Below are 223,246 nucleotides of genomic sequence, written 5' to 3'. Positions count from 1 at the left end.
CGGTGTGGAGGAACGATCACCAGTCGATTAGCTGCGGAAGCGGACTGACTGAGCTGCCGAACGATCCGCCAGCGTTCACCCCGGCCCCTCCGAGCGCCGCCTCGCTGCCCGACGTCGGCGTGCACTGCGAAACGGGCCTCAGGAACCAGCTGTCCAACCGTGTCCAGCCGCGTCCAACATCGCACTCGCCGCCCTCTCCCGATTGCGAGACTTGCCGTCCGTCCGGGCCGTCCGACTCCTGACCCGGCCGACCAGTCCCCTCGTGATGGGAGCGGTGAATGTCAGACCCTGTTGTCAGCCACCCGCGTACGAAAAGACCCAGCCGCAGGTCCCTGCTCGCGATGGCACTCGCCGTCGTGGCATCGGTGGCCTTCGTTCCGACGGCCGCGGCGGCCGGGCCGGTCGACCGACCGGCCCAGCCCGGAGGCGCGGCGGATCGGGCCCGCACCGACGGCCGGGCGGCCCTGGCTTCCCCGGGCAGCGTCGACAGGGACCGGGCGGGCGGGGCAGCGGACATGGCCGAGGCGATCGCCGGACAGCGGGGCATCAGCCGCGAGGCCGCCGAGAAGCTGCTCAGTGCCGAGAACGCCGATGTGCGACTCGCCAACCAGTTGACCACCGAGCTGGGCGCCAGCTCGGGCGGCGCGTACCTGTCCGACGGCAACCTCGTCGTCACTGTCACCGACGCCGCGGCTGCCGCGAAGGTGACCGCCGCCGGCGCGAAGGCGCGCATCGTCGAGCGTGGTGAGCGGCAACTCCAGTCCATCCAGCGGGCGCTGGAGGCCGCGCCGAGTGAACCGAACACCACCTGGGCGGTGGACCCGGCGACCAACCAGGTGGTGGTGAGCCTGCCGGCGTCCGGGGCGAAGAACGCCGGCCAACGCTCGGCGGCGCGCAAGTTCGGCGCGGCGGTGCGGTTCGAGACCAGCGCCGGCCAGATCCAGCCGAACGTCGGGATCTCCAGCGGGGACTCGTTGGGCGGCTGCTCAGCCGGGTTCACCGCCACCGACTACACCTTCAACTACATCATTACTGCCGGCCACTGCACCCAGGGTTACCCGCACTGGACACTGCCCAACGGGCAGGACGTCGGGCCGTCGCTGGAGAGCAACTATCCGGAGGACGACTACGGCCTCATCTGGATGAACGGTCCGTCGGTCTGGGCGACCGGCGTCATCAACCTGTGGAACAACACAAGCCGGAGCATCCACGGCTGGGCGACGGCCGTGAGCGGGATGTCGGTCTGCAACTCGGGCAAGACCACCGGATTCAGGTGCGGCACCGTGCTCAAGACCAACGTGACGGTCAACGGCGCCGGCGGCACCGTACGCCAGATGGTCGAGACCAACATCTGCACCCTCGGCGGTGACAGCGGTGGGCCGCTCTTCGCCAGCAACACCGCGTACGGGCTGAACTCGCACGCCAACCGGGTCGGCAGCCAGTGCAACTCCTCGCCGCGCACCTGGCACCAGCCGGTGGGAGAGGCAATCACCGCGTATCAGGTCGTCATCTACGGCGCGCCGTGACGAGCGTCGACCAACGAAGGAGACAGGGATGAGAACCGCATTCACCAGAGCCGTACGCCTCACCGCTGCGGCCGTCACGGCCACGGCGGTGGCCCTGACAGTGGCCGTCGGCCCCGCTCAGGCGGACCTCTGGCAGCACACCGACGGGTTCGAGGGGAACCCGGCAGCGGTGTGGGAGTTCCACCGCTCCGGAGCTGGGAGCGGAGCCTTCGAGCTGGGTACCGGAACGGCCCGGTCCGGTTCGAACAACGCCATTCTCACCACCTCGACCGGTGGCTGGTCCGGGGTGGGCAAGCTGCTCACGGTGGCGCCGCGTACCGCCGGGCACTCCACCACCTGCGGCGGCGGGTTCTTCGTCCGGGCAGTCAGCGGGCCGGCGGTGCTCAACGTCGAGGTGATCGATCCGGCGAGCTGGACCTACCTCGCGCTGCGCACCGTCCGGATCACCGACACCACGTGGCGACGGCATGACCTGGCCAGCTACGCGAACGGTCCGAACCAGGTGTTCGTACGGGTCTCCCTGCTCGGTGGCAGCGGTGCGGTGCGGGTGGACGACTTCGCCTTCCAGTGCAGCTACTTCCGCGCCTGAGCAGGTAGACCACTGCGGGGCCGGCGCCACGAGCGCCGGCCCCGCAGTCGGTGGCGACCTCGGACGGCTCGGTCCAGCGAGATTAGGAACGATCGTTCTTGACTGATCATTCCTCAATCACTAGTGTTCTGGACATGGGTCGCCCGCGGGGTTTCGACGAACAAGCCGTGACCGCCGCGGCAGCGGAGTTGTTCGCCGGCCGGGCCTACGACGGGGTGTCCGTCGACGATCTCGTCCAACAACTGGGGGTGCACCGCAACAGTCTCTACAAGACCTTCGGCAGCAAGCGGGGTCTCTATCTCGCCGCTCTGCGGTGGCACCTCGAGCACCGGCTGCCGTCGCTGACCGAGCAACTCGCCGCTGGCGCGGCGGTCGCCGACGACCCCGCCCTCGATCTGCTGTTGTTGGCCGCTGTCGAACGCGCCCCCAGTGACGTCGAGGTGGCAGCCCTGGTGGCCAAGGCGTGGCAGACGCTTGACCAGGCCCTGCAGCGAGCACCGGCGACCCCCGCCGACCCCCCTGCCTCGACTGCGCTGAACGCGCTGCTGGGCGAGCGGCTGCGGGCCCGTGCCGCCACGGCGTCGGCCGGCCCTTCGTAACCCCACTCCCGTACCCGACCCACCTCGCCCGGCGACGCTCGCGCCGGTGCCCCACCATGCCCGACGGCCGGTGCCGCCGGGCTGACGAAAGGACGGTTGTCATGGCCACTGTGCGCGTCGACGGCGACGATCTCGTCGTGGAGATCGAAGGTATGGACAGGTTGTGGTCGCTCAAGAGCCGTCTGGTGATCCCGTTGGCCAACGTCCGCGGCGCCACCGCCGACCCGGGTATCGCGGCCGAACCGAAGGGCCTGCGCGCACCAGGGACGAGTGTGCCCGGTGTGATCACGGCCGGCACCTTCCATCAGGACGGTGAGCGCGTCTTCTGGAACATTCGTGACGGTGCCCGCGCCGTCGTCATCGAACTCGCCGACGAGCGCTATGCCCGCCTGGTCGTGGAGGTCGCCGACCCAGCCGCCACTGTCGCCCTGATCGAGCAGGCGGTCCCGCGATGATCTCCTTCGGCCGGATGCCACGAACCGTCCGCCGGATCACTGTCGGCACCGTCATCCTGGGAACCATCGCCGCAGGAACTCTTCCCGCCACCGCCGTGCAGGCCATGCCGACCACGCCTGCCACGGACCGCGAGATCACCTTCACTGTGGACGGGACCACCACATACGGCACCCTGCACATCCCCGCCCACCGCCGGGGGCAGAAGATGCCTGCCGTGTTGTTGCTGCCCGGCAGCGGTCCGACCGACCGCAATGGCGACCAGCCGCCCGCGCTCACCCCACACACCCTCGCCAAACTCGCCGGAGCGCTGGCGCACGACGGAGTCGTCAGCCTGCGCTTCGACAAGTACGGCACTGGCCGGACCGGGCTGGGCGCCTACGCCGGAAGGCCCGAGACGCTCGACCATCCCGCCTTCGTCCGCCAGGCCGCTGCCGCGTACCGGCTGCTCGCCGGCCAACCCGAGGTCAATCGGCGAGCGGTACGCCTGATCGGGCACAGCGAAGGTGCGCTGACGGCACTGCGGGTCGCGGTCGCCGCCGAACCTCGTACGGCCGGAGTCGGGCTGTTGCAACCCCTGGCGAAACGGTTCCTCGACGTGCTCGCGCAGCAGTTGCACGACCAGCTCGCCGCTGCCGTCGCCGCGGGCCAGATGAGCCGGCAGGAGCAACTCACCCTCGGGCGCGCTGTCGACCGGGCCGTTGCCGATTTCCGGGCGCACCGCCCACCCGACACCAGCGCCATGCCGCCCGCGCTCGCCGATCTCTTCCGTGCCCTCGACGGCCCCAGCAGGCGCTACGTGGAGACAATCGACGCCATCGACCCTGTTGCTGTCGCGTACCAGCTACCCCGTCGGACTCCTGTCCTGCTCACCTGCGGAACCATCGACCCACAGGTCCCATGCCACATGACCACGCCGCTGGCAGTAGCGCTGGAACGGGCGCACACCAGGGGGCCTGGCCGAATCGTGCTGTCCGGCGTTGCCCACGATCTGACCGACCCCGCGAATCCGGACGTCCTCGCCCCGGCCACACTCGACGCACTGGGTCGGTTCATGAGGTACGGCGCCAGGTAGACGAGGCCCACGCTCAAGACCCCTTTCCACGTTCCCCCGGTGGGTCCTCTCCGGGACACCGGAAAACGCCCTGACCTCGACGCCCGCAGCCGCGCCCACGCGCGGCTGCGGGCCACTGCCGGAAATCGCAAGGTACGTCTGGATGATGCTCCCTCGTGCGCGGGCCCCATCAGCGGCTGGTCAGTGCACGGACCTCTGCGACCGCTTCGGCAAGGGCTTCCACTCCGTCAGCGATGGAGCGTTCGGTGAGGGTCGCGTAGCCGAAGATCAGCCCGCCGGGTCCGGCGGGGCTCAGTCGGTACCGGGAGACGCCCTGCACTACCAGTCCGCGCCGGGCAGCGGCAGCCACAATCGGGGCCTCGTCGAGGTCGTGCGGGAGCCAGGTGACGACGTGTTGGCCCGCCGCGACACCGACCGGTTCCAACTCGGGCAGCCGTGCGCGCAAGGCGGCCAGGAGTGCGTCGCGGCGACGGCGGTAGACCGGGCGCATGCGCCGTAGGTGCCTGTCGAATTCGCCTCGGGTGAGGAAGTCGGCGAAGGTCAGTTGGTCGATGACGGGCGAGCCGCGGTCGGCTCGTACCTTGGCCGCCGTGATGTCGTCGACCAGGTGGGACGGTGCCAGCAGCCACCCGAGACGCAGCCCTGGTGCCAGGGTCTTGCTCGCGGTTCCGCAGTAGACGACGGAGTCGGGTGCCAGCCCCTGCATGGCGCCGACTGGCGAGCGATCGTAGCGGTACTCCGCGTCGTAGTCGTCCTCGATCACCACGGCGCCGCGGCGCTGCGCCCAGCCGATGACCCGGGCCCGTGCGGTGGCCGACAGGACGCCGCCGGTGGGCCACTGGTGCGAGGGCGTCAGCACGACGGCGTCCGCCTCGGTCCGTTCGAGCTCCTCGACGAGGATGCCGTCCGGCCCGACCGGGACGCCGATCACGTCCACACCGAGGGCGGCCGCCGCGAGGCGGGCGTCGTCGTCAGCGGACGGGTCCTCGACTGCCACCCTGCGCGCGCCGCGCGCCGCGAGCACCTGGAGTATCAGCGCGACGCCTTGGCCGTAGCCACTGCAGATCACGACGTTCTCGGGGCGGGCCGATGTGCCGCGGACGCGGTTGAGATAGTCGATCAGGGCTGCGTGCAGTTCGGGTACACCGCGCCCGTCAAGGTAGGCGAAGCGTTCGTTCGGCGTGGTGGTGAGGACCGTTCGCACCGAGCGCAGCCAGGCTGCCCGGGGGAATGACGACACGTCGGTCCGGCCGTACCCGAAGTCGATCCGGGCCGCTGGCCGATCCCCGCCGCGCCGACCCGCCGAGGGAGGAGCCGGCTCGACGGCGACCTGGGTGTAGCCGCCCGCCCGACTGGTGAGGTAGCCCTCGGCGAGGAGTTGCTGGTAGGCCTCGACCACGACGCCGCGGGAGACTCCCAGATCGGTTGCGACGGTGCGGGTGGGCGGCAGGGACGTCCCGAGACGCAACCGACCGGACCGGATGCTGCCCCGGATCGAGGCGGCGATCTGCCGGTGCAGCGGTTCGGCCGCGGACCGGTCGACATGGACGAGCAGGTCCTCCGCCGTGCTCGAATTGGTTCTGGTTCGGGCCATGGAATCGGACCTTACCGAGTGTACCGATTTCCGTCAGGCTCAGACGTATGCCGACAACGACCAGTCCCCGCTTCGACGGCCGCCTCCTCACCCCCGGCGATCCGGGTTACGACGCGGCCCGCACCGTCTGGAACGCCATGATTGACCGTCGTCCGCGGATGATCGTGCAGGCCGCCAGCGTCGCCGACGTGGTGGCCGCGGTGCGCCTGGCCCGCGAACTCGATCTGGAGATCGGGGTGCGCTGCGGCGGGCACAACGTGGCCGGCCACGCCGTCCCCGCGAACGGCCTGATGATCGACCTGACCCCGTTGAACGCCGTTCGGGTGGACCCGATCCGGCGACGCGCGCGGGTCCAGGGCGGCGCGCTGCTCGGCGTACTCGATCGGGCGTCACAGCCATACGGCCTCGCCACGACCGCCGGTAACGTCTCGCACACCGGAGTCGGCGGCCTGACCCTCGGCGGCGGCATGGGCTGGCTCGCCCGCCAATACGGGTTGGCCTGCGACAACGTCGTCTCCTACACGATGGTCACCGCGGACGGGGAGGTGGTGAGAGCGAGCCGAACCGAGAACCCCGACCTCTACTGGGGCCTACGCGGCGGGGGCGGCAACTTCGGCATCGTCACCGACTTCGAATTTCACCTGCACCACAGCGGAACGCAGACCCTGGTCGTCGAGTTCGACTTCCGCGCCGAGGACGCCGTACCGGTGCTCGAAGGCTGGCGGGACCTCAACACCGTCGCGCCGCGGCAGGCGACCTTCACCGCCGACGTCCAGAGCACGCCCACCGGCCCTATCGCCACCGTCGGCTTCGTGTGGGTCGGCGACCCGGCACACTGTCACCGGCTGCTGCCGGCGATGCGCGCGCTCGGGCACCCGCTCGCCGAGCGGGTCACCACCCCCTCATACCTTCAATTGCAGCAACGCGACGACACCGTCGGTGGCCACGCCTACCGCCGGTACTCCAGTGCGCACTACCTGCGGCAGTTCCCCACCGCCGCGATCGAGGCGTTCCTGCTGCGCGGCGCGTCGGACCTGCACAACGGCACCGACCTGGCCGGCGTCGGCCTGCAGGCGCACGGCGGTGCCATCGCCGACGTCGCGGACGCCGACGCGGCGTTCAGCCACCGCGGCACCATGTTCGAGTTCGGCGCCGGCTCCCGCTGGACCGAACCATCCGAGGACGACATTCGGATGGCAGCGGCTCGCAGTGCCGGAGCGGCGCTCGCCCCGTACGCCGACGGCGTCTACGTCAACTCGCTCGCCGCCGACGAGGGGCAACGTGGGGTACGTCGCGCGTACCCGGCCGCCAAGCTCGCCAGGCTCACCGCACTCAAGACGATCTGGGACCCGCACAACGTGTTCCACCTCAACCACAACATCCGGCCCCACAGCCAGTAGCCCAGCCTGGTTACGGGCTGTTCGCGGCGTAGGAACGCGTCAGACCGTCCCGGCCCCGAGCCTCAGCAATGCGGCTGCGGCAGGGGGTCAGTCGTCGTCGTTCTTCTTCTTGTCGCGGTTCATGGCCAGGTCGAGCGCGAGGACGCTACCGATGATGAGCAGTGGGTCGACGCCGGCAGTGACCTGCACGGCGTAGGTGTCCCGGATGGTCAGCCACCGCTTGGAGACCGAGGCCACCTCGGTGCCGCCGCGTTCGATCACGTACTCGTGGTCGAGCAGGTCACCCTTCATCTCCAGGTCATCAGGCCCCGGCACGTCGATGGTGAACTTGTCGCGGAACGGCGTGAGCAGCTTCTTACGAACCTCTGCGGCCTTCTCGCCGCCGATGCGGATCTCGTACGTGGGCCGCAGTGCCACCAGGTGCCGGTGCAGCGTGGCGACCTCATGGCCGGCGGCGTCCTCGATGACGACCTTGTCGCGGACGCTGAGCACCTTGCCGTCGACGTGGAAGACCTTGGTGCCGTGCTCGTCGAGCACGTCGAAGTCGTCGCCGATCGAGAAGAACCGCTCCTTGATGACAAACATGATTTCGATTCTCCCCCACCGCACACCAAAGTGCCGGCCGAGCACTGCCTGCTCGTCCTCGCTCACCCCGGCCGAAAAGCCACGAGGCATCGCTGCGCGGAACTGACCGGCGAGCAGTGCATGCGCGGCAGCGGGCCCACTGCGGCACCCCTGAGCTGCTGCTTCGTCACGACCCCGGAACGGAAGACGCCGCACATGCGCAAATGATCACGGGACACGGCAGACCGCTTGCCGGCGCGCCGCCATAATGGACGACCGGGGGGTGGCCAGGTGGAATTCCGGGTCCTTGGCGCGGTCGAGGCGTACACCGCCGGCGCGCCCGTCGACCTCGGCTCCCGCCAGCAGCGTCTGGTGCTGGGGCTGCTCCTGCTGGAGCCCGGTCGCGCGCTGGCGGTGGACCGACTTGTCGAGCTCGTCTGGGGGTCCGACCCGCCCGCCTCCGCCCGAAGCACACTTCAGGCGCTCGTCTCCCGACTGCGCGCCTGCCTGCGCCGGGCCGGCAACCCGATGGACGCCGATCCACCCGAGGTCATCGAGATCCTGCACACGGGCGCGGGCTACCTCCTGCGAGTGGATCCGGGCTCGGTCGACGTACATCGCTTCACCGGCCTGGTCGCCCGAGCCCGGCAGGCCGATGACGAACGGGCGGTCAAGCTGTTCGACCTGGCGCTCACGCTCTGGCGCGGCGATCCGCTGGCCGACGTCGCCCCGACTGTTGTACGAGACCGGCTCTGCGTCGGCCTGCGGGAGATGATGTGGACCGCGGTTGAGGACCGCCTGGAGGCACTGGTCCGGTTGGGCCGGTCACGCGACGCGCTGGACGAGCTGAGCAAGCTACTCGCCGAGCATCCCTTCCGGCAGCGGCTGGTCGGTCAGCTCATGCTGGTCCTGCACCGGGCGGGACGCACCGACGAGGCCCTCGCGACCTACCGCGAGCTACGAGCCCGGCTGGTTACCGAATTCGGCCTCGATCCCACGCCGGAACTGCGGCAGATGGAAGCCGCGATCCTGCGGGCCGACGCCACGCTCGACGTCCCACTCGATTCGCCGCCACCCGCGGACCTGGTACGGCGAGGCTCTGGTGATCCACCCGCGCGGCCTGCGGAGCTCCCCCACGCACCCGGTGGTTTCGTCGGCCGGGGGCCGAACTGACAGCGCTCGACGCCCAGCTCGACGCCGTGCGTCGCCGCGGCGGGCCCGGCATCGTCGTCATCGACGGGATGGGCGGGATCGGTAAGACGGCACTCGCCCTGCACTGGGGTCATCTGCACCGCAACGACTTCCCGGACGGTCAGGTCTACCTCGACCTACGGGGGTTCAGCCCGGGCGACACCCCGATGCCGCCAGTGGAGGCGCTGCCCCGACTGCTGCTCTCGCTTGGCGTGCCACCATCGGACATCCCACCCACTGTCGACTCTCAGAGCGGGCGGATGCGCAGCCTGACCGATGGCCGGCGGCTGCTGATCGTGTTGGACAACGCCTACGACGCCGCACAGGTCCGACCGCTGCTGCCGGGGAATCTGGCCGGCCTCGTCGTGGTGACCAGCCGACGCCGCCTTCCAGGGCTCGTCGTCCGCGAGCAGGCGCTGCCGCTGAGTCTCGCTCCGCTGCGCCCGGTCGAGTCGGTGGACCTGGTCGCCGGGTGCCTACGTCGGTCCCGGCCTGACGAGCGCACGGCACTCGCCGAGTATTGCGGCCATGTGCCGCTGGCGATCCGCATCGTCGCCGCCCGCGCGTTGGACCTGCCGGAACGTCCGCTCGGCGACCTGCTCGACGAACTACGCGAGGGAAGCCGGCTTGACGCGTTCGTCGGGCCTGACGGCCCCGACACCAACCTCCGTGCCGTCTTCTCCTGGTCGTACCGTGGCCTGTCACCCCCCGCCGCCGAGCTGTTCTGGCGGATGGCACTGCACCCGGGCGAGAGTGTCGGCGTCCACGCCGCTGCGGCCCTCGCGGGCGTCAGCGTGCCGCGGGCCCGGGAGCTGACCGCCGAGCTGCACCGGGCCAACCTCCTTCAGCTTCCAGCGCCGGACCGCTACCAGTTCCACGACCTGGTGGGCGCCTACGCCAGGGAGTTGGCCGAGGCGCCGGAGAACGCGGCGCAGTCGCGACCGGTGTTCGACAGCCTGCTGAACTGTTACCTGCACACGGTCAGCGCCGCGGGACGGGTGCTGCAACCGCACCGGCCGCACGTCAGCCCAGCCCCGCCAGCCCCGGTCGAGGCAATGCGCGTCGAGACCTACCAGGCCGCTCTGGGCTGGTGCGAAAGCGAACGGACGAACCTGGTTCCGATGGTTCGCGCAGCGGCGTCGCGTGGCGCGCCGGCGTACGCATGGCAGATCGCCCTGGCCGCGTCGGCGTACTGGTACATCACCAAACGCAGGGAAGACTGGCGGATCGCGACCCGCATCGGGGTCGCCGCCACCCGTGCCGTCGGTGACCGGCGGGCTGAGGGTGCCCTGCTGGCCAGCCTCGCGACCGCGCTGTGCGAGAGCCGACGTTATGCCGAGGCCATCGACCTGTACCAGAAGTCGCTGCGATTGCACGAGGCCAGCGGCGACTGGGACTGGCGAGCCACCAGCCTGAACAGCCTCGCCGTCGCGCACGCGGAGGCGGGCCGCCCCGACGAGGCGCTGGCGACGTTCGCCCTCGCCCGCGAGGAACACAGGCTGCGGGGTAACCGACGGGGTGAGGGTGTGGCACTGCAGAACATGGCCCAGTGCCATGTGCTGCTGGGCCAACCCGGCGAGGCGATCGACCGCCACGAGGAGGCACTGACCGCGATGCGTGACGCGGGTGACCGGTACGCGGAGGCCATCTGCATCGCCAATCTCGGCGAGGCGCACGCCGAACTGGGCGATCACGATCGGGCGATCCGACGCTTCCGCGAGGCAGTGCGGCTGCACCTGTCCACCGGCAACGAGCACGGCAGGGCCCGGACACTGCTGGCCCTGGGACGGTCCCTGAGCGAGCGGGGCGACGACGAGGCCCGATCCTGTTGGCGACAGGCGCTCGCCGTCTTCAACGAGCTCGGAGACCCGGAGGCGGACGAAATCCGGGCGCTGCTGGGCGAGCCGGCGACGACCGACGGTTGACCTGATTCCCCCGACACGACCGGTGCCAGCACTGGTGCGCCACCAAACGTGGCCGCTACCAGCTTTCGCGTTGATGTGTCCGCTGCAAGCCTGCTGCAGGCGAGTTGCAAGCCGCCCCGCCGACAATCGGTCAGTCGGTTCCCGCTGGGCGGACGGCCAGCCGTTCTGGCCCAAGACTGTTTACCGGTCTGCCGAAGGTAGATGTGGCCGCCAGGCGGCGCGAAGTGTTCGGCAGACCGCGACCAGTAAACGGAGTTATTCGTGGGTTCACGCATCACGATCACCGCCGGTTCGCTCGCGATCGCGGTGACAATTGCCCTCACTGGGTGCGGCAGCCTCGGCAGATCGCACGACCCCGGAGGTGGCACGAGCGAGTCGAAGGAGACCGTTGGTGTCGCGGCGGGCACCCCCGAGAAACTCGGGGCACCGATCGGAAGCCAGGACATTCAGATCAGCGACAGCGGCAAGCTCTTCCTGGTCAAGGTCGAGCTGTACCCACTCCGTCGCGACAAGGGTTTTGTCACAGTCAACGTCCGTTTGACCCGCACGGATGCCGGCGACAACCCGGACCGTTGGCAGATTGCGAGCGCGTTCGAGGGTGACACGATCGCCCTGGCCTTCTCGGGCGTGACGTTGGTCGACCGGAAGAACCGCAAGCGGCACCTGGTCGCCCGGAGCGGGGACCAGGACGCGAAGCCCGGCCAGGTGAAGTATCTCGCTTCGTCGGGCCTCGCCTCGGTGTTCGTGCAGGCCGGCCAGTCGGTCGAGCTGTACGCCATGTTCGGAGCCCCACCGGATGACGTCACCGCCGTTGATGTCGTCATCCCCCGCGTGCCGGTCTTCGAGAATGTGCCGCTCGGTTAGCCGGCGGACAGCGCTGGCCGCCACGCTGACCATCTGCCTACTGGTCAGCGAACCGGCGATCGCCTGGTCCGCACCGATACCGACCCCAACCCCGCCGTCCGGCACCGTGCCTGGGCCACAGGCCACGTCCGGCGAGCAGGTGAGCGCGCCGATAGTGGACATTCAGGGCCCGGTGCAGGACATTTTCCTGCTCACCGGGGACGCCGACGGCACCAGCCTGCAGGCCGAGTCCAGCAGTCGGATCGAGCTGACACTCGCGGCGGATGTGCTCTTCGCCTTCGGTAAGGCCGATCTGTCGCCGGCTACCCGCGCCCGGCTGAACGAGATAGCCGAACGGCTTCGTACCCAGGCCAAGGGCACGGTTCAGATCGACGGTCACACCGACTCGGTCGGTGACGACGCGCAGAACCTGACGTTGTCCCGCCGACGGGCCCAGGCAGTGCGCGACGCGCTGAGCGCGGCACTCGTCGACGGCGGTGTCACCTACGAGATCAACGGCTTCGGGGAGACCAGGCCCGTCGCGCCGAACACCGTCGACGGCAAGGACAACCCGAAGGGCAGAGCCACCAATCGGCGTGTCGAAATCCGGTTCGACAAATGAGGGCCCCGGAGAGAGTTCACGGTGTCAGAACCTCTCCGGGGATTGCCCGCTGATCGCCCGGCGGCCACGCACCAATTGTTGACGGCATCTGACCAGTGTCGAATTCGGTCGTCATGCCACCGCGCGTCCACTCTGGCAAGCTGTCCCAGTGATGGTCGGTGATCTCTTGGGCGACAGGTATCAGGTCGAGAGCCGTCTCGGCGCTGGGGGCATGTCGGTCGTCTGGCGGGCGTGGGACCGCGTCCTCGAACGTGGGGTGGCAGTCAAGGTCCTGGCCGGCGCGCAGGCCGACGCCCGAGGCGCACGGCAACGCGTCCAGGCAGAGGCCAGGTCCGCAGCGGGCCTCTGGCATCCGCACGTGACGAGTGTGTACGACTATGGCGAGCACACGGATGCCGCCGGCCGCCAGGTGTCGTATGTGGTGATGGAACTGCTGCCCGGCCAGACCCTGTCCCAACGACTTGCCGCCGGTCCGCTGCCGCCGGCCACCGCGATGCGGACGTGCGCGCAGGTCGCCGAGGCGCTCGCCGCCGCGCACGAACGTCAGCTGGTGCACCGCGACATCAAGCCGTCCAACGTGATGCTGACGCCGGCCGGTGTGAAGGTGGTCGATTTCGGTATCGCCACCACTGTCGGTCGGCCGGAGCTGGAGGCGGACGGACAGCTGTTGGGTACCGCGGCCTACCTCGCGCCCGAACGGCTCGCCGGTGGCACCGTCCTGCCTGCCTCCGACGTCTACGCGCTCGGGCTCTTGCTGTACCGAACGCTGACCAATGAGCTGCCTTGGTCGGCGGAGACTCCCACGCAGATGTTGACTGCTCACGTGTACGTCGATCCGGCGCCGCTGCCTGACATCGAGGGAGTGTCGCCGGAGGTTCACCGCCTCCTCGACCGTTGCCTCGCCAGGGATCCCGCTGATCGGCCGGACGCGGCGGAGGTGGCCACGGCCCTGCACGGTCTGACCGAGGACGCCGAGCGGCGGGTGAAAGAGGCGGCCCAGCCGGCATCCGTCTCGCCCGTGTCCGCCCCGACTACCGCCGGTCCCTCTCCCGGTCGGCGTCGCCGCATCCCCAACGCCGTGTTGATCCCCGTTCTCATGGCGACGGCAGGGATCATCTCGCTTCTGCTCCCCCAGTTCGTACCTGCCGATGGCAGATCGGGCGAAGTCGCCACACGTGACGGTGCCACCCCACCCGACGCCGCCTTCGATGTGACTGTCACCGAGGTGCCTGCTCCCCGGCTGACGTCCGCGCAGCCCGCACCGGTCTCACTACCGAGCCGCGCGGTGACCGTTCCGGCTGGGCCGGCTGAAGCGACCGCTCGAGCCGGTTCCTCGGCCGGCCCCGGCCCTACAACGTCACCCAGTGCCGAGAGTCTGACGGGACCGTCCAGTGCCGCGCCGGCGCCGACCTCCCCGAAGCCAGGTACGCCCCTTCGGGCACTCGGTGGTGTGGTGACCGTGCTCTGCACCGGCGATCAGATTCGCGTTCTGGACGTCGCTCCTGCCACCGGCTACCGCCTCAAGGACTACAACTCGGGGCCGGTCAAGGAGATCCAGGTGGTGCTGCTGTCCGCAGGCAACAAGAGTGAGATCAAGGCGCGGTGCGAGGACGGCACGCCATTGCCGAAGATAAGGGAGAGCCGCCAGTGAGTGGATGACGTACGCAGATCGTCATGATCCAAAGTGCGTGCGGCCGGTTTCAGTCGTTGTCGGGTCGGCCCGATCCGGCCCCGACTGTCCGCAGGTGCGCCAGCCCCTGGGCCCAGGACTGGATCAGGGTGGTCTCGTGGTACGCGATGCCATGTTCGGCGCAGAACTGGCGGACCAGTGGCTGGGCGTGGCGCAGGTTCGGCCGGGGCATGCTGGGAAAAAGGTGATGTTCGATCTGGTAGTTGAGCCCACCGAGCAGTGCGTCGAGGAGGCGACCCCCGCGCACATTGCGGGAGGTGAGGACCTGACGGCGTAGGTAGTCGATGTCATCGGTCCCGGTCAGGATCGGCATCCCCTTGTGGTTCGGGGCGAAGGAGCTGCCCAGGTAGAGGCCGAAGAGTGCCTGATTGACCAGGATGAACACGATCGCCTGCGGAACGCTCAGGACCAGGAACACGACAGTGAGGTAGCCGGCGGAGTGCAGGAGGAGCAGTCCGGCCTCCGCTCGTCGGCGTCGGAGACCGCTGCGGAAGACGACCGCCCGGACGCTGGCGGCGTGCAGATGCAGACCCTCCACCATCAGCAGGGGGAAGAACAGCGCCGCTTGATGCCGAACGAACAGCGCGCGCAGGCCGCGCTGCGTCGCGGCCTGCGCGGGGGTGAAGGACAGCGGCGCCACCACGAGGTCGGGGTCGCGGCCCTCGGTGTTGGGATGTGCGTGGTGACGATTGTGCTTGTCGACCCACCAGCCGTAACTGATCCCGTTCACCAGGTTTGCACAGACATAGCCGATCACGTCGTTCGCCCGGCGGGATCGAAGGATCTGCCGATGCCCGGCGTCGTGTCCGAGAAAGGCCAGCTGCCCGAACAGCATTGCGACGCCAGCGGCGGTTGCCGTCTGCCACCAGGACGACCCGAGGCGGACGAACACGACGCCCATCAACGCGAGACCGACAAACACCACTGTCACCCGCGCCGCGTAGCGGCGGGGGTGCCGGTCGAGGAGACCCGCGCCTCGGACCAGCCGGGACAGGTCGGCGTAATCACTGCCCCGGTCACTGCGGGCGCCAAGATCTGTTTCACTCACCGTCGCCACTCCTCGTCAGCCACGCCAATCAGCTCCACTGACCCCGCCGTCAGTCGTGACCGGGGCACGTAGTGCATGCGTGGTCCTGCAGAAATCGATGAACGAACCGCCGCTGGCTTCAGTCTTTCGCAAAGCCGCCTCTCGCACGCCGAAACCAGCCCACCATGCGCCGCACGTGAGTGCGACTCGCTTCATGGATGCCTGACGATCAGTCGCAGCCCGTACGTGACTGCGCACAGCGGGAACACCACGATCCCGACAGGATCAGGCTCAGGGCAGCGCAGTGACGAGTTCTGCTGCCGGAGTGCGGAGTTGAGTGTCCTTGCTGGGCGGTGTGCCGAACATGCGACGGTATTCACGGCTGAACTGGGAGGGGCTGTCGTAGCCGACGCTGAGGCCCACACCGGTGATGTCTGAGGGGTGGCTGGCGAGCAGGAGCCGGGCTTCTTGCAGGCGGATGCGTTTTTGGAACTGGATGGGGCTCATCCCGGTGACTGTCTGGAAGTTGCGGTGGAACGCGGACACGCTCATGCCGGCGATTTCCGCCAGGTCCTCCACCCGGAAGGCGGTGGCGTAGTTCTCCCGGATCTGACGTACGACGCGGTTGATGTGGGCCAGTCCGCTGTCGGCGAGACCGAGCTGGCGGATGGCGGCTCCCTGCTCACCTCGCAGGAGATGCCAGAGGATTTCCCGCTTGACCATGGGAGCGAGGATCTTGCGGTCTGCGGGCTGCTCCAGCAGTCGCAGGAGGCGCACGATGGCGTCCAGCAGTGTGGGCGAGGCCGTGGAGACGGCAATGCCTGGCGATGCCGTGCGTGGGGTGGCCGGCAGGTCTCGGGGGTCGGCTTCCAGGAGGAGTTCAGCAAGCGCTGAGGGAGAGAGAGTCATGCCGAAGCCGAGGGTGGGCTGCCCGGTGTCCAGGACATGGCCGGTGACGGGGAGGTCGGCAGAGGCGATCAGATACTCACCGGGCCCATACTCGTATAGGTGCTCGCCCAGGGCGAGGCGTTTGCCGCCCTGGGCGATGACTGCGAGCACGGTCCCGGACATCCCGGCCGCCGACGCGTTCGGATGGTTGAACTTGCATACCCTGATGCCCTCGATCGACGTACTCATGTCGGGCCGCGCATGCCGGTTGAGAAGCTCACGCATTTCGTCCAGGGCAGACATGAGTCTATTCATGCACAAACCTCCACACCGTGGCGTTGACCTGGCAGGATTGAGCACACAGACGTCCCCACCAGGCAAGGCGGCTCGTGGGCGGCTGTCCTGGCTCGTCGCGCAACGAGCCGTGGGGCGGCGTCGCTCCCACCAGGAGTTGGTTCAGAGGTTCTGGCCTCCGGAAACTTCGATGTCCTGGGCGGTGATCCACCGGCCCTCCTCGGAGACCAACACGGCGATGACCATGCCGATGTCGTCGGGCTCCCCGACGCGGCCGAGAGTGAAGGTCTTCGCCAGTTCCGGGATGATCTCCGGGTTCCTGCTGAACGCGTCGTCAGCGAAGCGGGTGACGGTGGCTCCCGGTGCGACCGAGTTCACGCGGATGCCGCGGGGACCGAACTCCTTGGCCATGTAGCGGGTGATCACCGCCACGGCGCCCTTGAGAGCGGCGTAGACGGAGTATCCCGGCGCGGTCACCTGGGGCAGCGTGGAGTTGCTGGTCAGGTTGACGATGGCGCCGCCGTCGGCGAGGAGCGGCAGCAGGGCCTGGGTGAGGAAGAAGGGCCCCTTGAACAGGCCGTCCGTGAGCCGGTCGAATTCCTCCTCGCGGGTGTCCTCGATCATCGCCATTCCGGCGAATCCGGCGTTGTTGACCAGGTGGTCGAAGGAGTGCCGCTGGAAGGTTTCGCGCAGCACCTCGGCAACGGTCTCCCGGAAGGTGGCGAATCCCGCCGTATCGCCGAGATCCAGGTGCAGCGCCACGGCAGTGCCGCCCTGCTGCTCGATCCGCGCGACGGTGTCCTTGGCGCCTTGTTCGTTGGAGCTGTAGGTCAGGATGACGCCGGTACCACGCCGGGCGATCTGCAGGGCGGCGCTCTGGCCGATGCCGGAGCTGGCACCGGTGACGACGGCTACCTTCATTGTGTGCCTCCTGGGCCTGAGGATTCGTCGGAATCCGTGGGGAATGTGTCCCTTCCAGGAGACCGCTGTGCCGGACCCGCGAAAAGAGCGATCCTCTTCGTCTCTTGCCCAATCCTCTCGGATGGGCCGCGTCAGCCGACCCCGCTCCTGCCCGCCGCGCAAGGAGCGTCGGCCCTTGCCGGACGTGCCCGGCCCGTCGTTGTGCCTACGCGTGAGCAGGATCGTGCAAGGATCCGCCAGGATGCCCCTAGCAGCCCTCCCGGCGTGAGGTTTGACTTGCCCCAAAAGCCATTCCGTCAGGACGAGTGAGGCAGCCGACCATGACCGACACCACGGACAGAAGCTACGACGTGGGCGCGGTCAGGCGCGCTCTGGCCATCGGCCCGGGCTCGCCGCGCGAGGCCCGCACCATCGACATCACGACCCTGGGCCGGCGCACCGGCCGCCCGAGGCGCATCGAGATCTGGTTCCACCACGTCGACGGCCGCTGGTACCTCAGCGGGATGCCGGTGCCCCGAAGCTGGAACGCCAACCTGTCAGCGCACCCGCACTTCACCGTCCACCTCAAGAACGGCGTCCGGGCGGACCTGCCGGCCACCGCAGTGCCGGTCGAGGATCCCACGGTGCGCCATCGCGTACTGTCCGCGGTCGTCGCACTGCAGGACGAGCCCGGTTTGTGCACGCGCGTCACCCAACGCCAGCGCTTGGAGGACTGGCTCGAGCACAGCCCGCTGATAGAGATCGCCTTCGACGACGAACGGCTGCGCCAGCCGCTGAGTTGACCACACCGGACGACATGGAGCGGCAGTCTGCGCGCTACTGCTGGCCGCCGCCACCCTCGCCTGCGCCACGACACCCGAGGGCTCTGGGCCCTGACGGCTGTCCTCAGCCGGGGGATTTCCAGGCAGACGGTCAGGAAGTGCGGAACGACGCCGGCTCGGTCAGGCCGATGTCCTTGCAGTCGCATCGGGTGCCCTGGTCGTGGACCCAGCCTGGTCCGACAAGGCGTGACGAGATGCGGCCAGTGATACGGCAGGTCAGTTCCGTTGGAAGTGATGGACTCGTTCGCGAAGTTGTTGAGCATCGCCAACGAAAACAATGTCTCCTACACAGAGCTCTGCACCTAGGCCAGGGACATGGCCCTCGCTGACGCTGATGACAATCCGGTGCCACCCGTCCCGGTGGACGGATCAGCGGATACCGCTACCACCGACACCTGGGCGACGTCAGATCAGGGTCCTCCGGACGGCGAAGCGGTCAGGTCAGGAGCCCGGAAGTAGCGTGGAGAACGTCGAGGTCTTCGGACGGAAGGTGCAGGAGCCACCATTTTCGAAAGCCTCGACCCTGGTCGACAACCGGACTCGCCCCACCTCCCGCCCCCATTCGCGACGGGCTTGACACCGCAGGGGGCCAGGGGTTGACTTGCGGCTATGGACCCGGCATCAGCTGAAGGCCAGGAATCATATGCCCGGGCGAGTGTGGCTGACCGACAGATTGTCGCTCCACGGTGGTACTACGCGGTAATCGGAGTAATCGCAGGTGCCGCAACCGCGGCAAGCGGTCTTCTGTCGCAACAGATCGCGGGCCTCTTTCTCGTCATCGCGGCCCTATCCGTGGCAGTGACTAGCCGTATCGCGGCGAAAGTCTCGGGAACTCGTCTGCCTATTCCGGCCAGCGCCGCCGGCGTTGGTTATCTGGTCGCCCTCGCGGTCGTGTTGATCGGGTCCCTGATCGTGGTATGGACCGTAGTGCGCCCTGACGGCCCTTCCTGGCTCGCCTGGATGCTTGGCACTCTCGTGTTCGCGGTCGTACTCAGCGGCACGTGGGTGGCGAAGACGGAGCGTGCGGCGCAGCAATCGGCGTAGGCGTCGCTGACTGCCGCCGAGATGACCCGGGCGGGCGGCGCTCCTGCTCGATCACCGCTCGATTGGTATCGCTGCTAGGCGTATCGCCAGCTACGGTGCGGCTCCTTCGAATCCCTACGGCACCTACCGGGCTCCTGATGGGTTGGGCGGGATAGCGGCACCGCTGCTGGCGGCGGTAGCGGTCCCGATGCTCGGCCTGGCGCTGGTCCAGGCGTAGTGGAGACGAAGGTCAACGAGGGGTGATCAGTGGTGCGAAATCGGCGCGAGTGAGGGGCTGGTCGGACAGCGAACCGTCGGCGCGAGGCACTCTGAGAGGTCGGCCATCACGGGAAAACGTGACGGTGGTGACGTCGTCGCGGCTGGTAAGAGTGCAAACGATCTGCCCGAAGGCGAGGACCTCGTCGCTGCGGCCGGCATCGTCGCCGGGTTTGTCGACCACAATGCGGGCCTGGGTGCCGGTCAGTGTGACACCAGCGGCGTTGACCGCTCCCGGCAGCGCGCTGGTCAAGTCGGTGTCGCGTTCGGCCGCGGTGGGTCCGACCAGCAGTTGCCGCAGTTGATCCTCGATCGTTGGCGGTCGGTCGACGCGCCGGACGAAAGAGATGATGCGGTTGTCGCGGACAAAGCAGAGCGTTTCGGCGGCAGGGCCGACTGGTGCGCTGGTGTCGGCGGGCGCGGAGCTCTGGAATGGTCCTTGCGGTGCCCGCACCACCCGGGGGGCATCATCGGTGGGAATGCTGCAGCCGGTCAGCAGCACGGCAAGCGCCAGCACGACGAAATGACGATGGTTCATGGCAGGCTCTCCGGCAGTGTGACACGGAAGCAGGCGCCTCCGCCGGACCGGTCACCGACGGTGACGTGTCCGGCGTGTGCTGCGGCGTGCTGTGCGACCAGCGCGAGTCCGAGCCCTGTGCCGTCGTTTGTGCCGCGGGTGTGAGCTGCTCGTCCCCGGACGAAACGGTCGAAGATCGCCTCGCGGTCCTCGACGGGCACACCGGGTCCGTCGTCCTCGACTTCGATGATGCCGGCGCTACCGTCGCGGCCCAGCCGGACGCCTGCAGGACCGCCTCCGTAGGTCACCGCGTTGTCGAGCAGGTTCGCCAGGACCTGTGCGACACGGCGTCGCTCAACCAGCCACGTCGCCGGCACGTCGGGTGCGAGATGGACGAGCGCCGTGGGCAGGTCGAGGGCGCGGCAGGCATCGCGGGCCAGCGCGACGACGTCCACGGAGGCCCGGTGGGCGGGCTGGTCACTGCGGGCCAGGTCGATCAGGTCGTTGACGAGCCGCTGGAAACGGTCGATCTCGTCGGCGACGAGCCCGGCCGCGATGGCGGTTCGTTCGTCCTGGTGTTCCCGACGACGTGCCAGCACGCTGGCCGCCGCGGCGAGGGTCTGCAGTGGTGAGCGCAGCTCGTGGCTGACGTCGGCGGCGAAGCGCCGGTCCCGCTCGATGCGGTGCGCCAGCCGGTCGACCATCTGGTTGAACGACGAGGACAACCGGGTCAGGTCGGGGTCGGTGGTTTTGTCGAGGCGGGCGGTGAAGTCACCGGCGGCGATCTTTCCGGCCGCGTCGGCGACCGCCGTCAGCGGCCGTAGCCCGTGCCGGGTGGCGTACCAGCCGAGCGCCGCGCCGGAGCCGGCGACCATGATCGCGACGGTGGTCAGCGCGAGCGCCAGAACCTGGAACGTCTGTTCCAGCTCCCGGAGCGAGTTGACCTCGAAGTACGTCGCCGACGCCGACAGGGGCACTCCGACGACCAGGACAGATTGGCCGTCGACACGTACCCGCTGCACTGCGGGCTCACCGGCCCCGACGACCCGACGCAGCTCAACCGGGATGGCAGCGGTGGTGGTGGGGTCGGCGGTACGGGCATACCACTCGCCGTTCAGGTGCAGCACCGGCCGCCGACTCCCGCCCGTGTCCAGCGACCGAAGCACCTCCACCACATCGGGGGTGTCGGTGTCGAGCCCGGCACGAACGACGGTGGCGTCGAAGTAGGCGGCGCGCAGGGCGGTGCGTTCCCGCTCGTCGAGTAGGGACCGGCGGGTCAAGTCGTAGGAGACCAGGGCCATCGACGCTGAGAGCAGGAGCGCGCCGACGGCGAACGCGACAGTGACCCGGGTACGCAGTCCGAGGCGTCTCATCGTTGCAGCTTGTAGCCCAGGCCCCGCAGGGTGACCAGGTGCCGCGGGTTCGCCGGGTCTGACTCGATCTTCTGCCGCAGGCGGCCGACGTGCACATCGACGAGCCGTTCGTCGCCGCTGTCGTACCCCCAGACCCGTTCGAGCAGTTGCTGGCGGGACAGCACCCGGCCGGCGTGCTCGGCCAGCTCGCACAGCAGCCGGAATTCGGTGCGGGTGACCGGTACGGGTTGTCCGGCTCGACGCACCTCTCCCCCGTCCGGGCTGATCTCCAGCTCGCCGACCACGAGCACGGGCACGGGCTCCGGCGACTGCCCCGCGACGCCGGCACGGGCGCGACGGCGCAGGGCGCGCAGCCGCGCGGTCAATTCCTTGATCGCCACCGGTTTGACGACATAGTCGTCGGCGCCGGCTTCAAGAGCGGCGACGATGTCGTGCGTGTCGTCACGGGCGCTGACCACCACGATCGGCACGTCGTCGTCACGGCGCAGCTGCCTGATGCACTCGAAGCCGTCGAGGCCGGGCAGCATCAAGTCGACCAGCACGTAGTCGGCCGGGTCGCGGCGCTGCACGCGCAGGCCCTCCTCGGCCGTGGCCGCGCCGAGAGCGTCGTAGCCCTCGTCCTCGAGCGCGAGCAACAACGCCAGACGGATTCGGTCGTCGTCCTCGATCACCAGCACGGCCGTCATACCGGGAATCATCCCCACACGACCAGCTCGGCGGCCAACCGTGGCGGCCGGTTGGCAGATTTGTCACGGAACTGTCACAGATCCGCGTGGTGACCGCCAAGCCGGCACGGCAGGGTCCTAGACGACCGCGTCCGTGAAGGAGAGGGGTGTGCCCGTGACAGGGCCTCTGGCAACCACGCCGTGCACGCTGCCGCTCGTCGAGGTGTGCATCACCGAGTTCGACCTGGCCTGCCTGCCGGCGACCGGAGCAGTGTTCGACCGCCTGCTGACCCTGCATCCCGCACAGGTCGTGGTCGACCTGTCCGGGTGCCGGCACATCGACGCCGCTGCCATCGGCCTCCTGCTGGATGTGCACCGGCGGCTGGCCCGCGCCGACGGCGTCCTCACCGTCCGCAATCCGAACCCGCGCATCCGACGCATCCTGCACACGGCCCGTCTGGACCAGATTCTGCCGGTCGTCGACACTGCCTCGTCGTCGTCCTGCACGCCCACGACGGGACAGGAACCCACCTCCACCCCACCGGCGTTGGTCGCTCATGGCCGCGCCGCGGTAAGAGCCCCGCACTGACAATCGCCAGTGGTCTCACCTCTCCCACCATCGGGCTCGACCGCCACCCGGCAGGGAAACACCAGATTCGGGAGCCATCTCCGCTTCGGCACTGCACGAATGCCGTGTCACAGCACCGAAAGACACGGCCCCAGGAAGGACCAGCACAATGACAGTTGTCCCAGACGACCACCTGATGACCCTGATCTGCGACACCTGCGGCGACACCGTCAAGGCCACCGCGTGCGTGCTCCCCGACGCGGAGGTCGTCTGGACCCTGGTGTCCGAACAGGGCTGGAGCGGTTCACCGTTCGCCACCGGCCCGCACCGCTGCCCGCACTGCAGCCTCCTGCCGCTCCCTGGTGGCGGCCATGCGTCGTGCGTCGACCACGGTCCTGGTGGCATCCTCGGCATCGACCACCTCGACGACGTGACCGTTGTCGCCGCCGCCGGTGACGTCGATCTCGATACCGGGGACACCCTGCGCACCGCCCTGCGTCACGCAGCCGACATGGGCGGGCACGTGGTGGTTGATCTGAGCCGAGTACACCTCATCGACTCCACCGGCCTCGGTCACCTCGTCCGCGCCCACCGCGAGGCCCGAGACCGTGGGGCCACCCTCTGCCTGGCCGCGCCCTCGCGGTTCATCCGTACCGTCCTGCACACCATGCGCCTGGACGGTGCCTTCCCCATCTTCGACAGCCCCGAAGAAGCCCTCGCCCAACTGTCGAAGGGGTCGGCTGTGGCGCAACCAACCGCAACCGCCGCCAAGGCCACTCGTTCCTGATCGAACTCGGTCCCGAAGCGAGGGCATCTTCGTCGCCCGCAGCGACATCTGACACCCATGGGATCGGATCGTTAGGAGTCAGGGGACGTTCGAACGCGGCCGCTGGTGCCGCGGCGGCTTTCGGGAACCGATCCCCACCTTGTGGTAGCACCCGTACTCGAAGGAGATTCGAGGCAGCCCATGAGTATCGCTGGTCTCGTCATCGCGCTCCTCGTCGGCGTCGCTATCGGCCTGCTCGGCAGGCTCGTCATTCCAGGACGCCAGGAGGCTCCGATCTGGCTGACCGTCTCCGTCGCGGTGGTCGCCGCGCTGGCGGGCAGCATCGTCGCCCGTCTCGCGGGCGTCGATACCAGCACCCTCAACCTCCTGACCCTGGTCATCCAGGTCGGTCTCGCCGGCATTGGCGTCGCGCTCGTCGTGGCCACCGCCAGGCCCGACCCATCCGACTCCCCCTGAACCGGAGACGACGCAGCGCCAGCACCAGAGGTGAACCACAAGCACGGTCAGGCCGGATTCCGCTCAAGGTGGACGAGGAGCAGGAGTGACATTTCTTGAGTCCCACCCGGTCGCGTTCCTGACCGGCGTGAGGCCGCCACCGGCTCGCCGTCCGCCATCTCTCCCGACCTCGTCACAGTCCAAGGAGCTGACCATGCACATGCCATGGCCGTTGCCCGATGAGAACTGGTCCGCCGACACCTCGCACCAGGCCGCACCGGACCACGAGGACCTGAGACTCGAGGCGCTGGTCGCGCAGCGATTGAGCATCGACTGGACCACGCGGCGTCAGCAGATCACCGTCTCCGTGCAGAACCGGGTCGTCATCCTCGCCGGCGTGGTGAGTGACGCGAACGCGCGGCAGGTCGCGGCGGACCTCGCCTACGACGTGCCGGGCGTCTTCGACCTCTGCAACACACTGCGGCTCAGCGGCCCACGGCGTGGTCACCGGTGACCGACGATCACCGGTGACGCTTTCAGGGGCGGTGACAGGCTGATGGTCGTCGCTTGGCTGACGTAGTAGCCGGTGTGCCGGGAAGACTGGTCGGCGACTTCGTCACCGACCCCACGGAGGACCACGGTGAGCCGCCCACCGGCGAACCGCACGCCACTCCTGCTCAGCCGCAGGAGTTGGCCTGAGGTACGCCGGATCGGGGACATTCTCCGGACCGAAACGGTCGGTGGGGTCCTGCTGCTGATCGCCGCCGTGCTCGCCCTCGCCTGGGCGAATTCGCCCTGGTCCGACGCGTACCGGTCGCTCGCGGACGTCACAGTGGGCCCTGCGGCGCTGCATCTGGACCTCTCGTTGGCGCAGTGGGCCGCCGATGGCCTGCTGGCGATCTTCTTCTTCGTCGCCGGGCTGGAGCTCAAGCGCGAGTTCGTCGCCGGTGACCTGCGCGAGCCCCGCCGGGCGATGCTGCCGGTCGCCGCTGCGCTCGGCGGCATGACGCTGCCGGCGCTGATCTACGTGGCGTTCAACCTCGGGGCCGGCGACGGGGCGTTGACCGGGTGGGCGATCCCGACCGCCACGGACATCGCGTTCGCCCTCGCCGTGCTCGGAGTGATCAACACGAGCCTGCCCTCGGCGATGCGCACGTTTCTGCTCACCCTCGCGGTGGTCGACGACCTGCTGGCCATTGTGATCATCGCGGTCTTCTACACCAGTACCCTGCACTTCGGGCTGCTGCTGCTCGCGCTGGCCCCGATGGCGCTGTTCGGTCTGCTGGTGCAGCGCCGGGTGCGGTCCTGGTGGCTGCTGCTGCCGCTGGCCGCCACGGCGTGGGCACTGGTGCACGCTTCCGGGGTGCATGCCACCGTCGCCGGGGTCGCGCTGGCCTTCACCGTGCCGGTGCTACGCCGCAAGCCGGGACCTGGGCCTGGCCTGGCGGAGCACTTCGAACACCGAATCCGACCCCTGTCCGCCGGGGTCGCGGTGCCGGTGTTCGCGTTCTTCGCCGCCGGAGTTTCGGTTGCCGGGGCGGGTGGCCTCGGCGCAACCCTGACCGACTCGGTCGCCCTGGGCGTGATCATGGGATTGGTGGTGGGTAAGGCGGCGGGCGTTCTCGGTGCCACCTGGCTCGTGCAGCGGTTCACCCGGGCCCGGCTCGCGGAAGGGCTGGCCTGGTGGGACATGGTGGGGTTGGCGCTGCTGGCCGGGGTCGGTTTCACCGTGTCGCTACTGATCGGTGAATTGGCGTTCGGCGCCGGCAGCGAACGCGACGACCATTCCAAGATCGGCGTTCTGCTCGGGTCGCTGCTGTCGGCGGTGCTGGCAACCGTCGTTCTCCGCGCTCGTAATCGGCATTACCAGGGGGTCTGCGCGCTGGAGGAGCGTGACAGCGACGCCGATGGGGTGCCCGACGTCTATGAGGAGCAGCCGACCAGGACGACCCCGTCCTGATCTGGCGCTCCTGGGCTACGGCGGCCAGCCGAGCAGTCGAGCGCCGAGTACGGCTGTCTGCAGCGTGAACCGTTGGGTCGGCTCACCGGGGTGGTAGCCGGTCAGGTCCCGGATGCGGTCGAGTCGGTAGGTGATCGCGCGGACGGACAGGTGCATCTGCCGGGCGGTTGCGGTGTGGTTGCCCTGGTTGTCGAAGAGCACGGTCAGGGTCTCCAGGTACGGCTCGGCACCGCCGCGCGCCGTGGTCAGTGGCCCGAGGACCGTGGTGACCAGGTCGGTGATGGCGTCGCGGTCACGCAGCAGCACGGGGAACACCAGCAGGTCGGCGGCATTGAGGACGGGCGTGGTGAAGCCGAGCCTGACGGCGTAGTCGAGTGTGTGGCGGGCCTCGTCGAGGGACGTGGCCAGGCCCTGCACCCCGGCTTGGGTACGGCCGACCGCGATCTGCCAGTTGCCCGCGCCGAGTTCGGTGAGGAGCAGGTGGGCGAGTTCGGCCGCGATGCCGCGTAGACCGCCGGCGCTGATGCAGACCACGTCGCCGTCGCGGAGGGTGGTGAGGGTGTTGCCTTCGCCGAACCTGGAGGCCAGTGCGGCATCGATGCGGTGCGTGATGCCGGGAGTCAGGCCGGCCGCACGGGCGATGAGGACGGTGTGGGTGGCCGACAGGCGGATGCCGTACCGGTGTGCGCGCTCGGCCAGACCTCCTGGGTCGGCGCGGCCGGTGAGCAGGTCGTTGACGAATGTGGCACGTTCGTTGTCGTGGCGATCCAGCTCGGCGCGGTTCTGCCGGGTGTACCCGTCCACGGCATCGGTGAGCAGGACACGGGCGGTGTCCAGCAGTGTCTCGGCGCGGGAATGCACGGCGGCGGCGGTGTCGGTCGACGCGACCGGTGTGGCGTTCCAGTGGGCAGTGGTGGCATCCAGCAGACCGGTAAGAAGATCGGGCAGCGTCAGCCCCTCATCCGCTGCGCGGGCACCCAGGTTGACCGCTGCCTGACGTCGGGCACTGGCCGGGACGTACAGCAGATCCTGGCAGTTGGCCGCCAGCCAATTGTCGTCGCTCATGGGCTGTTCCTTGTCGGCGTGCTGGTGGCCGCCGGTAAGCGGAGGCCCCCAGCCTCAGGTTTACACACCGATGTCGCGACGGTCGAACACGATGACTCCGGCGGTCGTGGTTGCGGCACCGAGGAGCACGAGGGCGAGAAGCTCGACCGGATGCCAGCCGGTGTGCAGCGGATCCGTGCCGATGAAGTAGTGGAACGGTGACAGCCAGCGCACCCAGTGCCACCCGTCGAGCATGCCGCCGATGGCGTTGGCCATGTAGGCGGCCAGGGCAAGGCCACCGGTGATCGCGAGGACGACAGCCCGTTTTCCGGTGGCGGCGCCAACGAGGAAGGCGACGCCAGCGAAGCTCCACACCAGGGCGACCAGGCCGGCGGACGCGGCGGCGACGTTCGCCAGGGGGATGTCCATGCCGATCCAGGGAACAATGATCATCAGCAGGATCCCCGGAATGGCGGCGATCCCGGTGAGCGCGCTGCCGGCGGCGGCCACCCGTTGCCAGGCGAAAGCGGCTCGCGAGACCGGATTGGCCAGCATCAGCTCCATGCCGCCGTCCTCCTCCGGCCGAGCGATCGTGCGGGCAGTCAGCGTGATGGCGCACATCAGGACCAGCAGTGGGCCGACCAGGCTGAAGATGGTCGCCTGCAGATAACCGGCGGGCGACAGCATGTCGGCGATGCCGAGGAAGTCCAGCATGCCCTGGGGCATCGCGTCCTGCTTCAGCTCCGCGGCGCCCTGGAACTGGCTGTAGAACGAGGTGTAGATGGCGGTGAAAGCGGCGACGCCACCGGCCCACCCGATCAATGCCAGCCGGTCGTCACGCCAGGTCTTACGCACCAGCGCGGGAAGCATCGCCGGCTCCTTCCCCGTGGTAGTAGAACGACAGGAACGTCTCTTCCAGGTCAGGCTCGGCCGACAACATGTCGACCACCTGATGACGCGCCGCTGCCTTGATCACCGGATCGATGCGGCCATCGACAGTGCATTTCAGCACCGGGCCGGACACCACCACGTCACTCACGCCGGGCAGGACACTGAACTCTGCCGGGTCCACCGGATCGTCGAAATGAATCTCGACGGCGCGGACCGCCCGCTTCCCCAGTGACTCGACCCGCTCGACCGCGGCCAACTCTCCGTCGCGGACGATGGCGACCCGGTCGGCCGCCTGCTGCACCTCGGCCAGGACATGAGAGGACATGAAGACGGTCTGCCCAGCACCACTGGCGTCGCGGACCATGGCCAGGAACTCCTGCTGCATGAGTGGATCCAGGCCACTGGTCGGCTCATCCAGGACCAGTACCGCCGGCCGGTGCATGAACGCCTGCACCAACCCGACCTTCTGCTTGTTGCCCTTACTCATCGTCCGTACCGAGCGCGAGAGGTCCAGGTCGAGCCGCTCCGCGAGCTCGGTCACCTGCGACCAGGCCACGCCGCCGCGCGCCGCGGCGAAGAAGCGCAGCAGGTCTTCCGCCTTGTCCCGGCCGGGAAACACGAGCTCGCCGGGCAGGTAGCCGATCTGCCGGTGCAGTGCGGTCCTGTCCCTGCGCGGGTCGAGCCCGAGCACAGTCGCGTGTCCACGAGTGGGGCGCAGGAAGTCCAACAGCAGCCGGATCGTGGTGGTCTTCCCGGCTCCGTTCGGTCCCAGGAACCCCACCACCTCCCCGGCGCGAACCTCCAGGTTGAGCCCCTCGATACCGCGACGCTGACCATAGAACTTGGTCAGGTCCTCGGTGAGCAGGGCGATGTCGCTTGTCATGCCCACATCGTCGCCGGCCTTGCTACCTGGCATCCAGGTCAGCATCCGGCCGACATGACACAGAGGCTGTTGCCGAACATCGGAAGCCAGTAGTCCGATCACCAGCCCGGGGGCCTCCGCGCCGCGACCGCCGGGAGTACTCTCACGTCAGGTGCGCCGGGGAGTCTGGTCGGCAGGTCATGTCCTGCTGCGGCTCTGGAGGCTCCGATGGGCGTTTCTGCCCTGCGCACCGAACATCTGTCCAAGCGGTACGGACGGCTGCTCGCCCTCGATGACCTCACCCTCGACGTCGCGGCGGGTGAGGTGTTCGGGTTTCTCGGCCCCAACGGTGCCGGAAAGTCAACGACGATCCGGCTGCTGCTCGGCCTTGCCCGACCCACCTCCGGACGGGCCTGGGTCTTCGACACCGATACCGCCGATGTCGCCGCGGCCCACCGCAGGCTCGCCTACGTGCCGGCGGATGTGGCGCTGTGGCCACGGATGACCGGAGCCGAGGTGCTGGACCTGCTCGCCCGGATCGGCCCCGGCACGGACACCGCCTACCGCGACGAGCTCATTCAACGATTCGCGCTGGACGTGTCCAAACCGGCCGGCACCTACTCGACGGGCAACCGGCAGAAGATCGCCCTGATCGCGGCGTTCGCCACCCGGGCGCCTCTGCTGGTGCTCGACGAGCCGACCAGTGGCTTGGACCCGCTCATGGAACTGCAGTTCCGGCAGGCGGTCGGGGTCGCCCGTGACAACGGGCAGACGGTGTTCCTCAGCTCCCACCAGCTCGCCGAGGTCGAGGCGGTCTGCGACCGCGTCGGTATCCTGCGCGCCGGTGAACTGGTGGAGGTGGCGTCCGTCGCACAGCTACGTCGACTGCACCACACCGAAGTGGCCGCGACATTCACCGGCACGCCACCGAACCTCACCGGCGTCCACGGCGTCCACGGCCTGCACACAGACGGCACCGAAACAGTGCGGTTCACCTTGAACGGCTCCCCCGCCGCGGCGCTGCGCGCCCTGGCCGACGCCGATGTGGCGACGATCGTCGTCCGGGAGCAGAGCCTGGAGGAGATCTTCCTCGCCTACTACGGGCAGAACGCCCGATGATCGCGATCATGGCGGCAGCAGCCCGCCCGGAGCGTGTGCTGAGAGGGCTCGCGGTGTGCCAGGTGCGCCGTGGTGCTCTGGTCGTGACCGCTGTGTGCGCGGGCATGTCCGCCCTGGTGGTTGTCGGCTACCGCAGCGAGGCACTGGATCCGGCGGCGGTGGCGGCGCTGGCCCGCAACACGGCGATCCGCACCCTGTTCGGCGAACCGGTCGCGCTCGACAATGCGGGCGGGTTCACGGTGTGGCGTACAGGCACCGTCCTGGCGGTCCTGCTCGGAGTGTGGGCGATGCTGGCCGCCACCCGGATCACCCGCGGGGAGGAGGACGCCGGCCGGTGGAGTCTGTTGCTGTCCGGCCGCATCACCCTCGCCGAGGCGGTCCGCCAGCACCTCGGTGTGCTGGCCGTCGTTCCGGTCCTCGTTGGAGCGGCGACCGCAGCGGCGATGATCGCTGCGGGCGTGGACGCCGCGGGTTCGTTGTTGCACGGCACCGGCCTCGCCGCCGTCGGGCTCTTCTTCGTCGCCGTCGGGGGCGTCAGCGCGCAGCTGTTCGTCAGCCGTTCGGCGGCCAACGGTGCCGCCGCCGCCGTCCTGGTCGTGGGGCTCCTCACGCGGATGGTCGGCGACGGTGTGCCCGCGCTGGCCTGGCTGCGGTGGCTGTCCCCGTTCGGCCTCTTGGCGTTGACCCGCCCGTTCGACAGCAATCGAGGGTTGCCGGTGTTGGTGCTGGCGTTCGCCGCGGTGCTGCTGCTGGCGTTCGCCGGTCGGCTTGCGGCGCGGCGTGACGTCGGCGCGGCGATTCTTGCGACGCGCGGCAGTCGGCCGGCGCGTACCGCGTTGCTCGGTTCGGTGCCCGCCTTCGCAGTACGGCGCACCATGCGACCGCTGGCCGCATGGTCGGCCGGGACCGGCGCGTACTTGCTGCTCCTGGGCCTGATCGCCCGGTCCATGACCGAATTCCTTACCGGCAACCCCGATTTCGCGGCCATGGCGGCCCAGGCCGGCTTCCCGGCACTCGGCACGGTCGAGGGCTACGCGGCCACCCTGTACACGCTGCTGGCCATCCCGGCCGGGGTGTTCGTCGCCGTGCGGCTCGCCGCCACCGCCGCGGACGAGAACGCCCGGCGTCTCACCCTGCTGCTGGCCGCACCGGTGACCCGGGCACGGCAGTTGGCCGCCGAAGCGGCCGTCGCTGGTTGCGCCGCGCTGGTCCTGATCACTGTGGCGGGCGTCGCCATGTGGGCCGGCACGGCCACTGTCGATGCCGGCCTTGGGGCCGGTGACGCGCTCGTCGGCGCCTGGAACGTCGTGCCGGTCGTGCTGCTCTGTCTGGGAGCTGCCGTCCTGGCGCTCGGATGGACACCGCGCGCTGTCGCGGCGATCGGCGCCCTCCCGGCCGCTGGCGGGTTCCTGTGGCAGGTCCTCGCCGACAGCATCGACGCGCCCTCCTGGATCCGGGCGCTGTCCCCGTTCGCGCACCTGGCCGCGGTCCCGGCCACCGCACCGGCATGGCCGTCAGCGTTGGGGATGGTCGGCATCGCCGCAGCAGGAGTGGTCGCCGGCACGATCGGCTACCGTCGGCGTGACCTCTATGCCTGAGCGGGGTAGCCGTCGCAGCAGCCGCGATCGGCTGCCCGGGAGCCACCGAGCTTGACCAGAATCGCCGTGGTGTCGCGGCGAAGGTGGTGCGGTCTCCGTCAGTGCTCACTGGCGCGGCTATCCTTGATCGAGTACGACCTGTATGCATATGTCCGCTAACTGAGGGGGGACCGTGCCCGATCAGATCGACATCGCCCGCCTGCGGGACGTGCTCGACGGACCGTGGGCCGCAGTCCGCAACGCGCACCGGGAGCACCTCGACGCGCGTTTCCTCCCGGTGTACGGCGAGACCGGTGACCAGGCACGGGAGCGGATCACCCGACTGCTCGGCGAACTCCCCGCCGAACTGGGCATGGCCTCTGCCTTCCCCACCGAGTACGGCGGCAGCTCCGACGTCGGCGGCTCGATCATCGCCAGTGAGATGCTGGCGCAGGTCGACCTGTCGCTGATGGTCAAGGCGGGCGTGCAGTGGGGCCTGTTCGGCGGCGCTGTCCAAGCCCTCGGCACCCAGCGGCACCACGACGCCTATCTGCGGGACATTGTCTCCGGCACTGTCTTCGGCTGCTTCGCGATGACCGAGACCGGGCACGGCTCCGACGTCCAGCAGCTGCGCACCACCTGCACGTACGACCCGCAGACGCAGACCTTCGACCTGCACACCCCGCACGAGGCGGCCCGCAAGGACTACATCGGCAACGCCGCCCGGGACGGGCGGATGGCGGTGGTCTTCGCGCAGCTGATCACTAACGGTCAGCGGCACGGCGTACACGCGTGGTTGGTGCCGATCCGCGACGAGCGGGGCAACCCGCTGCCCGGCGTGAGCATCGGCGACGCCGGGGCCAAGGCCGGCCTGCTCGGCGTGGACAACGGACGGCTCACCTTCGAGCACGTACAGGTGCCGAGGGACATGCTTCTGGACCGCTACGGTCAGGTCGCACAGGACGGGACGTACTCCAGCCCGATCGAGAACGACTCCCGGCGCTTCTTCACCATGCTCGGCACCCTGGTCCGCGGCCGGGTGAGCGTGGGTGGCGCGGCGTCGGCGGCCACGAAGTCGGCGCTGACCATCGCGGTGCGCTACGGCGACATCCGCCGTCAGTTCGGCACCCCCGACGCGCAACGGGAGGTGCTGCTCAACGACTATCTGGCCCACCAACGCAAGCTGCTGCCGGCCCTGGCCACCACGTACGCGCTGCACTTCGCCCAGACCGAGCTGGTCGCCGCGCTCAGCGAGGTGCAGGGCGGCGACGGGCCGGTCGACGAGCATCGGCAACGGGAGCTGGAATCCCGGGCCGCCGGCCTCAAGGCCGCGCAGACCTGGCACGCGACCCGCACCATCCAGATGTGCCGCGAGGCGTGCGGCGGCGCCGGTTACCTTGCCGAGAACCGCCTACCCAGCCTCAAGGCCGATACCGACGTCTTCACCACCTTCGAGGGCGACAACACGGTGCTGCTCCAACTGGTGGCCAAGGGGCTGCTCACCGGCCACCGGGACGCTTTCGGCTCGCTGGACGGCTGGGGCCGGGCCTCCTTCGTCGCCGAGCAGGTCCGCGAGATGGTGCTCGAACGCACCGCCGCGCGGTCGCTCATCGAGCGGCTGATCAGCGCCGTGCCAGGTCGTGACGAGGAGGTCGCGGTCACCGACCGCGGTTGGCAGCTCAAGGTTTTCGAGGACCGCGAGAGGCACCTTCTCGACGGGGCGGTCCGCCGCCTGCGCAACGGCGCGGCCACGAAGAAGGACCGGCCCTTCGACATCTTCAACGACGTCCAGGACCACGTCCTGACCGTCGCCGCCGCGCACATCGACCGGGTCACCCTGGAGGCGTTCGTCGCCGGCATCGAAGACACCCCCGACCCGGCGGTCCGGGCGCTGCTCTCGCGGGTCTGTGACCTGTACGCGCTCAGCGTCATCGAGGCCAACAAGGGATGGTTCCTGGAGCACGGCCGGCTCACACCGGCCCGCGCCAAGGCCATCACGGGCGTGGTCAACGGCCTACTCAAGGAGCTACGCCCGCACCTGCGCACGCTCGTGGACGGTTTCGCCATCCCGGACGCCTGGCTGCACTGCGCCATCCTCAGAGAGGAACCCCAGCGGCAGGAGAGCATGGCCACCCACGACGCCGCCGACGATCCCCAGGTGGTCCCGGCGTAGGAGGAAGAGTCCTGCGGCGCTGACGTCTGGGCGGAAGGCTTCAGAAGCTGGTCTTCTCCAGCTTGGTGATCTTCTTGCCGTTGTCGGACGCGTCGTCCTGTTCGCCGCAGGCGGCGACGCCGAGGGCCAGGGCCGCGGTCACCGTGAGCGCGAGGGCACGCTTCAGTGTCGTGAACGCAGATGCAAGCCGGCAATGACCTCACCTCATGGGGTGACCGCGCCAGAGCTGTCCTCGGCCAGCTCGGCGAACCAACGGCGATCACGGCGGAACACCTCGCGGACCGTGAGCCCGGCGGTAGAGGCCACCCCGGTGACGGCCATGGTGTCGAGTCGGGCCCACCGAAACGGTGGCCCAAGGCGAGAACCACCGCCGGCGGCCTGAAGGGCGAGTTGGGCCTGACCGCGCCACAGTCCTGGGCCTGGTGCTTCGAGTTCGATGAGCACGGTGCCGCCGGGGCGCAGCAGGTCGTGGCACCGGCCGAGGAGGGTGACGGGGTCACCGCCGATGCCGATGTTCCCGTCGATCAGTAGCGCGTGCGCCCAACGCCCTTCTGCGGGCAGTGGGGCGAAGACGTCTCTCTGGAGGGCGATTGCGCCTCGGGCCCGGGTCAACCGAACCGCTTGCGCGGAGATGTCGACTCCGACGGCGGTCAGTCCGGCCCGGGTGAGTGCCAGTGTGAGCCGGCCTGGACCGCAGCCAAGGTCGAGCGTCGGGCCGGTGCATCGGGCGACGAGTGCGGCCACCGCCGGTTCGGCCGGGCCGTGCCACCGGCGTACCGGCAGACGGCTGCGCCAACCGTTGTCGCAGTGCACCAGCCAGTGGTCGTCGGTGCGGCGCCGCAACGCGCTGCCGAATGCCTCGGTCGGTCTGGTCCGGATGCTGCGGCTCACCGTGGGTTCCCGGGCGTCAGGCTGCGCTGAACCGCCGCGACCTGGCGGGCGAAGCGGCTGCCGGTACCGTGCCGCGCCGGGTGGGCCTCCGGGTGGGCCGCTTTCTGGCCCCCGGACCGCCCGGGCAAGACCGTCGCGGCCCGACCAGGACGACCGTCGGCAAGCCCAGGGCGACCGTCGGCAGTCACGTCGGTCGACCATGTCGGCGCATCGCTGGAAGTCGACGCGGCCACCGCCAGTGCGTCGGCCCACTCGTCGACGTCTTGAAGCAGGGGTAAGGGATCTACCCGCAGATCCGCATTGCGTAAGGCCACGATGGTGTGGTGTCCGGTCAGTGCGGTGGACATCGGCACGGCGCGAAGCACGGCGGCGTGCCGAGGGTTGTGCAGGCCCAGGGCCCACCACCCGCCGTCGATGGCAGGGCCGAGTACGGCGTCAGTCAGGGTGAGGCGGTGGACGGCCGCATCGAGCTGCGCCGACGTCAGCTGTGGCGTGTCCATGCCGATCTGGAGCACAGGTCGACCCGGGTAGGCGTCCGCCACGTCGGCGTGGGCGTTGGCGAGACGATCGCCGAGGTCGGTGCCGCGCTGCGGCAGGATCTGCCAGCCGGCAATCGCCGCGGTCAGCTCGGCGGCTTCTTCGGCGTCGGCCAGCCGACCGTGCAGGGCGAGGACGGGTGTGACGCCGGGCGTGGCGCGTACGGTGTCCAGACTGTCCAGCAGTGCCGCGGCGGCGATCCGGGCCGCCTGCAGGTGGCTGGCCGGTGGGCAGAGACGGGTCTTCACCGCCCCGGGCACGGGTGCCTTCGCCATCACCAGCAGAACTGTCACCGCGATCGCTCCACAGTGCGCAGTACCCCGGCGAAGTCCCGGGTCGCGCGGAGCGTGCCGCGTACCGAGCCGGAGACCTTCGACCGGGTGCCGACGGCGCGGTGCGAGTACCGCACGTCGAGTTCCCGGATCCGCCAGCCCGCGGCGGCGGCGCGGATGAGTAGTTCCAACGGGTATCCGAAGGCGCGGTCGGTGACTCCGAGGCCGAGCAGCGCTTCGCGGCGGGCCACCCGAATCGGGCTGAGGTCGCGCAGCGGTATGCCCCGGTGCCGCAGCAGCGCCGCGACCAGCGCGGTGCCGGCCCGGGCATGCCACGGCCAGACACCGGCGGCGACGGGCCGGCGACGACCGACCACCAGATCAGCCGACCCGTTGGCCACCGGCGCGACCAGTGCCGGGAGTTCGGTGGGATCGAAGGAGCCGTCGGCGTCGAGCACACAGACCAGTGCGCCCTGCGCCGCCTCCAGGCCGGTGTGTACGGCCGCGCCGTAGCCCCGACGCGCTTCGTGGACGACCCGGGCGCCGTGCCGGGCCGCGACCTCCGCTGAGCCGTCCCGGGAGCCGTTGTCCACCACGATCGCCCGGTAGCCGGGTGGCAGGGCGGTCAGGACGCCGGGTAGCGCCGCGGCTTCGTCGAGACACGGCAGTACCACGTCGATCGGTGATGGCATACCGGAAACGCTAGGACGCCAAGCCGCCTTGGATGGGCGAAATCAGACCATCAGCGTCCATGCCAGGGTCGCTCCCTCATCGAACGGTGATGTCCGGCCCGTTCCCGCACCACCGGGCCGGTGATGGCCGTACCGTCCGGTCGTCATGAGAGTGCTCGCGCCCCTGCGCCGGGGACCGGACGTGCCCGCCCGGCGTGTCGACGCCGACCTCGTGGTGCTCGGCGTCGAGGTGGCGTTGGTCGCTGCCTCGGTGGCGGTGGGCGCGCTGCTCAACGCGCGCGGTGTCGGTCTGCACGCCGACGCCGCGCCTCTCTACGCCACCTGGCGTCCGCACCTGGGTTGGGGTACCCCGGCCGCGCTGTTGGTCGCCGCCGTGGTGCTCGGCTGGGGCGTCCGGTGGGCCCGGACCGCCGGGTGGGGCCGGCTGCTGGTTGCCGCCTACCTCGCGGCGGTCGCGTGGACGATGTCGTTGGCGCTGGTGGACGGCTGGTCGGCCGGTTTCACCCGCCGACTCACCCCGCAGGCCGAATATTTGCACGAGGTGCCCCGAGTCGCCGACATCACGACCATGCTGGCCGGCTTCAGCGCCCGGATCCTCGATTTTCAGCCGAACGCGTGGTCCACCCACACCGCCGGCCATCCACCGGGTGCGCTGCTGCTCTTCGTCGGGTTGGACCGGATCGGCCTCGGCGGCCCCACCGTCGCCGCCCTGGCATGCGTGCTGGTCGGGACGACGGTGACCGTGTCGGTGCCGGTGACGCTGCGGGCCCTCGGCGCGGAAGAAGCCGCCCGCCAGGTGCTGCCGTTCCTGGTGTTGCTGCCCGGCGCGATCTGGGTGGGAGTCTCGGCCGACGGCATCTTCGCCGGTGTGGTCGCGGCGGGGCTGGCCCTGCTGGTGGTGCGGGGACTGGTCGCCGCCGCGGTCGGGGGCCTGTTGCTCGGCTTCGCCCTCTACCTGTCGTACGGCCTCGTACTCGTGGGCGTCCTCGCCCTGGCGGTGGTGGCACTGCGACCGCGAGACCGGTGGCCGGCGATGCTCGCCGCACTGGCCGGCGCCGGTGCGGTGGTTGCCACCTTCACGTTGGCCGGTTTCTGGTGGCTGGACGGCTACCACCTGGTGGTTGAGCGGTATCACCAGGGCTGGGCGGCGGATCGCCCGTACGGCTACTGGGTGTGGGCGAACATGGCGGCGCTTCTGCTCTGTGCGGGCCCGGCGCTCGGGCCCGCACTGCGCAGGACCGCGCTCGCGTCGGCCGGTCCGGCGCGCAGCGTAGCGATGCGATGGCGTGGGCCGGACCGAGCCGGGATGAGTGCCTGGCTTGACGCCCTGCGGGGAGCCGGGCCGACGGTGCTGCTGCCGCTGGCCGCCGTGCTGGCGGTCGTCGCGGCTGATCTGTCCGGGCTGAGCAAGGCGGAGGTGGAACGGATCTGGTTACCGTTCGTGGTCTGGCTGCTGGTGGCCGCCGCCCACCTGCCGCCGGCCGCCCAACGGTTGTGGCTGGCTGGGCAGGTGGCCACCGCTCTCGCGGTCAGTCACCTGCTGTGGACGGTGTCCTGATCCGCCGGCGGCAGTGCGACGGCCTCAGGCGGTGAGGGCGGCCGGTTCCCGTAGCGGATCGGTGGCGAAGGCGGCCACCCCCTCGGCGAACCCGACCCGGGCGGTGTAGCCGAGCAGCTTCGCCGCCCGCCGGGGATCGGCGACCACGTGTCGGACGTCGGCCGCCCGGCCACCACCGACGATCTGCGGCGCCGGCCCGGCCATCGCCTCAGCGAGGGCAACAGCCAGCTCACCCACCGTGTGCGGCTCGCCCGAGCAGACGTTGACCGGCACGAGGCCCCGCGGTGGCGAGGCGGTCAACGCCAGCAGGTTGGCCCTGGCGACGTCGGTGACGTGGACGAAGTCGCGGCGCTGCCGACCGTCCTCCAACACCCTCGGCGGCAGACCCTCCGCCAGTGCGGACCGAAAGATCGAGGCCACCCCCGCGTACGGGGTGTCCCGGGGCATCCGAGGGCCGTAGACGTTGTGGTAGCGCAGCGCCCAGACGCTCCCGCCGGTCTGCCGCGCCCACGCGGCGGCCAGGTGTTCCTGGGCAAGCTTGGTGGCCGCGTACGTGCTTCGCGGCTCAAGGGGCGCGTCCTCGGGCACCAGAGCTGGCGAGAGGGTGCCCGCGCAGTCCGGGCAGGTTGGCTCGTACCGGCCGGCGGCCAGATCGGCGACACTACGGGAGGCGGGCCGTACGGTGCCGTGCGCCGCGCAGACGTACCGACCCTCGCCGTAGACGACCATCGAGCTGGCCAGCACCAGCCGGGTCACACCGGCCCGGTGCATCGCGGCGAGCAGCACCACGGTGGCGTAGTCGTTGTGGCTGACGTAGTCGGGGGCGTCGGACGGATCCAGCCCGTGTCCCACCATCGCCGCCTGGTGACACACCACGTCCACTCCGGGAAGAAGCCGGTCCAGCAGCGGGGCGTCCCGGACGTCACCGACCACCGGGGCGTGCCGCCGGGACCACTCGGGGATTTCCCGGCCGTGTGCCTGAGGCAGCAACGCGTCGAGCGCCACCAGGTCGTGGCCCGCGGCGACGAGCAGGTCGGCGATCTGCGATCCGATGAAACCGGCCGCGCCGGTGAGCAGTACCCGCATCCCGGTGACCGTAGCCCGCGCCGGGCCCGTGCGCGGCTGCTTCACCTGCCTGCCAGGCGATCGGTATCCCGGTATGCGCCAACTTCGGCGCCCACGGCGTCTAGCGTCGCGGGATATGGGTGTGACGGACCGGCAGACGGGTTTCCCCCAGCGGTGGTGGAGGGCCCTTGAGCGGCACCCCCCACCGATCCCCGGTCTGCGCGGAGACCGCTGGCGCAGCCCGCTGCGGGGTCCATGGCTGACCGCCGTCTACGGCGCCGTGCTCCTCGTCGGGCTGCCGCTGGTGATCATCACCGGGCTGCTCGACTACGCCGCCTACGGCCCCCAGTTCGATCAGGCCCTACCCCGCGAGGTGGGCTGGTTACGGCTGCCGCCGTTCGACTGGCCGACTCGGCCGTCCTGGCTGTTCCGGGTCACCCAGGGGCTGCACGTGACGCTCGGCATCATCCTGATCCCCGTGGTGCTGGCGAAGCTCTGGTCGGTGATCCCGAAGCTCTTCATCTGGCCACCGGCCCGCTCGCTGGCCCAGGTGCTGGAGCGGCTGTCCCTGCTGCTGCTGGTCGGCGGGATCCTCTTCGAGATCGCAACCGGTCTGCTCAACATCCAGTACGCGTACCTGTTCGGCTTCGACTTCTACACCGCGCACTACTTCGGCGCCTGGGTCTTCATCGCAGCGTTCGTGGCACACGTGACGCTGAAGCTGCCCCGGCTGGTCAGCGCACTCCGATCCCGGCCGGCCCTGCGGGACCCCCGCCGACCGGGGCAGCGCGAGCCACGTCGGGCCGAGCTGCGTACCCCGCTGACCGCGACCCGGCCCGAGCCACCCGATCCGGACGACCTGGTGGCCACCACACCCGGCGCACCGACAATGAGCCGACGCGGCGCGATAGCCCTGGTCGGTGGTTTGTCGCTGCTGCTCGGCGCCCTCACGATCGGGCAGAGCCTCGACGGTCGCTGGCGTCGCACCGCACTGCTGCTACCGCGCGGACGTGAGCCCGGCACCGGACCGAACGGCTTTCCGATCAACCGCACCGCCGCCACGGCAGGTATTCGGCCAGACGAGACCGGGCAACGGTGGCGGTTGACGGTGCGGGGCGGCGGCCGTCTCGTCACCCTCGACCGTCCCCGCCTGCTGGCCATGGGCCAGCACACCGCCCGCCTGCCGATCGCCTGCGTGGAGGGGTGGTCGACACGACAAACCTGGTCAGGTGTACGACTGCGCGACCTCGCCGCCCTGGTCGGCGTGGACGATCCGGCGTCGGCGCAGGTGCGGTCGCTGGAGAAGGCCGGGTTGTTCAACCAGGCGATCCTCCAGGCCAACCAGGTGCTCGACGCCGACTCTCTGCTCGCGCTGCGGGTCAACGGCGCCGATCTCTCGGCCGACCACGGCTTTCCCGCCCGGGTGATCGTTCCCGCTCTGCCCGGCGTGCACTGCACGAAATGGGTCGCCGACATCACCTTCCGGACCGGCGCCGATGGCTGAGCCTCTCCCCCGATTCCGGGCGGCCTACGGATCGTCCCCACAGCACCTCGTCGCCATGATCGCCTGCTTCACCCTCACCGGCTGGGTAGCACTGCGAATCGCCGAAGAGGCCACGGCCGGCCGGATGCTGCTCTGGTTCGTCGGCGCGGCCGTCGCCCACGACCTCATCCTCTTTCCGATCTACGCGTCGGCCGACCGGGTGCTGCGCGGTGCGCTCCGGCGCTCCGGCCACGCCGCTACGGACGGTCAGTCGCCCGCCGCACACCACCCGCTGCCTCGCCGAGCCGGGCATACGCCATCCCGACCATCCCCGCTGAACCACATCCGGGTACCGGCACTCGCCACCGGGCTGCTGTTCCTGGTCTACCTTCCCGGCATCCTGCGGCAGGGCCGGGAGACCTATCTCGCGGCCACCGGTCAGGACCAGCATCCGTACCTGGCCCGCTGGCTGGCAATCACCGCCACGCTGTTCCTGGTCAGCGGCGTCTGGTACCTCGTGTGGCGGATCCGCTGGCGACGGGTCGGCGGTTCGGCGCGTTGAACAGGTGACTCCCCGTCGCTGACCCCGAAAGGCACGAGCATGACGAGGTCCGCGGAACTGTCCCAGGCCGAAGTGGGGGTGATCGGTGGCAGTGCCTTGGCGTCGAGGCCGAAGACCGCAGGCAGGCGCACCAAGTCAGTGACCAGGTCCCCACTCCCCCACAGGGATGGACGACGGATCATCTGCTACGGTAACCGGGTTGCAGTTTTGATTTCCGTAGACGTTTTCCAGCGCCTGATGGGTATCCGAAACCCACCCAGGCGCTTTTCGTTTTTCGTGTCGTTTCGACGCGGGTGATCAACGCGGCGGCGTGAGGGTCCGCACAGTGCGGTCTCTAACAGCCTGCGAGGAGCAGACATGACTACAGGTACCGTGAAGTGGTTCAACGCCGACAAGGGCTTCGGCTTCATCAGCCCGGACGACGGCGGCGCCGACGTCTTCGCCCACTTCTCCGCGATCTCGGCGAGCGGCTTCCGCAGCCTTGACGAGAACCAGAAGGTGGAGTTCGACGTCACCCAGGGCCAGAAGGGCCCGCAGGCGGAGAACATCCGCCCGCTCTGATCCACGCTCCGCGAACGGCGGCCCGGCTGATTCAGCCGTGCCGCCGTTCGGCGTTTCATGCGCTCGCCACGGCATCTCAGAATCATCTGATCGGGAGGCGAGTGGGTCGCGCAAACGAGCGCCGCGGCCGCGACGCTGCCGGTGGCCGAAATGGATCGGCTACTCACCCGCCTTTCTTCCCGCCTCTGGTGTCGCGGCGTCGCCTTCTGCTCTTCCGTATTCCTCATCCGCTACCGCTGCCAGTGCTGATGGGCTGGTCACGGCGAGGCCGTCCAACGCGTATCGCCACGGAGAGGAGAGCAGGCATTGCGCGACCAGCCGACGCGCCCACTGTGGAGGCACCGCCTGTGCCAGTGCGGTGAGCACCCGCCCTTGGAGGGCGGGGTCGTCGATCTCGGGTACCAGTTCCTCGGCCTCCCGATACGCACCGGCGGAAACCGAGGCCATTCCGGCCAGGAAGAGTGCCCTACTGCGACTGTGACGGCTTGGTAGGGCACGGCCCGACTCCACAGCCTCGGTGAGGAGGAAGCGCGCCCGAGTGTGGTCCCCGCAGGCCATGAATGCCTCGCCGACCTCAATGAGGCAGTCGACGCGATCCGTCGGGTCGGAGAGCTTTCGGCCTGCGGCTTCGGCCTCGACGAGCAGCAGGGCAGCCCGCTCCGGGTGCCCGCAGGCCGCGAGACCCTCAGCGACGAGCGTCAGTCGCCAGGCGCGGCGACCGATGTCCTTCAGTCCCCGGGCCTCCGTCTCGCACTGGATGAGGATGGACGTTCCACGTGCCTGCTGCCCTTGGACGCCTAGTTCCCTGCCCACCCGGTCGAGCGCTGGATTGCCGTACTCTCCCGGAAACTCAATCGACAGTGCCAGCGACTCGGCCTGCTTCCCCGCGCCAGCGGTTGCCAGCGCGACGGCGATGTCGTTGAGCTCGTATGCGTGGTGGGTGGGGTCGGTGAGCGCGGCGGCTGTCTCCGCCGCCTCCTGCAGGACCGCAAGAGCGCGTGACCGGTCGGTGCCGGTGGCCGCCGATTGCCCTACTGCTGTGAGAATCCGGACGCGCCACAGCGGATCGGTCAGCCCGCGGGCCACGGCCTCGGCTCGGTCCGGCGCCCCTGCGCTGACCAGTGCTCTGCCCAGTCGATGCCCTGCTCGTTCCGCGGCCTGAGGATCATCAATCTGCGCCGCAATGAGGACTTCGGCCTGACCGAGCAACGGAAGGGCTTGGTCCCGCCGTCCAGCCTTGGCCAGGGCGTCTGCCAGGTCGATCAGCTGCCAGGCATCGCGCAGCGGATCGACAGTGTCGTGCGCCAGCGCCTCAATCTCGACGGCCAGGGAGAACGCCTCGGGGTGTCGCCCTTCGACGATCAGCGCCTTCGCCACCGAGCCGAGAGCAGCCACCCGGTGGTAGGCGTCGCCGATGGAACGGGCCAATGCTTCAGCTTGCGATGTCTTGCCGAACCCTGCTAGATCCTTGCTGACAAAGGCCAGTAGCTGGTCCTTCTCTCTGATGTCGCGGGCGATGTCCTCGGCGCGCTCGGTGAAACCGGCGGCAGACAGGACAATCCCTATCCGCAGCAGGGTGGAGTCCGGCCCTCCCTCTTCCTCTGCCGCCGCCGACCGTGCGACGGCTTCGGCTTTGGCCAGCAGGTCGCCGACTCGTCCGCGTTGCTCCGGGCGGTCCCGCAGGACCCAGGCGACGTGGAGAGGGAAGGCTGACTCAGAGAGCAGGTCTCCGTCCCCGATCAGCGTCTGGGTCTGTGGCCACCCCGGATGGGCGTGCTCTGTGTCCTTCAGCGCGTGGAGCACCCGTTCCGCGCGGGCGAGGAGGTCGACGCGTCGCCATTCCTCGGCAAACGACAGCCCGTTGCGGGCCAGCTCGATGACCGTCCAGACCGCCGTCCCCGCTCGGTCGAGGTGGCCGGTCTCCTGCCATCCCTCGGCCACGGTCACCAGCGCCTCCGACTGCTCGGAGGGGACGACCAGGGCGGCCGCCTGGGCCTCCGCCTCCCGCAGTGCGGCTTCCGCTGCCTGGTGTCCGACCGACCACCAGGCCCGTCCCACGTCGACCAGGCCCCGAACGCGATCCTGCGGGTCGCGTTCAGCACGTGCGTTCTCGGCCGCTTCCGCGAGCACCGCCTCGGCATCTTCCTGTGCGCCAGTGCCGGCCAGCGCCTGCGCCGCCGCAATGAGCGCCTCGGCGCGCTGGCGCGGTTGAGACAGGCTCCGGGCCAGTGCCTCGGCCCGCCGAGGCTGCCCCAGCTCAACCCACACCGCCGGCAGACTGGCCGGGACGCATTCGTTGCGCTCGTGCAGCGCATCGCGCCGTACGGCCAATCGGAACAGAGCCGTGAGATCCGGTGTGTTCGCCTCGGACAGGGTGTGTTGGACCGAGCGGATCTCGGTCAGAGCCGCCGAGTCGCCGCCAGTCAGGTCCCGCATCCGATCATGGCGAGCGGAATCGGCGGCAAGGACGGCCATCCGGGACACATCCCCGGTGGAGAGCAACAGCGAGAAGTAGCCACGCAGGAGGTATTCCGGGGTTCCCAGCGGCCATCGCGCGGCAGCACATGCGTCTGCCCAGGCGTGGATCCGATCCCGGTAGGCACTCAGTATCTTCGGCCCGAGCATCCGGACCGCGTGTTCGCGAAGTTCCTCGTGCCCCAGGACGAAGACCACAGGGAGTTCGCCCGGCCGGGAGTGGCTCTCCCGCGGGCGGAAGGTGCGCCCGGCCCTGCTGCGCAGTATCTCCTCCACCTCGTACGGGTTCAGGTCCGTGAGCTCGGCCAACTCCGCGGTGCCGAGGCCGCCGCCCGAGGCGGTGAGCAGACTGAGCAGTTCACGCTCATGCCCCGAACTCGCCAAGAGGTGCTTCAGTTCGCGCTGTGCCTCCGTCCGGATCACCTGCGCGAAGGCAGAGCGGTCCAGGGGGCGAACGATGTCGGGGTCGCGCAGGGGGTGGTGTGCCGGTACGTCCGCCGGTATTGGTGGATGGGGTCTGCCGGCCACTATCACCCGCAGCCCGGCAGGCGGTCGGGCGGGCAGAAGCGCGGCGATACTGTAGGCGTCCGGTCCGGTGGTCACGCCGCGGTCCTCGTCCAGACCGTCGACCAGCAGCACCAGACGCTCGCCCCGCCGCTGACATCGGTGAGCCGCGTCGTTCAGCAGCCGCAGGAGGTGCGTTTCGCGGGTCGAGGCGGTCAGGAACGGGGCCGGACCTTCGCGGAGCAGTTCGCCAAGCTGTTCCAGGACGACGTCGGTGAAGGCGACTCTGTCGTTTTGTGCGGCAAACCGGGCCGTGACGAAGAACGGGACAACCCGCACTCCAGGGGGTGGGTGCAGAGCGAACCAGGACATCAGCGCGGTCTTCCCCGCCCACGCCCCGGCCTGCCACCAGATGTAGGGATCGCCTGCGTCGTCGGTGCAGAACGCGGCCAGTTCCCTGAGTTCCGCCTCGCGGCCGACCAGCACCTCCGGGACGATCCGCCTGATCTGCTCGCCGTACCCGGAACGCGGTACCGGCTGTATACCGACCTGTACGTCGCCGTAGACGATGCCGCTGTTGGCCACCGCCCCGGTCTGCGCCTGCGCCCCGCCGGTGCCGGACACTTTCACGGGCCCCGCCTGGCCTCTTCGTCCACCCGCCGCGGAATGCTCGTCTTGGGGCAGCATGCCTCGCTCCTTGTGATGCGTCACGGCGTTGCTCCATCCGCCGAGCCAGCGCCCAGTACCTTGGTAGCCCGCTAACCTGCGGCGTAGCCGTCGCTCGTCTCCTCCCAGCCGAGAAGTGTGTCGGTGAGAGCCGGGAGCGCCGCAGGGGCGAATTGGAGGAGGCCCTCAAGCAGGTCACTCCAATCGCCCAGGGCGAACGCGCGTGCCATGAGCCGCCGTCCCTGGGCGGGCTCGACGAACTGCGCCAGCTTCGCCAGGGTGTCGGCGCGCCAGGCGGGAAGCGGGATGCGCTCAGCCAGGTCCAGGGCCGCGCCCATCTTCCCCGTCATCGTCGCCGCCTCCGCCAGGTGTTGCAGCCACATGGACCGTTCCCACCGATCGGTTGGCATCGACGTCTCGGCCCGGTGGGTCCAGACCGCCGCCAGTCCCGGCTCACCCGACCTCGCGGCCACCTTCACCCGGGCCCCCATCGCCGCCGCTCGCCAGTACGGAGCGGTGATGCCGCGAGCAAGCTCCTCTGCCGCGTCGAAGCAGCGGCTCCAGGCCAGGGCTTCCACCGCGTAGCACGCCACTGATTGTCGGTACTCGGTGCCCGCGCAGAGGCGGGCGAGGTCCTGCAGAGAGGCGGCGAGTACGGAGGCGCGGTGCCGGGCCCCGCCGACGGCAGCCGACCGGGTGAAAGAGGCCAGCAGCTGGGCCTGATCTCTCGGCGAACCCGGGAACACGTCAAGCAGTCTCGCGGCCCGGTCGAGCGCGCCGTGCCTGATCGCCGCCTGCGTCAGCGCCGCGCTGGCCTCGGACATTTCCTCACGGTCCACGAGGCCGAGGATGAAGGCTTCGGCCCTGTCGAACTCCCTCCGGACGGAAAGCGTCCGTACCAGTCGGGCGCCGACATACTTCCTCATCCACAGCGGGGTGACAGTGCGTGCGAGCGCCTCGGCCCGGTCGGTCTGACCCATCAACGCCAGTACACCCACCTGCTCCACCTGCACCTCTGCTTTCCAGTAAGGCGATGCGGTGGCATCGGCGAGAGCGGCGAGGGCGGCGGCCAGGCGTCCGGTTCTCTCCCCGTGGCCGGCGGCGTCTGTCACTCCGGCGAGTGCGGCCAACGCTCGGGCCCTGGGAACGGGCCGGACGTTGTCGCGGCAGACGCGCTCGGCGTCCGTGACGAGCGCAGTTGCCCGATGATGATCCCCACGGCCAAGCGATACCGTCGCCAGCAGGGCCAACGCCTCGGATTGTTCTTCCGGGTCGGTGATCGCAGCAGCCAGGGCCCCGGCGCGTGCGTCCTGGCCCGCCAACGCCGCCGCCCCCGCCGCCGCCACCAACAGCACGCCCGTTTCCTCAACCATCGGGGCGCGGGCCACGGTCTCCATCGACTGGGACAGCGCTGCCGCGCGTTCCCGGTCAGCGCACGTGGTCAACGCTTCTACCGCCGCCCGGGCCAAGGACCGGCTCGACGCTGAGTCCTGCCAGCATGGATGAGCAGGGACCGCAGCCGCCTCCGCGAGCAGGTCCACCAGCCGTGCGGCGCGCGGCGCGTCGCCCGAGGCGGCCACTGCCTGCGTGAGCGGCTCAATGACCTCCAACAACCACAGGGGAGGTTCGGCCCACCGGCTCAACTCCGCGGCCGCCTCGCGCAGCGCCACGCCGTGTTGGCCGATGCCAGCAGCGGCAGCCACCGCCAGCCTCGCCTCGATTTCGGCCCGCCGCTGGGCGGAACGCACCGTACCGGCGAGGACTCCCAGGTGTCGCAGCGCAATGGTCACACGCTCCGGCTCCTTTGAATCAGCGGCCCACTCGACATCGCTTCGCCACCAGGAATGGGCATTGCGCCGGGCCAACTCTTCGATGGCATCGGCGAGTTCGCCGGCCCGCCTGCGATTTCCGCTCGCGGCGGCCGCCCGTGCACCCGCCGCCAACACATCGGCCTTTTCGCCGTCGGTGGCATCGGCTAGGACGGCATCCATGGCGCGCTCCAGAGCAGCGGCGCGGCCGTGATCGCCAGCGGCACCCGCCGCCTCCGCCACGGCGGCCATTCGGCGCGCCCGCCAGCAGGCCGAGTCGAACCCGTCGAGACCTTCGATGGTGTCAGCCAGTTGGGCCGCTCGCGCCCGGTCGCCCCCGAGACCCACCACCTTGGCGATCTTCGCCAGCGCGGCACCCACCGCGTCGGGGTCGTCCATTCCGCGGGCCAGTGCCTCGGCGCGGTCCGGCTGCCCGGCGGCGGCCCACACAACGGGCAAACTCAATGGATAGGTGTTGCGTTCCAGAAGCCGTCGGCGATGGACGGCGATCAGGGCCGTCGACACCAGGTCAGGCACCTCGCATGCCAGCACCAGGGCTTCCGCGGCGTCGATCTCGTTGAGCGCTGCGGCGTCCCCTCCGGTCAGCTCGCGCATTCGGTCGTGGCGGGCGGAATCGGTGGCGCAGGCGACGGCACGGGGCAGGTCAGCGGTCGCGCGTAGCATCCGGGCATAGCCACGCAGCAGATACTCCGGGGTGGCCGACGGCCAGCTCTGATCGCGGTAGATCTCCGCCCAGGTGTGCAGCCGCTCGCGGTACCTGGACAACCTGTCCGGGCCAATCATCGTGAGTGCCGTCTTCTGGAGTTCCTCGTGGGCCAGGACGTATACCTCGCAGGCGTCCTCTCCGGGCCCGGCCGTTCGCTGCCTACGGGCGGTGCGGGTGGCAAACGTCCGGCCGGTGACCGCTCGCAGGTGCTGGGCAACCTCCCAGGTGTTGATGCTGGTCAGTGCGGCCAGATCAGACCTGCTCAAGCCGCCCCCTGCCGCGGCCACCAGACCCAGCAGGTCCCGTTCCTCCGATGTGCCGCGCAGCAGCCGCACCAATTCCCGTTCCATGTCGGCCCGGACCGCCGCAGCGTGCGGGGATCCGTCCAGGGGGCGAACGATGTCGGGGTCGCGCAGGGGGTGGTGTGCCGGTACGTCCGCAGGTATTGGTGGATGGGGTCTGCCGGCCACTATCACCCGCAGCCCGGCAGGCGGTCGAGCGGGCAGAAGTGCGGCGATACTGTAGGCGTCCGGTCCGGTGGTCACGCCGCGGTCCTCGTCCAGACCGTCGACCAGCAGCACCAGACGCTCACCCCGCCCCTGACATCGGTGAGCCGCGTCCTCCAGCATGGTGAGCAGATGGCCTTCGCGGGTGGCTTCGGTGAGGTGGGCCGGTACCGGCTGCCCCAGCGATGCGGCGAGCTGTTCGGCGACGACCTCCGTGAAGGCCACACGGTCGCTCTGCCCGGCGAAGCGCGCGGTGATGAAGAAGGGCAGGATCTTCGCTGACTGCGGGGGGTTGAGCGCGAACCAGGACATCAGCGCGGTTTTCCCGGCCCAGGCGGGCGCCTGCCACCACACGTAGGGCCCCCGGTCCGGTGCGGTGCAGAACGCCGCCAGCTCGTCCAGTTCGGCCTGGCGACCGACTAGTTCGGGGGGCGCAATCCGCAGAACCTGCTGCCGGTACCCGCTGCGGGTAGCAGGCGCCGCGTGCACTGCCACGTCACCGTGTACGACGCCGCTGACCGCCACCCCACCAGTCGCGGCGTGCGCGTGCCCACTGCTGGTGACGGCGGTCAGCGGTTGTCGCCATCCGCGCGCCGTCACCAGGGCTCCGTTCGTCCCATGTAGGTGCGTCCTTCCTGGCCGGACCATCCCAGCGCTCCGCGCTCAGCCACCATGGGCCGAACACGACGTCTCAGTCGGGCACCGGTCAGGTCAGTCGGATACCGCTGGTGGCATCTCCGCCGTCGGTTGCATCGGCCGGGCCGGTGCGTTCCACCTCGACCGTTCCCCGGTCATCTCCCGTTGCGGCGCCCGGAGCGGTCAGACCGGAAACGGCGGTACCTCCGGCTCCGGCCCGTGCGTCACCGGTATCCGCCACCCGCAGCCCACGTGGACGCTGCCTGGGCAGAGCCGCCCAGACGGCGACGCCGAGCGCCGCCACCGCCACGAGCGCCGACACCACAGTGGCCACCTGACTCGCCTTGTCTCCCCGGAGCAGGAGGAAGGCTGCGCCCAGGCCGGCTACCGCGAAACAGGTCAGCGCCAGCACGATCCGCCGTGTGTTCATCCCTTCATCATCACGGCAGCCCCCGCACATCGGGAGGACTTAACGGTCCGTCCTTCGGCCTGTACCGGCCGCCCTTTCGCACCCACGGCACCCGCCGCTTCACCGCACACGACCACGCCACCAGCCGAGGGCCCACGCCGACCGAGGAAATCAGCCGACCAACTACGCCATCAGGTGTTCTCGCCGGTGCTTCGCCACCGGCAGCAGGCCCGGCCCGTCAGCCCTCTAGGGACGTTCGGCGGGCACCGACGGGCCAGAGGATCGTGGTCGGGACGCCGTGGTGCCGTGCCCAGTCGATGGTCCGGTCCGTCGACGCGGGGTGGCGGCCAGGTTTGCCGTCCCACACCGCCACGAGTCGCTGCACCCGTCGGACCAGCTCCCGGTTGGCAGCCACGTAGGCCGCGGTGTCCGAACGGTCGTAACCGGTGTGGACGACCGCTGCCGCCCGGTCGAGCAGCTCGTCGAAGGCCAGCCGATTCTCCGACCTGATCACCGCGACCCGGTAGTCGCGGGCCGGCAGGATCACCTCGTAGGTGCCACCCAGATCGAGGATCGTGCGCGCGAAGACCTGGTCCGCGCCGGACGCCAGGCAGGTCACGCCGTGCACGGGCCGGTCGCTGATCCGGCCCAACTCGACGCGCAGTGCGTCGGCGACGAGCAGCTCGGTGTCGCGGGTCAGGTTGATGTGCCCGGTCACGCCGACGCGCACCGGGTCGAGGTCAGGCGGCATCCCTCGGGCCTCTCCGCTGCGCGGGCACCGGGGGTGTCAGCCGGATCAGCTCGAACCCGCTGTCGGACAGCACGTCGGGCAGCGCTCGGATCTCCTCGCGATTCTGCTCCTGCACGTCGGACGGCAGCTCGTCCCACGGCCGCAGGGCGGGATGCCGCCGCTGGACGTCATCACGCGGGTCGCCGTACGTCCAGCCGTCCCCGCGCCGTTCCCGGCACCACCGGTCGTGCTCCAGTCGGGCGAGTTCCTCGATCCGGTCGTCGATGGCCTGCCTGGCGGCCGAGGCGTCACCGGTGCCACCGTGCCGGGGCGCCACGACGCAACCGAGATCCAGCAGCTTGGCGGCGATGTCCTGCACGTGGGCCCGGTTGGCCCGCCGCAACGACTCGGGTAGCAGTGACCAGTCCACCATCGCCGGGGCGTCGCCGAGTCGTACCCCGGCGCGCTGCTGGGCCTGGAGGTACCGCTCGTGAATCAGCCGGGCCAGCCGCTCGGTGAGGTCCTCGGCGATCAGCCGGGCATCGCAGGCGTGGGTGAGCACCGGATAGAGGCGGAGCTTGCCGTGCACCTCGTCGAGCAGGTCGTGACGGGAGTCGCCGTGGAAGGCCGCGGCGAGCGCCGCCTGCCGGTAGACCGGCACGAACACGGCACTCTCGGCGCCCTGCCACAGGGCGGGCGTGTCCAGCACGAACTGCAGGCCGCTGATCTCGTCCGGTGCGCAGACGTAGATGCGGTCGTAGCGGTCGCGGCCCAGACCGACGACACCGTCGAGGTCCAGGTCGTACGCGGTCAGCTGGCAGACGCTGGCCAGGAACGGGTAACGCGACGACGCTAGAGCGATCTCGGTGCCGGCATCCGGTGCCACGACGTCCACCCGCAGGGGTGGCACGGCGTGGCCCCCGGGGGTGTCGGCTCGGGATGCGCGCCAGTGCCGGGCGGTCTCCACCAGGAGTGCCCGGCGGAAGGCGCCGCTGCCCGCGATGAGGATCCTGGTCGGTTGGTCTCCCCCGCTGGGCAGCGGGTGGTGCCGGTGCAGGGCGCGTGCGGCGACGTCGTCGACGTGGAAGTAGTCCAGCCGCAGCCGGCTCGACCCGGCGGCACCGAGTCGTCGGGCCTGCAGGGACAGACACATCTCCGAGTCGTGAACCAGGATGTAGACCCGCGGTGGTTGCCGTCGGTCCTGGATGAGCCGGTTGGCGGTGTTGGCGATCGCGTGGTTTCGGTCGTCGTCCTCGCTGCAGGCGTAGATGGTGTGGGCTCGGGACAGGCCGGCGCCGCGCAACACCTCGGGGCTGGTCGGGTCGCCGACCACGCCGAGGTACCGGCGCCACCGGTACTCCAGCGGCCCGAAAGGTTCGGAACGCACCACCACCACACGTTCACCGTCGGCGAAGAGCCGGTCGGCGAGCATGTGGGCGAACTGGGAGTCGCCGCAGACCAGGACGTGACCACGGGCCCGCCGGGCGCGCAGGCGGCGGCTCTCGGCGGCCAGCAGCAGCCGGCTGGCCTCGGCCACGGCGAGGAGCGTGAACAGCGGGGCGGCGAACCGGGCCACCTGCAGTTGCCACGGGTACGGGCCGGCGTTCTGGAAGGGTTCGGCGCCGAAGACGAAGAGTTGCAGGTCGTAGTAGAGCACGTCGTACGGATCGTAGGCGACGTCCGGCCGGGCCTGGAGCAGGCGCTCGAAGCCGACATAGCCGAGGACGAGAGCGGCCAGCCCGATCACTCCGAAGAGGACTCGCAGACTCCAGCCGGCCGGGCGGGGCGAGCCGGCGACCGGATCCGTCATGAGCTCATGGTATTTGACGAGGTCGATCGGATCGTGGCTCGACGCGCACCGACGGCTACGGATCGATCACGGAAAGTCGTCGGGTCGGGTGTCGGGCAGCGTGGCCAGTAGTTGCCCGGCCAGCCGCCGCACCGCGCCGTCATCCTCCTGATGCGCGAGCCGCACGAGCACCTCCCGGGTCCGGGTGTCGGTGTCGTAGTGACTGGTCAACGCGAGCAGCGCGGTCCGGCGGATCTCCCAGTCGTCGTCGTCAGCCAGCCGCAGCAGCAGGTCCCGTACCCCCGTGCGGCCGGCCAGGCTTGCGCCCAGCTGCTCCACGGCCCGGCGGCGAACCTCCAGGGCCGGATCGTCGCGGACCAGCCCGACCAGCAGCACCTGAACCTCCGGGTCGGCGCCGAAGTGCTCGCCGAGCGCGGCGGCGATGCGGGCGCGGATCGCCGGGTCCTGGTCCGACAGGCGGCGCATGAGCCGCAGCGTCACCGCCATGGACGCCGAGCCCTGCTTGGTCAGACAACGCACTGCCGCATCGAACACGGTCGGGTCGGTGTCGGACTCGACGCATTCCAACAGCACGTCGGTCACCAGTTCCGGGCTCCCGTACGCGCAGAGGGTCTGTACGGCGGCCAACCGGATGCCGACGTAGCTGTCTCGGCGTGCCCGCCGGCACAGTGTCTCCATCAGGCCCGGGGCGTCGCCGTGGCGGGCGAGCGCCTGGGCGGCGGCGCACAGCACGTTCGGGTCGGGGTCCCGACTGACCTGCTCGGCAAGGCACTCCCGCACCTCAAGGTCCGGTGGGTCGGCGAGACGGGCCAGGCTACGGGTGACCCGCAGCCGGACGATCGGGTCCCGCTCCTGGGAGGCGCGGCTGATGAGCAGATCGCGGGTCGCGTGGCCGAACAGCGGTCGCCCGGTGAGCAGGTCGACGGCGGCGAGCCGGACGCTCGCTGTCGGATCGCGTCGAGCGCTCTCCAGCAGCAGTTCCCCGGTGCGGTGGTCGGGGTAGGCCTCGGCCAGCGCGCGCACCGCGGCGAGGCGTACCGTCGCGTCCTCGTCGACGTGAGCCGAGCGGGCCACCACTGTCCAGCTGATGTCGTCGGCGCGGTCGCGGTCGATCAGAGCGGTGACCGCGGCGGCTCGCACGGAGGAGTCCTCGTCCTGCTCGATCTGATCGATCAGCCGGGCCCGGCAGCGCCCCTCCGGGTCGGGTACGAGCGCCAACCGCTGCACGGCGACCGCGCGGACCCGCGCGGACGTGTCCGAGCAGGCCAGCTTCAGCAACAGCTCGACGCTTTCCGGGCTGGGTCGCTCGCGCAGCAGCTCGGTCAGAATGCAGCGTCGGACCTCGTCCGGGGAATCGCCGGTGACCCGCCGCAACGCCGTGGTTCGTGCGCTCTCGGCGTACTCCGGCAGGACCAGCAGACCCTTCAACGCGCACTGCACCACACCGGGGTCGGCGTCGGTGGCCAGCAGTCGCTGCATCGTCTCGGGTGCGTCCGGCAGGTCGGCGCAACGCGCGGTGAGCACTCCGGCGGCGGCTCGCCGCACCGCGACGGCGGTGTCCCCGGTGGCCCTGGCCAGCACCTGACGGACGTCGTCGGAGAGTTCGGACCGGGTGCCGAGGGACTGCACGGCCAACGCCCGCACCGCGAGGTCGGGGGAGCTGGCGAGGTCGCGCAGCACGTCCACGAGGTCGAGGTCGGTGCCGAAGTGGGCGACCAGTGCGCGTACGGCGGCCTGCCGCACCGCTGTGGAGACCTCGGCGTGCGCCTGGGCGAGCAGGATGTCCCGGCATTGGCGACTGCTGCAGCCGGTGGCCTCCAGCCGACCGGCGGCTTCGGCCAGCCCGGCGACCAGGGTGAGGTGGGCCTGCCGCTCACGGCCCTGCCCCAGCTCCCGGACGAGCAGGTCCTCCATCTGCTCCTCGGCGGTGGACAGCACCGCTGCGATCCGGGTGGCGAAGGCAGAGCCGGATCGCCAACTGGTCCGGACCCCACGGCGGCGGTACCAGTGCAGGAAGATCTCCCGGCCGGGCCAACTCGGGCCGAGTGCCCGGATAGAGGACAGCAGCTCCTGCTCGGTGAGATCCACCAGGTTCGGGTCGTCGGCGGAGATGCCATGCTCGATGAGACGCACGACCTGGCGCAGCACGGCGTCGCCCGCGCCGGCCAGTTCGGCGGGCTGCGGCGCCTCGGCCACGCACTGCGCCGCCAGCACCAGGTTCCACGGCGGCCCGGTCAGGTTCAGCGGCGGCCACTGTTGGGTGGCCTCGGTGGCGAGCAGGGTGACCAGCTCGTTGGCGGTCTGGGCGGGCAGGGCGCTGGCGACCAGTCGGAGCACCTCCCGCCACGACGGATCGGCCCAGTGATCGCGAAACAGCGAACGCAGACGATCGATGCCCCAGGTCGGGTCGTGCTCGCATCTGTCCACGATCTCTTCGGCACAGAAGAATTCCAGGAACGCGCGGTGCACAAACCCGAACAGTCGCAGTCCGTAACGTTCCAGGATGAAGCTTCGCTGCCGCAATTTGTCGATCATCGAGTAAGCCATGGCGAGGGCCCGCTCATTCTCGAAACCGTAGAACGCGACGAGGTGGTCCCGGAAGATGCGCGCCAATTCGTCGGATTCAATGTAGTTGCCGGCGGGGCCGGACTCGCGGAACTGCATCCAGTACGCCAGGTGACGCAGCAGCCGGCGCTTCGCCTGCAGGTCCAGCGACGGCACGTCGCCGTGGCTTTCGCGCAGTTGCTTGGTCACATCCCACTCGGAGATCAGTACGTCGGTCACGTGCGCGTAGAGCCGACGGCGGTTGCGGGGCAGCGGGTGACCCCGGCCGACGATCGCCATGAGCATCAGCAGCAGGGGGTTGCCGGCGATCTCGCGCATCGCCCGGGAACTGCCCACCACGTCGAGGATCTGCCGCCGCTGCCGCTCTGCCTCCGCAGCCGGCGTGGGCATCACGTATCGGTACCAGTTGCCGAGAAATCTCGCGATCTGCTCGTCGTCGAGATCCTCCAGTGTGAAGTGGTCGAAGCCTGCGTTGGCAAAGGTGTGCCGCTGGTAGCCGGCCGCCCGCGAGGTGACCACTGTCAACACCCCCGGGTACTCGTTGGCGAACGTGGCGATCTGCGCGGCCACCTCTTCCCGCTGCGCCGGGTCGAACACCTCGTCCAGGCCGTCGAACAGGAACAGCGCCTGGCCGCCCTGGCGCAGGTACGCCTCCAGCACCTCCTGGTCGACACCGGCCAGCCCCTGCTGGTGGCGGTGGCCGACGTAGTCGAGCAGGCCGTCGCACCGGCCGTCCCCGTGATGGGTGGCGTAGGAGCGCAGCTCGATCAGGACGGGCAGGTACCGGTCCAGCGCACTCAGTCGAGGCTCGACGCAGACCTCGGCCAGCGTCAGTGCCAGGTACCGTGCGGCCGCGGACTTGCCCGAGCCGGGGTCGCCGAGCAGCACCATCGTGCGCCGGCCCGGGTCGGACACCACGTCGAACAACGACAGCTCGTCCTTGGCCGCGTACTCCTCCCAGAGCCGCTCCACCTCCTCCGGGTTGACCACCCCGGGCAGCCCGCCGACGTCGTCACCCGGCGTGGACCCGGCCCAACGCCACCAGGCCAGCGGCATCTCCGGTCGCGCGTCCTCGTGGACGCGGGGCTCCACGAACACCTTGGGCAGCCCGACGGTGAGATAGCCGATGGTGGGACGCGGTGAGACCGCGTCCACCGAGACCGCCTGGTATCTCAGCGACAGCTGCTTGTAGTACTGGTTGCGGACGGCCGCCGGCAGGTGGGTGTCCGGGTCGGCGGGCTCGCGGGCCGGGGACCTGCCGCTGCGCACGTCGGCCAGTGCGGCGGTCACCTTGGCGGTGAGGTCGTCCACGCCGGAGAAGAAGGCGCAGAGGTGGCGTTCCTTGAGCTCGCGGCGCAGTGCGACGATCTGCTGCCAGTCGGCATCCCGGTCGATCATGTCGACCGGCCAGGGCGTGTCCTCGGCGAGCAGGAAGACCAGACAGGGCTTTCCCGCCGCGAGCGCCTCCCGGTATTCCAACTCGGTGATGGAGGACTCCTGGCCGGGCGGCCGGAACCCGTACCGCCAGGCGAACAGCCCCACGTAGAGGTCGCACCGGCGCACGTCGGCGAGGCAGCGTTCCAGCGGCGGCCGGATGTCTGCGCCGTACGCCTCCATGGCCACGTCGTCGATCTCCAGGCGGCGAGCCACTGCGTGCACGGCAGCGCGGTATTCCAGCAGGTCCTTTTGTGTGGCCGAAATGTAGACCTTCATGAACGGCAAACTCCAGGGGGTGGCTGGCGACCGCACCATTGAAAATATCAGTCGCTGTCACGTCCGTCCGACCCGCGAACACTCCGAACGCCCGCCGTACATGGGATTCCCGTCCACCCCGGGCCTATGATGGCCATCAACAGATACGCATCCGGGCGGTCGAATCTCGTACTCGTGGAGTTTCGGTTGTCCGACGCGGATGCGTGTCAGTGCCGGTCGCGAGGGGTGTACGTCAATCAGCATGAGCCGCATACCGCGCGACGAGCGCGGTGGTCGGTGGCAGCGTTGCGGAGGAAGCCATGCTCACTGTCGGTGAGGTGCACACCAGCCTTCTGCAGCACCGCACGGCGCTGGCCCAGGAGCAGAGCGCCGAAGTGCTCAGCCTGATCGAGGGCGAGGCCGTGCTGACCTCCCGGCGTCCATCGCTGTACGCGGTGTCACCCGATGTTCGCACCGGTGTCGACTGCTGGCTCCCGAGCGCCAGAAAGCGCCAGTTACGTGGGGTGGGAGCCGTCGTCACCCGGGCCATCATCACCGGCGGCCGGATCGTGCAGGCATCCTCGGTCATCCACGTCGTCGCCGGCGAGCGCCGCCAGCCGTGGTCGCACTATCTGGCCAACCCCGGCGTCCTGGAGACGGTCGGCAAGCTGGACGTCGCCGACCTGAGTGCGGGCTTCCTGCACGGCAACGACGCCGACGTGCTGAACCTGGAGGCGATCACCGGCCGGGTGCTCGACGGTGTGCAGATGTCCGACCTGCTGGACAGACGCCCACCACTGCGCACCGCCCGCACACGGCTGCGCTGGACCGCGCAGACCGACAAGCGCCCGAACCGGGGAGTCTCGGCAGTGGTCACAGTGGACTCGCCCACCCTGCGTACGGTCGAACTCGTGCTCGACCCGCAGGACGTGCCGGCCGCCATGGCCGGGCTCTGCGAAGATCTCGCATTGCACGACTGGCTGCTGACAGTGCTGTCCTCGCTGGTGGAGTCCGCTGTCACCCGATCGGCCTCCGGGCAGGAGCACGTCGAGCGGCTGCGGCCGGTGCTGGAGCACCTGCTGCACCTGTGGCTGCCCGGCGCGCGGGTGCACCCCCGGCTGCGGCCGATCTGGGACCAGTTGGAGCAGGTACCCGGGTTCAGCCGTCAGTGGAACTCGTCGGTCAACTGGATCCGGGATCAGATCAGCGTGAGCAACATGGCCCTGCTGCGCGACCTGGCCGGCCGGGTGACCATCGACGAGCCGTGCGGGCGCTGAGCACGCTCAGTCGCTGATGAACACGTAGCTCAGCCGGTCGACCAGCTCGCTGGGCAGGTGCAGGCCCTCGCCGCCGGCCCGCTTGGCGACCTGCTGCGCGACCGCCGGCGGCACCGCCACCTGGCCGAGAATGGTCCGTACGGCCAGCTCCACCGGCAGGTACTGAGTGCCCATCAGAGTCAGCGTGCGATACGCGCAGAACGGCGCGGCCGCCGGGTTCAGCTGCACGATCGCCGGGAGTTCGTCCCAGTCCGTCGGCAGCTCGCCGGCGAGCCGGCACGGCTGCGTCATCGTCTCACCCCGATGCCGTAGCACGCCGAGTCGGGTCATCTGCCAGACCGAGGCGAGCAGGGCGCAGGCCCATACCCGGGCGTCCGGCTCGTCGGACCACAGCTCGATGTCGACGAAGATGGAGTGCCGGGGATCGCCGGACTGCAACGGCGGAGACCACGGACGTGGCAGGGTCATGGCCGGCGCGTCGACGTGCCCGGGTGACCGCTTACCGTTGGACAGCCAGCCCGACTCGCTCAACGGTGGACGACTCCCGGTGGTGTGCCGAGGGGGTTCCACCACCAGTGTGTCGACCACCAACCGGGCCAGCTCGGCACCGTCGTGCCGGGCGAAGCTGGACTCCCGGGCCACGTAGTCCAAGACCAGGCCGTGCTCCGCCGCGGCGCTCTGCACCTGCGGGATCACCTCGCGGGGGGTGCCGAAGCGGTGGAAGTAGTCGTCCAACATGAAGCAGGTGCTGATCCGCGGCTCCCGGTGTGCAGGCAGCCCTCGTCGGGCCAGAGCCGGGATAGCGGCCGACCAGTCCGCGATCCGCTCGAACTTGCGCCTCAGCTCCTCACACCCGTCGCCGAAGTCCTCCGCGTAGAAGTGCCCCAGCTCCACCGACAGATGCGAGTACGCCACGCTCTCTGTACGACGCACCGCAGCTGCCTCCTGGAACCTGACATCCATGCCGATCACGCGGTGTCCCATGCCGTCTCGTCGAAAAGCTTCTCGGTCAGGTCAACGAAGGCGTCCACCGTCTTGACGTTGGCAATTTTGGATTGCACGTCGTGATCGGAGATCAGCTGCTCCCGCCACTGCAGCAGAGGGTCCAGCGGCACCACGCCGAGCAGCGTCGTCCGCCCGACACCGCGTCGTCGAGCCAGCTCCGACAGCTCCGCGTCGCACTTACGCAGGAAGGCCTGCTGGGCGAGGCCGAGGTGGCCGACCTCCGGGCCACGTGAGTCGATCACCGCCGTACGGATGAAGCGCAGCGACTCCCGTAGCCGGTCCGGCTCGTGGCCGTACTCCTTGCCCATGGCCACGATCCCACCCGCCTCGAAGGCCAGGTCCGCCGCTGCGGTGACGTGCTGGGGAGTCCACCGGTGGAAGACCAGCCAGCGCACGGCGACCTTGCGCAGGGTCGAGGTCGCGGTGGCGGCCAGCGCGATCTGACTGGCGTACGACCGGCCGGCGCTGAGGTCCACAAGGGTCAGGTCGAACTCCTCCTCCAGCCTGAGGAAGAGTTCGGCGCAGCGCTTGGCGATGTCGTTTGTGAAACCGAACTCGCTGCCGTTGCGTTGCCCCGGCAGGAGCACCAGCGGACCGGACCCGATGGGCCTCTGCCGCAGGCTGGCACGTTCGGAGGTGCCCCACACGTCCAACTGCTCCGGGGACGGGATTTCCCCGCGCAAATATCGGTGCAGGCCACCACCGTTGGGCCCGGCGCCCTCCACGCCATTGACGGCCTGCGGAATCTGGAACGTGATGCCGGCGGTCGGCGAGCCGAAGTCGTAATCCAGGTAGCAGGTGGGGCGACCGGACAACGCGCTGCGGTAGGCGATGTTCGCCGCGGTCACCGACCGCCCGGTGCCGCCCTTGTGTGACGTGACGAAGACCAGCATTCAGATCCCCTCGCTGGCCTTCTGCTGCCCGGTGGCGACGTCGTTGAGCAGCAACAGGAGAGTGTTCACCAGAGCGGCCGCCGTGCCGGGACGCTCGTCGACCAGCAGCTGCGCCCGGCCCAGGCTGGCTCTGATGCTGCGCATGCTGCGCTGCATCGCCTCACCGTCGAAGGTGCCGCGCATCAACTCCCGGTCGAACAGGTATTCGGCCTCGTCGATGAGATCCTGCGCGTAGTCGGCCAGCCGGCCGGCTCGTGGGAACGGCCGCTCCCACAGCAGTTGACCGGAGGTGACCAGGGCCTGCACCACCCGCTCGGTCAGATACCAGGAGGGTGCGTCAGGCTTCGGCGCCAGGCCGGGAAAGGCACCACCGGCGTGGTCCCACAGCCCTTGGTGCCGGCCGTCCGGGATGCGCCGCAGCAGCAGGTGGTCCCACACCTCGTCGGCCAGTTCGAGCAGTTCACTGCGCCGTCGGGCGTTGCTCAGCAGACCGGCGACGGTGGTCGCCCGCTGTAACAGCACCGTGGAGAACTCGTTGACGTTCCACGTCATGATCGGCTTTGACGTGTCGTCGTTCAGTGTCACCCGCTTGCCTGGCGCGTGCACGAACAGCGCCGGCTCGCCGGGCGACGCCCGCCGGGTGATCCGCGCCCGCTGCGCCAGCTCCACCAGCACCGAGGCGATCCGCCCGAGCTCCTCGTCACCGCCGCGCCCGACGGCGATCAGGCCCTTCACCGCCAGCGACGTGGCCTGGAGGGTGTAGTAGTCGGTCCGGTCACCGTCGGTCGTCCGCCAGGGGATGTCCTCGATGGGCCACCGCCGTCGGTTGCCGAAGGTCGCCACCGTCGCCCAGTAAGTCCGGGTGAGCTCCCAGCGCAGTTGCAGCGCCCGGGACAGCCGCTGCTGCTCCTCGTTGAGCAACCCGAGCAGCCGGGTGCGCTCGGAGTTCAGGTCCTCGATGGCGTCCATCGCGATAACCGTGAAGTACAGGTAGGGGGCGTTCTCCGCCGAGCCCTCACGCTGCAGGCCGATCGGCTCGGTGGTCGGGACCTCCTCGGCACCGGAGATGACCCCCCACGACCAGCCGCACTCGAACAGCATCTCGCTGTTGTCCAGGTCCTCGGTCACCCGACCCGACCCGATGATCACGCTACGCAGGCTCGCCATCGTGTCCCGCAACTGCTCGCGCAGCGCCGCCACCAACTCACGGCGCGGCATCTCGTCCTGGTTGACCATGTCGCACAGACGAATGCCGTACTCGTCGGTGGAGGTGAAGACGAAGGTGCTGAAGCTGCGGAGCAGGCCGACCATCGCCGCCGTGAGGCGTGCTCCCGCCATCGCGTCCAGTTCGTCCAGTTGCGCCAGCAGGTCGCGCCGCTGGGTGGAGCCTCTGTAGACCTTGACGAAACCGATCGTCGCCAGCGTGAGTGTGACCGACACCGCGAACGAGTCGACGATGTCCAGGGAACGCTGCTCGTCGGTGAGCTCCGGACCGCCCTCCAGCGGGGTGAGGTAACTGCCCCCGCCGAAGATCGGCGCGCCGGCGTCGTCCGTGTACCGCCGGAAATAGTCGATCATCACGCTGACCAGGCGGCGGGGAATCTCGATCGCGCCGCCGATCGGGCTGAGCGCCTCGATCACCTCTTCGTCGGCGCGGTCCGGGTCGTCCAGTGACAACACGGGGACCTTGGCCGCGGGGAGCAACAGGGTCAGCAGTTGCTCGGCGTCGCTGATCGAGTTGCTACCACTTCGGCTACCCCAGTGCCATTCACCGTTCGCCCAGCAACTGCGAACCGTAGCCCGCCAGATGTCGAGGATCTCCTGGCGCGGCTGCATCCGCATGACCCACCGCCGTCTGTTGTAGTCGTCGACTCGAACCCTCTGGTATTGCCGTGCCCACGATGGTCCACTATGCCGTTCAGCATCATGGTAGCGGGCCAGTCGAGTGCCACCTGAAAGGCTTCGATGGCCGCGTGTCGGCACTCCGGCCAATCGGGCGCGCTATGCAATGCCACGCCCCCACGCTGCGTCGACAGGCATGGCGTCGACGCATCCCGCAGGCACGCATCGGCGCTATCCGCGGGTACGGCCGGTGGCCAGCAGCATGCTCAAATACCCGTCGCGCAGCGGCGGCTTGGGCCGCACCTCGTGGACGTCCAGGTCGTACGCGCCCGCCGCGATAGTGGCCACCACGTCGGCGCGCTGCAGTGCCACAGCCGGGAACATCCGCCGACCGACGCTGTAGCCGAGGGACCCGAGCATGACCGTCACGGCGAAGGGCGACCCGGGCCGCAGCGCATCCAGAAACCGACCGATCGCGTGCTCGGCCTCGGCCCGGTCGGCCGAGATGGAACAGGCCACGAAGAACATCGTGCCGGCGCTCCAGGTGTGCCTCGGCAGGGTGAAGACGCTGGCGCGCACCACCCGGCCCACCTGCGCCAGGCGCCGGCGCGGGTCCGCCAGCGCGGCGTACGCCGGGTGCTCCACGCACACCTGCCAGTACGGATCCCAGAGCTCGTCGTAGCTGTCGACCTGCGTGCGCAGCCAGTTCACGTTCGCCGTCGACCATTCACACAGGTCGACGGCCTTTGCGAACGGCAGTAGCGACAGCGCCGGATACAGGTTCGCTCCCGACCCCACGTCGACGCACCGCGCGTCGGAGAGCTTCGCCTCGGCGAAGAAGTCTCGGATGCGGCAGAGGATCTCCCGATCGTCGGACCGCAGATCCGCATAGTTGTGCCGGACATATGCCTGCGGGTCGAAGCTGTCCCACTCGACGTCGGAATTGACGGGCCTCGGCGACTGAATCGGCGAGCGTGGCGTCGACTCGCCGCAACCGCCCCCAGTCGCCGGGGTCAACGCCATGGACGGGCCTCCATCGGGTCGGCGGATCACATTGGTCGCTGAAGCGGCGCTCAGTGCACTGCCCATTATGTATCGACGGTGGTGTTCGCTCACAAGTGCAGGAACTTCATCACGCGCCGGGAATGACGACGACAGGACGCCGGCCGGATGCCGACAACCCGACCAGTTCGCATCCGGTGACCGGCCCAGTCCACGCTCACCCCGGTCCTGGCCGCGCCGGGCCCCTCGGACGGTGGGTTCTCCGTCATGAGCATCGCCCCGATCATTCCGCTCACCCTGACCAGGGCGGAGGCCACTTCCACCTTGAGCACCACGTCCATTCGGTCGATCTCACACCAGGCGCCGACGCAGCACGGGGTTGAGACTTCGCTGCTGCTGTTACCCCACCGATGGGATTCGCTGTCGCGGGTGGTCAATGGTATGAATGCAGCGTGTCGTCGTCGCAGAACCCAGACCTGATGGGCACCGTCCGAGCCCTGGTCGAAGACGCGTTGCCGGCCTCCCTGCCGGGCGCACGCGTCGCGGCGGAAAGCGATGAGGTCATCATCGCCATGCCGGGTGGTCGGGCTCGGGTGTCCCTGGGTCCGTTGCTCCGTCTCTGCCTGGATCAGCCCTACCAGGCGTGGCCCGAGCTGGTGGCCGACTGGGTCGCAGCGATACGCCGGGAGATGCCGGACCAGGTCTCCGCCGACCTTGGGCCGAGCGACCTCGAGCAACTGCGGCTGCGGCTCATCCCGGCGGCCGAGACCCCCGAGTCGGACAACTATCTGGCCATGCCGTTCGGTGAGCATTTCACTGCGGTGGTGGTGGTGAACCGGCCTGGCCGTCTGGACCTGCTGACCCTCGCTCAGGCGGCGCGACTGGGCCCCGATCCCGAAGGGCTGGTTCGCACTGCCGTGCGGCAGACCGTGGAGCGTGAACTGGTCTCTCTCGACGTGCGGGATCATGAGCTGCCCACCGGTGGTTCGGTTCGTCTGCTCGCCTCGGACGGCAACCCGTTCGTCACGACCGCCCTCATGTCCGTCAAGCGGTTCCTGCCCGAAGGCGCTGACAACGGCGCGCTGGTCGCGGCGCCGCAGTACAGCGCGGTGATGCTGCATAGCGTGTCGGGCCGCCTGCACGACGCCGCGGTGGCGCTGCACCGCTTGGCCAACTCGATGTTCGTGGCGGCCACTGATCCCTGCACCGACCAGATCTTCTGGTGGCACGGCGGGGAATTCCACCCGGTGCGTATCGTGGTGGAGCAGTCCACCGGGACCGTGCAGGTTCGGTTGCCCGAGGTGTTGGCCCCGGTGGTGGAGAGGCTGGACCGCGGTCACTGAGGGAGCCCGGTCCGACCGGAGCGCACTCGTGCCTCTGGGCGAACCGGGTACGGCGACCTACGGGGTGAGTATCTTGTCGAGCTTCCGGGCGGCCAGCGCCTGATCCCGGTGCGAGGTCAGGAACCGGAGAGCCGACTCGCGTTCTCCGTCATGCCATGCCTGGGTGAGTCGTTCGTAGAACGCGGCCTTCTCGGCCAGTTGCCGGGCGCCCTTGCCGGAGATCCCGGCGGCCCGCTCGCGGCACAGCTGGGCGAGTTGTGTCGCGGGCTCGACTGGCGAAGCGGTGCCGTTGACCACCCGCCAACCCGGTAGCTGGTGCCAGTGTGTGCGGCGCTGGCGCGGGTCTCGGGCGAAGTCCCGTTCGGCCACGTCGGCGAGGCGCTCGGGAGGCCAGTCGTCGATTTCTTTCAGGCCGGCATCAAGCACGAACTGCCGGGTCTGGCCGGCTGCCGCATCGGACATCAGGTCCACCGTCGGCGGCGCTGATTGCACCTCGTCCATCCGCACGCCATAGGTCATAATCCAGCTCGTGAAAGGCGTTACGAGTGGCTGCACGCCGGCGGTGAGCCAGCCCACGGGCCGGGTGGGCGAACCGGAGTATCCGATCCAGGCCAGGGACCAGTCCAGCGGCTCGCGTGCCAGCACACTACCGACGCCGACGCCGCGCAGGCGCCATTCTCCCGGCAGTGCGGGGCGCAGCTCGGACAGGATCTGCCGCCACCGCCGTGCCTTGTCAGCAGAGGACATCCGCACCTTCCGCAGATCGATGCACAGGGCTCGGTCAGTCTACGCTCAGCGGTCGCTGCGTCGGCCGAAGCTCCTCGGGTTTGGCGTGCAGATCGAGCACTTGTTTCACCGTGTCGGCCCAGCCTGGCGCGATGCCGGTCTTCAGGCCGGTCTTGAGGTCGTAGGCGTGCACGGCTTCCCAGTCGAGCTTGCCGGTGTCGGAGTCCCTGTGCTGCCGCTCCAGGATGACATCCGGACGGAATGCCTGGTCCGCTATCTTCGTCGTCTCGACGCCATCCGAGTCGTAGCCGACCTCGGGGCGTAGCCGGAAGCCCGTCGCAGGGTCGATGATGTCTTTCCCCGCGGCGTTGATCGCGTCGGCGAGGTGGCGGTGGGATTCAATGCCCAGCGCCGTGCGTTCCACGATCAGGTCCGCTACGTCCTCGTGCTTGCCGCTCTCCACGAGCTTCTCTCGCTGCCGCTGGTATCCCTCCCGCTGAAGAATCTCGTCCCGGTTCTGGTCGACGTGGTCCCACGCGTCGTCGGCCATTTTCTGGAGTTTGTCGGCGACCGCATCACGTGCCTTGGCGATTTCCTTTAGGGTCCCCGGGTCGTGCTTGTCCAGCTCCGGGTTGTTCTTCGGGTCCTCGCTCTTCGATCCGGCGGGCTTGCCGTTCTCGGAGGCCGGTCCGCCCGGGCGGCCACGGTCGATTGCTGCGGCGACGGCCTGGTGGGTCTCGGCGACGGTGGTGGGTCTGCCATGTGGGGCGTCGCCGCGCTGCCGCGGCACACCGTTGTCGCCGCCGTCCTCCCCGCCTTCGCTGCCATCACCGGGACGGCCGTGCGGCCCTTTGGGTTTCGCCACGATCCCCCCGTCAGCCGTTGATGAGCTTTGACAGGTTGGTAAGGCTGCTGACGAGCGCGGTGGTGTAGCCCACGATCCGCCCCGCCCACTTGAGCACCGCGGCGGTGATCTGCACGGCGATCACTGGGATGGTGACCACGAAGATCGCCTCGACTGCCCACACGATCACGCGCGCGACCAGGTCCGTGATGAGGTCGCGGACGATGTCTCGGGTCATGGAGACCAGGTCTCCCGCAGCCTGGGTGGCGGCCGCCATCGCCGCGGCAGCACCGCCCAGACCCGCGACAGCGTCGAGGTTGTTCTTCATCAGCGACTGGTACGCGTCGGCGGCGTGGCCCTGCCAGTCCGGCAGGTCTCCGGACAGGTGCGCCTGTAGATCGACTGCCATCTGCTGCAGATGGCCAGCCATGTTGTCCCAGGTCGCCGCGTGCGACGCGACCACGTCGGGCATGCCGGTCAACCAGTCGAGCACCTCGCGCAACGGTTCGAAGTACTCCATTGCCCAACCGAGGCCGTTGGCCAGCAACGCGCTGAACGGGTCCAGCACCGTCGCGGCCACGTCCAGCCCGAGGGACACCCCGGCGAGCAGGTCATCCACCCAGCCCTCACTGCGGATCGCGTCCACCAGGCCTTCGACCCCGTCGGCCAGCGACGAGCCGGTCCACACCTCACGGGTCGACTGGACGCCCGCAACCAGCGACACGTCGGTCATGCGCTCAGCCGTCTGCTGATCGCGCTCATCGAGGCCGCCCCGTCGCTGTCTACACCGTCGTAGCTGCCGGCGGTGCGACGCAGGCCGTCCGCGACCAACCGTAGGTTCTCGTCGAGGGACGCGACCAGCTCGTCCTGGCGGGTGTGCCGGCCCTCCAGGACGGCCGAGATCCAGCCGCAGAGCAGCCCGTACGCCTGGTCGTTCTGCGCGATGTGGGCGCTCGCGCCGCGGACTGCCTCCAACCGGGAGCGCAACGCCTCGATCGACGCGCTGTGCGCGCGGATCTGCGCGGTGTCGGCCGTCCACCCTGCCGCGCTGTTCATCGTCGCCAGCCCTGGCCGTCGTGGGCACCCGGCTCGCCCCACCCGGGTTCCGGATCGGGTCGCAGTTGCCTGCCCACCCGATCGGCGATCGCCCGCGCGGCAGTCGACTCGGTACCGACGGTCTCCGCGATGATCTGCTGCGACCGCTCGGCCAGCTGCTCCTTCGCCCGCCGGAGCGCGTTCATGACCGCCTGGGCCACCACCTCGGGCGAGACCCGCTGAGTCTGCCGACCCAGGCGCAAGCCCAACAGGGCTCCCGTGGAGTCCACAGTGACCTCAGCCAGACCGTTGTCGTCCGCGACCGTGACCTGCAGCTCACGCAGCCGATCACTCATCACCTTCGTGTCGGTGGCGAGCTTGTCGATGCGGCCATGCCAGGCCCGTAGCTGATCCATCGCGCCATCCGGGTCAAGGACACCGCCCCCGCCCACAGCCCCGATTTCCATGCGCCTCCCCGAATAGCCCGGGATCCGGCGGGATATTGCCGAACGTCCCACGCCCTTAAGGCCAGGGTCGATTGTAGAGCATTTTCACGATCTGACTGACCCGCCGTCCCGGCCGTGACTGGCGTGACGGTGTCAATGGATTCGCTGACTTACGTCGATATTGACCGGTGCGTCGCCGAGGAGACCGCACGCGGCGATGGGTCTGTTCGCGGCAGCGTCGCCCAGGCACGGCATCCGCGGGCTCGACTATGCCGCGTTGCGTCCTGGGTCATCAGCCGATCGGATGATCAAAGGCGATGATCGGCTATTTCCATGTGCGATGGACACCGTGCGCCGCTTAGGAAGGAGGCATGACCAACGAGGTGACCGTTCCACTGCTGCCGTGCGCATCCATCGACGACATCGAAACCTTCTACGGAGTTCTCGGTTTCCGCACCACGTACAAGCAACGCAAGCCCAACGCGTGTGTAGGGGTGCAGCGTGAAGACCTGCAGCTGCAGTTCTTCGAGATCCCCGGATTCGACCCGGAACAGTCCTACGGCTCCTGCCTCGTACTCACCCCGGACATCGAGGGACTGCATCGGGCATTCGCCGCCGGCATGCGCGCCGCGTACGGCAAGGTACTGGTGTCCGGAACGCCGCGCATGACCCGGCCCAGGGCGCGGAAGAACGCCGACGGCTTGGGTGGATTCAGCGTCATCGACCCGGGCGGCAACTGGATCCGCGTCTTCCGGCACGCCGCCACCGCGCCCACGCCGGCTGTCACACCTGCCGGGCGGCTGGCCAAGGCCCTGGCGAATGCCGTCGTGCAGGCCGATTCCAGGGGAAACGTCGAACAGGCCGTTCGGATCCTCGACAGCGCGCTGGCCCGCCCGCAAGCCGACGACGACCCGGTCGAGCAGGTGGAGGTCGTGGTCTACCGCGCCGAACTCGCGATGGTGCTGCACGACCCAAAGACCGCAGCCGAGATGCTGGCCCGCGCCCAGACCGTCACGCTCACGGAAGACGAATCCGAAAGGGCGGCAACCGCGTTCGACAACGCCGCCGAACTCGCAGCAGCACTACGGTGAATCACCGTACCAACGCCTGACTGGCAACCGGGCGATAGCCGCGCCGTTCAGCGGCAGACCCGGATGTCGGCGGTGGCAGGTGGCGACGACACTGACCAGTTGGTTCGGCACCTGTCCGGCTGGGATGATCGTGGCCATGCGGTTGGAGTGGCGGTGACGGACACGTCGGATCGTGGAGTGCTGCCGGCACACGGTTCGCTGGCGGTCTATCCGGGCACGTTCGATCCGTTCACCCTCGGGCACCGCGACCTGGTGTCCCGTGCTCGGGTGATGTTCGACCGGGTCATCGTGTTGCTGGCGGTGAGCGCCGACAAGCAACCAACAGCCGAGGCCACAGCCAGGGCGGACTTTCGCTACGAGTACCAACTGGCTGCGATGAACGAGCAACTCGGTATGCAGACCGTCTGGTTGCCGCCCCGTCCGCACCTGGCGGCCACCTCGTCCACTGCCATACGCGCATACCGCATGGCGAAGTCCGCCCCGCCGCTCCCGGGGGGCCGAGAGTGACGCGCGGGGCAACCGAAACGGTGGCAACACGACGATGTGGCACGGCCAGGTGGGCGGCCTCGGCCAGCGCCAGGACGGCGTGCGGGTGGCCGGGTGCCCAACAGCGCCGCAGGAAGCCGGAGCGTGGGCCCGATTGGCCGCGAAGGCCGGCACATGATGGGCGTTCCATCGGAAGCGGATGTTGATGACGCGACCAACACTGTTCCTGACGGTCGGCCTCCCGTGCACCGGGAAGACCACTGCTGCTCGGCGTATCGAAATCGAGTGGAGAGCGCTTCGTCTGACGAAGGACGAATGGGTGAAGGCCCTCTACGGGCACGAGAATCCGCCATCGGCTCAGGACGTCATCGAAGGGCGGCTCATCGAGATCGGGCTGCGCGCCCTGGAACTCGGCAACAATGTTGTGATCGACTACGGCCTCTGGAGTCGAGACGAGCGCTCCGCTCTGCGACAGGCAGCGGCAGACCTCGGCGCGCTGGTGGAGATGCGCTACTTCGAGCTCACCCCGGCCGAACAGCGCCGGCGACTCGATCGGCGCCAAGCCGAAGCGCCGCACACGACGTGGCCGATGTCCGACGAGGAACTCGCCGACTGGGCTGCCACCATCAGCGTCCCGACCCCAGGCGAACTCGACGGCACCGAACCCATCGATGATCCACCGGCTGGTTTCGCGACCTGGAACGAGTGGCGCACACACCGCTGGCCACCGTCGGTCTCCTGACGCCGCTCCCCGTGTCGGAGGTCGACGAGGTCGTGTTGTCGTTGTCGCCCGGCAGGTCCCGTAGACATCGACCGACGGATCAGCGGGGTCAGCTTCGGCGTAGTTCGATCCGGTACCAGGCTCCCGCGTCTGTGGGGGTCTCGATCAGGGTGTCGGTGGTGCAGTTGTATCGGTCGGGAGTCCAGGAGACGCTGCCGAGCCTCGCCCGCACTTTGCCGTCGATGAGCACGGCGGCCGACGACTCCTGGGAACGTTCGGCGTCGTAGCGGATCACGCCGTCTTGCACCTGGTAGCGGGCGTCGGCTTGTCCGGACCAGATGATGTCGATGCGCTGGCGCTCGATTGTGGTCGTGAAGCGGGTTTCGTTGCCGTAGTCCAGGACGACGACGCCGTCGGGCCGGAAGGTCTGGGTGGTGCCGGTGGTGATGATCCGGTGAGTCCGGCCGGCCAGTTCCAGGTCGAACTCCCGTGACACCTCGCGCCAGGTGCCCACGAGGCAGGGATCCCCCACCGATTCGACCCTCTCGGGCGGTGGCACGGGACGTGTGCCGATGGGCACGGGATCCGGTTTCCAGAACGCGTAGTTCCCCGGCACCTCCACCGCCGCACCGGCCAGTACCAACAGCGCCAGTCCGGCGAGCCCGACAGCCAGGACTGCGCGGGCTGATCCCCGCGTGGCGTCCGCTCTGCCGGTAGATACGGGGGTCGGGATGACCCCCGCGTGGGTTCGGGAGATATGGGTGCGGCGGCGCCAGAGTCCTCCGGCCACCGCCGCGAGCAGCGCGACCGGCACCGCAATCAGTGCCCCAGATGCCGCGATCAGCGCCAACTGGAAGGTGATGAAGCTGTCGGGCAGGAAGCTCGGCAGCTCACAGGCGGGTCCCCCTGGACCGGTGAGTCGCAGGCAGTCTGAGATGCCCCGGCTCAGATAGAAGCCGAGCGTGGCCACCGCCACGGTGGTGGACACCGCAAGCGGTACCAGTACCGGTCGCAGCCGCGTCGAGCGGGCCGCGACGACAGCGGCACCCGCCGCCTGCAGCAGGGCAGCGATGGCCACGTAGGTATTGCCGTACACCAGGTGGAAGTAGAGTGGCTCTCCGCCGGTGAGATCCTGCACGTTGAAGTCCGCCGGAAGGTGACGGACGTCGGCGGGCAGCGCCTCGCGGGCTGCGAACGGCAGGGCCAGCCCGACGGCGATCACGCCGAGCCCGGCCACGGCACCGATGCGGAACGCCCGTCGTACCCCGGATGGGCGGTGCCCAGTGCGCCGGAACCAGCCCAACAGCAGCGCCGGCACCGCCCACAGCAGCACGAGCCCGGCGGTGGCGAGCGGAGTGAACTGGACGAGGACTCGCGGATAGTAGCTGTGGACGAGGCTGGTCCAGCCGGCCAGCTGGACGTACCAGCCGATCCCCCACCCCGACTGGGTGGAGTGCCACTGGACGCCCTGCAGGATGCTGCCGCCGAAGGCGGTGGCGTACCAGATCGCGAACAACGGGGCCCCGACCGTGATCGCGGTCGCGGCGCAGAGGCGCCGCCGCCTGTCGGACCGGCCGGTGGACTCGACGAGCACGGTGTCCACGGATCGCACCCATACGGTGAAGAGGAAAAGACCCGCGACGAGGATCGCCGCCGCCACGGGCAACTCGGTCACGCGCAGGAGTCCGGCTCCGCCCAGGTCAAAGTTCTCCGCGTACGTCAGAGACAACGGACCGCTGAGCGCGAATCCCAGCGCCGCGACGACGGGTAGCAGCAACTGCCGGCGTCGTGCCCCGGCTACGTCGGCGGTGCCGGTTCGGAACACCGCGCGGGCGAGCAGGCGGAGCAGGAGCGCTCCGACACCGAGTGACATCAGTGCCAGACCGACGACGAGATACTCCTCCAGCAGGCCGCCCACGGTGAGGCTGACGTTGTAGAGCACCAATCCGAGGACGATGCCGTAGCCGGCGGTCTCGGCGAGACCGGGCTGCAACGTCACGCCTGGATCGGCAACGGCCAGCGCCCGACGTGTCGGCGACGGATGGCTACCGAGCCGGGCCAGAAGCTCCGTCCACCTGCCGCCCAGGCCGATCCGTCGGGTCCGTACGGGCGGCCAGGGCAATGCGTTCACCACCCTGCCGAGTGCGCCGCCCGGCGTGTCCCAGCCAGCGGCGGTGATATCCGCGTGCAGCTCGCGGGCCCGGAGGATCGCGTTGCGGGCGAGATACACCACCGCGGTCAGCACCCCGAGCGCGACAAACGGGAACAGCACGTCGGCTACCGGGTGCGCGGTGTCCGAGGCCTCGCGGGCCCGAAAGAGATCGGGCTTCAGTGATACGGCTATGAACGGGACGACGGCGACGGCGACGAACGCCCACCAGGTCGCGATGCTGAGGTAGGTGCGGTCGACGTCACCGTTGTGCAGATGCGCCAACTCGTGCCGCAGCACGGCACGGAAGCCGGCCCGGTCGAGGTCGTAGCGCACCAGCAGACCGACGTCGAGGCAGATCCGCCGCCTACCCGGCAGCCCGAACGCCTGGCCGCCGTGGGTGGTCGAGTAGGGCGCGACGAGCCACGTCGGTGGCCGGCGCAACCCCGCCTGCTGGGACAGATCCGCGAGTTCATCCAGAAGTTCGACGTCCGCACCGCTTGCTATCGGCCGCATCCGCCGACGCCGGTACAGCCACCACGGATGGAGCAGATACAGCAGTACGGCGACAAGCAGCTCTCCCAGGATTCCCGTCCCGACCCACAGTGCCTGCTCCCGAAGGAACGGACGCATGCAGAGCCGCACCAGGGCGGCCCCGTGGACGGCCGCGTCCTCCGGTGGCGTGTAGGCGATCGTCTCCTGAACGTCGACCAGGCACTGGTCCAGCGCGGTGTTGACCGGCCCGGCCCCGGGCGATGCGATATACACCGAGCCGAACGCGACGACGCTGGATGCCAGGACGGCGGCCACCAGCATCACGAAACGGATATCGGTACTGGCCCGCAGCGCCGCTCTCAACGAGTGCGCCGGGGGTGGCAGAGCATGTTGGTCGGGTACGGGTCGGAACGGCTCGGCCCCCTCGTCCCGCGCCGTCACTGCGGTGGTTCCGTTCGTGGCTGGCTGATCCAGTCGCCCACGATCGCGGCGGCCAGCAGGTCGGCCTCCTGGGTCGGCATCCGGCCGTGCTGGATCAGGGACCGGGCGACGAGTGCCCGTACCTCGGCCCACTGTTGCGAGGTCAGCACCGGCATGCCGACTCCTGGCCCATCCGCCAGCGGCTCGCCGTGATCGGCTGCGTCGGCATCCTGGTGTGTCACCGGTGTCAGGCCCAGCAACCGGCGGACGCTCCTTGTCGACGACACGGCCGCAGTCACCACACCCAGGCTGACGACGTACGACAGCACCTGCGCCGACGCGTCCAGCAGCACCGGGGTGAGGAGGCACTCGACTTCCGGCAGGCCCAACTTGAGTTGCCCGCTGCGCGGGTCACCACCAGCAAGAGCGCGCTTCGGATCAGCGATGTACGCGTCACGCAGCAGGTCGAAGACCCGCCGCTCCGCGGCGACCTGAGCAGGTCGCACCGATGCGGCGCGTTGCAGCATGATCCGAGCCAGCTCGGCCACCATCTGTTCGTCGACGGCTGGGGTGGCCCTCACGCGGCATCACCGGCGATGCCGTCGAATTGGACACCGGCTCCTGTGGTGAACACGTAACGTACTCGGATCGCCGGCCGATCGATCGCCCGCCGGATAACCAGAACCTGCCTGTCCTGCTGCATCACGCCACGATGATGCACGGTGAGACGCGCGATCGTCACTCAAAGTCACTGTCGTCTTATTGACGTGGCTGCACCGCAGCCGGTGATCATTCAGCGATGTCACGGGTCAGGAAGAGCCTGTGGTGAGCCCGAACTCTTCGGCCACGAGGGCAAAGGAGCGAAGGCGGTCCACACTGTCGTAGATCATTGAAGTGAGCATCAGTTCGTCGGCCTGGGTGCGCTGCTGCAGCTCTGTCAGACCTTCGCGCACCGTGTCGGGCGCCCCGTGGATGACGTTGCCCACCCAGCTTTCGACGAGCTCCTTCTCCTCCGGCGTGTAAGGGCGGCTCTCCGCCTCGTCCTGGCTGGGAAGGGCAGCCTGTTTTCCCTGCCGCGCATACAGCATCATCAGCGCACCCGGTCGAGCCAACCGTTCGGCCTCGGGCGCGGTCGGGGCGCAGGTGACGTTCACGGAGACCATCACGTGTGGTGCGGCCAGGGCAGCGGACGGACGGAATGCTCTCCGGTACTCGTCGATGGCCCGCAGGGATTGCACGGGATTGATGTGGAAGGCAGCCGCGAACGGCAGGCCGAGGCGTGCGGCCACCTCTGCGCCGGTGGTCCCCGAGCCAAGTGCCCAGACGGGAAGGTTGGGCGCCGCCGGCACCACGTGCACGTTGTCACGCCGGTAGGGGTGGTTCTCCGGGAAGTCGTTCCGGAGAAAGCCCAGAAGTTCCTCAACGTCATGGCAGAAATCGCTGCCACCCGCGCCCTCGCCGCTGCGACGCAGCGCCTGCATGACCGACGGCAGGCCACCGGGACTTCGGCCGACGCCCAGGTCGATACGGCCGGGGTGGAAGGCGTTCAGGACACCGAACTGCTCGGCCACGATCAGTGGTGCGTGGTTGGTGAGCATGACTCCTCCCGACCCGAGCCGGATGAAGCGGGTCGCGGCACCGAGGTGGGCAAGGAGAACGGCAGGGGCCGGGCTGCTTGAGGCGGGGAAGCTGTGGTGCTCGGCGACCCAGAAGCGTCGGTATCCCCAACGCTCGGCGGCCTGCGCCAGGGTCGTGGTCTGTTGGAGCGCGTCGGCGGGCCTGCTCCCGTCGCCAGTGATGACCAGATCGAGGATCGACAGGGGCGCCGGACTCGTTCCGTGCCGTCCGTCCGGGGCCGCGCCTATCGGCAGATCGGTGCCGCGTCGTTGTTCCATTGCCACTCCCCTAACCGGAAACCGAAGCGAACTGTGGGTCTACTCGTGAACTGGGCCACGGCCTGTCCCGGCCGAAGGCACGGAGAGGCCCCATCGTCAGACCAACGTCTCGCCACCATCGACGGCCAACGTGGTGCCGGTCGTGAAGGTGCTCGTGAGGGCATAAAGGACGGCGCGGACGACGTCGTCCGGGTTGCCCACCCGACCAGCCGGGTTGCGGGCCGCCCGACTCGCGAACAATTCGGCTTTCTGCTGCTCGCCGAGCGCGTCGTACGCGCCGCTGTCGATGGTTCCCGGCGAGACTGAGTTCACGCGCAGCGGCGCGAGTTCCACGGCCAAGGCCCGGGTGACCGCGTCGACGCCGCCGTTGGTGGCCGCGACCGCCAGCATGCCCGGCGCCGGTTTGCGGGCGGTCGCGCCCGAGAAGAAGACGAAGCTGCCGTCCTGCGGCATGCGGGGCGCGAGGTGTTTGGCCAGCAGGATCGGGCCGAGCACCTTGGTCGACAGGGACTGCAGCACGGCGGCTGGCTGCAGGTCGCTCAGACGCCCGCGAGCACGGGCCGACGCCGTCGACACGACGTGGTCGACGCGACCCAACCGTTCAGCGAGCGCCGCGACGCTCGCCTCATCCGTGACGTCAACGGATTCGATGGTCAACTCCTCGCCGTACGCGTCCGCCAGGGCATCGCGGTTGCGGGAGGCGACGACCACGGCGGCGCCGCAGGCGCGTACGGCGGTGACGATTGCGCCGGCAATGCCGCCGCTCCGGCCGATCACCAGTACCGTTCGGTTTTCCAGTTCAGTGTGCACAACTCAATTCCTCACTTTCGCCTCCGCAGGTCCACCGGCCCTTGGGCTCGGCGTGCCGAATCATCGGGCGGAGAGAACTGCTGATCTCAGTGATTCCATCGCGTGGAAGGCTCGCGACTTGGCCGTTCCGATCGGCACGCGAAGGCGGTCGGCGGCATCTCCGGCGCTGCGGCTGTGCAGGTAGATTTCCTCGAACGCTCTGCGGCGCTCGGGGCTCAGCTTGCGGAACGCGTCGAGCATGGACTCCCGGGCCACGACGAAGTCCATCGGGTCGGCCGGCGAGGAATAGTTCTGCAGTTCACGATCGCCCTGGAACTCCTGGGGCCGCCGTACGCGCTTGCGCGCCTCGTCCGCCGACACGTTACGAGCGATCGTGAAGAGCCATGGCTGGAGGTGGTCCTCGTCGACCGGGACGTCGCCGATGTGCCGCCAGACCCTCAACATCGTCTCCTGCAGGAGGTCTTCGACGATCTGCGGCCGGTAGGTGTTGATTCGCTTGAGATACCGGAGCAGGACGCCGGAACGTTCCTCGAAGATCTGCCGCAACTTTTCCACGTCACGCCGCCGGAGAGACTGCCGGTTGTCGTGTCGTAGGAGTTGCCCTGACTCGCCGGTGATGTGCTGGCTTTCGTCGGGGCCGTCGAGGCGCGGAGCAGGAATGGCCATCATTTACTCGGAGCAGCCTTCCCGCTTTCGGGCGTGGCCATGGACAGCCGGCGGCCGAGGAAGTCGCGGATGATCGTGGCGACCGCGTCGCCGGCGCTCTCGAGCAGGAAGTGGCCGCCGTCGAGCAGGTGGATCTCGGCATCGCTGGCGTCGGTGGCGAAGGCTCGCGCCCCGTCCGGTCCGAAGATCTCGTCACCGCGGCCCCACACCGCCAGCACCGGTACGCCGCTGTTGCGCAGGTACTCGTGCAGACGAGGGTAGAGCGGCGGGTTGGTGGCGTAGTCGCGGAACAGGGAAAGCTGGACATCGTCGTTGCCCGGCCGGCTGAGCAGGGCGTAGTCGTGGTGCCAGGTGTCCGGGCTGATCAGGGTCTCGTCGGGCGTGCCGGTGAGGTACTGCCAGCGGGTCACGTCCAGGGTGAGCGCCGCACGGACAGCGGACTCGGTCTCCGGGGTCTGCTCCTTCTGGTAGTTCCATACCGTCTGCCAGAAGCTCTCGACGAAACCCTCCTCGTACCCGTTGCCGTTCTGCGTGATGATCGCCGTGATCGCCTCGGGATCGCGCAGGGCCAGCCGGAATCCGACGGGTGCTCCATAGTCCTGCACGTAGATGGCGTACCGCGTGATGCCGAGCTGCTTCAGCAGGTTGGCGGTGAGGTCGGTCAACGCGTCGAACGTGTAGCCGAACTCGTCGGCCGCGGGAGCGTCCGACAGCCCGAATCCGAGGTGGTCAGGCGCGATGACGTGATAGCGATCGGCCAGCGCCGGGATCAGGTTGCGGAACATGAACGACGACGTCGGGAACCCGTGCAGGAGGACCACTGTCGGCGCATCGGCCGGGCCGGCCTCCCGGTAGAACAGTTGATGCCCTGCCACTGAGGCATACCGGTGGTGAACGTTCGGCACGACTCCCCCTTCTCCGCTGCGGTGGACCGTCAAGACGGTTTTCGACCTGTACGGTTGCGAGCCTGGCTCGGCGAGAAGGGGCTTCGCCTCCGAATCACCACCGGTGAACCCCCGGCCTGGACCCGGGGGTGCCGGGCGGTACGTCAACCAGCGACGAGGATTCGCGTTCCTTTTCAGCAGTCCCGTCCTGTTTACGCGTTCTACCCGGGGAAGGGTTGCCAGGTCCGGGGGTGCAACCGGTGGCGGACCCGGGGCTCGATCCGGCCGGCGACGCGCAGGATTGTCCGATGGACGTTGGCCCAGACACCGCAGGCCTGCCGGCAGCCCTTCGGCTGCGGCTGTACGGTCCTGACGAGGACCGGCTCGAAGAGCTGAAGCGGGGTGCGACCGCCGGTTCCGGCGGTGGGATACGCATCGTCGGCAACAGCGGCATCGGGAGCTCATCGGCCCTGGATCCTGTGATCGGCAAGGCCGGCAACTTCCGGGTGCTTCGGGTACGGGCGGTCGCTGCCGAGCAGGAGATCCCCTTCGCGGCGTTGCATCTGCTCTGTGGTGAGCTGATCGAGGGCGGTGCGTTACTTCCGGCCGCCCACCTCGCGACACTGAGGGCCGCATTCGGTCTGCTCGACGAGCCCAGGCCCTCCGTTGGCGCTGTCGCTCCCGCTGTGCTCGAGTTGCTCAGCGGCATCGCCCAGGTGCAACCCGTCTGCGCCGCCGTCGACGACGCCCAGTGGCTGGACGAGCCAACCGCCGAGGTTCTGGCCTTTGTGGCCGCCCGCGCAACCCAGCGACCCCTGATGATCGTGATCGCCGGCACGCACACGCCGCGGCTTGACCGGTTCGGGCAGGTCCCGGCGATGCGCTCGCAGCCAATCGATCGCGGTCAGCTCAGGGCCGTCTGGCCGGGTCTCGTCGACGACGCCGTGGCCGAACGCATGCTGGCAGAATCCGGCGGAAACCTGTGCATGCTGGTGGAGTCGCTCCGGGGCCACCCGGCGGCGGAGCTGGCCGGTGGATTCGCGATTCCCAGCCCACGTCGCATCCGTTCGTGCTCGCACGAAGGTGACTGTCCGGGCGGTTTCGGTCGCCTCACGGCGGCGTCCCGGCGGCTTCTGCTCGCCGCGGCCGCCGACCCGACCGGTGACGTCCTGCTCTTCGAGCGTATGACGGCCGAGTTGGGCGTCAGCTCGGAAACCCTCATCGCGGCCCATCTGGTCGAGGTTGGCGATCACGTCACCTTCGCCTGCCCCGAGCTGAGATCGGTCAGCTACCACTCGGCCGCGCCGGCCGAACGGCGATTGATCCATCGCAAGCTCGCCGAGAACACGGTCGGCGATCCGACGCGGCGGCTGTGGCATCTCGGCCTGGCGGCCGCCGCCCACGACGACGCTCTCGCTGACGACCTCGAGACCCACGCCGACCTGGCGCAGCTCCGCGGGGGCACTGCGGCCCGCGCCGCATTCCTGGAGAGAGCCGCCCTGCTCACCAGCGACCCGGCCGGACGCGCCGACCGCGCGCTCGGGGCGTCGGCGGCGATGTACGACCACGGCGACCTTGCCGGCGCCCAGCGGCTCCTGGCCATTGTGACGCCGGAGTCGCAGGACGCCGTCCGCGCCGCTCGGCGGAACTGGCACGCGGCCCGGATCCAGTCCGTCGTGCGCTGCGGTGAGGACCCCGCGCGCCAACTGCTGGAGGCCGCCCGGCGACTGTTGCCACTCGACCCGGCCGACGCACGGGAGGCATACCTCGATGCCATCCTCACGGGGATGTTCGCCGCCGGGCCCGCGGATCGCGCGCTGCTGTCCGTCATGGCGACCGAGGCCCGCGCGGCCGTGTGCGAACACCGTCGCCGACCGGCTGATCAGCTTCTGTTCGGGCTGGCCACGCGGGTACTCGACGGCTACGCCCGCTCGGTTGCCCCGCTGCGGGCAGCGATATCGGCATTCCGGGAGCCGTCTCTCGACCCTCGGGTGGCACGGTGGCTCGGCCTCGCGGGTCTGCTGTCCGCGGACGTGTGGGACAGCCAGGCGTGGCGGGACTTGGTTCAGCGTTACGCCGCGACCGGACGGGGCCCACGGCTCGACAACCCGCCCTCGCCGTTTCCCGTGAGGGCTGGCCATCACGACACCGGGATCGCCGAGGTGGTTACGGCCGCAGCGCTGCACAACGCGGCAGGGCAGTACGGCCTGGCCGTCGAGGCTGCGCACACTGCGGTGCGGTCGGAGCATCCCGGCGTCACCGGCGAGGCGCTGATCGAGCTGGTCGAGGCGGCGGTCCGCGCGGGCGACCAGCGTCTGGCCGCAGAGACCGCGGCCCAGCTCGTGCAGCGCACCGCCCCGGCGGGGAGCGACTGGGCGCTGGGCGTCCAGGCAACCGCCGAGGCGCTGCTCGCCAAGGACCGGAACGCGGAGGCGGCATACCGGGAGGCCATCGAGCGGCTCGGCCGTACCGGCCTGCTCGATCGGCTGGCACGGGCCGAGCTGCTCTACGGCGAGTGGTTGCGTCGGCGTAACCGCCGCGTCGAAGCCCGGGCTCAGCTTCACGCCGCGAGCAGGCATTTCGGCGAGGTCGGCGCCGTTGCCTTCACCGAGCGCGCCCGCCGGGAACTGCTCGCGACCGGGGAGGACACGCGTCAGCAGACCGACGGGGGCCGTCGGCAGCTGACCCCGCAGGAGACCCAGGTCGCCTCGCTGGCCCAGGCCGGGTTGAGCAACGCCGAGATCGCCGCACAGTTGGCCATCAGCCCTCGTACCGCCGAATACCACCTGTACAAGGCCTTCGCCAAGCTCGGCGTCAGGTCCCGTGCGAAGCTACAGCGACTTCGGGATCTGTGCGGGCAGGCCGGCACTCCTGCGGGATCGTGATCTGGCGTCAACGAACGGTCAGGTGTCGTTCCCGTCTCGATACGCCTCCAGCAGCCGCAGCCACACCTCACTGACCGTCGGAAATGACGGCACGGCGTGCCACAGCCGGCTGATGGGCACCTGCCCGGCCACGGCGACGGTGGCCGAATGAAGCAACTCGGCGACTCCGAGCCCCACGAAGGTCACGCCGAGAAGGTGCTCGGTTGCGCTGTCGACGACCATGCGGGCACGGCCCTGGTAGTCGTCGGCGAACAGGCGAGCGCCAGCGACGGCTGCCGCCATGTCGACGTCGACGACCCGCACGTCATACCCATCGCGGCGCGCCTGGTCGGCGGCGAGCCCGACCGCCGCAACCTCGGGATCGGTGAAGATGACCTGTGGCAGGGCGTGCACGTCAGCCGTCGCCGCGTGCCGACCCCAGGTCGAGGTGTCCAGGGCCCTGCCTGCGGCAACGGACGCGATGGCGTTGCCGACGATGCGGGCCTGGTACTTACCCTGGTGGGTCAACAGCGCGCGGTGGTTGACGTCACCGATCGCGTACAGCCAGCCGCCTTCGACGCCGTGTACCCGGCAGGTGTCGTCCACGTCGAGCCAGGACCCCGGCCTGAGCCCCACCGTCTCGAGACCGATGTCGCCCGTGAGCGGGACGCGACCGACGGCGACGAGCACCTCGTCGGCTTCCACCTCGGCCCCATCGTCGAGGACAAGCGTCACGGGATCGGTGGGTGACGGCCGGCGCATCGACGTCACTGTCGTCCCATGCCGGACGTCGACGCCCGCCTTCTGCAGAGCCGAGCCGACCATCTCGCCGGCGAAGGATTCGAGCCGTGGTAGGAGACGCGACTCCCGCGCCAACAGCGTCACCGCGGACCCGAGACCCTGCCACGCGGTGGCCATCTCCACACCGACCGCGCCGCCACCGATGATCGCCAAGCGGCCGGGTACGGCCGAGGTGTCGGTGCCGTTCCGGTTCGTCCAGACCCACGCCTCTGCGATACCCGGCATGTCCGGGATCGCCGCGCGGCTGCCGGTGCAGACCACCACCGCGTGTCGGGCCTTCAGACCGACGATCTGGTCTTCCGGGGTTGCGACGGCGACCCGGCGCGGACCGTCGACACGGCCGTGACCACGGAACAGGTCGGCGCCGATGTCCTTGACCCACTGCGCCTGCCCAGAGTCGTCCCAACCAGTGACGAAGAGGTCGCGGCGGCGAAAGACACCGGCAGCTTCGACGGGTCCTGTGACGGCCTGCCGTGCACCGTCAAGCCGGCGGGCCTCGTCCACAGCGATGACCGGGCGAAGCATCGCCTTGCTCGGGATGCACGCCCAGTAGGAACATTCACCGCCGACGAGTTCCTTCTCGACCATCGCCACGGTGAGGCCAGCTGCCGTGGCGCGCGCGGCGACGCTCTGTCCGACGGGACCACCGCCGATGACGATCACATCGTAGGTCCTGTCCGAGGAAGCCTCGAATTCGGAGTTTCCCACTGTTCTCGCCTTTCGGGATCGCACAGTCAGGTCAGCTTCGATCACTGTCGCAGTCAGCCGTGCCGGGCGAGTCCGTATTGACCCCGGACCAGACCCCGGGAATCCCGGCGAGCTACCCGGGGCTGGACGCATCACGACTCGTGGCAGTTCTGGTCGGAGCGGTCGGATGTCAGGCGCGTGGCGGAGGGTTCCCGAATCCGTCCGAGCGCGATGCGCACCGCCTCCTCGTGCAGGACGCGCAGTGACTCGTGCAGCGTGCCGTCGGCGCGGTGCGCCGCCTTCCGGGCGCACTCAAGTGCCTTCAGCCGCAGAAGCATCCGCTGCGTGATCCGGTCGAGTTGTGGACGCACATCGGACTCCAGATTCGGCCGGTACCGTGGCCGTAGTTCCGGATGATCACTCCACAGGGCGTGCAGGCGCCGCTGGAGCACTTTGTTGGCCTCGATCTGGGCCCGGAAGAAGCGACAGCTGAGCGACGGGTCGATTCCGATCTCCCGGGACCGCGCGACGACGTCCGCGAGCAGCCGCTCCTCCCGAGCCTCGTCGTCGATCGGGGTCGTGCTGCCGTACTTGGCGGCGGCGACTTCGTCGCCGAGCGCGAGCCGTTCCGCGGCGAGTGCCCTGAGCAGCGACTCCTGCTCAGCCACGTCATCGGCGGAAGCCTGGCTGTTCAGGTCTGACCATTCCATGACAGCTCTCACGTCGGCCTCGGCGCCCGGTTCCGCCGCCGGCCTGTGCCTACCGCCACGTTGCACGCCGTCTGCCGTCTCAGCGCAGCAGCGGTATGACCTTGGCGAAGGTGCGCATGTCCTGTTCCAGCACGCTGATGTAGGTGACGCCAAACTGCTCGCGATACCGCAGCAGGCGTTCGGCGATGGCGGCCGGCGAACCAACGAGAAAGGCCGGCAGCTTGGCGACCTCGTCGGGCGACCGGCCGGACATGGTGGTGCCCAGCGTCAGATCCACGTCTGAGACCGTCGTCCCCACACCGGCCACGAACAGGTTCAACTCGATGTCCTGGACGCGCTCCCCCGCTGCGCTACGAACCCAGTCGACGCGACCGGTGAACGCATCCTCCGGCGCGCCCGGCCCGATGTTCGCCAGGATGGAGAAACTGATGATGTTCGCCTCGCGGGCTGCCAGTTCGAGCATGCGCCTGCCGCCTCCCGCGATCATGATCGGCGGAACCGGTGAATCGGGTTCCTTCGTCAAGCGTTCGCGGACGTCGGCCAACACCTCGACCAGTCGACCCACCCGGGCAGCGGGCGTACCGAAGGGCTTGCCGACCGCGGCGAACTCCGCCTCGACGTAGCCCGCGCCGATGCCGAACTCGAAACGGCTCCCGGTCAGGCGGTGGACGTCGGCGACGTTCTGGGCCAGATAGGCCGGCTCCGCCACCCCGGCATTGATGACATAGGTTCCGAGACGCAGGCGGCTCACGTCAGCAGCGGCCATCAAGGCGGGGAACGGCGCCACCATACCCAGATGGTCGGGAACCTGGAGGATGTCGTACCCCAGATCCTCGACCTCCCGAACGCGGTCGTGCCACTGGGCGCGCGACCTACTCGGCATCAACAGGTTGACTCCGAAGCGGAACCGGCGATCGCTCATGGTCGTGCCTCTCGTGGATCCTCCGTGCGGATCTGTCACGCTGGCGGCGTCCGCCAGAATCCGCGTCGGTATACACCCGGGGTTCGGCACGGGTCGCCTCCCCCCGGGCGCACCCCGGAGAGCGAGGTCACGAGAACTCCTCCCGGCGTCAGCCGTGATGTCAGGCATGAACACGACAGCGACCGCCGCTGTCAAACTCGTCGGCGAGGCACGCGATCGTCTCGCCCTGACGAACCTCGGTCGCATGGTCGTCCTGCCTCGTCAGGCCCCGCAGGTCTGGTGGAGGGTGCAGTCAGACGTCGACCTCGCGGTTTGCCGCCGCCCCGATCCGGAAAGGATCTTGTCATGACCATTTGGAGCAGGCTCAAGGAGCGACGGGACAGGCAGATCCAGCAGCGGCGCCAGGAGGCGTACCTGCGTGCGACAGCAGGAGGAGCCACGCCGGAAGAGGCCCGCAAGGCTGCGGACCGGGCGGAGAGAAGCGGGACGAACGCCGCCATCATCGGCTCGATCAACAGTTGATGTCGACGAAGATGACGCGCAGGCCCGAACGCGACGGGCTGCGCGTCATCATCCTGTGACCGACCCCGCTGTTCGAGCTGAACCGCGCCACGCGAACCCGCCTCTGTGATCTCTCACACCGGGAGAACTTCACCCGTGGCGGCTCGTATCTCCTGGTTGTGAGTGCTCAAATCCAGGACATCGAGGCCGGGGATCGGCGCGAACCGTCGCGTCGCACCACCGCCCGGACAGTCCTTCTCGTGATGTGGTTCGCCGTCGGCGTGGACGCGATTGCGAACCTGGTTCCCTTGCCGCTGGCGGCCTCGGTGGTGACCGTGGTGAGCCTGCTGATGGAGCTGACGTTCGCCCTGTCGCACGCGGCGGTGGCCTACCGATGGCGGGGGGCTCTGGTCTTTCTCCTGCTGGCGCTAGTGGTCAGCAACGTCATCGAGGACATCGGTGTGCTGACTGGCGTGCCGTTCGGCCACTATCACTACACGGACGAGCTGGGTGCCAAGCTGTTCGAGGTACCCGTGTTGATCGGGCCGGCCTACTTCGCTGTCGGTTACATGGCCTGGGCCATTGCGACAATCCTGTTCCGTCCGGTGCACCGGGGCAGCCCTGTCGTCGCAGTCATCGGCACGCCCCTGGTCGCCTCCTTCGCCATGGTGGCCTGGGATCTGGCCCTGGACCCGTCGTCGTCGACCCTGCGCGGGCGTTGGGAGTGGGAGCACGGCGGTGGCTACTTCGGGGTGCCGCTCACGAACTTCCTCGGCTGGAGCCTGACCGTATACATCTTCTACCAGCTCTTCGCGCTGTACCTGCGTCGCTGGGGGCCCGAGGCCGACAGTCTCGAACGGCGGCGCGGTGGCTACCTGGCGCTACCGATCGTCGCCTACGTCGTGGTGGCCGGGGACTACGTCGTCACCTGGCTGACCGGCGGCCACGCTTCTGTGCCGGCACACGTCCTGGATGCCACCGGACACCTCTGGCGCGCCACCGACGTCTACGAAAGCTCGGCCCTCTCCGCTCTCTACGGGATGGGCTCCCTGGCCCTGCTGGCCGCTCTCCGGCTGGCCGACAAGAACCGTTCCTAGTCAGTCCCGGGTCCAACAAGAGGAGTACCACCTTGTCCAGCTCTTCCGTTCGCCCTTCGTTCCTGCTCGTCCACGGCGGCTATCACACCGCGTCCTCCTGGTCGCCTGTGCGAGACAAGCTCGCCGCCGACGGATGGCACTCCGAGGCGATCAGCATGCCCAGCGCGGGCGAGCAGCCCACCGCGGGCCTGTACGACGATGCCGAGGCGCTGGCCGCGAGGCTGCGGCGGATCCGAGGCCCGGTCGTGGTTGTCGGTCACTCCCACGCTGGCCTGACCATCACGCAACTCGCCGATGAACACCCGAACCTCGTCCGCCTGATCTACGTCGCCGCCTTCATGCCGACCGAAGGCGTCTCCGCCGCGACGGCCTTCGGCATCCCGGTGCCTGATGACCCGAGCGGCCTCGCGCCGCGCGAGGCGTACGGGAATCCGCGGGAGACGTTCTACTCGGACCTCTCGGACGTCGACGCGAAGGCGGCCATCGACCAGCTAGTCGACCAGAGCCTGCTCTCGTGTGTGCAGCCGACGACACGGGCGGCTTGGCGCAAGGTCCCCTCGACCTACGTGATCTGCACAGAGGACAAACAGTTCCCGGTCTCTCTGCAGGAGCAGTACGCGGCGCAGGCGACTGATGTCGTGCGGATCCCGACGGGCCACTCGCCGATGCTGTCGACGCCGGGCCGGGTCGCGGACATCCTGACATCTCGCGCAGGCGAAGCCGTCCGGAGCTAGGAATGTGAACCGACTGACCCGGGCGATGAGACAGCCCCTGTCGGGGATGTCATTGCTGGTCCGGTCGTTCTCTGCCAGGTTGTCAGAGGGTCGAGAGGAACTGGAGAAGCAGCCGGTTCACCTCTTGCGGGCGTTCCTGCTGAATCCAGTGTCCGCAACCCGGAAGGAAGATCGGCTCGGCGAACCGGTCGTGCCGACGGGGAAGGGTCTGCACGTAATCGCGGAGCCCGCGGAACGCCAATACCGGATCCAGATCGCCCGAGATGAACTGCGCGGGCATCGGCAAGCGAACCCCGTCAAAGGCAGCGGTGAGCTCCCAGTTGCGGTCGAGGTTGCGATACCAGTTGAATGCGCCGGTAAAGCCGTCCTCGAACTGGGCGGCATAAATCTCCAAGTCCTGTTCGGTCAGCCATCCCGGCAGCGCCGTGCTGTGCTCCGGGTCGATCGCCTCCAGCAGCCCACCGCCCAGGGGGACCAGCATGTCCCGGGGAACCTGGTTCGCCGGGTTGTCCCCGCTCACGCCGTAGAAGGTGCGACGCAGGCTCGTCATCGGGTCACGGCCGAACTCTTCGTCAGCGACGCCGGGCTCCTCGATGTAGTTCACGTAGAACCGCCCGTGGTGCATCGCACGCATCGTGGCCAGCTGTCCACCCTCTCCCCGTAGATAAGGGGGAACACTCAGCCCCACCACACCCCGGACCAGGTCAGGACGCATGAGGGCGAGATTCCACGCGACAGTGGCACCCCAGTCGTGGCCCACCAGCACGGCGTCAGGGGCCTCCAGCTCTCGCATGAGGCCGGTGATGTCGCCAACCAGATGCATGATGGAATAAGCCTCGACCGCCGTCGGACGCGAGCTGCTGCCATAACCACGTTGGTCGGGAGCGACCACCCGGTAGCCGGCTTCGACCAACGGGCGAATCTGGTGTCGCCATGAGTGAGCCGTCTCCGGAAAACCGTGCAGCAGTAGGACGAGGGGCCCGTCCCCCTCCTCCAATATGCTGATAGTGATTCCGTTGGCCTCGACGAGACGACGCTGTGACATGCAACTCCAGTTGTGCTTCGTGGTCGGCGACCCGAGTCGGCAGACTGTTGCCGAGCGCGACCAGGTGCCCGGGTCTGCCACGCGCCTCGGGAAATGCCGCTGCCGTCCTCGGCTCAGCGACGCAATTGACGCCGCGACGTTATGCCCAGCTTGGCGAAGATCTTACTCAGGTGCCACTCGACGGTTCGTGGACTGATAAACAGGCGGGTTCCGATCTCCGCATTCGAGAGCCCTTCCCGGGCCAGCTTGACGATGTGGGTCTCCTGTGGTGTCAGCGGGCCGCAGTCGTTGCTCGGCCGTTGACGGACGTTCATTCCAAGGCGATGAGCGGCTGAGGCGGCAAACGCCTCCATGCCCATCGCGGTGAACATGTCGTAGGCCGTCCGAAGCTGCTCGCGGCCATCGTCGCGTCGACCCAGCTCCCACAACCACTCGCCGTAGTAGAAGTGGGCGCGTGCCGTCAGCGGTCGAATCTTCGTACGGTTGAGCCGCTCGATCGCCTCGACGTACAGGTCCTCCGCCCCCGCACCGTTGGTCAGGACGGCGCGGCAGCACGCCTCCATACCGAGCGCCCAGTCGGTACCGCACGCCTGCGTCGAGATCGACAGCCGGTCCAACGCGTCGGTCCCGAATTCGGGCTGTCCGCTGCGGGCGGCGGCGATGATCAGCTCGACGAGCGGCGCACCGGTCAAGACCCCGGGTTCCAGGCTCGACTGGATCGTCAGCTGAGCTGCGCCCAGCGCCTCATCGAACCGGCCCACGCCGTTGTAGAGCAGCGCCTGGGCCCATCCGACGATCGCCGGGGCGAGCCCCTCACCGCGGCGGCGGGCGTCGGCGGTGCTGACAGCAGCCAATTCGAGGGTCCGCGTCTCGTCACCGCGCCACGCGGCGAGGAGCAGAGCCATGTAGCTCGGCACTGGAATCCCGGTTCCGTCCGCCACATCGTCGAGTTCCATGATCAGTACGGATGCCTCGGACAGGTCGCCGGCGAAAAGGTGCATGAGGATGCGTGTCGTCAGCGCCAAGGGAAGGTCGGCCAACGCCCCGCTCTCGCGCGCCAGCCGGACGTAGCTGCCAGTGAGCGCGTCTGCCGCCTCGTCCTGGCAGAGGTCCGTAGCGATCGAGCTGGCGAACCACATCCACCGAAGGGCCTCCTCGTTCGCCAGACCCGGGTTCTGGAACGCCTTCAGTGCCTCCTTCATCTTCGGCACCGCAGCCGCGAAGCCCGCGGTGTAGCGCACCGCGAGACCGTCCAGGAGGAGGTCCGACGGTCGCGCTGGCGCTGTGGCAACCGGCGCAGCAGCGGCCGCCCGGGCAACATCTCGCAGGGTGCCGCTGCTTCCGGAGTCTGAGGCGTACCAGGCCGCGCGTAGGGCGTCGAGATAGGTGCTCCGGGCGAGACCGACGTCCAGCGGCTCGAGCCGCGAAGCCGCCCTGAGGAAGAGATCCGCCGTCTCGCGACCTCGGTCGACAGTGAAGGCGATGTCGGCCCGCAGAAGGTCCGCGCGTGCCCGGTCGAGCTCGGACGCATGGTCGGCCTCGGCCAAGGCGAGCAGGCGCTGCGCGACGTCCGGAGCACCGCCCAGATGTCGGGCCTGCGCTGCCGCCAACAGCCGCGAAGCCCGCCGTGGCGGATCCAGGGTCAGTTCCGCGGCTCGTTCCAGGAACACTCCGGCCGCCGCGAACCCGCCACGGGTCTGCGCCCGAGCCGCGGATGCCTGCAACTCGGTCGCTACGTCCTCGTCGGGTCCCGCGGCTGCCTGCGCCCGGTGCCAGGCTCGCCGGTCCGGATCCGTACTGGGCTCCATCGTGTCGGCGAGCGCGGCATGGGCTTGACGCCTCTCCGTTTCGCTGGCGGCTCGGTAGACCGCCGAGCGCAGCAGGGGGTGTCGAAACCGCACCCCGAAGCCGAGATCCACGAAATCCGCAGCGCACCGGGAGGCAGCGAGATGACTCTCCACGGGTACGCCCACACGAGTGAGAGCGCCCCATACCAGCACGGGATCCCCGAGGGGTTCGGCCGCCGCGACCAGGAGCAATGCTCGGGCGTCCGGAGGGAGCGCGGCGATCTGCCGCCGAAAGCTCTCCTCGATGCGGCGAGGCAGAGCACTGTTGCTGAGGATTCCGAAGCCGCCGCTCAACTCGGCAGCGGTGAAGCCACGGGGCAGTTCGGTGAGCGCCAAGGGATTTCCGTGGCATTCGGCGATGATGCGGTCGAGCACCCTCTCGTCGACCCGCCCGAGAGACGTGGAGGCGAGCAACGCCCGCGAATCGTCGTCGGACAGGCCGGTGACGGTCAGGACCGGCAAGCCCTTCAGCTCCGGCATGTCGTCAGTGTCGAGGTCGCCGCGCACCGCGAAGATCATGATCAGCGACTCGGTTCTCAGCCGCCTGGCAACGAAGCCGAGGACCTGGGCCGAAGCCTGGTCCAGCCACTGGGCGTCGTCAACGATGCACACGACCGGCTGTTCGTCGGCGAAGCCGGCAAGAAGGCCCAGTACGCCCAGGCCAACCATGAAAAGGTCCGGTGCCTCGCCAGCGCTCAGACCGAACGCGGTGCTCAGCGCGCGGCCCTGCTGAGCAGGGAGCCGCCCGAGGCGATCCAGGACGGGCGCGCAGATCTGATGCAGGCCGGCAAACGCGAGTTCGCTTTCGGCCTCCACGCCGACGGCCTGGACGACCCGGCAATCCCCGGCCTGGGCCAGGGCGTAATCCAGGAGCGCGGTCTTGCCGATCCCCGCCTCACCCCGAAGGACGAGGGCTCCGCTGACTCCGACACGCCCACCGGCGAGGAGCTGGTCGAGCGCCTCGCGTTCGACGCTCCTGTCCAACAGCACGTTGCGCCGTCTTCGCCTGCTCATGGCCGCATCGTGGCCGTTTTGGGGAAACATCGTCATAAACCCTAGTCGGGGACGTAGCCGCTGAGCAGGCGCGGTGGCCAACCCCACCGACAATCCCCATTTCGATGACCTGGGGGGTCATCTGCCAACAATCCGATCGGCGCCGGAAGTGCAACAGAGCCGTCAGAGGTACCTGTTCGTCCACGTCGACTCTGATTGGTAAGGCAACGGGAACAGGTCAGCGTGGCGGCGAAGGCTGCTCCAGGGGGCGTCCGTGAGCGCGGATCGTGTCCGAGACGGCGACGCCGAGCAGGACGGCGACAGCTGCCAGCGCGACGACGAGGGGCGGCCGGCCGACCATCACCGGTGCCATGGCCACGAGGACGAAGATCCCGATCGGCCGTGGCCGGGACACCCGGGCGAAGGCCACGTACTCGAACAGTGAGCGCCCGGCGAGGAAGAGCGCGGGACCGCCGAGGATGGCCCCGACCCAGGCGGGCTTGGCGTCTCCGGTGGGATCTATGAGGGTGAGTTCGGAGCCGGCTGAGGCAGCGAGGATGCCCGCCACCATGAGCAGGTGGGCGAGCTCGGCCAACCGGCCGACCCGGCCGGGGTCGGCGGATGCCGCGATGGCCTCGCCCAGGATCTGACCGGCTCGGTAGAAGTAGATCCGCCACAGCAACACCGTGATGAGGAACGACACGGTGAGGGCCATTGTCCGTTCGGGCACGATCGGGCCGCGTAGAAGGCTCGATCCGGAGGTCAGGATCGTCTCCCCAAGCGCGACGATGACGAGCTGCCAGTATCGTTCGGCCAGGTGCTCGCCCGCGCCGGACCACGGGGACACCCGTGAGCGACCAAGCCCCGGGACCGGCCAGCCGATTCTGGCCCCGAGGTAGTCGATCGCCAAAGCCAGCGTCCACAGCGAATTGCGCGTCGCCTCCGGCGCGAAAGCTCCGGTGAGCCACGGCACGGCCGACGTGCCGAACCAGACGAGCGCCAGCGTGTTGACGCGGCGAAGGTTGTGACCCCGCACAATGAGCGCGAAGAAGAGAGTGCGGCCCACCTGGATCGCGACGTAGGTGCTCGCGAAGAGCAGGCCGGTATCGGCGAGAGCCCCCGAAATCGCGACCGCCAGGAGCAGGCTCCCGTACATCGTCGCGAGGACGACGAACTGGATTGCCGGCTGGAACGGATCGAATCTGCTCGTCACCCATGCCGTCTGGGTCCAGATCCACCAGACCGCCAGGAACAGCAGCAGCGTCTCGCCGTTCTCCGCGAGGGACGTGGTCAGCCTCTCCGCGACGTGGCCCCTGGTGTAGTCCAGCACCAACTCGTGCACGATCCGGGTGAGGGCGAAGACGAACACGAGGTCGAAGAACAGTTCCAAAAAGGTCGGCCGCTGCGGACTCTCACGTCTGCGCAGCAGACTGGCCACTCTATTCGTCGTCATCCGTCCGCCCGCTTCGTCGGCTTGTTTCTGAAGCAGTCGTACCACGTCACCGCGCCGCTCACGGATGAGATGCCCACTCAACGACCAAGAGGCTCCAACTCGGAAAATCGCTTCATCTATGCGGATAGCGGCGTGGTGGGGGCCGTGCCGGTTCGATTCCCCGGGTCGTCGGGCAGCGGCTGGCCGCCGACCGTATCGACCCGGGGAGTCGTCTCGCCGAGAGATGCTGACTGGTCAGGCGCAGAGAGCCTCATTCAGGAGCGCGTCGACCGCGGCGAAGACGTCGGCGTACTCACCGCGGAAGTTGGGCGTCAGCGCGACGGTCACCTGGTGGCGCCCGTCCTCAGTAGAAAACGACCAGGATTGGTAGGTCAGGGTGCCGCCGTCGTTGCCGTACACCCGGATTCCGCACGTGGTGTCTCGCCACGACAGTCCGAGCCCGTAACTACCGCCCTTGACAGCGGGTGTCTTCATCTCGGCGAGGAGGCGACGCGGCAGAAGACGCCCGCCCAGCAGCGCGGCGAAGAATCGGTTCAGATCAGTGGTTGTGGAGATCATCTCGCCAGCTGCGCCGAACACCGACGGATTCATCCGGGTGTAGTCGAGAAGCTCCATTTCGCCGTCCTGCTGTGTCGGCACGTAGCCGTGTGGATGCGGTCCGCGGATCTGCGGCGACGTCCCTGGCACTGCGGTGTCGCGCAACCGCAACGGCTGGATGATCCGGTGTTCGACCTCATCGCGGTATGGCCGGCCGGTCACCTTCTCGATGATCTGGCCGAGCAGAAGATAGTTGGTGTTCGAGTACGCGTAGGCCGCACCCGGCTGGTCAGACGTCGGCGGGTTGGACACCGCCCGCCCAATGAGTTCGGCCAGGGTCCAGGTCCGCCATCGGTTGCTCAGGAACTCAGGCTCGGGCGGCATCGGCAGTGTCTGGACGTAGTCGAACAACCCGCTGCTGTGGTTGAGCAGATGGCGCACGGTAATGCGGTGACCGTCGGGGACGACTCCGGGCAGCCGCGATTCGACAGTGTCGTCAAGCCGCAGCCGACCCTCACCGACAAGCTGCAGGACGACGGTGCCGATGAACGTCTTCGTGATGCTGCCCACCCGCACTCGACCGTCAACCGGGACCGCCCTCGTGGTACCCAGTTCGGCCACACCGCTGGCGCCCTGCCAGATGCCGTGCTGGTCACGCACCTCCGCCAGCGCGCCCACAGTGCCAGCGGCTACGACGTCGTTCAGCCGACGGTGCAGTTCGACGCGATCCCTCTCCGCTGGCACGGCAGTGGCAGCGGCCGGGACGGCAATCACCGCCAGCACTGTCGTCGCGATCGTCATGGACCGGAGCACACGCTTCATTCGGCCTCCTTGAGCAATTCCGCCCGTCGGTGTTTACCGAAGATCACGCTAGGCAGACGACCGCCCGGGCGGGACCCGGCTGACAGCCGTCTTTTACTGGGGGGTTTCCCCCACTCCGGCCCTCGCGCAGCAGGCCCGGCGTGCTGCGCGCGGTCGTGGTGACCGGGGATGGTCACCGCCTGGTCGGGCTGCTCGGTCTGGGTCTGGGCGCGACCACCCGGGCCTGGCAGGTGGGATTCGTGAGCAGAATGAGGGCCGGGCAGGGTAGGACAATGGCGGCATGGACCCTCCGGTGACGCCACCGACAGCGGACGCATCGTCCGAACGCCAGGGTCGGGGCAGGAGGACGTTGGCGGTGGCCCGCGCGGCGGTCGGAGCGCCGTTCACCCGACGACAGCTTCGCGAGCTGTCATTCTGCCTGGCCGGGCTGCCGTTCACGCTCATCAATCCACTGGTGCTCTTCGTTCTCACCGTGGACATCATCTGGTTCGTGGTCGACGGCGGGCGGGGTAACCCGTCGGCGGGCGAGATGGCCGTCGCCTGTGCCTGCCAGGGACTGCTGCTCATGCTGCTCGTGTCGACAACGGCGGCCCGGAGGCTCGGCTCACTGCAGCGCCTGCTTGCGACCCGGCTGCTCGGGACGCGAGTCGGGGAGCCGCCGCCGGTGCGGCGGCGCCCCGGCGGTCGGGCCTGGTCCGGGCCGGGCCTCGGGGACGTGGCAGGCTGGCGGGTCATGGCCTATCAGCTGGCCAAGCTGCCGGTCGGCCTGGTCGAGCTGTACGCCGTGTTCTTCTGGGTCGGCGGGCTGGTCAACCTGAGTTACCCGCTCTTGTGGGGGGCGTTCCGTAACCATCCGCCGGGAGTCCAGCTGAGTCCGGTGCCGGTGTTCACGCCGTTCGGGTTGTTCGGCGACGGCACGTTCCGCGTCGCGACGTTCCCCGGCACGTTCGCCGCCGCCGCGGCGGGAGCGGCGATGCTGCTGGTCGCCCCGTGGGTTACCAGGGCCGTTACGTCCGTCGACGCCTGGCTGATCCGAGGCTTGCTCGGGCCTGGGCGGCTGGCGCAGCGGGTCCACGACCTGGAGCTGACCCGGGCGCTGGCCGTGGACGACTCCGCCGCGATGCTGCGGCGGCTCGAGCGGGACCTGCACGACGGCGCGCAGATCAGGCTGGCCACCTTGGCCATGAACCTCGGTATGGCCCGGGAGAAGCTCGGCGACGGCGGCGAGGTTCCCGACGCCGCGGCTGCCCGCGAACTGGTCGACGCCGCCATCCGGGGCGCCAAGGACGCGCTCGGCGAGCTGCGCGGCCTGGTCCGCGGGATCCACCCGCCAGTGCTCGACAACGGGCTGGCGGACGCCCTCGCGTCGTTGGCCGCCGACAGCGCGATTCCTGTCGAGCTGCAGGTCGACCTCCCGGTCCGGCCCGCTCCTGCGATCGAGACCATCGCGTATTTCTGCGCTGCCGAACTGCTGGCCAACGCGGCGAAACACAGCCTCGCCAACGCGATCGACGTCCGGGGCGTCGAACATCGGGACGTGCTGCTGCTCAGCGTGACCGACGACGGCACGGGTGGTGTCGAGTCGGGCCGGGGCAGTGGCCTGCGCGGGCTGACGTCTCGGGTCGCCGTGGTGGATGGCCGGCTCACCATCACGAGCCCACCTGGCGGCCCAACGAGGATCACCGTCGAGCTACCGTTCCGCGCATGAATGCGCGGGTCGTCATCGCCGAGGATGCGGCTTTGTTCCGGGCGGGGCTCACTCGGCTGATCGAGGACCGCGGCCACCAGGTGTGCGCTGCCGTGGGCGACGGCGACGCGCTGCTGGCCGCCGTGGCCGAGCATCAGCCCGACGTGGTGGTGGTCGACATCCGGATGCCACCAACGCACACCGACGAGGGAGTTCGCGCCGCGCTCGAGATCCGCCACCAGCATCCCCGCACCGGTGTGCTGATGCTGTCGCAGTACATCGAGACCAAGTACACCTCCCGGCTGTTGGAGGGCAATGCGGCAGGCGCCGGCTACCTGCTGAAGGAACGGGTGGCCGACGTCGCCGAGTTCGCCGACGCGCTGGAGCGGGTCGCCACGGGCGGCACGGCGCTGGACCCTGAGATCGTCGGCCGACTGCTGCGGGCCAGCCGCCGCGCCGACGGCGTAGCGACACTTACCGCACGCGAACGCCGCGTGCTCGCGCTCATGGCGGAGGGGCGGTCGAACGCAGGCATCGCCGGCACGCTCCTGGTGAGCGACGGAACCGTGGAGAAACACGTCACCAGCATCTTTGGCAAGCTGGGCCTCCCCGCCGGCGAGGCCGACAACCGTCGCGTCCTCGCGGTCCTGCGCTACCTGAATTGACCAGGCACTCCGGGGAAATCACCGGCCCGGTACGCGAACGGAGCGCAACAGGGTCGATCTCAGCGCGCACCCTGGGGTGATTGCGGTGTCCGCGAGGCGACGCGACCCGGTGCCTCACGACCGATGAGGCGTGGCGCAACGCTCAGGCTCACGCAGGTCCAGCTGTGCTGTGGACGTGCTAGCCGGCAATGGCCTCGCGCTGGATCTGCTCGAACTGGGCGGCCATCGCGGCGGCCAGGGCCTGCGCGGCGGACAGCGGGCGAATCATGACGGTGAGCTCATCGATCAGGCCGCTCTCGTCCAGGTGAAGGAAGTCGCAACCTTCGACGGCGACATCGCCTATCCGCGCCTCGAATACCAGCGCGTGATCGCGATCGCCGTCACCGCTCAGCTCGCTGACGTACCGGAAGTCCTCGAACACCCGCAGCACGCCGCGCAGGATCGCCGCGGTGATTGCCTTGCCCGGATACGGCTTGAACGCCACCGGGCTGCGGAAGACCACATCGTCGGCCAGGGCCGCCGCCATGGCGTCCGCATCGCGTGCCTCAACCGCCGCGCGAAAGTCGATCATTGTGTCAGCGTACGGGGTTTTCCTGGCCGCCGGTCGATCGGCGCTTGGCCGTCCTGTGGGTCGTTCCGAACGGGATGGGAGGCTGAACGCGTGGCTTCCCGATTGACGTGCACGTGGACAGGTCTCGGCTGCCCGACGGCTTGGTACGCACCGTGGACGCGTCGGTGTATCTGAAGTCCGGCGAGAGCGCCGTGGAGGGTCACGGAACCGAGCTCCCAGTGCGGCAGACCGGCGGCATCCTCGCCCAGGTGGAGATTGTCGCCGGGTTTCGAGACTCGTACGTCACTGGCGCCCGCCAGTCCCTGAGCCGACGCGACGCCCGCCGGTGACGCCCGGATGAGCCTGGTGTCGGCGTTCGTACCGATCTGGTTCCTTACCGCGGTCGGCTACGCGGCCTGTCGTTGGGGCCTGCTGGGCGAGGCGGTGGCGTCGGTGCTCGGCCGGTTCGTCTTCCATCTTGCGATGCCGTCCGCCCTGTTCCTGACGCTGTCCCGAATGCCGCTCTCCGGGTTCGCCGGCCGCTCGCTGCTCGCCTTTGGAGTGAGCACCGCCGCGGTCGTCGGGTTCGGGTGGGTCGCCGCGAGCCGGCTGTTCGGTCGCGGGCCCGGCGAACGGCCGATCTGGGGCATGGCCGCCGGGTACGTGAACTCGGCGAACCTCGGCATCCCGATCGCAACGCAGGTTCTCGGCAACGTGTCGTTCCTGGCGGAGGTGGTGCTGCTGCAGGTGCTGGTGGTGACGCCCGTGATCCTGGTCGCCCTGGACCGGCACAGCGACCCGGCCGGGCGGGTACGGGTCCGCCGTATCGCCTCTCTGCCGGTCCGCAACCCTGTGATCCTGGCGTCGCTGCTCGGTGTCGCGTGCTCGGCTGCCGGCCTGCAGTTGCCGTCGGCGACCGCCGCGTCGCTCACCCTGCTGTCGGGCGCCGCGGTTCCGACCGCCCTGGTCGCGCTCGGCGCGTCGCTGCACCCCACCGCGCCGTCACGGGCAGAGCCGGCAGAGCGGCCCAGGCTGGCCGAGCTGGCCGTGATCAGCGCGCTGAAGCTCGTCGCACAGCCGGTCATCGCGTACGCGGCCGGGATGGCCCTGCACCTGTCCGCGCCGCAGTTGCTCGCCGTGGTGGTGTGCGCGGGCCTGCCGACAGCGCAGAACACGTTCATCTACGGCCAGGAGTACGGCGTCGGCGAGACGGTGGCCAACCGGGCGGTGCTGGTGACCACGACGCTGTCGCTGGCCACAGTGGCCGCGGCGGCGGCGCTGCTCGGGTAGGTCCGTTAGCTGTAACGCACCCCGAGCGACGTCAGTGCGAGCTGGCCGATGTGCGGCTTGAGGTCGGGTACCGCCGGGGTGCCCAGACGACCAGTATTGCTAGGACGTCATACGTGTGATGTGATCCTGGTCCTGAGTTTCGCGTGCGTTTCCACCGCATGACGGTCCAACGCCGCTGCACCCCTGCCCGTCGTCCATCTCGGATGGAAGGAACCACGATGGCTCCAGCTTTCAACCGCATTTCGCGAAGATCTACACCGTCTCCCAAGATTGTGAAGATCGTGACCGGCGTGATTGCGACAACGGTCGCGACTACCGCAGCAGTCGTCGTGGCGCAGCCGGCGTACGCAGCGACAGCTATCTACGCGGCGCCAGCGGGCTCCGGAACGGCCTGCTCGGCGTCGGCACCGTGCAGCATCGGGCAAGCGCAGGCCCAGGTTCGATCGGCGCCGGCCGGCGACGTCACGGTGCAGCTCGCCGCGGGGACGTACCGGATCTCCAGCCCACTCCAGTTCCGCGCAGAGGATGGCGGTCGCGGCGGGACGGTCCTGTGGACCGCAGCCCCCGGCGCCAACCCGCTGATCACCGGCGCGCTCGACGTCTCCGGATGGTCGCTGCATGACGCCGCGTCGAACATCTACGTCGCGAACGTCCCGGTGGGTCTCGAAACGCGGCAGCTGTACGTGAACGGCGTCAACGCATCCCGCGCGGCAATAAAGCTCAACAACTCCGACATCACGCTGACGGCGACCGGAATGAGGGTCAACAACTCAGCCCTGAACTACCTGAGCACCCTGCCTCAGCAGAACCGCATCGAGTTCGAGAGCATCGCCGCATTCACGAATCGCTATGCCCAGGTCGCCAGCATCAGCGGAAACGTGATCACGATGGCCCAGCCGGGATGGAACAACAACACCTGGGGCTACGACACCGTGCAGAGTTCCCTGATCGGAGGGCCAACCTACTTCCTCGGGAATTCTCTGCGCTTCCTGACCACAGTCGGGCAGTGGTACATCGATCCCGCTGCGGGGAGGCTGTACTACAAGCCTGCGCCGGGGGTCCATCCCGACCAGCTTGACATCGAGCTGCCCCGCCTGCAGAGCCTGCTGAGCATCGGCGGCACCTACAGCAACCCGGTCTCGAACCTCGCGTTCCGGGGTATCAAGTTCTCGGGGACGTCCTGGCTGGGGCCCTCCTCAGTAGAAGGTTACGCCAACCAGCAGAACGGCACCTTCCTCAAGGGTACGTACAGCTATCGGCCGAGCGACGCCTTCACCAGCTGCGCACGCGGCTGCACGATGTTCGAGCGGGCAAGGAACACGTGGCTCCAGGAGCCCGCCGCCGTTCAGGTGTCGGCGGCCAACCACATCGCCTTCACCGACAACACCTTCGCCAACCTCGGTCAGTCGGCGCTCGGTATCGGTCAAGACGCGAACGCGATGGTGTCGGGGGTCGGCCTGGGCGCGAGCGACATCGACGTGATCGGTAACAAGTTCACGGAGGTCTCCGGTCACGGAATCGCCGTCGGCGGAATCCAACCCGACGCTCACCACCCCAGCGATCAGCGCATGGTCAACAAGAACGTCCGCATCGAGGACAACACCGTCAATCGGGTGGCCGTCGATTACAAGGACAACTCGGGCATCTTGAGTACCTACGTCACCAACGCGCGCATCGTCCGTAACGAGGTCGCGAACGTTGCCTACGACGCGATCGACACCGGGTATGGGTGGGGCAGCCATGACCCCGGTGGCTCGAACGAGTATGCCAACCGCGGTTACTACAACTACAGCACGCGTTACACGACTCCAACGACGTTGCGCGACAACTACGTAGCGAACAACCTGGTGCACAACACGAAGGCCAGGTTCCACGACGGCGGCTCGGTGTACAACCTGTCCGCCAGTCCCGGCACGGTCCTTGAGGAGAACTACCTGTACAACGTGTCCGGCGTCGGGCTCTACCTCGACGAGGGCACGCGTTACACAAACTATCGGAACAACGTCCTCCAGGGCTCCAGCCCATGGGTGTTCACAAACTCCTACGGGACGGCGCACAACACAAGCGACAACATGATTACCGGTAACTGGTACAACTCCGGTGGTGCCCAGATTCCGGACGCGGCCATGCACAACAATCAGGTCACCGGCAACATTCAGGTCTCCGGCACGGCGTGGCCGACCGGCGCGCAGGCCGTGATCTGTGAGGCGGGCGTCGCGGCGCAGCGGCGAACGGAACTCAACGGGAACCTGTTCGCGCCCAATGGCACCTGCGGTCAGACCGGCTCGCCCGTTGCTGCCCCCTATCTCACTACTGCGACATCCGCGGCCAGTTCGTTCTTCGCCCAGTCAGGTTCGCGTTTCGCCCTCTCTGCCGCCGGCGCTGATGTCTGGAGCGGCGCGGGCGACGAGTTCGGGGCGATCTATCAGGACAACTCCGTCACCTCGGGCACGAGCGTGAGCGCCAAGGTCGACTCGCTGAACGATTCCCATGCCTACGCCAAGACCGGCGTGATGATCCGCAACGACATGACGAGGCCGGGATCCTCCAACGGCTATGCGCTGGTCGCGGTCACGAGGACGAACGGGGTCCTCTTCGAGTGGGATTCCAACGGCGATGGGTACGTCGACAGCGAATCCAAAGCGAGCGTCGACACGTACCGCCCGGTCTGGGTCAAGCTCACCCGAAGTGGGAACCAGGCCACTGCCTACTACTCCTACGACGGTGCCAACTACATCCAGATCGGTTCATCCGTGACGCTGACCGGTGCCAGCGCCACGCAGGACGGCGGCACTTTCACCACGTCGCACGACCGCACGCAGCGGGCCATCAACGTCGTCAGCGACCTGCGCATCTCCGGATCGCAGAATGTGCCGACCGTCCAGATCGTCGGCGGTCCGTCGGGTCGATGTGTCGACGCGCCTGGTACGAGCACGACCAACGGCGGGCAGGTACGACTGTGGGACTGCAACGGGGGCGGCAACCAGCGCTGGACCTACACCTCGGGCAAGCAGTTGATGGTCTACGGCAACAAGTGCCTGGACGCCAGTGGCGGAGGTACCAGCAACGGCGTGAAGGCAATCATCTGGGACTGCAATGGCCAGGCCAACCAGCAGTGGAACCTGAACTCCAACGGCACCATCACCGGGGTGCAGTCGGGGCTGTGCCTGGACGCTAGTGCCTCCGGCACCGTCAACGGCACTCTCATCCACCTGTGGACCTGCCATGGTGGCAGCAACCAGCAGTGGAGTCAGCGGAGCTAGTGCCTCGCGCGGGAAGCTCGCCCACAAAATTGTGCGAGTGACTTGAGGATCTCCTCGGCGGTCCTGGTCCAGATGAACGGTCGTGGGTCGCTGTTCCAGTCAGCGATCCACGACCGGATGTCGGCTGCGAGGGACTGCACGGACTTGTGGGTACCGCGGCGGATCTTCTGGTCGGTGAAGATCCGAACCCGGAGACCCGAGCGGACACCCCGTGCCCGGGTGGGCGGGCCTCCAGATGGGCGGGTTCCTGGCCCTCGGCTGGCCGGGCAAGCCCCGCGCGGCGCACCCCGGAACAACCGGTGGCAATCCCTCCGGACAAGCATCCCGATGCATGGGCGGGCGTCGACGCGGCTACCGCCAGCGCGTCGGCCCACTCATCGATGTCCCGAAGCAGGGGTAGGGATTCGACGCGCAGGCCCCACTGGCGCAGGGCCGTCCCGGTCAGTGCGGTGGACATCGACGCCGCCGTCAGCACGGCGGCGGGGGGCGCTCGTCCGTCGAAGGCCTACGCCGGCTCGCGTACGCCGCCGGCGTTGCCTCCATCGTCCGGCATTGGTTCGGCTGGGGCTTCTGGCAGTTCGTCCGGCGTGTCGGGCAGGAGGATGCTCGCGTCGTCGGGCACCGGTTCACGTGGGTCGATGGGCGGATACTGTTCGGGGTCGAGATCCGGTCCAGTCATCAGGCGAGTATCCGTCGTCTTCGGGTCTGCCGCTCGTCGGGCCCGCGTCACCCGGTCGCTGGCCGGGCGGCGAGCATGACCGACCGCGCGACGTCTGGTGGTCCACACCATCCGACGTTGGTCATCATGGTTGCCCATGTTCGTGGACCAGCGGCAGTTCCCCTTCCTGGCCGACATTCGGGCTCAGTGGGTTGCCATTCGCGACGGCCGGTCTCGTGGTAGCAACCTCGTCGCCTGGCCGCCTCAACGATGTCCGGGTCGCCGGTGTGCGGCGGCGGGAGGGGGCCAGGGTAAGGCTGCGGCGGTGCCGCCACGCAGCACGGCAGGGCGCTCCCTCCCAGCCGGCACACCAGTCAGGACGGTTCATAGGCCAGATTGGGTCGCAGCCATCGTTCGACGTCGGCGACGCTGGTGGCGCGGCGGGCGGCGTAGTCTTCGATCTGGTCCTTGCCGATGCGGCCCACAGTGAAGTATTTCGCCGCCGGGTTGGCGAAGATCAGCCCACTGACGCTGGCTGCCGGCGTCATCGCGAAGGACTCCGTCAGGCTGATGCCGAGCTCGTCGGCCTTCAGCAGGTCGAACAGTTCCCGCTTCTCGCTGTGGTCTGGGCTGGCGGGATAGCCGAGCGCCGGTCGGATGCCCCGGAAGCGTTCGGCGTGCAGGTCGGCGAGGTCCGGCATGGCGTCTGGTTCGAACCAGTCGCGGCGGGCCTTCAGGTGGATGTACTCGGCGAAGGCTTCGGCGAGCCTGTCGGCCAGCGCCTTGACCATGATCGCGCGGTAGTCGTCGTGCTGGGCCTCGTAGTACGCGGCCAGTGAGTCGGCGCCGTGGATGGTCACGGCGAAGCCGCCCAGGTGGTCGCCGTCGGGGGCCACGTAGTCGGCCAGGCAGCGGTTGTCGCGGCCGGCCGGTTTGACCGTCTGCTGGCGTAGCATCGGCAGGCGCACCCCGTTGCCGAGGACGATGTCGTCGCCCTCGGAGCGCGCGGGCCAGAAGCCGTAGACGCCTCGGGCCTGGAAGGAGTCGTCCTTCGTGATCTTGTCCAACAGTGTGTTGGCGTCGTCGTAGAGCTCGCGGGCGACCGGCTGCTCCAGGATCGCCGGGAACTTGCCCTTGAGTTCCCAGGCCAGAAAGAGGAACTGCCAGTCGATCATCTCGCGCAGCTCGGGAAGGGTGGGCTGGACCGTCCGCCGGCCGGTGAAGTCCGGGGTCGGCAAGTCAGTGAAGTCGACCTCCTCGCGGTTGGCGCGAGACTCAGTCAGGGTGAGCATCGGCTGGGAGCGCCGGTTGGCATGCGCCTCGCGCAACTGCTCCTGCTCGACGCGGTTGGCGCGGTCCAGTTCGCGGGCCCGGCCATCGTCGAGCAGGTCGGACACCACGCCGACGACCCGGGACGCGTCGAGCACGTGCACTGTTGTGCCGTCGTACGCGGGGGCGATGCGCACGGCGGTGTGTTGACGCGATGTCGTGGCCCCGCCGATCAGCAGGGGCATCTTGAGGCCGCGACGCTGCATCTCGGCGCCGACTGTGACCATCTCGTCGAGCGATGGCGTGATCAGGCCGGACAGGCCGATGGCGTCAGCTCCCTCGGCGACGGCCGTGTCCAGAATCCGGCCGGCCGGAACCATCACGCCCAGGTCGATGACCTCGTAGCTGTTGCAGCCCAGGACCACGCCGACGATGTTCTTGCCGATGTCGTGCACATCGCCCTTCACGGTCGCCAGCACGACCTTGCCCTGCCCGCGGCCCGGGTCGATCCGGCCCTCGAGGCGGGCCTGCTCCTTCTCGGCTTCCATGAACGGTTCGAGGTAGGCCACTGAGCGCTTCATCACCCGGGCGCTCTTGACGACCTGCGGCAGGAACATCTTGCCGGCGCCGAACAGGTCGCCGACGATCTTCATTCCGTTCATCAGCGGACCCTCGATGACATCGAGGGGTCGGGCGAGGCCCTGTCGAGCCTCCTCCGTGTCCTGTTCGATGAAGTCGACGATGCCGTGGACCAGCGCGTACGACAGCCGCTCGTGCACCGGCGCCTCGCGCCAGGACAGGTCGACCGCACGCTTCGTGCCGGAACCGGTAACGGTCGACGCGAAGGCGACCAGGCGGTCGGTGGCGTCCGGGCGCCGGTCGAAGATCACGTCCTCGACGAGTTCGACGAGGTCGGCGGGGATATCGGCGTACACGGCGAGCTGGCCGGCGTTGACGATGCCCATGTCCAACCCGGCGCGGACAGCGTGCAACAGGAACGCCGAATGCATGGCCTCGCGAACCACGTCGTTGCCGCGGAAGGAGAATGACAGGTTGGAGATGCCTCCGCTGGTGCGGGCACCCGGGCAGCGCGCCTTGATCAGCGGGAGGGCGTCGATGAAGGCCTTCGCGTATCCGTTGTGCTCGGCGATCCCGGTGGCGACCGCGAGGACGTTCGGGTCGAAGATGATGTCCTCCGGCGCGAACCCGACCTGCTCGACGAGCAGATCGTAGGCCCGGCCGCAGATGGACACCTTGCGTTCGGTGGTGTCGGCCTGGCCCTGTTCGTCGAAGGCCATCACCACCACGCCGGCGCCGTAGTCGTGAATCCGGCGGGCCTGAGCCAGGAAGGCCTCAGTGCCCTCCTTGAGGCTGATGGAGTTGACCACGCCCTTGCCCTGCACGCACTTGAGGCCGGCCTCGAGGACAGTCCACTTCGAACTATCGACCATCACTGGGATCCGGGCGACCTCAGGCTCGGTGGCGATGAGGTTGAGGAAGGTCGTCATGGCGCGCTCGCTGTCGAGCAGGTCCGCGTCCATGTTGACGTCGAGCAGGTTGGCGCCGCCGCGGACCTGCTCCAGGGCCACGTCGACCGCGCCCTGATAGTTGTCCGACTCGATGAGCCGGCGGAACTTGGCCGAGCCGGTGACGTTGGTGCGCTCACCGATCATCACGAACCCGGTGTCGGGTCCGATCGCGAACGGCTCCAACCCACTGAACCGGGTGGTCTGCGGCAGGGCGGCGACCGTTCGTGGCGGTGTGCCGGCCACGGCGGCGACGATCCGGGCGATGTGCTCCGGTGAGGTGCCGCAGCAGCCGCCGGCGATGTTGAGCAAACCGGACGCGGCAAATTCGCCGAGCAGGCCGGCGGTCTCCTCCGGCGTCTGGTCGTAGCCGCCGAAAGCGTTCGGCAGACCGGCGTTGGGGTGACACGCCACGTAGGTGCCAGCGATCTTGGAAAGCTCCTCGACGTGCGGGCGCATCTCGGCCGCGCCCAGCGAGCAGTTCACGCCGACGACCAGCGGATCGGCCCGCTCTATCGAGCGCCAGAAAGCCTCCACGGTCTGCCCCGACAGGGTCCGGCCGCTCAGGTCGACGATGGTAACGGAGATCCACAGCGGCAGCTGCGGCGCGACCTCACGGGCTGCGGCGATTGCGGCCTTCGCGTTCAACGTGTCGAAGATCGTCTCGATCAGAAGCAGGTCGACACCACCCTCGGCCAGGGCCGAGATCTGCTCCGCGTACGCCGCGCGCACTGCGTCGAAGTCGACGGCACGATACGCCGGGTCCTCGACCCGCGGCGACAGCGACAGCGTCACGTTCAGCGGCCCGACCGAGCCAGCCACGAACCGGCCACCGAACTCGTCCGCCGCCTGCCGGGCCAGCCGCGCGCCCTGGACGTTCATCTCACGAACCAGTGACTGGAGCCCGTAGTCGGCCTGGCCGATGCTCGTCGCAGTGAACGTATTGGTGGTGGTGATGTCGGCGCCGGCGGCCAGATACTGCCGGTGTACGTCCAGGATGACGTCCGGCCGGGTGAGGTTGAGCAGGTCGGGATCACCGCTGACGTCCTGCGGATGGTCGACAATCAGGTCGCCCCGATAGTCCGCGGCGGTGAGCTGCGCGCCCTGCAACATCGTTCCCCAGGCGCCGTCCAGCACCAGAACACGCTGGGACATCAGCTGCCGCAGCGACGATGCGGTGTCTTTCTGGCTCAATAACGCGCTCAAGCGGTCGCCTCCGAAGCTCGGAGGCGCCCTTGTCGAAGAGATGAGGGCCGAGCGTGGCGGGCTCCGCCCGTCGCAGCGCCTCTCGACCCGACAGGAAGATGCTACCCGACCCGTCCGCCTGGAGGTCCCCGTACGGCGTCGGCGTCTGGCCGCCGCGGTCACGCGGCAAGCCCGATCGTGACGAGCCCGCGCCCATCACTGGCGATGCAGCGCCGGGGCCTCCCATGTTCGTCGGGACCGTTATCGTGTGCGGTGGCACAAACGTTGCGAGGTGCCCTGCGCGAGTGGGGAGAATCGGGAAGCCGGTGTGAGTCCGGCACGGGCCCGCCGCGGTGACCGGGGAGCTGCCACCCACGCGTACCAGACGCAGCCACTGACCCTGCGGGGTTGGGAAGGCGGGTGACCAGCATAGATCCGGGAGTCCGAAGACCGGCCTCGCGTCATCGCCCCCGTCAGGGGCACGAGCGCAGCGGGAGCCTGCCTTGGACACCGGCCTCTACGAGACCATCCACCGCCGCCGGGACGTACGTGCCCAGTTCACCGGGGCGCCGATCCCCGACGAGACGTTGAACCGGGTCCTCACGGCGGCGCACGCCGCGCCGAGCGTCGGCCTCTCCCAGCCCTGGGACTTCATCCTGGTCCGCGATCCCGAGCTGCGGCAGGAGTTCCACCGGCACGTGCAGCGGGAACGGGACACCTTCGCGGCCACTCTCGAGGGTGCTGCGGCGGAACGCTTCAACCGGATCAAGATCGATGGCGTACGGGAGTCGACGATGTCAGTCGTCGTCACGTACGACCCCGAGCGGGGCGGGCCGGCCGTGCTCGGCCGTCACGCGATCGCCGACGCCGGCCTCTACTCGGTCTGTCTGGCGATCCAGAACCTGTGGCTGGCCGCAACCGCCGAGCAACTCGGGGTCGGCTGGGTCTCGTTCTACCGGGAGCCGTTCCTACGCGACCTGCTCGGCATCCCGGCCACCGTCCGCCCGGTGGCATGGCTCTGCCTCGGCCCGGTCACCCATTTGGAGCAGACGCCGGACCTGGAGCGGCACGGCTGGCGCCAGCGAAGCCCGGTGTCATCGGTGATCCACCACGATCGTTGGACGACGGAGTGACCAAGTGGTTGTGGCGGCGCTCCCGCGCCAGGCAACCGGCGTGCATGTTCGAGGCGGACCCCCGCCACCAGTCAACCCGTGAGCCATAACCAGGGGCACGGCACCATCTCGCCACGCGGCACCGGCAGCGGTCGATCGGGGAGCACGCCCCCGATCGCCGCGCCTTGTCAGCGGCGGCAGAAGAGTGCAATTGATCGCGCATATCCGGAAGGTGGTGACATCCGTCGGGGCCCTGGTCGGGCTGTGGCACGGTGGTTTGCTGAGCGACAACAGCGCGCTTCGGACTCCCTCTTCTCCGTTCGCTCGGTTCAGGCATATCGCGGTGCGTCACGTTGGCGCTCATAGTCGGCGACCGTCGGGACGGCGGGCAGGACGAGCAGCAGGACCAGGTACGGCACTGCCAGTAGTCCACCGGTGAGCACGGTCAACAGCAGCACGACGGTTCGTACCCAGTCGACGCGGAACCCGCCGTACGCCGCGATGCCGAGGCAGAGGCGGCCAAACCATTTGCCTTCGTCGATCCGGCACCAGAACCGGCCACGCGACCTCCCCTCGGGTGAAGGCGGCGAGGGGCGTGCGGGGCTCACCGGCCCGAGCTCAGCCAGGATCGCTGCCATCCGGGCACCGGTCACCGGTCACCGGTCACCGGTCACCGGTCACCGGTCACCGGTCACCGAAGCGTCGCCCAAGCCTATGAAAGCGCTCAACCGGTCGCCGATCGCGCACTCGAGATCTCGGACGATCTCGTCAGCGTCCGGGTCGGAGCGCAGCGCGCGCCGCGCATCATCGAGGTACCGCCGCAGGGCTTCGCGTGCTTCGCTGGTGGCCGGGAAGGCCGCGACATGACCGGTGAGGCGAATGGATATCGGCTCAGTCATGGGTCATCGTCCAATCGAGTCAATGACGCGGGTCAGCTCGTTCCAGTACTCGCGGAACGCGGCAAGCTGGCCTCTGCCGGCATCCGTCAAGGAGAAGTACTTCCGGGGCGGTCCTGACGGCGACTCACGCCACTCGTGGTGCACAAGCCCGTCTCGCCGGAGTTTGCTCAGCAGCGGGTACAGCGTGCCTTCCTGCGCGGGGAAGCCTGCCTCCTGCAGCGCGGCGAGGATCTCCGCCGCGTACCGCTGCTGGGACTCGACCGCAGCTAGTACGAGTGGTTCGAGCAGGCCGCGCCGCAAGGCTACGAGCTTTGGATCGGTCTGCATGATGCTACCTTTCCAGAGCAAGGTACCTGTTGCAAGGTGGAGCACCTGCGGGCTCCGGTCCGCGCTGCGCGGGTGAGCCCTGGCCCGGATCGGCAGGGGCTCTTCGGCATGAGGCGACGCCGCCCTACCGCCTCCGCCGGTCGTGGCAGCATGGCTTCGGTGACTGCTGCTATCGACTGGCACGACTGGCACCTGCCCTACGACGACGACACATCGCCGTTGTCGCGCAGGCTTCGGCTCGTTCAGAAGCACATCAGCGACTGGCTTGACCAGCGGCCGGACTCCTCGCTCCGGATCGTCAGCGTGTGCGCGGGACAAGGGCATGACCTCATTGGCGCCCTTGCGTCGCGGTCGGACGCCGACCGGGTTTGCGCAGAGCTGATCGAGTACGACCCTCGCAACGTGGCCGCCGCCCGGATGGGCATCGCCGCCGCTGGTCTCAACGGGATCACCGCCACCCAAGCCGATGCTGGCGACTTCGCCGCGTACCGCAGGGCCGCCCCTGCCGATTTGGTCGTTCTCGCCGGGGTGCTGGGCAATATCAGCGACGGCGACGTGCGAGCAACGATCAACGCCTTGCCGCGGCTGTGCGCAGCCGACGCAACCGTGATCTGGACCAGGACACGCCGCGGTCCCGACCTCACCCCGGCGATACGCGGCTGGTTCGCCGACGCCGGCTTCGCCGAGGAGGCATTCCACGCACCACCTGACGTGCTGTTCTCTGTCGGCGCTCATCGGTTTCACGAACAACCTCAGCAGGCGCCACCCACCGGCAGAATCTTCACCTTCACCGCGTGAGTGGCCGATCGTGATGGCTTCTGTCGCCGCGAGGTGATCACGGTGCCCTGCCCGGCGTGCCCGACCTGTTCCCACGGGCACGGCCTCAGTGTCCGCCCTCACGGACGCCACGCTCATCAGCGGCAGATCCGGACGCGTCGGATCGGTACGGGCCGTGCGGGCCACCGGTAGGTTTGCCCGCATGTCACCGATCCCGACGCCGCTGCTACCCGAAACCCGGCGCGCGCTCGTCCACCGGCTGGCCACTGGTCAGGTAGCGGGTCGGGCGCCTTCGGTCGTCGCTGCCGTGGTGCGTGATGGCCGTCCTGTGTGGGTGGACGGGTGGGGAACTGTGGACGGCAGGGTGCCGGATGGCAACCTCCAATACCGGATCGGCTCGATCACCAAGACGTTCCTGGCGGTGCTGGTGCTGCGCCTGCGCGACGAGGGACGACTCGCGCTCACCGATCCACTGGCCGAGCACCTGCCGGGCACGGCGGCGGGCCAGGCCACGGTCGGTGCGCTGCTGGCGCACACCGCTGGGCTGATCGCTGAGGCGCCCGGCCCGTGGTGGGAGCGAACCCCGGGCACGCTACGGCCCGACTTGGCCGACGTGCTGGGCAGCGATCCGCAGGTGCATCCCGCCGGACAGCGCCACCACTATTCCAACCCCGGCTATGCGCTGCTCGGCGCGCTGGTGCAGCGGGTTCGGGGGCAGGCCTGGGGCGAGGTGCTGCGGCGCGAGGTGCTGGAGCCGCTCGCGATGACCCGCACGACCCTGCTGCCCGTCGCGCCACACGCCACGGGCTGGGCGGTGCACCCCTGGGCCGATGTGCTTCTGGCGGAGCCGGCCGTGGACACCGGTCTGATGGCGCCTGCCGGGCAGCTGTGGTCGACCGCGACGGACCTGGCCAGGTTCTCCGCGTTCCTCATCGACGGCGACGACCGGGTGTTGCATCCGGACACCGTCGCGCAGATGCGCACCCCGGCGAGCCCGCCGGAAGCGACGGACTGGGACAGGAGCTATGGGCTGGGCATGCAGCTGCTGCGCCGCGACGGCCGGCTGTTGGCCGGGCACACCGGCTCGATGCCGGGCTTTGTCGCGACCGTTTGGGTCGACCCCGATGACGCTCTGGGCGCGGTCGTCATGGGTAACGTGACCGCCGGCCTGTCCGCCGGTGCTCTCGCCGCTGATCTGCTGCAGACGGTCGCCGAGCGGGAGCCGCGGATCCCTGCGCCGTGGCGACCGCTGCCCTCAGTTGACCCACAGCTACTGGATCTCGCCGGCCCGTGGTACTGGGGGCCGGCCCCCTATGTGCTGCGCCCGCAGGCTGATGGCTTCGTGGAGTTGGCCCCGCTGTCCGGCGGGCGCGGCACCCGGCTGCGCCCCACCGACGACGGCGACTGGGAGGGGATCAACGGCTACTTCGCCGGCGAGCGGCTGCGGGTGCGACACGACGCGACTGGCGCCGTCAGCCACCTCGATCTTGGCACTTTCATCTTCACCCGGCAGCCCTACGACCCCGCGGCGCCAGTGCCCGGCGGTACCGACCCGGCCGGTTGGCGGACCGGCTGACCTCACGAACGCACGGGACTTCCAGTCGATCCGCCCGCTCGCCGAAAGGGACCACAAGAACATCGTGTCCTGGCACGTGTACGACAAGGGCAGCCACTTCGCCGCGCACGCCCCCGACCCGCTGGTGAGCAGCATCCGTGGCTTCTTGCGCCAACTCCACTGACCCACACCCAGCAGGTACGCCCGCCGCGCATACCCCTGATCTCGACCCTCCGGGAAGGCCACCCGTGCAAACCCTGACCCGCCGCGCCCTCAACCGCGCCACCCTTGAGCGGCAGTTGCTCCTGCGCCGCGCCGACCTCACCCCGCTGCAGGCCATCGAGCACCTCGTCGGCCTGCAGGCCCAGACCCCGCACACCTGGTACGTGGGGCTGTGGACCCGGCTCACCGAGTGCCGACCCGAGGACATCGGGGCGCTACTCACCGAACGACGGGCAGTGCGGATCGCGCTCATGCGCTCGACGATCCATCTCGTCAGCGCGTCCGACGCGCTGGCGCTACGCCCGCTCGTACAGCCGGCGTTGGACCGCGACCTGTTCACCAACCACACACACGGCCGGCCCATGCGCGGCCTGGACACCGCGGAGCTCGTCGCTGCAGGCCGGGAACTCCTCGACGAGCAGCCGCGTACCCCGGGCGAACTGGGCCGCTTGCTGGCCCAGCGGTGGCCAGATCGGAACCCCGCGAGCCTCGCCTACGCGGTTCGCAACCTGCTGCCGGTCGTGCAAACCCCGCCGCGCGGCGTGTGGGGCGCCAGTGGCCAACCCGTCCACGCACCGCTCGAATCGTGGGTCGGCGCGCCGCTACGCACCGACCAGCCGATCGACCAGATGCTCCTGCGATACCTGGCCGCGTTCGGCCCGGCGACAGTACGCGACGCGCAGACCTGGTGCGGTCTCACCCGACTGGCGGAGGTGCTCGACCGGCTCCGGCCCCGCCTGGCCACGTTCCGCGACGAGAACGGCGTCGAACTGTTCGACCTACCCGACGCACCCCGACCCGACCCCCAGGTCAACGCGCCTGCCCGGTATCTGTACGACTTCGACAACCTGCTGCTGTCTCACCACGACCGCTCCAGGGTGGTCACCGACGGCCTCCGCCAGCAGAACTTCGCCCCGCACGGCTCGGTCCCCCGCCTGGTACTCCTCGACGGCTTCACCGCGGCAACCTGGACGTTCGCCACGGCACGAGGCGCGGCGTCCCTGACCGTGCACCCATTCGAGCCACTGTCCGCAGCCGACCGCGAGGCATTGACCACCGAGGGCGGCGAGCTGCTGGACCTACTCGCCCCCAAAGCGTCACACGAAATCCGTTTCGCCACACCGACCTGAGGACCGCACTGCCGACAATGGAGGCCACGCTGCCGCGAATGCGGCAACTCAGGGCGGGCAAAAGCCGTACACGGGTCATGGGTCGTTCCTGAGACCGGGATTCCTTCGGGCGCGGCACCCACCCTGACCTGGGGAAACCTGGATCCGCCTTGCCCACCGCGCAGGATCTGCACACCACCGCGCTGGTGCGTGCGCTCGGCATCTGGCTCGGCCACCCGGCCTGAGCGGCGCATTAACTGTCGTCTCAGATTCGCTCGGTACGAAGTCGGCATCAGATAAGCGATGTGACCCGTATGGAGGAAGCTAGTGATGGCAGTCAAGGCAGCGCCGCCCGGGGAAGCGCCGGCCGGTCGCTTGGCAGGCCGGTGGGTGCCGTGGTTGGTGATCGGGTTGTGGGTGGCGCTGGCGGCGGTCATGGTGCCGCTGAGCGGGAAGTTGAGCTCGGTAACCACCGACAGAGCCGTGGACACGCTGCCGGCCAGCGCCGAGTCCACCAAGGTGGCGGTGCTGGAGGACAGCCTCCCCGGCGGTGAGGACAACACGTTCGTCTTCGTGTACCACCGCGCCGGCGGCATGACCGACGCCGACCGCGCGTCGGTCGAGCGCCACCACGACACCCTTGCCAAGCGGTACCCGCCAAAGGCGACGGCGGCGGGCGGCGAGGACGACGAGGGCCCGGCGACGAGACCCTCCACCGACGGCAAGGCGATGATGTTCACCCTCGACGTGAGCACGACCTACGGCGCACCAGAGAGCCTCGTCGGCCCGTTGCGTGAGGCTGCGAAGGACCGCCCCGCCGGCCTGGAACTCGACGTGACCGGACCCGCCGCGGTCGACGGCGACATGGACGCCGTCTTCGACGGCATCGACCTGCAGGTCTTCCTCACCACCGTCGTCGTCGTCACGCTCCTGCTGTTCCTCACCTACCGCAGCCCGGTGTTGTGGCTCATCCCGCTCATGGCTGTGGGCGCGGCCGCACTGACCGCGATGGCGACCGTCTACCTGCTCGTCAAGGGCTTCGGCATCGTGATCAACGACCAGAACTCGGCGCTGCTGACGATCCTGGTATTCGGCGTCGGCACGGACTACGCGCTGTTGCTCATCGCCCGGTACCGGGAGACACTGCACCACCACGAGAACGTCCGGGTCGCGATGGTCCACGCGCTACGCGGCGCGGCGCCGGCCATCGTCGCGTCCGCGGCCACCGTGATCGCTGGCCTGCTCTGCCTGCTCGTCGCCGACCTGAACAGCACCAGCGGGTTGGGCCCGATCGGCGCGGCCGGCATCCTGTGCGCGCTGGTGGCCATGCTGACGCTGTTCCCGGCGCTGCTCGTGGTGCTCGGCAGGCGGATCTTCTGGCCGGCCATCCCGCGGTTCGACACGGCCGTCCAGGAGAAGCCGGGGCTGTGGGGACGGCTCGGCACCGCCATCAGCCGCCGCCGGTGGGTGGCGACGCTCGGCTCACTCGGAGTCCTCGGCGTGCTCGCCATCGGGCTGGCGGGCAATACCGGCGCCCTGCGGGAGCAGGACCAGTTCCTGTCCGCGCCGGAGTCGGTCACCGGCTTCACCGTCCTCCGCCAACACTTCCCGGAGCTCGGCGGCCAGCCGATGACAATCTTCACGCGGCCGGCGCACCAGGAGCGGGTGCTCGACATCGTCCAGGGCACTAGCGGCGTGGCCCTGGCCGTCCCAGGGCAGACCAGCGGAGGCTGGGCCGACATCTCCGTGTTCCCGGCCGACGCGCCGGACACCGCCGCGGAGTACGACACGATCAAGCGGGTGCGTACCGCCGTGCACGCGGTGAACGGGGCGGAGGCGATCGTCGGCGGGCCGAGCGCGGAGAACCTCGACACCGAGGTCACCACCACCCGCGACGAGAAGCTGGTGATCCCGCTGGTGCTCACCGTCGTCCTGATCATCCTCGGGCTACTGCTGCGCGCGATCGTGGCCCCGCTGGTCCTGATGGCGACCGTGATCGTCTCGTTCGCCGCAGCCTTCGGCGGCAGCGTGTTCGTCTTCGACACGATCCTCGGGTTCGAGGGCGTCGACTATTCGGTGCCGCTGCTGGCGTTCCTGTTCCTGGTGGCGCTCGGCATCGACTACAACATTTTCCTGGCCAGCCGGGCCCGGGAGGAGACTGTGCGCCTCGGCACCAGAGAGGGCATGCTCAAAGCCCTCTCCGCCACCGGTGGCGTCATCACCTCGGCAGGGCTGGTCCTAGCGGCCACGTTCGCGGTTCTCGCCTCACTTCCGCTGGTGATGCTGATCGAGGTCGGGTTCCTGGTCGCCTTCGGCGTGCTGCTCGACGCCTTGCTGGTGCGGTCGGTCCTGGTGCCCGCCCTCACGCTGCTGATCGGCCGGCGGATGTGGTGGCCGAGCCGGTTGTCCCGACCGGTGGAGCTGCCGGACGATCAACGGCCGCTCGTGGAGGGGTCCGCGCCGCAACGGTGAGCGCGGCGGCACAGTCGAGATCCGGGACGGGCTCTTGCCCGTCCCGAATCTTTGTCATGGCCCGCGGCCGTCACCTGTCCGCCGCCCTTGTACTGCGCCGCCCGCTGCGGCGGGTCCTGGCACCGTGCGCCGTGGCGGTCCCGGCGCCGTGCCGCAGCGGGTCAGCGCGCCACCGTGTCCGCCACCGCGGTGAGCTGCGTGATCCGAGCGGGCGGGGCGGCGGCCGGAAGGATGATCCGCAGCAGCGCCCCACCGCGTGCCGACCGGGCGACGGTGACCCGCCCGGCGTGGGCGTCGACGACGCGCTGCACGATCGACAGCCCCAGACCTGATCCCGGCAGCGCCCGGGCGCTGTCGGCACGGTAGAACCGGTCGAACACCCGCGGTACGTCGGCGGCGTCGATGCCCGGCCCGGCGTCGTCGACCTCGAGGACCGCCGACGCGCCCTCGGCACGGAGCCGCACCTGGACCGGCTGGTCAGCGGGGGTCCACTTGCTGGCGTTGTCGATGAGGTTGAGCACCGCCCGCTGGAGCGCAGCGGGACGCCCGCTGACCCACACGGAGGTCACGTCGAGCGTGACCTCGATGTCGGGCACGCGGGAACGCGCCCGGGTCGCGGCGGCCACCACCACGTCGGCGAGATCGAGCAGCTCGGTGCTCTCGTCGCTGACGTCGCCGCGCGCCAGGTCGGTCAGCTCGGCGGCAAGGGTGCTCAACTCGGCCACCTGGGCGCCGAGATCGTTGAGCAGCCGGGTCCGGCTCTCCGCCGGCAGTGCGCTGTCCAGGGTGCCGCGCCGATCGAGCCGGATCAGCAGCTCAACGTTGAGGCGCAGGCTGGTGAGCGGGGTCTTGAGTTCGTGGGCGGCGTCCTCGGCGAGCAGCCGCTGTGCCCGCCGGGAGTCCCGGAGCGCGGCGAGCATGTCGTTGATTGACCGGATCAGCCGCCGGATCTCCCCACCGCCCTCGTCCGGGATGTCGGCGTCGAGGTCCCGCGTCTGCGCGACACGAACCGCGGCGGCAGTGAGCCGGTCGATCGGCGCCAGCCCGGTCCGCGCCACGGTCCGCCCGACAAGGGCACCCCCGACCACACAGAGCAGTCCGATCAGCAACATGCCCAGTCCGAACTGGTTGATCGGGCTGTCGTCACTGTTGCGGGCCACCTGGACCGCGCCGTCGCCCGCCCGCAGCGTGTAGATGAGGTAGCCGTCCTCATCGCTGTCGTTCGACTCCATCAGGTCGGCCGACGCGCCCTGCGCCACCCGCCTGGCGTGCCCGCTGACGGGGGGCAGCGCGGGTTGGCCGGCCGGCGTCCGGGTCGAACCGTCGGGCAGGATGACCCGCACCAGCCGACCGGATCCGGGATACGGCGGTAGCTGGAACTGCGCCAGATTGGTGTGCTCCACTGTCGTCGCCAGGACGCGGGAGTCCGCGCGTAGCTGATCCTCGGCGTTGTCCCGCAGCTCCGAGTCCAGCAGTTCGCTGGCCACCTGGAAGGCCACGAACACGCTGACCGCGATGGCCGTCGCCGCGATCACCGTCAGCCTGGTCCGCAGGGACCGCTGGCGCCACCATCGGCTCAGCCGGCGCGGTACCCGACCGGCGGGCCCGCTCACGGAGGAGTCTCCCGCAGCGTGTACCCCAAGCCGCGCAGCGTGTAAATCAATCGCGGCTCACCCTCGGCCTCCATCTTGCGGCGCAGATAGCTCACGTACACCTGAAGGTTGTTGGCGGTGGTGCTCATGTCGAAGCCCCAGATCGCCTCGAACAGCGCGTCACGGGTCAACACCCGGGTCGCATTGCGCATGAGGACCTGTAGCAGGGAGAACTCGGTCCGGGTCAGATACAGCGGCCGCCCACCCCGCCACGCCTCGAACCTGTCCGGATCGAGCCGAACGTCGGCGAACGACAGTATCTGCGACTCGTCGTCGCCGGGCGCGCGGCGGCGCAGCAGAGCCCGGACCCGGGCCAGCAACTCCTCGGTGGCGAACGGCTTGGGCAGGTAGTCGTCGGCGCCCGCGTCCAGCCCCGCGACCCGGTCGGAGACCTGATCCCGGGCGGTCAGCATCAGTACCGGCAGATCCCGACCCGCCGCCCGCAACCGCCGGCAGGTCTCCAACCCGCCGAGGCGGGGCATCATCACGTCGAGGATCAGCAGATCCGGCGCGGCGCCACCGATCCCGTCGAGCACGGCGAGACCGTTGGAGGCGGTGCTGGTGCCGTAGCCCTCGACCTGAAGCACCCGCTCCAGCGACTCACGGATGGCCGCCTCGTCATCGGCGATCATGATTCGCACGCCGGCCCGCTCCCTCCCGTTGATGCTTTTGGGCTCATCCTCCCCGATCAACCTGAGGGCAGGATTAATGCTGCAACGGCAGTAGCCGAATACGAGGGCTACTGTGGCGCATCGCGCCTCCTGGCAACGTCTGCCACTCAGTTTCTGTCACGGATACCCGGCCGGGCACGCTCATCGGCCATGAGCGGACGTCGGCGAGGCGCGACCGTACCGGTCGCTGCACGTCGGGTTGTCCAGCAACCGCACCGGATGCACGCACCCGGCCGTTCACCTTCGTCGCCGGTATCGGGCCGGCCCTGGTCCTCGTTCGCGCCCGGTCGTGAGCGACCGTGCGCGGACCGCCGCATGATGCAGTCCGGGGCAAGGCCACCTTGCCTGTCGCCCCAGACCAGGCCCACGGCGGGAGGAGTTTCCGGAGTAGCCCTCCAGACGGATCGGATCCAGGTATCGGACCGGGACGCGATCGCGACCCGTGATTCTGCTGGTGGGGTCGCAGGAAACGTAGGTGGCCAGGGGCGGGATGTCGAGGAGTTCGCCGCTGGCATTGCTGCGGGACGTGTCGTCGCCGGTGCTGGCGAGGCCGGATTGGCAGCGGACGCAGCGGAACGCGAGCAGCGGAGAGTACGTGCGCCGAAGGGTCCAGGACGCAACGATATGAGGACGCGTAGACATGATCCCTCTGAAGATCTGACGGAAGGCATGGGAAAGGAGCCGACGGCGACGTCGGCGACCGATGCATGGAAAAGGTGTCAGGTCTAAAGAGCAGGCGGCGTCACGCGGAGTGAAGTCCTCTCGTGAGTGGATCGGAAAAGATAGATCCAATTGCAAGGTAGGGCCGGACGGGCTGGCGAGGCCACCCATTTTTGTCGTGGTACCGCGCAGTGAGGGTTGAGGTCGGCGAACCGGCCATCGACCACGCGTCGTTCGCCCTCGCAGCCTCTCCAGCTCGCGCTGGCCCGCCTCGGCCTGGGCCCCGGCGACGTGATCCACATCGGCAACTCGGCATCGTCCGATGTTGCCGGAGCCGCCGCTCTGGGTATCGACACGGCATTCCTCGACCGTGCTGGAGGCGGCCTGCCGCCGGGGGTCACGGCAACCTACACCGCGGCGACGCTGACGGCGCTGCTGCCCCAGGTGTTGCCGTGTTGAAAATCCTGGTCAGCGGCTGCCTTGGCGGCGCACCGATCCGGTTCAACGAGACTGGCGTGCCGATCGCCTCTTCGATCTGGCAGCGGTGGGTTTCACAAGGGCGCCTCGTGTCGCTGTGTCCAGAACTGGCCGTCGGATTCCCGGTGCCGCGCCCGCCAGCCGAGATCGTCGGCGGCAGCGCGGCCGATGTCCTCGACGGCCGCGCCCAAGTGCACGAAGCCTCGGGCCGTGACGTCACCGAACTGTTCCAGGCGGCGGCGCAGCGGGCGGTCGACAAGGCACTGCAGGTCGGCGTCGGGCTGGCCATCCTGGTCGAGGGCAGCCCTACCTGCGGTAGCACCTACGTACACGACGGAACCTTCACCGGCGTCACCGTCGCTGGGCGTGGCGTGGCGTCGCGGCCGAGGCCTTGCGCCGCCGGGGCATCCCGGTGTTTCCTCACCACGACCTGGACAGGGCAGCGCTGCTCTGGCGGAGCAGGAACGGCAGCGCGGCAACGGCTGACGTCCGCTCGTCGCAGCGTGCGGTATCACCTAACGCACTCACATCGGCACCCTGTATCCGCTTTACTCCCAGGCCGGATGCCCTATGGGAGACCGTACTCAGCGCCACCCTGTTGGGGACCCGTCGGGGCCCGGCTGTCTTCGATCCGTGGCGCATTCGCGGTTTGGAAGAGGGAATCGGCGCGGTGTTTGGCACGTCACGATTCCAGTTGCACCGAGAGATCACAGCATTATCGGGTCCGTCGGAGTTGGCCCGCCCCCTGGCCGATGGCGAGACAAGCCCGGCTGAACTGCCAGCCTGAAACGCGAACGGTGCGCGCTGCAGTGGATCTCAGCGCGCACCGTGCGGTAATGGTTCGTGTCCGAGGGCGACACGACCCGTTGCCCCACCGCCGATAACGCTCAGTGCGATTCTGGAGCTCGCACAAGCCTCGCTGTGGTGGTGACCTCCGAAGAGGTCACCACCAAGGACGCGCTGGCCACGGCGCCTGCGGCGGGATCGCACCAGGTAGTCGGCGACCGGGATTATCGAACGCCGGGCGCCTGACGCCCGTCTACCGAATGCTGGTGGATGGAAGCTCCCGGCCTACAGGTCGGCCTTCGTCACGCGGGAGGATTCGTACGTCGTGGAGGCCTGAGGGAGGCCCGGCACGGTGGAGACGTCCTTGACGAGCATGCCGGTCGTGGCGTCGATGGTCAGCACCTCGCTGCCCTCGCCGCCGAACACCTCGGGGCCGGCGGTGATCGTCAGCGTGGCCTTGCCGTGGGTCGTCGAGTTCTTGACGCTGACCGCGGAGATGGTGGACAGCAGACGCAGCACACCGGCCCGGACCTGCGTGTTGCCGTCGCCAGCGGACAACGCTTGGGTGCTGTACGTCCACAGGGCGTTGTCGAAGTGCCGCTGAACGGCCTGGGGGCTGTACGGCTTCGGCTCGGCGTTACCGCCCTTCTGCTTGATGATCACCTGAACATCCGCCTGCTGCTTGTCCCACACCGCCTTCTGCGCTGCGGGGTCGAGGCCCACCAGCGGATCGTTGGCTGCCTTGAGCATCTGGGCACGGCCGTCGGCCGGGCTGCTGTCCGCCGCGGCGACGGCCGCCTTGAGGAGCGGAGCGTAGCCGCCGTCCGTCATCTGGTCCTGGTGACGGGCGATCGCACGCTTGATGTCCTTCACGCTGTTGCCCGTGTAGATCGCGTGACCATCGGTGTACAGCGTGTAGACGACCTGCATGGTCTTGGTGCCGTGGACCTGCGTCGCCTTCACCAGCCACGCGTCGCCCGTCGACGGGGTGACCGTCTTGATGGACCCGGCCAGGGTCATCAGCGGCGCGCGCTCGGCGGACCCGTCGACGGTGGTCGAGCCCGAGGTGGCGGCTGGCGAATCCTTGCTGGCCTCCACTCCCCCGGTCGCCGGCGAGTTGAGCACCACAGCGACAACTGCCGCCGCGGCGGCAACCCCCACCCCGGCGCCGATGCCCAATCGGCCCGCGACGCTGATCCTGCGGCGGCGCTGAAGCGCCGGGCTGGATTCGTGGTCCCGCGTGGTTGTCGTCGTTTCCATTGTTGAAGTCGCCTCCATAGTCGTGTCCTCCGCTGATTTCGCGCCCAGCAGCCGCACGGTTCCGGGGTCGGCCATAGCCGCCCGCAGCACCGCCCGCGCCCGCTGATACGCCTCCGGGCGTAGTGGTTCTGCGCTGCCCAACGCACCGACCAGATCAAGCTCGTCGGTCATCGGTGTCTCTCCTTCGCGCTGTTGCGGTCCTTCAGAAGCGCGGACACCCCCGGGGCGTCGCGCAACGCCGTCCTGGCCTGGCTCAGCAACCGCCGCGCGGTGCCGGCCGGTATGCCGAGGGCCCGCGCGGCGTCGGCTGCGGTCAGGTCCTCCCAGGCGACGAGCCTCAGGACCTCCCGCTCTTCGGGTTTGAGCCGCGTCAGGGCCGACCGGAGCACCGCCCGGGCGTCCACGCCGAGGTCCACCGCCGACCACGGATCCCATCCAGCAGCCACGTCCGGCACGTCCGCCACCAGGTCCTCGGCCGGTCGGGACCGCCAGTAGCGCCGCAAGCGATTCAATGCCACCCCGTACAGCCACGGCCGTGCATCGTTGTACGACCGGTCGTACGATCGCCGCGACTCGAACGCCGCAACCCAAACCTCGCCCAGGAGGTCCTCAGCCGCATCCCGCCCAGCCCGGCGAACGAGGTACGAACCGACGGCGGCCTCATGACGCTCGACCACCTCTACGAAGGCGTCGACATCGCCATCCAGCGACCGGCCTATCAAATCCGCATCCGAAGCCATGGCCCTCCTCGGCAAAGTCCGTGCTTCACCCTGACATTGCCGATCAGGCGGGAAAGTGTTCAGGCGCCGAGGGCCGACGGCAAGCGGTCGCCCAATAGCGACCTCTCGGCGGCATGAGCGGCTGCGACGCTGTCAGCGTGGGGCCCAAGCGTGGGGCCCAGGCCAGGGGCCGGGAGTCGAAGTTGGAAGGGAGCGGCAGCGTCGCGTCAGCGAGGCTCCCCGCCCACATCGGCAGTCTCCCCGCCGTTTCAGGGCTGGGTCTGGTTCTCGATGGGGCTGCCAGGGGGGGCGCCGAGAAGTGGCGGCTCACCCGATTTAGGCACGGCGACCGGGCCTACCGATCCGAGACCGCCCGACGAGCGGCCCTACCTGCCTGGCTCTACGCTTGCAATCACCGCCGCCATCACGCCGCACTCGGGATACTCGCTGCTGCCGACGCAAGGGCGACTAAGTGTGCGGACACTCACGGTCGGCGGGAGATCGCTACCCTCGTAGTCCATTGAGCGGGGAGGGGCCAGCATGGCGGCGCTGGTCGAGCACACCGAGCTGTACGTCGATGTCGACTATCGACTGTTCGCGATGATCGACGACAGCAACGACCGGCGCAACGTTCCACCCTCACCGCACGAGCTCGATCAATGGGTCAGCTCGGCGCCGGGCTACGTGGTGGTCGAGAACATCGACGACGCCATGGTGCTGGGTAGCGACACCCGGCTGGAGACCTGGGACGGGCCGGCCGACTTCGATCCGGCCGGCTGGGACCGCAGCCACGTGCTCGAGGTGGTCTTCGAGTCGGGCATCCTCGGGTTCTCCAGCGGCACGGCCGGCGGCATCGCCGACGCCTACCGCCTTCCGCCGGGCCGCCGGTGGCGCGTACGGCTGGCCTGGCACACCGAGGCGCCACCCGCTCCGGACGAGCTGCCGACCGCGTCGGTCCTCATCCAGTTCAGCCCCGCCTGAGCGGCCGGGCCGACACTTCGCGGTCGGGCGTGTCTGTCCCCGTGAGTTCGGCTACCCCCACGGGGACGCTGACTCTCGGCGCTACTCAGTGCTGAAAGCGGGCCGGCACCCACCGGCTGCGGGCCCGGGCGACCGTGGTCACGGCGATCCGGCGACGCACGATCAGTGCCGCGACGACACCCCCGGCCAAGGCCAGAATGCTGGCCGTCGGCACGGGGTTTGGCGGGCGGAGCCTCCCGCCTGGCGCACCCGCGGCGGGGTGCCTCCCGTACGCGGGTCCCACGCGTTGTGATCGAGTGGCGCAGGCGGTGCCAGGGTGTCTCGGGCGTACAGGTCGGGTCGTCGATGGAAACGTCCGAACCGTGGAGGTCCGCAGACACGAGTCCGTCCGGCTGCCAGTCTTCTCACTGCTCATGGCATCGCCTGCTGCACGGCGGCGGACGGTGAGCACCGTGGCGCAGCTGGCCGAAGTCTTGGCCGACGCCGCGACCAGTGCGAGGTCACTGTCCCGAACATGTGGGGGTGGCGGACACGGTACGGACCGCGTACCGCTGCCGAGGATCCTCGGAGGAGCGGGCGACCGAGCATCTGATGTGGGCAACATTCGACGCCACAGACCTCACAGGACGGATGCGACCCTTCCACTGAACTCAGCGATGCAGATGGAGCCGGTCACCGCCGTGAACGACACCCCTCCGGAGCGGTTCCCGTACGAATGGCGGGCCGCGACAGCATGCTTCCTCAGGCTGAGCGGCTGGCGTTGCCCTGACCGTCGGTAGCGAGTTGCAGATGCCTCGAAAACCGACGCTGTCCGTGTTCATCACATGACCTGAAGTGATGATGGCCAAAGTTACGCTGCCCTGACGTGCGCGAGCGAGCCGAGCTTTGCCGATTCCGGAGGTGCCACCACGATGGACAGCCGAATAGCACGTCCCGCGACCCTCCTGTTGGCGGCGCTGTGCGCACTGTTGCTGCTCGGCGTCGACGCGGTGCTGGGTACGGTCGCGCCGGTACGGGCCAGTAGCGCCACCGCGACAGTCAGCGGCACTCTGACCGAACGGTCCGGCCGACCGGCTGGCCAGGTCAGGGTCACCCTCGCACCGGACTCCGGCGCCGAGCATCCGACCTACTCGACCACCACGGACCGGGCCGGCCGGTGGCGGGTGTCCGGGGTGTCGGCCGGGCGCTACCGGATCACCAACCAACTGCCCGGCGTGTTCCGGCCGCGCTACTACCCGAGCCGGCTCGGATTCCCCTGGGGAGCTGTCACCGTGCCGACCCGTGGCCGGCTCGTCGTCGACGACGTGCTTCCTCCGGCCGGCCGGATCCGGTTCGTCGCGGCCGACGCGGCCACCGGCGCCGAGGTGCGGAACTTCTGTGTGCAGGACCCGATGGAGCTCGGCCTCATCTGCACCAACCCCGCCGGGACCTTCCCGAACGGGTATGTCGACCTGGAGGTGCCGCCCGGCCACTACCGATTCACCGGTGCCGCGAACGACGGCGTACACGAGGGTGGGATGGTCGAGGCGACCGCGGTCGCCGGGCGGGTGACCCACGCGACGCTGCCGGTCCAGCCGCCCGGTAACGAACTACGCGTGACACTGCGAGACCGGGCGACCGGCGCGCCGGTGCCCAACGCGGGAATCATCGCCATCTCGGTGGACAAGCGGTTCCCCGACATCTATGACGCCAACGAGATCTCCGACGAGAACGGGGTGGTGCGGTTCCGGAGCCTCCACCCGGACCGGTACAACATCTGGGCCGGCGGCTCGGCCGAGGGGCACGGCGCGCAGTGGGTCGGCCCGAGCGGTGGCACCGGCGACCGGACCAAGGCACTGGTGGTCGCGCCAGGGCCCGGGATCACCACGCTGCCCGACATCCTGTTGGACCGGGCTGGGTCGATCACCGGGTCGATCACCGACGCGGTCACCGGCCAGCCGGTGTCGGTGACCGTCGCGCTGACGACCTACGATCCGTTCTGGTACGAGACCACCCGGAAGGTTCCCGGCGACGGCTCGTACACCTTTAGCGGGCTCGGCCCGTACGAGTGGTCACTTGCGTTCATCCCACCGGGCAACGGCGGCGCCAACAGCGTCTACGCCACCCAGTGGTCCGGTGGGGCGCCGAACAGCGTCAAGGCGACCCGGATCAAGGTCGTCGCAGGCGGCATCACCGTGGCGAACGAGCGGATGAGCGCCGGCACCGCCGTATCCGGCCAAGCCAACGGCCTCCCGGTGTACGGCTACAGCTACCCCGTCTACGTCTACAACGCCGACACCGGCGACATCGTCGCGGTCGACGAGAACGTCGAGGACGGCCGGTACGACGCCCGACTCCTGCCCGGCCAGCGGGTCCGGCTCTGCCTGCACCCCGACCGCTGCTACCCGAACTACGTCCGGCAGGTCGACGCGTCCGCCATCCGGGTGGGCACCTCGCCGTTCACCGTCAACTTTCCCGGCCGGCGGGGCTGAGCCGGGACGAGCACCGGCGCCGCCCGCGTACCCCGGTCCGGGCCGGGTCAGCGTTCATTGCCGACTTCCGCCAAGCGAGTGCGCAGGTAGGGGTGGGTGCCCCAGCCTCGCCAGTCGCAGACCTGGTATTCGTCGAGGCCGGCCTCGTTCTTGGCCTGTTGGAGGCGCTCTTCGATTGCCCACCGTGTCCCGGCGACGCGGGCCAGGTCGAGCAGGCGGGCCTTCTTGGCCGAAGCGGACGCCGAGGAGGCGTTGCGGCTGGTCGAACCCCATGTGCGGAACTGCTGGTAGAACCTCTTTCGACGGTGCTGAGCGGGCCACCGCCGGCGCGATCCTTTCCGTCCGGCTCTTCGGGCGCCAGCAGATGCTGTTGTGGACGACTCGCCGCGCAATTGTCCCGATGACAAGGACCGGTACCCCCGGCGCCTATGACCCAGCGCCGGGGAGTGAGGTAGGCATCGGCGTTCCCGACGGGGTGGTGATCCGAGGCGAGGTAGATCTGTGTGATTGGCCCGGCTCATAACGAGCGAGCGGACCGGGCGACGGTGAGGGGCCACGCGTAAATGGGTGGCGAGGCGAACCTGACGACCGCGCGGCACATCGGTCTGTCGATCGAGGCCGGCGGCGCATCGGAGCCTGCTCGCTTTATATTGCTGCTCGGCACCAGCCGTCACGAGTGTGTCCTGGAACCGGACGAGGTGGTCTTCGACGTCGGCGGTCGGCACAGAACCCGCATGTACATGCTGGAGCAGTGGATCGCGCACCTCCACGGGCTACGCACTACCAGGGGCGGCACGGTCATGCTGCCGTACCACTTCGCCGACCAGTGCGGCGCTTGGCTCAGGGTCACCTCACCGGACGGCGTCACCGCAGAGGTTCAGGCGGGGTGGAGCCTGCTCAGCGAGTTCGGCGTCTTCTCCCTGACTACAAACGCACCCTCATCGGCAAAGCCGCGAGCGTTTGCTAGGTCCCGGACGCCATTACGCGGCGAGGATGTAGTAGGGGTGGCGGTCGAGGTTCTTGCGGGCTCGGTCGTAACGCATGGTGGTTCGGGGGTCCGGGTGGCGGGCGGCGATCTGCAGGTCTCGGAGGCTGACGCCCGCGTCGAGCATGGTGGACACGAAGGTGTGGCGCAGAGTTATGCAGCGAGGCCGGACGAACGTGCGGCGGCAGCGCGTACGAACTCGAGGAATAGTCAACGCCTGTGAAGCCGGATCAGTCCTCGCGGGCAATGTCGATGCGCAGGGCGACTGGTAAACCATCGACATCCACGTCCAAATGGACAGGAAAGAAGCCGTCACCGACTGACGTCATCGCCATCAGGATGTCCGCTCCGCCGACCTGGATCACGCCGGCCTCGTGTTCTGAGGCCCTGACCAGACCCATCACCTGCCAGTGATGCGAGTGCGGGCGGAAGTCGAACGCGAATTTCGGTCCGCCGGGTTCGTTTCTCCGCGTCTCGGGTGACACGCAGCGGGCGACCAGCTGGTACCTCGATCGGCAGCACCGGTACGCCCATGACGATAAATCCGGGTTCCCGGGCCGCGACCGCGTGCCGGACGCGTTCCCGGTGCGGGAACTGCTGCCTGAACGCGCGCAGGCTTGCGCCGTGCCCGTGCTCGCGGCAGTGTTCGTCGAACGTGGCGGTGAACTCGGCGACGGCGTGGGCGGGGATGTCGTACAGCCGGGTTCCGGTCTGCCGGTCAAAGGAGTCCGCCGCGGCCTCGGCGTCCGGCCCCACGATCGCGAAGTCGGTTGCCGGGCGCTCCTCGTCGTCCGGCACCCGGTCGCCGGACCACAGTTCGAGGTAACCACCATCCATGATCACCAAATGCCCGGATGGACACGTCACCTCACCGAGCACCACTTCGACCGCCATGATCAGGAGTGCAGGGTCGGCAACGTCGTTCAGGTACGCGAGGCGACAGGCCTCTGCTGCTGAGCGCCATTGCGGTTCTGGACCTGCACAAAACCCGCTGGCCGATCAGCGCGAAGTCCAGCGAAAGTTCGGCACACAATTGCTTGCCGGATTTTGCGGATTTCTGGTACTGCCTCTGGGAGTACGACGCCACTCTCTTCGGCAGATGAGGATGGGTTCGCACGGGCTGCGGTCGTGGCCGGCATGGGCTGGCTGAGCCCGACGTCTACCGGCAACTCGGACTCCGACTCACCTACCAGACCGAAACGCAAACGGTGTGCGCTGCAGTCGATCTCAGCGCACACCGTGAAGCAAATGAATTGTGTCCGAGGGGGACACGACCCGTTGCCCCACGGCCGATGACCATGAGGAAGACATTGGCCCTCACGCAAGGGTAGTCGCACCGGTGACCTCTTCGAATCCGCCGACGAGGTCACCGTGCATTTGGGGAGGATGTCCCCGCGCGAAGTAGGCCGCGGCCCGGCGCGAGATCTCGTTTTCCACCCCTCCAGGCTCCACATATCCTTGCGCAGCGCCGGGAGCTCCTTATACCCGACAGGGTCGAGCTCCGCATCCCCACCGACGACACCAGGGGCCGAGCCCCGCGGCGGCAGGCACCCCCGCCGGGGACGCGCTCCGCATGCTCGCCAGCTGGGCCGCGACCAAGCCGTTCGAGGAGGGTGGCCTTGCCTTCGACATCTCGACCGGCGAGTTCCTGACCGGCAAGCCCACTCAAACCGCCGGCCGGCACACCTTTGAGCAGTACCGGGACCAGATTCTGCGCGGCAGGCGAGGCTTCTGCTCGCGTTTGCGCCGGTCAGGTCCTCATGGTCACAGCGGCGGTAAACGCCTCGTGGCATCCGACTCGCGGCAGATCCGGACGTCCGGACCAGGTGCACCGGTGATCGGACCGTGAGGCCCGCAGTGGGAGGTCGACACGGCCGGGGCACGGTGTCTCCTCGATGAGACACCGCGCTCCGGCCGTTCGGGTCGATGTGGCTCTGCGTTCTCAGAGCCGGGTCATGGTGGAGGCGTAGCCGCCTCCGCCGGGGTAGGTCCATTCGCCGGTGACCGTGGTGTCGTCGGTGCTGAATGCGCCCTCGTAGTAGGCGGGGCTGCCTTTCGCACCGGCCCAGATGGTCAGCTTGTCACCGACGAGTTCGTAGACATAGTCGAAGGTGTTGCCGGCCGTGTCGTAGAACCGCGACACCACGTCCGCGCCGACCGGTTCGCCGAACGGGTGCAGATTGCCGATGACCTCCAGACCGGTGACGGGTTGGCCGAACTGGCTCAGTTCGACGTGCTGGAGCAGAAAGAATCGGCCGGCCATCCACTCGTACCGCACGGTTCCCTCGGCGCCGCCGGTCACCGACCAGGTGCCGACCAGACGGTCCAGAGCGGTCAGTTCGGCGCTCGGCTGGGTGTTCTCGGACATCGTGTCCTCCTCGGTAGGTGTTCGCCGCTACCTCGGAGGCGACGTCCGGGCCTTGACTTCGACGTTGCGTGATCCAGCTCACGCTGTAGAACGTCAAAGTTCGCGGTGCGGCCACGAGGTAGCGGCACGCACCCACCAAGGAGGAAGTCATGGCCACCGTCGCCGCCACCGTTCCCGCTGCCCGCCGCTCGTCCGACCGGTTACTCCTCGCTGGCACCCTTGCCGGGCCGGTCTTCTTCGCCTCGGCCGTGACGCAGATGCTCACGCGGGAGGGCTACGACATTACGCGGCACCCGATCAGCCAGTTGGCCACCGGAAGTCTCGGCTGGATCCAGATCACCACGTTCGTGCTCGCCGGCCTCGGCGGGATCGCCCTCGCCGTCGGCGTCCGACGTACGCTCACCGAGGGCACCGGCCGGCGTGTGCTGCCGATCTTCATCGGGATCTTCGGTGCCGGGCTCGTCGCGGCCGGGGTGTTCACGATGGATCCGGAGTACGGCTTCCCGGTAGGGACCCCTGACGGGCCCGTCGACGAGATGTCCTGGCACAGCATCGCGCACTCGGCGGCGGCGGCCATCGCCTTCACCGCGCTGGCCGTCGCCGCCATCGTGCTGACCATCCGGTACGTCCGCCGTCGGGCCGCCCTGCCGGCGGCGCTGAACGGCCTCGCCGCGCTCATCCTGCTGATGCCGATGTCGCCGGACCACATGAGCATCCAGATCGCCGTGAACGGCCTGGTCGCCTTCACCTGGACGACGGTCGTCGCCCTCTCCCTGCGCCGTGCGAGCTGATCGGCGTAGCGTGACCCGAGCCCCGCGAACACAAGGATAATCATGAAGTATCTGCTGCTCAGCTACACGCCGGCCGCCGCCTGGGACGCCGCGACCGCCGACACCCCGTCTGAGGAGGCGCTGGCCGCGTTCGCCGCGTACCAGCGGTTCGAACAGGAGCTGATCGAGACCGGCGAGTTCGTCAGCAGCGAGGGACTCGGTCACCCGGCGGTCAGCACCACGGTCCGCAAGACCCCGACTGGCGTGGTGGCCACCGACGGCCCATTCGTCGAGCTCAAGGAGGTCCTGGCCAGCTTTGCCGTGATCGACGTGGACAACCAGGAGCGCGCCGTCGAAATCGTCTCGCGGATGGTCGAGGTTCTGGGCGAGCCGATGGAGATCCGGCCCATAATGGGCGCGGACTTCGCGGCATGACCCGCCGCGTCCAGCCTCGCCGGACGGCGGCAGGCCGGGAGGGCACCCGAACGGCAGTACCGGCGTGACGCCGGACGTCGAGCACCTGCTGCGCACCGAGGCGCCGCAGGTTCTCGGCGGGCTGGTGCGGCGCTTCGGTCGCTTCGATATCGCCGAGGACGCGGTACAGGAGGCACTGCTCGTCGCGAGCCGGGTGTGGCCGACGGACGGTGTGCCGGAGAACCCGCGTAGCTGGCTGATCCGGATCGGGTACCGGCGGATGGTGGACCTGCTCCGAACCGACCAGGCCCGACGCCGCCGTGAGCGGCACGCCGGGATGAGTGAGCTGGCGATGCGGGACCCGACCCGCCAGGCGGGCCCTGCGCTGGAGACAGACGACAGTCTCACGCTTCTGCTGCTTTGCTGTCACCCCGCGCTGAGCCCCACCTCCCAGGTGGCGCTCACGCTGCGCGCGGTCGGCGGCCTGACAACGGCGGAGATTGCACACGCGCACGGGACGACCGAGAACACCATTGGCGCCCGGATCAGCCGTGCCAAGCAGCAACTGGCCCGCGCCGGCGCCCGGTTCACCCCGCCGACCGACGCCGACCGCGACAGCCGGATGAACGCTGTCATGCAGGTGCTCTACCTGATCTTCAACGAGGGCTACACCGCCTCCACCGGAAACGCACTCACCCGCGTGGACCTGACCCGCGAGGCGATCCGGCTAACCCGCATGCTCCGCGCCTCCCTGCCGGACGACCCCGAGGTGACCGGGCTGCTCGCCCTGATGCTGCTCACCGAGTCGCGGCGCGCTGCCCGTACCGACGGCGACGAACTGGTGCCGCTGGACGAGCAGGACCGGACACGGTGGGATCCCGAGCTGATCCGCGAGGGCACGGAGCTTATCGACAGCGTCTGGCGGCGGCGCGAGGTCGGCGCGTACCAGCTGCAGGCGGCGATCGCGGCCGTGCATGCTGCGGCTGCGGCGCCGGACCGGACGGACTGGCCCCAGATCGCGGCGCTGTACCTGGGACTGGAACGGCTCAGTCCGACCGCGCCGGTACGGCTGAGCCGGGTGGTCGCAGTCGCGCACGCGTACGGGCCGGCCCGAGGGCTGGCCCTGCTCGACGACCTCAACCGGGGCTACCACCTCGACGAGAAACCGCTGACCCGGCAACGCGAACGCGCGATCCGCGCACACCTGCTTGAGATGACCGGTGACACGGCCGGCGCGGCGGCGTTGTACCGCGAAGCAGCCGCCCTAACCCACAACCAGGTCGAGCAGCGATACCTCCAACGCCGAGCCCACCGGCTCGGCTGACCGATCGTCGGCCGGTGCCCGCACATCGGCACGAGCGGACGTCAGCCGAGCACGACCGGTACCAGTAGTGCTGACGCCTTCGGGTCCGCCGAAGAGGTCTCCAGGCTGAAGGGCCTGGTCACGTCGCTGCCCGATGGCTCAGTGTCCCAACTGACCACGCCAGCTACTGAATCGGTGGCGCCCGAGAGCATTCGTCTCCAGCGGCCTTTCCCAGGTGGTACAGACGAGGGCGCGTGTGCCCTAGGGAGGAGCACCGATGGCGAGTAGGCCCGAGCGGCTGCTGCGCGAAGGAAGGATGCCACTCAGCGCCTCGTTCCTGGAGCTCTTCTTCGACTTGGCGTTCGTGCTTGCCCTCAACCAGTTGGCCCAGCATCTGCTGGAAGACCTCACGCTTGGCGGCGTGCTACGCACCGTGTTGCTGCTGACGGCTGTCTTGTGGATCTGGGTGCCCACCGCCGTGTTGACCGACTGGTTCGACGCGGAGACCCCGACCATCCGAATCGTGTTGATCACCGCCACGCTAGGGAGCGTACTGGCCGGGGCGGCGATCACCCAGGCGCTGGGTGGTTGTGGGCTGCTCTTCGCCGGCGCCTACGTCGCGGTCCACGTCAGGTGGCGTCGGCCGGGACAGACCAGGGGCGCAGGGACCTTCGAAGGTCCCTGCACCCCATCGTGCGCGGTCTACCCAATCAGCTGTAGACCTCGAACTCGAACAGCGAGTAGCCCCAGGCTGTGGCGCGAGTCGTACCGTTGATCCGCACATATCGGCCGGTGGCGGCCAGCGCGGTGTTGTCGTCCACGGCACCGTCGCCACCGGTGATCGTCCGGGCCGTGGTCCAGGTTGTTCCGTTGGCCGACGTCTGGATCTGGTACCCCGAGCCGTACGCCGCCTCCCAGGTCAACTTGACCCGATTGATGGGGTACGACTGACCGAGATCCACCTGGATCCACTGCGGGTCGGCGAAGACACTCGCCCACCTGCTGGTCAGCGAACCATCGACCGCAGCGGAGGCCGGAAAGGCGACCGCCTCGGTGCTCGACGCAGTCACCGGCTTGTTCAACGCCAGGTTGCCCGAGGGCGGCTGTACGACGCCGCCGCCGTAGACCTCGAACTCGAACAGCGAATATCCGTAGGCGGTGGCGCGGGTCGTACCGTTGATCCGCACGTAGCGACCCGTGGCGGCCAGCGCGGTGTTGTCGTCCACCCCACCGTCGCCGCCGGTCACCGTCCGGACCGTGGTCCAGGTGGTCCCGTTAGCCGACGTCTGGATCTGATACCCCGAGCCGTACGCCGCTTCCCAGGTCAGCTTGACCTGGTCGATGGAGGTCGACTGGCCGAGGTCCACCTGGATCCATTGCGGATCGCTGAAGGTGCTCGCCCACCTGGTGGTCAGCGAACCGTCGACCGCGGCCGAGGCCGGGAATGTGCCGGACTCCGTGCTCGACGCCGTCACCGGCTTGTTCAACGCCAGGTTCCCCGACGGCGGTTGGGTGGTGCCGGAGGTGAACGTGAAGTCGTCGATGTCGAACAGCGATCCCGCGCCGCCGGTGAACACCAGGTACAGCTGGTGCGTTCCGGCCGGTGGGCTGATCGTCCCGGTGACGTCGGCCCACGTCTCCCAGCCACCGGTCGGGGCGACCTGCACCGTGCCGGCCACCGGGCCGGTTGGTGAGTCGACCCGGACGGTCAGCGTGCCACCGACGCCGGCCGAGGCGACCCGCGCCTTGATCCCGGTGATGCCGGCCAGGTTGTACGGCGTGAAGGAAATCCAGTCGCCGTTCTCGATGTATCCGATGGCGTTGCCGCCGTGGGCGCTGGGCTTGGCGGCGAGCTGGACGCCGTTCATGGTGCCGAAGTGCTCGGCCTGCCGGGTCCGCGGTTGCAGCACGTGCTGGTCCTGGACCGCGACCCCGTTGACCGGGGTGTACACGGCGGCGAGCACTCCGAAGATGTTCGCGGATGCGTCGTGCTCACCGTCCACCGTGGTCTGGATCGACCCGGTGCAGCCGTTCTTGCTGGTGATCGGGTGACCGTGACTGTCGTGGCCGAGGATGTAGTTGAGCTGGACCCGGTTGCAGTCGATGGTGCCGGCGTTCGGATCGGTGACCCTCACCTCGTAGGGCACCAGGTCGCCGAACTGGAACACCGATCCGTCGGCCGGCGTAATCAATTGGATGGATGGTCGGCCGACCCCGATGACGGTACTGGCCGTCGAGGTTCTGCCGCTGGGGTCCCGTACCGTCAGCGTCGCGGTGTACTCGCCGTTAGCCGGGTAGGTGAATGTCGGGTTGGCCGCCGTGGAGTCGGTGCTGCCGTTGCTGGTGAAGTCCCAGGCGTACGTGATCGGGTCGCCGTCCGGGTCGTTGCTGCCCGCCGAGCTGAACTGCACGGCCAGCGGCGCCGCGCCGGAGGACGGGGTGGCGCTGATCTGCGCGATCGGTGCCCGGTTGCCGCCGGTGTTGTACTCGATCCGGTAGAGGGCCGAGTTGGCGTCGCCGCCGAACCAGGTGGTGCCGTAGTCGAGCACGTACAGGGCGCCGTCAGGCCCGAACTCCATGTCCATGATCGCGGTTCCGGACCACGGGATCGGCTCGATCGCGCCGGCCGTGCCGTTGGCGTTCAGGGTGACCGCCTTGATCCAGCGACTGGTGAACTCGCCGAGGAAGACCTTCCCGTTGTACGACGCCGGGAACTTCACGTCGGAGGCCAGCGCCGGGTTGAAGTTGTAGACCGGACCGCCCATGGGACCGCCGCCACCCAGCTCGGGCCGCCAGGGCCCCTGCCCGCCGTAGGGCAGCCAGGCCGCCTGCGACGGCGGCAGCGTGGTGATGCCGGTGTTGTTCCGGGAGTTGTTCGTCGGCCCACCGGCGCAGTTGTACGGGCCGGACGACGGCCCGCTGGGGAACGTGAACTCCTGGTAGGGGGTGTTGTAGTTGGAGCAGTACGGCCAGCCGTAGAAGCCCGGCTGGGTGATCCGCTCGAACGAGACGGTGCCCGCCGGCCCGCGCTGCGGGTCGGCAGAGCCGGCGTCGGGGCCGTAGTCACCGAGGTAGACGACTCCGGTCGCCTTGTCCACGCTCATCCGGAACGGGTTGCGGAAGCCCATGGCGTACACCTCGGGCCTGGTGTTCGCCGTGCCCGGGGCGAACATGTTGCCGGCCGGGATGGTGTAGCCCCCCGTCGCACCCGGCTTGATCCGCAGCACCTTGCCGCGCAGGTCATTGCTGTTGGCCGAGGTACGCTGCGCGTCGTAGGCGGGGTTGCGGTCGGCCCGCTCGTCGAGCGGCGCGGAACCGGCCGAATCGAACGGGTTGGTGTCGTCACCGGTGGACAGGTACAGGTTGCCGGCGGCGTCGAAGTCGATGTCACCGCCGACGTGGCAGCACAGCCCACGGCTGGTCGGCACGTCGAGGATCGTCACCAGCGAGGCCGGGTCGATCGTGTTGTCGTCTCGCACGGTGAGCCGCGCCAGCTTGTTGGAGCCGTTGAACGGGGCAAACTGCGCCGCTGTGCCGGTGGACGGAGCGTCGCCGCCCGGCGTGCTGAGCGGTGGCGCGTAGTAGACGTACACCCAGCGGTTGCTGGCGAAGTTCGGGTCGGCCTTGATGCTCTGCAGACCCTCCTCGTCGTGGCTGTAGACCGGCAGCGTCAGGGCGACTTTGGTGTTGCCGTTGACGTCGGTGTGCCGGATGACGCCGTTCCGCGAGGTGTGCAGCACACCCCGGTTGGGCAGCACGGTGAGGCCCATCGGTTCACCGGTCTCCGCCACGCCCTTGGCCAGGTTCACCTGGTTGAACGTGCCGACGGGGGCCTGCACGGAGCAGTTGCCGATGTTCTGCGCGGCGTACCTGATGCCGCCGAGCAGGTGGGTGCGGAAGTTGGCCTCGGTGTAGCTCTCCTGGGTATGGCCGAGGCCGGTGTACCAGGAGCGGCCGCCGTCGTAGGGCCGGCACCACGAGATCGGGTGGTCGCCGTTCATGGTGCCGCCGGTGTACGTGGCCTCGTTCAGATTCGCGAGGACGTGCACCTGCGAGCGGGGGTTGGTGCGGTAGTTGTACAACTCGTCGGTGCGGTTCCAGTTCACCGGGATACCCGCGTTCGAAGGGTGGGCGGTGTCCTCGATGCGGACGGTGGCCGGCTGGATCGCGGGGTGGCTGGAGAAGTAGGCGCCGACGAGGTTGCCGTACCAGGGCCAGTCGTATTCGGTGTCGGAGGCGGCGTGCACGCCGACATAACCGCCGCCGGCGCGGATGTACCGCTCGAACGCGGCCTGCTGGGTCGAGTCGAGCACGTCGGCGGTCGTGGACAGCCAGATGACCGCCCTGAACCTGGCCAGGTTCGTGTCGGTGAACTGGGCGGCGTCCTCGGTCGCCTCGACCGTGAAGTTGCCCTGCGTGCCCAGTTGCTGGATCGCCGCGATCCCTGCGGGGATCGCGTCATGCCGGAACCCCGCGGTCTTGCTGAAGACCAGCACCGAGAAGTCGGCCGCGAATGCCGGGGCGACGTTGACGCCCATCCCGGCCAGCACAAGAGCGACGATGAGCAGCATTCTGCGAATCATGATCGGTTGGTTACCTCTCGTGAGGAAGTAGCCGAAACGTGCGCCGATCACGTCTCGAACGTGGCCGCGGTGGGCGGCCCCGCGGGTAGGTCCCGGGACGCGCACAGCGGTGTCGCGCCTGTCCCTGCAGTGGAGGGTCGTCGGCACGTCGCGCCTCGCTGAAGGTCGCGGCGCCGTATTGGGGTCGGGGGTGGGGTCGGGTGGACGTGAGCGGCTGTTGACGGTGGCTGGTCAGGGGTGCAGCGCCGCCAACTTTTCTTAACCGCCATTCTCGGGAGAGCGCTCTCTCATGGAGGTTTGGAAAAGTTAACAGATTCACCATCGTCCAACAATGCTTCCATCGACCGCCGCGAAATCCGACTGCCGAAGTCCGCCCCGGTCGGCGCGCGCGGCGGTGATCGACGGGACGCTCCGACGAGGTCCTGGCCGGAGCGGGCCTGTCGATGCTCCAGCCATCACTAACAACGACCGGCGTGACCAGCGGCGGGACGCCTCGCTCCGCATCGCGTCAGCGTGTGCGCGGGACAAGGGCATGGATGAGCACGACGGCCGATGCCAGGCGCAACGACGTCGACAGCGGGAACAGCTCGTCGTCAAAGGCAAGGAACCGCAGTCCGCAGTCGCCGTAGGATCCGACGAGCCGAGCACGCAGCCGCCGACATCGTCAGAAATTTCAAACAGGCGTGGGAAGCCAAGGACATCAACGCCCTCATCGGCCTCCTCGACCCCAACGCCACGGCGATCGCCGACGGCGGCATTGTCGGCGCCGTGCTCCACCCGATCGAAGGCGCCGAGCAGATCGGCCGCTCCCTGATCCGCACGAATCGGCGAACCCCGACACCTGGACCCTCAGCCCCTGCACCGCCAAGGCCGATCGGCGATTGATCAGGCGGTCGTCGACGCGAAATGCCCCACGGCGGCGACGGCGAGGACGAGGAAGACCGCGGGAAACGAGATGTTGTGGAACACCCGCGCGCGGGCGTGAGCCAGGATCGCGCCGACGAAGAACAGGACGAGGCCAACGGCTGCGGCCAATCCGACGGGATGTACGCCGAGAAAGCCGAGCACCAGACCGACGACGCCGGCCCCCTCGACCACCGCGAGGTAGGGGATCCACCGTGCGGACAGCCCGACCTCGGCACAGTTGCGCATCACGAAGTCCGCCCTGATCACCTTGGCGATCACCTCGATGGCGTTGCCAAGAGCGCAAAGGACGGTCGCGACGACCAGGACGCCCTCCAGTACGGCGATCATGACGCGCGTCGGCGCGATTGAGCAATCGGTAAACTCATAGGTGCCTCCACGTGCGCGGGTTCATCAGGCTGCGGTCTCTCGCCCCTTCTGACGCCCCGCACGGATGAAAGGTGACCAGACGTGGAACTCGTCGAACACTTCGAGGCTTCGAGGGCCCGACTGATGTCGATGGCCTATCGCATCGTCGGCTCGCGCAACGATGCCGAAGACGCGGTGCAGGCCGCCTGGCTGCGCGCGACATCGGCCGACCCGGCGCAACTGGTCAACCCCGAGGGCTGGCTCACCATGGTGACGGCACGCCTGTGCCTCGACCAGCTTCGCGCCCGCCAACGCCGGCGCGAGGTCCCGCTCAAGGCCGACGACATCCCCAGCGAGCAGCTCGCGGCCGACGAGGCGTTCGTCCGGCGTGAGGACGTCTCCCGGGCGCTGCTGGTCGTGCTCGACGAACTGTCTCCCCCACAGCGGGTGGCCTACGTCCTGCATGACCTCTTCGCCGTCCCGTTCAACGAGATCGGGCCCGTGCTCGACACGACGGTGGCCGCGGCGAAGAAGCTCGCGAGTCGAGCACGGATCCGGCTCACGGACGCTCGTGCGGTCGACCTGCCGGCGTCATGCGCTGGAACACCCGCGACAAGTGGGTGGTCTCGAAGGAGATCACCCACCCACCCCTGATCGATGACGAGAGCTTCGAGCAAGCGCAAGCCCTACTCAGCCGTCGCGCGCGGGCCGTCGACCGTCAGGAGCGCCAGCGTCGCGCCCGCAACCCCTACGTGGGGTTATGGCTCGTGTCCGAGGGACAACACGACTAATTGCCCCACCGTCGTTGACGCTCAGCGCAACCCTGAAGCTCGCGCGAGGCTAGCCATCGTAGTGATCTATCGCTCGCCGCGGCGGGCCGAACGGACCGGGGCGATGCGGGGTCGGCCGACGCGAAACACGGCGAGCGGTTGGCCGGCGACCCGGTCGGCGAGCCGACCGGCGGTCGCGGGGCAGTCGATAAGCTGGCTGAGCGGATGGACCGCCAGGTCGTGCCGGGCGAGAGCCAGCCACGTACGCAGCAGACGTCGGCCCGACCTGATCTGGTCGTCGCCGTCGACGGCGAGGAGGACCAGGACGCTGCCGTCGTAGCGCAACAGGCCGCGGCCGCTGGCGGCCAGCAGCGCCGGCAGGCCCAGTCGGCGGGTGACCGGGTACGCGCGCAGCGCGGCGGACAGGACACGCGCCTCGGTCCGGGACAGGCTGAGCGCCCGGTCCGTGAGTCCGTCGAGGTGATATCGCGGATGGCGTGGACTGAGACGCAGCCAGTCCCGCAACTCCACCGCGACGGCAGGTGTGCGGAACATCCACCGGTCGGCGACGGCCAGGTCCGATACGAGATCTCGGGTCGGGACGTGCGCGATACCCGGCTCGAGATCGGCGAGGACGGCGTCGTCGACGTACCCGGGTGCGTATGGGCCACGGGCGACCCGGCGGGCCTCGATGTCGGCGATCGTGAACGGAGTCGCGTACCTCTGTGCCGCGGGGACCAGTCGTGGACCGGGCGCCACGGTGACGGTGAGGCCGAGTTCGGCGGAGACGATGAGGCATGTCTCGACGAACGCGCCGATGCCGAGGGCCAGATCACGCCCGGTCGGGTCGGAGTCGGGCAGGCGGCACGCGGGATCAACATCGATGGCGATCTCGTCGGTGTGGTATTCCGGTCGCCACGGCTGCGTGTTGTGTGCGCTTGGTGCCCGGCGGCAGATCGCCTCGGTAGCCCGCAACTGCTCGACCCAACTCACACCGCTGTTCCTCGCTCGTAGAAGGTGTACCCGTGCAGTGGCCGCCCACCCGCGCGCCTGTACTGAGCGGCCGAAGCGACGTTCGTCCGCTCCACGAAGGTGCTGCGCAGCGTCCGGTAGCCGTTGCGGGCGAGGTTGCGATGCAACTCCCGGGACAGCAGCGTCAGGTACCCGTTGCCCTGCTCATCGGGAACGGTGCCCTTGATGATGAGGACCGCGTCCCGCCGGTACCGGCCGCGGGTGGCGAGAAGCCGGAGCTGATTGAGTACGCCGAGCCGACCGCCAACGCTCATCAGGTAGTCGGAGATGTCCGGCACGGTGACGACGAACGCGACGGGTCGGCCGGCCTTCTCCAGCCAGAGCAGCAGCGCCTCGTCGAGTAGGACCGCCAGGCCGGCGGTCTGCTCCGCCAGTTGCTCGGCGGAGATGTCGGTGTAGTAGCCCAACTGCGCGAAGCTTGCGTTGAGCATCCGGCGCAGGATCGGCAGTTGGCTGCGCAGGTGCCACCGGGAGCCGTGCCGGATGACGAGCCGTTCGGCAGCCATCCGAGCATCGTCAAAGGTGAACCCATGGTCGGTTCCGGCCGGAGCACCGGCAGTGGGCCGAGCAGCCGTGGCCGTACCGTCGAGGTCGACCAGCCAGGTGTCGGCCTCGAAGCGACGGCGGAAGCCGTGCCGCTCGTACATCCTGGGGTAGTAGGGGGGGTTCCACGCCGAGTCCACGAAGCCACGGTCGGCGAAGCCGGAGGTGATCACCCCGCCGGTCTGGTTGGGCAGCAGGGCCACCGGCCCGAACAGGTGTCGACCGTCGGCCTGGGTCGCAACCGCGTCCATGATGGCGGTGAAGACATCGTCGTCGTCGACGAACTCGGTGTGCCCGAACAACTGTCGTGGGCCGATCTTGTCGTCGAGGGGCGCGCTGCGGTGCATGCTGGTGCGTCCCACGACCTCGCCGCGTCGGTCGCGGACCACGAACAGCTCGGCGGCGTCCCGGTGGGCCGCGATGACCGAAGACACCAGGGGTACGTACCGGTCGGTCGGGTGGAGCCGGAGCGGAAAGTCGACGAATGCGCGCAGGTCGGCCCTTGACTGCACGGGGTCCACTCTCATGCGCGGTGCACTGGCGGGCCGGACGTCTCACGCGAGAGCGTCGTGAACGTAGTTATGTGTGCCATGACGTCGGACTCGGCGCGCCAGATGCCGTTGCTGTAGCCCTCGGGCTCGGCGTTGTAAAGGCGGATGTAGCCGCCTGTCGCGTTCTTCGTGCCGTGATCGGTCACCCAACACATGAGGTCCCGGTGATGGCGGCTGCGGGCGAACGTCAGGAGCGCGTCACGGTCGCTGAAGAAGGCGATGGTGCCGAGCGTGAACGGGAACTGGTAGTAGACGGTGTGCCAACGGTATCCGTCCATCCGTCTCATCTGCCGGACCATTCGGATCCAGCTCCGGGTGAGCGTGATGATCGAGCGCGGCCCCCGGTAACGGGTGGCGCCGACGAACATGGCTGTCGCCTGGCCCACGGCGGGCGCGGCGGAGAAGTCGGTGGTCCTCATGCCAGCGCGCCCTTCACCAGGTAGACGTTCTTTAGTCCGGAACCCGCGGCGGCGAACGGGCCGGTGCCGTACTCGTGGACCTCGACCCGCAGGTCCGCCGCGGACGGGTCCTCGGCGAGGGACTCGGCGAAGTCCCGGCTGACCTCGGCGAGGTGGCGCAACACCCCCGCGCGGCAGGTGTCGGTGAGGGTTCGCCGCTGCACCGGGTCGAGCGCCAGGCCCTCGCGGAGTTGCAGGTTGACCACCGGCCGGCTCTCCAGGTCGGCCTGCTCGGTCACCGCCAGGCAGAAGCTCTGCAGCAGGTGCGCCTGGGGATTGCCCGCGTAGAGGCCGTACTCGACGTCCTGCGGGTAGATGTTGGCGCCCATATAGGAGATCGTGCTGTCCTTGCGGCCGTACAGGAACAGCAGTGGTAGACGCATCCGGTCGACCTGCCAGGCACGGTCCGCGGCGGCCCGCGCTGCGGGGTCGGCGATCGCGGCCCGGACATCCGGGTACGAGATCAGCCGGCCCTCGTCGCCGATGTTGTAGCGGACTCGGGGATTGAGCACCGCCGTGGAGTTGATCGTGCAGAGCACCTCGTGGTCCGCTGTGGTCTCCAGGTAGGTCTCCAGCGGGTTGTACTGGAAGACCATCGGCAGCCGGTGCTCGTCGGCGCCGAGCAGCGCGGTCCGCAGCGCGGCGTCGGTACGCAGCTGTCGGCGGACCCAGACGCTGAAGTCGCTCTCCCCGGCCATGCCGATGGTGAGGTCGCTGGCCCCGTAGCCGGAGCGCACCTTGACGAAGCGCTCCTCCAGGTAGTCGCGCAGCGCCTCGGTCATCCCCTCACCACCGACCAGCCCGCTGATGCGGTATTCGGCCCAGGGGAAGTCATCGGCGTCGAGCTTGTCGCGCAGGTGCTTGAGGAACGGTGGGTAGGCGGTGACGATGTAGTCGAAGCCGGGGCCGAAGTACAACAGGGTGTCGACGATCTTCCGCAGGTCGGGTCCCGTGTTCTTGACCATCGCGATCGCCGACATGGCGATGCCGGTGTTGGTCCCCGTGGCCCAGGCGCCCATCGAGTACGCGTTGATGACGAAGCGCCGCTCGGACGGGAACACCATTGTCGCGTAGCCGGCCAGGTTCTTGTGCACCGAGCGCAGCTCGCGGCGGCTGCGGATCCAGTTGAACGGCTGGCCGGACGAGCCCGACGACTCGTCGACCACGCTCCCGGCGATCTCGATCTGCCCGTGCCGACAACGCTGCGCCTCCGGGTACGCCTGCACGTACGACCGCTTGTCGGTGGGCGGGTAGGACGACAGATCGAACCAGCGGAACCGCCAGTGGTGGCGGTGGAGAAAGACGCCGTACGCGGGCACGTCGATCGCGGCGAACTGGCAGGTCATCCAGGCGTGTAGCCGGGCGAAGCGGCCCATGTAGGGACGGTACTGACGCGCCGTGAGCCGCCACACCGCCGGATGGATCCGGTAGAGGGTGTAGAGCCAGGTCAGGGCGAAGCTCGCGGCCCGCAGGGTCCACCGACGCAGGAATGTCACCACGCGGCAACACTAGGGGTCGGTCGAGCCGGCCACCTGATGACGAATACTCAGCCCTCGTGAGTATTCGAACCCCTGCGGGTTGCAACGAGTTCGAGACGAGGCCGGGTCGGCTTGAGGACCCAACAGTGCGCCATTTCCAAGCTCACTGAACTACTCACTGTTCTCGCTGTTGTTGCCCGGACGGCGCGTCAGTGCCGAATCAGGCCGCCGACCGCAACCGGAGAGACGTGACCGGTTGCGGTCGGCGGAAGGGCTCGCGCCAGCGCAAGACCGGCATCGACCAGCGACGACCGGCACAGACCGGCGACATCTGAAATCGATGTCCAGACCGACTCGGCGGTCTCGCCGTTCGCCTCGGGCCGAAGGACACCACCAGTGATCCGGACCTGGTAAAAGATGCCGACGTTCTGATGCTCGATCCCCAGATGCGCCTCAGCGGCAGGAATCACCCGCGAGTCCACGCCCAGCAGGCGTTCGACCACCGAAACGCAGCCCGTCTCCTCGGCGACCTCCCGCACCACAGCATCGAACGGATCCTCGGCCTGCTCAACCTTGCCACCCGGAAGGGTCCAGTGGGTGTCCCCCGTCGGCGAAACATAATGGGCGAGCAGCACACGCCCTCCTCAATGCACACGGCATACGCCGCCAGCCGGAAACTCATCCGTGCACCCCCCAACCGGACCCTACCGAGCCGGCGACGACCCTCGCGTGACCGGCGTTCGGCGACGCCCTTTCATGGTGCGTAGCGATTGGCTCCGACGTGGTGCAGGGCGAGGATGGCAGGCACGATCGTGGTGGATCGGCGTGGGCAGCAGCGCGGCTGGGTAAGGATCTTCCAGTGGCAGGCTGGCCTCACCGACACCTTGGCCCGGATCCACCTGCCTGCCACCGCAGAAGCGGTCAGTCCGACCGAGGGTCGTACTGCGACCACAGGAGGGAAGCGGCGCCGCCAGCGCTGAGGTCTTCCCAGATTGCTTCCCTGTCGAACTCGCCGTCGACGACAAGCCCGGGGCGCAGTGCGTCCGCATAGCTGGCGACAGGATGCGACCCGACGAAGGCACTCGGTTCGCCGACGGCGACGCCGTCCAGCGACCGACGAAAATCCATGACGAAGGCGTCGAGTACCATCGCGATCGGGGTGTGCGTACGACCGTGGACAACGAGCCGCCCGCCGGGGTCGTCGCAGTCGCCGAGTACGCCCTCGTCTGCCACCAGGTTCCCGCTGATGACGAGTTCCGGCCCTGCGGTGACTCCGCCGAGCGTCACCGCCCGGGCCTCCACATTGCCACAGACCAGGAAGAACGAGGAGCGGTCGTCGGTCACCCAGGTCAGCTCGCTGACCTGGGTCAGGTCGCCGTCGATGATGACGTGGTACGGCGGCCGGGTGAAGTCGAACGCCGACATCAGGTCCCCGTCGACCGTCCAATCGCCCTCGAACAGCCGAATCTCCTGCTGGTCGGCAGGGTCGGCGTAGGGATAGCCAACATGTGCAGACAACGAGAACCGCCGCTCGGCCTCACCGGGATCGATCAATCGATACGCCTCGTGGTCCCACTCCATTCGCGGCACCCTAGCCCCGATGATGCGCTCCGGCGTGGCCCGCTCGGTGGTTCCGGCCGAACGTGGGACCGGTGCCGGGTTTGGCGTTGCAGGTTTACGCGTGGCACGACGCTCGGGCGGACCGGCGACGATGTGGTCGCGCGTGTTACGCCGGCGGCAGCTCGATGAGCGGTCCGCCGCCGGCAAGCCCGGCGTCAACGCCTGCCTGCGGGCTCGCCGGAGAGGTCTTCAGCCTTAAGGGCCTGCTCGGGATGTTGCCCACGGCGGCTGGTGCCCGGGTAGACCGGCATGAGTGGTGTCGGTTGGCCATGGGAGACGAGCACCCGGGCCCGGGCCAAGGCAGGCTGAGGGCTAAACGATCATCAACTCGGAGCTTGGGCATCGCCACCAATACTTCTTTTAACTCCCTCGATCTCCGATCTAACTTCCCGCGCGATCGTTGTAGATATCAGCCCGCGAGCAACACCTAGATTGCCTCGGCAGCAATTGATGAATGCAACGTGCGCCTGCTCCAGGCGATCACGGTGTTGTGGCCAGCTTTTACGGTCAACCAAACCAGTCTTGAATTTGTCAGTCGTTTCCCAGAACAATCCATCGATCACCAATGCCGCCTGGACGATGACCGGATCCGCTGCGAGGCTAAGGTTGGCCAGCGCATTGTTCCATCCCGACCATTCGGTTTCGGGCCGCATCCCCGTCCTGGACCACTTGTAGAATTCATTGTAAATGTAGGAGTAGGCGGAAAGCAGCTGGGCGAAGTAGTCAAGCTGCGCCGTGCGAGCCCAATGCCTTCGCTGGATCCGTCCACTCAGAAAAGCGCCCATCGCCACGCTGATCAACGCGGCCAATACCCCGCCGGCCACCGAGAGCACCACCTGCCACAGGTCCACCATGAATAAAGTGTCCGCGACGCCTGCAAATTGATCATGGCAAGCAGCACCGAAATTGTTGACCGAAAAACGCGGAGACCCCGGCCGCCCTCGATGCCGGCGCAGATCCCGCAATCGTCGCCGGATGGATCACCCAACCCCAGACCGAACAGACACGAGCCGAAGCTGATCTTCAAACGGCCCAGCAGACGGAACCATGCCGGATGAGCCGATCCGAGATCGCCGACCTGGTCCAATCGCTCGGCGACATCGCCACCGTGCTCCGCGACGCCGACCCCGACGACAAAGCCGAGGTCTACCGGCAACTCGGACTGCGATTCACCTACCAGACCGAAACGCAAACGGTGCGCGCTGTAGTCGATCTCAGCGGAGGAACCCGGACCCGCGCCGGGCCCTCAGCATGCCGACAAAGCGGCAACAGAAACGCCAACCAACTTCATCGAACACCAGCTATGGATTCCCACTCGAGTGAAAGACCGAGGCTAATCCTCGAAGGAGACCTGCGCGCCGCCGCTGGGCTATCTCCTCCGGGGCCTGGCACTGGCTTTCCTGCCCGACGAAAGTCGCGAGGAGTTGGGGCACCTTGCCTGCGGCCGAGCGGGGGCGCAGGTGGTGAGCGCCACGGATGCGGCCGGCGGGGACCGGGGCGCACCAGCGATTCAAAGCCCGCCGTCGGCTGTCACCGCAGGCGGGTGACCGTCTTGTGCTCGATGTAGCCGGTCAGGCCGACCTGGCCGTACTCGCGACCGAGGCCGCTGGCCTTGTAGCCGCCGAACGGGCCATCGAAGCTAATCGGCGAGCCGTTCAATGTGACAGTGCCGGTGCGCAGTCGGCGGGCCATGTCCAGTGCCCGCTCGGGGCTCGTCGTCCAGATTCCGCCGGAGAGACCGTAGTCGGAGTCGTTGGCGATCCGCACTGCCTCGTCCTCGTCGTCGTAGGCGATCACGGCCAGGACCGGGCCGAAAATCTCCTCCTGCGCGATGCGCATGTTGTTGGTGACATCGGCGAAGACGGTCGGGGTGACGTAGTTGCCCTGCTCCAGGCCCTGGGGCACCTCGGGGCCACCGGTCACCAGGCGGGCGCCTTCCGCGATACCCAGCTTGATGTAGTCGATCACGCGGTGCTGCTGGTCCGGCCGGATCATCGGGCCGACGAAGGTGTCCGGCTCTGACGGATCTCCGACCTTCAGCGACTCCACCATCTCCTTCAGCGCCGCGACGACCTCGTCGTAGCGGCTACGCGGAGCCAGGATCCGGGTCTGCAGGATGCAGGCCTCGCCGTTGTTGCCCAGGGAACCGAAGCGCAGCCCCTGCATCACGGCGGGCAGGTCGGCGTCGGCCAGGATGATGGCGGCGGACTTGCCGCCCAACTCCAGGCCAACCCGCTTGAGGTGCTCCCCGGCGATCGAGGCGATACGACGGCCGGCCCGGGTCGACCCGGTGAACGAGATCTTGTCAACGTCCGGGTGCGAGACGAGGTATTCGCTGGTCTCCCGGTCCGCCGGGAGAATGCTGAGCACGCCATCGGGGAGGCCGGCCTCGTGCCAGAGGTCGGCAAGCAGCATCATGCTCAGCGAGTTCTCCGGGGAGACTTTCAGTACCACGGTGTTGCCGGCCAGCAGCGCGGGGACCAGCTTGGCGGTGGCGGCGGAGAACGGCGAGTTCCACGGGATGACTGCGGCGACCACGCCGATCGCCTCGCGCCGAACGATGGTGTCGAAAGCCACCGTGGGGTCGGAGGGCTCGACGACCTCTTCCCAGCCGAACTCCTCGGCCGCCTTGAGGTAGGCGTTGACCTGCCGGGTCAGGAAAGGCTGGCCGGCCTTCGTGAACCAGCCGGCCGATCCGTTCTCGGCCGAGATCGCTGCCGCAATCTCGTCGGCCCGCGCGGCGCGCAACGCGTCGTAGCGGCGGATGACCTCTTGGCGCTCCTCCGGGATCGTATGCGGCCACGGCCCGTTGTCGAACGCCGTGCGGGCGGCGGCGACAGCCGCGTCCACATCGGCGTTGGCGGCCTGGGCCACCTGGCCGAGCACGGACTGGTCGTGCGGGGAGCGGATCTCCAGCAGCTTCGAACTGCTGGGCGTCATCCAGGTACCGCCGATGTAGAGCTTGTCGCGAACAATCATCGGTCACGTCTTTCTAGTGAGGGGAGGGAAATCGGGCGTCAGGCGCGGTGGGGCGTGCGCCCTAGCTGATTGGGAAAGTTGGGGGGCGGACCATCTTGGCGACCGAGGTCTCGGTGAAGTCGCCGAGACCGTCGAGATCCGTGGATTGGCTCACCTCGCGCCACGCGGCGTCCTCCGTGGCCCGGGCCTCGGCGATCAATGGCGCGAGCCAGGCCGCGTCCGAGCCCAGGAGGAGCCGCGCCGGCGGCTGCGGCTCCTCCGTGATCCGCAGGATCACCCGCGCCATTTTTGCTGGATCGCCGCGTTGCACGTCCGGATTGTCGCGGTACGTCCGTACGAAGGCGCCAACTGTCTCGTCGTACTCGTCCTGCATGGGCGGCACGGACATCGGGGCAGCCGCCCACGGCGTGCGAATGCCGCCCGGCTCGACCAGGGTGGCGTGGATGCCAATCGTCTCCACCTCGCGTGCGAGGATCTCCGTGAAACCGCCCAGCGCCCACTTGGCCGCCTGATATGCCGCCAGGCCGGCCTGGGCGCGTCGGCCGCCAATCGTCGAGACGTTCACGATGCTGCCGGAGCGCTGTGGGCGTAACACCGGCAGGGCGGCCCGCACCATGTTGACCGCACCGAAGAAATTGATCTCGACGGTCCGGCGGAACTCGTCCTCCGGCATGTCTTCAATCGAGCCGACGCTGCGGTATCCGGCGCTGTTCACCAGCACGTCGAGGCGGCCGAACTCGCTGACCGCGTACTGGACCGCCGTCCGTGCGTCAGCGCTGGAGGTCACGTCGACGGCGAGTACGCGCAACCGGTCCTGCTGTTGGTCGGGCACCGGCAGGACGTCGGTGGTCAAATCCGTCGCAAGCACGTTGTGCCCGGCCTGCAGCCCGGCATCGACCAGGTGCCGACCGAGGCCTCCGCCCGCTCCGGTCACCAAGAGTGTCTTTGTCATTGCGCCTCACCCACACTTTCACGGAATTTCGGGGCACGGCTGCGCCCTCCACACCGAGCCGCGACAAGCGGCCTGAGCGCATGCTCGGCCACGAACAGTCCGCAGGTCGCCGGGCTCTGGCGGTCAGGACTTAACCGGGTGGTCCGTGGAACGACTGACCTCGGCCCACGTCCGGGCCTCCGTGTTGCGCTCGTCGCCCGATTTCAACGCGATCTCCAGGGCGTCGCTGCCGAGCAGCAGTCGACGCGGGGGCTCCGGCACGTCGAGGATGTCGACGATCGCCTTTGCCATCCGGGCCGGGTCACCAGGCTCGTTGCCGGCGTAGGTCGCGAACCGTTCCAACCACGCGCCGACGGTCTGCTCGTAGCCCTCGCTGAGCTGGCCGGAGGCGGTCGCGGCCCCGGCGGCCCAACCGGTACGGATGCCGCCCGGCTCGACGATCGTCACCTTGATGCCCAGCGGGGCGACCTCGTTCGCCAGCACCTCGGAGAAGCCCTCGACGCCGAATTTCGCCGTCTGGTAGGCGCTGAGGCCTGGGGTGCCGCCGACCCGCCCGCCGATGGACGAGATCTGCACGATGTGTCCGCCGCGCTGGCGGCGCAGGACGGGCAGCGCCGCCCTGGTCACGTTGACGGTTCCGTACAGGTTTGCGTCGACCTGTGCCCGGAACTCATCCTCCGGGAAGTCCTCCACCGAACTGCTGGCGGCGTAACCGGCATTGTTGATCACCACGTCGAGGGAGCCGAATCGGTCGACGGTCGCCGCGACCGCTTTGCGGCACGCCTCAGGCGAGGTGACGTCCAGCAGCAGGGTCAGGAGTCGCTCCGGGTGCTCCCGAGTCAGGTCCGTCAGCGAATGTGGGTTGCGCGAGGTCACGGCAACTCGATCGCCTGCCCCGAGTGCCGCCAGGGTCAGGGCCTTCCCGAGACCCTGGGAACCGCCGGTGATCAGCCATGTCCGTGCCATGGCACCTCCTTCTGTCTAGAACTGAACCCACTCGGATTCAGCCTGCGTGTGCCGCGAGATATGCGTAGTAGATCTTCACCTAACTACGACTCGACTGTAGCACTAACGCACTCGAACACCTCCTCGGCGAGGATGATCGTGAGGTTATCTACTACCACTGTTACGCTTGGAGCTATCATGAGAGCTGACGCCGCCCGCAACCTCGCTGCCGTCCTGCGCACCGGGGCCCGCCTGCTGGCGGAGGACCCGAGCACCTCGATCTCCGCCATAGCCAGCGCGGCGGGAGTGGACCGCACCACCGTTCACCGCCGCTTCGCCAATCGCGAAGCCCTGCTCAGCGCCGTCTTCCAGGCCAAGCTCGACTCGGCGGAGCGAGTCCTCGACGACTCGCGGCTTACGGAGGCTCCGGTAGCGGTCGCATTGCACCGCTACGTGGAAGGGATCATTCCGGTCAGCCGTGACTGGCCCGTCGACACGCGCCGCATGATGCGCGCGGATCCCGCCGCCGACAGACGACGTCAGCAGCAGAGTCAGCGACTGAACGACTTCCTCAAACGCGCTTCCGATGAGGGCTACCTTCGCCCCGACACCTCCCCGGCCTGGGCGCGGGCGGTCCTCAACCAACTGGTGGAGACCGCCGCCCATCACTTCCCCGAAACGGCTCCCCCACGGGCGGCCGACCTGGTCGTGGAGACCTTCCTCAACGGCCTCGGCCCGTCGTGACAACCGGGAGCCGCCACCGAAGTTCGGCCTCGGTCCGGGATCCCGCTTCTCCGGCACCAGGGTTCGGCGGTGTCACATTGACGGCTGATCTTGGTTGTTTCGGTGGGCCGCTTCCTCAATCGCCAGCGCCGCACCTGCGGCGGCGACACGACCTGGGATCGCGCCCAAGGCGACGGCGCAGCCGCAACTCGATGCCATCACTGTGACCCGCGAGAGCTCCACTGGCCCGGTGCACCGGCTTCGTCGGGAGCGTTTGCGTGTAGTTCGACCCGCGCTTCGAGTCCGACTCGCGATACAAGCGCACAGCGCGATGACGTAGCTCGTCGGGGTACTTCTTCGGTGCTGCCGCAGACGACTTGCTCCCCCACGGCGATCAGAACATGGTCAAGAAGCTCCATGAAAGCGGGGGTGGCTTATGGGTCAGCGGTCATTGCCGGCTCCCGCCAGGTGGGTGTGCAGGTCGGCGAGCAGGCGTACGACTGTGCTGACGGATGCACGACGAGCAGGTCGTGCGCAACGATGGCGGCGAGCAGCACGGGTTGACCGGGATCGATGCGGCACATGTGCCGGGCATTCGCCGGCAAAGATAGGTCCCCTCGGCTCCCCACCTGGTGAAGGCCGTCGCTGGCCGAGCAGATGACGAGCATGCCGTGGCGCGGCTGAACGTCGAGGCGGTGGTGCGGGGGCCACCCCAACGCGCGCAGGAGGTGCTGCGCGCTCACCCGGCCACAGCGTGCCGGGAGAGCCATCCCCAGCACCAGGGCCGCGTCGGTGATCGCCGGTGGGCAGACTCGGGCAGGTAGAGCTGGCACCGGCATCGGGATTTGACCCGGACGCGCGGGCAGGACAGCGGGTACGAGTGGACCGACGAGGTGTTCCTTCGGTCGGATAGGTCGTGTCATGACCGAACAACCTCATCCAGCGATAAGGCGCGACACGTCAGAGGCGGCCTGATGCCCTTCACCGGCGTAACGCTGAAATTAATCTGGGATTCGGCGGAAAGCATTGTATGATTAGCACATGCTGTATCGGACCCCTGCGCTGGCCGATGACGACAAGCGCGTGCTTGGCGAACTGGACACCATGCGGGACAACCTGCGGTATCAGATTGCTGAGCCGCACCGCTGGACAGGGCAACTCCGACGCACTCTGATCGCTCACGCTATCCAGGGCTCGAATTCGATCGAGGGCTACCAGGTGTCCCTGGACGACGCGGCCGCGGCCGTCGCCGGCGACGAACCGGTAGAGACGAACCCGCAAACCTGGGAGGTCATCACCGGCTACCGGGACGCCCTGACCTACGTGCAGCAACTCGCCCGCTCACGCGAGTTCGCCTGGCAGCACATGCTGCTCAACGCGCTGCACTTTATGATGCTCCGCCATGAGCTCGGCAAGTGGCCGGGCCGCTTCCGTCCGGGCGACATCCATATCGACGAGGCACACACCGCCCGACGCGTCTACACCGGGCCTGACGCCGACGATGTTCCGTCTCTGATCTCCGAGCTGATCGACTGGCTGGCCGACGGCGAGCCGGAGACACCGCTGCTCGTACGGGCCTCGATGGCTCACCTGAACCTGGTCAAGATCCATCCTTGGCGGGACGGGAACGGCCGGATGTCGCGCTGTCTACACACCCTCGTGCTCGCCCGGGACGGTGTCCTCGCCCCGGAGTTCTCCTCGATCGAGGAGTGGCTCGGCGTCGGCCGGAACACCTACGCCTACTACGACGCACTCGGTGAGGTCGGTGGCCCAACCTGGCAGCCCGAGAACGACACCAGCAAATGGATCCGGTTCTGCCTGAGCGCCCATCACCAACAGGCCCAACTGGTCCGGCAACGCCTCGATCAGGCCGCGCAGCTCTGGGAACTGCTCGACACCTGGGTCCGACGCGCGGGGCTACCCGAGCGGGTCGTCAGCGCCCTGTACCTCGCCGCCACCGGCGGTCGAGTACGCCGGACCCTCTATCAGCGCGACGAGAACCTCACCGACGACCAAGCAACCCGCGACCTTCGCGCCCTCGTCCGGGCAGGCATGCTCGAACAGCACGGCGAGACCCGAGGCAGGTTCTACCTCACCTCGCCAACACTGCGCGACCTCGCCGCCCCCGCGCTGCGCCCCAAGGAAATCATCGACCCGTACCGACGGTGAGGCGCAGGCCCCGGCACTGCCAATCGCCGACAGTCAGCGCCGCGAACGGACACCATTCCCTATCTACCGAATTGAGCCCATGCAGCAGGTCGTACCAACAGCATTCTAGACTCACAACAGCTGGGGCCTAACTAGGCCAAATAGGACAGTCAGTCTGTCCTGATTATCGTGATTTTCCACGATATTTGGTGTCCGAGGGGGGACTTGAACCCCCACACCCTATACGGGTACTAGCACCTCAAGCTAGCGCGTCTGCCATTCCGCCACCCGGACCTGCACGTTCAGCCTACCTTGCCGACCAGATGATCTTTCCATCCGGTGGTTGGCACTGTGGGCCGCACGGGGAGTTACTGTACACGCCGCTCGTGGATCATGCACATTGCCTTCCGACGCCTCCCCCGGGCCGCTTCCGCCGCTGCGCAAGCCGCCTCAAAGCGGCCACTCCGGCACACCGTCGGAGCGTGTCCGGGTAGCGTCCGGCGGCCCTGTGACGGCAGCATTGCCACGTGTCCCATCCCTCCCCCCTGGCAGCCGCCCAGCACCGAGCCCTCGCCCTGCGCGCCGCGGGCGATCTCAGCGCCGCCCGGCAACTGCTCGCGGAGGCCGTCGAATCCGCTCCCCCGCCGTACGGTGCCGACCATCCCGAGGTGCTGCACACCGCGCATCTGCTGGCGCGGCTGCACCGGGAGGGGGACGATCCGCTCGCCGCCCGCCGGGTGTTGGAGGAGGCGTTCGCGGCGGGCGAGCGGCGCTGGGAGCACTCTGACCCGCTGATGCTCGCGCTCGCCTTCGAGCTCGCAGAGGTGGCGGAGGAACTCGGCAACCGGCACGAGGCCCGCCGCAACTACACCCGCGTCGCCACCGCCGGTCCCGCCGCGCTGGGGGCGAACCACCCTGCGGTACGCGCAGCCCGCGACTACCTCGGCCCACTCCCGTCGACGTCGGGCGAGCAGCACCCCACGCCGACACCCGGTCCGGTCCCGGTGACCGAGCCCGGTGCCCGGTCGGCGCTCTCCGGCCCCACCCTGTCGCTGGCGACCCTCGCCGCGATGCGGCCCTCCGCCGGTGGCCCGCCGCCCGCCGTCTCACCCTGGGCGCCGCAACCGCCGGCCGCACCCCGACAAACCCCTCCAGCGGTACGCGCACCAGCCACACCCACGTCGCCCGGCCACGCCACCCCGGCACCGGTCCCAGCCCCTCGTGCGACGCCCGTTAAGCCGGCAGCTTCCTCAATCGCGCCAGTCTCGATCGCGCCGGTGCAGCCCGGCCCGCCGACGGCCCCACCCAGACCCGCGACTCCGCCCCGCCCACGCGCCGACGCGCCACCGCCGGCGAAAGCGATGCCACCCCGTCAACGTCCCGACGAGCAACCGTCCGGACCGGCCCGGCCAGCGGTGGGTCCGGTACCCCGGCCGAGGGCTGAAGGCCCGCCGACGACGCCGGCCGCGCAGGGGTCACCAGACCGACCGCCGTCCGGGCCGGCCGTGGCACCACGTCAAAGGGTGGGTGACCACGCGACCCCGCCGGTGGCCGAGGTGCCGGCACCTCGCTGGGACAACCCCACGATCCAGGTACGGCAGATCGAGCCACTGCTCGCCGAGGAAGCCGCCCGAGCCGTCGACCGACCAACCGCGCCGAGCGAATCGCACAACGTGTCCGGCGCTGAGGCGTCATCATCGGGCAGGCCCTCTCCTACCGTTGGCCAGCCGGGGCCGGCGTACCCGGTGAGCGGACCACCGACCCAGCCCATCGGCGCCCCGCCGGTGACCCCGCCTCCGATCTCCGCGCCCCCCAGCCAGCCGTATCCGGTCTCGGGACCACCGGCGCAGCCGTACCCGGTCTCCGCACCACCCGGCCCCGCATCGCCCGGCCATGCTCAACCCGTGTCCGGGCCCCCCGGCTACGGCCAGCCGGTGTCCGCACCGCCCGGGCACAGCTACCCCGTATCCGGGCCCCCCGGCTACGGCCAGCCCGTGTCCGCACCGCCTGGGCACACCTACCCCGTGTCCGCGCCCCCCGGCTACGCCCAACCCGTGTCCGGACCACCCGGGCACACCTACCCCGTGTCCGCACCTCCCGGCTACGCCCAACCCGTGTCCGGACCACCCGGGCACACCTACCCGGTGTCCGCGCCGCCGGGTTTCGGGCCGCCCGCCTCGGGGCCGCCGTACGGACCACCAGTCTCCGCGCCTCCGGTGAGCGCGCCACCAGTGCCGCCCTGGGGGTTGACCGCGCCACCCTGGAGCAGCAGCGCCCCATCACAGCCCCTGCCCACTCCAGGCACCGACTCCCCCGCGCAGACCACGACGCCTACGCCGATCACGGCGGCTGCGGAGGCCGGCGCCGCTGGGCAACACACGCCCTCTGGGCAGCACCCGCCCGCTGGGCAGAGCAAGCCCGTCGGGCAACACACGCCCGCCGGGCAACACCCGCCCGTCGGGCAGACCATGATGGACGCGGGCGGCACCGGTGCGGACGGTGACTCCGGGCTGGGCATCCTCGACGCCCCGGTGGTGCCGTCCCAGCGGGCCCCGAGCACGATGTCCGACCAGACCGTGGTGCTGCCGTCAGTTCCGGGGGATGGCAGCACGGCTGCGGTCGAGGCCAGTCTGGGCTGGCGAGCCGCGGCCCAGCCCGCTCCAACGGTCACCCCGGCAGGCACCGTCGTCGCGCAAACGCACCTCACGGCCGCCCAGGCACACCCGAGCATCGCTCAGGCGAGCCCGATGGCCGGGCAGTCGAGCCCCGTCGCGCAGCCGGTCTGGTCACCGGGCGTCGGCGCGGACCCGACGCTGGTGCCGCCGGCCGCACCGCCGCCGGCCCAGCAGTACCACCACCAGCCACCCCCGGCGCCGTACCCGACCCAGGACCAACACCAGGCGCCGTACCCGGCCCACGACCAACACCAGACGCCGTACCCGGGTCAGCAGTACCACCCGGTCCCGGACGCGTACCGGGCGGCGTACACCGATGATGGTGGGTCGACGGGCCGCAACCGGGTGGCGGTGATCGGCGCGGTCGTGGCGGCCGGGGTGGCCGTCGTGGCGGTGGCGGGCCTGGGTGCGGTGATGCTGACCCGCGACGATCCGCCGCCGGCCGGGACCGCGCCGACGGCGGCGGCGCCGACGGCTGCCGGGCTTCCGCCGGGCGACCTGAAGTTGCGCGACGATTCGGCCACGATCACGTTGACCTGGACGGACCCGACCGGTGGCGCGGTGCCGTTCATGGTCGCCGCCGGGCGGGCCGGGCAGGCCCTGGGCGTGATCGCCACGGTGGACCCGGGCCGGACCAGCTACACGGTCAACGGGTTGAACTCCCGAGTGGATCACTGTTTCACCGTGTTGGCGGTCTACTCCACTGACAGCTTTGCGACTTCCGGGCAGGTCTGCACCGCGCGGGAGCGCCAAGCCACACCAAGTGGGGAGCCCTCCGGCCGACCGTCGCCGCGCTGAGCCGAGCCGGAACCGCGCCGAGTCGAGCGGAAACCGGGCTGAGCTGGAGGTCCACAACGCACACTCTCGGTATCCACAGGGGTGACGGTGCGGGTTCCCCCGCCACCACCAGCGCCATATGATGGCACCCGGCTCAGGGCAGGGGTCGCCGGAAGGCGCGCCACCTGCCACGACTCAGGGGAGGCAGCCGGCTGTGGCCAGCATCGACGACGCCGTACCGACCGAGGCCCCCCGCTCCCGGTCACGGCTGCGCGGCGGGCTGGTGACCGTCGGCACGGTGGCCGCGCTGCTGGCCGCCATGGGGTTGACAGTCCTCGGGTTGGGTGCGGCGGACAACGCGGTGGCCAACTACGACGCGAGTTCCTGGCTGTGGAGCGCGGCGCGCAGCGAGCTGGCCCGGGTCAACGGGGTCACCGCCCGGGTGGACACCCGCACCGAGATCCCCGGTGCCCGGCAGCACCCGATGCAGATCACCCAGACCGACCGGCTGCTGATCCTGCGGGACCTTCAAACCGGGCAGATCAGCTCACTGGATCTGGCCACCCTCCAGCTCAGCGCGACCACCCGGACCACCCCTGGCCTGGGCGTCAGTGTGGCCCTGCACGAGGACTCGGCGTTCGTCGTCGACGCCGTGCAGGGCATCGTGCGCCAGCTCGACCCGCGATCGTTGACCCCGGTCGGCGAGCCGGTGCGCTATCCGCCGGGCATCGCCGGCGGCACCTTCGACGGTAAGGGTCGACTCTGGATCGCGGTGCCCAGCCAGGGCACCGTCTCGGCGATCACCGCCGCCAAGCTGCCGTCCGCGCCGGCTTCGGCCGCGCCCGCGGGTGCCGGGCTCAGCCCGCAGCGGGTCGAGTCGTACGACGTTGCCGAAGCGAGCCACGAGCTGGTGGTCTCCACCCTGGACGACGGGGTGGCGGTGCTCGACCGCACGGCCGGGAAGCTGGTGCGGGTGCAGCGCGGTGAGGTGCACCCGACGGCGCTGACGCTGTCCGGCCCGGCGGCGCTGCCCGCGCGCACCAGCGGCCCACGGGTGCCGGTCACGGTGACCGCCGACCGGCGGGTGCTGCTGGTGGGTGACGGTGGGCAGGAGAGCGCGTTCACGGTGCCGGGTGAGGGGGATCGGCTCAGCGCGGCGGTGGCCTGGGCGAACCGCTTCTACTGCGCCGACGAGGCCACCGGCACCATCTACTCCTTCGACGCGGCGGGTCAGCTGGTCGAGACCATCCGCGGGCGGGCCAACGGGCCGCTGGAGCTGGAGGTCCGGGAAAACCACCTGTTCATCAACTCCCCCGACGCGGCGACCGCCCGGGTCGTGGACGACAAGCACCAGGTGCGTGAGGTCAACAAGTACGCCAACGACGTGCTCGGCGGTGACCCGCCGCCGGTTCCCCCGCCGCCGCCTCCGCCGAAGAAGCCGCGGGTGGGCAAGCCGAGCGCGCCGCGCAGCGTCACCGCAGCCGCCGGCAACGCCCAGGCGCGGGTGAGTTGGCGGCCGGCCGCCGCCAACGGCGCCGAGATCATCAAGTACGTGGTGCAGGGCGCCGGGCAGCGACTGGAGGTGGGCGCCAACCAGCGTGCGGTGGAGGTGAAAGGGCTGACCAACGGCGAGACGTACCGCTTCGCGGTGCACGCCGTCAACGCCAAGGGCGACGGCCCGCCGCGCAACAGCAACCCGGTGACGCCGACCGCCGCGGTGCCCGATCCACCGGCGAGCGTCACCGCGCAGGAACGGCCGGACGGCACGGTGCTGGTCAAGTGGCCGGCGGCGAACGGGCAGGGCAACACCATCGCGAGGTACGCGGTGACGGCCAGTTCGGCGGGGACGAACGCACCGGCGGGCGAGTCGACGAAGACGGAACTGGCGGTGCCCGCCGGTGAGTTGGAGTTCGGCACCCAGTACGCGTTCACGGTGGTGGCTGTCAACAGCAAGGGCGCCGGGTCGGCGGCGTCCCCGGTCAGCAACACCGTGGTGCCCTTCGCGGCGCCCGGTCGACCGCTCAACCTGCGCGCCGGCACCGTCGCCAACCAGCCGGGCGCGGTGACGGTGCAGTGGGCGCCGGCCGAGGCCAACGGTCGGCCGGTGACGAAGTACCTGGTGGACGTCGGTGGGCGGGTCAGCGAGGTGACGGACACCCGTACGACCGTCACCGGGCTGGGCAACGGCCAGAACGTCACGGTGAAGGTGAAGGCGGTGAACGAGGCGGGGCCGGGCCCGGAGGCCACCGCCACCGCCCGCACGGTGGCCGAGCCACGCGTCACTGTGACCGGCTCGTCGTCGACGGCGACCGGGGCGACTGTCACGTTCACAGTGGACGCCGGTGGCGGGCAGGCCACCTGCACGCTGACCACGACGGGCGAAGCGGCGAAGGCCGGGGCGTGCTCCAGCATCACGATGACGGGCCTGACGCCGGGCACGAATTACACGTTCACTGTGACAGCGAGCAACGCCGCCGGTAAGGGCACCGCGAAGAAGGCGCAGGCCACCCAGCCGCTGTTCGGGATCGCGACCTGCCGCAACGGAGCGTCCGGGCCCGAGTCGACCTACTGTGACAAGGACGTGAGCGGCCGCAACGGTAATGAGATCTTCTCGGTAGCCCGGCAGGACAACGACAAGCAGGTGGGCTGGGCGAAGCCGGGCCGCCGGTTGCAGGCGTACTGCAAGAAGTCGGGCGAAGAGGTGTACGCCTACATCTACAACAGTGACAAGCGCAGCACCTGGTGGGTGCAGGTGAACTACGAGGGGAAGAACTACATCCCCTGGGCCTGGCTCAACCTGGAGGGCGGCGACAACATCAACGTCCTGCCCACCTGCTGAACCACCAGGCGAGGAGCACCACCGACAGTGAACACCCACGAGCCGCTCACCCAACCGGAGGTGCAGGGTTTCGCCGCCCTGGCCGCCCGGCTGGCCGAGAACGTCAACGCGGTGGTGCTCGGCAAGCCGCAGGTGGTGCGGTTGGCGCTGACCGCGCTCTTCGCCCAGGGTCATGTGCTGCTGGAGGACGTGCCAGGGGTCGGTAAGACGACCCTGGCGCGGGCCATCGCCGCCACCGTGAAGGGCGAGTGGCGGCGCATCCAGTTCACGCCCGACCTGCTCCCCTCGGACGTGTCCGGCGTGACGATCTTCAACCAGGCGACCCGGGACTTCGAGTTCCACCCGGGGCCGGTCTTCGCCAACATCGTCATCGCCGACGAGATCAACCGGGCGTCGCCGAAGACCCAGTCGGCGCTGCTGGAGGTGATGGAGGAACGGACCGTCACAGTGGACGGGGTCCGGCACCCGGTGCCCTCGCCGTTCCTGGTGGTGGCCACGCAGAACCCGGTGGAGATGGACGGCACCTACCGGCTGCCCGAGGCGCAGTTGGACCGGTTCCTGGTGAAGCTCTCCGTCGGGTACCCGGACGAGGCGGTCGAGGTGGAGGTGCTGCGCGGCGCGACGGTGCGCTCCCCCGAGGCGCTCGCCCCGGTCACCGACACCGCCACCGTCGGGGAGATGGTCCGGATGGCCCGCCGGGTGCACATCGCCGAGCCGCTCTACGCGTACGCGGTCCGGTTGGCGGCGGCCACCCGCACCCACCCGCAGGTGCGCGTCGGGGTCAGCCCTCGGGGAGTGATCGCGTTGACCCGGGCGGCGTGCGCGTACGCGCTGATCGACGGGCGGGGCTGGATCATGCCGGAGGATCTGAAGGCGCTCGTCGAGGCGGTGTTCGCGCACCGGTTGCTGCTCACCCCGGACGCCCAGGTGCGCGGGATGACCCCCGCGGAGGTGCTGCGCCAGGCCGTCGCCTCAGTGCCGGTGCCGCTGCCGTCGGGGCAACCCGCTCCGGTGCAGGGCTGACCGGCAGCAGCGCGATGGGGATCACCGCCCGCGGGGTCGGGCTGCTCGTCGCCGCCGTGGCGCTGCTGGGGGTGGGTTTCCGGTTCGCGTACCCCGAGTTGACGCTACTCGGCGCGGCGGCCGGCGCGGCCGTCGGCTACGCGGCGTTGGTCGCGGCCTGGCGGCCCCGGCTGACGGTGACCCGACGCGCGGACCCGGACCGGGTGGCGCGCGGCGAGCCGGCGAGCATGACGTTGACAGTGCGCAACACCGGGCGGCTGCGCTCGGCGAACCTGCTGGCCGAGGACCGGTGCGGTGAGCGGATAGTGCCGGTGCCGGTGCTGCGCCTGCGCCCCGGCCGGGACACCGAGGTCCGCTACGACGTGCCGACCGACCGTCGTGGGGTGGTGCCGGTCGGTCCGCTGCGGGTGACCCGACGCGACCCGCTGGGGTTGGTGGCGTTGGCCCGCCCGTACGGTGCGGCGGTGCCGGTCTGGGTGCACCCCCGGATCCATCCGCTGACGGCGGTGCCCCGAGGCTCGGGGCGCAGCCTCGACGGCCGGGTGGACGGGGTTCCGCACGGGTCGATCACGTTCGACTCGCTGCGGGAGTACGTGGTCGGCGACGAGTTGCGCCGGGTGCACTGGCGCACCAGCGCCAGGGTGGGTGAGCTGATGGTGCGGGAGAACGTGGACACCAGCCTGCCGCGCCTGGTCGTGCTGTTGGACAACCGTGCCGCCGCGCACCCGCAGCGGGTCGGCGGGGTGGCGGAGTCGTTCGAGTCGGCCTGCGAGGCGGCGGCGTCGGTCGTCACCGCCGCGCACCGCGCCGACCTGCCGGTGCTGTTGCTGTTGGCCGCCGCGGAACCGGCGGAGGTGACGACGCTCGACGGTGACGCCGACGGCGCGCTCGGGCCGCTGGACCGGCTCGCCGCCGCCGACCTGTCCGCCGACGGTGACGCGGTGCGGGCGGCCACCACCCGGCTGCGGCAGGACCGGCTCGGCGACACCCTGATCTTCCTGACCGGGCCGGGTGGCCGGGCCGAGCTGGGGCACGTGGGGGCGCTGCGCGGGGCGTACCCGTCGGTGGTGGTCGGGGTGTTCGGCGCGGCGGAGCCGACGCCGCCGGGCACCGCCGGCCTGGTGATCGTCGACGCGGCCGACGGCGCGCAGTTCGCCGCCGAGTGGGACGGGGTACGCCGGTGGTGACGGTCGCCGTGCGGGTGCTGCGGGCGGCGGTTCTGCCGCTGGCGCTGATCGGGCTGACGGCGCTCGCCGGGGTCGTGCTCGGCCGGGTGTACGCCGGTGGCCTGCTGACCTGGCTGGTCGTCGGCGCGGCGGCGGGTTCGGTGCTGGTCAGCGTGGCGGCCCGGCGGCTACCGTCCTGGCTGGTGGCGCCGGTGTCGGTGGCCGCGATGGCCGGCTGGACACTGTGGTCGCTGCGGTTGGCCGCGACCCGCGCGCAGTTGCCGGGCGGCCTGTTGGAGGTCACCGCGGACGCCGCCCGCAACGGCATCCCCCGGCTGCTCACCGCGATGATCCCGGTGGAACCCACCCCGGACACCGTGCTGGTGCCTGTTGTCGCGGCCTGGCTGGCCGGGCTGACCGGCGCGGAGGTGGCGCTGCGCACCGGTCGGGTGCTGCTGGGTTATCTGCCGGCGGCGGGGCTCTACGCCGCCGCCCTCTACGTGGTCGGCCCGAACGCCGAACCGGCGCTGGGGTCGACGGTGGTGTTCGTCGCTGTCGCGGCCCTCGGCCTGGCGACTCCCACCCGGACCGCGCCCGGCGGTGGCGATCCGAGCGCCGAACTGGCTCCCCGGGTACGCGCGGCGGTGCGACTGCGCCTGGCCACCAGCGCGGCGCTCGGGGTGGCGGTGGTGGTCGGGCTGGTGGCGTTGCTCGGCCCGGTCGTCGCGGAGCAGGTCGACGGCCGGCCGGTGGACCCACGCCGGTACGTGGAGCCGCCGCAGGTGCAGACGCTCGACGAGAACCCGTTGATCCGGATCTCCGGCTGGGCGCTGCACCCGGAGCAGAAGCTCCTCGACGTGAGCACGCAACGCCCCGACGCACCGCCCGCCGACGCACCGCCGGAGGCCGACCCGGCGGCGGACACCGCGCGCAGTGTGCGGATCCGGTTGGCGGTGCTCAGCGACTACGACGGGGTGACCTGGCGGGTCGGCGCGACGTACCGCAACGCCGGACGGATCCTGCCGGCCGCGACCGCGGCCCGCGACAGCACTGTGCAGACGGTCCGGCAGCAGATCAGCGTGGCCGAGTTGAGCGGTCGGCTGCTGCCCGCGGTGGCGACGCCCCGGGAGGTCAGTGGGGCGCGGGTGGCGTACGACCCGGCGAGCGGAACGCTGATCCGGCCGGAGGGGCTGACGCCGGGGCTGCGGTACTCGGTGACCTCCGCCGAGGAACGGCCGGACGCGAACCTGTTGGCCAGCGCGAACGTGCCCGCCGGCGACGAGGTGGCCCGGGTGCTGCGGGTCGCCGACGGGGTGCCCGACCCGATGCGCCGGCTGGCCACCCAACTCGCCGAGGAGAACGGCGCGCCGTTCGCGCGGGCGTCGGCGATCGAGCAGTTCCTGGCCGAGCACTACCGGGTGGTGGCGGACGCCCCGAGCGGGCACGCGTACCCGAATCTGGGGTTCTTCCTGTTCGGGCCCCGCAACGGCGGCGGGCAGGAGGGCACCTCGGAGCAGTTCGCGGCGTCCTTCGCGGTCCTCGGTCGGCTCTCCGGGCTGCCCACGCGGGTGGTGGTGGGCTTCCGGACCAGCGGGCAGGGGCCGGTGCTGGCCGGTGACGCGTACGCCTGGCCGGAGGTGCTCTTCGACGGGCTGGGATGGGTGGCGTTCGACCCGCTGCCCCGCCCCGATGACGAGCCGAGACCGGTGGAGGAGGATTTCCGCCCGACGCCGGAGGACCCTCCGCCGTCGGAGGCGCCGGCGCCGACAGCGGAGCCGAGCGCCTCACCGGAGCCGGCGGACGCCGCCGACGCCCCGCCCGGCCCGGACGGGGTCTCCACGCCGGTGCTGGTCGCCGGCGGCAGCGGCGGTCTGCTGCTGGTGGTGGGGGCACTCCTGCTCACCCTGTTGGCGATGCGCCGTTCCCTCACCCGCAGCCGACTCGTGCGGGGCGACCCCGGTCAGCGCATCGCCGGCGCTTGGCGGGAGGTCACCGACGCGCTCCGGCTGGCCGGCAGACCGGTCGGTGACGACCTGGCCGCCACCGAGATCGCCGGGCACGCCCGCCGGACCCTCGCCGACGCCCGGGCGGGCACTACCGGCCACGAACCGACCGGGCGCGACACGACCGCCGACCCGGACGCCGTCGCGCCCACCGGCGGCACAGCGGGGGCAGACGCATCCGGCCCGGTGGTCGACGAGTTGGCGGCCCTGCTCAATCAGGTGGGCTTCGCCCCCGCCGCCGCGACTCCCGACCAGGCGGCTCGCGCCGCCGAGGTGGCCACCGCCTACGTGGCCACCCTGCGCTCGGCCCGCCCCTGGTGGCGGCGTCTGCTCTGGTCGGTGCACCCCACTCCGCTGCGCCGCGCCCGCCGCTCTCCCCGATGAGCAGGCGCACGGCGGTAACACCTGCGGTCGGCTCCTCCCCCGCGCAGGGGAGTGCGGTACCGCCGCTGGGGGATCCCCACGTCGTTCATCCTGTGAGCTACTGGAAGACCACCTGTCGACCACTGTGGAGCGTTGATGAACCCGCACTATGACGGCTTCCTCGCCGACCACTACACCTGGATGTTCGGTGCGCCCTACCCGGCGCTCGTCGCGGAGCAGCTCGATGCGCTGCGCCGAGCCGGCGTCGCGGAGCCGACCGGCACCGGCCTCGCCGTCGACCTCGGCTGCGGCTCGGGTTTCCAGTCGGTCGCGTTGGCCAGGATGGGTTATCGGACCGTCCTGGCGGTCGACAGCAGCGCCAAGCTCCTCGCCGAGTTGGAACTGCACGCCAGTGACCATCCGGCGATCCGCGTCGTCCACGACGACCTGAGCCAGGTCGCGGCGAACCTCCCGGCCGGCACCGCCGAACTGGCGGTGTGCATGGGCGACACGCTCACCCATCTGCCCGACCGCCGGGCCGTCACTGAGCTCTTCGTCGATCTGTCCGCCGCCCTGGCGCCGGGCGGTCGCCTCGTCCTCAGCTTCCGCGACCTCACCACGAGCCTCACCGGGACGAGCCGGTTCATCCCGGTGCACGCCGACGCCGACTCGATCCTGACCTGCTTCCTGGAGTACGAACCCGACGTCGTCACCGTCCACGACCTGCTCCACCAACGGAGCGCTCAGCAGGGCTGGACACTGTCCGCCAGCTCCTACCGCAAGCTACGCATCGCGCCGGAGTGGGTCACCGACCAACTCACCGAAGCCGGCTTCCGCGACGTCGGCCAGGCACCCGCACCCCGGCGGATGACCCTGGTGACCACCACCCGCCAGCGGTAGTGACCGGCCAGCTCGACGGGTGAAATCAGGTGGCTCGCGCGCCGCACACCGTTGACCATCAGAGCGTGGATCAGCATTCGAGCGACATCGTCGACTACTACACGCAGCGCTACCGCGAAGACCAGCGACTCACCGCCCGCCCACAGGGGCGACTGGAGTGGATCCGCACGACGCAGCTCCTGCGGGATCTCCTACCCGGCCCTGGTGCCCGGGTGCTGGACATCGGTGGGGGCACCGGCGAGTACGCACGGGCCCTCGTCTCCGCCGGCTACCAGGTCCGCCTCGTCGATCTGGTGCCCAGCCACGTCGCGCAGGCCCGCGATGGGCACCCTCCGGTCGAGGCACAGGTGGCCGACGCGCGTGCGCTTCCCGACGCCGACGACGGGTACGACGCCGCGCTGCTGCTGGGCCCGCTCTATCACCTGGTACGCCGCGCCGACCGGCTCCAGGCGCTCCGCGAGGCGGTCCGGGTGACCCGCCCCGGCGGTCTCGTCGTGGCCGCCGTCATCTCCCGCTTCGCCGGCCCGTTGGACTTCGCGGCCACCGGACGACTCGACGAACGGCTGCTCGACGAGGCCAGGGCGCTGCTGAGCGACGGTGTCAACGATCCGAGGATCGGGTTCACCCACGCCTACTTCCACCGCGTCGAGGAGATCACCGACGAGTGCGCGGCGGCGGGGCTGACCGATGTCGTCGTACACGGGGTGGAGGGTCCGGCCTGGACGGCGGCGGAGGCGGCGGCGGACGGGCCGGCGCGGGACGCTGTCTTCGCCGCGGCGTTGGACCTGGCCCGGCTCTACAGCAGCGAGCCGGCGCTGATCGGTTCCAGCGCTCATCTCCTGGCCGTGGGGCGCGTTCCGATGCGGTAGCGGGTCAGGCGGTCAGCCGGCGGATGAGTTTGCGCATGCCGGCCTGCCACCCGTCCGGGTCCTCGGCGCGGCGGCGCGCGTAGTCGGCCACCTCGGGGTGCGGCAGGATCAGGAACCTCTCCTCGGCCAGCCCGGCGATGGCCGCGTCGGCGACCTGGTCCGGGGTGAGCACCGCACCGGACGCGGCGACCACCCGGGCGCCGAGGTGACCCTCGGCGAGCCCGTCGGCGAGCATCGGGGTGTCCACCCCCTGCGGGCACAGCGCGCTGACCCGGATACCCCGGTCCCGGTAGGTGATGGCCAGCCACTCCGCGAACCCCACCGAAGCGTGTTTCGTCGTCGTGTAGGCGGCGTCGCCCACCGCTGTCAGCACACCGGCCGCGGAGCAGGTGTGCAGCAGGTGCCCGCCGCCGCGGGCGAGCATTCCGGGCAGCACCGCGCGCGCGGAGTAGACGTGGGCCAGCACGTTGACCCGCCAGGAGCGGTCCCAGCCGGCGTCGTCGACCTCCACGCCCCCGCCGGTGGTCACCCCGGCGTTGGCGCAGAACAGGTCGATCCGGCCGTACCGCTGCTCGGTGTCGGCGACCAGGGCGCGGACCTGCTCCTCGTCGGTGACGTCGAGGGCGCGGGCGTGCGCGACCGGGCCGATGCCCTCGGCCACCGCGCGGGCCGCGTCGGCGTCCAGGTCGGCGACCACCACGGCGGCGGCCCCCTCGGCGGCGAACCGGCGCGACAGCGCCGCGCCGATGCCGCCGGCCCCGCCGGTGACCACCACGATCCGGTCGGTGAGGTTCACGCGGACGCCTCCACGACGTTGGTGCCCAACCGGGCGATGAGGCTGAGCAGCGCTGTCGCGCCGCCGGCGGTGACCTCGGGGGTGGGCAGCAGAGCGACGATCGGCACGTCCACCCCGTTGTCGGCGTAGCGGCGCACCTCGGCGCGGCACCGCTCCGCAGAGCCGTGCAGCACCAACGCGTCGACCACCTCGTCGGGCACCGCCGCGTTGGCGCCACGCCGGTCACCGGCGGCCCACGCCGCCCACATGGGCGCGAGCGCCTCGTCACGGCCGAGCCAGCGGTGGAACTCGGCGTACGCTCCGACGGTGAGGTAGCTGGTGATGAGCCGACGGCCCAGCGCCCGGGCGTACGCGGCGTCCTCGGTGGGGCAGACGAAGATCCGGGCGGCGACCTCGAAGCCGGCCCGGCGCTCGCCCAGCTCGGCGAGGGCCTGCGGCACGTCGTCGGCGCTGAGCCAGTTGAGGATGACCCCGTCGGCTTCCGCACCGGCCAGCCGAAGCATCCCCGGGCGCAGCGCGGCGAGCAGGATCGCCGGCGGCACCGCCGGCGGTCGTTCCAGCGTGAACCGGCGGACGGCGAACGTGTCGTAGACCTCGTCGACCGTCTCGCCGGCCAGCGCGGCGCGCAGGAAACGCAGCACGTCGCGGGTGCGGCGGAACGGCTCGTCGAACGGCACCGCGTTCCAGTCCCGTACCAGCACGGGTGAGGACGCGCCGATGCCGAGCGAGAACCGACCCGGCGCGGCTTCGGCCAGCGCCGCCGCGCTCATCGCCAACAACCCGGGGCCCCGGGTGAAGACCGGTGTGATCGCGGTGCCGAGCCGCAGGCCGGGCTGCCAGGCCGCGGCCAGCGCCAGCGGGGTGAACGCGTCGGTCCCGGCGACCTCGGACGACCAGACGTCGGTGAACCCGGCCCGGTCGAGGGCCGCGTAGGCCGCGTCGTGCTGCGCCAGCGCGATCCCGCCCAGCGGCACCGTCATGCCCCATCGATTCGTCACCGGTCGATCGTGCCCGTTGACGCGGGCCCGAGCAAGATCCCCGGGTTGGGCAGAATCGCCGGTTTCCGCCAGTGCGCCCCAGCACCGAATGCTACGACTTCGTGGTGGACCGGACCGACGGCGCAGGCCGCTGACCATGGGTTCCAGGGCAGCGGGACACCTGGAGCCGGTCCCGGCGGCGGCCGCGCCCGGCCGGGCGACGTTCCTGGAACTCTTCTTCGACCTGGTGTACGTCTTCGCGCTCACCCGGATCTCGGCGCGCGCGTTCGAGGACCTGACCGAGGAGTCGGGCCGGAAGCACATCTGGGAGGCGGTCACCGGCAGCGGCAAGACACTGCTGTTGCTGCTGGCGCTCTGGGCTGTCTGGCAGGGCACCGCGTGGACGACCAGCCGTTACGACCCCTACCGCGTGCCGTTGCAGACCGTGGTGATCACCGCGCTGGTGTGCAGCATGCTGATGGGGGTCGCGATCCCCCGGGCCTTCAGCGAGACCGCGCTGATGTTCGCGGTGCCGTACGTGATCGCCCAGGTGACGCGGCCGGTGATCCTGTCGATCGCGCTGGGCCCGCACCCGTACCGCCGGCTGAAGGTCCGGATGGCGGTGATCTTCGCCGTCAGCGGGGTGCTCTGGATCACCGGCGCGATGCTGAGCACCAACGCGCAGGTGGCGCTCTGGTCGGCGGCGCTGGTGCTCGAGTACCTGGCGGCCCGCTGTGGTTGGCCGGTGCCCGGCCTGGGTCGATCGACGATCTCGAAGTGGGAGATCGCCGGGGAACACCTGGCCGAGCGGTACCAGCAGTTCTTCCTCGTCGCGCTGGGCGAGACGATCCTGGTGGCCGGTTTCGCGTACAGCAAGGGCCCGTACCAGGCGGGGCACGCGTGGGCGTTCGCGCTGGCGCTGGCCACCTCGATCATGCTGTGGCGGATCTACGTGCAGCGCGCCGGGCGGATCCTGGGCGAGGCGGTGATGAAGGCCCGCCACCCCGCCACCATCGGCCGTTCCGCCGCCGACACCCACCTGGTGATGGTGATCGGTCTCGCCTCGACAGCGATCGGATACGAGCTGATCATCGAGAGCCCGCTGGAGCGGATCCCGGGGCCGTGGCTGGTCATGGTGCTCGGCGGTCCGGTCCTGTTCCTGGCCGGGCGGGCCCGCCTGGAGTACGAGGTGTTCGCACGGGTCTCCCCGTCCCGGTGGATCGCCCTCCTGGTGCTGGCGGCGTCAGCCGTGCCGCTGCGACACCTGCCCGGGGTGGCCGCGACAGCGGTCGGAGCGATGGTGCTGGCCGCGGTAGCGGTGGCCGACGCCCGTCGGGCCCAGGGCGCCCCACCGGAGGCCGCCACGCCACCGTTCTGAGCCTCGCTTGGCCGCGTCACGGCGGCGCGGAAGGCTAATCTCGGCCGGTGACCTTTTCCCTCGTCGCCCGCTCCGCTGACGGCCGCCTGCACGGCGTGGCCGTCGCCAGCAAGTTCCTCGCCGCCGGGGCGCTGGTGCCGGCCGCCGCCGCCGAGGTGGGCGCGCTGGCCACCCAGGCGCACGTCAACCTCGCCTACCGCCCGCAGGGCCTCACCCTGTTGCGCACCGGGGTGGCCGCCGCCGACGTGGTGGCCGGGCTGGTCGCCGCCGACCCCGAGCGGGAGCACCGCCAACTCGGCGTCGTGGGGGCAACCGGCGCGGGCGCCAGCTGGACCGGGCCGGCCTGCCACCAGTGGGCCGGCGGGCGGACCGGCGACGGCTGGGCCGCGCAGGGCAACGTGCTCACCGGCCCGGAGGTCGTCGACGCCCTCGGCGAGGCCTGGCTGGCGGGAACGGCGCTGCCCTTCGCCGAGCGGTTGGTCGCCGCGCTGCGGGCCGGCGACGAGGCCGGTGGCGACCGGCGTGGCCGGCAGAGCGCCGGCCTGCTCGTGGTCGAGCGCGGCGGCGGGTACGGCGGGACCAGCGACGTGGTGGTGGACCTGCGCGTGGACGACCACCCGGACCCGGTCGCCGAGCTGGGTCGCCTGCTCACTGTGCACACCATGCTGTTCGGCCGGCCCGACCCGGCCACCCTGCTCGACCTGAGCGGCGCGGTCGCCGCCGAGGTGGCGGCGTTGCTCGGCGCGCTGGGCCATCCGGTGCACGAGGACGGCACCGAAGCGGCATTGATCTCCTGGGCCGGTTTGGAGAACCTGGAGGAGCGGCTGGTGCCGGGGCGGATCGACCCGGTGGTGCTGACACACCTGCGCCGTGTCGCCCCGCACGTCCCCGCACCCCGCGCAGCGAGCTGACCCCGGCCGTTCCCACGCGAGGCGGCTGAGCCGGGCTGGCTCAGCCCTTGACCCGGGGCACCAGCCGGTGCACGACGGTGAGCGCCAACGCCATCACCACCGCCATCGTGCCGGCGATCCCGGCGGCGCTGCCCGCGTACCCGACGAACAGGGGACGGCGGGCCAGCTCCTCCGGCCCGGTGTCGCGCAGGTCGAGTAGCCAGGACAGGGAGATCCCGCAGGCCACCAGGGCGAGCACACCGCCGAGCCCGAGCACCAGCGCCGCGATCCGGTGCGCGTCGCCGGGGGCGATCTCGGCCTGCTCCCGCTGGGTGACCAGCAGCAGCAACCCGGCCAACGCCGCCCACACGCCGACCACGAGGTACGCGGCGACGGCGTCGCTGGGTCGGTGCCAGCCGGCGGAGAGGGTGGCGACCCCGGCGACGGCGGCGTAGGCGGCGCCGATGAAGGCACCGGCGGCCCGCACCTTGCGCGGCAGCACGAGCATCAGGGCGACCGCCACCGAGGCGGCCACCGTGGCGTGCCCGCTCGGAAGGCTGTTGCCGACCGCGGCGCGTTCCGGGTCGACACCGAAGTCGGGCCGGTTCAGCCCGTACTTGAGCAGCTGGGTGGTGACGTTCGCTCCGGCGATCAGCAGGGTCGCGGTGATCGCCAGGGCGATCCGCCCCCGGATCAGCGCGATGAACCCGATCATCGCGGTGGCGGCCAGCAGCGAGACCACCGACATCGCGTTGAGGATCCGGTCGACCGGACCCTCGATGGTGTCCTGCCCGATCCGGTTGCCGGTGAGGGCGACCGTGTCCACCCACTGACCTATCTCGGAGTGCACGGCCACCCGCCACACGGCGAGGAAGGCGGCCGCCTGGACGAGGGCCAGTACGACCAACCAGACCGCGGTCCAACCCCGTGCCGTCGCGCGCATCCGCACACCGTAGCGGCAGGTGTCGGCGCTCCGACCGGTGGCCCGCCGCCAATCGCCGGTTAGGTTGTGCCGGAGGCGAGGAGGCGGTCGTGAGCGGAACACCGGAGCGCGACAGCGGCCCGGCCGAACCCGGCGCGGAGCAGCGTGAAGGCGACAACCCGGGGTCGGGAGGGCCGGTGCGGGCCGGCGTCGGCACCGGTCCGGGTGGGCCGGCGCGGGCCGAGTCGCTGACGGATCTGCTGGGCGGGCGACGCGGCGCCATCGATGCGACAGTGCCGCCGCTGGCGTTCGCGGCGGGCTGGCTGCTGGGTGGCGAGTCGCTGTGGGGCGGGGTCGGTGCGGCGCTGGCCGCGGGCGCGGTGGTGACCGGCGTACGGCTGCGCCGGGGTGACCGGCCGCGCTCGGTGCTGATCGGACTGCTGGCCGTCTGCGTCGCGGCGTTGATCGCGGTACGCACCGGCCGGGCCGAGAACTTCTTCCTGATCCAGGTGCTGTCGAACGCCGCGAGCGCTCTGGCGTGGACGGTCAGCATCGTGGTGCGGTGGCCACTGCTCGGTGTGCTGGTTGGCGCGGTGCTGGGCCAGCGGGCCGGTTGGCGGCGCGACCCGGTGCTGCTGCGTGGCTACGGCCGGGCCAGTTGGGTGTGGACGGCTACCTACCTGCTGCGGCTGGCCGTGTTCGTGCCGCTCTACCTGGGTGGGCAGGTGCTCGCGCTGGTGGTGGCCCGGGTGGCGCTGACCTGGCCGCTGGTCGCCGCGGCGCTTGCGCTGAGCTGGGTGGTGCTGCGGCGCTCGCTGCCGGCCGGGCACCCGGGGTTGCGTCACCCGGTCGCGCCGCCTCGCTGAAACCGGCCCCGCGCGGCCCGACTCGGGGCAGGGCAGCGGCCGGACTCGGGGCAAAAAAGTGGAGAGGCCGCCACGGGGGGAGCGGCCTCTCCGGTGACGTACGTTACTCCGTCACGGACCTCGGTGTGATCCCGCGACGGCCCGAATTTCTGGGCTTTTTCGCGGCTGGCTCCAGTCCGGGCGGTGGGGTGGGCCAACCGATCCGCTGCGTCGGCCAGATGGCCGGCCCACCCCGGCCTGACCGTGGGAGTCAGGCCGTCCCGCCAGCCCGGGTCCGTCGTTCCCCGGACCCGGGCCGGATCCCGGGGTGGGCGGTCCACGCCACCCACCCCGGGTCGTCTCAGCCGTTCGGGAACATGCTGCCGTAGTCGGCGTACGCCATGGCGACGTCAGCCTGCGCCCAGAACCGGTGGTAGTTGAACTCGGGCTCCGCACCACCGTTGAGGTACGCCTGTACCTTGGGCCAGTCCGGGTCGTTCTTGTAGAAGGACCGGATGTCGAGGAAGCTCTTGCCGGCGGCGATGGTGTCACCGTTCGGCATCTTCCCGGTCCAACCCGACGGGACGTAGAGGCCCTGCCCGGTGGACGCGTTGTAGACGTCGTCGAAGCGCCGGTAGTCGCCACGCTTCTCGGTGGTGGAGACACCCTTGGCGTCGCTGGCGGCCGAAAGCGCGTCGAGCAGCCCCTTGGCGGTGTCCTTCGCCGCCACGTTGCCCGACTTGGCCGCGTACGCGATCAGGATCCGGGCGTAGGCGGCGGTGACGCCGACGTCCTGACCCTTGCTGATGACCTCGACGTGCAGGCCGGTGTTGGGCTGCGGGTTGGACGGGTTCCAGGTGGTCGGCTGACCGGTCCACGCCATGTCCGACGGGATCGACCAGTTGGTGCCGAGGGTGGTGTTGGCGATCGCCCAGGGAACCCACTTGTCCAGCAGCGCCTTGGCCTTCGCGTTGCCGGTCTGCTGGTACAGCTCGGCGATGCGCTGCATCGACCAGGCCTGCATGCCGAACCACTGGTTCGACGGCGGGTCGTTGTAGACCGGGTCGACGTCGTAGAACATGCCGTAGAAGGTGCTGGTGCCGGCCGGCGGCTGGGCGTAGCTACCGTCCCAGCTGTTGGTGGCGCCACCGGCGATGCCGCCCTCGGCGGACTGCAACCAGGTGTAGAACTCCAGCTGCCGCTCGAAGCTCTTGGTCCAGTCGGCGACAGCTGTCGACGACTGCGGCTTGAGCTCCGGGGTGTTGGTCAGCGCCCAGGCCGCGAACGGGTTCTGGTAGCCGAAGTGGTTGTGGCTGGAGCCGATCCGCCAGGACCAGTTCTGGCTGGCGTCGTACGCGCCGCCCCAGGCGTAGTACCAGGACAGCAGGTAGTGCGCCGAGTCCTTGCCGCTGCCGGCGGGGCAGGTGCTGGCCCCGACGCAGTTGCCGATCTTCTTGAAGTACTTGTCGAACATCGCGTACCGCAGGTAGTCGCCCATCTTGGCGGCCTTGGTGATGGTGGCGGCGACGTCGGCCTGCTTGTTCTGCGCCTTGGACCAGGTCAGCGCCCAGTACGCGGCCTGCACGGCGCGGGCGTCGGCGTCCGGGGCGTTCGTGTACTTCCACTGCTTGGCGGGGGCGCCGGTGTCCTTGACGAACAGGTCGAGGTAGCCGTACTGACCGCCGTGCTTGAAGGTGTCGCAGGAGGGCTGCGGGACGGTCTCCCACACCGACTCCTGGGTGCCCCGCTGGAAGGTGTTGATGTAGGCCGGCTTGGTGGTGCCGTCACCGCAGCGGCCGAAGCCGTAGGTGTTGTCGACGTCCATCAGCCAGTGCATGCCGTAGATGTCGCCGGTGCCGTAGGTGGACTGCAACTCCGAGCGGAGCGGGTCCTGGCCGACCGAGATGTTCGGGTTCAGCGCCGACGGGTACTGGCTGGGCAGGTTGTACTCCGCGGCGTACTGCGGGGTGCCCGCGGAGCCGGCGGTCGGCTGGTCGGCGTGCGTGGGGATGATGTACTTCTCCATCACCGTCCAGGCGTTGTTGAACGGGGCCCAGTTCTGGGTGACCTTGCCGTAGTAGGCCTCCAGCCAGAGCCAGAAGCTGAACGCCTCCGAGGTGGTCTCGTGGCCGTGGTCGGGCGCCTCGACGATCAGCGTCTCCACCGAGTGGTACGGCACGCCCTCGGGGCTGAAGTAGCCCGAGTTCTTGATCTTGCCGTACTGCTCGAGGAACTTGGCGGTGTAGGCGTTGTCGCCGCCGGGGGTGTCGTTGTCGATCTCGGTGGCGCTGACCGCCAGCGAAGCGAGACCGGTGGCGGAGGCGGTGATGGTGGCGGCGCCGCCGACGGTGTCGGCGTCCTCCGCCGCGGCGACGGTGACGGTGACCCCGGTGTTCCAGTTGCTCGGGGTCAGCGTGGCGGTGGCCGGCGAGACCGTGACGTCGGTGTCACCGCTGCGGGTGAGGGTGACCGGCACGTTGGCCGTCGGGGCGGCGCTGAGCTTCAGGTTGAAGGTGGCGCTGCCACCCTCGGCGACGCTCACAGCGGACGGGGTGGCGACAAGTATCGGACCGTTGGCGGCCCCAACGGTGAAAGCCTTCTCGTCGACCCCGATGCCGTTGGCGTTGTCGTACGCCTTGGCCTGGACGGTGTAGCTGCCGGCCGGCAGGTCCTCCTGGGTGTACGCGTACGGAGCGGAGGTGTCGGTGTTGATCAGCAGGCCGTTGCGGTAGAACTCGACCTTGCTGATCGTCCCGTCCGGGTCGCTGGCGGTGGCCGTCAGCGGCACGTCGGCCGGCGCGGTGAACGGCCCGGTCGGCAGACCGAGGGAGACCGTCGGCGGCTGGTTGGCCGGGGTGCCGTTGCAGGGGGTGCCGTTGAGGGTGAACGAGGTGGGCTTCGGGTTGCTGCCCGAGTGGGCGCCGTTGAAGCCGATGGTGGTGGAGGCCCCGGTGGCAAGGTTGCCGTTGTACGACTCGTTGGTCGCGGTGACCTCGCTGCCGGTCTGGCTGAATCTGGCCGACCAGCCCTGGGTGACCCGCTGACCGCTGGTCGGGAAGGTCCACTTGAGCGTCCAGTTGCTCACCGGGTCACCCAGGTTCTTGATGGTGACGTTCGCGGTGAAGCCGGTGTTCCAGTCGTTGGTCGCGTAGACCACGTCACAGGCGGGGGCGGCCTGTGCGGCGCCGGCAGGCAGGGTCACCCCGCCGATGGCGAGCAGCGCGGCGGCGGCGAGCGCCACGCGCCGGCGTATTGCCAGTTGTCTCATGTGCGCGGTGTCTCCTCGGACCAGGCCGGGATGGTCCCCGGCGAGGCGCCTGCCCGCGAGGGTGGTGGTGGTCCGCGGGGATGTCGAGGCGCCGGGAAGGTGGTCGTGCCCGGGCCCGGCCGGGGTAGGGCGTGCGGCCCGCACGGGAGGGGGTCCCGCCGGCTGCGCTCGGGTGACCGTGACCGGAGCTGGTGCTGCCGGTTGCCCTCGGTGGACCCGCACTCACGCGATCTGGCTCCTGTCGCGTCGAATCGACAGTGTGCCATGGAAGCGCTCCCACAACAAGCGCACGGAGCGCCGGATCAGCTCCTTGTTTCGATCTCGTTTTGGGTCTTTCACAAAGGCGTGACGGGCGTTACAGTCGCAACATCGGTCGATGGGAGCGCTTCCATCGACAAGGTTCCAACAAGAAGATCGCTGGGGTCGTTTCTGACGGGCCCAGGGAACCAGACCGAGGGCCGACGACGGGCCAGCCCGGACGCCGTCGTCAGCCATCGTCCCACCACAGGGAGGGAGGTGGAACCAGAGCCACTCGCGTGGCCCGGCTCCCGCGCGACACGCACGGCAGGACCCAAATCTCGCCCGTGTGTGTGCAGTTACGGTGGGGACGGGGGTTGCCCTCCCCCGTCCCCACACTAAACCCCCGTACACGATAGGAAAAGAGGCCGACGGGACAGGCGCGCCGCGCCGCCCGGACGGCCTCGTTCGCTGCTCGGGGCCAACCACCCGCCTCCCACCCGCCAGCGCCGGCCGTTCTGACGGCCGGCTGACCGGCAGGCAGCGTCTGCCCTATCATGGGAGCGCTCCCGAATCTTTCGGCGGTGGCCCCGTATCCATGAGGAGAATCCATGTCGATACCTACCGGGCCCGCCGGCCCGCTGCGCTTCCCGGACAACTTCGGCTGGGGCGCGGCCACCTCCGCCTACCAGATCGAGGGCGCCGCCAAGGAGGACGGGCGCGGCGAATCGGTCTGGGACACCTTCAGCCGCGTCCCAGGTCGCACCCGCAACGGCGACACCGGAGACGTGGCCATCGACCACTACCACCGCTACGCCGAGGACCTCGACCTCATGCGCGACCTCGGGTTGCGCAGCTACCGCTTCTCCATCTCCTGGCCCCGGATCCAGCCCGACGGCACCGGCACGCCCAACCAACGCGGCCTCGACTTCTACCGCCGCCTCCTCGACGGCCTGCACGAGCGCGGAATCACCCCGATGGCCACCCTGTTCCACTGGGACCTCCCGCAGGCGCTCCAGGACGCCGGTGGCTGGGAGTCACGCGACACCGCCCACCGCTTCGCCGACTACGCCGACGTGGTCTTCCGCGCCCTCGGCGACCGGGTGCCGGTCTGGCTCACCATCAACGAACCCAAGACCGTTGTGCAGAACGGCTACCTCACCGGCCACCACGCCCCCGGGCGGCAGGACCCGGACGCCGCCTACCTGGTCGCCCACCACCTGCAACTCGCCCACGGGTACGCCGTCGCCGCGCTGCGGGCCACCGGCAGCGACAGCCGCATCGGCCCCGCGCTCAACCTGCACCCCTGCTACCCCGCCGACGACTCCCCGCAGGCCGCCGCGGCCGCCCACCTCTACGACGCCTACGAGAACCGGCTCTACCTCGACTCGCTGCTCAAGGGCAGCTACCCGGAAGACCTGCTGGCCGACCTGGGCCCGCAGAGCCGGATGGTCCAGGGCATCCGCGACGGCGACCTGGAGACCATCTCCGCGCCGGTCGACCTGCTGGCCGTGCAGTACTACACCCCGATCTACGTCACCGGCGACGGCGGCACCGCGCACCGCTGGGCGACCTCCGAGGCCGAATGGCAGCAGATCTACCCCGAGGGGATGTACGACCTGCTGACCCGGATCACCCGCGAATACGGGCCGATCCCGCTCACCATCACCGAGAACGGGCTGCCCACACCGGACACCCTGGGCGCGGACGACACCGTCCAGGACACCGGGCGGATCAGGTTCCTGCGCGACCACCTCACCGCGGCGCACCGGGCCATCGCCGACGGAGTGCCGCTGGAGAGCTTCCACGTCTGGTCACTGCTTGACAACTTCGAGTGGGACCAGGGCTACGACCAGCGCTGGGGCCTGGTCTACGTGGACTACGCCACCCAGCGTCGAGTGCTCAAGAACTCCGCCACCTGGTACCGCTCCGTCATCGCCGACGGCGGCTTCTGACCGCGCCGCCACCCGGATGGCCGGGCCCGGACGGCTCGGCTCGGGTGAGCCGTGACCGTCCGGGCCCCGGCCGGCTCACTCAGCGGGGCAGCGCCTGCTGCAACTCCGCCCGCAGGGCCGGGGTGAGCATCTCCCCCGCCTGCTTGGCCAGCCGGGCCATCTCGTAGCCCACCACGCCGATGTCCGCGTCACCGGCGGCCAGCGTGGCCAGAATCGAACCGTCGCGGATCTGCATCACCAGGAAGTAGCCACGGCCCATCTCGACCACCGTCTGCTTGACGACATCGCCGTCGAACATCGAGGCCGCGCCCGCGGTGATGCTCATCAGCCCCGAGGTCACCGCGGCGAGCTTGTCCGCGTTGTCACGCGGCAGGTGATCGGAGATCGCCACCAGCAGCCCGTCAGAGGAGACCACCACCGCGTGCGCCACACCCGGCACCCGCTCCGCGAACGCGCTCACCAGCCAGCTCAGGTCACGCGCCTCCTGGCTCAACGTCGTCACTGTCGTCGTCCCCCTTCGTCGTGCCCCCCGGACGGTGGCACGGGTATCTCGGTGGTGTCCTCAGCCTCGGCGCGCCGTACTCCGCTGTAGAGCCGCGAGAGCATGCCGCCGACCGCCTCCGGGTCCGGGTCGGTGCGGGTCGGTGCCGTCATCGGTTGTGCCGAACGGGTGACAGCGCTCAACTGCGCCATGGGCACCCGCACCGGCAATCCCCGCTCATTGGTGCCGGCGGTCACCGGGATCGTCGGTGGCGCCGCCGCGGCGGGCACCACCGGCGCGGTCGGGCCCTGCCGCGAATACCAGCCCCCGCCGGCACCGCGAGCAGCGGCGGGGGTCAACACGTCCTCGGCGCGTACCGGCACCGGGCGGCCCTGACGCGGCACGCCGACGCCCGGCGGGCGGCCGGCCACCGGCAGGTCCCGCACCGCGCCGTTCAGCATCGGGGCAGGGACCGGCCGGGCTGCCCCGGACTGCGGAACCATCCCTCGCGCCGCGCTCGCCGCCAACATCCGCGCCGGGGGGGGCGCATCCAGCTCCACACTGCCCGGCGGCGCCAGCAACACGGCGGGCAGGGCGAGCCGGGCGACCAGGCCGTCCTCGCCGCCCTCCAGTCGCACCCGGACGCCCAACCGGGCCGCGAGGTGGCTGACCACGAAGAGCCCCATCCGCTCCACCGCCGCGACATCCGCGGCCGGAGGGCTGGCCAGCACCTCGTTCGCCTGCACCAACGCGGTCGGGCTCATACCCAGACCCCGGTCGACGATCTCGATCATCGCGCCCCCCGCCTCGACTCGGGCGGTCACCACCACGACGGTGTCCGGGCGGGAGAAGGCGGTGGCGTTCTCCAGCAGCTCGGCCAGCAGGTGCACCAACTCGCCGACGGCGTGCCCGACCAGGTGCACATCGGCCACCGACTCGATCCGGACCCGCTGGTACTGCTCGATCTCCGCGGCGGCGGCCAGCAGCACCGCACCGAGCCCGACCGGACGGTTCCACCGGCGGGTGGAGTCGGTGCCGGCGAGCACCAGCAGGCTCTCGTCGTTACGACGCATCCGGGCGGCCAGGTGATCGAGCTTGAACAGGTTCTCCAGCTGGTCCGGGTCGCTCTCCTCGCGCTCCAGGTCGTCCAGCAGCTCAAGCTGACGCTCCACCAGCACCTGGCTACGGCGGGCCAGGTTGACGAACATCGCGTTGACGTTGCGCCGCATCAGCGCCTGCTCGACGGCGACGGTGACCGCGCTGCGGTGCACCGCCACGAACGCCTCGGCCAGCTCGCCGATCTCGTCGAGTGAGCGGACCACCGCCGGCGCGACATCGATGCGCGGCACCCCACCGGTGACGGTCTTCAGTCGGTCCAGGGCATCCGGCAACTCGACCTGGGCGATCCGCAGCGCCTGGCTGCGCAGCATCCGCATCGACCGGGCGACCGACCGCCCGATGAGCAACGAGATCAGCAGTGCGGCCAGCAGGACGGTGACCACCCCGCCGACGACCAGCAGGGTCGTCCGCAGCTGATCGGCGCTGGCCTCCTCGGCCTGCCGGACGGCGTCGTCGAGCACACCCGCCTCAAGCTGACGCAGCAGCTCCTGACGCTGCTGGCTGGCCGACCACCACTGCTCCGACGGCAGCACCTGCGGCGACGCGCCGCCGGAGGACAGGCTGCGCTCCTCCAACCCGGTGGCGACCAGGAACATCGGCGACACCGAGGTCTCGTCGTAGCGGCGGATCTGCTCACTGGTCGCGGCCACCCGGAACGCGCCGAGCGCGGTGAGCTGCTGACCGCGCAGGTCGGCGAGGACCACCCGGTCCTCGGTGCCGTACGCACCGGCGCGGCCTGCGGCGTAGAGCTGGGCCCGCACCCGGGAGGAGAGCTCCTTGACCCGGGCCAACTGGACGTAGCGCAGCACCGCGTCGTTCAACGCCGGCTGGTTCTGCCCCGGCGTCGGTTCGGCGAGCAGGTCGAGCAACGCCCCGACGGCCCGATGGTAGTTGCCCAAGATGGTTTCGGTGCTGAGCACCGCCGGCGGGATCGCCGAGCGGATGTCGACCACCTGGTCGTACGCCTCCAGCGCCTCGGAGAAGGCCACCCGCCAGGACGCGTCAGCGTCCGCCAACGGCTCGGCGGCCCGGCTGAGGTCCACGATGGCCTTGTCGGTGGCCGCCTGCAACGGCTTCAGGTCGTTCTCGGCGGCCTGCCGGTCACCACCCTTACGCAGCTCAGCCAGCTCCCCCGCCGAACGGTCACGCTCCTGCTGGAGCTGGTGCACCGCCGCGGTGATCTGCCGGCCGATGCCAACCTGACTGGAGAAGTCGTTCAACGCCGTCGTCCGCCCCACCAGGGTGCTGGTCTGCACCCCGGCGAGCAGAAGGAACGCCATCGACGGCACCAACAGCACTGTGGCGAGCTTCGTGCTCATCCGCCAGTCGCGCAGCCGGAACGGTGACCGCCGTCGATGCGGAACGACTCGGACATCGAAGCGTCGTCGGCGATGGTTCGACACCGCGCCGTTCGCCGGGTCGGGACCTGCCGCCACCCTGCCTCCTCCGTCCTACCGCGTCCACCGCGGTCGGGGGAGCGCAGTCCATCCAACCAGGCTCGGTACCGCTGTCAACGGCCCGGGCGAGGCCAAGGTTCAGGAAGGATACTGCGGGTGGGAACCTCCTGCCGTGGTCGGTAAAACCAGCTCGTCCGTCCGGCCGATGTCGGCGAGCTCGATCGCCTCACCGAAGCGCCCCAGCGCCACCAACGCGGCACCGGTGGCACCGATCTCCGGGTTGCGTTGATGCGACACCGGTCGCGGTGCGAGCGCGGTCGCGAAGGCCTGCCGCCACCACACCGAGGCCGCCACCGCACCGCCACCCAGCACCACGCCGACCGGTTTGTCGATGGTGGACTCCAGCACCCCGAGATCCTCGGCGACCAGCTCACACAACCCCTGCATCAGCCCCGCCAGGATGTCGACCGAGGTGGTGCTGAAGCTCAGACCGCGCAGCTCACCGCTGCCCGCCGGCGCCAGCCCGGGCGCCCGGTCACCACCGAAACGGGGATCCGCCGGCCGACCACCGCCCGGCGGCACCAACGCCAGCGCCGCGTCCAGCTCGGCACCCCGAGGCAACCGCAGCTCCCGGTCCGCCCAGGCGAAGAGATTGCCCCCGTTGGCGTACGCGGCCCCGGTCACCACGTGGTCGTGGTCGACCCGGTACCGCCACAACCGTTCGGGCAGGCGCGGCAACGGCTCGCCGGCCGGGATCCGCTGCATCAGCCGAACGGCCGCGGAGGTGCCCACCGTGACGGCGGCCCGGCTCGGATCGACGCAGCCCGAGCCGACGTTCGACGCCCCACCGTCGCCCACCGGCGGCGACCACCGGGCCTGCGCCAACTGCGGCCACCGACGGGCCAGGTCGGCCCGGAGCCGACCGTGCCAGTCCAGCTCGCCCAGCGGCGGCAGCTCCGCCGGCCGCGCCTCGGCCAGGGTCAGCGCCTCCTCGTCCCAACGCAGGGTGCGCAGGTCCAGCAGACCGGTCCCGGAGGCCTGGGAGATCGACATCGGCGCCGTGTCGAGCAGCTTGCCCAGCACGTACTCCGGCAGACCCACGAACCGGGCGATCGGCGTGCCGGACTGCTCCCGCAACCAGGGCAACCGCATCGACCAGTACGAACGGTGCCACCAGCAGCCGGTGCGCTGGTGGAAGCCGTCCGGGTCGGTCGGTCCGGCGGTGCGCCCGACCGGGGCTGGCCGGGTGTCCAGCCAGGTGACCACCGGGCCCAAGGGGGCGCCGTCGCGGTCCAGCGGGAGCACCGAGTGCCACTGGGCGGAGACCGCCACCAGGCCGACGTCGTGCAGGTGCCCCGAGTCGGCCAGCTCGTCCAGGCACTCGACCAGGCTCGCCAGATAGTCAGGACCGGACAGCGTGCCGGTGCCGTCGTCGCCGATGGCGAGGTCGACCTTGCGGCGGGCCAGTGCGCCGGGCAGCGGCTGGGTGTCCGCGTCCAGCACCAGCCCGCGTACCGAGGAGGTGCCCAGGTCGAGCGCGAGAATGTTCATCGCCGGTCAAGTTACCCCGTGCCAGCCGGCCGACGGGCGCGTAGGGTGGATCACATGCTCGCGCAGTTGACCAGTTGGTGGCCCGCCGACCCGGCGGCCATCTCCCGCGCGTAGCTCCATCCACGCGGCCGCCATCGAGGCGGTCGCCGGATCTCCCGGCCGAGGGGCCGCCCGACGGCGGCACCCAGCCCGACGGAGACTCCGATGACCCACCTGACCGACCTGCTTGCCGCCGTCGCGCGCGGCGTCGACCCCGGCCCCTTCGCGCTGCTGCGCCGCGAGGGCGCTGACGAACTGGACCTGTTCACCGGCCCGGTCGACACAGTCGAAGTGCTCGCCGACCTCCCGCTGCCGGCAGGCCCGCCCGGGGCGCGGACGCTGGCCCTGGTGCCGTACCGGCAGATCACCGAACGCGGCTTCGCCTGCGTCGACGACGCCGCCCCGTTGGAGTTCCTCCAGGTCCGCGAGCACCAACGGATCACGCTGACCGACGCCCTCGCCGCGCTGCCCGACGAACCGGTGCGCACCACCGACGCCGGCTTCGACGTCAGCGACGAGGAGTATGCGCGGACCGTCCAGCGGGTGCTGTCGGAGGAGATCGGCCGCGGTGAGGGCGCTAACTTCGTCATCCACCGCGCCCTGCACGCCACGGTGCAGGGCCCACCGCTGGGGGCCGCGCTGGCTGCACTGCGCCGGCTGCTGATCGCCGAACGGGGCGCGTACTGGACGTTCGTGGTGCACACCGGCACCCGGACGCTGGTCGGCGCCAGCCCGGAGCGGCACGTCAGCGTCGACGACGGACTGGTGATGATGAACCCGATCAGCGGCACCTTCCGCTGTCCCGGTGGCGTCGCGGACCGGGCGGCCCTGCTGCGTTTCCTCGCCGACCCGAAGGAGACCGAGGAGCTGTACATGGTGCTCGACGAGGAGCTGAAGATGATGGCCACCGTCGCCGAGCACGGTGGGCAGGTGATCGGACCGTACCTGAAGGAGATGTCCCACCTCGCGCACACCGAGTACCTGCTCGCCGGGCGGGGCACCCGCGACGTGCGGGAGGTGCTGCGCGAGACGATGTTCGCCCCCACCGTCACCGGCAGCCCGATCGAGAACGCCTGCCGGGTGATCGCCCGGCACGAACGCCGGGGCCGGGGCTACTACGGGGGCGTGCTGGCGCTGCTCGGCCACGACGAGGCCGGCCGGCAGACGCTCGACGCCCCGATCCTGATCCGAACCGCCGAGATCTCCCCCGCCGGCCGACTGCGGGTGCCGGTCGGCGCGACCCTGGTCCGGCACTCGACGGCGGCCGGCGAGGTCGCCGAGACGCACGCCAAAGCCGCCGGGGTGCTGGCCGCGCTCGGCCTCGGGCCGGCGGCGTCCGTCGGCGACCGCGGGCCGGTCGCGCGGCTGGCCGACGACCCGGCGGTACGCGACGCGCTGGCCGCCCGCAACGCACCGCTGGCCCGGTTCTGGCTGGACCAGCGGTCACCGGACGCGCCCGGACTGCCCGGGCTGGTCGGCCGCCGGGTGTTGATCGTGGACGCCGAGGACACCTTCACCGGAATGCTGGCCCACCAACTGAGCGCGTTGGGTCTCGCGGTGACCACCCGCGCCTGGCACGCGAGCGGCCCGGTCGACGACTACGACCTGGTGGTCGCCGGTCCCGGGCCGGGTGACCCGGGCAGCCCGGACGAGCCGAAGATGCTGGCGCTGCGGGAGCTGTTGACCGGGCTGCTGACCACCGGCCGTCCCACCCTCGCCGTCTGCCTCGGCCATCAGGTGCTGGCCGGGCTGCTGGGGCTGACGCTGCACCGCCGGGACGCCCCCTACCAGGGGTTGCAGCGGGAGGTGCCGGTGTTCGGCCGCACCCGCCGGGTCGGGTTCTACTCGACGTTCACCGCCCGCGCCGACGCCGACCGGCTGGCCACCGCGTACGGGCAGGTGGAGCTGGCCCGGGACCCGGGCGACGGCGCCGTGCACGCCCTGCGGGGGCGCGGCTTCGCCGGGGTGCAGTTCCACGCGGAGTCGGTGCTCAGCCCGGACGGTCTCGCCGTGCTCGGCGAGTTGCTGACCGAGTTGCTGCCCGCGTCCCGTCCGGATGAGTTGTCCGCGACGCGCGGAGGCGCATAGTGGCCGCCGCCCGGGGGTAGGGCTGGATGGACCGGTGGCGTGGACGGGCCGAGAGCCCCCGCCCGCGCCACCGGTCGCCCTCGGTTGTCAGTCGGTCAGGCGGCCAGGCCCGCCTTCAGCGCGGCACCCATCTGCACGGCCCGCCGGGCGGTGAGCGCGCAGGCCCCAAGCGCCACGGCGTCCGGGGCGATCTCCCCGTTGTTGCTGGTGTGCGAGGGGCCGTACGGGTTGCCGGCGATGAACTGGCTGGTGTCGGTGTAACCGGGGGTGACCACCACACCGCCCCAGTGGTAGAAAACGTTGAAGAGCGAGGTCAGCGTGGTCTCCTGACCGCCGTGCGACGTCGCCGTCGAGGTGAAGGCGGAGTAGACCTTGTTGGCCAGCGCACCCTGCGCCCAGAGCGGACCCGTGGTGTCGATGAACTGCTTGAGCTGCGCCGCGATCATGCCGTACCGGGTCGGCGCACCGAGTATCACCACGTCGGCCCAGGCCAGGTCGTCGATCATCGCCTCGGGCACGTCCTGAGTTTCCAGGTGGTGCGCCTGCCAGCCGGAGTTGGAGCGGATCGCCTCGTCCGGCGCCAGCTCGCGCACCTTGCGCAGGCGCACGTCGGCACCGGCGTCCCCAGCAGCCTCACACACGGCCTGCGCCATCTGGTACGTGATGCCGGTGGCGCTGTAGTAGATCACCGCTACCTTGGTCTGGGCAGCCATCAGAGTGTCCCCTTCTCGTCTCGGATCAGCTCCCGCGACTACCCGCTGTGGGCGCGCTCTAACGACAGCCCCGGCGCCCCGCCTACCGGTCCGCCGGCTCAAGTTTTCCGCAACTTCCCGGTCGTTCCGGCCCGACGTCACGCGCGGACGACGATCCTGATGCCATCGGTGCCGGCGGGATCGAGCCGCCGCCCCGCACCGGGCACCTGAACGGGGGATCGCGCTCCGCCGGCAACGGCGCTGGCGTAGCGCGATCAGGGGACGATCACCGCTCCCGCGCCTCGGCTCAGCGGACCAGGGTCGCCATCAGCCGGTCCAGCTCGGCCGCCGGGTCGACGGTGAGACCGGTGTGCACCGGCCCCGTCTGGATCATCGTGCTGCGCGGAGCGGCCAGCCAGTGGAACCGCTCACCGAGGCGCATCCGGGTCGCCGGCCCGTCACCGGAGCAGGTCCGGTCCCAGGAGTCGAGCACCGCTGCCACCGCGGGCAGGTCGACGTCGGGCGCCAGCGCCCGAACCCGGTCGGCGTCCAGGTGCGTCCGCGCGGCCAGGAAGTCGCGCTGCTGGCAGTAGAGCAACACCCCGACGTTGATCTGCTCACCGCGCTCGATGCGGGGCACGAGCCGGATCAGCGCGTACTCGAAGGGTTGCCTCATGCCCCGCTCCCCGATGGCAGCCAGTCGGCCGTGCGGGCGACCCGGCGGGTCAGGTGATCCAGGTACGCGCCGCGCGCCGCGTCGGCCGTCTCGAAGTCGGCGGCGGTCAACCACTCCCCCGGCACCAGGGCCAGCACCTCGGTGAGCAGCTCCGGGGTGACCTGGGGGGCCAGCTCGGCGTCGGCCTCGGCCAGCCGCGACGCGAACGGCGCCAGCACGTGATCCTCCGCGCGGTACGTCCGGTGCACAGCTGCCTCGGCGCGCGGCCAGTTGTGGTGGAAGTACAGGGAGGCGCCGTGGTCGATCAGCCACAGCTCCCGGTGCCAGACGAGCAGGTTCGGATTGCGCCAACTCCGGTCGACGTTCTCCACGTACGCGTCGAACCAGAGCACCCGGGAGGCCAGCGCCGGGTCGACGGGGTGCGCCACCGGGTCGAAGCCCAGCGCCCCGGGCAGGAAGTCCATCCCGAGGTTGGCGCCGCCGCTGCTGCGCAGCAGCTCCTGCACCTCCTGGTCGGGCTCGGCCCGCCCGATCACCGGGTCGATGTCGAGAACCACCAGCGGCGGCACCCGCAACCCCAACCGGCGCGCCAGCTCACCGCAGACCACCTCGGCGATCAGCGCCTTGGGCCCCTGCCCGGCACCACGGAACTTCGCCACGTAGGTCCCGAGGTCGGCGGCCTCCACCACGCCCGGCAGCGACCCACCCTCGCGCAGCGGGGTGACGTAACGGATCGCGGTGACCTGGCGGAGCACGCCGCCCACCCTACTGTGGCCGCCCGGGACGGGTGGCGGGCCGGCCCAGACCGGCACGCGCGGCTCAGTCGAGCTTGTCGCGCAGCTTGTCGACCTGGGTCTGCAGGCGGTCCACCGCGTTCTCGTTGTTGACGAACGTGGTGATGCCTGCGGCCAGACCGAGCCCGATCAGCACGGCCAGGATGCTGAGCACGAGGCCGCCGATCGACACGCCACGACCGGTGACCCCGGGTCGGCGCGCCATCTTGAGCCCGACGATGCCGAGGATGATCCCGATGATGCCGAGCACCAACCCCAGCCAGGCGAGGATCGCCGTCAACACGCTGAACAGACCGGCCACTCCGAACACCAGGGCGAAGGTCGCCGCGGCGCTCGTCTTCGCGCGCGCGTCCCCCCGATGGCCGCGGGACCCGGCCGTTACGCCGGCGCCCCGCGCCGGCTCGCTTGCGGCAGTCATGAGATTCCCTTCCGTACGCGCGGCGCGCGCACTTCCGGCGAGCCGCATTCCCCCGACGGCCGCCGTTACGCCTCCCACCAGCAGGAGTGTCGGTGGTCGGCCCTAGGCTGGCCGCCCGGCCAGGAAAAGGAGCGCCCGATGCCTGTCGACCTCAGCGCGGCCGACGCGCTGGCGCTGCGGATGACCAGCCTGCTGCTGCGCCCACACCCGAGCGTCCGGCCCGGCACCGTCGCCGAGGTGGTCGAGTGGTTCGGCGCGATGCAGGCACAGGATCTGGCCAGCGGGCTGTGGTCGCTGGGCGCCCGGCTACCCGGTCGCGGCATGGCCGGCGTGCGGGCCGCGTTGGAGCGGCGTGAGGCGCTGCGCACCTGGCCGATGCGGGGCACCGTGCACCTCGTCCCGTCCGCCGACGCCCGCTGGATGCTGGAGCTGACCGGCGTACGATCCCTGGCCGGCGTGGCGACCCGGCGGGCGCAGCTCGGGCTCACCGAGGCCGACGCGGACCGGGCGGTGGAGGTGCTCGGCGCGGCGCTGGCCGGCGGCGGTCGACTCACCCGCGCGCAGTGCCTGGCCACCCTGCGGGAGGCCGGCCTGGGCACCGACGGGCAACGTGGCTACCACCTGCTGTGGTATGCGAGCGTTCGCGGCGTGACCTGCGTGGCGCCGAATGTCGGCACCGACCAGACCTTCGCCCTGCTCGACGAGTGGGCGCCCACGTCCCACCGGTTGGAGCGGGACGAGGCGCTGGCAGTGCTCGCCCACCGCTACGTCCGCGGGCACGGGCCGGTCACCGACCGGGAGTTCGCCGGGTGGAGCGGCCTCACACTGACCGACGCACGGCGCGGCCTGGTCGCCGCCGGCGACGCGCTGAGCACGGTACGCGTCGACGGCACTCCGATGTACGTCGACGCAAGCCTGGCCGACGTGCCACGCACCACGCCGGACGACGTGCTCGCGCTGCCCGGCTTCGACGAGTATCTGCTCGGTTTCCGGGACCGCACGTTGATGCTCGACCCCGCCCACCAGGCGGCCGTGGTGCCGGGCAACAACGGCATCTTCCAGGCCACGGTGGTCCGCGCCGGTCGTGTGGTGGGCGTGTGGAAGCGCAAGGTCGGCCGCAGCGCGGTCACCGTGACGATCCAGCCGCTCACTGCGCTCGACGTCGCCGCGCGGGCCCGGGTGGAGCAGGCGCTCGGGCGTTACGCCGACTTCCTCGGGCTGCCGGCCCGCTTCGACTGGCTGACCTGACCCGGCGGCGTCACTGCTTCGGCGGTGCCGGGTCGGCCGGTCGTGGGCGGGCGGCGCTGAGCAGGTCGACGATCCGGGCCACCCGGGGGTCCGCGCGGATCTGCGCCACGCTGGCCGGCAGCGGCAGCCGCCAGTTCGGATACTCGTCCACAGTGCCCGGCATGTTGGGTTGGCGCACCTCGCCCAGCACGTCGTAGAGGGAGACGCCGAGCAGCCGGGTCGGGCTGGCCGCCAGCGCGGCGTGCATCGCCACCACCACCTCGCCGTCGTCAGGTGTCGCAGCCGCATCGGACGGCGCCGGATCGGCATCCGTCCTTTGCTCTGCACCCCCGGAGGCGACAGTCACGGTCGGTAGCTGCGGCGTCGGCTCGGGCAGCAGGTTCTCGGCAGCCAACATCGTGAGCAGCCGGTCCCGATCGGCGGCGGCGCGGGCCCGTTCCACAGCCACGTCGGTGCCGAGCAGCTTCAGCTCGTCGCGCACCCGCACGTGCTCACCGGTCAGGAAGCCCGGCGCGGTGGGCAGGTCGTGGGTGGAGATGGTGGCGAGGGCGTTGCGCGGCCACCGGGCCGGTGGGACGAAGTCACCGGCCTCGTCGCGTGCGAACCACAGCACCGTCGAGCCGAGCATGTTGCGCCCCCGCAACCCTCGGGTCACCGCCGGTTGGACAGTGCCGAGATCCTCACCGACCACCACCGCGCCGGCCCGGTGCGCCTCCAACGCGAGGATGCCCAGCATCGCCTCGGCGTCGTAGCGCACGTAGGTGCCCTCGGCAGCGCCGCCGCCCGGCGGCACCCACCACAGTCGCCACAGGCCGGCGACGTGGTCGACCCGCAGGCCACCCGCGTGCCGCAGGACGCGGCGCAGCATGTCCCGGTACGCGGCGTAACCGGTGGCGGCGAGCCGGTCCGGGCGCCACGCGGCGAGCCCCCAGTCCTGGCCGAGCTGGTTGAAGTCGTCCGGTGGCGCGCCGACCCGCACGCCCTGGGCCAGCACGTCGGCGAGCTGCCACCCGTCCGCGCCGCCCGGGTCGATGCCGACAGCCAGGTCGTGCACGACACCGACCGGCATCCCCGCCGAGCGGGCCGCCGCAGTGACGGCGTCGAGCTGCTCGTCGCAGAGGTGTTGCAGCCAGGCGTGGAAGGTGACCCGGTCGGCGAGGCGCCGGCGCTGCTCGGCGACCGCCGGGGCGTCCGGGTGGTGCAGTTCCGCCGGCCAGGCCCGCCAGTCGTTGCCGTGCCGCTCGGCGAGCGCGCACCAGGTGGCGAAGCTGGTCAGCGCCGGGTCCGCGGCAAGGTCCACCGGCTGGGCGTACGTGTGCAGCAACTCCAGGGCGCGCCGCTTGGCGGCCCACACCTCGTCGTAGTCGATCAGAGGCCCCCGGTCCGGACGCAACGCGTCGACCACCGCCCGGGTCGCCGGGTCCGCCGCCCGGTACGCGGCGGTGTCACTGATCCGCAGGTAGAGCGGATTGACGAAGCGTCGACTGGCCGGCGAATACGGCGAGGTGGCCACCGGGTGCGCCGGCCCGACCGCGTGCAGCGGGTTGAGCAGCACCAGCCCCGCGCCGCTGGCACCGGCCCACCCGGTGAAGTCGGCGAGGTCACCGAGGTCACCCATGCCCCAGGAACGCTCCGACGTGAGCGCGTAGAGCTGGAGCATCCACCCCCAGCTCGACGGCGGCACCGGCAGCCGGCGCGGCACCACCACCAGTGTCACCTCCCGGTCGGTGCAGGCCAGCCGGTGCCAACCCAACGGCAGGTCCGCCGGCAGCTCACCGTCGACAGCGCGACGGCCACCGTCCTCCAGGGTCACCACACCCGGGCCGGGCAGCGCACGGCCGCGACCGTGGGTGAGCACCATCGTCGCCGGCAGGGCGCTGCGGTCGACCGCACGGGCGGCGGCGAGCGCGTCGGCGATCGCCGACGGGCTGGTGGCGTCAACGCCGAGCAGCCCCAGCACACCCACCACGGTCTCCGGTGCGACAGCGACGCGGCGGTGCCGCCAATCCTCGTACCAGGTGGAAACACCGTGCGCGTTGGCCAGCGCGGCCAATCGTCGGTTCATCCCGCCCCCCGCTTCACGACGCGACCTGCAACCACCCTGCCACGCCCACCCAAACCCCGCAGAACACGCCACCCCGTGCCCCGCCGTGCCCTCGCCCTGCCCCGCCGATCTTGCACTTACTGTCCCGACACAAGCGGCATTCCACCTGTATCGACAACCGAAAGTGCAAGATCGGCGCGTGCTGGGCGTCAGTCGGCGAGGGCGCCGGCCGCTCGACCCTCGTGCAGGGTCAGGTTGCGGCCGTTGGCCGGGTCGAACAGGTGGATCTTCTCCAGGTTGAACCAGACCCGTCGCGTCTGCCCCTCGGCGACCGGGGACTCGGCGGACAACCGGGTCACCAGATTGCCGCCGGCACCGGCGAAATCGGCGGCGCCCGCGTCGGCGGCCAGCTCCTCCAACTCGGCGGCGCTGGCCTTCTCACCCTCGACGGTGAAGTAGACGTACTTGTCCGAGCCCATCGACTCGACGATGTCCACCGGCGCCTCGAACTCCATGCCCCGCCGACGGGTGTCGTCGTCGACCAGTTCGGCGTCCTCGAAGTGCTCGGGCCGGATGCCGAGGATCAGCTCGCGGGGCGCGTCGGCCGCCTCCAACTCCCGGCGGACCCGGTCACCGATCGGCACCTTGCCCAGGGCGGTGTGCAGCTCGCCGTCCTGCACGGCGGCGTGCAGGAAGTTCATCGACGGTGAGCCGATGAAGCCGGCCACGAAGAGGTTCTTCGGGTGGTCGTACAGCTCCTGCGGCGGCCCAACCTGCTGCACCGCGCCCCCGCGCATGATCACCACGCGGTCGCCGAGGGTCATCGCCTCGGTCTGGTCGTGGGTGACGTAGACGGTGGTGGTGCCGAGCTGCTTCTGCAGGCGGGACACCACTGTGCGCATCTGCACCCGCAGCTTGGCGTCGAGGTTGGACAACGGCTCGTCCATCAGGAACGCCTTCGGCTGGCGGACGATCGCCCGGCCCATCGCCACCCGCTGACGCTGGCCACCGGAGAGGTTGGCCGGCTTGCGGTCCAGCAGCGAGGTCAGCTCCAGCACCTTCGCCGCCTCGTCGACCTTGCGGTCGATGGTCTCCTTGTCGAGCTTCGCCAGCCGCAGCGGGAACGCCATGTTCTCCCGCACTGTCATGTTCGGATACAGCGCGTACGACTGGAACACCATGGCGATGTCCCGGTCCCGGGGGGCCTTGTCGTTGACCCGCTGCCCGGCGATGCGCAGCTCACCGGAACTGATGTCCTCCAGCCCGGCGATCATGTTGAGGGTGGTGGACTTACCGCAGCCCGAGGGCCCGACCAGGATCACGAACTCGCCGTCGGCGATCTCCAGGTCGACGTCCTGCACGGCGACGGTCCCGTCCGGGAAGCTCTTGCTCACCTTGTCGAGCACGATGTCAGCCATGACTACCCACCTATCCCTTGACCGCGCCGGAGGTCAGACCGGACACGATGCGACGCTGGAAGAAGAGAACGAACAGGATGATCGGAACGGTGATCACCACGGCGGCGGCGCAGATCGCCCCGGTGGGATCCTCGAACTGCGACGCGCCGGTGAAGAACGACAACGCGGCCGGCACCGTGCGGGACCGCTCGGTCGAGGTCAGCGAGATCGCGAACAGGAAGTCGTTCCAGCAGAAGATGAAGACCAGGATCGCCGTGGTGAACAGGCCGGGCGCTGCCAGTGGCGCGATCACCCGGCGGAACGCCTGCCCCTGGGTGGCGCCGTCCATCTTCGCGGCCTTCTCCAGATCCCACGGGATCTGCTTGAAGAACGCCGACAACGTGTAGATCGCCAGCGGCAGCGCGAAGGTGATGTACGGCAGGATCAGCCCGAGCCAGGTGTCGAAGATCTTGAGCTGACGTTCGATCTCGAACAGCGGCGACACCAGTGACACCTGCGGGAACATCGCGATCAGCAGGGAGACGCCGACCAGCAGCTTCTTACCGGGGAAGTCCAGCCGGCTGATCGCATACGCGGCCATCGCGCCGAGCACCACAGCGATCAGCGTGGCGATCAGTGCGATGCCGATCGAGTTGACCAGCGCCCGGACGAACTGGTCGGTGTCGAAGATGGTCCGGTAGTTGTCCAGCGTCCACTCTCGGGGGATGAAGTTCCCGTCGGTGAGGGTGGCCGGCGTCTTGAACGACAGCGACGCGATCCACAGCACCGGGACCAGCGCGAAGACGACCACGAGGACGTCGAGCAGACCCCAGCGCAGCTTTGCCCTGGTAGTGGTTTCGACAGCCATGTCAGCGCCTCTCTCCGTCGTCGCTGCCCGGAGCAGCGGTGCCGAACAGCTTCACGAAGACGAAGGCGATGATCGCCACGGTGATGAAGATCAGCACCGACATCGTCGAACCGATGCCGAGGTTGAGGCCCCGGATCAGGTTGTTGTAGGCGAGCATCGACACCGACGACGTCTCGTTGCCTCCGGCGGTCAACACGAAGATGTTGTCGAAGACCCGGAACGCGTCCAGGGTGCGGAACAGCAACGCGACAAGGATCGCCGGCTTCATCACCGGCAGCATCACCTTGGTGAACTTCTGCCAGGCGGTCGCGCCGTCGGTGGAGGCCGCCTTGAGCAGGTCCTCCGGGACCAGCGCCAGGCCGGCCATCAGCAGCAGCGCCATGAACGGGGTGGTCTTCCAGATCTCCGCCAGCATGATGATCGCCAGGGAGCTGGCCCGTTCGGTGAGCGGCGCGCCGTGGCTGAACAGGTCGGCCAGGTAGCCGGTGCCGGGCGTCCAGGCGTACCGCCAGGAGAACGCGGCGACCACTGTGACGATCCCGTACGGGATGAGCGCCGAGGTCCTGACCAGGCCGCGCCCGACCACTGTGCGGTGCATGATGATCGCCAGGCCCATGCCGAGCACCAGCTCGACGGCGACGGTGACCACAGTGATCAGCGTGGTCACCCCGAACGCGGTCCACCAGAACTCGTTGGTGAGCACCGTGACGTAGTTCTCCAGCCCGATGAACTCACGCTGGTCGGGGAAGCGCAGGTCGAAGCGCTGCAACGACAACCAGACCGAGTAGATGATCGGGTACGCGGTCACCGCGATCATGACCAGCGCGGCCGGTGCGCAGAGCAGCAGACCGAGCCGGCGTTCGGCCTTCTTGTTCTCGCTCAATGGTGGCTTGCGACGACCGCCGCGCTGGGTGGGCACGGTGGCGCGCTGGCCGTCGGTCCGTTCCGGCGTTCCGGTGCTGGCGGGCCGGGTCATGGCAGGACCCCCTTGGACTGGAGGGCGTCGGCGATGGCGCCGCGCAGCTCGTCGGCGGTCTGCTGCGGGCGGATCCCGGACGGTGGCGACAGGATCGCCGACATCACTGTGGAGATGCTCTGGTAGGCGGGGGTCAGCGGACGCGTCGCCGGCTCCTTCAGCTCCTCCAGAATGGTGTCCTTCATCGGGTACGCCTCGGTCATCTCCGGGTCGTTGAAGACGGCCTCGATGGTCGGGGGCACACCGTCGTTGATGGCGGAGAACTTCTGGTGCTCGGCGCTGCGGATGCACCGGGCCGCCTCGAAGGACTGCTCCGGGTGCTTGGAGTAGGAGCTGACCGCGAGGTTGACCCCACCGATGGTGACCTTGCTAGGGGTGCTCTCGTCGATGCCCGGAATCCGCGCCCAACCGACCTGCTTGGCCAGCTCCGGGTTCGCCTCCTGGAGTGCCGGGTAGACGAACGGCCAGTTCACCTGGAACGCGCCAGCGCCGGACTGGAACTCCAGCCGGACCGGGTCCTCGGTGGCGTTGCTGAACGACGGCGAGGTAACGCCCGACGTGGCGAACTTCTTCAGCTGCTCCAACGCCCGGACAGTGCCGTCGTCCATCACTGCCTTCTTGCCGTCGTCGCTGAGGATCTTCCCACCGGCGCTCTCGGCCAGAGTGTTGTAGAGGACGACAAGACCCTCGTACTGCGCGCCCATGGTGAGCACCTGGTACGGCTTGCCCTGGTCCTTGAGCTGCTGGGCCGCGCTGATCATCTGGTCCCAGGTGGTCGGCGGCTGCGGCACCAGGTCCTTGCGGTACCAGAGCAACTGGACGTTCGTGTTCTTCGGCGCCGCGTACAACTTGTCCTCGTACCGGGCGGTGTCCAACGGCCCGGCGAGGGTGCCCTGCTCGACCTCGGCCTTGTCCTGGCCGGTCCACTCGCGGATCCAGTCGGCGCTGGCGAACTCCTGGGTCCAGGTGACGTCCAGCCCGAGCAGATCCATCCCGTTGTCCTCGGCGGCCAGCCGGCGCACCATCTGCACCCGCTGGTCGTCGGCCTGCCGGGGCAGCACCCGATAGGCGATCTTGTACCGGCCCTGGGCCTGCGTGTTGCAGTCGTCGACGACCTTCTGCAGGTTCTGCTCGGGCGGGTAGTACAGGTTGATCGTCGGTGGGCCGCCGGCGTCGTCAGCGCCGCACGCGGCCAGCGGCGCGACGAGTGCCAGCGCGGCGGCCGCCGCGCCCAGCCGAACAACCGGCCGGCGTTGGTGTCGAGCCGTTTCGGGGTCCGTCATCGCCCTCCCCCTCTCCTCGGCGAAAGACCGGGGAGGGCATCCGTGCCCCGGCGCACGGCGAGCCGATTCCGAGCCGGCAAGCTGCGGAAACACCGGCCTGGATGCTCTGTAGCGGCTACTCTGCCCCGCCCGTGAAGCCGCGAAACCTGGCTGTCACAGCGGAAGCAACGGTCGGTATATCGTGACGCCGAATAGCAAGGTAGTATGTGTCGCATGGTAGCTGCGGAGAGTCAGTCGATCGATGACAACGACCGGCAGACCCAACTCCTGCGGGGCGCGCTGGACATGTGCCTACTGGCGCTGCTGGCATGCGAGCCTGCGCACGGCTACGAGCTGGTGCGGCGAATGGAGACGGCCGGCTTCGGCGCTATCAGCTACGGCACCATCTATCCCCTGCTGACTCGCATGCGCCGACTTGGCCTTGTCGCTCACGAACAGCAGATCAGCCCGACCGGCCCGCCCCGAAAGGTCTACGCGCTGACCGGGTCCGGTCGGATCCACCTGGATGCCTGGCAGAAACAGTGGAACCGCTTCACCGACACCGTCGACGCCGTTCTCGACCACAGCCCCACGAGGAGTTGACCCATGGACACCATCGACCGCCTCTTGGGCGAAGCCGACCAGGCGTGGCGCGGGTACGGGGTCGGCTCGGCCGATCGGGCGGCACTCGCCGCAGACCTGCGCCTCGACCTGCGTGCCGCGGCTGCCGACGGAGGCGACCCCGCGCAGTTGATCGGCGGCGACGTGGCCGGCTTCGCGCGGCGGCTCGCCGACGAGGCTGACGTCCGACGGGTGCGCGCCGACTACGGCCGCATTCTCGGTGCCGCGCTGCTCGGCGCGCTACTCGGTGCGGTGCTCGGCTACGGCCTCTTGATGGCGGCCTACCCGATATTCGTCAATCTTGTCGACATCCCTTCCTCGATCAAGGTACCGATCCAGCTCGCCTTCGCCGTCTACTACGGCGTACCGGGCGCCGTGGTCACCGCGGGAGCGGTCATCGCGGTGCGGATCCAGCTTCGCGAACTGCCCAGGATCCGGCGGACGGCGCGGATGATGACAGTCCTCGTGCCGGTGGCCGGCATCATCATCACGCCGATCACCGTCGGCTTCGCCTGGTCCACCGGCTACAGCTTGGCACCGCCGGTGGTGGTCGCGGAGATCGCCATGGTCCTGGCCGCGCTCGCGGGCGCCACGGTGCTGGCGCGTCGCTTGTCACTGCGCGAGGGCCCGACCGACTCCGACACCTCGCACCCGGACGCCACCAGAGTCAAACCCGCGTGACGGTACGAGCATCTCGAGCCTGGAGTATGACAGGTGTAAGCTGCGCGTATGACAGAGCCTCAGCGTCGCTTCACGATCTCCGTTCCCCCGGACGTGAGTCAGATCCTGGAGAGCCAGGGCAACCGCATGGCCAGCGCCTACGTCACCGAGTCGGTGCGTCGGCGCAGGCGGGTGGAGCAACACAAGGAGTTGTTGCTCGCCGCCGGCATCCACGTGAGCGAGCAGGGCGTAGCCGAGGCGCGGGCTCGTCGCCTGGGCGTGGAAGCCGAGTGGCCCTCGGAGCGGTTCGAGGCGGAGCGCGCCAAGATCCGTGCCGCGATGGAGGCCGAGATGAACGGCGACGACACCGCGCCGCGCGCCGACGCCGCATGACCTCGGAGGCAACACCACCAGTGCGGCTCATCCTGGACCGGTCAGCCCTGCTGGGATACGCCGTTCTCCGGACCGTGCACGTGGGCGAGCCCGTCCACGAGGTCATTGAGGACGGGGTGCGGTTCGGGGTGCCGGTGGTAGCAGCAGCCGAAGCCCTGAACATGGCGACCGGCAAGGACTTGGCCCTGTTGCACAAGCTGCTGGCCTTGACCTCCTGCGCGCTGCTGCCCGAGCGGGCGGAGGATCTGCCGGAGCTGACCTTCTGGCAGCGCAGGACCCGCCGTTTCGACCTGGCCGCAGCCGCCGTGGCAGGCCTGACCCACGATGCCGCAGTGCTCACCAGCGAGGGACCCGGATACTCCGATGGGATGCCGCTGATCCACTTTCCGGGGTGAACGACGGCGGGCCGGGGGTCAACCCCGGGCCCTGGCCCAGGAGAGGAAGCGCTCGGTCATCCTGGTCGGCGGATGATCCGGGTGCAGTTGGGTGAGCTGGTTCGTCGCCTCGTGCATCAGAGTGCCGAGGTAGATCAGCAGTGCGGTCCGGCTGGTCCGGTACTCCGTCAGCAGGGCGAGCTTGGCTGGTTGGCAGGGCCACTCGCTGCCACAGTTTCGGCACCGCCACAGCGGGCGCATGGCGACGTGCGGAACGGGCGGCCGGACCACCATCACGGCCACCGCACTGCGGGCTGCTGGCTCAACACATCGACCTCCTCGGGGCGGGAAGGGGCCGCTCCCGCAAGGGGGAGACGGGAGCGACCCCGGGGGGCAGAGCCCGCCGCCGCCACTCCGGCCACCAGCGGACCCGCCACTGGTGACAGTCTGGTGATGAGGCGACTACCGTCGATACGTGCTCGCGCCATCTGTGCAGCTCAGCGGTCCAGGTGAGCACCCGTGTGGGACACGCCGAGCCAGACTGAGCGAAGGTTGGGGAATCAATGGGGACAGCCACCGAGTACGTGCTGGAGGAGTTGCGCCTGTTCCGGACGGGGCTCGGGCTCAGTCAGGACGACTTCGGCAGGGGCATCGGCTATTCGGGTTCACATGTCAGCTCGGTGGAGACCGGCGGGCGACCGCCCACGAAGGAGTACATGAGGGCGGTCGACACCCAGCACCGGACCGGCGGACGCTTCCTGCGCATGCTGGACGGGTTGGCCCGGCTCGACGCCGAGCCGGCCTGGCTGCGCGAGTGGATCGAGTTCGAGCGGGAGGCGACCACGCTGCGCTGGTTCGAGTTGGCGTACGTGCCGGGCCTGCTCCAGACCGAGCGGTACGCCCGCGCGACGCTGGCCGGTGGCCGGTTCGACGCCGAGGACGTGGACCGGATCGTCGCCTCCCGGCTGGAGCGGCAGGCGATCCTGCACCGCCCGCGCCCGCCGCAGCTCATCGCCGTGCTCGACGAGGCGGTGCTGCGTCGGCCGGTGCTCGACCAGCCGGGGCTCATGGTCGAGCAGTGCGAGCACCTGGCCCAGTTGGCGACGGCGGAGCATATCCAGGTGCACATCGTCCCGACGGATGCTGGGATGTATCTGGGGCTGGCCGGTCAGTTCATCATCGCCGAGATGCCGGACGGCGAGCGGGTGGCTCACGCCGACAACCAGCTCACCGCGCAGTTCGTCGATGCCTCGGCCGACGTCGCTAAGCTGGCGAAGACATGGGAGATCGTGCGGAACGAGGCGCTCCCCCGCCGGCAGTCAACCGAGCTGATCAAGGAAGTGGCGAAGTCATGGGCATGCTGACCCCACAGTGGCGCAAGTCGACCCGGTCCGGCGGCAACGGCGGATCCTGCGTCGAGGTCGCCGACAACCTGCCGAGCGTGGTGCTGGTGCGCGACACCAAGGACCGCGACGGCGGCACCCTGCACGTCGACCCGACGGCCTGGAAGGCGTTCGTCAAGTACGCCAAGCAGCAATAACCCCGACACCCCGCCCCGCCCCGCCCGGCCGCCCGCGCCGATCTTGCAGTTTCGGTCGCCGAAAAGCGTGGAATGCCCCTGTACGTCGGGACAGTAAGTGCAAGATCGCGGCCAGGTCAGATCGGGCGTCGAGCGGCACTGACTCCGCCACGCGGCGCTTGTTCCACCGGCGCCCCGCCCGGACCAGGCATGCTGGAACCATGATCGCGCGCTTCAAGGACCTCTGCCTGGACGCCAACGACCCGCTCGCGCTCGGCGGCTTCTGGGCCCGGACGCTCGACGCTGACATGGCCGACGCCGGTGACGACGACACCCGGGTCGATCCCCGCTCGGCGCGCTCACCAGCCGAGTCCATCTGGGTGAACAAGGTGCCCGAGCCTCGGGTCGGCAAGACCCGCGTACACCTGGATCTGCGGTTGGCCGACGCGGACCCGGCGGCGCTACTCGCGGACGGCGCCCAACTGGTACGCGACCCAGGCGGTGAGGCGACCTGGTGGGTGTTGAGCGACCCGGAGGGCAACGAGTTCTGCGCGTTCCCGGCTCGCGACGGTGCCCGGCCGGGCCCGTTCGAGTTGGTCGTCGACTCGACCGACCCGGTTGCGCAGGCGACCTGGTGGGCCGGGGTGGTCGGCGGCACCGTCGAGGACGAGGGGACCCACGCGGGTGTGGTTGGCGCGTCCGGGTTCCCCTGGGACTACTGGGTGTTCGCCGCTGTGCCCGAGCCCAAGACGGTCAAGAACCGCCTGCACTGGGACGTCGACCTGGTCGACCCGGAGCCGATGGCGCTGATCGCTGCCGGCGCGACGCTGCTGCGGGAGCCGCTCGACGAGACGCACTGGTGGTGGGTGCTGGCCGACCCGGAGGGCAACGAGTTCTGCGCCTTCGCACCACGCCCCACCGGGTGAACGACCGACTACCGAGCGCGGGCGTCGTCGGCTAGCGTTTTCCTAGCGCCGTAGCCGGCGCGTTCGCCGCCGCCGTCGACACGCCTCCGGCCGACCCATGCCTGCCCGATCGGTTGGTAATCGCGGGAACGTCCCACCGCCGCTCCCCCGGTTCGGCAGGATCGTCCCAACGAGGAGGTGCCGTCGTGCAGGACACCCGCGCTCTCGCCCTGACGTTCGAGGTGAGCGGCCTGCCACCGGTCAAGACCGAAGCGTTGTCCATCTTCGCCGCCGGGCACCGGCAGGCGACGAGGGTCCGCACCCTACTCCAGGCCGCCCTCGCCGCGGCCCAACGCACCGGCTGGACGCCGTTGCCCGGGCCGATCGAGGTGGACCTGGTGTTGCGTTGCCCGCCCGGGCACCGTACGTCCGACGCCAGCACCCTGCTCGGCGGCGTCTGCGCGGTGTTGCAGGACAAGAAGCGGGTGTCGAGCATCGGCCTCGCCCACCTCGGCGTGCTGGTGGACGTCGCCCTCTACGACGACGACCGGCAGATCCGTCGGCTGTCGTACCACGAGGAGCCGGCGGAGGAGTTCTCGTACCAGGTGCGGGTCGCCGCCGCACCGACCGGGGTTTGACCGACGTCCGCGGTGGGGTATCGCGGACGCCGACGAAGGGAGCACCGATGTCGGAGCCACATGTCACGCTCGACCCCCGCGGGCTCGATCCTGTGCAGCAGAAGCTGCGCGGCCCGCTGGAGGAGCAGCTGACCTCGGCGCTTCAGGCGGCCACCGAGCGGGTCCGCTCCGGCTACGCCGGCGAACCGGTCGAGCAGGTCTGCCAGCGGCTGTTGGAGGAGACCCGCTCCGGATTGCATCCCGACATCGCTGCCGGGTTCAACCCGGACATGGACGAGTTCTGCCGGGTGGCGGTGGCGATCGTCCGGCGCGAGGACGGCTGAGCCGCGGCGGCTCTCAGTATCGGCTGAGCTGGGCGTACGGGCTGAGCACGATGCGTGGTGACAGCGCCGGGTCCAGCCAGTTGAGCACGTCGACAAGGTGATCGTGGGCGAGGGAGACACAACCAGCGGTGGCGTTGCCGGCGCTGGTGCTGAACTGGTGCAGGAAGATCCCGCTGCCCGCGTTCGGCACCGGCTTCGGCACGTTCGGCGGCATGTTGAAGGTGATCACCGCGAAGTGCGTGTACGCGGGGACCTCCTTCCACAGTGCCTCGCTGGCCCCGCCCGGGTTTGTCGCACTGTGCTGGAAGGTGTTGTAGAGCGCCGACGACGGGTTCTCGTTCCACCAGTCACCGCTGACCAGCCGGTGGTAGGGGAAGCGCACGCCCGGGTTGGCGTCGATGCCGTACATGGTGGGGCCGATCGAGTAGACGCCGGTCGGCGTGGTCGGCACACCTTCCACGTGGTTGTCGCTGAAGCCCTTCGAGCCGATCCGGGCGGGCAACGACGCCGAGGCCGGCTGCCAGGTGCTCCGCACCCGCACGAACGCCTCCAGCGTGGCGTAGGTGGTGGTGTAGCTGCTGGCGCCGACGATGATCACCTGCTTCGTCTCCGCCGGCAGCGTTGTCAATGCGCTGGCCCGGTTCTGGGGCTGCCACCTCGGCAGGGGTCGCGGCGGTGGGGCCGTGCCGAGGCTCGGCCCCACCGCCGCGAGTGCGGGCGCGGGCGGGGTGAGCACGGCCGGGGCGACAAGGCCCGCCGCCGCGCCGAGTAGGAGAGATCTGCGCTTCATGCCGCCATCCTGACAGTCGAACCGGCGCGCGGTCTGCCCCGCTCGGAGCTGCCGAACGATTCGCGGGCCGGGTCAGGACCGGGTCCGCAACTACCCGGCCCTGACCCTCGGCCGTCCGGCAGGGAAGCGGACAGCTCCGGCACCCCGCCGCGCGGGCGTGGCACGACGCCACGCGCCAGAACGGGGTGAGCCAGCCACTTCGCACTCAGCTCCACGGTGCTCACCCGCCGAACGCCGACGCGCTCCCGACACACCCCGGAGGGCCGTGAGCGCCGAACCAGGTTAGGCGCGCCCCGACCGGCCGGACAAGCCGCGTCGGACGACCGGCGGCAGGACTGATCTCACGATGAAAATCGGGCAGGTTGGCGTAACGCGACCATGATCGCCGACGCTGTTCGGCTTCGGTACGGTCAGAAGTGGCGCAGCAGGTCCCGGAACGCGGCGAGCCGCAGCACCCCGCCGTCGGTCGGGTCCAGCTCGTCATCCTCCAGCACCCAGGTGTTCGCGTTCGGAATGAACACCGCGTTCAACCCGGCGGCCCGCGCCGGCAGGATGTCGGACTTCGGGGAGTTGCCGATCATCCACGCGTCGTCCGGCGCGAAGCCGTGCTCCCGAATGAGCCACCGGTACGTGTCGACGTTCTTCTCGGTGACGATGTGCGCGGCGCCGAAGTGGTGCAGCAGACCGCAGGCGTCCAGCTTGCGCTGCTGCTCCTCCCGATCGCCCTTGGTGAGCAGCAGCAACTCGTGTCGACCGGCCAGCTCGTCGAGCGCGTCGGCCACCCCGGGCATCAGCTCCACCTGGTGCTCGACGAGGGCCACCGCCAGCCGGTCGATCTCCTGACGTTCGGAGTCGGTGGCCGGCCGCTCGCGCAGCCGCTCCAGGCACTCCGCCAGGCTGCGCAGGAAGACCTTGCTGCCGTACCCGTGCGCCACCGCGTTGGCCCGTTCGATGTCGTCGAGGACGGACCGCAACGCGGCCCGGTCCAGGGTCGGGTGGTCCAGCCAGCCCAGGAAGTCGTCGATCACCCGCTCGAAGACGACGTTGTTCTCCCACAACGTGTCGTCCGCATCGAAGATCAGCACCTGCGCCTGTCGTCGCGCCGCCACGCCGACCGTCATGCCATGCCCTCCCCGTGCCACCGCCGCAAAGACCGAGAGACAGGATAGGCGGGAGATCGACGTGAGATCTTCCGGATTTTCGTGAACCGTCCGGCGCCAAGCTGAACACCACGTTCCGGTTCACCGACAAGGGCCCGGCCGACCGCCAGCCCATCAACTGACCAGGATCCGGGGAGTTCGGCGGCGGTCTGGTCAGGGCCACCGCAGCAACCGTTGCGCGATCAACGCCTCGCGGTCCTCCTGCCCCTCGGGTCGCAGCCGGCCACCGCGGGTGAGCATCACCACGCCGTGCAGCAGGCTCCAACCCACCTCGGCGAGGGTGTCCGGGTCCCGCCCCTCGGCCAGCGGGGTCAGGGCCGCCCGCAGCTCGGCGAAGACCGCCCGCGGCGCGGCCGGCACGCCATCCACGCCGAGGGCCAGGTCGGGGGTCAGCGCGAGCATCGCGTCATAGACCTCAGGATTCGTGTACGCGAAGTCGAGGTACGCGGTCGCGACCGCCGGCCAGACCCCCTCCGGGCTCCCGGCGGTCTCCGCGTGCGCCTCGGCGAGGTCGGCGGCCAGATCGGCGAAGGCGCACACCGCGACCGCGGCGATCAGCGCCTCCAGATCGGCGAAGTGCCGATAGATGTCACCCATGTCGATCTCGGTTCGTTCGGCGAGCCGTCGGGTGGTCACACCCGCCCAGCCCTCCGTCTCGGCCAACTCTCGCGCGACAGTGACGATGAGGTCACGCCGGTCCTGTTCAGTGGCCTTCTCGGCAGGTCCGGGCACGTCCACGAGCGTAGAGGCGTACACCTGCCGTGGCGGTCGGGTGACAGATTGGTGACTGTTGTCTGTCGCCGGCCCCTCCGCTCCACGTGCCACAGCCACCCGCTGGCTCGTTAGGCATGGAGATCACCGCGACGGGAGGGCCCGTGATCGTTCGGCGGCAACGGCGCGTGGCGAGCCGATGAGGAACACCCCCGACGGCCTGTTGCGCAGCAAAGCCACCCGCCAGCGGGCCACCTTTCTGGAGCTCTTCCTCGACCTGGTCTTCGTCTTCGCCCTCACCCGAATCTCCGCGCGGCTGATCGTCGACTTCACCGACGGCCAACACGGCGTGTACGCAGGTCTCGGCCAGGCCCTGCTGCTGTTCCTGGCCCTGTGGGCGGTCTGGTCGGTGACGGTCTGGTCGACAAGTTGGCTGGACCCGGACGCCCCGATCGTCCAGACCGTCATCATCATGACGCTGGTCGGTGCCATGACGATGGCCGTCGCCGTGCCGCACGGCTTCGGCGCACGGGCCTCCCTCTTCGCCATCACCCTGGTGACCCTCCAGATCGGCCGAGTGGTGTTCTTCCACGTCGCCGGGCACGGCCGGCCGGACCCCCAACAGTCCATCCGGATCCTGTTCTGGTTCGGCTTGAGCACGCCGCTCTGGGTCGTCGGCGGGCTGGTCAACGACGGCACGGTTCGCGGGGCACTCTGGACCCTCGCCGTGCTGATCGACTACACCGGGTTGTTCCTCGGCTGGCCGACCCCCCGGCTCGGCGCGCAACGACTCGGCGTTCAGATGATCGCCGCCGAGCACCTGGCCGAGCGGTACCAGCAGTTCCTCCTCATCGCTCTCGGCGAGGCGATCTTCGTCATCGGCCTCGCCTTCAGCGGCAGCGAGTTCCACATCGACCAGACGGGTGGGTTCGCCCTGGCGCTGGCGAGCACCGTCCTGCTCTGGCGGATCTACTTCCACGTGGCGGGCGGGATGCTGGGCGCGGCCGTCGACAGTTCCCGTAACCCGGCTCGGCTCGCGACCGACATGGCGTTCGCCCACATGGTCATGATCGCGGGAATCGTGCTCACCGGCGTCGGCTTCGAGTTGTTCATCGCCGAACCGCTCGGGCACCTCCCGGCGACCTGGCTCATGGCCATCTTCGGCGGACCGGTGCTCTTCCTCGCCGGGCGTTCGACCCTCGAATACCAGGTCTTCGGCCGGGTCTCCCGGTCCCGGCTGGCTGGCCTGCTGGCCCTCGGCCTGCTGACCCCGGCAGCCCTGCACCTCCGGCCGCTCACCGCCGGCGCGGTCGCCGCAGTGGTGCTGCTCGGCGTCGCCGCAGCGGACGCCCGACGCTCCCGCCACCGGTCATCGGAGGCGCCCACGCCCCCGTACTAGCCCCCAGTCACCGCCGCAGGGTGGTCTCACGCCGCATGTGCGACAACTTCTCGGGGTTGCGCACAGCGTAGACACCGCTGATGAAACCGTCGTCGATACGCAGCGCGAGGACCGTGTCGACCGCGCCGTCGAGCCGCAGAACCAACGCCGGGTGACCATTGACCTGGGCAGGGTGCAGCGACATGGTGGCGACCCTGGCGTGTGTGCTGCACAGCAGGCGGGCCACCTTGTCGGCCCCGGCGACAGGCCGCAGCACGGCCTGCTTGATCCCGCCGCCGTCGCCGAGGAGCACCACATCCGGCGCGAGGACGTCGAGCAGGCCCTGCACGTCGCCGGTCTCGACCGCCCGCCGGAACGCGTCCAACGCCCGCCGGGTGTCCGCCGAGGAGACCATCCCGCGCGGTCGACGCGCGGCGACATGCGCCCGCGCACGGTGGGCGATCTGACGGACCGCCGCCGAACTCTTGCCGACCGCCTCGGCGATCTCGTCGTATCCAAGGTCGAAGACCTCACGGAGGACGAACACCGCCCGCTCGGTCGGCGCCAGCGTCTCCAGCACCAGCAGCATCGCCATCGAGACACTCTCGGCGAGTTCCACGTCGTCGGCGACGTCCGGTGCGGTCAACAGCGGCTCGGGTAACCAGGAGCCGACGTAGGACTCCCTGCGCCGGCCGACCGCACGCAGCCGGTTGAGCGACAGTCGGGTGGTGATCCGGACCAGGTAGGCGCGCTGGTCCCGCACCGACGGAAGATCCGCGTCCGCCCACCGCAGCCAGGTCTCCTGGAGTACGTCCTCCGCGTCGGCGGCCGAGCCGAGCATCTCGTACGCGACGGTGAAGAGCAGGTTCCGGTGGGTGACGAACGCGTCGACGGCCCGGTCCCCCCGGTTGTCCGCTCCCATGATTCCGCCCCCGGCATCCATGCGTCCTCCAGTCTCGTCGAACTCGACCGCGTCGCCCACCAGACACCGGCCACCCGCCGTCTGTGACGCCGGACGCCCGTGCTCTCCGTCACTCGACGAGCTGTCACAGCGAACCGGCCGGTGGTGTCTCCTGAGCGACCCGATACGGAGGGAAACGCATGAACCTGGCACTGTGGATCGTGGCCGGACTGCTGGCTGCACTCGCCCTGGCCGGCGGCATCACCAAGACATTCGTACCCAAGCAGAAGTTGGCCGCGGCCAACGGCGGCGGGTGGACCGGCGACGCCAGCGTGGGCTTCGTCAAGGCCCTCGGCATCCTTGAGCTCCTGGCCGCGGTTGGCCTGATCCTGCCCGCGGTGTTGGACATCGCACCGGTGCTGGTGACGGTCACCGCCGTCTGCTGGATCCTGCTGATGGTCGGCGCGATGATCACCCACCTGCGTTACGGCGAGGCGAGGTTCATCCTGCTGAATCTGATCTACCTCGCGATGGCCGCGTTCGTGGCCTGGGGCCGCCTCGGACCCGAGCCCTTCACCGGCTGACCTGAGCCCACTCCTGCCCCGGCTGGCCGACGGTGCCCCGCCATACCTCGCGCGGTGACGTCGCGGACCGGACCTCGCCGGTCAGGCCGAGGTAGCCGCTCCGCGAGAAGGGCGAGGGCGACAGAGGTTCCGGAGGGATCACCCTGGCCACGAGGCGACATAGACACGTCGACACTGACTGATACGCTGCCTCGCCTCACCCATCGAGGAGAACAGCCACGTGAAGAAACTGTCGAGCGTCGCGTCCGTACTCGCCCTCGCCGTTGGTATCGCCGTCGCCCCGGCGGCCGCTGCCTCCGCCGCCACCGATCGGAGCGGCGCGGAACGGCTGAACATCCCGAACAGCAGTGCGTGCAAGGACGGCCGCACTGTCATGCAGGGCATGGTGGCGGGGCCGGGTGGCCAGCTCTACATCATCTTCACGAAGGCGGCCGGCGCGGAGCCGGTCCTGTCCCGGTGGCTGCGCGACGGCTCGACCTGGGACGGCGCCAGCTGGGTCTGCGCCGGGGCCCCCACCTCCATACCGACGCTCGGCCACGGCAACGACCTCGCCTACAACGCGAACTATCTGGGCCAGGGCCCGGCACTGATTGCCACCCAGGGAAGCCAGTCCGCGTTTCTCAGCGACAAGGTGACGATCGTGCGCCTGAACGCCGACGGATCTATCGGCACGACCGGGGAGGTGCGGCTGCCGATCGGCAACATCAGCGGCCTCTGCTACAGCGCGACGGCTGCCGGCGGAGCCGGCAAATACGCGGCCCGCCGGTTGGGCAGCCTGTGGACCCATCCCGGCGCTGGCGCCCTGACCAGTGGATGGACGCTGGTCAAGAGCAACCTGACCAGTCACGACAATCGTTCGGACCAGGGCATCGACTGCTCCGAGAACTACATCTGGAACACCAAGTCGATCAACACCTCGACGCCGACCACCGGGTGGAACTGGGTGTACCAGTACAACTGGTCCGGCGGCGACGTGGAGAGCGACATCGGTATTCCGGGGAACAACCTGACCGACGAGATCGAAGATGTCACCCATGTCGGCAGCGAATTCTTCGTGGGCATCAACCGCAACGACGGGCTCGCCGACTCCGTGAAGGTGCTCACCGAATAGTGGCGACCCCTCGACACGTCGTCACGGCATGACCTCGTACTGCCGCACAGACGTCATGTTCTGCAACGCGCGGCAGCCCAAATGCCGGCGACCGTCATGTTGTAGAGAACGCGGGGTTGTCGACCAGGAACGTCAGCGGCGCAGGGTGAGGATGAGGTCAGCGACGAGGGCTGTCCAGCCGGTCTGGTGCCAGGCGCCCAGACCGGCCCCGTTGTCGCCGTGGAAGTACTCGGGGAAGGCGATCAGGTCGCGCCAGTCCGGGTGGGTCTGGAACATCTGAGCGGCACCGTAGATCGGCCGTCGACCCCAGTCGTCCTGGGTGAAGAGCGAGATCAGCCGGGCGGAGAGGTCGTCGGCGATCTCGTCCAGGGTGTGCTTCACCCCGGAGCGGGTCGGGTACTCCACCTGGAGGTCGTCGCCGAAGAACGCCGCGTAATCGCGCAGCGCGCTGATCAGCAGGAAGTTCGTCGGCATCCAGATCGGACCCCGCCAGTTCGAGTTGCCTCCGAACAGTCCGCTCGTCGACTCGGCCGGCTCGTAGCCGACGGAGAACTCCTGCCCGCCGAGGGTGACCGAGAACGGCTTGTCCAGGTGCGCGCGGGACAGCGTACGGAGGCCGAAGTCGGAGAGGAACTCGTCGGGGTCGAGCATCCGGGCGAGCAGGCGGACCACCTGTTCCGGGCCGACCATGGACAGCAGCCGCTGCTGCCGGCCGTCGGGGCCGAGGCGACGGGTGCCGATCACCTGGGCGTACTCCGGGCGGTTGGTGAGGAACCAGCGCAGCCGGGCGCCCAGCTCCGGTAGGTGGTGCAGGGTCCGGGCGGTGAGCCGGGTGGTGGCGGCCAACGGCAGCAGCCCGACGACGGAGCGGACCTTCAGCGGTACCTTCGTGCCGTCGGCGAGGCGCAGCACGTCGTAGAAGAACGCGTCCTCGTCGTCCCACAATCCCTGCTCGTACGCGGCGGCGGCGATGTAGGCGAAGTGCTCGAAGAACTTGGTGGCGGTGTCCACCCAGGTCCGGTCGTGTTCGGCGAGCACTATCGCCATGTCCAGCAGGTTGAGCGCGTACATGCCCATCCAGCCGGTGCCGTCGGACTGCTCCAGCACACCGGCGACCGGCAGCGCCGCCGAACGGTCGAACGGCCCGACGTTGTCCAGCCCGAGGAAGCCGCCCTCGAAGACGTTGTTGCCGCCGGTGTCCTTGCGGTTGACCCACCAGGTGAAGTTGAGCAGCAGCTTGTGCATCACCCGGGCCAGGAACTCGTAGTCCCTACCGCCGTCGATCTCGAACACCTTCAGCGCCGCCCACGCGTGCACCGGCGGGTTCACGTCACCGAACGCCCACTCGTACGCCGGGATCTGGCCGTTGGGGTGCAGGTACCACTCGCGGAGCAGGAGCAGGATCTGCTCCTTGGCGAAGCCCGGGTCGACCCGGGCGATGCTGACGCAGTGGAAGGCCAGGTCCCAGGCCGCGTACCAGGGGTATTCCCACGGGTCAGGCATGGAGATGACGTCGAAGCTGGTCATGTGCCACCAGGCGCTGTTGCGCCCGTGCCGACGCCCGGCCGGCGGCGGTGTGGAGCCCGGGTCGCCTTCGAGCCAGCGTTTGACGTCGAAGTGGTAGAACTGCTTGCCCCACATCAGCCCGGCGATGGCCTGCCGGGCGACCAGCGCCTCGTCGGGTGTGGCGGCCGGCGGGATCACTGCGGCGAAGAACCGGTTCGCCTCGGCCCGCCGCGCCCACACCACCGCCTCGAAGCCGTCGCTGAGGTCGGCCGGGGGCGGCGGCGCGGCGGCCGGCGGCGACGCGGTACGGGTCAGCCGCAGCCGGATCTGGCGCTGCCCGCCGGCCGGCACGTCGAGCACGTAGTGCAGCGCGCCCTTGGTGCCCTCCCGGGCCGGATTGACGGTGGCCGCGCCGTTGACGACGTGGTCGTTGATGCCGTCCTTCGGGTACGGGGAACGGCCGGGCAGGCCCCAGAGCCGCTCGGCGTTCGTGTCGTTGTCGCAGAGCAGCGGCACCGGGCCGCCGTCGCCTTCCAGCAGCAGTTGGCCGAGCACCCGGTGCTCGCCGACGAGCCGGGTGCCCTGGCCGGTCAGCCGGGGGATCCGGTCGCCGCCGGGCAGGCCCCAGGACCAGGTGTTACGGAACCACAGGGTGGGCAGGACGTGCACTGTCGCCGCCTGGTCGCCCCGGTTGGCGACGGTCACCACCATGCAGAGGTCGGTCGGGGACGCCTTGGCGTAGTCGACTGTCACCGCCCAGTACCGGTCGTCGTCGAAGATCCCGGTGTCCACCAGCTCGTACTCGGTGTCGTCGCGGCCGCGCAACGCGTTCACCGCGACGAGTTCGTCGTACGGAAAGGCGGCCTGCGGGTAGTGGTAGCGCCAGCGCATCCACGAGTGGGTGGGTGTGGAGTCCTCGTACCACCAGTACTCCTTGGCGTCCTCGCCGTGGTTCCCGCCGTCGCCGCCGAGGCCGAACATCCGCTCCTTGAGGATCGGGTCCTTGCCGTTCCAGAGGGCCAGGGCGAACGCGAAGGTCTGTCGTTCGTCGCAGACGCCGGCCATCCCGTCTTCATTCCACCGGTAGGCTCTGGACCGCGCGTGGTCGTGCGGGAAGTAGTCCCAGGCCGTACCGTGCTCGCTGTAGTCCTCCCGTACCGTCCCCCACGCCCGTTCGGACAGATAGGGACCCCATGCACGCCAGTCCTGCTCCCCCGCGTCAGCCTGGGCGAGCCGGAGCCGCTCAGCGTCGGGTGGCGAGGCGTCGGAGGACGATCGGTCAGTGATCACGTGCACATCTTTGACGTCGCCGCGGTACTTGACCACAGCGGCCATTCTCGTCGTGGCGTGTTACACCCCGCCGCCGGTGGAGGAAAGTTGATCGACATTCACTTCGGCCCGCAGATCTGCGGCGACCTGACCAGCGCCGCCAGCCGGGAGTGGCTGGTCCCCGACGGCCTCGGCGGCTATGCGATGGGCACCGTCGGCGGGCTACGGACACGTCGCTACCACGGTCTGTTGGTGGTTCCCGGCGAAACGCCGGCCTCCCGCCAGGTGGGACTGGTCAGCCTCGATCCGGCGGTCACAGTGCCGTCCGGCGCGCGGGTGCGCCTCGGCGCGCACGAGTGGGCCTCCGGCGACGTGGACCCGCGCGGCTTCGAGCTGTTGGAGCGCTTCGACCTGGTCGACGGGCTACCCCGGTGGCGGTGGCGGATCGGCGCGGTGGTGATCGAACGGGAGCTGGCCATGCTGCCCGGCCGCTCCTGCGTCGCTGTGGTGCACCGGCTGGTCGCCGGAGGTCCGGTCCGGCTGGAGCTGTCGGCCGCCTGCACCTGGCGGGACGCGCACGGAGAACGGCGGGCCGACGGCCCGATCCCGCAGGTCGAGGCGGTGGCCGACGGCGCGGTGGTCGAGGGCGCGTACCGGCTCGCCGGACCGGGCTGGTCGCCCGAGGGGCAGTGGTGGCTGGGCGTGCACCACCGCGAGGAGGCCAACCGGGGGCTGCACCCGGACGAGGACCTCTGGTACGCGGGCCGCTTCTCCGGTGAGCTGGAACGCCCCGGCGACACCCTGTCGGTGCGGGCCTGGGCCGGTCGGCTCGACGAGGAGCCGCCGCCGGCCACTGAGATAGTGGCGACCGCGAGGCGGCGCAACCGGCGGGTGGTGGCCACGGCGAAGCCAGCCGACGACGTGGACGCCACACTGGCGCTGGCCGCCGACGCGTTCGTGGTGCGCACCGACCAGGCGGCGGTGGACGTGGTGGCCGGCTACCCGTGGTTCGGGGCGTGGTCGCGGGACACGATGATCTCGTATGAGGGGTTGTTCCTCTGCACGGGTCGCGCCGACGAGGGCCGCGAGCTGCTGCGGGCATACGCGGCGACGCTGTCCGAGGGGATGCTCGCCAACACGGCCGACACCGGTCGGGTGGAGTACAACACCGTCGACGGCACGCTCTGGTTCCTGCACGCGGTGAGCCGGCACGTCACAGTCACCGGCGACACCGACCTCGGCGACGAGCTGCTGCCGGCGCTGCGGACGGTGATCGACGCTCACACCGCCGGCACCCGGTACGGGATCCGGGTCGATCCGGCCGACGGGCTGCTCACCCAGGGCGCCGCCGGCACCGCGCTCACCTGGATGGACGCCCGGGTGTACGGGGTGCCGGTCACCCCGCGGACCGGCAAGCCGGTCGAGGTCAACGCGTTGTGGATCAACGGGCTGGCCGGGCTCGCGGAGCTGACCGAGCTGGCCGGGCAGGACGCCGACGAGTTGTGGCGACGCCACCGGCAGGCCGTCGTCTCGTTCCGGGAGCGGTTCCCGGCCCCGACCGGCTGGCTGCACGACGTGCTGGACGCGCCCGCGCCGGCGTACCCGCTGGGTGGCGCGGCCCTGCACGACGACGACGCGTTGCGCCCCAACCAGTTGCTGGCCTGGTCGCTGCCGTACGCGCCGATGGAGCCGGACGAGGCGACGCTGCGGCGGGTCGGGGGCGGGCTGCTCACCCCGCTCGGGCCGCGCAGTCTCGCCCCGGATTCCACGGAGTTCGTGGGCCGGCACCGGGGCGGCCCGGCCGACCGGGACGGGGGTTATCACCAGGGCACTGTCTGGCCGTGGTTGCTCGGCCCGTACGTGGACGCCGCACGCCGGGGGAAGATGTCCGTCGATGACGTATTCGTCGGCATTGAGGCCCATTTGATGGAATATGGGTTAGGCTCGGTGAGCGAGACGGCCGATGGCCTCGCGCCGCACACCGCTACCGGGTGCCCGTTCCAGGCATGGTCGGTGGCCGAGCTGCTGCGGGTGCGGCGAAAGAGCCAGTAGCGCTTTACACGACCGCAACGGTGGTGTCGCCGCTGGTTATCGCGATCCCGGCAGGATTGGCCTCGATCCAGACGCGACGGCGACATCGATTCGGTGTCGGTCGGCGCGCGCCCGGGGACAACTCAAAGGGGGCCGCATGTCACTCGATGCCCACGTGATCGACATCAACCCCGCCCGACGGCTGCGGGTGCTGATGCTCTCCTGGGAGTACCCGCCGGTGCTCGTCGGCGGTCTCGGCCGACACGTGCACGCCCTCTCCGTCGCCCTCGCCGCCGCCGGCCACGAGGTCACAGTCGTCACCCGCCACAGCGACGGCGCGCCCCTGGAGGAGTACGCCGACGACGTACGCATCCTGCGCGCCCTCGAAGACCCCGTCACCTTCCCCCTCGCCACCAGCTCGCTGCTGGCCTGGACCATGGCCTTCAACCACACCCTGACCCGCACCGCCCTGCGCGCCACCCAGGCCGGCTCCTACGACGTCATCCACGCCCACGACTGGCTGGTCGCCCACACGGCCATCACCCTCGCCGAGCACCTGGACCTCCCCCTGGTCACCACCATGCACGCCACCGAGGCCGGCCGGCACCAGGGCTGGCTACCGGAGGAGATGAACCGCACCATCCACGGCGTCGAGCACTGGCTCAGCGGCTCATCCATCCGGGTGATCGCCTGCTCCGGGTACATGCGCGACCAGGTGATCGCACTGTTCGACGTACCGGCCGCCCAGGTCGACGTGGTGCCCAACGGGGTCGACGACAGGGCCTGGCGGGCCCGACCCCGAGCGGTCGCGTCGGCCCGGGCACGCTTCGCCGGAGACGGCCCGCTGGTCGGGTACGCCGGACGGCTGGTCTACGAGAAGGGCGTCCAGCACCTGGTGCACGCCGTACCCCGGCTCCGCGAACGACACCCGGGGCTGCGCGTGGTGATCGCCGGCGACGGCCCGTACCGCACCGAGTTGGAGGCGCAGGCCCGGCGACTGGCGCTCAGCTCGACCGTCCGGTTCACCGGTTTCCTCGACTCCACCCAACTACCGGCGATGCTCGGCGCCACCGACGCGACTGTGGTTCCCAGCCTCTACGAGCCGTTCGGCATGGTGGCGCTGGAGGCGGCGGCCGCCGGAGCGCCCCTCGCCGTGGCCCGTACCGGCGGCCTCGCCGAGATCGTCGAACCCGGGGTGACCGGGGTGACGTTCCCGCACAGCGACCCGGACGCGCTCGCCGGCGCGGTCGGTCAACTGCTCGGCGACGAGGTCTTCGCCAGGCGGCTGGCTCGCCGGGCCCGCACGATGGTCGGCGAGCGGTACGGCTGGGCCACCATCGCGGCCCGCACCGCCGCCAGCTACGCCGCCGCTCGCCGCGAACACGGCCCCGTTCAGGCCCGACGTGCGGCCGCCCGGTTGAGCGGCGGGCGGGCCCGGATCGCCATCCCGGAAGGGAACCTGCTCACCGCCGCCCACCACGCCGCCTGCTGAGCCGAGTCGGACGACCGATAGGTGACTTCCGATCCGCTGGTTAGGGTGTAGCCCGGACAGCGGCTGAGGAGGAGCGTGCACAGGTGCTGATCGCCGGTCGGTACCGGCTGCTCGACCTGGTGGGTCGCGGGGGCATGGGTCGGGTGTGGCGCGCCCGCGACGAGATGCTGCACCGCGAGGTAGCGGTGAAGGAGATCGTTCCACCGAGTTGGTTGGCCGATCCGGAACGGGCCGAGGTGCGCTCACGCACCATGCGGGAGGCACGTGCCGCGGCCCGACTCAACCACCCCGCCGTGGTCCGGCTCTACGACGTCGTCGCGGTCGAGGGCAGCCCATGGATCGTCATGGAGTACGTCCCGTCCCGCACCCTGCAGGATGTCGTGGACGCCGAAGGGCCGCTGGAGCCGTCCCGCGCGGCCCGGATCGGGCTGGCCGTGCTCGACGCGCTGGAGGCCGCCCACACCGCCGGGGTGCTGCACCGCGACATCAAACCGCAGAACGTGCTGGTGGCGCACGACGGGCGGGTGATGCTCACCGACTTCGGGCTGGCCACCTTCGACGGCGGCGACGGCGCGATGACCCGCCCCGGCATGGTCTTCGGCTCCCCGCAGTACGTGGCCCCGGAGCGGGCCGCCGAGGGGGTGTCAACGGTGGCCGCCGATCTGTGGTCGCTCGGGGCGACCCTGCACGCCGCCGTGGAGGGGCAGTCCCCGTACGCGCGCAGCACCGCGATGGCCACCCTGAGCGCGCTGGCCGCCGGTCCGCCGGACCCTGCCCCGCACGCCGGGGCGCTCGCGCCGGTGCTTGACGGGTTGCTGCGCCGCGACCCGCGCGAGCGCCTCGACCACGAGACGGCCCGTCGGCTGCTCAGGACCGCCGCGGCCGGCCGCGCCGACCCGCCGTCGGCGAGCGACAGACCCTCGGCCGACGGGCCGGTGCCACTGCCGGTTGGCCAGCCCGCCACCACTGACGACCCCGACGACCTGGACCCCACGGTTCCGCTTCCCGACCCGGCCGCACCCGGTGACGCCTCCCCCGGGCCGGTCCCGGACCCGGCGGCCGTCGGGCGTACCGCGCGTCGGGTGGCGGTGGTCGCGGTGGCGCTGCTGGTGGCCGTCGTGGCCGGCGTCGCCACGGCGCTGACAGTCGCCGACGACAAGCCCCGCGACACCGGCTGGTCCACCCCGGGGCCGAACCGCCCGCCCAACGGCGGGCCGCCCGGCCCCGGCCCGCCGCCGGACAGGCGGAACGTACCGCCGCCCCCGTTCGCCTGTGTCCGCCCGGACATCATCGGTACGCCGGTGGAGGCCGGCACGCCGAACGCGGGCGACGAACTCCGGCCGCCGCCCGGCTGGGTCTGGTACGCCGACACCGCCGGCTTCCGGGTCTCCGTGCCGGCGACGTGGATGTTCTCCCGCGACGGCACCGTGGCGTGCTTCCAGGACCCGGCGACCGGCCGGGCCTTCAGCGTCGCGGAGGGCGGCGCCGCCGATCCCCTGAAGCGTCTGCGGACCGCCCGCGAGACGGCGGCCGGGGAGGGCGCCCTGCCGGGGTACGACGAGATCCGGCTCGCCACGGGCGACGACGGCGCCGAGTGGGAGCTCCGCTGGCAGACGCCGCACGGCACGTGGCTGCACGCCCGACAACAGGTCCTCGGCGGCGACCGGTGGACGCTGGGTTGGATCACCCGGGACGAGGACTGGGCCGGGGCCGCCGCCGACTGGCAACTGGTGCGAAAGAGTTTCCGACCACCCCGCTGACCTGCACCGTATGGCCATGATCCGGACCACCGTCCGTCGTGGATCGAGGCCGCTCAGTGGATGAGAAAGCCGGCATTGGTGGCTATCGTGGATCCCGGGGTGACCGAGGGGGAGCGACCGTGCATCAGTTGCTGATCGCGGGTCGGTACCGGCTGCTCGACCTGGTCGGCACCGGCGGAATGGGCCGGGTGTGGCTTGCTCGCGACGAGATGTTGCATCGCGACGTGGCGGTGAAGGAGATCGTGCCGCCGTCCTGGCTGGCCGAGACCGAGCGCGAGGAGCTGCGGCTCCGAACCCTGCGTGAGGCACGCGCCGCCGCCCGGCTCAACCATCCCAACGTGGTCCGCCTCTACGACGTGGTCCACGACCGGGAGAGCCCCTGGATCGTGATGGAGTACGTGCCGTCGCGATCGGTGCAGCAGATCATCAGCGCCGAGGGGCCGCTGAGCCCGCGGCGCACCGCCCGGATCGGGCTGGCGGTGCTCGCCGCGTTGCGGGCCGCGCACGCCGCCGGGGTGCTGCACCGCGACGTGAAGCCGCACAACGTGCTGGTGGCCGACGACGGGCGGGTGGTGCTCACCGACTTCGGGCTGGCCACCTTCGACGGCGGCGAGGGTGTGATGACCGGGCCCGGAACGGTGCTCGGCTCACCGCAGTTCGTCGCCCCCGAACGGGCCCGCGACGGGGTGTCCGACGCCCGCACCGACATGTGGTCGCTGGGCGCGACGCTCTACGCGACGGTCGAGGGGAAGTCACCGTACGCGCGGTCGAGCGCGATGGCGACGCTCAGCGCGCTGGCCACCGAACCACCGGATCCGATGCGTCGAGCAGGCCCGTTGCGTCCCGCCCTCACCGGCCTCTTGCAGCGCGACCCCTGGCGGCGGTTGACCGCCGCCGAGGCGGAGCCGCTGTTGCGCAGCGCCGCGGCGAGCGTCGACGAGCCCGCCGGGTCGGTCCGCTCCTCGGCGGTCGCGGCGATCCGCAGCGCCGGGCGGGCCATCACGCCGCACCCTGTCGAACCGGTGGCCCCGTCGGACGAGCCGGCCACGCCGACCCCGACCCCGCGCCCGCGGCGTCCACCTGGCCGGCGACGGCGGCTGCTCGCCCTGGGTGGTGTGGCCACCGCTGTGCTCGTCGCGGGTGGCGTCACGCTGGCGCTGGTCAACCGGCACGATGATCGAACCCCACCGTCCGGCTCGGGTGGTGGCGCGCCAACCTCCCGGCCGGCGGCGTTCGCCTGCACGTCGTCCCCGCCCCCGTCGGCGACCCCGGTGGTGGCGGTGTCACCGCCACCCGACGTGAAGTACGGGCTACGCGAGGGCTGGACCTGGTACGACGACCCGACCGGGTTCCGGATCGCCGCGCCGGTGGGGTGGGAGCGCTGGGCCGAGGGCCCGGTGACCTGCTTCCGGAAATCCGGCGGGTCCCGGGTGCTCAGCGTCGAGGCGGGGCCGGCCCGCCCGGATCCGGTGGCGTACTGGAAGGCCGAGGAGGCCCGGCTGACCGGGAGTGCCGCGCTGCCGGGCTATCGCAAGGTGGACATCTCCGCGATGGACATCTTCGAGGGTGGCGCGGTGTGGGAGTGCGGCTGGCAGAACGCCGTCGGCGTTCCGGTGCACAGCTTGAGGTTGTTGGCCAACACCGCGACCGACCGTTCCTACACCGTCTCGTGGTTGACAGAAGAGTTCGACTGGCAGGTCAACGCGGCATACTTGCCGATGATCCGGCAGAGCTTCACCCCCACCCTGTGACGCGGTCCGATGTGGACCTTCCGGGTGATGCCCCTGCGGCGCCGACGCTGACTACAGTGGCGTAGTTTTGGGCGCTCAAGATCCCTGGGGAGGGTGAGCCGAGATGATGGGACCGCAACACGCGCTGTCCGGCGCGGCGGTGTGGCTGGCTGGCTCCTGGGCGCTGGAGCAGTTCGCCGACTACCACCAGTCGCCGCTCGCGTTGGCGGTGGGCACCGCGGTGTGCGCCGGTGGCGCGCTCTTTCCCGACCTCGACATGTCGGGCAAGGTGACCAAGAACCAGGGTGGGGCCACCGTGGCCCGTACCTTCGGAGTCTTCTCGCTCTTCGCCGCCGAGGTGATGGAGAAGATCTCCCTCGGTGTCTACTACGCCACCAAGCTCAGCAAGGACCCACGCCGCAACAACGGGCACCGGACGCTGACCCACACGCTGCCGTTCACCGTGCTGGTCGGCTGGGGCACCACAGCGCTCTGCGCCGCGTACGGCAAGTGGGCGGTCATCACCATCCTGTTCTTCATGTTCGGCCTGGCGTTGCGTGGGCTGTTCGACGAGTGGGCCGAGCGGGCCGGGTGGGTGATCATCACCCTCGCGTCGGCCGGCGCGGCCTGGTTCACCTTCGCCAACCTGCCGGGCGGACGCGGCTATCCGCTGATCGGCACCGCGCTGGGCGTGGGCTGCTTCGTGCACATCCTCGGCGACATGATCACCAGAGCGGGTGTGCCGATCCTCTGGCCGATCCCGATCAAGCGGCGCATGTGGATGATGATCGGCCTGCCGAACAGCATCGCCCTGCGCGTCGGCAGCAAGGCCGAAGTGGTCGGGATGCGCATCGCACTGACCGTCGTCTCCGCTCTCGCCACCGTCGGCCTGATCGCGCCCTCGGTGCTGAGCCGTTTCGACATCGACATATGACCGATCCGGCGTCGGCGAACCCGCCGGTCGAGGACGAACGCGTACCGGAGTTCTGCCGCGCCCTGGGGTTGCCCGGCCTCGCCGACGTGCACGTGCACTTCCTGCCGCCGCGCCTGCTGCGTCGGGTGTGGGCCTACTTCGACGCCGCCGGGCCGCTGGTCGGCACCGAGTGGCCGATCCGCTACCGGTGGAGCGACGCCGACCGGGTCGCGCACCTGCGCCGGATCGGGGTGCGGGCGTTCAGCGCCCTGGCGTACGCGCACCGACCGGGCATGGCGGCGGAACTCAACCGCTGGACGCTGGACTTCGCCCGCGACACCCCCGGTTGCCTGGCCTCGGCCACGTTCTATCCGGAGCCGGAGGCCCCCGGGTACGTCGAGGCCGCCCTCGCCGAAGGCGCCCGGGTGTTCAAGCTGCATCTACAGGTCGGCGGCTTCGCGCCAACCGATCCGGCGCTGGACCCGGTGTGGGGGATGCTGTCCGACGCGGGTGTGCCGGTGGTGGTGCACGCCGGGCACGCACCGGTGGGGACCTCCCACACCGGGCCGGAACCGTTCGCCGCCCTGCTCGCCCGCCACCCTCGGCTGACCGCCGTGGTGGCACACATGGGCGCCCCGGACTACCTGGCCTTCCTGGACCTCGCCGAGACGTACGAGCGGGTCCGACTGGATACCACAATGGCGTTTACGCCCTTCTTCGACCAGTTCGTCGCCTTCCCCGCCGAGGAGCTGCCCCGGTTGCGCGACCTGGGACTGGCCGGCAAGGTGCTGCTGGGCAGCGACTTTCCGAACATCCCGTACCCGTACGCCGACCAGGTGAGCGGGCTGGCCCGACTGGACCTGGGCGACGACTGGCTACGCGCGGTCTGCTGGAACAGCGCCGCCACCCTCTTCGACCTGCCCTGACCCGCGACCGCCGCGCCCCGCGCACTCACCTCCGCCCCACGCCCCATGCCCCGCGCCCCCATGCCCCGCGCCCCCATGCCCCATCCCCGCGCCCCCGCGCCCCGCGCCCCGCGCCCCGCGCCCCGCGCCCCGCGCCCCGCGCCCCGCGCCCCGCGCCCCGCGCCCAAGATCGTGCTCGATCCTTGATGTAGTGGCTTCTGCGGCGACCCGAGGGGACTACATCCAGGATCGAGCACGATCTTGCTGTCGCCCCCCTCACCGGCGGCCAAGGCGCAGCGCGCGGCGTGGCGCGGGCTGGACGAGGGCCGCGCGCCCCCTGAATTCTTTTCGACATCGGCTATTGACGTCGCCGTAACAGGTGGCCTAGCGTCCTGTCGAACCGCTTCGTCGAAACGCTTCGACGAAGTTCGGGAGCGGTCCCACCCCAGGCCGGAGGAGGTGCGCGGTGGCCACCATGCATGACGTCGCCCGCCTCGCGCAGGTCTCGGTCAGCACCGTCTCGTACGTGCTCACCGGCACCCGCCCGATCTCGCAGGCCACCCGCAACAAGGTGCTCGCCGCGATGGCGCAGCTCGACTACCAACCCAACGCCATGGCCCGTGGGCTGGCCAGTCGCCGTAGCCGGATCCTCGGCCTGCTGATGCCGATGGACGAACGCGGCCTCGGCGCCACCGAGACCGCCTTCGTCACAGGTGCCGCCGCCGCGGCCAGCGTCGCCGGCTACCACCTGGTGCTCTCGCCGGTCGGCGGAGGCGACCTCGACGACCTGCGTCGGCTGGCCAGTCAGCGGATGCTCGACGGGGTCGTGCTGATGGAGGTCCAACTGGCCGACGAGCGGGTCACAGTGCTCCAGGAGGCGGGGGTGCCGCTGGTGCTGATCGGCCGCACCGGCGACACCAGCACGCTCTCCTACGTCGACATCGACTTCGACCAGACCGTCCGGGACGCCGTCGCGCACCTGGTCAGCCTCGGGCATCGGCGCATCGTCTACGTCAACCACTCAGCCGCCACGTTGGCCAGCGGTTACGGGCCCGCGCTGCGTACCCGCGACGCCTTCACCGCGGCGATGACCGGGCACGGCCTGGAGCCGGTGATGATCGCGGCCGAGGACAGCGCCGCCGGCGGGCGGGCCGCCCTGGCCGCCGCGTTCGCGCAGGCCCCGGAACTGACCGCGGTGTTGGCCATGAACGAGACGGCGATCTTCGGCATCCTCGGCGAGCTGACCGGCCGCGGGTTGTCAGTGCCCGACGACGTCTCCGTCGTCTCGATGGTCACCTCACCGCAGGTCGCCGAACTGGCCACCCCGGCGCTGACCGCCATGACGTCACCCGGTTCGGCGCTCGGCCGGATCGCGATCGAGGCGCTGACGCGCCACCTTGATGGCCCCGCTGACCTTCGTCACCAGCAACTGCTGCCGTGCACGTTGGAGATCCGGGGGTCGACCGCCGCGCCCCGACGCCACCAACCGGTAGGGGCCGATCAGTAAATGGCCCGCCGCCGCGCTGCAACGCGACGACGGGCCCCGTGAAGTACCGGCTAGATACTCAACGAGGAGGATGCTAATGCAGCGATTCCGCCGGCTCGTCGCCGCGATCGCCCTGGCAGCGACCGCGACAACCACAGTGGCCGCCTGCGGCGGTGGTGACAACGGGGACAACAGCGACGCCAAGACCCTCAAGCTCTGGCACTACGAGAGCGAGAACAGCGCCATGGGGGTCGGCTGGAACCGGGCGATCGAGATCTTCAAGTCCGAGCACCCGGGCGTCGAGGTGCGCTTCGAGCGCAAGGCGTTCGAGCAGATCCAGCAGAACGCGGGCATGATCATCAACTCGTCCGAGGGCCCGGACATCATGGAGTACAACAAGGGCAACGCGACCGCCGGGCTGCTCTCCTCCCAGGGCCTGCTGGCCGACCTGAGCAGCGAGGCCGACAAGCGCGGCTGGGCCGGCAAGCTCAGCCCCAGCCTGCAGACCACCGCCCGCTACAGCGACAAGGGCGTGATGGGCTCCGGCAAGTGGTTCGGCGTGCCGAACTACGGCGAGTACGTCACCGTCTACTACAACAAGGACCTGTTCCAGAGCAACGGCGTCAAGGTCCCGACCACGATGGCCGAGATGACCGCCGCGATGGACACCTTCGTCGGCAAGGGCATCACCCCGCTGGGCATGGCCGGCGCCGAGTACCCGGCCGGGCAGCTCTTCTACCAGCTCGCCCTCTCCAAGGGCGACAGGCAGTTCGTCGACAACTACCAGCTCTACAAGAACCCTGTCGACTTCAAGGCCGACCCGCTCAAGTACGGCGCGGACACCTTCGCCCAGTGGGTGCAGAAGGGCTACGTCGCGAAGAACTCGGCCAGCCTCAAGGCCGAGGACATGGGCACCGCCTTCATCGGCGGCAAGGTTCCGATGATCGTCTCGGGTAGCTGGTGGTACGGCCGGTTCAAGACCGAGATGAAGGCCAACTGGGACACCTTCCTCTTCCCCGGCAACACCCTGCAGGCCGGCTCGTCCGGCAACCTCTGGGTCGTCCCGGAGAACAGCAAGGCCAAGAGCCTGGCGTACGACTTCATCGACATCACCCTGCGTCCGGAGATCCAGGACCTGATCGGCAACAACGGTGGTGTTCCGGTCGCCGCTGACGCGTCGAAGATCAGCGACCCGAAGGACCGCAAGCTGATCGAGGACTTCAACACGGTCAGCAAGTCCGACGGGCTCGCCTTCTACCCGGACTGGCCGGTCCCCGGCTACTACGACGTGCTGGTCTCCGGCTTCCAGGGTCTGATCAACGGCTCGAAGTCGCCCGACCAGGTTCTCGACACGATCGCCAAGCCGTACGCCGATGGCGTCAAGGAGATCACCGGCAAGTGACACGGCGAGCGGCGGGCGCGACCGGCACGACCGGCGCGCCCGCCCGCCCCGCCGGGAAGGATCTTCCATGGCAGTCTCCGAGACGGTCGCCGCCACACCGCCGGCCGCGACCCCCACCCCGCCCGCGCCCAGCCGCAGACGCCGCGGCCGCAACGCGGCGTACTGGCTCTACCTGCTCCCCGGAGCGGTGCTCTTTCTCCTGGTCATCGGCGCGCCGCTGGTCGGCACCCTCTACCTGTCACTGACCAAGTGGTCCGGCATCGGCGACCCCCGGTGGGTCGGCCTGGACAACTACCAGGCGTTGCTGCAGGACGACGTGTTCTGGGCGTCGTTCCGCAACACCGTCTGGATGCTCGTCGCCATGGTGGTGGTGCCCACAGTGCTCGGGCTGCTGCTCGCCGCGGTGCTCTTCGACGTCATCGGCCGCCGGTTCAAGCCCCGCACCGCCGCCGCGCTGCGGGCCGCGTTCTACCTTCCGCAGGTGCTGCCCGTCGTGGTGGCCGGCATCGTCTGGGGCTGGATCCTGCGCCCCGACGGCGCGTTCAACAGCCTCCTCGACGCTGTCGGTCTCGGTGCGTTACGCCACGACTGGCTCGGCGACCCCGGCACCGCCCTGCCGGCTGTGATGGCCGTGATGATCTGGGTGCAGATCGGCTACCCGGTGGTCGTCTTCATGGCGGCGTTGCAACGGGTCGACCCCGAGCTGTACGAGGCGGCCGAGGTCGACGGCGCGAACTGGCTGCACCGGTTCCGGGCGATCACCCTTCCGCAGATCCGCCCGGAGACCTTCGTGGTGGCCCTGACCTGCACCATCGCCGCGTTGAAGGTGTTCGGGCCGATCTTCGCCCTGACCCGGGGCGGCCCGGACAATGCCACGAACGTGCCGTCGTACTTCGCCTACTACACGTTCTTCAAGAAGCTGCAGGTCGGCTACGGCTCCGCGATCTCCATGGTGCTGACACTGATCATCGTGGTGGTGGCCGGAGTCTTCATCTGGATGCAGGCCCGCAGCGAGCGCCGGGACCGGGGGTTCTGACATGGCCGTCACGCTCACACCGAGCACGGTGCCGGTGACGCCGGCCCGGCCCGTACGCGATCGACACCACCGTGGCGTCAGCCGCTGGGTGGTGCTCGCCCTGGTCACCCTCGGCGCGCTCGTCATGCTGGTGCCGTTCGCGTTCATGCTGCTCAACGCGTTCAAGTCGCCCGGCGACTACTCGTCGGGCGGCCCGCTGAGCTGGCCGACGGAGTTCTACAGCAAGGGTCTGCGCACGTACTGGACCGAGGTGAACTTCCCGCTGAAGTTCTGGAACTCGGCGGTCATCGCCGGCTCGGTGGCTGTGCTCGGCGTCGCCGTGTCGCTGCTCAACGCGTACGCGCTGGGCATCGGCCGGGTCCGGGGCCGGCTGTGGATCGTCGGTCTCTTCCTGCTGGCCAACATGCTTCCGCAGGAGGCGCTGATCTACCCGCTGTACTACGTGGCGAAGCAGGTCGGCCTCTACAACACCCAGCTCTCGGTGATCATCATCTTCACCGTGATCCAGAGCGCGTTCGGCACGTACCTGCTCGCCTCGGTGATGGGCACGTTCCCGCGCTCACTGCTGGAGGCCGCCGCGCTGGACGGCGCCGGCAAGTGGACGGTGCTGTGGCGGGTGGTCTTCCCCAACCTGCGGCCCACCCTCGCGGTGCTGCTCATCTTCTTCTTCATCTGGACGTGGAACGAGTTCCTCATCCCGCTGGTCATGCTGATCGACAACCAGACGCAGACCATTCCGGTCGCGCTCGCGTCGTTGCAGGGCGACCGGCTGATGGACGCTCCGACCACAAACGCCGGCGCGCTGATCAGCCTGGTGCCGGCCATCCTCTTCTTCCTCATCTTCCAGCGCACTCTGGCGCGCGGCATCACGGCAGGAGCCGAGAAGTGAAGTTCACCGACGGGTACTGGCAGCTGCGACCCGGCGTCAGTGTCCTGCGCCCCGGCGTCGTGGAGTCGGTCGAGCCGGACGAACGCGGCTTCACCGTCTTCGCGCCGACCGGTCAGATCACCGGCCGCGGCGACACCCTCAACCGCCCCCTGGTCACCGTCCGGTTCTTCTCCCCCGCCCCCGGCGTCATCGGAGTGACCATCGCCCACCACACCGGAGGGCTGCCCCGCGAGCCGCACTTCGGGCTGAGCACCGACGAGACGCACCCGGTCACCGTCGACGTCACAGGGCTCAGCGCGACGCTGACCACCGGCGAGTTGACCGCGCGGGTCGCGCTCATCGACGGGTGGCGGGTCGACTTCCTGCACGGCGACCGGCTCGTCACCGCGTCCACCGCACGCAGCATCGGCGTCGTCACCGACGCCGAGGGCCGCCGACACGTGCACGAACGGCTCGCCCTCGGTGTCGGCGAGACGGTGTACGGGTTGGGCGAGCGCTTCGGCCCGTTCGTCAAGAACGGGCAGACCGTCGACATCTGGAACGCCGACGGGGGCACCGCCAGCGAGCAGGCGTACAAGAACGTGCCGTTCTACCTGAGCAGCGCCGGCTACGGGGTCTTCGTGGACCACCCGGAGCACGTGTCGTTCGAGGTGGGCTCCGAGGTGGTCACCCAGACCCAGTTCAGCGTCGAGGGTCAGTCGCTCACCTACTACGTCATCGACGGGCCCCACCCGAAGGACGTGCTGCGCCGGTACACCGCCCTCACCGGCCGTCCGGCCCGGATCCCCGCCTGGTCGTACGGCCTCTGGCTGTCCACCTCGTTCACCACCTCGTACGACGAGAAGACGGTGACCGAGTTCGTCGACGGGATGGCCGAGCGCGGGCTGCCGCTGTCGGTGTTCCACTTCGACTGCTTCTGGATGCGTCAGTTCCACTGGGTCGACTTCGTCTGGGACCCGGCGACCTTCCCCGACCCGGAGGGGATGCTGCGCCGGCTGCACGAGCGCGACCTGAAGGTGTGCGTCTGGATCAACCCGTACATCGCGCAGCGCTCGTACCTCTTCGAGGAGGGCCGCGAGGCCGGTTACCTGGTGCGCAACCCGGACGGTTCGGTCTGGCAGTGGGACAAGTGGCAGGCCGGCATGGCGCTTGTCGACTTCACCAACCCGGACGCGGTCCGCTGGTTCACCGGCAAGCTCAAGGCCCTGCTGGACATGGGCGTCGACTGCTTCAAGACCGACTTCGGCGAGCGCATCCCGACCGACGTGGTGTGGCACGACGGCTCGGACCCGCAGCGGATGCACAACTACTACTCGTACCTCTACAACAAGGCGGTCTTCGAGCTGCTGGAGACCGAGCGCGGCGAGGGCGAGGCGGTGCTGTTCGCCCGTTCGGCCACCGTCGGCGGGCAGCAGTTCCCGGTGCACTGGGGCGGCGACTGCGAGTCGACGTTCGTCGCGATGGCCGAGTCGCTGCGCGGCGGGTTGTCCCTGGCGTCGTCCGGCTTCGGCTACTGGAGCCACGACATCGGCGGCTTCGAGGGCACTCCCGACCCGGCGGTGTTCAAGCGGTGGGTCGCCTTCGGGCTGCTCTCCTCGCACTCCCGGCTGCACGGGTCCGGCTCGTACCGGGTGCCGTGGGCGTACGACGAGGAGGCCGTGGACGTGCTGCGGCACTTCACCCACCTCAAGCTCGGCCTGATGCCGTACCTGGCGGCCGCCGCCCAGGAGGCACACCGCGACGGTACGCCGGTGATGCGGCCGATGTTCCTGGAGTTCCCGGACGACCCGGCGACGGCCCACCTGGACCGGCAGTACATGCTCGGCCCGGACGTGCTGGTCGCCCCGGTGCTCAGCGCCGACGGCGACGTCACGTACTACGTACCCGCCGGCACGTGGACGCACCTGGTCACCGGCGCGCAGGTCACCGGTCCGGCGTGGTTGACCGAGAAGCACGGCTTCGACAGCCTGCCGGTGCTGGCCCGACCGGGCGCTGTCATCCCGTTCGGCTCGCGTACCGACCGACCGGACTACGAGTGGGCCGACGATGTGCGGCTGCGGGTGTACGCACCGACCGAGGGGCAGCGGACCCGGGTACGGGTACCGTCACCCGGCAACGGGCCGGGCGCCGAGTTCGACGTGCGCTACGAGGGCGGGACAGCCAGCGCCGAACTGGTCGCCGGTACCTCGACGGGCTACATCTGCGAGATCCAGGGGACGGAACGATGACGCAACACCACTTCCCGGAGAGCTTCGTCTGGGGGTCGGCGACTGCCGCGTACCAGATCGAGGGCGCGGCGACCGAGGACGGGCGCGGACCGTCCATCTGGGACACCTACAGCCACACACCGGGTCGGACCCTCAACGGTGACACCGGCGACGTGGCTGCCGACCACTACCACCGGTGGGCCGACGACCTCGGGCACATCGCCGACCTGGGGCTCGGCGCGTACCGGTTCTCCATCTCCTGGCCCCGGGTGCAGCCGGGCGGCTCGGGCCGGTTCAACCAGGCCGGCATCGACTTCTACTCGCGGCTGGTGGACGGGCTGCTGGAGCGGGGTGTCCGCCCGGTGGCCACCATGTACCACTGGGACCTGCCGCAGGAGTTGGAGGACGCCGGTGGTTGGGCGTCGCGGGAGACCGCGTTGCGCTTCCAGGAGTACGCGGCGGGCATCGTCGGTGCGCTGGGCGACCGGGTGCACACCTGGACGACGCTCAACGAGCCGTGGTGCTCCGCGTACCTGGGCTACGCCTCCGGCGTGCATGCGCCGGGTCGGACCGAGCCGGCGGCGGCGCTGGCCGCGGTGCACCACCTCAACCTCGCGCACGGCCTGGCCGGTCGGGTGGTCCGGGAGCTGGCCCCGTCCGCCGAGCTGTCGGTGACGCTGAACCTGCACGTCGTCCGGGGCGCGTCCGACTCGGCCGCCGACCAGGACGCGGTCCGGCGGATCGACGCGTTGGCGAACCGGGCGTTCCTCGGCCCGATGCTGGACGGCAAGTACCCGGCCGACCTGCTGGCCGACACCGCCTCGGTCACCGACTGGTCGTTCGTCCGCGAGGGTGACGAGAAGCTGATCGCGGTGCCGCTGGACGTGCTCGGGGTCAACTACTACTCCAGCACCCTGGTCCGGGCGTGGGACGGAGTGTCGGCGCGCTCCGACGCCGACGGGCACGGCGCGTCGACCTCGACGCCGTGGGTGGCTGCGGAGAACGTCGACTTCCTGCCGCAGCCCGGCCCGTACACGGCGATGGGTTGGAACATCGACCCGCCGGCGCTGACCGAGCTGCTGCTGCGCCTCCAGCGTGAGTACCCCAGCCAGCCCATGATGATCACCGAGAACGGCGCGGCGTTCGACGATGTGGTGTCGGCCGACGGCCGGATCCACGACGACCGGCGGATCGACTACCTGCGTCGGCACATCGGCGCGATGGCCGACGCCCGCGCGCAGGGCGCTGATGTGCGCGGCTACTTCGTCTGGTCGTTGCTGGACAACTTCGAGTGGGGCTACGGCTACGACCGTCGCTTCGGCATCATCAGGGTCGACTACGACACCCAGGTACGCACCTGGAAGGACAGCGCCCACTGGTATCAGCGCCTCGCCGCCACTGGTGAGCTGGACCAGGCCCAGGAGTAAGACGCACCGCCGGGCAGCCCCGTCACCAGGGCTGTCCGGCGCACTTCCATCCTCCCGCGATCTTGCACTTACGGCCCCGACATTCAGGGCATACCACGCGTATCGGCGACAGAAACCGCAAGATCGCGCGGCCCGCCCCCTAGACCCCGACGCGCTGCGGCGGGACGGTGAGCCCGTACAACTCCATCAGCTCCGGAGTGTCGATCCGGCTGCCGTCGGCCACCGAGTCGCACGCGATGTCGACGATCTGGTCCTTGTGCGCCAACAGGTACGGCCGGGCGCCCACGTCGGCGCTGGCCAGCGTGGCGATGCCGGGCCAGTGCCGGCGGCCGAACAACATCGGGTAGCCGCGCAACCCGTCGTAGGTGGCGCAGACCAGCACGTCCGGGTACGGCAGCGCGGTCACCCGGCTGACCGCCTTGGCGGTCAGGCCCGGCATGTCGACCGGGACCACCACCACCGCCTCGATCCCCTCGTCGTCCATGGCGGCCAGGCCGGCCCGGATCGACGAGCCGACTCCGGTGCCCCACGCCTTGTTGATCACAACGGTCGCCTTGCCCAGGTCGGCGGCTTCCTGGACCTGCTCGGCGGCAGCGCCCAGGACGACCACGATCTGCTCGCAGCCCGCCTCGGTCATCGTGTCGATCATCTGATTCACCAGGGGCTTGTCACCCTGGTGCAGCAGCGCCTCGGGACCACCGATCCGTCGTCCCCCGCCTGCGGCGATGATCATTCCTGCGATCCGGTTCAGCTGCGCCCCCTCCAGCACGGGACGGACCGTTACCGATCGTCCCCTCCTACGGACACTGCAACGAGGACGGCCAGCCGGGGGTGGCGGGGCGAAAAGGAGAAATAGCACAACCGTTACACGACCGGCATCCGTCGACACGGACACTCCGCCGGTCAGGCCGCGTCGGCGTAGCAGTCGACGATGGACAGGTCCAGTGGGAACCGGACCGGCGTCGCACCGAAGAGCAACGCGGAGGCGCGCTCCCCGGACCGGTTGACAGCCTCGGCGACCGCGTCGGCCTGACCGGCCGGCACGTGCACGACCACCTCGTCGTGCTGGAAGAAGACCAGCTCGGCGTCGGTGCCGGACAGCTCCGTCCGCAACGTGGCCAGCAACGTGGAGGCCCACTCCGCCGCCGTGGCCTGGATGACGAAGTTACGGGTGAAGCGCCCCCGGGACCGGGCGGCCCGCGCCCGCGGACTGTGCGGATCACCCGCCCCCTCCGGATCGGCGGGCTCATCGTCGAGATCACCGAACCCGGCCGAACCGGGCGGACACGTCCGCCCCAGCCACGACCGCACCAGCCCACCCGTCTCACCGGTACGCGCCGCCGCCTCGACGTAACCGAACGCCGTCGGGTAGCTGCGCTTCAGCACCGCCAACGCGGGCACCGCGGCCCCGCCGGTCTGCCCGTACATCGCGCCGAGCAGTGCCACCTTGGCCTTGGCCCGGTCACCGCCGAACGAGTCGCGGGCCAGGGCCGCGTAGAGGTCGCCGGCACCGCCCGCCGCCGCCAACCGCGCGTCGCCGGAGACCGCGGCCAGCACCCGTGGCTCCAACTGCCCGGCGTCGGCGACCACCAACCGCCAGCCCGGATCGGCCACCACCGCCCGCCGGATCACCTTGGGGATCTGCAACGCGCCACCACCCCGGGTGGCCCACCGGCCCGAGACGACACCAGCCGGCACGTACTCCGGTTGGAACCGGCCACCCCGCGCCCACTGATCGAGCCAGGACCAGCCGTGCGCCGTCCAGATCCGGTAGAGCTCCTTGTATTCCAGCACCAGCGGCACCGCCGGATGGTCCACCCCGCGCAGCACCCACGCCCGGGTGTTTGGCAGCTCCACCCCGACCCGGGCGAACGCCTTCAGCAGCTCCGTCGGGGAGTCGGTGTGCAGGCCGCGTACGCCGAGCGCGTCGGCGATCCGGGCGGCCAACTCGGCGAGTCGGCGTGGCGGACCACCGACCGGGGACGCCTCGCCGAGCAGCTCGTGCAGGATCTCGTTGTGCACGTCGGCACGCCAGGGCAGCCCGGCGACGCCCATCTCCGCCGCGATCAGCGCGCCGGCCGACTCCGCGGCCACCAGCAACCGGAACCGGCCGGGGTGCTCGGTCGCGGCGACGCGGGTGAGCTGGTCGGCGTACACCTGGGTCAGTGCCTCGATGCCCGGGCCCGGCGGACCGGGCACCGTGTCGAAGAGCGCGCCCTGCCCGTGCCCGGGCGGTGCGGCGGCGCGCGCCGGCGGGTCGGGCGGCACCGCCGCGCCGGTCAGCCGGGCCCAGGCTGCGGCCAGCGAGCGGGGCTCACCCCAGCGGCCCACGTGCCCGAGCAGCAACGCCTCGGTCAACTCCACGTCGTGACACCGATCGACCCGGACGCCGGCGCGCAGCAGCGTCGGGTAGAGCGCCGTGGCGGTCGCCCAGACCCAGCGCGGGTGCTCGGCGGCCTCCCGGGCGGCGACCGCGGCGACCAGATCGGTGACCACCTCGGGCGGGCCGGTCGGCCGGCCGGTGGCGTCCAGCGGGCACAGCACTCCCCCACCCCGCTCGTCGGACACCACCGCCACCAGCACGAACGTGATTCTGCCTCCCCCGTCCGACAGAAACGGAGGCGCACCTCACCAAGATCGGGTCGGTGGGGTGTCACTGCCGGTCGGTAGCGTGATCGGGTGCCTCCCCAGATCCCGCATCCCGATCCTGGCACCCCCGACGCCCGCGGTCCGATGCGCTACCTGTGGTGGCTCGTCCGCCGCCAACCCTGGCGGGTGCTACGCGGCAGCCTGATCGGCACGGCCTGGATGATCGGGCTCTCGGCCCGGCCCTACCTGATCGCCCGCGCCGTCGACGACGGGCTGCGCGAACGCGACACCCGGGCCTTGGCGCTCTGGGTCACGGCGATCGTCGTCGCTGGCGTGGCCCTGTCGTACCTGGGCATCATGCGGCACCGCACGATGACCTTCATCCGGGAGGACGCCAAGGCCCGCTCGGCGGAGGTCCTGCTGCGCCACCTGTCCCGCATCGGCGCGGTGCTGCCCCGCCGCGTCGGGGCGGGCGAGGTGTCCACCATCGGCGGCTCCGACATCGACTGGACGGCGCAGACGCTGACGCTGACCGGACCGGGCGTCGGCGCTGTCGTCGCGTACGGGGTGATCGCCGTGGTGCTCTGGTCGATCTCCCCGATGCTCGCGCTCTGCGTGCTGGTGGGGGTGCCGGTCGTCGGTCTGATCGTGGGGCCGCTGCTGCGCCGCCTGGAGCAGGTCGAGTCGGTCTACCGCCGGCAACAGGGCGCGCTCACCGCCCGATCCGGCGACATCGTGGCCGGGCTGCGGGTGCTCGCCGGGGTGGGCGGCCGGGACCTGTTCGCCCGACGGTACGCGGCCCGGTCCCAGGAGCTACGCGCCGAGGGCTACCGGGTCGGCGCTGTCAACAGCTGGATCGACGCGGCGACGGTCGCCATCCCCGGGTTGTTCCTGGCGGCGGTGGTGTGGCTGACGGCCCGGATGGCGGTGACCGGTGACGTCACGATCGGCGAGTTGGTCGCCGTCTACGGCTACGTGGCGA

Annotated in this window: 186 protein-coding genes, 1 tRNA gene, 3 pseudogenes and 2 riboswitches (1 of these 192 only partly in view); of the genes and pseudogenes, 95 read left to right on the top strand and 95 right to left on the bottom strand. The window is 69.8% G+C overall.

All coding sequences use genetic code 11. The annotated features are described in order from the left end of the window. Positions 1-278 precede the first annotated feature (278 nt). The 5 genes from AB0B98_RS08840 to AB0B98_RS08820 all read left to right on the top strand — a co-directional run bounded on the left by AB0B98_RS08840 (position 279) and on the right by AB0B98_RS08820 (position 4,242). Entirely contained in the window at positions 279-1,526 is a 1,248-nt protein-coding gene (locus tag AB0B98_RS08840) for a S1 family peptidase (RefSeq protein WP_357361616.1), read from the top strand. Between the two features lie 28 nt (positions 1,527-1,554). Beyond that, positions 1,555-2,115 (top strand): hypothetical protein, encoded by a 561-nt coding sequence (locus AB0B98_RS08835; protein ID WP_357285409.1) that lies wholly within the window; start codon positions 1,555-1,557, stop codon positions 2,113-2,115. Positions 2,116-2,249: 134 nt separating this feature from the next. After that, positions 2,250-2,714: a helix-turn-helix domain-containing protein gene (locus tag AB0B98_RS08830; protein ID WP_357361615.1), complete on the top strand. Its 465-nt coding sequence runs from the start codon at positions 2,250-2,252 to the stop codon at positions 2,712-2,714. 101 nt (positions 2,715-2,815) lie between these two features. Further along, positions 2,816-3,169 carry a hypothetical protein gene (locus AB0B98_RS08825; protein WP_238668053.1) on the top strand — a complete coding sequence of 118 codons (354 nt, stop codon included), beginning with the start codon at positions 2,816-2,818 and terminating at the stop codon, positions 3,167-3,169. Between the two features lie 14 nt (positions 3,170-3,183). After that, on the top strand, positions 3,184-4,242 hold the full coding sequence (locus AB0B98_RS08820) for an alpha/beta fold hydrolase (protein WP_357361614.1): 1,059 nt from the start codon (positions 3,184-3,186) through the stop codon (positions 4,240-4,242). Positions 4,243-4,411: 169 nt separating this feature from the next. Here AB0B98_RS08820 and AB0B98_RS08815 read toward each other — a convergent pair whose 3' ends face one another. Then, positions 4,412-5,836, bottom strand: a complete 1,425-nt coding sequence (locus tag AB0B98_RS08815) for a PLP-dependent aminotransferase family protein (RefSeq protein WP_357361613.1) — start codon at positions 5,834-5,836, stop codon at positions 4,412-4,414. 47 nt (positions 5,837-5,883) lie between these two features. Here AB0B98_RS08815 and AB0B98_RS08810 point away from each other — a divergent pair, with 47 nt between their 5' ends. Continuing rightward, the gene (locus tag AB0B98_RS08810; protein WP_357361612.1) at positions 5,884-7,236 is read left to right on the top strand and encodes an FAD-binding protein; all 1,353 of its coding nucleotides are present in this window, start codon (positions 5,884-5,886) and stop codon (positions 7,234-7,236) included. A gap of 87 nt (positions 7,237-7,323) precedes the next feature. Here the strand turns inward: AB0B98_RS08810 and AB0B98_RS08805 are convergent, their stop codons facing one another. Beyond that, the gene (locus AB0B98_RS08805; protein ID WP_357361611.1) at positions 7,324-7,821 is read right to left on the bottom strand and encodes an LURP-one-related family protein; all 498 of its coding nucleotides are present in this window, start codon (positions 7,819-7,821) and stop codon (positions 7,324-7,326) included. A 270-nt stretch (positions 7,822-8,091) separates the two neighbouring features. On the opposite strand from AB0B98_RS08805, the gene AB0B98_RS08800 reads away from it, so the two are divergent. From AB0B98_RS08800 to AB0B98_RS08780, 5 genes are all read left to right on the top strand, one after another. Beyond that, the gene (locus AB0B98_RS08800) at positions 8,092-8,973 is read left to right on the top strand and encodes an AfsR/SARP family transcriptional regulator (RefSeq protein ID WP_357361610.1); all 882 of its coding nucleotides are present in this window, start codon (positions 8,092-8,094) and stop codon (positions 8,971-8,973) included. A gap of 26 nt (positions 8,974-8,999) precedes the next feature. After that, complete coding sequence (locus tag AB0B98_RS08795; RefSeq protein ID WP_357361609.1) at positions 9,000-10,916, top strand: tetratricopeptide repeat protein; 1,917 nt, start codon at positions 9,000-9,002, stop codon at positions 10,914-10,916. 261 nt (positions 10,917-11,177) lie between these two features. Further along, positions 11,178-11,780 (top strand): hypothetical protein, encoded by a 603-nt coding sequence (locus AB0B98_RS08790; protein WP_238668059.1) that lies wholly within the window; start codon positions 11,178-11,180, stop codon positions 11,778-11,780. Continuing rightward, a complete protein-coding gene (locus tag AB0B98_RS08785) occupies positions 11,764-12,381 on the top strand; it encodes an OmpA family protein (protein ID WP_357361608.1) in 618 nt (205 codons plus the stop codon). The genes AB0B98_RS08790 and AB0B98_RS08785 overlap by 17 nt, the downstream gene beginning before the upstream one ends. A gap of 151 nt (positions 12,382-12,532) precedes the next feature. Beyond that, positions 12,533-14,032: a protein kinase gene (locus tag AB0B98_RS08780; protein WP_357361607.1), complete on the top strand. Its 1,500-nt coding sequence runs from the start codon at positions 12,533-12,535 to the stop codon at positions 14,030-14,032. A 49-nt stretch (positions 14,033-14,081) separates the two neighbouring features. On the opposite strand, the gene AB0B98_RS08775 is transcribed toward AB0B98_RS08780, so the two are convergent. The 3 genes from AB0B98_RS08775 to AB0B98_RS08765 form a co-directional block, all read right to left on the bottom strand. Then, complete coding sequence (locus AB0B98_RS08775) at positions 14,082-15,119, bottom strand: acyl-CoA desaturase (RefSeq protein WP_357361606.1); 1,038 nt, start codon at positions 15,117-15,119, stop codon at positions 14,082-14,084. Positions 15,120-15,389: 270 nt separating this feature from the next. Beyond that, on the bottom strand, positions 15,390-16,301 hold the full coding sequence (locus tag AB0B98_RS08770) for an AraC family transcriptional regulator (RefSeq protein WP_357361605.1): 912 nt from the start codon (positions 16,299-16,301) through the stop codon (positions 15,390-15,392). A 141-nt stretch (positions 16,302-16,442) separates the two neighbouring features. Beyond that, a complete protein-coding gene (locus tag AB0B98_RS08765; RefSeq protein WP_357361604.1) occupies positions 16,443-17,201 on the bottom strand; it encodes an SDR family oxidoreductase in 759 nt (252 codons plus the stop codon). Between the two features lie 320 nt (positions 17,202-17,521). Here AB0B98_RS08765 and AB0B98_RS08760 point away from each other — a divergent pair, with 320 nt between their 5' ends. Next, entirely contained in the window at positions 17,522-17,983 is a 462-nt protein-coding gene (locus AB0B98_RS08760) for a nitroreductase/quinone reductase family protein (protein WP_357361603.1), read from the top strand. A 261-nt stretch (positions 17,984-18,244) separates the two neighbouring features. Further along, positions 18,245-18,328: pseudogene (locus AB0B98_RS08755) on the top strand (DUF2610 domain-containing protein); the annotation flags it as partial. A gap of 967 nt (positions 18,329-19,295) precedes the next feature. Here the strand turns inward: AB0B98_RS08755 and AB0B98_RS08750 are convergent. From AB0B98_RS08750 to AB0B98_RS08740, 3 genes are read right to left on the bottom strand one after another with little or no spacing between them, the layout of a single operon-like run. Then, positions 19,296-19,859, bottom strand: a complete 564-nt coding sequence (locus AB0B98_RS08750; RefSeq protein ID WP_357361602.1) for a GerMN domain-containing protein — start codon at positions 19,857-19,859, stop codon at positions 19,296-19,298. Then, the gene (locus AB0B98_RS08745) at positions 19,856-21,211 is read right to left on the bottom strand and encodes a HAMP domain-containing sensor histidine kinase (RefSeq protein WP_357361601.1); all 1,356 of its coding nucleotides are present in this window, start codon (positions 21,209-21,211) and stop codon (positions 19,856-19,858) included. Before AB0B98_RS08745 ends, AB0B98_RS08750 begins: the two co-directional genes overlap by 4 nt. Further along, positions 21,208-21,897: a response regulator transcription factor gene (locus AB0B98_RS08740; protein ID WP_238668067.1), complete on the bottom strand. Its 690-nt coding sequence runs from the start codon at positions 21,895-21,897 to the stop codon at positions 21,208-21,210. The genes AB0B98_RS08745 and AB0B98_RS08740 overlap by 4 nt, the downstream gene beginning before the upstream one ends. Positions 21,898-22,051: 154 nt before the next feature. Here AB0B98_RS08740 and AB0B98_RS08735 point away from each other — a divergent pair, with 154 nt between their 5' ends. From AB0B98_RS08735 to nhaA, 5 genes are all read left to right on the top strand, one after another. Then, on the top strand, positions 22,052-22,465 hold the full coding sequence (locus tag AB0B98_RS08735) for an STAS domain-containing protein (RefSeq protein WP_357361600.1): 414 nt from the start codon (positions 22,052-22,054) through the stop codon (positions 22,463-22,465). Between the two features lie 148 nt (positions 22,466-22,613). After that, positions 22,614-23,231, top strand: a complete 618-nt coding sequence (locus AB0B98_RS08730) for an STAS domain-containing protein (RefSeq protein ID WP_357361599.1) — start codon at positions 22,614-22,616, stop codon at positions 23,229-23,231. A 180-nt stretch (positions 23,232-23,411) separates the two neighbouring features. Then, positions 23,412-23,687 (top strand): GlsB/YeaQ/YmgE family stress response membrane protein, encoded by a 276-nt coding sequence (locus tag AB0B98_RS08725; RefSeq protein WP_357361598.1) that lies wholly within the window; start codon positions 23,412-23,414, stop codon positions 23,685-23,687. A 193-nt stretch (positions 23,688-23,880) separates the two neighbouring features. Then, positions 23,881-24,180: a BON domain-containing protein gene (locus AB0B98_RS08720; protein ID WP_238668071.1), complete on the top strand. Its 300-nt coding sequence runs from the start codon at positions 23,881-23,883 to the stop codon at positions 24,178-24,180. Positions 24,181-24,306: 126 nt separating this feature from the next. Then, positions 24,307-25,626, top strand: a complete 1,320-nt coding sequence (nhaA, locus tag AB0B98_RS08715; protein WP_357361597.1) for a Na+/H+ antiporter NhaA — start codon at positions 24,307-24,309, stop codon at positions 25,624-25,626. 15 nt (positions 25,627-25,641) lie between these two features. Here nhaA and AB0B98_RS08710 read toward each other — a convergent pair whose 3' ends face one another. From AB0B98_RS08710 to AB0B98_RS08700, 3 genes are read right to left on the bottom strand one after another with little or no spacing between them, the layout of a single operon-like run. Then, positions 25,642-26,691, bottom strand: a complete 1,050-nt coding sequence (locus AB0B98_RS08710; protein WP_357361596.1) for a helix-turn-helix domain-containing protein — start codon at positions 26,689-26,691, stop codon at positions 25,642-25,644. A 60-nt stretch (positions 26,692-26,751) separates the two neighbouring features. Beyond that, positions 26,752-27,540 (bottom strand): ABC transporter permease subunit, encoded by a 789-nt coding sequence (locus AB0B98_RS08705; protein WP_357361595.1) that lies wholly within the window; start codon positions 27,538-27,540, stop codon positions 26,752-26,754. After that, the gene (locus AB0B98_RS08700) at positions 27,518-28,444 is read right to left on the bottom strand and encodes an ABC transporter ATP-binding protein (protein ID WP_357361594.1); all 927 of its coding nucleotides are present in this window, start codon (positions 28,442-28,444) and stop codon (positions 27,518-27,520) included. The genes AB0B98_RS08705 and AB0B98_RS08700 overlap by 23 nt, the downstream gene beginning before the upstream one ends. Before the next feature lie 207 nt (positions 28,445-28,651). Between AB0B98_RS08700 and AB0B98_RS08695 the strand changes: the two genes are divergently transcribed. The 3 genes from AB0B98_RS08695 to AB0B98_RS08685 all read left to right on the top strand — a co-directional run bounded on the left by AB0B98_RS08695 (position 28,652) and on the right by AB0B98_RS08685 (position 33,292). After that, positions 28,652-29,542 (top strand): ABC transporter ATP-binding protein, encoded by an 891-nt coding sequence (locus AB0B98_RS08695; protein ID WP_357361593.1) that lies wholly within the window; start codon positions 28,652-28,654, stop codon positions 29,540-29,542. An 8-nt stretch (positions 29,543-29,550) separates the two neighbouring features. Beyond that, positions 29,551-31,140 (top strand): hypothetical protein, encoded by a 1,590-nt coding sequence (locus AB0B98_RS08690; RefSeq protein WP_357361592.1) that lies wholly within the window; start codon positions 29,551-29,553, stop codon positions 31,138-31,140. Between the two features lie 172 nt (positions 31,141-31,312). After that, a complete protein-coding gene (locus AB0B98_RS08685; protein ID WP_357361591.1) occupies positions 31,313-33,292 on the top strand; it encodes an acyl-CoA dehydrogenase in 1,980 nt (659 codons plus the stop codon). A gap of 204 nt (positions 33,293-33,496) precedes the next feature. Here the strand turns inward: AB0B98_RS08685 and AB0B98_RS08680 are convergent, their stop codons facing one another. The 3 genes and pseudogenes from AB0B98_RS08680 to AB0B98_RS08670 form a co-directional block, all read right to left on the bottom strand. Next, a complete protein-coding gene (locus AB0B98_RS08680) occupies positions 33,497-34,135 on the bottom strand; it encodes a class I SAM-dependent methyltransferase (protein ID WP_357361683.1) in 639 nt (212 codons plus the stop codon). Between the two features lie 275 nt (positions 34,136-34,410). Beyond that, positions 34,411-35,013, bottom strand: a pseudogene (locus AB0B98_RS08675) (TIGR04282 family arsenosugar biosynthesis glycosyltransferase); the annotation flags it as partial. Further along, positions 35,010-35,684 (bottom strand): glycosyltransferase family 2 protein, encoded by a 675-nt coding sequence (locus tag AB0B98_RS08670; RefSeq protein ID WP_357361590.1) that lies wholly within the window; start codon positions 35,682-35,684, stop codon positions 35,010-35,012. The pseudogene AB0B98_RS08675 and the gene AB0B98_RS08670, both read right to left, overlap by 4 nt. A 145-nt stretch (positions 35,685-35,829) precedes the next feature. Between AB0B98_RS08670 and AB0B98_RS08665 the strand changes: the two genes are divergently transcribed. Further along, positions 35,830-37,242 carry a hypothetical protein gene (locus AB0B98_RS08665; RefSeq protein WP_357361589.1) on the top strand — a complete coding sequence of 471 codons (1,413 nt, stop codon included), beginning with the start codon at positions 35,830-35,832 and terminating at the stop codon, positions 37,240-37,242. A gap of 24 nt (positions 37,243-37,266) precedes the next feature. On the opposite strand, the gene AB0B98_RS08660 is transcribed toward AB0B98_RS08665, so the two are convergent. After that, on the bottom strand, positions 37,267-38,328 hold the full coding sequence (locus AB0B98_RS08660) for an NAD-dependent epimerase/dehydratase family protein (protein WP_357361588.1): 1,062 nt from the start codon (positions 38,326-38,328) through the stop codon (positions 37,267-37,269). A gap of 115 nt (positions 38,329-38,443) precedes the next feature. On the opposite strand from AB0B98_RS08660, the gene AB0B98_RS08655 reads away from it, so the two are divergent. The 3 genes from AB0B98_RS08655 (at position 38,444) to AB0B98_RS08645 (ending at position 40,913) form a co-directional block, all read left to right on the top strand. Then, entirely contained in the window at positions 38,444-39,811 is a 1,368-nt protein-coding gene (locus tag AB0B98_RS08655) for a molybdopterin-dependent oxidoreductase (protein ID WP_357361587.1), read from the top strand. After that, the gene (locus AB0B98_RS08650; protein ID WP_357361586.1) at positions 39,804-40,352 is read left to right on the top strand and encodes a hypothetical protein; all 549 of its coding nucleotides are present in this window, start codon (positions 39,804-39,806) and stop codon (positions 40,350-40,352) included. The genes AB0B98_RS08655 and AB0B98_RS08650 overlap by 8 nt, the downstream gene beginning before the upstream one ends. Before the next feature lie 357 nt (positions 40,353-40,709). Beyond that, a complete protein-coding gene (locus AB0B98_RS08645) occupies positions 40,710-40,913 on the top strand; it encodes a cold-shock protein (protein ID WP_043326981.1) in 204 nt (67 codons plus the stop codon). Between the two features lie 159 nt (positions 40,914-41,072). Here the strand turns inward: AB0B98_RS08645 and AB0B98_RS08640 are convergent, their stop codons facing one another. The 6 genes from AB0B98_RS08640 to AB0B98_RS08615 all read right to left on the bottom strand — a co-directional run bounded on the left by AB0B98_RS08640 (position 41,073) and on the right by AB0B98_RS08615 (position 55,462). Further along, a complete protein-coding gene (locus AB0B98_RS08640) occupies positions 41,073-44,603 on the bottom strand; it encodes a hypothetical protein (protein WP_357361585.1) in 3,531 nt (1,176 codons plus the stop codon). 47 nt (positions 44,604-44,650) lie between these two features. Next, a complete protein-coding gene (locus tag AB0B98_RS08635) occupies positions 44,651-48,094 on the bottom strand; it encodes a hypothetical protein (RefSeq protein WP_357361584.1) in 3,444 nt (1,147 codons plus the stop codon). A 211-nt stretch (positions 48,095-48,305) separates the two neighbouring features. Beyond that, positions 48,306-48,665 (bottom strand): hypothetical protein, encoded by a 360-nt coding sequence (locus tag AB0B98_RS08630; protein ID WP_238668092.1) that lies wholly within the window; start codon positions 48,663-48,665, stop codon positions 48,306-48,308. Positions 48,666-48,882: 217 nt separating this feature from the next. After that, complete coding sequence (locus AB0B98_RS08625; RefSeq protein WP_357361583.1) at positions 48,883-49,395, bottom strand: hypothetical protein; 513 nt, start codon at positions 49,393-49,395, stop codon at positions 48,883-48,885. Continuing rightward, complete coding sequence (locus AB0B98_RS08620) at positions 49,385-51,184, bottom strand: RyR domain-containing protein (RefSeq protein WP_357361582.1); 1,800 nt, start codon at positions 51,182-51,184, stop codon at positions 49,385-49,387. Before AB0B98_RS08620 ends, AB0B98_RS08625 begins: the two co-directional genes overlap by 11 nt. Before the next feature lie 66 nt (positions 51,185-51,250). Beyond that, positions 51,251-55,462 carry a HEAT repeat domain-containing protein gene (locus tag AB0B98_RS08615; protein ID WP_357361581.1) on the bottom strand — a complete coding sequence of 1,404 codons (4,212 nt, stop codon included), beginning with the start codon at positions 55,460-55,462 and terminating at the stop codon, positions 51,251-51,253. Positions 55,463-55,761: 299 nt separating this feature from the next. Here AB0B98_RS08615 and AB0B98_RS08610 point away from each other — a divergent pair, with 299 nt between their 5' ends. Next, positions 55,762-56,718, top strand: a complete 957-nt coding sequence (locus tag AB0B98_RS08610; RefSeq protein WP_238668096.1) for an SCO2521 family protein — start codon at positions 55,762-55,764, stop codon at positions 56,716-56,718. Positions 56,719-56,724: 6 nt separating this feature from the next. On the opposite strand, the gene AB0B98_RS08605 is transcribed toward AB0B98_RS08610, so the two are convergent. From AB0B98_RS08605 to AB0B98_RS08585, 5 genes are all read right to left on the bottom strand, one after another. Further along, the gene (locus AB0B98_RS08605) at positions 56,725-57,681 is read right to left on the bottom strand and encodes an SCO2522 family protein (protein ID WP_357361682.1); all 957 of its coding nucleotides are present in this window, start codon (positions 57,679-57,681) and stop codon (positions 56,725-56,727) included. 5 nt (positions 57,682-57,686) lie between these two features. After that, positions 57,687-58,616 (bottom strand): SCO2523 family variant P-loop protein, encoded by a 930-nt coding sequence (locus AB0B98_RS08600; RefSeq protein WP_203120842.1) that lies wholly within the window; start codon positions 58,614-58,616, stop codon positions 57,687-57,689. Next, positions 58,617-60,458: an SCO2524 family protein gene (locus AB0B98_RS08595; RefSeq protein ID WP_357361580.1), complete on the bottom strand. Its 1,842-nt coding sequence runs from the start codon at positions 60,456-60,458 to the stop codon at positions 58,617-58,619. It abuts the gene before it with no gap. A gap of 231 nt (positions 60,459-60,689) precedes the next feature. After that, the gene (locus AB0B98_RS08590; RefSeq protein ID WP_238668099.1) at positions 60,690-61,481 is read right to left on the bottom strand and encodes an SCO2525 family SAM-dependent methyltransferase; all 792 of its coding nucleotides are present in this window, start codon (positions 61,479-61,481) and stop codon (positions 60,690-60,692) included. Between the two features lie 89 nt (positions 61,482-61,570). Further along, complete coding sequence (locus AB0B98_RS08585; RefSeq protein WP_357361579.1) at positions 61,571-61,801, bottom strand: hypothetical protein; 231 nt, start codon at positions 61,799-61,801, stop codon at positions 61,571-61,573. A 111-nt stretch (positions 61,802-61,912) separates the two neighbouring features. Here AB0B98_RS08585 and AB0B98_RS08580 point away from each other — a divergent pair, with 111 nt between their 5' ends. Next, positions 61,913-62,803 (top strand): hypothetical protein, encoded by an 891-nt coding sequence (locus AB0B98_RS08580; protein WP_357361578.1) that lies wholly within the window; start codon positions 61,913-61,915, stop codon positions 62,801-62,803. Between the two features lie 57 nt (positions 62,804-62,860). Here the strand turns inward: AB0B98_RS08580 and AB0B98_RS08575 are convergent, their stop codons facing one another. From AB0B98_RS08575 to AB0B98_RS08555, 5 genes are read right to left on the bottom strand one after another with little or no spacing between them, the layout of a single operon-like run. Beyond that, positions 62,861-63,550 (bottom strand): hypothetical protein, encoded by a 690-nt coding sequence (locus AB0B98_RS08575; RefSeq protein ID WP_357361577.1) that lies wholly within the window; start codon positions 63,548-63,550, stop codon positions 62,861-62,863. Positions 63,551-63,584: 34 nt separating this feature from the next. Continuing rightward, a complete protein-coding gene (locus AB0B98_RS08570; RefSeq protein ID WP_357361576.1) occupies positions 63,585-64,394 on the bottom strand; it encodes a hypothetical protein in 810 nt (269 codons plus the stop codon). A 10-nt stretch (positions 64,395-64,404) separates the two neighbouring features. Beyond that, a complete protein-coding gene (locus AB0B98_RS08565; RefSeq protein ID WP_238668103.1) occupies positions 64,405-65,106 on the bottom strand; it encodes a hypothetical protein in 702 nt (233 codons plus the stop codon). Next, positions 65,103-65,429 (bottom strand): hypothetical protein, encoded by a 327-nt coding sequence (locus AB0B98_RS08560; RefSeq protein ID WP_357361575.1) that lies wholly within the window; start codon positions 65,427-65,429, stop codon positions 65,103-65,105. Before AB0B98_RS08560 ends, AB0B98_RS08565 begins: the two co-directional genes overlap by 4 nt. Further along, positions 65,426-65,824, bottom strand: coding sequence for a YbaB/EbfC family nucleoid-associated protein (locus AB0B98_RS08555; protein WP_357361574.1), 399 nt, complete (start codon positions 65,822-65,824; stop codon positions 65,426-65,428). The genes AB0B98_RS08560 and AB0B98_RS08555 overlap by 4 nt, the downstream gene beginning before the upstream one ends. Before the next feature lie 401 nt (positions 65,825-66,225). Between AB0B98_RS08555 and AB0B98_RS08550 the strand changes: the two genes are divergently transcribed. The 3 genes from AB0B98_RS08550 (at position 66,226) to AB0B98_RS08540 (ending at position 68,173) form a co-directional block, all read left to right on the top strand. Further along, a complete protein-coding gene (locus AB0B98_RS08550; protein ID WP_357361573.1) occupies positions 66,226-66,945 on the top strand; it encodes a VOC family protein in 720 nt (239 codons plus the stop codon). 153 nt (positions 66,946-67,098) lie between these two features. After that, positions 67,099-67,452 (top strand): adenylyltransferase/cytidyltransferase family protein, encoded by a 354-nt coding sequence (locus AB0B98_RS08545; protein WP_357361572.1) that lies wholly within the window; start codon positions 67,099-67,101, stop codon positions 67,450-67,452. A 178-nt stretch (positions 67,453-67,630) separates the two neighbouring features. Next, positions 67,631-68,173, top strand: a complete 543-nt coding sequence (locus tag AB0B98_RS08540) for an ATP-binding protein (protein ID WP_357361571.1) — start codon at positions 67,631-67,633, stop codon at positions 68,171-68,173. 88 nt (positions 68,174-68,261) lie between these two features. On the opposite strand, the gene AB0B98_RS08535 is transcribed toward AB0B98_RS08540, so the two are convergent. From AB0B98_RS08535 to AB0B98_RS08505, 7 genes are all read right to left on the bottom strand, one after another. After that, positions 68,262-71,111, bottom strand: coding sequence for a M48 family metalloprotease (locus AB0B98_RS08535; RefSeq protein ID WP_357361570.1), 2,850 nt, complete (start codon positions 71,109-71,111; stop codon positions 68,262-68,264). A 122-nt stretch (positions 71,112-71,233) separates the two neighbouring features. Next, positions 71,234-71,797 (bottom strand): hypothetical protein, encoded by a 564-nt coding sequence (locus AB0B98_RS08530; protein ID WP_357361569.1) that lies wholly within the window; start codon positions 71,795-71,797, stop codon positions 71,234-71,236. Next, positions 71,794-71,958 (bottom strand): hypothetical protein, encoded by a 165-nt coding sequence (locus AB0B98_RS08525; protein WP_357361568.1) that lies wholly within the window; start codon positions 71,956-71,958, stop codon positions 71,794-71,796. The genes AB0B98_RS08530 and AB0B98_RS08525 overlap by 4 nt, the downstream gene beginning before the upstream one ends. 67 nt (positions 71,959-72,025) lie before the next feature. Next, positions 72,026-73,111: an LLM class flavin-dependent oxidoreductase gene (locus tag AB0B98_RS08520; RefSeq protein WP_357361567.1), complete on the bottom strand. Its 1,086-nt coding sequence runs from the start codon at positions 73,109-73,111 to the stop codon at positions 72,026-72,028. A gap of 96 nt (positions 73,112-73,207) precedes the next feature. Then, positions 73,208-73,921, bottom strand: coding sequence for an SDR family oxidoreductase (locus AB0B98_RS08515; RefSeq protein ID WP_357361566.1), 714 nt, complete (start codon positions 73,919-73,921; stop codon positions 73,208-73,210). 60 nt (positions 73,922-73,981) lie between these two features. Next, a complete protein-coding gene (locus tag AB0B98_RS08510; protein WP_357361565.1) occupies positions 73,982-74,590 on the bottom strand; it encodes a sigma-70 family RNA polymerase sigma factor in 609 nt (202 codons plus the stop codon). After that, positions 74,587-75,492, bottom strand: coding sequence for an alpha/beta hydrolase (locus AB0B98_RS08505; protein ID WP_357361564.1), 906 nt, complete (start codon positions 75,490-75,492; stop codon positions 74,587-74,589). Before AB0B98_RS08505 ends, AB0B98_RS08510 begins: the two co-directional genes overlap by 4 nt. 128 nt (positions 75,493-75,620) lie before the next feature. On the opposite strand from AB0B98_RS08505, the gene AB0B98_RS08500 reads away from it, so the two are divergent. Beyond that, positions 75,621-78,356, top strand: coding sequence for a LuxR C-terminal-related transcriptional regulator (locus tag AB0B98_RS08500; protein ID WP_357361563.1), 2,736 nt, complete (start codon positions 75,621-75,623; stop codon positions 78,354-78,356). A gap of 18 nt (positions 78,357-78,374) precedes the next feature. Here the strand turns inward: AB0B98_RS08500 and AB0B98_RS08495 are convergent, their stop codons facing one another. The 3 genes from AB0B98_RS08495 to AB0B98_RS08485 all read right to left on the bottom strand — a co-directional run bounded on the left by AB0B98_RS08495 (position 78,375) and on the right by AB0B98_RS08485 (position 81,455). Further along, on the bottom strand, positions 78,375-79,844 hold the full coding sequence (locus tag AB0B98_RS08495; RefSeq protein ID WP_357361562.1) for an NAD(P)/FAD-dependent oxidoreductase: 1,470 nt from the start codon (positions 79,842-79,844) through the stop codon (positions 78,375-78,377). A 131-nt stretch (positions 79,845-79,975) separates the two neighbouring features. Continuing rightward, positions 79,976-80,533 carry a gamma subclass chorismate mutase AroQ gene (aroQ, locus tag AB0B98_RS08490; protein ID WP_357285560.1) on the bottom strand — a complete coding sequence of 186 codons (558 nt, stop codon included), beginning with the start codon at positions 80,531-80,533 and terminating at the stop codon, positions 79,976-79,978. A 79-nt stretch (positions 80,534-80,612) separates the two neighbouring features. Further along, positions 80,613-81,455 (bottom strand): TIGR03621 family F420-dependent LLM class oxidoreductase, encoded by an 843-nt coding sequence (locus AB0B98_RS08485; protein WP_357361561.1) that lies wholly within the window; start codon positions 81,453-81,455, stop codon positions 80,613-80,615. A gap of 345 nt (positions 81,456-81,800) precedes the next feature. On the opposite strand from AB0B98_RS08485, the gene AB0B98_RS08480 reads away from it, so the two are divergent. The 3 genes from AB0B98_RS08480 to AB0B98_RS08470 all read left to right on the top strand — a co-directional run bounded on the left by AB0B98_RS08480 (position 81,801) and on the right by AB0B98_RS08470 (position 83,787). Further along, positions 81,801-81,977, top strand: coding sequence for a hypothetical protein (locus AB0B98_RS08480; protein ID WP_357285567.1), 177 nt, complete (start codon positions 81,801-81,803; stop codon positions 81,975-81,977). Between the two features lie 158 nt (positions 81,978-82,135). Continuing rightward, the gene (locus AB0B98_RS08475) at positions 82,136-83,053 is read left to right on the top strand and encodes a carotenoid biosynthesis protein (RefSeq protein WP_357361560.1); all 918 of its coding nucleotides are present in this window, start codon (positions 82,136-82,138) and stop codon (positions 83,051-83,053) included. 32 nt (positions 83,054-83,085) lie between these two features. Continuing rightward, entirely contained in the window at positions 83,086-83,787 is a 702-nt protein-coding gene (locus tag AB0B98_RS08470) for an alpha/beta hydrolase (protein WP_357361559.1), read from the top strand. Between the two features lie 82 nt (positions 83,788-83,869). Here the strand turns inward: AB0B98_RS08470 and AB0B98_RS08465 are convergent, their stop codons facing one another. The 4 genes from AB0B98_RS08465 to AB0B98_RS08450 form a co-directional block, all read right to left on the bottom strand. Beyond that, complete coding sequence (locus AB0B98_RS08465) at positions 83,870-84,832, bottom strand: alpha/beta hydrolase (RefSeq protein WP_357361558.1); 963 nt, start codon at positions 84,830-84,832, stop codon at positions 83,870-83,872. A 113-nt stretch (positions 84,833-84,945) separates the two neighbouring features. Beyond that, the gene (locus tag AB0B98_RS08460) at positions 84,946-87,729 is read right to left on the bottom strand and encodes a LuxR C-terminal-related transcriptional regulator (RefSeq protein WP_357361557.1); all 2,784 of its coding nucleotides are present in this window, start codon (positions 87,727-87,729) and stop codon (positions 84,946-84,948) included. 181 nt (positions 87,730-87,910) lie between these two features. Further along, positions 87,911-89,206 carry a low temperature requirement protein A gene (locus AB0B98_RS08455; RefSeq protein ID WP_357361556.1) on the bottom strand — a complete coding sequence of 432 codons (1,296 nt, stop codon included), beginning with the start codon at positions 89,204-89,206 and terminating at the stop codon, positions 87,911-87,913. 153 nt (positions 89,207-89,359) lie between these two features. Next, a complete protein-coding gene (locus tag AB0B98_RS08450) occupies positions 89,360-90,484 on the bottom strand; it encodes a serine hydrolase domain-containing protein (protein WP_357361555.1) in 1,125 nt (374 codons plus the stop codon). 280 nt (positions 90,485-90,764) lie between these two features. On the opposite strand from AB0B98_RS08450, the gene AB0B98_RS08445 reads away from it, so the two are divergent. Then, a complete protein-coding gene (locus tag AB0B98_RS08445) occupies positions 90,765-92,192 on the top strand; it encodes a sensor domain-containing protein (protein WP_357361554.1) in 1,428 nt (475 codons plus the stop codon). Next, a complete protein-coding gene (locus AB0B98_RS08440) occupies positions 92,189-92,836 on the top strand; it encodes a response regulator transcription factor (protein ID WP_357361553.1) in 648 nt (215 codons plus the stop codon). Before AB0B98_RS08445 ends, AB0B98_RS08440 begins: the two co-directional genes overlap by 4 nt. Before the next feature lie 178 nt (positions 92,837-93,014). Here the strand turns inward: AB0B98_RS08440 and AB0B98_RS08435 are convergent, their stop codons facing one another. Beyond that, positions 93,015-93,407 carry a nuclear transport factor 2 family protein gene (locus AB0B98_RS08435; protein ID WP_238668116.1) on the bottom strand — a complete coding sequence of 131 codons (393 nt, stop codon included), beginning with the start codon at positions 93,405-93,407 and terminating at the stop codon, positions 93,015-93,017. A 113-nt stretch (positions 93,408-93,520) separates the two neighbouring features. On the opposite strand from AB0B98_RS08435, the gene AB0B98_RS08430 reads away from it, so the two are divergent. The 3 genes from AB0B98_RS08430 to AB0B98_RS08420 all read left to right on the top strand — a co-directional run bounded on the left by AB0B98_RS08430 (position 93,521) and on the right by AB0B98_RS08420 (position 97,939). Then, positions 93,521-93,736: a hypothetical protein gene (locus AB0B98_RS08430; RefSeq protein ID WP_357361552.1), complete on the top strand. Its 216-nt coding sequence runs from the start codon at positions 93,521-93,523 to the stop codon at positions 93,734-93,736. A gap of 7 nt (positions 93,737-93,743) precedes the next feature. After that, on the top strand, positions 93,744-94,676 hold the full coding sequence (locus tag AB0B98_RS08425) for an AEC family transporter (RefSeq protein WP_357361551.1): 933 nt from the start codon (positions 93,744-93,746) through the stop codon (positions 94,674-94,676). Between the two features lie 218 nt (positions 94,677-94,894). Then, positions 94,895-97,939, top strand: a complete 3,045-nt coding sequence (locus AB0B98_RS08420; protein WP_357361550.1) for a ricin-type beta-trefoil lectin domain protein — start codon at positions 94,895-94,897, stop codon at positions 97,937-97,939. A 505-nt stretch (positions 97,940-98,444) separates the two neighbouring features. On the opposite strand, the gene AB0B98_RS08415 is transcribed toward AB0B98_RS08420, so the two are convergent. Continuing rightward, on the bottom strand, positions 98,445-98,618 hold the full coding sequence (locus tag AB0B98_RS08415; RefSeq protein ID WP_357361549.1) for a hypothetical protein: 174 nt from the start codon (positions 98,616-98,618) through the stop codon (positions 98,445-98,447). Between the two features lie 353 nt (positions 98,619-98,971). Further along, positions 98,972-102,586, bottom strand: a complete 3,615-nt coding sequence (gene metH, locus AB0B98_RS08410) for a methionine synthase (RefSeq protein ID WP_357361681.1) — start codon at positions 102,584-102,586, stop codon at positions 98,972-98,974. 26 nt (positions 102,587-102,612) lie between these two features. Further along, a riboswitch (S-adenosyl-L-homocysteine riboswitch) is annotated at positions 102,613-102,688 on the bottom strand. A 162-nt stretch (positions 102,689-102,850) separates the two neighbouring features. Then, a riboswitch (cobalamin riboswitch) is annotated at positions 102,851-103,051 on the top strand. Between the two features lie 29 nt (positions 103,052-103,080). On the opposite strand from metH, the gene bluB reads away from it, so the two are divergent. Beyond that, positions 103,081-103,710: a 5,6-dimethylbenzimidazole synthase gene (bluB, locus tag AB0B98_RS08405; protein WP_357361548.1), complete on the top strand. Its 630-nt coding sequence runs from the start codon at positions 103,081-103,083 to the stop codon at positions 103,708-103,710. Positions 103,711-104,018: 308 nt separating this feature from the next. Here the strand turns inward: bluB and AB0B98_RS08400 are convergent, their stop codons facing one another. The 3 genes from AB0B98_RS08400 to AB0B98_RS08390 are packed head-to-tail and all read right to left on the bottom strand — an operon-like array spanning position 104,019 to position 104,915. Next, the gene (locus tag AB0B98_RS08400; RefSeq protein ID WP_357361547.1) at positions 104,019-104,327 is read right to left on the bottom strand and encodes a PspC domain-containing protein; all 309 of its coding nucleotides are present in this window, start codon (positions 104,325-104,327) and stop codon (positions 104,019-104,021) included. Between the two features lie 39 nt (positions 104,328-104,366). After that, complete coding sequence (locus AB0B98_RS08395) at positions 104,367-104,588, bottom strand: hypothetical protein (RefSeq protein ID WP_357361546.1); 222 nt, start codon at positions 104,586-104,588, stop codon at positions 104,367-104,369. A gap of 3 nt (positions 104,589-104,591) precedes the next feature. Beyond that, positions 104,592-104,915: a PadR family transcriptional regulator gene (locus AB0B98_RS08390; RefSeq protein WP_238668122.1), complete on the bottom strand. Its 324-nt coding sequence runs from the start codon at positions 104,913-104,915 to the stop codon at positions 104,592-104,594. Positions 104,916-105,074: 159 nt separating this feature from the next. Here AB0B98_RS08390 and AB0B98_RS08385 point away from each other — a divergent pair, with 159 nt between their 5' ends. From AB0B98_RS08385 to AB0B98_RS08370, 4 genes are all read left to right on the top strand, one after another. Further along, positions 105,075-105,713, top strand: coding sequence for a class I SAM-dependent methyltransferase family protein (locus AB0B98_RS08385; protein WP_357361545.1), 639 nt, complete (start codon positions 105,075-105,077; stop codon positions 105,711-105,713). 181 nt (positions 105,714-105,894) lie between these two features. Beyond that, positions 105,895-107,268: a serine hydrolase domain-containing protein gene (locus AB0B98_RS08380; protein WP_357361544.1), complete on the top strand. Its 1,374-nt coding sequence runs from the start codon at positions 105,895-105,897 to the stop codon at positions 107,266-107,268. Between the two features lie 227 nt (positions 107,269-107,495). Next, positions 107,496-108,599 carry a winged helix DNA-binding domain-containing protein gene (locus tag AB0B98_RS08375; protein ID WP_357361543.1) on the top strand — a complete coding sequence of 368 codons (1,104 nt, stop codon included), beginning with the start codon at positions 107,496-107,498 and terminating at the stop codon, positions 108,597-108,599. A gap of 309 nt (positions 108,600-108,908) precedes the next feature. Further along, the gene (locus AB0B98_RS08370) at positions 108,909-111,050 is read left to right on the top strand and encodes an MMPL family transporter (RefSeq protein WP_357361542.1); all 2,142 of its coding nucleotides are present in this window, start codon (positions 108,909-108,911) and stop codon (positions 111,048-111,050) included. Positions 111,051-111,211: 161 nt separating this feature from the next. Here AB0B98_RS08370 and AB0B98_RS08365 read toward each other — a convergent pair whose 3' ends face one another. Together AB0B98_RS08365 and AB0B98_RS08360 are read right to left on the bottom strand one after the other, a co-directional pair. Then, a complete protein-coding gene (locus AB0B98_RS08365; protein ID WP_357361541.1) occupies positions 111,212-112,663 on the bottom strand; it encodes a HAMP domain-containing sensor histidine kinase in 1,452 nt (483 codons plus the stop codon). Beyond that, complete coding sequence (locus AB0B98_RS08360) at positions 112,660-113,343, bottom strand: response regulator transcription factor (RefSeq protein WP_308193568.1); 684 nt, start codon at positions 113,341-113,343, stop codon at positions 112,660-112,662. The genes AB0B98_RS08365 and AB0B98_RS08360 overlap by 4 nt, the downstream gene beginning before the upstream one ends. A gap of 881 nt (positions 113,344-114,224) precedes the next feature. Between AB0B98_RS08360 and AB0B98_RS08355 the strand changes: the two genes are divergently transcribed. Then, on the top strand, positions 114,225-115,394 hold the full coding sequence (locus AB0B98_RS08355) for a 2-thiouracil desulfurase family protein (protein WP_357361540.1): 1,170 nt from the start codon (positions 114,225-114,227) through the stop codon (positions 115,392-115,394). Positions 115,395-115,581: 187 nt separating this feature from the next. Here the strand turns inward: AB0B98_RS08355 and AB0B98_RS08350 are convergent, their stop codons facing one another. Both AB0B98_RS08350 and AB0B98_RS08345 read right to left on the bottom strand, forming a co-directional pair. Then, a complete protein-coding gene (locus tag AB0B98_RS08350; protein ID WP_357361539.1) occupies positions 115,582-116,727 on the bottom strand; it encodes a hypothetical protein in 1,146 nt (381 codons plus the stop codon). Beyond that, positions 116,724-117,296 (bottom strand): sigma-70 family RNA polymerase sigma factor, encoded by a 573-nt coding sequence (locus tag AB0B98_RS08345; protein ID WP_124771764.1) that lies wholly within the window; start codon positions 117,294-117,296, stop codon positions 116,724-116,726. The genes AB0B98_RS08350 and AB0B98_RS08345 overlap by 4 nt, the downstream gene beginning before the upstream one ends. A 519-nt stretch (positions 117,297-117,815) precedes the next feature. On the opposite strand from AB0B98_RS08345, the gene AB0B98_RS08340 reads away from it, so the two are divergent. The 3 genes from AB0B98_RS08340 to AB0B98_RS08330 all read left to right on the top strand — a co-directional run bounded on the left by AB0B98_RS08340 (position 117,816) and on the right by AB0B98_RS08330 (position 121,935). After that, entirely contained in the window at positions 117,816-118,256 is a 441-nt protein-coding gene (locus tag AB0B98_RS08340; RefSeq protein ID WP_357361538.1) for a hypothetical protein, read from the top strand. A gap of 911 nt (positions 118,257-119,167) precedes the next feature. Continuing rightward, positions 119,168-120,727, top strand: coding sequence for a carboxypeptidase-like regulatory domain-containing protein (locus tag AB0B98_RS08335; protein ID WP_357361537.1), 1,560 nt, complete (start codon positions 119,168-119,170; stop codon positions 120,725-120,727). Between the two features lie 563 nt (positions 120,728-121,290). Further along, positions 121,291-121,935, top strand: a complete 645-nt coding sequence (locus AB0B98_RS08330; RefSeq protein ID WP_357361536.1) for a hypothetical protein — start codon at positions 121,291-121,293, stop codon at positions 121,933-121,935. 89 nt (positions 121,936-122,024) lie between these two features. Here AB0B98_RS08330 and AB0B98_RS08325 read toward each other — a convergent pair whose 3' ends face one another. Further along, positions 122,025-122,606 (bottom strand): hypothetical protein, encoded by a 582-nt coding sequence (locus AB0B98_RS08325; protein ID WP_357361535.1) that lies wholly within the window; start codon positions 122,604-122,606, stop codon positions 122,025-122,027. A 679-nt stretch (positions 122,607-123,285) separates the two neighbouring features. Between AB0B98_RS08325 and AB0B98_RS08320 the strand changes: the two genes are divergently transcribed. Then, complete coding sequence (locus tag AB0B98_RS08320) at positions 123,286-123,561, top strand: hypothetical protein (RefSeq protein WP_357361534.1); 276 nt, start codon at positions 123,286-123,288, stop codon at positions 123,559-123,561. 93 nt (positions 123,562-123,654) lie between these two features. Here the strand turns inward: AB0B98_RS08320 and AB0B98_RS08315 are convergent, their stop codons facing one another. Next, complete coding sequence (locus AB0B98_RS08315; protein WP_357361533.1) at positions 123,655-124,080, bottom strand: hypothetical protein; 426 nt, start codon at positions 124,078-124,080, stop codon at positions 123,655-123,657. 149 nt (positions 124,081-124,229) lie between these two features. Here AB0B98_RS08315 and AB0B98_RS08310 point away from each other — a divergent pair, with 149 nt between their 5' ends. The 4 genes from AB0B98_RS08310 (at position 124,230) to AB0B98_RS08295 (ending at position 127,342) form a co-directional block, all read left to right on the top strand. Further along, complete coding sequence (locus AB0B98_RS08310) at positions 124,230-124,871, top strand: DUF998 domain-containing protein (RefSeq protein WP_357361532.1); 642 nt, start codon at positions 124,230-124,232, stop codon at positions 124,869-124,871. A gap of 42 nt (positions 124,872-124,913) precedes the next feature. Further along, positions 124,914-125,285: a YciI family protein gene (locus AB0B98_RS08305; RefSeq protein ID WP_281565249.1), complete on the top strand. Its 372-nt coding sequence runs from the start codon at positions 124,914-124,916 to the stop codon at positions 125,283-125,285. Positions 125,286-125,349: 64 nt separating this feature from the next. After that, positions 125,350-126,588 (top strand): sigma-70 family RNA polymerase sigma factor, encoded by a 1,239-nt coding sequence (locus tag AB0B98_RS08300; RefSeq protein WP_357361531.1) that lies wholly within the window; start codon positions 125,350-125,352, stop codon positions 126,586-126,588. A gap of 256 nt (positions 126,589-126,844) precedes the next feature. Continuing rightward, a complete protein-coding gene (locus tag AB0B98_RS08295; RefSeq protein WP_357361530.1) occupies positions 126,845-127,342 on the top strand; it encodes a low temperature requirement protein A in 498 nt (165 codons plus the stop codon). On the opposite strand, the gene AB0B98_RS08290 is transcribed toward AB0B98_RS08295, so the two are convergent. Both AB0B98_RS08290 and AB0B98_RS08285 read right to left on the bottom strand, forming a co-directional pair. Then, complete coding sequence (locus AB0B98_RS08290; protein ID WP_357361680.1) at positions 127,278-131,138, bottom strand: ThuA domain-containing protein; 3,861 nt, start codon at positions 131,136-131,138, stop codon at positions 127,278-127,280. The genes AB0B98_RS08295 and AB0B98_RS08290 overlap by 65 nt on opposite strands. Before the next feature lie 897 nt (positions 131,139-132,035). Next, positions 132,036-132,404 carry a DoxX family protein gene (locus tag AB0B98_RS08285; protein ID WP_357361529.1) on the bottom strand — a complete coding sequence of 123 codons (369 nt, stop codon included), beginning with the start codon at positions 132,402-132,404 and terminating at the stop codon, positions 132,036-132,038. 120 nt (positions 132,405-132,524) lie between these two features. Between AB0B98_RS08285 and AB0B98_RS08280 the strand changes: the two genes are divergently transcribed. Beyond that, positions 132,525-133,076, top strand: a complete 552-nt coding sequence (locus AB0B98_RS08280; RefSeq protein ID WP_357361528.1) for a sigma-70 family RNA polymerase sigma factor — start codon at positions 132,525-132,527, stop codon at positions 133,074-133,076. Next, positions 133,016-133,213 carry a recombinase family protein gene (locus tag AB0B98_RS08275; protein ID WP_357361527.1) on the top strand — a complete coding sequence of 66 codons (198 nt, stop codon included), beginning with the start codon at positions 133,016-133,018 and terminating at the stop codon, positions 133,211-133,213. The genes AB0B98_RS08280 and AB0B98_RS08275 overlap by 61 nt, the downstream gene beginning before the upstream one ends. Positions 133,214-133,279: 66 nt before the next feature. Here the strand turns inward: AB0B98_RS08275 and AB0B98_RS08270 are convergent, their stop codons facing one another. From AB0B98_RS08270 to AB0B98_RS08220, 11 genes and pseudogenes are all read right to left on the bottom strand, one after another. Then, positions 133,280-134,185 carry a hypothetical protein gene (locus AB0B98_RS08270; protein WP_357361526.1) on the bottom strand — a complete coding sequence of 302 codons (906 nt, stop codon included), beginning with the start codon at positions 134,183-134,185 and terminating at the stop codon, positions 133,280-133,282. After that, on the bottom strand, positions 134,182-135,279 hold the full coding sequence (locus AB0B98_RS08265) for a hypothetical protein (RefSeq protein ID WP_357361525.1): 1,098 nt from the start codon (positions 135,277-135,279) through the stop codon (positions 134,182-134,184). The genes AB0B98_RS08270 and AB0B98_RS08265 overlap by 4 nt, the downstream gene beginning before the upstream one ends. Before the next feature lie 11 nt (positions 135,280-135,290). Further along, positions 135,291-135,737 (bottom strand): DUF4188 domain-containing protein, encoded by a 447-nt coding sequence (locus AB0B98_RS08260; protein ID WP_357361524.1) that lies wholly within the window; start codon positions 135,735-135,737, stop codon positions 135,291-135,293. After that, positions 135,734-137,275, bottom strand: coding sequence for a phenylacetate--CoA ligase family protein (locus AB0B98_RS08255; protein WP_357361523.1), 1,542 nt, complete (start codon positions 137,273-137,275; stop codon positions 135,734-135,736). The genes AB0B98_RS08260 and AB0B98_RS08255 overlap by 4 nt, the downstream gene beginning before the upstream one ends. 188 nt (positions 137,276-137,463) lie before the next feature. After that, complete coding sequence (locus tag AB0B98_RS08250; RefSeq protein ID WP_357361522.1) at positions 137,464-137,889, bottom strand: NUDIX domain-containing protein; 426 nt, start codon at positions 137,887-137,889, stop codon at positions 137,464-137,466. A 119-nt stretch (positions 137,890-138,008) separates the two neighbouring features. Then, a pseudogene (locus tag AB0B98_RS08245) lies at positions 138,009-138,113 on the bottom strand (IS5/IS1182 family transposase); the annotation flags it as partial. Positions 138,114-138,175: 62 nt separating this feature from the next. Next, on the bottom strand, positions 138,176-138,835 hold the full coding sequence (locus tag AB0B98_RS08240) for a hypothetical protein (protein WP_357361521.1): 660 nt from the start codon (positions 138,833-138,835) through the stop codon (positions 138,176-138,178). A 362-nt stretch (positions 138,836-139,197) separates the two neighbouring features. Next, positions 139,198-139,728, bottom strand: coding sequence for a hypothetical protein (locus AB0B98_RS08235; RefSeq protein ID WP_357361520.1), 531 nt, complete (start codon positions 139,726-139,728; stop codon positions 139,198-139,200). 676 nt (positions 139,729-140,404) lie between these two features. Beyond that, complete coding sequence (locus AB0B98_RS08230) at positions 140,405-141,853, bottom strand: aldehyde dehydrogenase (protein ID WP_357361519.1); 1,449 nt, start codon at positions 141,851-141,853, stop codon at positions 140,405-140,407. A gap of 61 nt (positions 141,854-141,914) precedes the next feature. Next, a complete protein-coding gene (locus tag AB0B98_RS08225; protein ID WP_357361518.1) occupies positions 141,915-142,805 on the bottom strand; it encodes an SDR family NAD(P)-dependent oxidoreductase in 891 nt (296 codons plus the stop codon). A gap of 123 nt (positions 142,806-142,928) precedes the next feature. Then, positions 142,929-143,771, bottom strand: coding sequence for an SDR family NAD(P)-dependent oxidoreductase (locus tag AB0B98_RS08220; protein WP_357361517.1), 843 nt, complete (start codon positions 143,769-143,771; stop codon positions 142,929-142,931). Positions 143,772-143,948: 177 nt separating this feature from the next. Between AB0B98_RS08220 and AB0B98_RS08215 the strand changes: the two genes are divergently transcribed. Beyond that, a complete protein-coding gene (locus AB0B98_RS08215; RefSeq protein ID WP_130402258.1) occupies positions 143,949-144,494 on the top strand; it encodes a TetR/AcrR family transcriptional regulator in 546 nt (181 codons plus the stop codon). Positions 144,495-145,514: 1,020 nt separating this feature from the next. Then, positions 145,515-146,642: a Fic family protein gene (locus tag AB0B98_RS08210; protein WP_357361516.1), complete on the top strand. Its 1,128-nt coding sequence runs from the start codon at positions 145,515-145,517 to the stop codon at positions 146,640-146,642. A 186-nt stretch (positions 146,643-146,828) separates the two neighbouring features. On the opposite strand, the gene AB0B98_RS08205 is transcribed toward AB0B98_RS08210, so the two are convergent. Beyond that, positions 146,829-146,915, bottom strand: a tRNA-Leu gene (locus tag AB0B98_RS08205). A 233-nt stretch (positions 146,916-147,148) separates the two neighbouring features. Between AB0B98_RS08205 and AB0B98_RS08200 the strand changes: the two genes are divergently transcribed. The 7 genes from AB0B98_RS08200 (at position 147,149) to AB0B98_RS08170 (ending at position 159,236) form a co-directional block, all read left to right on the top strand. After that, positions 147,149-150,094 carry a tetratricopeptide repeat protein gene (locus tag AB0B98_RS08200; RefSeq protein ID WP_357361515.1) on the top strand — a complete coding sequence of 982 codons (2,946 nt, stop codon included), beginning with the start codon at positions 147,149-147,151 and terminating at the stop codon, positions 150,092-150,094. A gap of 193 nt (positions 150,095-150,287) precedes the next feature. Continuing rightward, the gene (locus tag AB0B98_RS08195; protein WP_357361514.1) at positions 150,288-152,912 is read left to right on the top strand and encodes a fibronectin type III domain-containing protein; all 2,625 of its coding nucleotides are present in this window, start codon (positions 150,288-150,290) and stop codon (positions 152,910-152,912) included. 27 nt (positions 152,913-152,939) lie between these two features. Next, positions 152,940-153,935 (top strand): MoxR family ATPase, encoded by a 996-nt coding sequence (locus AB0B98_RS08190; protein ID WP_112583044.1) that lies wholly within the window; start codon positions 152,940-152,942, stop codon positions 153,933-153,935. A gap of 14 nt (positions 153,936-153,949) precedes the next feature. Next, complete coding sequence (locus tag AB0B98_RS08185) at positions 153,950-155,122, top strand: DUF58 domain-containing protein (RefSeq protein ID WP_357361513.1); 1,173 nt, start codon at positions 153,950-153,952, stop codon at positions 155,120-155,122. Beyond that, positions 155,116-157,488, top strand: coding sequence for a transglutaminaseTgpA domain-containing protein (locus AB0B98_RS08180; RefSeq protein WP_357361512.1), 2,373 nt, complete (start codon positions 155,116-155,118; stop codon positions 157,486-157,488). The genes AB0B98_RS08185 and AB0B98_RS08180 overlap by 7 nt, the downstream gene beginning before the upstream one ends. 135 nt (positions 157,489-157,623) lie before the next feature. After that, complete coding sequence (locus AB0B98_RS08175; protein WP_357361511.1) at positions 157,624-158,367, top strand: class I SAM-dependent methyltransferase; 744 nt, start codon at positions 157,624-157,626, stop codon at positions 158,365-158,367. A gap of 65 nt (positions 158,368-158,432) precedes the next feature. After that, positions 158,433-159,236: a class I SAM-dependent methyltransferase gene (locus AB0B98_RS08170; RefSeq protein WP_357361510.1), complete on the top strand. Its 804-nt coding sequence runs from the start codon at positions 158,433-158,435 to the stop codon at positions 159,234-159,236. 4 nt (positions 159,237-159,240) lie between these two features. On the opposite strand, the gene AB0B98_RS08165 is transcribed toward AB0B98_RS08170, so the two are convergent. Together AB0B98_RS08165 and AB0B98_RS08160 are read right to left on the bottom strand one after the other, a co-directional pair. Then, positions 159,241-160,032, bottom strand: coding sequence for an SDR family oxidoreductase (locus tag AB0B98_RS08165; RefSeq protein WP_357361509.1), 792 nt, complete (start codon positions 160,030-160,032; stop codon positions 159,241-159,243). Beyond that, positions 160,029-161,012 carry an LLM class F420-dependent oxidoreductase gene (locus tag AB0B98_RS08160; protein WP_357361679.1) on the bottom strand — a complete coding sequence of 328 codons (984 nt, stop codon included), beginning with the start codon at positions 161,010-161,012 and terminating at the stop codon, positions 160,029-160,031. Before AB0B98_RS08160 ends, AB0B98_RS08165 begins: the two co-directional genes overlap by 4 nt. Positions 161,013-161,166: 154 nt before the next feature. Between AB0B98_RS08160 and AB0B98_RS08155 the strand changes: the two genes are divergently transcribed. Together AB0B98_RS08155 and AB0B98_RS08150 are read left to right on the top strand one after the other, a co-directional pair. Further along, the gene (locus AB0B98_RS08155; protein ID WP_357361508.1) at positions 161,167-162,387 is read left to right on the top strand and encodes a low temperature requirement protein A; all 1,221 of its coding nucleotides are present in this window, start codon (positions 161,167-161,169) and stop codon (positions 162,385-162,387) included. 47 nt (positions 162,388-162,434) lie between these two features. Next, positions 162,435-163,298 (top strand): DUF1028 domain-containing protein, encoded by an 864-nt coding sequence (locus tag AB0B98_RS08150; protein ID WP_357361507.1) that lies wholly within the window; start codon positions 162,435-162,437, stop codon positions 163,296-163,298. Positions 163,299-163,338: 40 nt separating this feature from the next. On the opposite strand, the gene AB0B98_RS08145 is transcribed toward AB0B98_RS08150, so the two are convergent. Then, positions 163,339-164,226, bottom strand: coding sequence for a phosphatase PAP2 family protein (locus AB0B98_RS08145; protein ID WP_357361506.1), 888 nt, complete (start codon positions 164,224-164,226; stop codon positions 163,339-163,341). Between the two features lie 170 nt (positions 164,227-164,396). Between AB0B98_RS08145 and AB0B98_RS08140 the strand changes: the two genes are divergently transcribed. Next, positions 164,397-165,065, top strand: a complete 669-nt coding sequence (locus AB0B98_RS08140) for a DUF3159 domain-containing protein (RefSeq protein WP_238672706.1) — start codon at positions 164,397-164,399, stop codon at positions 165,063-165,065. A gap of 340 nt (positions 165,066-165,405) precedes the next feature. Here the strand turns inward: AB0B98_RS08140 and AB0B98_RS08135 are convergent, their stop codons facing one another. Further along, positions 165,406-168,312: a glycoside hydrolase family 48 protein gene (locus AB0B98_RS08135; protein ID WP_357361505.1), complete on the bottom strand. Its 2,907-nt coding sequence runs from the start codon at positions 168,310-168,312 to the stop codon at positions 165,406-165,408. Between the two features lie 848 nt (positions 168,313-169,160). Here AB0B98_RS08135 and AB0B98_RS08130 point away from each other — a divergent pair. Next, positions 169,161-170,504: a GH1 family beta-glucosidase gene (locus AB0B98_RS08130; protein WP_238672566.1), complete on the top strand. Its 1,344-nt coding sequence runs from the start codon at positions 169,161-169,163 to the stop codon at positions 170,502-170,504. A 79-nt stretch (positions 170,505-170,583) separates the two neighbouring features. On the opposite strand, the gene AB0B98_RS08125 is transcribed toward AB0B98_RS08130, so the two are convergent. From AB0B98_RS08125 to AB0B98_RS08115, 3 genes are all read right to left on the bottom strand, one after another. Continuing rightward, complete coding sequence (locus tag AB0B98_RS08125) at positions 170,584-170,997, bottom strand: roadblock/LC7 domain-containing protein (RefSeq protein WP_196925059.1); 414 nt, start codon at positions 170,995-170,997, stop codon at positions 170,584-170,586. A gap of 5 nt (positions 170,998-171,002) precedes the next feature. Further along, positions 171,003-173,540 carry a nitrate- and nitrite sensing domain-containing protein gene (locus tag AB0B98_RS08120; RefSeq protein WP_357361504.1) on the bottom strand — a complete coding sequence of 846 codons (2,538 nt, stop codon included), beginning with the start codon at positions 173,538-173,540 and terminating at the stop codon, positions 171,003-171,005. A gap of 99 nt (positions 173,541-173,639) precedes the next feature. Then, positions 173,640-175,052, bottom strand: coding sequence for an FGGY family carbohydrate kinase (locus AB0B98_RS08115; RefSeq protein ID WP_357361503.1), 1,413 nt, complete (start codon positions 175,050-175,052; stop codon positions 173,640-173,642). Between the two features lie 204 nt (positions 175,053-175,256). Here AB0B98_RS08115 and AB0B98_RS08110 point away from each other — a divergent pair, with 204 nt between their 5' ends. Next, on the top strand, positions 175,257-177,179 hold the full coding sequence (locus tag AB0B98_RS08110; protein WP_357361502.1) for an anthranilate synthase family protein: 1,923 nt from the start codon (positions 175,257-175,259) through the stop codon (positions 177,177-177,179). Positions 177,180-177,274: 95 nt separating this feature from the next. Here the strand turns inward: AB0B98_RS08110 and wrbA are convergent, their stop codons facing one another. The 4 genes from wrbA to AB0B98_RS08090 all read right to left on the bottom strand — a co-directional run bounded on the left by wrbA (position 177,275) and on the right by AB0B98_RS08090 (position 179,807). Beyond that, on the bottom strand, positions 177,275-177,892 hold the full coding sequence (gene wrbA, locus AB0B98_RS08105; RefSeq protein WP_357361501.1) for an NAD(P)H:quinone oxidoreductase: 618 nt from the start codon (positions 177,890-177,892) through the stop codon (positions 177,275-177,277). Positions 177,893-178,178: 286 nt separating this feature from the next. Further along, on the bottom strand, positions 178,179-178,547 hold the full coding sequence (locus tag AB0B98_RS08100) for a DUF3037 domain-containing protein (protein ID WP_091404117.1): 369 nt from the start codon (positions 178,545-178,547) through the stop codon (positions 178,179-178,181). Continuing rightward, positions 178,544-179,302 (bottom strand): HipA family kinase, encoded by a 759-nt coding sequence (locus tag AB0B98_RS08095; protein ID WP_357361500.1) that lies wholly within the window; start codon positions 179,300-179,302, stop codon positions 178,544-178,546. The genes AB0B98_RS08100 and AB0B98_RS08095 overlap by 4 nt, the downstream gene beginning before the upstream one ends. 64 nt (positions 179,303-179,366) lie before the next feature. Beyond that, positions 179,367-179,807 carry a hypothetical protein gene (locus tag AB0B98_RS08090; protein WP_274526699.1) on the bottom strand — a complete coding sequence of 147 codons (441 nt, stop codon included), beginning with the start codon at positions 179,805-179,807 and terminating at the stop codon, positions 179,367-179,369. 90 nt (positions 179,808-179,897) lie between these two features. On the opposite strand from AB0B98_RS08090, the gene AB0B98_RS08085 reads away from it, so the two are divergent. Beyond that, positions 179,898-181,007: a winged helix DNA-binding domain-containing protein gene (locus tag AB0B98_RS08085; RefSeq protein ID WP_357361499.1), complete on the top strand. Its 1,110-nt coding sequence runs from the start codon at positions 179,898-179,900 to the stop codon at positions 181,005-181,007. A gap of 10 nt (positions 181,008-181,017) precedes the next feature. On the opposite strand, the gene malQ is transcribed toward AB0B98_RS08085, so the two are convergent. From malQ to AB0B98_RS08060, 5 genes are all read right to left on the bottom strand, one after another. Next, positions 181,018-183,072, bottom strand: a complete 2,055-nt coding sequence (gene malQ / locus AB0B98_RS08080; protein WP_357361498.1) for a 4-alpha-glucanotransferase — start codon at positions 183,070-183,072, stop codon at positions 181,018-181,020. Between the two features lie 188 nt (positions 183,073-183,260). After that, complete coding sequence (gene ugpC / locus AB0B98_RS08075; protein ID WP_238672574.1) at positions 183,261-184,469, bottom strand: sn-glycerol-3-phosphate ABC transporter ATP-binding protein UgpC; 1,209 nt, start codon at positions 184,467-184,469, stop codon at positions 183,261-183,263. A gap of 10 nt (positions 184,470-184,479) precedes the next feature. Then, positions 184,480-185,316, bottom strand: coding sequence for a carbohydrate ABC transporter permease (locus tag AB0B98_RS08070; RefSeq protein WP_091404101.1), 837 nt, complete (start codon positions 185,314-185,316; stop codon positions 184,480-184,482). A 1-nt stretch (position 185,317) separates the two neighbouring features. Beyond that, positions 185,318-186,292: a sugar ABC transporter permease gene (locus AB0B98_RS08065; protein WP_357361497.1), complete on the bottom strand. Its 975-nt coding sequence runs from the start codon at positions 186,290-186,292 to the stop codon at positions 185,318-185,320. After that, positions 186,289-187,575: an ABC transporter substrate-binding protein gene (locus tag AB0B98_RS08060; protein ID WP_357361496.1), complete on the bottom strand. Its 1,287-nt coding sequence runs from the start codon at positions 187,573-187,575 to the stop codon at positions 186,289-186,291. Before AB0B98_RS08060 ends, AB0B98_RS08065 begins: the two co-directional genes overlap by 4 nt. A 213-nt stretch (positions 187,576-187,788) precedes the next feature. Here AB0B98_RS08060 and AB0B98_RS08055 point away from each other — a divergent pair, with 213 nt between their 5' ends. From AB0B98_RS08055 to AB0B98_RS08040, 4 genes are read left to right on the top strand one after another with little or no spacing between them, the layout of a single operon-like run. Beyond that, entirely contained in the window at positions 187,789-188,157 is a 369-nt protein-coding gene (locus AB0B98_RS08055; RefSeq protein WP_357361495.1) for a PadR family transcriptional regulator, read from the top strand. 3 nt (positions 188,158-188,160) lie between these two features. After that, positions 188,161-188,856, top strand: a complete 696-nt coding sequence (locus AB0B98_RS08050) for a hypothetical protein (RefSeq protein WP_357361494.1) — start codon at positions 188,161-188,163, stop codon at positions 188,854-188,856. 48 nt (positions 188,857-188,904) lie between these two features. After that, entirely contained in the window at positions 188,905-189,228 is a 324-nt protein-coding gene (locus AB0B98_RS08045) for a hypothetical protein (RefSeq protein WP_357361493.1), read from the top strand. Beyond that, positions 189,225-189,623, top strand: coding sequence for a hypothetical protein (locus AB0B98_RS08040; protein WP_357361492.1), 399 nt, complete (start codon positions 189,225-189,227; stop codon positions 189,621-189,623). The genes AB0B98_RS08045 and AB0B98_RS08040 overlap by 4 nt, the downstream gene beginning before the upstream one ends. 18 nt (positions 189,624-189,641) lie before the next feature. Here AB0B98_RS08040 and AB0B98_RS08035 read toward each other — a convergent pair whose 3' ends face one another. Then, positions 189,642-189,896: a flavin reductase gene (locus tag AB0B98_RS08035; protein ID WP_124777822.1), complete on the bottom strand. Its 255-nt coding sequence runs from the start codon at positions 189,894-189,896 to the stop codon at positions 189,642-189,644. A gap of 269 nt (positions 189,897-190,165) precedes the next feature. Between AB0B98_RS08035 and AB0B98_RS08030 the strand changes: the two genes are divergently transcribed. From AB0B98_RS08030 to AB0B98_RS08010, 5 genes are all read left to right on the top strand, one after another. Further along, positions 190,166-190,966, top strand: coding sequence for a helix-turn-helix transcriptional regulator (locus AB0B98_RS08030; protein WP_357361491.1), 801 nt, complete (start codon positions 190,166-190,168; stop codon positions 190,964-190,966). Continuing rightward, a complete protein-coding gene (locus tag AB0B98_RS08025) occupies positions 190,960-191,142 on the top strand; it encodes a DUF397 domain-containing protein (RefSeq protein WP_357361678.1) in 183 nt (60 codons plus the stop codon). Before AB0B98_RS08030 ends, AB0B98_RS08025 begins: the two co-directional genes overlap by 7 nt. A 200-nt stretch (positions 191,143-191,342) precedes the next feature. Beyond that, positions 191,343-192,047 carry a VOC family protein gene (locus AB0B98_RS08020; protein ID WP_357361490.1) on the top strand — a complete coding sequence of 235 codons (705 nt, stop codon included), beginning with the start codon at positions 191,343-191,345 and terminating at the stop codon, positions 192,045-192,047. 185 nt (positions 192,048-192,232) lie between these two features. Continuing rightward, positions 192,233-192,664: a hypothetical protein gene (locus tag AB0B98_RS08015; RefSeq protein ID WP_238672585.1), complete on the top strand. Its 432-nt coding sequence runs from the start codon at positions 192,233-192,235 to the stop codon at positions 192,662-192,664. Between the two features lie 47 nt (positions 192,665-192,711). Next, positions 192,712-192,987, top strand: coding sequence for a hypothetical protein (locus tag AB0B98_RS08010; protein ID WP_238672586.1), 276 nt, complete (start codon positions 192,712-192,714; stop codon positions 192,985-192,987). A gap of 13 nt (positions 192,988-193,000) precedes the next feature. Here AB0B98_RS08010 and AB0B98_RS08005 read toward each other — a convergent pair whose 3' ends face one another. From AB0B98_RS08005 to AB0B98_RS07995, 3 genes are all read right to left on the bottom strand, one after another. Beyond that, entirely contained in the window at positions 193,001-193,777 is a 777-nt protein-coding gene (locus tag AB0B98_RS08005) for a L,D-transpeptidase family protein (protein WP_357361489.1), read from the bottom strand. A 410-nt stretch (positions 193,778-194,187) separates the two neighbouring features. Further along, on the bottom strand, positions 194,188-194,898 hold the full coding sequence (locus AB0B98_RS08000) for an HAD family hydrolase (protein WP_357361488.1): 711 nt from the start codon (positions 194,896-194,898) through the stop codon (positions 194,188-194,190). 192 nt (positions 194,899-195,090) lie between these two features. Further along, complete coding sequence (locus tag AB0B98_RS07995; protein ID WP_112602341.1) at positions 195,091-195,669, bottom strand: TetR/AcrR family transcriptional regulator; 579 nt, start codon at positions 195,667-195,669, stop codon at positions 195,091-195,093. Positions 195,670-195,847: 178 nt separating this feature from the next. On the opposite strand from AB0B98_RS07995, the gene AB0B98_RS07990 reads away from it, so the two are divergent. Then, positions 195,848-197,047, top strand: coding sequence for a low temperature requirement protein A (locus AB0B98_RS07990; protein WP_357361487.1), 1,200 nt, complete (start codon positions 195,848-195,850; stop codon positions 197,045-197,047). A 7-nt stretch (positions 197,048-197,054) separates the two neighbouring features. On the opposite strand, the gene AB0B98_RS07985 is transcribed toward AB0B98_RS07990, so the two are convergent. Further along, the gene (locus AB0B98_RS07985) at positions 197,055-197,948 is read right to left on the bottom strand and encodes an RNA polymerase sigma-70 factor (RefSeq protein ID WP_357361486.1); all 894 of its coding nucleotides are present in this window, start codon (positions 197,946-197,948) and stop codon (positions 197,055-197,057) included. A 179-nt stretch (positions 197,949-198,127) separates the two neighbouring features. Between AB0B98_RS07985 and AB0B98_RS07980 the strand changes: the two genes are divergently transcribed. Both AB0B98_RS07980 and AB0B98_RS07975 read left to right on the top strand, forming a co-directional pair. After that, a complete protein-coding gene (locus AB0B98_RS07980; RefSeq protein ID WP_357361485.1) occupies positions 198,128-198,511 on the top strand; it encodes a DoxX family protein in 384 nt (127 codons plus the stop codon). A 220-nt stretch (positions 198,512-198,731) separates the two neighbouring features. Further along, positions 198,732-199,622 carry a hypothetical protein gene (locus AB0B98_RS07975; protein WP_357361484.1) on the top strand — a complete coding sequence of 297 codons (891 nt, stop codon included), beginning with the start codon at positions 198,732-198,734 and terminating at the stop codon, positions 199,620-199,622. A 132-nt stretch (positions 199,623-199,754) separates the two neighbouring features. Here AB0B98_RS07975 and AB0B98_RS07970 read toward each other — a convergent pair whose 3' ends face one another. Then, entirely contained in the window at positions 199,755-202,463 is a 2,709-nt protein-coding gene (locus AB0B98_RS07970) for a glucosidase (RefSeq protein WP_357361483.1), read from the bottom strand. 42 nt (positions 202,464-202,505) lie between these two features. Here AB0B98_RS07970 and AB0B98_RS07965 point away from each other — a divergent pair, with 42 nt between their 5' ends. The 12 genes from AB0B98_RS07965 to AB0B98_RS07910 all read left to right on the top strand — a co-directional run bounded on the left by AB0B98_RS07965 (position 202,506) and on the right by AB0B98_RS07910 (position 219,675). Beyond that, positions 202,506-204,449, top strand: coding sequence for an amylo-alpha-1,6-glucosidase (locus AB0B98_RS07965; protein WP_357361482.1), 1,944 nt, complete (start codon positions 202,506-202,508; stop codon positions 204,447-204,449). A gap of 136 nt (positions 204,450-204,585) precedes the next feature. Further along, entirely contained in the window at positions 204,586-205,920 is a 1,335-nt protein-coding gene (locus tag AB0B98_RS07960; RefSeq protein WP_357361481.1) for a glycosyltransferase family 4 protein, read from the top strand. A gap of 83 nt (positions 205,921-206,003) precedes the next feature. Then, positions 206,004-207,680: a protein kinase gene (locus AB0B98_RS07955; protein ID WP_357361480.1), complete on the top strand. Its 1,677-nt coding sequence runs from the start codon at positions 206,004-206,006 to the stop codon at positions 207,678-207,680. Positions 207,681-207,799: 119 nt separating this feature from the next. After that, positions 207,800-209,431 (top strand): serine/threonine-protein kinase, encoded by a 1,632-nt coding sequence (locus AB0B98_RS07950; protein ID WP_357361479.1) that lies wholly within the window; start codon positions 207,800-207,802, stop codon positions 209,429-209,431. A gap of 103 nt (positions 209,432-209,534) precedes the next feature. Further along, the gene (locus tag AB0B98_RS07945; protein WP_238672615.1) at positions 209,535-210,344 is read left to right on the top strand and encodes a metal-dependent hydrolase; all 810 of its coding nucleotides are present in this window, start codon (positions 209,535-209,537) and stop codon (positions 210,342-210,344) included. Beyond that, entirely contained in the window at positions 210,341-211,249 is a 909-nt protein-coding gene (locus AB0B98_RS07940; protein ID WP_357361478.1) for an amidohydrolase family protein, read from the top strand. The genes AB0B98_RS07945 and AB0B98_RS07940 overlap by 4 nt, the downstream gene beginning before the upstream one ends. Positions 211,250-211,703: 454 nt before the next feature. Continuing rightward, a complete protein-coding gene (locus tag AB0B98_RS07935) occupies positions 211,704-212,735 on the top strand; it encodes a LacI family DNA-binding transcriptional regulator (RefSeq protein WP_357361677.1) in 1,032 nt (343 codons plus the stop codon). Between the two features lie 76 nt (positions 212,736-212,811). Then, positions 212,812-214,116, top strand: a complete 1,305-nt coding sequence (locus AB0B98_RS07930) for an extracellular solute-binding protein (RefSeq protein ID WP_238672619.1) — start codon at positions 212,812-212,814, stop codon at positions 214,114-214,116. A 67-nt stretch (positions 214,117-214,183) separates the two neighbouring features. Further along, positions 214,184-215,152 carry a sugar ABC transporter permease gene (locus AB0B98_RS07925; protein ID WP_238672620.1) on the top strand — a complete coding sequence of 323 codons (969 nt, stop codon included), beginning with the start codon at positions 214,184-214,186 and terminating at the stop codon, positions 215,150-215,152. A 1-nt stretch (position 215,153) separates the two neighbouring features. Continuing rightward, positions 215,154-216,041, top strand: coding sequence for a carbohydrate ABC transporter permease (locus tag AB0B98_RS07920; RefSeq protein ID WP_357361477.1), 888 nt, complete (start codon positions 215,154-215,156; stop codon positions 216,039-216,041). Continuing rightward, a complete protein-coding gene (yicI, locus tag AB0B98_RS07915) occupies positions 216,038-218,269 on the top strand; it encodes an alpha-xylosidase (RefSeq protein ID WP_357361476.1) in 2,232 nt (743 codons plus the stop codon). The genes AB0B98_RS07920 and yicI overlap by 4 nt, the downstream gene beginning before the upstream one ends. Then, positions 218,266-219,675: a GH1 family beta-glucosidase gene (locus AB0B98_RS07910; protein WP_357361475.1), complete on the top strand. Its 1,410-nt coding sequence runs from the start codon at positions 218,266-218,268 to the stop codon at positions 219,673-219,675. The genes yicI and AB0B98_RS07910 overlap by 4 nt, the downstream gene beginning before the upstream one ends. 139 nt (positions 219,676-219,814) lie before the next feature. Here the strand turns inward: AB0B98_RS07910 and AB0B98_RS07905 are convergent, their stop codons facing one another. Next, positions 219,815-220,408 carry an NTP transferase domain-containing protein gene (locus AB0B98_RS07905; protein WP_091405247.1) on the bottom strand — a complete coding sequence of 198 codons (594 nt, stop codon included), beginning with the start codon at positions 220,406-220,408 and terminating at the stop codon, positions 219,815-219,817. Between the two features lie 170 nt (positions 220,409-220,578). Beyond that, complete coding sequence (locus tag AB0B98_RS07900) at positions 220,579-222,288, bottom strand: bifunctional 3'-5' exonuclease/DNA polymerase (RefSeq protein ID WP_357361676.1); 1,710 nt, start codon at positions 222,286-222,288, stop codon at positions 220,579-220,581. A gap of 120 nt (positions 222,289-222,408) precedes the next feature. On the opposite strand from AB0B98_RS07900, the gene AB0B98_RS07895 reads away from it, so the two are divergent. Next, positions 222,409-223,246, top strand: the beginning of a protein-coding gene (locus tag AB0B98_RS07895; protein WP_357361675.1) for an ABC transporter ATP-binding protein. 869 nt of this gene lie beyond the right edge of the window; the window shows 838 of its 1,707 coding nt (coding positions 1-838); its start codon is at positions 222,409-222,411; its stop codon lies off the right edge, out of view.

It is taken from the genome of Micromonospora sp. NPDC048947 (assembly GCF_040649495.1).
In the GTDB taxonomy this organism is placed as follows: Bacteria; Actinomycetota; Actinomycetes; order Mycobacteriales; family Micromonosporaceae; genus Micromonospora; species Micromonospora alfalfae.
The sequence above is the reverse complement of the archived record's forward strand: the minus strand, read 5'-3'. Positions and strand labels throughout refer to the sequence as shown.

Bases quoted from the DNA above. Each gene is read 5' to 3' on its own strand.
- AB0B98_RS07935 (WP_357361677.1), top strand. From the start codon at position 211,704: ATGCATGACGTCGCCCGCCTCGCGCAGGTCTCGGTCAGCACCGTCTCG.
- AB0B98_RS08225 (WP_357361518.1), bottom strand. From the start codon at position 142,805: ATGACAAAGACACTCTTGGTGACCGGAGCGGGCGGAGGCCTCGGTCGG.
- AB0B98_RS08055 (WP_357361495.1), top strand. From the start codon at position 187,789: ATGGTAGCTGCGGAGAGTCAGTCGATCGATGACAACGACCGGCAGACC.
- AB0B98_RS08085 (WP_357361499.1), top strand. From the start codon at position 179,898: ATGCCTGTCGACCTCAGCGCGGCCGACGCGCTGGCGCTGCGGATGACC.
- AB0B98_RS08390 (WP_238668122.1), bottom strand. From the start codon at position 104,915: ATGCAGACCGATCCAAAGCTCGTAGCCTTGCGGCGCGGCCTGCTCGAA.
- ugpC (WP_238672574.1), bottom strand. From the start codon at position 184,469: ATGGCTGACATCGTGCTCGACAAGGTGAGCAAGAGCTTCCCGGACGGG.
- AB0B98_RS08335 (WP_357361537.1), top strand. From the start codon at position 119,168: ATGGACAGCCGAATAGCACGTCCCGCGACCCTCCTGTTGGCGGCGCTG.
- AB0B98_RS08760 (WP_357361603.1), top strand. From the start codon at position 17,522: ATGACCGACACCACGGACAGAAGCTACGACGTGGGCGCGGTCAGGCGC.
- AB0B98_RS08025 (WP_357361678.1), top strand. From the start codon at position 190,960: ATGCTGACCCCACAGTGGCGCAAGTCGACCCGGTCCGGCGGCAACGGC.
- AB0B98_RS08310 (WP_357361532.1), top strand. From the start codon at position 124,230: ATGGCCACCGTCGCCGCCACCGTTCCCGCTGCCCGCCGCTCGTCCGAC.
- malQ (WP_357361498.1), bottom strand. From the start codon at position 183,072: ATGAACCGACGATTGGCCGCGCTGGCCAACGCGCACGGTGTTTCCACC.
- AB0B98_RS08260 (WP_357361524.1), bottom strand. From the start codon at position 135,737: ATGAGGACCACCGACTTCTCCGCCGCGCCCGCCGTGGGCCAGGCGACA.
- AB0B98_RS08660 (WP_357361588.1), bottom strand. From the start codon at position 38,328: ATGCGGGTACTGCTCACCGGCGCGGCCGGTTTCATCGGATCGCAGATC.
- AB0B98_RS08340 (WP_357361538.1), top strand. From the start codon at position 117,816: ATGGCGGCGCTGGTCGAGCACACCGAGCTGTACGTCGATGTCGACTAT.
- AB0B98_RS08560 (WP_357361575.1), bottom strand. From the start codon at position 65,429: ATGAACAGCGCGGCAGGGTGGACGGCCGACACCGCGCAGATCCGCGCG.
- AB0B98_RS08305 (WP_281565249.1), top strand. From the start codon at position 124,914: ATGAAGTATCTGCTGCTCAGCTACACGCCGGCCGCCGCCTGGGACGCC.
- AB0B98_RS08330 (WP_357361536.1), top strand. From the start codon at position 121,291: ATGGGTGGCGAGGCGAACCTGACGACCGCGCGGCACATCGGTCTGTCG.
- AB0B98_RS08485 (WP_357361561.1), bottom strand. From the start codon at position 81,455: ATGAGCGATCGCCGGTTCCGCTTCGGAGTCAACCTGTTGATGCCGAGT.
- AB0B98_RS08020 (WP_357361490.1), top strand. From the start codon at position 191,343: ATGATCGCGCGCTTCAAGGACCTCTGCCTGGACGCCAACGACCCGCTC.
- AB0B98_RS08445 (WP_357361554.1), top strand. From the start codon at position 90,765: ATGGACCCTCCGGTGACGCCACCGACAGCGGACGCATCGTCCGAACGC.
- AB0B98_RS08295 (WP_357361530.1), top strand. From the start codon at position 126,845: ATGGCGAGTAGGCCCGAGCGGCTGCTGCGCGAAGGAAGGATGCCACTC.
- aroQ (WP_357285560.1), bottom strand. From the start codon at position 80,533: ATGGAATGGTCAGACCTGAACAGCCAGGCTTCCGCCGATGACGTGGCT.
- AB0B98_RS08435 (WP_238668116.1), bottom strand. From the start codon at position 93,407: ATGATCGACTTTCGCGCGGCGGTTGAGGCACGCGATGCGGACGCCATG.
- AB0B98_RS08585 (WP_357361579.1), bottom strand. From the start codon at position 61,801: ATGGACGTGGTGCTCAAGGTGGAAGTGGCCTCCGCCCTGGTCAGGGTG.
- AB0B98_RS08090 (WP_274526699.1), bottom strand. From the start codon at position 179,807: ATGCGGCTCGCCGGAAGTGCGCGCGCCGCGCGTACGGAAGGGAATCTC.
- AB0B98_RS08550 (WP_357361573.1), top strand. From the start codon at position 66,226: ATGACCAACGAGGTGACCGTTCCACTGCTGCCGTGCGCATCCATCGAC.
- AB0B98_RS07920 (WP_357361477.1), top strand. From the start codon at position 215,154: ATGGCCGTCACGCTCACACCGAGCACGGTGCCGGTGACGCCGGCCCGG.
- AB0B98_RS08415 (WP_357361549.1), bottom strand. From the start codon at position 98,618: ATGACTGGACCGGATCTCGACCCCGAACAGTATCCGCCCATCGACCCA.
- AB0B98_RS08040 (WP_357361492.1), top strand. From the start codon at position 189,225: ATGACCTCGGAGGCAACACCACCAGTGCGGCTCATCCTGGACCGGTCA.
- AB0B98_RS08720 (WP_238668071.1), top strand. From the start codon at position 23,881: ATGCACATGCCATGGCCGTTGCCCGATGAGAACTGGTCCGCCGACACC.
- AB0B98_RS08815 (WP_357361613.1), bottom strand. From the start codon at position 5,836: ATGGCCCGAACCAGAACCAATTCGAGCACGGCGGAGGACCTGCTCGTC.
- AB0B98_RS08805 (WP_357361611.1), bottom strand. From the start codon at position 7,821: ATGTTTGTCATCAAGGAGCGGTTCTTCTCGATCGGCGACGACTTCGAC.
- AB0B98_RS08290 (WP_357361680.1), bottom strand. From the start codon at position 131,138: ATGCTGCTCATCGTCGCTCTTGTGCTGGCCGGGATGGGCGTCAACGTC.
- AB0B98_RS08780 (WP_357361607.1), top strand. From the start codon at position 12,533: ATGGTCGGTGATCTCTTGGGCGACAGGTATCAGGTCGAGAGCCGTCTC.
- AB0B98_RS08100 (WP_091404117.1), bottom strand. From the start codon at position 178,547: ATGAGGCAACCCTTCGAGTACGCGCTGATCCGGCTCGTGCCCCGCATC.
- AB0B98_RS08620 (WP_357361582.1), bottom strand. From the start codon at position 51,184: ATGACGGATCCGGTCGCCGGCTCGCCCCGCCCGGCCGGCTGGAGTCTG.
- AB0B98_RS08600 (WP_203120842.1), bottom strand. From the start codon at position 58,616: ATGCTGGTCTTCGTCACGTCACACAAGGGCGGCACCGGGCGGTCGGTG.
- AB0B98_RS08135 (WP_357361505.1), bottom strand. From the start codon at position 168,312: ATGAGACAACTGGCAATACGCCGGCGCGTGGCGCTCGCCGCCGCCGCG.
- AB0B98_RS08765 (WP_357361604.1), bottom strand. From the start codon at position 17,201: ATGAAGGTAGCCGTCGTCACCGGTGCCAGCTCCGGCATCGGCCAGAGC.
- AB0B98_RS08215 (WP_130402258.1), top strand. From the start codon at position 143,949: ATGAGAGCTGACGCCGCCCGCAACCTCGCTGCCGTCCTGCGCACCGGG.
- AB0B98_RS08740 (WP_238668067.1), bottom strand. From the start codon at position 21,897: ATGACGGCCGTGCTGGTGATCGAGGACGACGACCGAATCCGTCTGGCG.
- AB0B98_RS08595 (WP_357361580.1), bottom strand. From the start codon at position 60,458: ATGCGGATGCAGCCGCGCCAGGAGATCCTCGACATCTGGCGGGCTACG.
- AB0B98_RS08010 (WP_238672586.1), top strand. From the start codon at position 192,712: ATGTCGGAGCCACATGTCACGCTCGACCCCCGCGGGCTCGATCCTGTG.
- AB0B98_RS08665 (WP_357361589.1), top strand. From the start codon at position 35,830: ATGAGAGTGCTCGCGCCCCTGCGCCGGGGACCGGACGTGCCCGCCCGG.
- AB0B98_RS08705 (WP_357361595.1), bottom strand. From the start codon at position 27,540: ATGCTTCCCGCGCTGGTGCGTAAGACCTGGCGTGACGACCGGCTGGCA.
- AB0B98_RS08345 (WP_124771764.1), bottom strand. From the start codon at position 117,296: ATGGCTTCGGATGCGGATTTGATAGGCCGGTCGCTGGATGGCGATGTC.
- AB0B98_RS08575 (WP_357361577.1), bottom strand. From the start codon at position 63,550: ATGTCCTCTGCTGACAAGGCACGGCGGTGGCGGCAGATCCTGTCCGAG.
- AB0B98_RS08115 (WP_357361503.1), bottom strand. From the start codon at position 175,052: ATGAACATTCTCGCGCTCGACCTGGGCACCTCCTCGGTACGCGGGCTG.
- AB0B98_RS08050 (WP_357361494.1), top strand. From the start codon at position 188,161: ATGGACACCATCGACCGCCTCTTGGGCGAAGCCGACCAGGCGTGGCGC.
- AB0B98_RS08070 (WP_091404101.1), bottom strand. From the start codon at position 185,316: ATGGCTGTCGAAACCACTACCAGGGCAAAGCTGCGCTGGGGTCTGCTC.
- AB0B98_RS08590 (WP_238668099.1), bottom strand. From the start codon at position 61,481: ATGGCGTTGACCCCGGCGACTGGGGGCGGTTGCGGCGAGTCGACGCCA.
- AB0B98_RS08840 (WP_357361616.1), top strand. From the start codon at position 279: ATGTCAGACCCTGTTGTCAGCCACCCGCGTACGAAAAGACCCAGCCGC.
- AB0B98_RS08565 (WP_238668103.1), bottom strand. From the start codon at position 65,106: ATGACCGACGTGTCGCTGGTTGCGGGCGTCCAGTCGACCCGTGAGGTG.
- AB0B98_RS08510 (WP_357361565.1), bottom strand. From the start codon at position 74,590: ATGATGGCCATTCCTGCTCCGCGCCTCGACGGCCCCGACGAAAGCCAG.
- AB0B98_RS08175 (WP_357361511.1), top strand. From the start codon at position 157,624: ATGAACCCGCACTATGACGGCTTCCTCGCCGACCACTACACCTGGATG.
- AB0B98_RS08540 (WP_357361571.1), top strand. From the start codon at position 67,631: ATGTTGATGACGCGACCAACACTGTTCCTGACGGTCGGCCTCCCGTGC.
- AB0B98_RS08630 (WP_238668092.1), bottom strand. From the start codon at position 48,665: ATGAACACACGGCGGATCGTGCTGGCGCTGACCTGTTTCGCGGTAGCC.
- AB0B98_RS08695 (WP_357361593.1), top strand. From the start codon at position 28,652: ATGGGCGTTTCTGCCCTGCGCACCGAACATCTGTCCAAGCGGTACGGA.
- AB0B98_RS08690 (WP_357361592.1), top strand. From the start codon at position 29,551: ATGGCGGCAGCAGCCCGCCCGGAGCGTGTGCTGAGAGGGCTCGCGGTG.
- AB0B98_RS08220 (WP_357361517.1), bottom strand. From the start codon at position 143,771: ATGGCACGGACATGGCTGATCACCGGCGGTTCCCAGGGTCTCGGGAAG.
- AB0B98_RS07940 (WP_357361478.1), top strand. From the start codon at position 210,341: ATGACCGATCCGGCGTCGGCGAACCCGCCGGTCGAGGACGAACGCGTA.
- AB0B98_RS08820 (WP_357361614.1), top strand. From the start codon at position 3,184: ATGCCACGAACCGTCCGCCGGATCACTGTCGGCACCGTCATCCTGGGA.
- AB0B98_RS08395 (WP_357361546.1), bottom strand. From the start codon at position 104,588: ATGACTGAGCCGATATCCATTCGCCTCACCGGTCATGTCGCGGCCTTC.
- AB0B98_RS08745 (WP_357361601.1), bottom strand. From the start codon at position 21,211: ATGAGACGCCTCGGACTGCGTACCCGGGTCACTGTCGCGTTCGCCGTC.
- AB0B98_RS07930 (WP_238672619.1), top strand. From the start codon at position 212,812: ATGCAGCGATTCCGCCGGCTCGTCGCCGCGATCGCCCTGGCAGCGACC.
- AB0B98_RS08645 (WP_043326981.1), top strand. From the start codon at position 40,710: ATGACTACAGGTACCGTGAAGTGGTTCAACGCCGACAAGGGCTTCGGC.
- AB0B98_RS08285 (WP_357361529.1), bottom strand. From the start codon at position 132,404: ATGATCGCCGTACTGGAGGGCGTCCTGGTCGTCGCGACCGTCCTTTGC.
- AB0B98_RS08700 (WP_357361594.1), bottom strand. From the start codon at position 28,444: ATGACAAGCGACATCGCCCTGCTCACCGAGGACCTGACCAAGTTCTAT.
- AB0B98_RS08230 (WP_357361519.1), bottom strand. From the start codon at position 141,853: ATGATTGTTCGCGACAAGCTCTACATCGGCGGTACCTGGATGACGCCC.
- AB0B98_RS08210 (WP_357361516.1), top strand. From the start codon at position 145,515: ATGCTGTATCGGACCCCTGCGCTGGCCGATGACGACAAGCGCGTGCTT.
- AB0B98_RS08825 (WP_238668053.1), top strand. From the start codon at position 2,816: ATGGCCACTGTGCGCGTCGACGGCGACGATCTCGTCGTGGAGATCGAA.
- AB0B98_RS08785 (WP_357361608.1), top strand. From the start codon at position 11,764: ATGTGCCGCTCGGTTAGCCGGCGGACAGCGCTGGCCGCCACGCTGACC.
- AB0B98_RS08625 (WP_357361583.1), bottom strand. From the start codon at position 49,395: ATGCCGCCTGACCTCGACCCGGTGCGCGTCGGCGTGACCGGGCACATC.
- AB0B98_RS08060 (WP_357361496.1), bottom strand. From the start codon at position 187,575: ATGACGGACCCCGAAACGGCTCGACACCAACGCCGGCCGGTTGTTCGG.
- AB0B98_RS08465 (WP_357361558.1), bottom strand. From the start codon at position 84,832: ATGTCACAGCGTCGTCTCGTCGAGGCCAACGGAATCACTATCAGCATA.
- AB0B98_RS08350 (WP_357361539.1), bottom strand. From the start codon at position 116,727: ATGACCGACGAGCTTGATCTGGTCGGTGCGTTGGGCAGCGCAGAACCA.
- AB0B98_RS08770 (WP_357361605.1), bottom strand. From the start codon at position 16,301: ATGAATAGACTCATGTCTGCCCTGGACGAAATGCGTGAGCTTCTCAAC.
- AB0B98_RS08240 (WP_357361521.1), bottom strand. From the start codon at position 138,835: ATGGAGTGGGACCACGAGGCGTATCGATTGATCGATCCCGGTGAGGCC.
- AB0B98_RS08610 (WP_238668096.1), top strand. From the start codon at position 55,762: ATGCTCACTGTCGGTGAGGTGCACACCAGCCTTCTGCAGCACCGCACG.
- AB0B98_RS08835 (WP_357285409.1), top strand. From the start codon at position 1,555: ATGAGAACCGCATTCACCAGAGCCGTACGCCTCACCGCTGCGGCCGTC.
- AB0B98_RS08710 (WP_357361596.1), bottom strand. From the start codon at position 26,691: ATGAGCGACGACAATTGGCTGGCGGCCAACTGCCAGGATCTGCTGTAC.
- AB0B98_RS08045 (WP_357361493.1), top strand. From the start codon at position 188,905: ATGACAGAGCCTCAGCGTCGCTTCACGATCTCCGTTCCCCCGGACGTG.
- AB0B98_RS07990 (WP_357361487.1), top strand. From the start codon at position 195,848: ATGAGGAACACCCCCGACGGCCTGTTGCGCAGCAAAGCCACCCGCCAG.
- AB0B98_RS08420 (WP_357361550.1), top strand. From the start codon at position 94,895: ATGGCTCCAGCTTTCAACCGCATTTCGCGAAGATCTACACCGTCTCCC.
- AB0B98_RS08315 (WP_357361533.1), bottom strand. From the start codon at position 124,080: ATGTCCGAGAACACCCAGCCGAGCGCCGAACTGACCGCTCTGGACCGT.
- AB0B98_RS08480 (WP_357285567.1), top strand. From the start codon at position 81,801: ATGACCATTTGGAGCAGGCTCAAGGAGCGACGGGACAGGCAGATCCAG.
- AB0B98_RS08155 (WP_357361508.1), top strand. From the start codon at position 161,167: ATGGGTTCCAGGGCAGCGGGACACCTGGAGCCGGTCCCGGCGGCGGCC.
- AB0B98_RS08380 (WP_357361544.1), top strand. From the start codon at position 105,895: ATGTCACCGATCCCGACGCCGCTGCTACCCGAAACCCGGCGCGCGCTC.
- AB0B98_RS08005 (WP_357361489.1), bottom strand. From the start codon at position 193,777: ATGAAGCGCAGATCTCTCCTACTCGGCGCGGCGGCGGGCCTTGTCGCC.
- AB0B98_RS08320 (WP_357361534.1), top strand. From the start codon at position 123,286: ATGCTCGCCAGCTGGGCCGCGACCAAGCCGTTCGAGGAGGGTGGCCTT.
- AB0B98_RS08370 (WP_357361542.1), top strand. From the start codon at position 108,909: ATGGCAGTCAAGGCAGCGCCGCCCGGGGAAGCGCCGGCCGGTCGCTTG.
- AB0B98_RS07960 (WP_357361481.1), top strand. From the start codon at position 204,586: ATGTCACTCGATGCCCACGTGATCGACATCAACCCCGCCCGACGGCTG.
- AB0B98_RS08130 (WP_238672566.1), top strand. From the start codon at position 169,161: ATGTCGATACCTACCGGGCCCGCCGGCCCGCTGCGCTTCCCGGACAAC.
- AB0B98_RS08450 (WP_357361555.1), bottom strand. From the start codon at position 90,484: ATGAAGCGTGTGCTCCGGTCCATGACGATCGCGACGACAGTGCTGGCG.
- AB0B98_RS07985 (WP_357361486.1), bottom strand. From the start codon at position 197,948: ATGGGAGCGGACAACCGGGGGGACCGGGCCGTCGACGCGTTCGTCACC.
- AB0B98_RS07970 (WP_357361483.1), bottom strand. From the start codon at position 202,463: ATGGCCGCTGTGGTCAAGTACCGCGGCGACGTCAAAGATGTGCACGTG.
- AB0B98_RS08725 (WP_357361598.1), top strand. From the start codon at position 23,412: ATGAGTATCGCTGGTCTCGTCATCGCGCTCCTCGTCGGCGTCGCTATC.
- AB0B98_RS08460 (WP_357361557.1), bottom strand. From the start codon at position 87,729: ATGACGATGTTTCCCCAAAACGGCCACGATGCGGCCATGAGCAGGCGA.
- AB0B98_RS07925 (WP_238672620.1), top strand. From the start codon at position 214,184: ATGGCAGTCTCCGAGACGGTCGCCGCCACACCGCCGGCCGCGACCCCC.
- AB0B98_RS08400 (WP_357361547.1), bottom strand. From the start codon at position 104,327: ATGGCAGCGATCCTGGCTGAGCTCGGGCCGGTGAGCCCCGCACGCCCC.
- AB0B98_RS08185 (WP_357361513.1), top strand. From the start codon at position 153,950: ATGGGGATCACCGCCCGCGGGGTCGGGCTGCTCGTCGCCGCCGTGGCG.
- AB0B98_RS08730 (WP_357361599.1), top strand. From the start codon at position 22,614: ATGACAGTTGTCCCAGACGACCACCTGATGACCCTGATCTGCGACACC.
- AB0B98_RS08670 (WP_357361590.1), bottom strand. From the start codon at position 35,684: ATGCCATCACCGATCGACGTGGTACTGCCGTGTCTCGACGAAGCCGCG.
- AB0B98_RS08065 (WP_357361497.1), bottom strand. From the start codon at position 186,292: ATGACCCGGCCCGCCAGCACCGGAACGCCGGAACGGACCGACGGCCAG.
- AB0B98_RS07980 (WP_357361485.1), top strand. From the start codon at position 198,128: ATGAACCTGGCACTGTGGATCGTGGCCGGACTGCTGGCTGCACTCGCC.
- AB0B98_RS08030 (WP_357361491.1), top strand. From the start codon at position 190,166: ATGGGGACAGCCACCGAGTACGTGCTGGAGGAGTTGCGCCTGTTCCGG.
- wrbA (WP_357361501.1), bottom strand. From the start codon at position 177,892: ATGGCTGCCCAGACCAAGGTAGCGGTGATCTACTACAGCGCCACCGGC.
- AB0B98_RS08110 (WP_357361502.1), top strand. From the start codon at position 175,257: ATGACCCACCTGACCGACCTGCTTGCCGCCGTCGCGCGCGGCGTCGAC.
- AB0B98_RS08830 (WP_357361615.1), top strand. From the start codon at position 2,250: ATGGGTCGCCCGCGGGGTTTCGACGAACAAGCCGTGACCGCCGCGGCA.
- AB0B98_RS08520 (WP_357361567.1), bottom strand. From the start codon at position 73,111: ATGGAACAACGACGCGGCACCGATCTGCCGATAGGCGCGGCCCCGGAC.
- AB0B98_RS08810 (WP_357361612.1), top strand. From the start codon at position 5,884: ATGCCGACAACGACCAGTCCCCGCTTCGACGGCCGCCTCCTCACCCCC.
- AB0B98_RS08235 (WP_357361520.1), bottom strand. From the start codon at position 139,728: ATGGTGGACCTGTGGCAGGTGGTGCTCTCGGTGGCCGGCGGGGTATTG.
- AB0B98_RS08000 (WP_357361488.1), bottom strand. From the start codon at position 194,898: ATGACGGTCGGCGTGGCGGCGCGACGACAGGCGCAGGTGCTGATCTTC.
- AB0B98_RS08555 (WP_357361574.1), bottom strand. From the start codon at position 65,824: ATGGATCAGCTACGGGCCTGGCATGGCCGCATCGACAAGCTCGCCACC.
- AB0B98_RS08325 (WP_357361535.1), bottom strand. From the start codon at position 122,606: ATGGCGGTCGAAGTGGTGCTCGGTGAGGTGACGTGTCCATCCGGGCAT.
- AB0B98_RS08035 (WP_124777822.1), bottom strand. From the start codon at position 189,896: ATGGTGGTCCGGCCGCCCGTTCCGCACGTCGCCATGCGCCCGCTGTGG.
- AB0B98_RS08440 (WP_357361553.1), top strand. From the start codon at position 92,189: ATGAATGCGCGGGTCGTCATCGCCGAGGATGCGGCTTTGTTCCGGGCG.
- AB0B98_RS08615 (WP_357361581.1), bottom strand. From the start codon at position 55,462: ATGAAGGTCTACATTTCGGCCACACAAAAGGACCTGCTGGAATACCGC.
- AB0B98_RS08605 (WP_357361682.1), bottom strand. From the start codon at position 57,681: ATGGATGTCAGGTTCCAGGAGGCAGCTGCGGTGCGTCGTACAGAGAGC.
- AB0B98_RS08655 (WP_357361587.1), top strand. From the start codon at position 38,444: ATGGGTGTGACGGACCGGCAGACGGGTTTCCCCCAGCGGTGGTGGAGG.
- AB0B98_RS08650 (WP_357361586.1), top strand. From the start codon at position 39,804: ATGGCTGAGCCTCTCCCCCGATTCCGGGCGGCCTACGGATCGTCCCCA.
- AB0B98_RS08160 (WP_357361679.1), bottom strand. From the start codon at position 161,012: ATGACGGTGCCGCTGGGCGGGATCGCGCTGGCGCAGCACGACGCGGCC.
- AB0B98_RS07910 (WP_357361475.1), top strand. From the start codon at position 218,266: ATGACGCAACACCACTTCCCGGAGAGCTTCGTCTGGGGGTCGGCGACT.
- AB0B98_RS07905 (WP_091405247.1), bottom strand. From the start codon at position 220,408: ATGATCATCGCCGCAGGCGGGGGACGACGGATCGGTGGTCCCGAGGCG.
- AB0B98_RS08750 (WP_357361602.1), bottom strand. From the start codon at position 19,859: ATGAACCATCGTCATTTCGTCGTGCTGGCGCTTGCCGTGCTGCTGACC.
- AB0B98_RS07945 (WP_238672615.1), top strand. From the start codon at position 209,535: ATGATGGGACCGCAACACGCGCTGTCCGGCGCGGCGGTGTGGCTGGCT.
- AB0B98_RS08275 (WP_357361527.1), top strand. From the start codon at position 133,016: ATGCGCTGGAACACCCGCGACAAGTGGGTGGTCTCGAAGGAGATCACC.
- AB0B98_RS08425 (WP_357361551.1), top strand. From the start codon at position 93,744: ATGAGCCTGGTGTCGGCGTTCGTACCGATCTGGTTCCTTACCGCGGTC.